220 protein-coding genes, 1 pseudogene and 3 riboswitches (2 of these 224 only partly in view) are annotated in these 227,197 nt (G+C 65.3%); of the genes and pseudogenes, 89 read left to right on the top strand and 132 right to left on the bottom strand.

Translation table 11 applies throughout. The features are described 5' to 3' along the window. Window positions 1-24, top strand: the 3' portion of a protein-coding gene (gene metX, locus JY500_RS01855; RefSeq protein ID WP_206254875.1) for a homoserine O-succinyltransferase MetX. Its footprint begins 1,104 nt before the window's first position; the window shows 24 of its 1,128 coding nt (coding positions 1,105-1,128); its start codon lies off the left edge, out of view; the stop codon is at window positions 22-24. A gap of 1 nt (window position 25) precedes the next feature. Then, window positions 26-607, top strand: coding sequence for a methionine biosynthesis protein MetW (gene metW, locus JY500_RS01850; RefSeq protein WP_172201425.1), 582 nt, complete (start codon window positions 26-28; stop codon window positions 605-607). Window positions 608-649: 42 nt separating this feature from the next. Here metW and JY500_RS01845 read toward each other — a convergent pair whose 3' ends face one another. Next, window positions 650-1,462: an HAD family hydrolase gene (locus JY500_RS01845; RefSeq protein WP_206254874.1), complete on the bottom strand. Its 813-nt coding sequence runs from the start codon at window positions 1,460-1,462 to the stop codon at window positions 650-652. Window positions 1,463-1,509: 47 nt separating this feature from the next. Continuing rightward, a complete protein-coding gene (locus JY500_RS01840; RefSeq protein WP_172201427.1) occupies window positions 1,510-1,899 on the bottom strand; it encodes a VOC family protein in 390 nt (129 codons plus the stop codon). A gap of 108 nt (window positions 1,900-2,007) precedes the next feature. Between JY500_RS01840 and JY500_RS01835 the strand changes: the two genes are divergently transcribed. Beyond that, window positions 2,008-2,889: a LysR family transcriptional regulator gene (locus JY500_RS01835; protein WP_172201428.1), complete on the top strand. Its 882-nt coding sequence runs from the start codon at window positions 2,008-2,010 to the stop codon at window positions 2,887-2,889. A gap of 20 nt (window positions 2,890-2,909) precedes the next feature. On the opposite strand, the gene JY500_RS01830 is transcribed toward JY500_RS01835, so the two are convergent. Further along, window positions 2,910-4,313, bottom strand: coding sequence for an aminotransferase-like domain-containing protein (locus tag JY500_RS01830; RefSeq protein ID WP_206254873.1), 1,404 nt, complete (start codon window positions 4,311-4,313; stop codon window positions 2,910-2,912). Window positions 4,314-4,438: 125 nt separating this feature from the next. Here JY500_RS01830 and JY500_RS01825 point away from each other — a divergent pair, with 125 nt between their 5' ends. Next, window positions 4,439-4,840 (top strand): hypothetical protein, encoded by a 402-nt coding sequence (locus tag JY500_RS01825; protein WP_206254872.1) that lies wholly within the window; start codon window positions 4,439-4,441, stop codon window positions 4,838-4,840. A gap of 5 nt (window positions 4,841-4,845) precedes the next feature. Continuing rightward, complete coding sequence (locus JY500_RS01820) at window positions 4,846-5,748, top strand: DMT family transporter (RefSeq protein ID WP_206254871.1); 903 nt, start codon at window positions 4,846-4,848, stop codon at window positions 5,746-5,748. On the opposite strand, the gene JY500_RS01815 is transcribed toward JY500_RS01820, so the two are convergent. Continuing rightward, a complete protein-coding gene (locus JY500_RS01815; protein WP_172201434.1) occupies window positions 5,724-6,263 on the bottom strand; it encodes a hypothetical protein in 540 nt (179 codons plus the stop codon). The two genes, JY500_RS01820 and JY500_RS01815, sit on opposite strands and share 25 nt — an antisense overlap. 232 nt (window positions 6,264-6,495) lie before the next feature. Further along, window positions 6,496-6,589: riboswitch (TPP riboswitch) on the top strand. A 50-nt stretch (window positions 6,590-6,639) separates the two neighbouring features. Here JY500_RS01815 and thiC point away from each other — a divergent pair. Next, window positions 6,640-8,553, top strand: coding sequence for a phosphomethylpyrimidine synthase ThiC (gene thiC, locus JY500_RS01810; protein WP_206254870.1), 1,914 nt, complete (start codon window positions 6,640-6,642; stop codon window positions 8,551-8,553). 95 nt (window positions 8,554-8,648) lie between these two features. Here thiC and JY500_RS01805 read toward each other — a convergent pair whose 3' ends face one another. Beyond that, complete coding sequence (locus tag JY500_RS01805) at window positions 8,649-9,587, bottom strand: LysR family transcriptional regulator (RefSeq protein ID WP_206254869.1); 939 nt, start codon at window positions 9,585-9,587, stop codon at window positions 8,649-8,651. A gap of 98 nt (window positions 9,588-9,685) precedes the next feature. Here JY500_RS01805 and JY500_RS01800 point away from each other — a divergent pair, with 98 nt between their 5' ends. Next, window positions 9,686-10,894 (top strand): MFS transporter, encoded by a 1,209-nt coding sequence (locus tag JY500_RS01800; RefSeq protein WP_206254868.1) that lies wholly within the window; start codon window positions 9,686-9,688, stop codon window positions 10,892-10,894. Between the two features lie 50 nt (window positions 10,895-10,944). Here JY500_RS01800 and JY500_RS01795 read toward each other — a convergent pair whose 3' ends face one another. The 6 genes from JY500_RS01795 to JY500_RS01770 form a co-directional block, all read right to left on the bottom strand. Then, window positions 10,945-11,424 carry a nuclear transport factor 2 family protein gene (locus JY500_RS01795; protein ID WP_206254867.1) on the bottom strand — a complete coding sequence of 160 codons (480 nt, stop codon included), beginning with the start codon at window positions 11,422-11,424 and terminating at the stop codon, window positions 10,945-10,947. A gap of 43 nt (window positions 11,425-11,467) precedes the next feature. After that, window positions 11,468-12,067 (bottom strand): glutathione S-transferase family protein, encoded by a 600-nt coding sequence (locus JY500_RS01790; protein ID WP_246479743.1) that lies wholly within the window; start codon window positions 12,065-12,067, stop codon window positions 11,468-11,470. Between the two features lie 26 nt (window positions 12,068-12,093). Then, window positions 12,094-13,671, bottom strand: a complete 1,578-nt coding sequence (locus JY500_RS01785; protein ID WP_206254866.1) for a 2Fe-2S iron-sulfur cluster-binding protein — start codon at window positions 13,669-13,671, stop codon at window positions 12,094-12,096. Window positions 13,672-13,739: 68 nt separating this feature from the next. After that, window positions 13,740-14,285, bottom strand: a complete 546-nt coding sequence (locus JY500_RS01780; protein WP_206254865.1) for a carboxymuconolactone decarboxylase family protein — start codon at window positions 14,283-14,285, stop codon at window positions 13,740-13,742. A 224-nt stretch (window positions 14,286-14,509) separates the two neighbouring features. Then, window positions 14,510-14,743, bottom strand: coding sequence for a glutaredoxin 3 (grxC, locus tag JY500_RS01775; RefSeq protein ID WP_206254864.1), 234 nt, complete (start codon window positions 14,741-14,743; stop codon window positions 14,510-14,512). 24 nt (window positions 14,744-14,767) lie between these two features. After that, window positions 14,768-15,313, bottom strand: coding sequence for a carboxymuconolactone decarboxylase family protein (locus JY500_RS01770; RefSeq protein ID WP_206254863.1), 546 nt, complete (start codon window positions 15,311-15,313; stop codon window positions 14,768-14,770). Window positions 15,314-15,468: 155 nt separating this feature from the next. Here JY500_RS01770 and JY500_RS01765 point away from each other — a divergent pair, with 155 nt between their 5' ends. Next, window positions 15,469-16,368, top strand: coding sequence for a LysR family transcriptional regulator (locus tag JY500_RS01765; RefSeq protein WP_206254862.1), 900 nt, complete (start codon window positions 15,469-15,471; stop codon window positions 16,366-16,368). 160 nt (window positions 16,369-16,528) lie between these two features. Continuing rightward, entirely contained in the window at window positions 16,529-17,524 is a 996-nt protein-coding gene (locus JY500_RS01760) for a sensor domain-containing diguanylate cyclase (protein WP_206254861.1), read from the top strand. On the opposite strand, the gene JY500_RS01755 is transcribed toward JY500_RS01760, so the two are convergent. Next, window positions 17,477-18,418, bottom strand: a complete 942-nt coding sequence (locus tag JY500_RS01755) for a LysR family transcriptional regulator (RefSeq protein ID WP_246479741.1) — start codon at window positions 18,416-18,418, stop codon at window positions 17,477-17,479. The two genes, JY500_RS01760 and JY500_RS01755, sit on opposite strands and share 48 nt — an antisense overlap. A 92-nt stretch (window positions 18,419-18,510) precedes the next feature. Between JY500_RS01755 and JY500_RS01750 the strand changes: the two genes are divergently transcribed. The 5 genes from JY500_RS01750 to JY500_RS01730 all read left to right on the top strand — a co-directional run bounded on the left by JY500_RS01750 (window position 18,511) and on the right by JY500_RS01730 (window position 22,584). Beyond that, window positions 18,511-18,750 carry a DUF2798 domain-containing protein gene (locus JY500_RS01750; protein WP_206254860.1) on the top strand — a complete coding sequence of 80 codons (240 nt, stop codon included), beginning with the start codon at window positions 18,511-18,513 and terminating at the stop codon, window positions 18,748-18,750. 187 nt (window positions 18,751-18,937) lie between these two features. Beyond that, complete coding sequence (locus tag JY500_RS01745; protein WP_206254859.1) at window positions 18,938-19,177, top strand: hypothetical protein; 240 nt, start codon at window positions 18,938-18,940, stop codon at window positions 19,175-19,177. 159 nt (window positions 19,178-19,336) lie between these two features. Then, entirely contained in the window at window positions 19,337-21,328 is a 1,992-nt protein-coding gene (locus JY500_RS01740) for a peptidase U32 family protein (protein WP_206254858.1), read from the top strand. Between the two features lie 86 nt (window positions 21,329-21,414). Beyond that, window positions 21,415-21,900: a response regulator gene (locus JY500_RS01735; RefSeq protein WP_206254857.1), complete on the top strand. Its 486-nt coding sequence runs from the start codon at window positions 21,415-21,417 to the stop codon at window positions 21,898-21,900. Window positions 21,901-22,002: 102 nt separating this feature from the next. Next, the gene (locus tag JY500_RS01730; RefSeq protein WP_206254856.1) at window positions 22,003-22,584 is read left to right on the top strand and encodes an NUDIX hydrolase; all 582 of its coding nucleotides are present in this window, start codon (window positions 22,003-22,005) and stop codon (window positions 22,582-22,584) included. A gap of 60 nt (window positions 22,585-22,644) precedes the next feature. Here JY500_RS01730 and JY500_RS01725 read toward each other — a convergent pair whose 3' ends face one another. From JY500_RS01725 to JY500_RS01715, 3 genes are all read right to left on the bottom strand, one after another. Beyond that, entirely contained in the window at window positions 22,645-23,373 is a 729-nt protein-coding gene (locus JY500_RS01725) for a hypothetical protein (RefSeq protein ID WP_206254855.1), read from the bottom strand. A gap of 75 nt (window positions 23,374-23,448) precedes the next feature. Continuing rightward, window positions 23,449-24,504, bottom strand: a complete 1,056-nt coding sequence (locus JY500_RS01720) for an acyltransferase family protein (protein ID WP_206254854.1) — start codon at window positions 24,502-24,504, stop codon at window positions 23,449-23,451. Between the two features lie 133 nt (window positions 24,505-24,637). Beyond that, window positions 24,638-26,278, bottom strand: coding sequence for a methyl-accepting chemotaxis protein (locus JY500_RS01715; protein WP_206254853.1), 1,641 nt, complete (start codon window positions 26,276-26,278; stop codon window positions 24,638-24,640). Window positions 26,279-26,446: 168 nt separating this feature from the next. Between JY500_RS01715 and thiD the strand changes: the two genes are divergently transcribed. From thiD to JY500_RS01680, 7 genes are all read left to right on the top strand, one after another. Further along, window positions 26,447-27,283, top strand: coding sequence for a bifunctional hydroxymethylpyrimidine kinase/phosphomethylpyrimidine kinase (gene thiD / locus JY500_RS01710; RefSeq protein WP_206254852.1), 837 nt, complete (start codon window positions 26,447-26,449; stop codon window positions 27,281-27,283). A 103-nt stretch (window positions 27,284-27,386) separates the two neighbouring features. Next, window positions 27,387-27,896 carry a hypothetical protein gene (locus tag JY500_RS01705; protein ID WP_172201474.1) on the top strand — a complete coding sequence of 170 codons (510 nt, stop codon included), beginning with the start codon at window positions 27,387-27,389 and terminating at the stop codon, window positions 27,894-27,896. Window positions 27,897-27,989: 93 nt separating this feature from the next. Further along, window positions 27,990-29,249 (top strand): efflux RND transporter periplasmic adaptor subunit, encoded by a 1,260-nt coding sequence (locus tag JY500_RS01700; protein WP_206254851.1) that lies wholly within the window; start codon window positions 27,990-27,992, stop codon window positions 29,247-29,249. 7 nt (window positions 29,250-29,256) lie between these two features. Next, on the top strand, window positions 29,257-30,480 hold the full coding sequence (locus JY500_RS01695; RefSeq protein WP_206254850.1) for an ABC transporter permease: 1,224 nt from the start codon (window positions 29,257-29,259) through the stop codon (window positions 30,478-30,480). 2 nt (window positions 30,481-30,482) lie between these two features. Next, window positions 30,483-31,169 carry an ABC transporter ATP-binding protein gene (locus tag JY500_RS01690; RefSeq protein WP_172201480.1) on the top strand — a complete coding sequence of 229 codons (687 nt, stop codon included), beginning with the start codon at window positions 30,483-30,485 and terminating at the stop codon, window positions 31,167-31,169. A 56-nt stretch (window positions 31,170-31,225) separates the two neighbouring features. Further along, window positions 31,226-34,537: a DEAD/DEAH box helicase gene (locus tag JY500_RS01685; protein ID WP_206254849.1), complete on the top strand. Its 3,312-nt coding sequence runs from the start codon at window positions 31,226-31,228 to the stop codon at window positions 34,535-34,537. A gap of 129 nt (window positions 34,538-34,666) precedes the next feature. After that, the gene (locus JY500_RS01680; protein ID WP_206254848.1) at window positions 34,667-35,266 is read left to right on the top strand and encodes a hypothetical protein; all 600 of its coding nucleotides are present in this window, start codon (window positions 34,667-34,669) and stop codon (window positions 35,264-35,266) included. 9 nt (window positions 35,267-35,275) lie between these two features. On the opposite strand, the gene JY500_RS01675 is transcribed toward JY500_RS01680, so the two are convergent. The 3 genes from JY500_RS01675 to JY500_RS01665 form a co-directional block, all read right to left on the bottom strand. Next, window positions 35,276-36,730 (bottom strand): ATP-binding protein, encoded by a 1,455-nt coding sequence (locus JY500_RS01675; protein ID WP_206254847.1) that lies wholly within the window; start codon window positions 36,728-36,730, stop codon window positions 35,276-35,278. Beyond that, window positions 36,727-37,455: an osmolarity response regulator transcription factor OmpR gene (ompR, locus tag JY500_RS01670; protein WP_172201498.1), complete on the bottom strand. Its 729-nt coding sequence runs from the start codon at window positions 37,453-37,455 to the stop codon at window positions 36,727-36,729. The genes JY500_RS01675 and ompR overlap by 4 nt, the downstream gene beginning before the upstream one ends. A gap of 69 nt (window positions 37,456-37,524) precedes the next feature. Beyond that, window positions 37,525-37,914, bottom strand: a complete 390-nt coding sequence (locus JY500_RS01665) for an RNA-binding S4 domain-containing protein (RefSeq protein ID WP_206254846.1) — start codon at window positions 37,912-37,914, stop codon at window positions 37,525-37,527. Between the two features lie 154 nt (window positions 37,915-38,068). On the opposite strand from JY500_RS01665, the gene JY500_RS01660 reads away from it, so the two are divergent. Together JY500_RS01660 and JY500_RS01655 are read left to right on the top strand one after the other, a co-directional pair. Continuing rightward, the gene (locus JY500_RS01660; RefSeq protein ID WP_206254845.1) at window positions 38,069-38,533 is read left to right on the top strand and encodes a copper chaperone PCu(A)C; all 465 of its coding nucleotides are present in this window, start codon (window positions 38,069-38,071) and stop codon (window positions 38,531-38,533) included. After that, window positions 38,530-39,060, top strand: coding sequence for a GNAT family N-acetyltransferase (locus tag JY500_RS01655; protein ID WP_206254844.1), 531 nt, complete (start codon window positions 38,530-38,532; stop codon window positions 39,058-39,060). The genes JY500_RS01660 and JY500_RS01655 overlap by 4 nt, the downstream gene beginning before the upstream one ends. Window positions 39,061-39,064: 4 nt before the next feature. Here the strand turns inward: JY500_RS01655 and JY500_RS01650 are convergent, their stop codons facing one another. Together JY500_RS01650 and JY500_RS01645 are read right to left on the bottom strand one after the other, a co-directional pair. Next, the gene (locus JY500_RS01650; protein ID WP_206254843.1) at window positions 39,065-39,415 is read right to left on the bottom strand and encodes a RidA family protein; all 351 of its coding nucleotides are present in this window, start codon (window positions 39,413-39,415) and stop codon (window positions 39,065-39,067) included. Window positions 39,416-39,439: 24 nt separating this feature from the next. Next, complete coding sequence (locus tag JY500_RS01645; protein ID WP_206254842.1) at window positions 39,440-40,324, bottom strand: PhzF family phenazine biosynthesis protein; 885 nt, start codon at window positions 40,322-40,324, stop codon at window positions 39,440-39,442. 181 nt (window positions 40,325-40,505) lie between these two features. Between JY500_RS01645 and JY500_RS01640 the strand changes: the two genes are divergently transcribed. From JY500_RS01640 to JY500_RS01630, 3 genes are all read left to right on the top strand, one after another. After that, window positions 40,506-41,111: an OmpW/AlkL family protein gene (locus JY500_RS01640; protein ID WP_172201510.1), complete on the top strand. Its 606-nt coding sequence runs from the start codon at window positions 40,506-40,508 to the stop codon at window positions 41,109-41,111. A gap of 134 nt (window positions 41,112-41,245) precedes the next feature. Next, on the top strand, window positions 41,246-42,124 hold the full coding sequence (locus JY500_RS01635) for an AEC family transporter (protein ID WP_206254841.1): 879 nt from the start codon (window positions 41,246-41,248) through the stop codon (window positions 42,122-42,124). 77 nt (window positions 42,125-42,201) lie between these two features. Beyond that, on the top strand, window positions 42,202-42,936 hold the full coding sequence (locus JY500_RS01630) for a hypothetical protein (RefSeq protein ID WP_206254840.1): 735 nt from the start codon (window positions 42,202-42,204) through the stop codon (window positions 42,934-42,936). On the opposite strand, the gene JY500_RS01625 is transcribed toward JY500_RS01630, so the two are convergent. From JY500_RS01625 to JY500_RS01590, 8 genes are all read right to left on the bottom strand, one after another. Further along, entirely contained in the window at window positions 42,937-44,019 is a 1,083-nt protein-coding gene (locus tag JY500_RS01625) for an alkane 1-monooxygenase (protein WP_206254839.1), read from the bottom strand. Between the two features lie 133 nt (window positions 44,020-44,152). After that, window positions 44,153-44,728: a hypothetical protein gene (locus JY500_RS01620; protein WP_172201516.1), complete on the bottom strand. Its 576-nt coding sequence runs from the start codon at window positions 44,726-44,728 to the stop codon at window positions 44,153-44,155. 71 nt (window positions 44,729-44,799) lie between these two features. After that, window positions 44,800-45,723, bottom strand: coding sequence for a tyrosine recombinase XerC (xerC, locus tag JY500_RS01615; protein WP_281391245.1), 924 nt, complete (start codon window positions 45,721-45,723; stop codon window positions 44,800-44,802). Between the two features lies 1 nt (window position 45,724). Continuing rightward, entirely contained in the window at window positions 45,725-46,228 is a 504-nt protein-coding gene (locus tag JY500_RS01610) for a GNAT family N-acetyltransferase (RefSeq protein ID WP_172201518.1), read from the bottom strand. Window positions 46,229-46,246: 18 nt separating this feature from the next. Then, window positions 46,247-46,897: a DUF484 family protein gene (locus tag JY500_RS01605; RefSeq protein ID WP_172201520.1), complete on the bottom strand. Its 651-nt coding sequence runs from the start codon at window positions 46,895-46,897 to the stop codon at window positions 46,247-46,249. 42 nt (window positions 46,898-46,939) lie between these two features. Next, window positions 46,940-47,770 carry a diaminopimelate epimerase gene (dapF, locus tag JY500_RS01600; protein ID WP_206254838.1) on the bottom strand — a complete coding sequence of 277 codons (831 nt, stop codon included), beginning with the start codon at window positions 47,768-47,770 and terminating at the stop codon, window positions 46,940-46,942. A 34-nt stretch (window positions 47,771-47,804) separates the two neighbouring features. Beyond that, complete coding sequence (locus JY500_RS01595; RefSeq protein WP_206254837.1) at window positions 47,805-48,218, bottom strand: CoA-binding protein; 414 nt, start codon at window positions 48,216-48,218, stop codon at window positions 47,805-47,807. A 19-nt stretch (window positions 48,219-48,237) separates the two neighbouring features. Then, the gene (locus JY500_RS01590) at window positions 48,238-48,990 is read right to left on the bottom strand and encodes a helix-turn-helix domain-containing protein (RefSeq protein ID WP_172201526.1); all 753 of its coding nucleotides are present in this window, start codon (window positions 48,988-48,990) and stop codon (window positions 48,238-48,240) included. 130 nt (window positions 48,991-49,120) lie between these two features. Between JY500_RS01590 and JY500_RS01585 the strand changes: the two genes are divergently transcribed. Beyond that, window positions 49,121-50,203 (top strand): hypothetical protein, encoded by a 1,083-nt coding sequence (locus JY500_RS01585; RefSeq protein WP_206254836.1) that lies wholly within the window; start codon window positions 49,121-49,123, stop codon window positions 50,201-50,203. Here JY500_RS01585 and JY500_RS01580 read toward each other — a convergent pair. From JY500_RS01580 to JY500_RS01560, 5 genes are all read right to left on the bottom strand, one after another. Further along, window positions 50,188-51,591: an exonuclease domain-containing protein gene (locus JY500_RS01580; protein ID WP_206254835.1), complete on the bottom strand. Its 1,404-nt coding sequence runs from the start codon at window positions 51,589-51,591 to the stop codon at window positions 50,188-50,190. The two genes, JY500_RS01585 and JY500_RS01580, sit on opposite strands and share 16 nt — an antisense overlap. 47 nt (window positions 51,592-51,638) lie before the next feature. After that, on the bottom strand, window positions 51,639-51,827 hold the full coding sequence (locus JY500_RS01575) for a DUF3460 family protein (RefSeq protein ID WP_172201532.1): 189 nt from the start codon (window positions 51,825-51,827) through the stop codon (window positions 51,639-51,641). A 50-nt stretch (window positions 51,828-51,877) separates the two neighbouring features. Then, window positions 51,878-54,121: a RelA/SpoT family protein gene (locus JY500_RS01570; protein WP_172201534.1), complete on the bottom strand. Its 2,244-nt coding sequence runs from the start codon at window positions 54,119-54,121 to the stop codon at window positions 51,878-51,880. A gap of 104 nt (window positions 54,122-54,225) precedes the next feature. Next, entirely contained in the window at window positions 54,226-54,843 is a 618-nt protein-coding gene (gene gmk, locus JY500_RS01565) for a guanylate kinase (protein WP_172201536.1), read from the bottom strand. A gap of 3 nt (window positions 54,844-54,846) precedes the next feature. Then, window positions 54,847-55,713, bottom strand: a complete 867-nt coding sequence (locus tag JY500_RS01560; RefSeq protein WP_206254834.1) for a YicC/YloC family endoribonuclease — start codon at window positions 55,711-55,713, stop codon at window positions 54,847-54,849. A 113-nt stretch (window positions 55,714-55,826) separates the two neighbouring features. Between JY500_RS01560 and JY500_RS01555 the strand changes: the two genes are divergently transcribed. From JY500_RS01555 to JY500_RS01530, 6 genes are all read left to right on the top strand, one after another. Continuing rightward, window positions 55,827-56,786, top strand: coding sequence for a serine/threonine protein kinase (locus JY500_RS01555; protein ID WP_172201540.1), 960 nt, complete (start codon window positions 55,827-55,829; stop codon window positions 56,784-56,786). Beyond that, window positions 56,783-57,700 carry a PP2C family protein-serine/threonine phosphatase gene (locus JY500_RS01550; protein ID WP_172201542.1) on the top strand — a complete coding sequence of 306 codons (918 nt, stop codon included), beginning with the start codon at window positions 56,783-56,785 and terminating at the stop codon, window positions 57,698-57,700. Before JY500_RS01555 ends, JY500_RS01550 begins: the two co-directional genes overlap by 4 nt. Then, window positions 57,697-58,422 (top strand): ribonuclease PH, encoded by a 726-nt coding sequence (rph, locus tag JY500_RS01545; RefSeq protein WP_206254833.1) that lies wholly within the window; start codon window positions 57,697-57,699, stop codon window positions 58,420-58,422. The genes JY500_RS01550 and rph overlap by 4 nt, the downstream gene beginning before the upstream one ends. 120 nt (window positions 58,423-58,542) lie before the next feature. Further along, entirely contained in the window at window positions 58,543-59,136 is a 594-nt protein-coding gene (gene rdgB / locus JY500_RS01540) for an RdgB/HAM1 family non-canonical purine NTP pyrophosphatase (RefSeq protein WP_206254832.1), read from the top strand. Window positions 59,137-59,288: 152 nt separating this feature from the next. Then, window positions 59,289-60,512: a radical SAM family heme chaperone HemW gene (hemW, locus tag JY500_RS01535; RefSeq protein WP_206254831.1), complete on the top strand. Its 1,224-nt coding sequence runs from the start codon at window positions 59,289-59,291 to the stop codon at window positions 60,510-60,512. 106 nt (window positions 60,513-60,618) lie between these two features. Continuing rightward, complete coding sequence (locus JY500_RS01530; protein ID WP_172201550.1) at window positions 60,619-61,014, top strand: hypothetical protein; 396 nt, start codon at window positions 60,619-60,621, stop codon at window positions 61,012-61,014. Window positions 61,015-61,035: 21 nt separating this feature from the next. On the opposite strand, the gene JY500_RS01525 is transcribed toward JY500_RS01530, so the two are convergent. Both JY500_RS01525 and JY500_RS01520 read right to left on the bottom strand, forming a co-directional pair. Beyond that, window positions 61,036-62,829 (bottom strand): DUF885 domain-containing protein, encoded by a 1,794-nt coding sequence (locus tag JY500_RS01525; RefSeq protein ID WP_206254830.1) that lies wholly within the window; start codon window positions 62,827-62,829, stop codon window positions 61,036-61,038. 75 nt (window positions 62,830-62,904) lie between these two features. Beyond that, on the bottom strand, window positions 62,905-63,411 hold the full coding sequence (locus JY500_RS01520) for a TlpA family protein disulfide reductase (RefSeq protein WP_172201554.1): 507 nt from the start codon (window positions 63,409-63,411) through the stop codon (window positions 62,905-62,907). Between the two features lie 15 nt (window positions 63,412-63,426). Here JY500_RS01520 and JY500_RS01515 point away from each other — a divergent pair, with 15 nt between their 5' ends. After that, window positions 63,427-64,113 (top strand): DUF4197 domain-containing protein, encoded by a 687-nt coding sequence (locus tag JY500_RS01515; protein WP_206254829.1) that lies wholly within the window; start codon window positions 63,427-63,429, stop codon window positions 64,111-64,113. 39 nt (window positions 64,114-64,152) lie between these two features. Here the strand turns inward: JY500_RS01515 and hslU are convergent, their stop codons facing one another. The 3 genes from hslU to JY500_RS01500 all read right to left on the bottom strand — a co-directional run bounded on the left by hslU (window position 64,153) and on the right by JY500_RS01500 (window position 67,358). Continuing rightward, window positions 64,153-65,487: an ATP-dependent protease ATPase subunit HslU gene (gene hslU, locus JY500_RS01510; protein WP_206254828.1), complete on the bottom strand. Its 1,335-nt coding sequence runs from the start codon at window positions 65,485-65,487 to the stop codon at window positions 64,153-64,155. Window positions 65,488-65,536: 49 nt separating this feature from the next. Beyond that, window positions 65,537-66,076: an ATP-dependent protease subunit HslV gene (gene hslV, locus JY500_RS01505; RefSeq protein ID WP_172201560.1), complete on the bottom strand. Its 540-nt coding sequence runs from the start codon at window positions 66,074-66,076 to the stop codon at window positions 65,537-65,539. A gap of 91 nt (window positions 66,077-66,167) precedes the next feature. Further along, entirely contained in the window at window positions 66,168-67,358 is a 1,191-nt protein-coding gene (locus tag JY500_RS01500; RefSeq protein WP_206254827.1) for an STAS domain-containing protein, read from the bottom strand. A 376-nt stretch (window positions 67,359-67,734) separates the two neighbouring features. Here JY500_RS01500 and JY500_RS01495 point away from each other — a divergent pair, with 376 nt between their 5' ends. The 4 genes from JY500_RS01495 (at window position 67,735) to JY500_RS01480 (ending at window position 73,032) form a co-directional block, all read left to right on the top strand. Further along, entirely contained in the window at window positions 67,735-68,520 is a 786-nt protein-coding gene (locus tag JY500_RS01495) for a DUF6502 family protein (protein ID WP_172201564.1), read from the top strand. After that, window positions 68,517-70,364 (top strand): DUF5666 domain-containing protein, encoded by a 1,848-nt coding sequence (locus JY500_RS01490; RefSeq protein ID WP_206254826.1) that lies wholly within the window; start codon window positions 68,517-68,519, stop codon window positions 70,362-70,364. The genes JY500_RS01495 and JY500_RS01490 overlap by 4 nt, the downstream gene beginning before the upstream one ends. Window positions 70,365-70,552: 188 nt before the next feature. Next, window positions 70,553-72,532 carry a UvrD-helicase domain-containing protein gene (locus JY500_RS01485; protein ID WP_206254825.1) on the top strand — a complete coding sequence of 660 codons (1,980 nt, stop codon included), beginning with the start codon at window positions 70,553-70,555 and terminating at the stop codon, window positions 72,530-72,532. A gap of 74 nt (window positions 72,533-72,606) precedes the next feature. After that, on the top strand, window positions 72,607-73,032 hold the full coding sequence (locus JY500_RS01480) for an STY0301 family protein (protein WP_172201570.1): 426 nt from the start codon (window positions 72,607-72,609) through the stop codon (window positions 73,030-73,032). A gap of 22 nt (window positions 73,033-73,054) precedes the next feature. On the opposite strand, the gene JY500_RS01475 is transcribed toward JY500_RS01480, so the two are convergent. From JY500_RS01475 to JY500_RS01415, 13 genes are all read right to left on the bottom strand, one after another. Beyond that, window positions 73,055-73,330, bottom strand: coding sequence for a ubiquitin family protein (locus tag JY500_RS01475; RefSeq protein WP_172201572.1), 276 nt, complete (start codon window positions 73,328-73,330; stop codon window positions 73,055-73,057). After that, window positions 73,327-74,451, bottom strand: a complete 1,125-nt coding sequence (locus JY500_RS01470; protein WP_206254824.1) for a beta propeller repeat protein — start codon at window positions 74,449-74,451, stop codon at window positions 73,327-73,329. Before JY500_RS01470 ends, JY500_RS01475 begins: the two co-directional genes overlap by 4 nt. A 10-nt stretch (window positions 74,452-74,461) precedes the next feature. Further along, window positions 74,462-75,754, bottom strand: a complete 1,293-nt coding sequence (paeA, locus tag JY500_RS01465) for a polyamine export protein PaeA (RefSeq protein WP_206254823.1) — start codon at window positions 75,752-75,754, stop codon at window positions 74,462-74,464. Between the two features lie 137 nt (window positions 75,755-75,891). Continuing rightward, entirely contained in the window at window positions 75,892-77,376 is a 1,485-nt protein-coding gene (locus JY500_RS01460) for a peptide MFS transporter (protein WP_172201578.1), read from the bottom strand. Between the two features lie 122 nt (window positions 77,377-77,498). Beyond that, window positions 77,499-78,038 (bottom strand): hemerythrin domain-containing protein, encoded by a 540-nt coding sequence (locus JY500_RS01455; RefSeq protein WP_206254822.1) that lies wholly within the window; start codon window positions 78,036-78,038, stop codon window positions 77,499-77,501. A gap of 144 nt (window positions 78,039-78,182) precedes the next feature. Next, window positions 78,183-79,343: a sugar ABC transporter permease gene (locus tag JY500_RS01450; RefSeq protein WP_172201590.1), complete on the bottom strand. Its 1,161-nt coding sequence runs from the start codon at window positions 79,341-79,343 to the stop codon at window positions 78,183-78,185. Between the two features lie 38 nt (window positions 79,344-79,381). Continuing rightward, the gene (gene xylG / locus JY500_RS01445; RefSeq protein ID WP_172201592.1) at window positions 79,382-80,923 is read right to left on the bottom strand and encodes a D-xylose ABC transporter ATP-binding protein; all 1,542 of its coding nucleotides are present in this window, start codon (window positions 80,921-80,923) and stop codon (window positions 79,382-79,384) included. A gap of 114 nt (window positions 80,924-81,037) precedes the next feature. Next, the gene (gene xylF, locus JY500_RS01440; RefSeq protein WP_206254821.1) at window positions 81,038-82,054 is read right to left on the bottom strand and encodes a D-xylose ABC transporter substrate-binding protein; all 1,017 of its coding nucleotides are present in this window, start codon (window positions 82,052-82,054) and stop codon (window positions 81,038-81,040) included. Between the two features lie 256 nt (window positions 82,055-82,310). Beyond that, complete coding sequence (locus tag JY500_RS01435) at window positions 82,311-82,751, bottom strand: SRPBCC domain-containing protein (protein WP_172201594.1); 441 nt, start codon at window positions 82,749-82,751, stop codon at window positions 82,311-82,313. Between the two features lie 105 nt (window positions 82,752-82,856). Continuing rightward, window positions 82,857-83,780: an MBL fold metallo-hydrolase gene (locus JY500_RS01430; RefSeq protein WP_206254820.1), complete on the bottom strand. Its 924-nt coding sequence runs from the start codon at window positions 83,778-83,780 to the stop codon at window positions 82,857-82,859. 7 nt (window positions 83,781-83,787) lie between these two features. Further along, window positions 83,788-84,003, bottom strand: a complete 216-nt coding sequence (locus JY500_RS01425; RefSeq protein ID WP_172201598.1) for a DUF1289 domain-containing protein — start codon at window positions 84,001-84,003, stop codon at window positions 83,788-83,790. A gap of 1 nt (window position 84,004) precedes the next feature. Then, a complete protein-coding gene (locus JY500_RS01420) occupies window positions 84,005-85,033 on the bottom strand; it encodes a tetratricopeptide repeat protein (protein ID WP_172201600.1) in 1,029 nt (342 codons plus the stop codon). Between the two features lie 9 nt (window positions 85,034-85,042). Further along, window positions 85,043-85,984: a hydroxymethylglutaryl-CoA lyase gene (locus JY500_RS01415; protein ID WP_206254819.1), complete on the bottom strand. Its 942-nt coding sequence runs from the start codon at window positions 85,982-85,984 to the stop codon at window positions 85,043-85,045. Between the two features lie 105 nt (window positions 85,985-86,089). On the opposite strand from JY500_RS01415, the gene JY500_RS01410 reads away from it, so the two are divergent. Then, on the top strand, window positions 86,090-86,662 hold the full coding sequence (locus JY500_RS01410) for a hypothetical protein (RefSeq protein WP_206254818.1): 573 nt from the start codon (window positions 86,090-86,092) through the stop codon (window positions 86,660-86,662). 63 nt (window positions 86,663-86,725) lie between these two features. Here JY500_RS01410 and JY500_RS01405 read toward each other — a convergent pair whose 3' ends face one another. From JY500_RS01405 to JY500_RS01325, 18 genes are all read right to left on the bottom strand, one after another. After that, window positions 86,726-87,268, bottom strand: a complete 543-nt coding sequence (locus JY500_RS01405; protein ID WP_206254817.1) for an NUDIX domain-containing protein — start codon at window positions 87,266-87,268, stop codon at window positions 86,726-86,728. Window positions 87,269-87,344: 76 nt separating this feature from the next. Continuing rightward, window positions 87,345-88,277, bottom strand: coding sequence for a 2-hydroxyacid dehydrogenase (locus JY500_RS01400; protein WP_206254816.1), 933 nt, complete (start codon window positions 88,275-88,277; stop codon window positions 87,345-87,347). Then, window positions 88,274-88,573 (bottom strand): Dabb family protein, encoded by a 300-nt coding sequence (locus tag JY500_RS01395; RefSeq protein WP_206254815.1) that lies wholly within the window; start codon window positions 88,571-88,573, stop codon window positions 88,274-88,276. The genes JY500_RS01400 and JY500_RS01395 overlap by 4 nt, the downstream gene beginning before the upstream one ends. After that, on the bottom strand, window positions 88,570-90,552 hold the full coding sequence (locus JY500_RS01390) for an acetyl/propionyl/methylcrotonyl-CoA carboxylase subunit alpha (protein WP_206254814.1): 1,983 nt from the start codon (window positions 90,550-90,552) through the stop codon (window positions 88,570-88,572). The genes JY500_RS01395 and JY500_RS01390 overlap by 4 nt, the downstream gene beginning before the upstream one ends. A gap of 1,037 nt (window positions 90,553-91,589) precedes the next feature. After that, complete coding sequence (locus JY500_RS01385) at window positions 91,590-92,087, bottom strand: cupin domain-containing protein (RefSeq protein ID WP_206254813.1); 498 nt, start codon at window positions 92,085-92,087, stop codon at window positions 91,590-91,592. A 4-nt stretch (window positions 92,088-92,091) separates the two neighbouring features. Then, on the bottom strand, window positions 92,092-92,880 hold the full coding sequence (locus JY500_RS01380) for an enoyl-CoA hydratase/isomerase family protein (RefSeq protein WP_172201611.1): 789 nt from the start codon (window positions 92,878-92,880) through the stop codon (window positions 92,092-92,094). 11 nt (window positions 92,881-92,891) lie between these two features. Then, the gene (locus JY500_RS01375; protein ID WP_206254812.1) at window positions 92,892-94,499 is read right to left on the bottom strand and encodes a carboxyl transferase domain-containing protein; all 1,608 of its coding nucleotides are present in this window, start codon (window positions 94,497-94,499) and stop codon (window positions 92,892-92,894) included. A 63-nt stretch (window positions 94,500-94,562) separates the two neighbouring features. Then, the gene (locus JY500_RS01370) at window positions 94,563-95,342 is read right to left on the bottom strand and encodes a class I SAM-dependent methyltransferase (protein WP_206254811.1); all 780 of its coding nucleotides are present in this window, start codon (window positions 95,340-95,342) and stop codon (window positions 94,563-94,565) included. Between the two features lies 1 nt (window position 95,343). Next, on the bottom strand, window positions 95,344-95,946 hold the full coding sequence (locus JY500_RS01365) for a 2-hydroxychromene-2-carboxylate isomerase (protein WP_206254810.1): 603 nt from the start codon (window positions 95,944-95,946) through the stop codon (window positions 95,344-95,346). Window positions 95,947-95,957: 11 nt separating this feature from the next. After that, window positions 95,958-96,560: a 2-hydroxychromene-2-carboxylate isomerase gene (locus JY500_RS01360; protein ID WP_172201615.1), complete on the bottom strand. Its 603-nt coding sequence runs from the start codon at window positions 96,558-96,560 to the stop codon at window positions 95,958-95,960. A gap of 119 nt (window positions 96,561-96,679) precedes the next feature. Continuing rightward, window positions 96,680-97,816, bottom strand: a complete 1,137-nt coding sequence (locus tag JY500_RS01355; RefSeq protein ID WP_206254809.1) for an acyl-CoA dehydrogenase family protein — start codon at window positions 97,814-97,816, stop codon at window positions 96,680-96,682. A gap of 187 nt (window positions 97,817-98,003) precedes the next feature. Then, window positions 98,004-98,282 (bottom strand): hypothetical protein, encoded by a 279-nt coding sequence (locus JY500_RS01350; protein ID WP_172201617.1) that lies wholly within the window; start codon window positions 98,280-98,282, stop codon window positions 98,004-98,006. Window positions 98,283-98,473: 191 nt separating this feature from the next. Next, on the bottom strand, window positions 98,474-98,596 hold the full coding sequence (locus JY500_RS22275) for a hypothetical protein (protein WP_256378332.1): 123 nt from the start codon (window positions 98,594-98,596) through the stop codon (window positions 98,474-98,476). A gap of 149 nt (window positions 98,597-98,745) precedes the next feature. Next, on the bottom strand, window positions 98,746-100,362 hold the full coding sequence (locus JY500_RS01345) for a thioredoxin family protein (RefSeq protein ID WP_206254808.1): 1,617 nt from the start codon (window positions 100,360-100,362) through the stop codon (window positions 98,746-98,748). 92 nt (window positions 100,363-100,454) lie between these two features. Beyond that, window positions 100,455-101,330 carry a DMT family transporter gene (locus tag JY500_RS01340; protein ID WP_206254807.1) on the bottom strand — a complete coding sequence of 292 codons (876 nt, stop codon included), beginning with the start codon at window positions 101,328-101,330 and terminating at the stop codon, window positions 100,455-100,457. 24 nt (window positions 101,331-101,354) lie between these two features. Then, window positions 101,355-102,038, bottom strand: a complete 684-nt coding sequence (locus JY500_RS01335) for an SDR family NAD(P)-dependent oxidoreductase (protein ID WP_172201621.1) — start codon at window positions 102,036-102,038, stop codon at window positions 101,355-101,357. Continuing rightward, window positions 102,035-102,946: a DMT family transporter gene (locus tag JY500_RS01330; protein ID WP_206254806.1), complete on the bottom strand. Its 912-nt coding sequence runs from the start codon at window positions 102,944-102,946 to the stop codon at window positions 102,035-102,037. Before JY500_RS01330 ends, JY500_RS01335 begins: the two co-directional genes overlap by 4 nt. 55 nt (window positions 102,947-103,001) lie before the next feature. Continuing rightward, the gene (locus tag JY500_RS01325; protein WP_206254805.1) at window positions 103,002-104,726 is read right to left on the bottom strand and encodes a helix-turn-helix domain-containing protein; all 1,725 of its coding nucleotides are present in this window, start codon (window positions 104,724-104,726) and stop codon (window positions 103,002-103,004) included. Window positions 104,727-105,068: 342 nt separating this feature from the next. Between JY500_RS01325 and JY500_RS01320 the strand changes: the two genes are divergently transcribed. Then, a complete protein-coding gene (locus tag JY500_RS01320; protein WP_206254804.1) occupies window positions 105,069-107,846 on the top strand; it encodes an ImpA family metalloprotease in 2,778 nt (925 codons plus the stop codon). A gap of 59 nt (window positions 107,847-107,905) precedes the next feature. On the opposite strand, the gene JY500_RS01315 is transcribed toward JY500_RS01320, so the two are convergent. Continuing rightward, window positions 107,906-109,102, bottom strand: coding sequence for an acetyl-CoA C-acetyltransferase (locus JY500_RS01315; protein WP_206254803.1), 1,197 nt, complete (start codon window positions 109,100-109,102; stop codon window positions 107,906-107,908). 201 nt (window positions 109,103-109,303) lie between these two features. Then, window positions 109,304-110,473 (bottom strand): isovaleryl-CoA dehydrogenase, encoded by a 1,170-nt coding sequence (locus tag JY500_RS01310; protein ID WP_206254802.1) that lies wholly within the window; start codon window positions 110,471-110,473, stop codon window positions 109,304-109,306. 215 nt (window positions 110,474-110,688) lie between these two features. Here JY500_RS01310 and JY500_RS01305 point away from each other — a divergent pair, with 215 nt between their 5' ends. From JY500_RS01305 to JY500_RS01290, 4 genes are all read left to right on the top strand, one after another. Further along, window positions 110,689-111,738 carry an MBL fold metallo-hydrolase gene (locus JY500_RS01305; protein WP_206254801.1) on the top strand — a complete coding sequence of 350 codons (1,050 nt, stop codon included), beginning with the start codon at window positions 110,689-110,691 and terminating at the stop codon, window positions 111,736-111,738. Window positions 111,739-111,756: 18 nt separating this feature from the next. Next, the gene (gene phaC, locus JY500_RS01300) at window positions 111,757-113,583 is read left to right on the top strand and encodes a class I poly(R)-hydroxyalkanoic acid synthase (protein WP_206254800.1); all 1,827 of its coding nucleotides are present in this window, start codon (window positions 111,757-111,759) and stop codon (window positions 113,581-113,583) included. 119 nt (window positions 113,584-113,702) lie between these two features. Continuing rightward, window positions 113,703-115,004, top strand: coding sequence for a DUF3300 domain-containing protein (locus tag JY500_RS01295; RefSeq protein WP_206254799.1), 1,302 nt, complete (start codon window positions 113,703-113,705; stop codon window positions 115,002-115,004). A gap of 32 nt (window positions 115,005-115,036) precedes the next feature. Beyond that, window positions 115,037-115,972, top strand: a complete 936-nt coding sequence (locus tag JY500_RS01290; RefSeq protein ID WP_206254798.1) for a DUF2950 domain-containing protein — start codon at window positions 115,037-115,039, stop codon at window positions 115,970-115,972. 78 nt (window positions 115,973-116,050) lie between these two features. On the opposite strand, the gene JY500_RS01285 is transcribed toward JY500_RS01290, so the two are convergent. Then, entirely contained in the window at window positions 116,051-118,138 is a 2,088-nt protein-coding gene (locus JY500_RS01285; RefSeq protein ID WP_206254797.1) for a prolyl oligopeptidase family serine peptidase, read from the bottom strand. A gap of 91 nt (window positions 118,139-118,229) precedes the next feature. Continuing rightward, complete coding sequence (locus JY500_RS01280; protein ID WP_206254796.1) at window positions 118,230-119,216, bottom strand: questin oxidase family protein; 987 nt, start codon at window positions 119,214-119,216, stop codon at window positions 118,230-118,232. Window positions 119,217-119,306: 90 nt separating this feature from the next. Between JY500_RS01280 and JY500_RS01275 the strand changes: the two genes are divergently transcribed. Continuing rightward, on the top strand, window positions 119,307-119,747 hold the full coding sequence (locus tag JY500_RS01275) for a hypothetical protein (protein ID WP_206254795.1): 441 nt from the start codon (window positions 119,307-119,309) through the stop codon (window positions 119,745-119,747). A 34-nt stretch (window positions 119,748-119,781) separates the two neighbouring features. Here the strand turns inward: JY500_RS01275 and JY500_RS01270 are convergent, their stop codons facing one another. After that, window positions 119,782-121,755, bottom strand: a complete 1,974-nt coding sequence (locus JY500_RS01270) for a S9 family peptidase (protein ID WP_206254794.1) — start codon at window positions 121,753-121,755, stop codon at window positions 119,782-119,784. Between the two features lie 289 nt (window positions 121,756-122,044). Then, complete coding sequence (locus JY500_RS01265; protein ID WP_206254793.1) at window positions 122,045-122,986, bottom strand: hypothetical protein; 942 nt, start codon at window positions 122,984-122,986, stop codon at window positions 122,045-122,047. A 136-nt stretch (window positions 122,987-123,122) separates the two neighbouring features. On the opposite strand from JY500_RS01265, the gene JY500_RS01260 reads away from it, so the two are divergent. The 3 genes from JY500_RS01260 (at window position 123,123) to JY500_RS01250 (ending at window position 125,562) form a co-directional block, all read left to right on the top strand. After that, entirely contained in the window at window positions 123,123-124,007 is an 885-nt protein-coding gene (locus JY500_RS01260; protein ID WP_206254792.1) for a dienelactone hydrolase family protein, read from the top strand. Window positions 124,008-124,110: 103 nt separating this feature from the next. Continuing rightward, the gene (locus JY500_RS01255) at window positions 124,111-124,728 is read left to right on the top strand and encodes a trimeric intracellular cation channel family protein (RefSeq protein ID WP_246479738.1); all 618 of its coding nucleotides are present in this window, start codon (window positions 124,111-124,113) and stop codon (window positions 124,726-124,728) included. A 123-nt stretch (window positions 124,729-124,851) separates the two neighbouring features. Further along, window positions 124,852-125,562, top strand: a complete 711-nt coding sequence (locus JY500_RS01250) for a pseudouridine synthase (RefSeq protein WP_206254791.1) — start codon at window positions 124,852-124,854, stop codon at window positions 125,560-125,562. A 24-nt stretch (window positions 125,563-125,586) separates the two neighbouring features. Here JY500_RS01250 and JY500_RS01245 read toward each other — a convergent pair whose 3' ends face one another. Together JY500_RS01245 and JY500_RS01240 are read right to left on the bottom strand one after the other, a co-directional pair. Beyond that, window positions 125,587-128,052, bottom strand: coding sequence for an IPT/TIG domain-containing protein (locus JY500_RS01245; protein WP_206254790.1), 2,466 nt, complete (start codon window positions 128,050-128,052; stop codon window positions 125,587-125,589). A 105-nt stretch (window positions 128,053-128,157) separates the two neighbouring features. Beyond that, a complete protein-coding gene (locus JY500_RS01240; RefSeq protein ID WP_206254789.1) occupies window positions 128,158-128,625 on the bottom strand; it encodes an SRPBCC family protein in 468 nt (155 codons plus the stop codon). A 134-nt stretch (window positions 128,626-128,759) separates the two neighbouring features. Beyond that, window positions 128,760-128,861: riboswitch (S-adenosyl-L-homocysteine riboswitch) on the top strand. Between the two features lie 93 nt (window positions 128,862-128,954). Between JY500_RS01240 and ahcY the strand changes: the two genes are divergently transcribed. Genes ahcY through metF form a run of 4 tightly spaced genes read left to right on the top strand, consistent with a single transcriptional unit; the run spans window position 128,955 to window position 132,658 of the window. Beyond that, the gene (gene ahcY / locus JY500_RS01235) at window positions 128,955-130,364 is read left to right on the top strand and encodes an adenosylhomocysteinase (RefSeq protein ID WP_172201659.1); all 1,410 of its coding nucleotides are present in this window, start codon (window positions 128,955-128,957) and stop codon (window positions 130,362-130,364) included. 10 nt (window positions 130,365-130,374) lie between these two features. After that, window positions 130,375-130,950 (top strand): hypothetical protein, encoded by a 576-nt coding sequence (locus JY500_RS01230; protein WP_172201660.1) that lies wholly within the window; start codon window positions 130,375-130,377, stop codon window positions 130,948-130,950. A gap of 8 nt (window positions 130,951-130,958) precedes the next feature. Next, window positions 130,959-131,822: a TlyA family RNA methyltransferase gene (locus JY500_RS01225; RefSeq protein ID WP_206254788.1), complete on the top strand. Its 864-nt coding sequence runs from the start codon at window positions 130,959-130,961 to the stop codon at window positions 131,820-131,822. After that, a complete protein-coding gene (gene metF / locus JY500_RS01220; RefSeq protein WP_206254787.1) occupies window positions 131,822-132,658 on the top strand; it encodes a methylenetetrahydrofolate reductase [NAD(P)H] in 837 nt (278 codons plus the stop codon). The genes JY500_RS01225 and metF overlap by 1 nt, the downstream gene beginning before the upstream one ends. Window positions 132,659-132,717: 59 nt before the next feature. On the opposite strand, the gene JY500_RS01215 is transcribed toward metF, so the two are convergent. The 7 genes from JY500_RS01215 to JY500_RS01185 form a co-directional block, all read right to left on the bottom strand. Further along, on the bottom strand, window positions 132,718-133,296 hold the full coding sequence (locus JY500_RS01215; RefSeq protein ID WP_246479736.1) for a DUF924 family protein: 579 nt from the start codon (window positions 133,294-133,296) through the stop codon (window positions 132,718-132,720). Further along, window positions 133,289-133,780, bottom strand: coding sequence for a GFA family protein (locus JY500_RS01210; protein ID WP_206254785.1), 492 nt, complete (start codon window positions 133,778-133,780; stop codon window positions 133,289-133,291). Before JY500_RS01210 ends, JY500_RS01215 begins: the two co-directional genes overlap by 8 nt. A gap of 62 nt (window positions 133,781-133,842) precedes the next feature. After that, the gene (locus JY500_RS01205) at window positions 133,843-134,871 is read right to left on the bottom strand and encodes an extracellular solute-binding protein (protein ID WP_172201665.1); all 1,029 of its coding nucleotides are present in this window, start codon (window positions 134,869-134,871) and stop codon (window positions 133,843-133,845) included. Between the two features lie 10 nt (window positions 134,872-134,881). Further along, window positions 134,882-137,428 (bottom strand): DNA topoisomerase III, encoded by a 2,547-nt coding sequence (locus tag JY500_RS01200; RefSeq protein WP_206254784.1) that lies wholly within the window; start codon window positions 137,426-137,428, stop codon window positions 134,882-134,884. 102 nt (window positions 137,429-137,530) lie between these two features. After that, complete coding sequence (locus JY500_RS01195) at window positions 137,531-138,019, bottom strand: Smg family protein (protein ID WP_172201667.1); 489 nt, start codon at window positions 138,017-138,019, stop codon at window positions 137,531-137,533. A gap of 14 nt (window positions 138,020-138,033) precedes the next feature. Beyond that, a complete protein-coding gene (gene dprA, locus JY500_RS01190; RefSeq protein ID WP_425493188.1) occupies window positions 138,034-139,140 on the bottom strand; it encodes a DNA-processing protein DprA in 1,107 nt (368 codons plus the stop codon). Beyond that, window positions 139,137-140,168, bottom strand: coding sequence for a LysM peptidoglycan-binding domain-containing protein (locus tag JY500_RS01185; RefSeq protein ID WP_206254783.1), 1,032 nt, complete (start codon window positions 140,166-140,168; stop codon window positions 139,137-139,139). Before JY500_RS01185 ends, dprA begins: the two co-directional genes overlap by 4 nt. A 130-nt stretch (window positions 140,169-140,298) precedes the next feature. Here JY500_RS01185 and def point away from each other — a divergent pair, with 130 nt between their 5' ends. The 8 genes from def to JY500_RS01145 all read left to right on the top strand — a co-directional run bounded on the left by def (window position 140,299) and on the right by JY500_RS01145 (window position 148,569). Then, window positions 140,299-140,802 (top strand): peptide deformylase, encoded by a 504-nt coding sequence (gene def / locus JY500_RS01180; protein ID WP_206254782.1) that lies wholly within the window; start codon window positions 140,299-140,301, stop codon window positions 140,800-140,802. 60 nt (window positions 140,803-140,862) lie between these two features. Beyond that, window positions 140,863-141,798 (top strand): methionyl-tRNA formyltransferase, encoded by a 936-nt coding sequence (gene fmt / locus JY500_RS01175; RefSeq protein ID WP_206254781.1) that lies wholly within the window; start codon window positions 140,863-140,865, stop codon window positions 141,796-141,798. A 57-nt stretch (window positions 141,799-141,855) separates the two neighbouring features. Then, complete coding sequence (htpX, locus tag JY500_RS01170) at window positions 141,856-142,704, top strand: zinc metalloprotease HtpX (protein ID WP_206254780.1); 849 nt, start codon at window positions 141,856-141,858, stop codon at window positions 142,702-142,704. Further along, on the top strand, window positions 142,701-143,135 hold the full coding sequence (locus tag JY500_RS01165) for a DUF3293 domain-containing protein (RefSeq protein ID WP_206254779.1): 435 nt from the start codon (window positions 142,701-142,703) through the stop codon (window positions 143,133-143,135). The genes htpX and JY500_RS01165 overlap by 4 nt, the downstream gene beginning before the upstream one ends. 206 nt (window positions 143,136-143,341) lie before the next feature. Next, window positions 143,342-144,610, top strand: a complete 1,269-nt coding sequence (rsmB, locus tag JY500_RS01160; RefSeq protein ID WP_246479735.1) for a 16S rRNA (cytosine(967)-C(5))-methyltransferase RsmB — start codon at window positions 143,342-143,344, stop codon at window positions 144,608-144,610. Continuing rightward, window positions 144,570-145,190: a DUF4390 domain-containing protein gene (locus tag JY500_RS01155; RefSeq protein WP_172201674.1), complete on the top strand. Its 621-nt coding sequence runs from the start codon at window positions 144,570-144,572 to the stop codon at window positions 145,188-145,190. Before rsmB ends, JY500_RS01155 begins: the two co-directional genes overlap by 41 nt. After that, window positions 145,187-147,310, top strand: coding sequence for a sensor histidine kinase (locus JY500_RS01150; protein WP_206254777.1), 2,124 nt, complete (start codon window positions 145,187-145,189; stop codon window positions 147,308-147,310). The genes JY500_RS01155 and JY500_RS01150 overlap by 4 nt, the downstream gene beginning before the upstream one ends. A 14-nt stretch (window positions 147,311-147,324) precedes the next feature. Continuing rightward, complete coding sequence (locus tag JY500_RS01145) at window positions 147,325-148,569, top strand: sigma-54-dependent transcriptional regulator (protein ID WP_206254776.1); 1,245 nt, start codon at window positions 147,325-147,327, stop codon at window positions 148,567-148,569. A 66-nt stretch (window positions 148,570-148,635) separates the two neighbouring features. Here JY500_RS01145 and JY500_RS01140 read toward each other — a convergent pair whose 3' ends face one another. The 6 genes from JY500_RS01140 to JY500_RS01115 form a co-directional block, all read right to left on the bottom strand. Further along, window positions 148,636-149,373: an ABC transporter ATP-binding protein gene (locus JY500_RS01140; protein ID WP_206254775.1), complete on the bottom strand. Its 738-nt coding sequence runs from the start codon at window positions 149,371-149,373 to the stop codon at window positions 148,636-148,638. Next, complete coding sequence (locus tag JY500_RS01135) at window positions 149,363-150,136, bottom strand: ABC transporter ATP-binding protein (protein WP_206254774.1); 774 nt, start codon at window positions 150,134-150,136, stop codon at window positions 149,363-149,365. Before JY500_RS01135 ends, JY500_RS01140 begins: the two co-directional genes overlap by 11 nt. After that, complete coding sequence (locus JY500_RS01130; RefSeq protein WP_206254773.1) at window positions 150,133-151,233, bottom strand: ABC transporter permease subunit; 1,101 nt, start codon at window positions 151,231-151,233, stop codon at window positions 150,133-150,135. The genes JY500_RS01135 and JY500_RS01130 overlap by 4 nt, the downstream gene beginning before the upstream one ends. A gap of 15 nt (window positions 151,234-151,248) precedes the next feature. Continuing rightward, window positions 151,249-152,181 (bottom strand): branched-chain amino acid ABC transporter permease, encoded by a 933-nt coding sequence (locus tag JY500_RS01125; RefSeq protein WP_172201682.1) that lies wholly within the window; start codon window positions 152,179-152,181, stop codon window positions 151,249-151,251. A 133-nt stretch (window positions 152,182-152,314) separates the two neighbouring features. Then, window positions 152,315-153,430: a branched-chain amino acid ABC transporter substrate-binding protein gene (locus JY500_RS01120; protein WP_172201684.1), complete on the bottom strand. Its 1,116-nt coding sequence runs from the start codon at window positions 153,428-153,430 to the stop codon at window positions 152,315-152,317. Between the two features lie 484 nt (window positions 153,431-153,914). After that, window positions 153,915-155,213, bottom strand: a complete 1,299-nt coding sequence (locus JY500_RS01115; RefSeq protein ID WP_206254772.1) for a D-amino acid dehydrogenase — start codon at window positions 155,211-155,213, stop codon at window positions 153,915-153,917. A 132-nt stretch (window positions 155,214-155,345) separates the two neighbouring features. On the opposite strand from JY500_RS01115, the gene JY500_RS01110 reads away from it, so the two are divergent. After that, entirely contained in the window at window positions 155,346-155,810 is a 465-nt protein-coding gene (locus tag JY500_RS01110; RefSeq protein WP_172201688.1) for an Lrp/AsnC ligand binding domain-containing protein, read from the top strand. Between the two features lie 6 nt (window positions 155,811-155,816). Here the strand turns inward: JY500_RS01110 and JY500_RS01105 are convergent, their stop codons facing one another. The 10 genes from JY500_RS01105 to JY500_RS01060 form a co-directional block, all read right to left on the bottom strand. After that, window positions 155,817-157,214: an MATE family efflux transporter gene (locus tag JY500_RS01105; protein ID WP_206254771.1), complete on the bottom strand. Its 1,398-nt coding sequence runs from the start codon at window positions 157,212-157,214 to the stop codon at window positions 155,817-155,819. Between the two features lie 192 nt (window positions 157,215-157,406). Next, on the bottom strand, window positions 157,407-157,832 hold the full coding sequence (locus JY500_RS01100; RefSeq protein ID WP_172201692.1) for a F0F1 ATP synthase subunit epsilon: 426 nt from the start codon (window positions 157,830-157,832) through the stop codon (window positions 157,407-157,409). 59 nt (window positions 157,833-157,891) lie between these two features. Beyond that, window positions 157,892-159,295, bottom strand: a complete 1,404-nt coding sequence (gene atpD, locus JY500_RS01095; protein ID WP_172201694.1) for a F0F1 ATP synthase subunit beta — start codon at window positions 159,293-159,295, stop codon at window positions 157,892-157,894. A 25-nt stretch (window positions 159,296-159,320) separates the two neighbouring features. Beyond that, window positions 159,321-160,190, bottom strand: a complete 870-nt coding sequence (gene atpG / locus JY500_RS01090; protein ID WP_172201696.1) for a F0F1 ATP synthase subunit gamma — start codon at window positions 160,188-160,190, stop codon at window positions 159,321-159,323. 15 nt (window positions 160,191-160,205) lie between these two features. Beyond that, on the bottom strand, window positions 160,206-161,744 hold the full coding sequence (gene atpA / locus JY500_RS01085; RefSeq protein ID WP_172201697.1) for a F0F1 ATP synthase subunit alpha: 1,539 nt from the start codon (window positions 161,742-161,744) through the stop codon (window positions 160,206-160,208). Window positions 161,745-161,755: 11 nt separating this feature from the next. Continuing rightward, entirely contained in the window at window positions 161,756-162,289 is a 534-nt protein-coding gene (locus tag JY500_RS01080; protein ID WP_206254770.1) for a F0F1 ATP synthase subunit delta, read from the bottom strand. A gap of 6 nt (window positions 162,290-162,295) precedes the next feature. Continuing rightward, on the bottom strand, window positions 162,296-162,766 hold the full coding sequence (locus tag JY500_RS01075) for a F0F1 ATP synthase subunit B (RefSeq protein WP_172201699.1): 471 nt from the start codon (window positions 162,764-162,766) through the stop codon (window positions 162,296-162,298). A gap of 37 nt (window positions 162,767-162,803) precedes the next feature. Then, a complete protein-coding gene (gene atpE, locus JY500_RS01070) occupies window positions 162,804-163,049 on the bottom strand; it encodes a F0F1 ATP synthase subunit C (protein WP_148579106.1) in 246 nt (81 codons plus the stop codon). 70 nt (window positions 163,050-163,119) lie between these two features. Next, window positions 163,120-163,980, bottom strand: coding sequence for a F0F1 ATP synthase subunit A (gene atpB, locus JY500_RS01065; protein WP_206254769.1), 861 nt, complete (start codon window positions 163,978-163,980; stop codon window positions 163,120-163,122). 1 nt (window position 163,981) lies between these two features. Next, window positions 163,982-164,323 carry an ATP synthase subunit I gene (locus JY500_RS01060; protein WP_172201701.1) on the bottom strand — a complete coding sequence of 114 codons (342 nt, stop codon included), beginning with the start codon at window positions 164,321-164,323 and terminating at the stop codon, window positions 163,982-163,984. A gap of 236 nt (window positions 164,324-164,559) precedes the next feature. Between JY500_RS01060 and JY500_RS01055 the strand changes: the two genes are divergently transcribed. The 5 genes from JY500_RS01055 (at window position 164,560) to JY500_RS01035 (ending at window position 168,682) form a co-directional block, all read left to right on the top strand. Next, window positions 164,560-166,440, top strand: a complete 1,881-nt coding sequence (locus JY500_RS01055) for an MFS transporter (RefSeq protein ID WP_246479734.1) — start codon at window positions 164,560-164,562, stop codon at window positions 166,438-166,440. A gap of 41 nt (window positions 166,441-166,481) precedes the next feature. Continuing rightward, the gene (locus tag JY500_RS01050; RefSeq protein WP_172201702.1) at window positions 166,482-166,880 is read left to right on the top strand and encodes an MAPEG family protein; all 399 of its coding nucleotides are present in this window, start codon (window positions 166,482-166,484) and stop codon (window positions 166,878-166,880) included. A 326-nt stretch (window positions 166,881-167,206) separates the two neighbouring features. Then, a complete protein-coding gene (locus tag JY500_RS01045) occupies window positions 167,207-167,593 on the top strand; it encodes a VOC family protein (RefSeq protein WP_206254768.1) in 387 nt (128 codons plus the stop codon). A gap of 17 nt (window positions 167,594-167,610) precedes the next feature. Continuing rightward, window positions 167,611-168,000 (top strand): VOC family protein, encoded by a 390-nt coding sequence (locus tag JY500_RS01040; protein WP_206254767.1) that lies wholly within the window; start codon window positions 167,611-167,613, stop codon window positions 167,998-168,000. 7 nt (window positions 168,001-168,007) lie between these two features. Continuing rightward, window positions 168,008-168,682: a helix-turn-helix transcriptional regulator gene (locus JY500_RS01035; protein WP_172201707.1), complete on the top strand. Its 675-nt coding sequence runs from the start codon at window positions 168,008-168,010 to the stop codon at window positions 168,680-168,682. A gap of 196 nt (window positions 168,683-168,878) precedes the next feature. Here the strand turns inward: JY500_RS01035 and JY500_RS01030 are convergent, their stop codons facing one another. The 5 genes from JY500_RS01030 to JY500_RS01010 form a co-directional block, all read right to left on the bottom strand. Continuing rightward, window positions 168,879-169,274: a bacteriohemerythrin gene (locus JY500_RS01030; protein ID WP_206254766.1), complete on the bottom strand. Its 396-nt coding sequence runs from the start codon at window positions 169,272-169,274 to the stop codon at window positions 168,879-168,881. A 62-nt stretch (window positions 169,275-169,336) separates the two neighbouring features. After that, the gene (locus JY500_RS01025; protein WP_206254765.1) at window positions 169,337-169,885 is read right to left on the bottom strand and encodes a chemotaxis protein CheW; all 549 of its coding nucleotides are present in this window, start codon (window positions 169,883-169,885) and stop codon (window positions 169,337-169,339) included. Between the two features lie 50 nt (window positions 169,886-169,935). Then, entirely contained in the window at window positions 169,936-172,467 is a 2,532-nt protein-coding gene (locus JY500_RS01020) for a methyl-accepting chemotaxis protein (RefSeq protein WP_206254764.1), read from the bottom strand. 36 nt (window positions 172,468-172,503) lie between these two features. Beyond that, a complete protein-coding gene (locus tag JY500_RS01015; protein WP_206254763.1) occupies window positions 172,504-174,840 on the bottom strand; it encodes a chemotaxis protein CheA in 2,337 nt (778 codons plus the stop codon). Between the two features lie 17 nt (window positions 174,841-174,857). Next, window positions 174,858-175,157: an STAS domain-containing protein gene (locus JY500_RS01010; protein ID WP_206254762.1), complete on the bottom strand. Its 300-nt coding sequence runs from the start codon at window positions 175,155-175,157 to the stop codon at window positions 174,858-174,860. Window positions 175,158-175,516: 359 nt separating this feature from the next. On the opposite strand from JY500_RS01010, the gene JY500_RS01005 reads away from it, so the two are divergent. After that, window positions 175,517-176,680: an esterase/lipase family protein gene (locus JY500_RS01005; RefSeq protein WP_206254761.1), complete on the top strand. Its 1,164-nt coding sequence runs from the start codon at window positions 175,517-175,519 to the stop codon at window positions 176,678-176,680. A gap of 37 nt (window positions 176,681-176,717) precedes the next feature. Then, window positions 176,718-177,965, top strand: a complete 1,248-nt coding sequence (locus JY500_RS01000) for a cystathionine gamma-synthase family protein (RefSeq protein ID WP_206254760.1) — start codon at window positions 176,718-176,720, stop codon at window positions 177,963-177,965. 54 nt (window positions 177,966-178,019) lie between these two features. On the opposite strand, the gene dapA is transcribed toward JY500_RS01000, so the two are convergent. The 3 genes from dapA to JY500_RS00985 all read right to left on the bottom strand — a co-directional run bounded on the left by dapA (window position 178,020) and on the right by JY500_RS00985 (window position 183,369). Further along, window positions 178,020-178,910, bottom strand: a complete 891-nt coding sequence (gene dapA / locus JY500_RS00995) for a 4-hydroxy-tetrahydrodipicolinate synthase (protein ID WP_206254759.1) — start codon at window positions 178,908-178,910, stop codon at window positions 178,020-178,022. A 355-nt stretch (window positions 178,911-179,265) separates the two neighbouring features. Further along, entirely contained in the window at window positions 179,266-181,896 is a 2,631-nt protein-coding gene (locus JY500_RS00990) for a S53 family peptidase (RefSeq protein WP_206254758.1), read from the bottom strand. Between the two features lie 88 nt (window positions 181,897-181,984). After that, window positions 181,985-182,071, bottom strand: a riboswitch (cyclic di-GMP riboswitch). A gap of 173 nt (window positions 182,072-182,244) precedes the next feature. Further along, on the bottom strand, window positions 182,245-183,369 hold the full coding sequence (locus JY500_RS00985; RefSeq protein WP_172201726.1) for a S1C family serine protease: 1,125 nt from the start codon (window positions 183,367-183,369) through the stop codon (window positions 182,245-182,247). A 163-nt stretch (window positions 183,370-183,532) separates the two neighbouring features. Here JY500_RS00985 and JY500_RS00980 point away from each other — a divergent pair, with 163 nt between their 5' ends. From JY500_RS00980 to groL, 5 genes are all read left to right on the top strand, one after another. Continuing rightward, the gene (locus tag JY500_RS00980) at window positions 183,533-183,970 is read left to right on the top strand and encodes an Hsp20/alpha crystallin family protein (RefSeq protein ID WP_206254757.1); all 438 of its coding nucleotides are present in this window, start codon (window positions 183,533-183,535) and stop codon (window positions 183,968-183,970) included. Window positions 183,971-183,981: 11 nt separating this feature from the next. After that, window positions 183,982-184,350, top strand: a complete 369-nt coding sequence (locus tag JY500_RS00975; protein ID WP_206254756.1) for an Hsp20/alpha crystallin family protein — start codon at window positions 183,982-183,984, stop codon at window positions 184,348-184,350. An 84-nt stretch (window positions 184,351-184,434) separates the two neighbouring features. Continuing rightward, a complete protein-coding gene (locus JY500_RS00970) occupies window positions 184,435-185,058 on the top strand; it encodes a hypothetical protein (RefSeq protein ID WP_206254755.1) in 624 nt (207 codons plus the stop codon). A gap of 174 nt (window positions 185,059-185,232) precedes the next feature. Next, window positions 185,233-185,547 carry a co-chaperone GroES gene (gene groES / locus JY500_RS00965; RefSeq protein ID WP_172201730.1) on the top strand — a complete coding sequence of 105 codons (315 nt, stop codon included), beginning with the start codon at window positions 185,233-185,235 and terminating at the stop codon, window positions 185,545-185,547. 34 nt (window positions 185,548-185,581) lie between these two features. Beyond that, on the top strand, window positions 185,582-187,210 hold the full coding sequence (gene groL / locus JY500_RS00960) for a chaperonin GroEL (protein ID WP_172201732.1): 1,629 nt from the start codon (window positions 185,582-185,584) through the stop codon (window positions 187,208-187,210). 83 nt (window positions 187,211-187,293) lie between these two features. Here groL and JY500_RS00955 read toward each other — a convergent pair whose 3' ends face one another. From JY500_RS00955 to JY500_RS00940, 5 genes are all read right to left on the bottom strand, one after another. Beyond that, the gene (locus tag JY500_RS00955; RefSeq protein ID WP_206254754.1) at window positions 187,294-189,087 is read right to left on the bottom strand and encodes a phospholipase D-like domain-containing protein; all 1,794 of its coding nucleotides are present in this window, start codon (window positions 189,085-189,087) and stop codon (window positions 187,294-187,296) included. A gap of 40 nt (window positions 189,088-189,127) precedes the next feature. Continuing rightward, entirely contained in the window at window positions 189,128-189,259 is a 132-nt protein-coding gene (locus JY500_RS22270) for a hypothetical protein (RefSeq protein ID WP_281391244.1), read from the bottom strand. A 56-nt stretch (window positions 189,260-189,315) separates the two neighbouring features. Then, entirely contained in the window at window positions 189,316-189,855 is a 540-nt protein-coding gene (locus JY500_RS00950) for a substrate-binding periplasmic protein (RefSeq protein WP_206254753.1), read from the bottom strand. Window positions 189,856-189,960: 105 nt separating this feature from the next. Further along, window positions 189,961-191,559, bottom strand: coding sequence for a GGDEF domain-containing protein (locus JY500_RS00945; RefSeq protein WP_206254752.1), 1,599 nt, complete (start codon window positions 191,557-191,559; stop codon window positions 189,961-189,963). A gap of 112 nt (window positions 191,560-191,671) precedes the next feature. Continuing rightward, window positions 191,672-192,574 (bottom strand): LysR family transcriptional regulator, encoded by a 903-nt coding sequence (locus JY500_RS00940; protein WP_206254751.1) that lies wholly within the window; start codon window positions 192,572-192,574, stop codon window positions 191,672-191,674. A gap of 104 nt (window positions 192,575-192,678) precedes the next feature. On the opposite strand from JY500_RS00940, the gene JY500_RS00935 reads away from it, so the two are divergent. Beyond that, window positions 192,679-193,401, top strand: coding sequence for an SDR family oxidoreductase (locus JY500_RS00935; protein WP_206254750.1), 723 nt, complete (start codon window positions 192,679-192,681; stop codon window positions 193,399-193,401). An 11-nt stretch (window positions 193,402-193,412) separates the two neighbouring features. Beyond that, entirely contained in the window at window positions 193,413-194,081 is a 669-nt protein-coding gene (locus tag JY500_RS00930; protein ID WP_206254749.1) for an NAD(P)H-dependent oxidoreductase, read from the top strand. Between the two features lie 45 nt (window positions 194,082-194,126). Here the strand turns inward: JY500_RS00930 and JY500_RS00925 are convergent, their stop codons facing one another. Together JY500_RS00925 and JY500_RS00920 are read right to left on the bottom strand one after the other, a co-directional pair. Further along, window positions 194,127-194,846 (bottom strand): helix-turn-helix domain-containing protein, encoded by a 720-nt coding sequence (locus tag JY500_RS00925; protein ID WP_206254748.1) that lies wholly within the window; start codon window positions 194,844-194,846, stop codon window positions 194,127-194,129. Between the two features lie 8 nt (window positions 194,847-194,854). Next, entirely contained in the window at window positions 194,855-195,025 is a 171-nt protein-coding gene (locus tag JY500_RS00920) for a hypothetical protein (RefSeq protein WP_206254747.1), read from the bottom strand. Between the two features lie 204 nt (window positions 195,026-195,229). Between JY500_RS00920 and JY500_RS00915 the strand changes: the two genes are divergently transcribed. From JY500_RS00915 to JY500_RS00890, 6 genes are all read left to right on the top strand, one after another. Next, window positions 195,230-197,287, top strand: coding sequence for a glycoside hydrolase family 52 protein (locus JY500_RS00915; protein WP_206254746.1), 2,058 nt, complete (start codon window positions 195,230-195,232; stop codon window positions 197,285-197,287). Further along, entirely contained in the window at window positions 197,284-198,366 is a 1,083-nt protein-coding gene (locus JY500_RS00910) for an endo-1,4-beta-xylanase (RefSeq protein ID WP_206254745.1), read from the top strand. The genes JY500_RS00915 and JY500_RS00910 overlap by 4 nt, the downstream gene beginning before the upstream one ends. A 207-nt stretch (window positions 198,367-198,573) precedes the next feature. Next, a complete protein-coding gene (locus tag JY500_RS00905; protein ID WP_172201750.1) occupies window positions 198,574-199,008 on the top strand; it encodes a PsiF family protein in 435 nt (144 codons plus the stop codon). Window positions 199,009-199,182: 174 nt separating this feature from the next. Beyond that, window positions 199,183-199,476, top strand: coding sequence for a hypothetical protein (locus JY500_RS00900; protein ID WP_206254744.1), 294 nt, complete (start codon window positions 199,183-199,185; stop codon window positions 199,474-199,476). Between the two features lie 282 nt (window positions 199,477-199,758). After that, complete coding sequence (locus JY500_RS00895) at window positions 199,759-200,433, top strand: hypothetical protein (protein WP_206254743.1); 675 nt, start codon at window positions 199,759-199,761, stop codon at window positions 200,431-200,433. A gap of 940 nt (window positions 200,434-201,373) precedes the next feature. Then, complete coding sequence (locus JY500_RS00890) at window positions 201,374-202,132, top strand: class I SAM-dependent methyltransferase (protein WP_206254742.1); 759 nt, start codon at window positions 201,374-201,376, stop codon at window positions 202,130-202,132. Window positions 202,133-202,217: 85 nt separating this feature from the next. Here the strand turns inward: JY500_RS00890 and JY500_RS00885 are convergent, their stop codons facing one another. The 9 genes from JY500_RS00885 to JY500_RS00845 all read right to left on the bottom strand — a co-directional run bounded on the left by JY500_RS00885 (window position 202,218) and on the right by JY500_RS00845 (window position 212,025). Next, window positions 202,218-202,835 (bottom strand): LysE family translocator, encoded by a 618-nt coding sequence (locus tag JY500_RS00885; RefSeq protein WP_206254741.1) that lies wholly within the window; start codon window positions 202,833-202,835, stop codon window positions 202,218-202,220. A 70-nt stretch (window positions 202,836-202,905) separates the two neighbouring features. Further along, window positions 202,906-203,709: an AraC family transcriptional regulator gene (locus tag JY500_RS00880; RefSeq protein ID WP_206254740.1), complete on the bottom strand. Its 804-nt coding sequence runs from the start codon at window positions 203,707-203,709 to the stop codon at window positions 202,906-202,908. Between the two features lie 121 nt (window positions 203,710-203,830). After that, the gene (locus tag JY500_RS00875) at window positions 203,831-204,688 is read right to left on the bottom strand and encodes an SHOCT domain-containing protein (RefSeq protein WP_206254739.1); all 858 of its coding nucleotides are present in this window, start codon (window positions 204,686-204,688) and stop codon (window positions 203,831-203,833) included. A gap of 195 nt (window positions 204,689-204,883) precedes the next feature. Continuing rightward, window positions 204,884-206,110: a carbohydrate porin gene (locus tag JY500_RS00870; RefSeq protein ID WP_172201770.1), complete on the bottom strand. Its 1,227-nt coding sequence runs from the start codon at window positions 206,108-206,110 to the stop codon at window positions 204,884-204,886. A 255-nt stretch (window positions 206,111-206,365) separates the two neighbouring features. Beyond that, window positions 206,366-207,460, bottom strand: a complete 1,095-nt coding sequence (locus JY500_RS00865) for an ABC transporter ATP-binding protein (RefSeq protein ID WP_206254738.1) — start codon at window positions 207,458-207,460, stop codon at window positions 206,366-206,368. Window positions 207,461-207,464: 4 nt separating this feature from the next. Next, window positions 207,465-208,829 carry a GH1 family beta-glucosidase gene (locus tag JY500_RS00860; RefSeq protein ID WP_246479733.1) on the bottom strand — a complete coding sequence of 455 codons (1,365 nt, stop codon included), beginning with the start codon at window positions 208,827-208,829 and terminating at the stop codon, window positions 207,465-207,467. A 23-nt stretch (window positions 208,830-208,852) separates the two neighbouring features. After that, window positions 208,853-209,695, bottom strand: a complete 843-nt coding sequence (locus JY500_RS00855; protein WP_172201776.1) for a carbohydrate ABC transporter permease — start codon at window positions 209,693-209,695, stop codon at window positions 208,853-208,855. A 4-nt stretch (window positions 209,696-209,699) separates the two neighbouring features. After that, complete coding sequence (locus JY500_RS00850) at window positions 209,700-210,689, bottom strand: carbohydrate ABC transporter permease (RefSeq protein WP_172201778.1); 990 nt, start codon at window positions 210,687-210,689, stop codon at window positions 209,700-209,702. Window positions 210,690-210,765: 76 nt separating this feature from the next. After that, window positions 210,766-212,025: an ABC transporter substrate-binding protein gene (locus JY500_RS00845; RefSeq protein WP_172201789.1), complete on the bottom strand. Its 1,260-nt coding sequence runs from the start codon at window positions 212,023-212,025 to the stop codon at window positions 210,766-210,768. A gap of 250 nt (window positions 212,026-212,275) precedes the next feature. Between JY500_RS00845 and JY500_RS00840 the strand changes: the two genes are divergently transcribed. After that, on the top strand, window positions 212,276-213,322 hold the full coding sequence (locus JY500_RS00840; RefSeq protein ID WP_246479732.1) for a LacI family DNA-binding transcriptional regulator: 1,047 nt from the start codon (window positions 212,276-212,278) through the stop codon (window positions 213,320-213,322). Between the two features lie 85 nt (window positions 213,323-213,407). Continuing rightward, window positions 213,408-213,941 carry a GNAT family N-acetyltransferase gene (locus tag JY500_RS00835; protein ID WP_172201791.1) on the top strand — a complete coding sequence of 178 codons (534 nt, stop codon included), beginning with the start codon at window positions 213,408-213,410 and terminating at the stop codon, window positions 213,939-213,941. An 18-nt stretch (window positions 213,942-213,959) separates the two neighbouring features. On the opposite strand, the gene JY500_RS00830 is transcribed toward JY500_RS00835, so the two are convergent. The 6 genes from JY500_RS00830 to JY500_RS00805 form a co-directional block, all read right to left on the bottom strand. Next, window positions 213,960-214,529, bottom strand: coding sequence for a DUF805 domain-containing protein (locus JY500_RS00830; RefSeq protein WP_206254737.1), 570 nt, complete (start codon window positions 214,527-214,529; stop codon window positions 213,960-213,962). A gap of 69 nt (window positions 214,530-214,598) precedes the next feature. After that, window positions 214,599-215,282, bottom strand: a complete 684-nt coding sequence (locus JY500_RS00825) for a Fe2+-dependent dioxygenase (protein WP_172201795.1) — start codon at window positions 215,280-215,282, stop codon at window positions 214,599-214,601. A gap of 53 nt (window positions 215,283-215,335) precedes the next feature. Beyond that, on the bottom strand, window positions 215,336-217,489 hold the full coding sequence (locus JY500_RS00820; protein WP_206254736.1) for a TonB-dependent receptor: 2,154 nt from the start codon (window positions 217,487-217,489) through the stop codon (window positions 215,336-215,338). A 36-nt stretch (window positions 217,490-217,525) separates the two neighbouring features. After that, window positions 217,526-217,945, bottom strand: coding sequence for an ExbD/TolR family protein (locus tag JY500_RS00815; protein WP_172201800.1), 420 nt, complete (start codon window positions 217,943-217,945; stop codon window positions 217,526-217,528). Between the two features lie 11 nt (window positions 217,946-217,956). Then, window positions 217,957-218,721, bottom strand: coding sequence for a MotA/TolQ/ExbB proton channel family protein (locus JY500_RS00810; protein WP_172201802.1), 765 nt, complete (start codon window positions 218,719-218,721; stop codon window positions 217,957-217,959). Window positions 218,722-218,772: 51 nt separating this feature from the next. Next, the gene (locus tag JY500_RS00805) at window positions 218,773-219,426 is read right to left on the bottom strand and encodes an energy transducer TonB (RefSeq protein WP_246479731.1); all 654 of its coding nucleotides are present in this window, start codon (window positions 219,424-219,426) and stop codon (window positions 218,773-218,775) included. Between the two features lie 235 nt (window positions 219,427-219,661). Here JY500_RS00805 and ubiU point away from each other — a divergent pair, with 235 nt between their 5' ends. From ubiU to JY500_RS00775, 6 genes and pseudogenes are all read left to right on the top strand, one after another. Next, window positions 219,662-220,666 (top strand): ubiquinone anaerobic biosynthesis protein UbiU, encoded by a 1,005-nt coding sequence (gene ubiU, locus JY500_RS00800; RefSeq protein WP_425493187.1) that lies wholly within the window; start codon window positions 219,662-219,664, stop codon window positions 220,664-220,666. A gap of 8 nt (window positions 220,667-220,674) precedes the next feature. Continuing rightward, entirely contained in the window at window positions 220,675-221,550 is an 876-nt protein-coding gene (locus tag JY500_RS00795) for a U32 family peptidase (RefSeq protein ID WP_206254735.1), read from the top strand. 78 nt (window positions 221,551-221,628) lie between these two features. Then, a pseudogene (ubiT, locus tag JY500_RS00790) lies at window positions 221,629-222,033 on the top strand (ubiquinone anaerobic biosynthesis accessory factor UbiT); the annotation flags it as partial. Window positions 222,034-222,288: 255 nt separating this feature from the next. Then, the gene (locus tag JY500_RS00785) at window positions 222,289-223,113 is read left to right on the top strand and encodes a class II glutamine amidotransferase (protein ID WP_172201810.1); all 825 of its coding nucleotides are present in this window, start codon (window positions 222,289-222,291) and stop codon (window positions 223,111-223,113) included. After that, window positions 223,110-223,550: an HIT family protein gene (locus tag JY500_RS00780; protein ID WP_206254733.1), complete on the top strand. Its 441-nt coding sequence runs from the start codon at window positions 223,110-223,112 to the stop codon at window positions 223,548-223,550. The genes JY500_RS00785 and JY500_RS00780 overlap by 4 nt, the downstream gene beginning before the upstream one ends. Before the next feature lie 52 nt (window positions 223,551-223,602). Continuing rightward, window positions 223,603-225,216, top strand: a complete 1,614-nt coding sequence (locus JY500_RS00775) for a hypothetical protein (protein WP_206254732.1) — start codon at window positions 223,603-223,605, stop codon at window positions 225,214-225,216. A 10-nt stretch (window positions 225,217-225,226) separates the two neighbouring features. Here the strand turns inward: JY500_RS00775 and phoR are convergent, their stop codons facing one another. Both phoR and phoB read right to left on the bottom strand, forming a co-directional pair. Continuing rightward, entirely contained in the window at window positions 225,227-226,546 is a 1,320-nt protein-coding gene (gene phoR, locus JY500_RS00770; protein WP_172201816.1) for a phosphate regulon sensor histidine kinase PhoR, read from the bottom strand. A gap of 8 nt (window positions 226,547-226,554) precedes the next feature. Continuing rightward, window positions 226,555-227,197, bottom strand: partial view of a phosphate regulon transcriptional regulator PhoB gene (phoB, locus tag JY500_RS00765; RefSeq protein ID WP_172201818.1) — the 3' portion only. 62 nt of this gene lie beyond the right edge of the window; only the last 643 of its 705 coding nucleotides appear in the window; the start codon falls outside the window, past its right edge; it ends in the stop codon at window positions 226,555-226,557.

Genomic DNA, 227,197 nt, shown 5'->3' with positions numbered 1-227,197 from the left:
TGGTTCGACGGCATTGGAGTTTGAGATGTCTACCCGTTTCGACTTTGAAGTGATCGCGCGCTGGGTGCAGCCCGGCGATACCGCATTGGACCTCGGCTGCGGTGACGGCAGCCTGCTCGCCTTCCTGCGTGACACCCGGGGCATCAAGGGTTACGGCGTGGAAGCCGACCCCGATCGCGTCGTGGCCTGCATCCGCAACGGCGTCAATGTGCTGCAGATCGACCTTGAGAAGGGCCTCACCGATTTCAACGACGGCCAGTTCGATCACGTGATCATGAGCCTGTCGCTGCAGGCGGTGCACCACACCGAGAAGATCCTCGACGAAATGCTGCGCGTCGGCCGCGAAGCGGTGGTGAGCTTCCCGAACTTCGGTTACTGGAAGCACCGGCAGGCGATCCTCAACGGCCGCATGCCGGTCTCCGAGACCTTGCCCTACGAGTGGTACGACACGCCGAACGTCCGCTTCTTCACGATCGCGGATTTCGAGGCGCTGTGCGAGCAGCGCGGCATCCGCATCCTTGAGCGCGCCGCGTTCGACGAAGACAAACCGGTGGCCGAAGAGGCCAACTTCCTCGCCAGCATGGCGATGTACCGGCTGGCGCGCTGAAACACGGCCCGGCTCGCCGGGCCGCCCTGCACCACCTCGGGCTCAGACCGCTGCGCCGGCCAGCAGGCTGTGGATCACCCGTTGCACGCCGCGCTCGGTATTGCAGGGCGCGCGGAAACGCGCACGCGCCACGACCGCCGGATGCGCGTTCTTCATCGCGTAGGAGTGGGCGGCCTCGTCGAGCATTTCAAGGTCGTTGACGAAGTCGCCGAAGGCCATCGTCTGCTCACGGGCGATGCCCAGCGCCGCCTGCAACTGCTGCAGCCCGCGCCCTTTGTTGACGCCTGCCGCCATCACGTCGACCCAGCGCTCGCCCGATACCACCGCTTTGAGTGACGGACCGAGCGCCGCGAAGTGCGGGTAGATGTCGCGTTCGGCAGATCCCGGCACGCACAGGGCCAGCTTGAGGAAGTCATCCGCCACGGCGGCGAGGTCATCGACCACTTCCAGCCGCGGGTAGTACTTGGCGACCTCGTCGATGAATCCCGTGCCGCCGCGCTCGACATAGGCCGAGCGTTTGCCGCACATCACCGCGCCGACATCGAGGCCCTGCTGCACCAGCCCGCGCCAGATCGCCACCAGTTCGCTCACATCCGCGCGCGCGAGGCAGCTCGACGCCAGCTCCCGCTCGCCCATCATCACCAGCGCGCCGTTTTCCGCGATCACCGGCATCGTCGCCGCCAGCTCGGGAAACAGCGCCAGGATGCTGTGATACTGCCGCCCGCTCGCCGGGCAGAACACCACATCGCGCGCCGCGAGTTGCGCCAGCGTGTGGGCGAAGTCAGCCGGCAGCTGCTTCTGTTCGTCGAGCAGGGTGCCATCCAGATCGCAGGCGATCAGTCGTATTCCGTTCATCTTTGTTCAACCTTGTTGCGTGTACAGGGCGTGTTTCGAACCGCCCCTCAGATCGTGACTTCGATTCGGTTGTCTTCCGGATCGAGCAGCACGTATTCGTAGTAGCCATCGCCGGTCCAGCGCGGGCCGTCGAGCACGCGCAGCCCTTCGGCCACGCTTTGCGCATGGTGCTGGTCTACCGCTTCCTGGCTGCCGACCGAGAAGGCCAGATGGATCAGCCCGAGACGTTGGGCCGCCACGCTATCCTGACTGGCGGGGATGCCGGGCATCGCCATCAGCTCGAGCCGCGCGCCATCGGCGAACCTGAGGAAGTAGGAGCGGAAGTCCTTGCGCGTGTTGTGGTAACGATCGCCGGCGGTAGCGCCGAAGCGCGTTTCGTAGAAACGCCGCTGTGCTTCAAGGTCCGCCGCCCAGATCGCGACGTGCTCGATCTTCATGCCTGAATCCTTTCAACCACGCCCCGTCAGCGGGGCCATGACTGCATCTTGCGCGGCGGCCAATCAAAAGCCAAACTTGTATTTCTTCTGTTTTTATAAGTTCTACTTGTGATCAGAACCCTGCTGCATCATCTGCCGGGCTTTGCTGCGGTGGCGCGCCATGCGAGCTTTTCCAAGGCCGCGGAGGAACTGGCGCTGACGCAGGCCGGCGTGAGTTACCAGATCCGCCAGCTCGAAGAACGGCTGGGCTTTCCGCTCTTCATCCGCGGCCATGGCCAGCCGCTCAAGCTCACTGAACGCGGTGCGCTGTTGCTGGAGGAATACCGACTCGCCGAGAAGTCGATCGAGCGCACGCTGGACATGATCCGCGTCGGCAGCGAACGCCAGCGCATCCGCGTCACGGCGCCGGTGGACCTCGGCAGCTGCTACATCACGCCGCGCCTGCCGCAAATCGAGGCACGCGGCCTGATCGTCGACCTGCATCTGTCCGACCAGCCGGTTGCGCTGGTCGATAGCCGCTTCGACCTCGCCGTGCGCAACGAGCCGAACGAGGAGAGGCTGGTGCACGAACCGCTGCTGACCAGCGCGAACGTGCTGGTGTGCAGCCGCGCTTACGCCGACGCACACGGCATTCCGGACACGGTGAGCACGCTGGCCCGCCACCGCCTGCTGCTGCGCAATGCCGAGCGCAGCCACAGCTGGGGTGATCTGCTTGCAGTAGCGGGGCTGGAACTGGCATCGCTGGCCGATACGCGGGTGCTCGGCAACAGCTTCGCGCTGCTCGAAGGCGTGCGCGCCGGGCTGGGCATCACGCTGCTGCCGCGCTATCTGGTGGCTGAGCAGATCAACCTCGGGCGCCTGCTTGAGATTCCGCTGGCCGACGCCAAGCCCGCCGCAACCGGCTTTTACCTGAGCTACTACCCGTCGGTCACTGCGCGGCTGTGGGCCGCCGTGCTGCTCGACTGCCTTGCCAGTGCCGACGCCGTCTAGCGGCCGCTCCGGATCGCGCCTCAGCCCTGCGCGTACTGCGACAGGAAGCGCTCCAGCCGACGATCGCCGCCGTAGGCGATGTTGATGCGGAAGTACGGCGAGGCCTGCATCTGCGGCCTGAACGTTTGCCCCGGCGCGAGCAGGATGCCGGCCTGTGCCGCTGCGTCCACCAGCGGCGCGGCGTCCTCCACGCCGGTCTTGCGTACCCACAGGAAGACGCCTGCCGACGGCACGTAGGGCACTTCGCAGCCGGTGCGCTCCAGCATCCGCAGCGTGCTGGCGCGCGCGGCGTCGAGCCGTTCGCGCAAGCGTTCGCAGTGGCGGCGATACTGCCCGCCGATCAGCATGCCGTGCACCACCGATTCGTTCATCTCCGGCGAGGTGTTGTTCGTGAGCAGTTTCAGATCACGCAAGGCCGCGATCAGCGCCGGATTCGCGGCCACATAGCCGACGCGCAGATCCGCCGAAATGGTTTTCGAGAAGCTGTTCACGTAGATCACCCGCGCAAGCTGGTCGAGCGTTGCGAGCCGCACCGTCGGCGTGGGCTGGAAGCCGCCGAACACGTCGTCCTCCAGGATCGCGAAGTCATGCTGCTCGGCACAGCGCAGCACGCGGTGCGCAACGGCCGGCGAGAGATCGGTGCCGGTCGGGTTGTGCAGCGCCGACTGGGTGTAGAAGAAGCGCGGCTTGTGCTCGGCCGCGAGCCGTTCCAGCGCCTCCGGGTCCGGCCCCTGCGCGGTGCGCGGCACGCCGATCAGGCGGGCGCCTTGCAGCCGCAGGTTGCCAAAGAAGGCGTGGTAGCCGGGGTCATCCACCAGCACCGCATCGCCCGGGCGCACCAGATGCCGCGCCACCAGATCCAGCGCCTGTGACGCACCCTGCGTCAGCAGCACCTGTTCGGGCTGGGCCGCGACGCCGCGTGCCGCCAGCCGCACGCAGATCTGTTCGCGCAGCGGCAGGTAACCCATGGAGTTGCCATAGCGGGTGAGCCGCGGATTCTCTTCGCGCGCAATCGCCCGCAACTGGCGGCGGATCTCGTCCTCAGGCAACCACGAAGGCGGCAGCCAACCGGCGCTCGCGCGTAGCTGTTCATCCGGCGCATCAAGCCCGCTGCGCACCACCCAGGCCACATCGAGCGCGCGATCCGGCACCGGCTCCGCGGCGCGCACTGGCCCGCTGTCGTCGCGTGACTGCACATAGAAGCCGGAGCCACGGCGCGACTGCAGGTAGCCAAGTGCGACCAGGCGTTCGTAGGCCTCGACCACGGTGAAGCGGCTCACGCCGTAGTGCGTGGCGAACTGGCGGATCGGTGGCAGCCGGCTGCCGCCGCGCAGCAAGCGGTCGTCGATCTGCTCGCGCACGCCGCGCACGATCTGCTCCACCAGCGGCAGGCTGGTCGATGTGTCGAGAGTAAGGCTCAGCATGGGGTACTCCGCGTGCAGGTGTCATGGCGAAACGACCGGTACGGTCCCGCACACGCCACAACAAGTGTCAGGGTTAAATGCGCCAAGTGTCCGGTATTGTCCGTTCAAACGCAACGGAGGTCACCATGTCGCAGCTCCTCTCACCACAAGCCCCCTCGCAACGGCGCCCCCGCCCGTATGTCCGCTACATCGCCGCCGCGCTGGCCCTGTGCGCCACCACCGCAGACGCTGGCCCGCCGCGCCCGGAAGTGGTCTGGGCCGAACGCCAGATCGTGTTCTGGGCCGAAGCGGACACCGGTGCGGTGCACGCCGTTGGCATCCGGCAAGGCGTCAGCGAATTCGGCGTGCTGCGCGCGCCACAGCGCCGAGGTGTATCGCAGCTGTCGCTGGATGCGCGCAATGCAGTGCTGACGGTTTGGGGCGACGATGCGATCTACCGCTACGACGCACACAACCTGAGGCTGCTGAGCCGTAACGAGACCCGCATTGCGCGTGCGGCCACGCAACCGCACCGTTGGGTGGAATGAGGCCGATGCGCACTGCAGCGCCAGCAACCGGCGCCTACCTGCTGGGCTTTCTCGGCGTGGCCAGCTTCAGCCTGACCTTCCCGATGACGCGTGTGGCGGTCGCTGAACTGGACCCGGTATTCGTCGGCCTCGGCCGCGCCATCGTTGCGGCGCTGCTCGCCTTGCTGGTGCTGCAATGGCAGCGGGCACCCTGGCCTACGCGGCATCAGGTGCGGCGGCTCGTCGTCGTTGCGCTGGGCGTTGTCGTGGGGTTTCCGCTGCTCAGTGCGTGGGCAATGCGTTCGGTGGATTCAAGCCACGGCGCGATCATCGCGGGCCTCTTGCCACTCGCCACCGCCGCAGGCGGTGCCTGGCGCGCCAAGGAGCGGCCAACGCTGCAGTGGTGGCTGTGCGCAGCACTCGGTAGTGCGCTGGTGCTGGCCCATGCCTTCCGCGTTGGCGATGGCCAACTGGGCGCTGCCGACCTCGCGCTGACGGGCGCCGTGTTGGCCGCAGCGGTCGGCTATACCGAAGGGGCGATGCTCGCCCGCGAGATGCCGGCGGAAAGGGTGATCTGCTGGGCGCTGATCATCGCCGCGCCCCTGATCCTGGTGGTGCTGCTGGTCTATCCGTTGCACTGGCAGCCGGCCTCGCTCGCTGCCTGGGGGGCTTTCGGCTACGTCAGTGCCTTCAGCATGTTTCTCGGCTTCTTCGCTTGGTATCGCGGCCTTGCGAAGGGCGGCATCGCGCGCATCAGCCAGATTCAGCTGCTGCAGCCCTTCCTGACCCTGTTGGCAGCCGCCTTCCTGTTCGGCGAGCTCGTCGAACCCGGCATGTGGCTATTCGCCGCCGGGGTCATGACCTGCGTGGCCATCGGGCGCCGCATGCCTGCGGTGCCGGTGAATCAGGGGAACACGAACAGCCGGTAGCGGCGCGGTAGGCCCGGCCGATACTCGATCCGCCCACCGTTGGCGACCGGCCCGGCAAGGTTCTGGTCACGTGCATAGACCTTGATGTTGCCGGAGGGATTCGCGAGCAGCGAATCGGCGTCACACAGGATCGCCCCGCCTTCGTAGCGCTTCGTGACACAACGCGAAAGCCAGGCCGGCCCCTTGATCTCCGGTTCGGGCTTGGCGACCGGCGCCGGCGGCAGCGCGGCCTCACCCTCCACCTTGGGTGGGGCAACGGCGGTCGTACCCGCCGCTGCCGCAGCGGCCGCAGCAGCGGCTTTGTCCTTCTCGGCTTTCTCGGCCTTCTTCGATTTCGGTTTGGCTGGCTTCGCCGGTGCCGCCGGCTTGGCCGCGGGTACGACAGGCTCCACCGACGAGATCGCCGGCGCGGGCGCCGGTTCGGGCGGCGCGGGCGGAGGCGGCTCGGGCGCCGTGGCACACGCACCAAGCCAGAGCGCCGCCACCATCGGCAGGATTCGCGCTGTTGCTGACATGCTTGCACCTCCAGTAATCATCAGTCCTTTGTATACCACCGCGCCGATTTCCGCTCGCCCGACCGGATCAACGGTTGCCGCCTCAGGCGCAGCCGCGGGCCCACAAGCTACATAACGGGCCGAGTTCTCACGGCTTGAGACAGGGCGCCGGCTGCGCCCGTTCCCGCCAAGGCGCGCCCAGCCTGGGCGGACAGATCCGACTTGCCAGCCCTTGCCCCATTGGTTAGCCTCTTCGTTTCGCCAGGGGTCCCCGGAAGTCGGGGTGAGAGACACCCTCTGCACCTGATCCGGGTCATGCCGGCGTAGGGAGGCGAAGCCGCCACCGGGCACCCTGCCCGCCTGCCTGCTTCCTCCCCGCCCCAAGAGAGGAAGCACCATGAACGCCAAAGAACAATTCATCGCCTCGAACGCGCATGTCGACGAGGCCGCCATCCAGCCGCTGCCCAATTCGCGCAAGGTGTACTTCGAAGGCTCGCGCGCCGACATCCGCGTACCGATGCGCGAGATCACGCAGGCCGACACGCCCACGGCTTTCGGCGGCGAGAAGAACCCGCCGATCTATGTGTACGACTGCTCCGGCCCCTACACCGATCCGGCGGTGAAGGTGGATGTGCGCAACGGCCTCGCCGCGCTGCGCGCAAAGTGGATCGAGGAACGCGGCGACACCGAAGTGCTGCCGCATCTGTCGTCGGAATACGGCCGTGCGCGTGAAGCCGACAAGAAGCTCGACGAACTGCGCTTCAACCTTCAGCGCAAGCCGCGCCGCGCCAAGGCAGGTGCCAATGTCACGCAGATGCACTACGCGCGCCGCGGCATCATCACGCCGGAGATGGAGTTCATCGCCATCCGCGAGAACCTCAACCGCGCCGCCTACATCGAATCGCTGAAGGCCACCGGCCCCACTGGCGAGAAGATGGCCGCCTTCATGGGCCGTCGTCACCCGGGGCAGAGCTTCGGCGCCGCGATTCCGGACGTCATCACGCCAGAGTTCGTGCGTGACGAAGTCGCCCGCGGCCGCGCGATCATCCCGAGCAACATCAACCACCCCGAAAGCGAGCCGATGATCATCGGCCGCAACTTCCTCACCAAGATCAACGCCAACATCGGCAACAGCGCGGTGTCGTCGTCGATTCAGGAAGAGGTCGACAAGCTCACATGGAGCATCCGCTGGGGCGGCGACACGGTGATGGATCTCTCGACCGGCAAGAACATCCACGAAACGCGCGAATGGATCCTGCGCAATTCACCGGTGCCGATCGGCACGGTGCCGATCTACCAGGCGCTGGAAAAGGTGAACGGCAAGGCCGAAGACCTGACCTGGGAGATCTTCCGCGACACGCTGATCGAGCAGGCCGAGCAGGGTGTCGACTACTTCACGATCCACGCCGGCGTGCTGCTCAAGTACGTGCCGATGACTGCCAACCGCATGACCGGCATCGTCAGCCGTGGCGGCTCGATCATGGCCAAGTGGTGCCTCGCGCATCACAAGGAAAACTTCACCTACACGCACTTCGAAGAGATCTGCGAAATCATGAAGGCCTACGACGTGGCCTTCTCGCTCGGCGATGGCCTGCGCCCCGGCTCGATCTGGGACGCCAACGACGAAGCGCAGCTCGGTGAATTGAAGACGCTCGGCGAACTCACGCAGATTGCGTGGAAGCACGATGTGCAGGTGATGATCGAAGGCCCCGGCCATGTGCCGCAGCAGCTGATCAAGGAGAACATGGACCTGCAGCTGGACTGGTGCGACGAAGCACCGTTCTACACGCTGGGCCCGCTGACCACCGACATCGCGCCGGGCTACGACCACATCACCAGCGCCATCGGCGCCGCGCAGATCGGCTGGTACGGCTGCGCCATGCTGTGCTACGTCACCCCGAAGGAACACCTTGGCCTGCCGAACAAGGACGACGTGAAGGCCGGCATCATCGCCTACAAGATCGCCGCCCACGCCGCCGATCTCGCCAAGGGCCACCCGGCCAGCCAGATCCGCGACAACGCGATGAGCAAGGCGCGCTTCGAGTTCCGCTGGGAAGACCAGTTCAACCTCGGCCTCGACCCCGATACCGCGCGCTCGTACCACGACGAAACCCTGCCGCAGGAAGGCGCCAAGGTCGCCCACTTCTGCTCCATGTGCGGCCCGCACTTCTGCTCGATGAAGATCACGCAAGACGTGCGCGACTTCGCCGCCGCGCAAGGCGTGTCGGAAGAAGAGGCGCTGAAGAAGGGCATGGAAGTGAAGTCGGTGGAGTTCGTGAAGACCGGCGCACAGGTCTATCACAAGGTCTGATTCGAGCCTTCTCTTCAAGCACAAGGGCCGCGTCTGCGGCCCTTGTTGTTTCCACGCTTCGGCGTGATGCAGCAGGCATCCGGCTCCGCCTGGACTCAGACGCCAGCGCGCTTGCTGCAGCTGCGCTCCGCGCCTGGCAACACATCCATCGCATGCCGCATGAAGTCGACAAAGCTGCGCAGCTTGGCGGGGTAGTGTGCGGCGTAGGGGTACATCAGGTACACCGGCAGAGGCGGTGCTCCCCAGTCCGGGGCAAGCTGCACCAGAGCGCCGCGCTTGAGCTCGTCTTCGACCACCCAGGCGGATACCACGGCAATGCCGACGTCGCGCAACAGTGCGCTGCGGATCGCGTAGAGGCTGTCCGACGCGATGCGTGGCTGGATCGCGATGCTGACCTCGGTGCCATCGGCATCGCGCAGCGTCACGTCATTCCGATAGAAGGGTCGCAAGGCCAGCCACGGCAGGTCAGCCAAGTCGTCCGGGGTTCGCGGTGTTGAGTGGCCACTGAGCAACGCAGGACTGCCGACAACGATGCGCGGCACCTCGGCCAGCTTGAGCGCAACCACCGATAGATCGCTGACCGCACCCACCCGGATGGCACAGTCGACACCCTGCTCGATGAAGTTCAGCGGCGCGTCGTGCAGCAGCCATTCGACTGAAACCTTGGGGTAGCGCTCAAGATATTCGCTGAGCGGGCCAACCAGATGGTGCTGCCCGAACGCATGCGGTGCGACCACGCGCAGCACGCCTTGCGGCTCGTCGATCGCCCCGCGCAGGCCCGACTCGAATTCGCCCCACGCGGCCAGCAAGTCCTTTGCGCGTTCGAAGTAGCGCGCGCCGGCCTCGGTCAACATCATCGCGTGCGTGGTCCGGTGTAGCAGGGTCAGCCCCAGCGACTCTTCGAGCGCTTTGAGGCGCCGGCTGATCGTGGGCTGGGTTGCATTCATCTGCAGCGCCGCGGCGGAGAGGCTGCCGGCCTCCACGATCCGCACGAAGGTTTGCATCAGCGCGAGGCGATCCAGGCTCGGTTTCATACGTTAAGTGTATAGCCGTTCTTCGCTTCATACGCCTACCGCGCAGACCGGAACGCTCTCAGACTGCCTGCACAAAATCATCCCTATGCAGGTCGCCCATGAACACCCAAGTCCTGTCGACAGAGAAGCCCTTGCAGAACGCCGATACACCGCTTGATGCGGGCCTCGTTTTTCTACTCGCGAGCGCAGCGGGCCTCAGCGTCGCGTCGCTGTACTACAACCAGCCGATGTTGAGCACGCTGGCGGCTGAGTTCCATGCTTCGCCAACCGTCATCGGCCGTATCCCCACGCTGACGCAACTCGGCTACGCGCTCGGGATCCTTTTGCTTGCGCCGCTGGGTGATCGCTTCGATCGCCGTACGATCATCCTGTGCAAGGTGGCGCTGCTCGCGCTGGCCCTGCTTGCAACCGCGGCTGCACAGTCGATCACGCAACTCGGCGCCCTGTCGGTCGTCATCGGCATCACCGCCAGCCTTGCGCAGGATGCGGTGCCCGCAGCAGCGGCACTGGCGCCGGAAAGCCGCCGCGGCAAGATCGTCGGCAGTGTGATGACAGGCCTGTTGCTCGGCATCCTGCTGTCGCGGGTGGCGAGCGGACTCGTGACGGAACTGTTCGGCTGGCGCGCGTTGTTCATGATCGCTGCGGGCTTGGTCGCGCTACTTGGCATTGTGGCCGCGCGCCGCCTGCCCCACTTCGCGCCGAGCACCGATCTGCCCTATGCGGCCCTGCTCGGCTCGCTCGTCACGCTATCGCGGCGCCATGCCGACATGCGGCGCGCTGCCCTCGCCCAAGGGCTGCTCAGCGCGGCATTCAGTGCGTTCTGGTCAACCCTTGCCGTGATGCTGCACCAGCCCCCGTTTGGCTACGGCAGTGCTATCGCGGGCGCGTTCGGCCTTGCCGGCGCGATCGGCGCACTCGCTGCGCCGGTTGCAGGTAGCCTCGCCGACCGCCGTGGGCCCGAACACGTCACACGCATTGGCGCGGTACTCGTGATCATCAGCTTCGCCGGCTTTGCGCTGCTGCCACACAGCCTCGGCATGCTGATCGCCGGAACACTCGTCTTCGACCTGGGCGTACAGGCCTCACTGATCGCGCACCAGAGCATCGTCTATGGCCTGGAGCCCGGTGCGCGTAGCCGGCTCAATGCCTTGCTGATCGGCGCGATGTTCGTGGGCATGGCCGGGGGGTCAGCGCTTGGCAGCCTCGCATTGGATCTCGCCGGCTGGCGAGGCCTGTGCGCCTTCGCCGGAAGCACGGCACTTGCGGCACTGGCGGTACGTCTGTGGCCGCATCGCGCAAGGACGTAAGCTGACGAGGGCGCGCGCCGCGCTGCTCCCGGCCAATGGGAGCACGCGGCCTATAGCCCCAACTCACTCAGCCCCGGATGCTCATCCGGCCGTCTCCCCTGCGCCCAGTGGAACTTGCGTTCCGACTCGGCGATCGGCAGGTCGTTGATGCTGGCGAAGCGGCGGGCCATGAGGCCGTTCTCGTCGAACTCCCAGTTCTCGTTGCCGTAGGAACGGAACCAGTTGCCGGCGTCGTCGCGCCATTCGTAGGCGAAGCGCACCGCGATGCGGTTGTCGGTGAAGGCCCAGAGTTCCTTGATCAGGCGGTATTCGATCTCGCGCGCCCACTTGCGGGTGAGGAAGGCTTCGATTTCGGTACGGCCGCGCGGGAATTCAGCGCGGTTGCGCCACTGGCTGTCGGGCGTATAGGCCAGCGCCACGCGCTTGGGGTCGCGGCTGTTCCAGGCGTCTTCGGCCATGCGGACTTTCTGGATCGCTGTCTCGCGCGTGAAGGGCGGCAGCGGCGGGCGGGCTTCCGTGTTCGAGCTCATGGGGGCTCCTGTCAAAGTGGGTGTGCGGGTTGAGGGAGAGGGGTCAGATGCCGGGCATGCCGACGTAGCCGGGCAGCGCTTGCATGCGGGCAAGCCAGTTGCGCACGGCAGGGTAGGCGGCTAGATCGACGCGGCCTTCGGGTGCCAGGGCAATGTAAGGGTAGACGGCGACATCCGCGATGCTGGGGATCTCCAATGCGACCCAGTCATGCTGAGCAAGCCGGGTTTCGAGGATGCCAAGCAGGGCTTCGGTGATCTGAGTGGCCTCGTCGAGCGCGATGCCAGCGCGGCCGAATTTGTGGTGCAAGCGCAGCGCGTTGGGGCCGCGGGCGACTTCGTTGGCCGCGGTGGATAGCCATGCCGACACCGCCGCGAGCGCGGCCGGATCTTGCGGCCACCACTGCGCGCCGCCGTAGCGGCTGGCGAGGTAGACGAGGATCGCCTGGCTGTCGCGCACGACGGCGTCGCCGTCAGTGAGCACCGGCACCTGGCCGAAGGGGTTCATTGCGGTGAAGTCGCGCGATTTGTGCTCGCGCGTGGCGGCGCTCACCACCACGCTCTGGTAGGGCAGGCCGAGCAGGCTCAGCATCAGGCGCACCTTGTGGCTGTTGCCGGAGAGCGGGAATTCGTAGAGCTGGATCATGGTGGCGTCCTTGTGACGGTCGGGGCTCAGAGCTCGAGCACCAGCTTGGGCGTGCTGGCACGCGAAACGCAGATGCACATCTGCCGGCCCTGCGTGCGTTCGCGTTCGTTGAGGGCGGTGTCGGCGTGCTGCGGCGTGCCTTCGATGACCTTCACCGCGCAGCTGCCGCAGTTGCCGACCCGGCAGTCCGATCGGGCCGGCACATCGGCGGCTTCCACCGCGGCGAGGATGCTCTGCGTCGGCGCGACGTGAATCGTCTTGCCGCTGCGGCGCAGTTCCACTTCGATCGCTTGCGCGCTGCCGTCGCCGGTCGGCGCGACAAAGCGCTCGCTACGGATGCGATCAACGGCGACACCCAACTCGGCAGCGGCGGCCTGCACGCCGTCGATCAGGCGTTGCGGGCCGCATACGTAGATCACCGCATCGGCGGGCGCGTTGCGCAACACCTCGGCCACCGGCATGGCGCGCTGATCACTCGCCCACACCGTAAGGCGTGCGCCGAACTCGCGCTGCATGCGGTCGCGGTAGGCCATGTCGCCTGCGTTGCGCCCGGCGTAGTGGATCTCGAACGCACGGCCCTGCGCCTTGAGCGCGAGCGCCATCGCCTTGATCGGCGTGATGCCGATGCCACCGGCAATCAGCACCGCCGGGCGCGCATCGTCGTGCAGCGCGAAGTCGTTGCGCGGCATACCGCAGCGCAGGCGCATGCCGAGCTGGTAGTGCTGATGCACGAAGGCTGAACCGCCGCTGCCGTTTTCGTGCTGCAGCACGGCGATCTCGTACGCATCGCGGCGCGCCGGGTTGGAGCTGATCGAGTAGTGCCGCGTCGCCTCGCTGCCATCGGGCAGGCGCACCGGCACCTGCAGATGCGAACCGGCGCTGACCTGCGGCAATTCAGCGCCGAGCGGGTGGCGCAGTTCGTAGGCCCGCACGCGGGGGCTCAGTTGCCGCACGCCGCTGATCACCAGTTCCAGTTCGCCGTGGCCGAGTTCGTTCGGTGAGCGTGCGGCCATTGCGCCGGCGCGCAGGGCGCGGTTCTCTTCGAGCAAGGGCTCGATCATCTGATCGAGTTCCGCCTCGGTGAAGCGCGGGGTGATGTGCTGCGGGCAGTTCCACTCGATCGCCTCGACATGGATCAGCACGCCGCGTTCCACGCGGGCGCGGTAGCTGGGCACTTCAAGCTGCGCGATCAGTTCGGGCGCGTCGGCCTCATGCACGATGCGCGCGCGGCCCCAGATCTTGAGGCGGCGGCGGTTCGCGTAGTCCATCAGGATCAGCGAGATGCGCTCGTTGGCGTTGAGGTTGCCGACGCTGAGGTACTGCCGGTTGCCGCGGAAATCGGCGTAGCCGATGGTGCGGGCGTCGAGCACACGCAGGAAGCCGGCCGGGCCGCCGCGGTGCTGCACATAGGGCCAGCCGTTCTCGCCCACGCTGGCCTGGTAGAAGCTGTCACGCGCCTCGATGAATTCGATGTCGTGGTCTTGCAGTTCGTTGCGGGGGTCTTCCGCCAGCTCGAAGCCGAGATTGTTCTCACGGCTGCCGTAGCGCGTCTGCGCTGCTTTGACGCTGGGGGTGAAACTGATGTCGGCGAAAGCGCGGGGCATGGCGGAAGTCCTTTCGTTCAGGGGCGGTGGCCTGCGCGCAGGGCGTCAGGCCACCGGGGGGGCAGCAATCAGGCGGCCTTGCGGGTGACGTGCGGAAAATCCACGTCGGTTTCGGCCACGTTGTTGATGTAGTTGGTCAGCACGTTGAGCGCGACGTTGAGCACGATCTCGACCACGCTGGCGTCGTCAAAACCCGCAGCACGCAGGCTGGCCAGGTCGGCATCGCTGACGCGGCCCCGTTCGGCAGCCACACGGCGGGCGAACTGCAGCGCGGCGCGCGTCTTCGCGTCAGCCGAGTACGCGTCGCGGGCAGCGTCGATTTCCGCTGCGTCGATCTTCGCGACATGCGTCGACAGATAGGTGTGGGCCGAGAGGCAGTAGTCGCAGCCGTTGTATTCGGCAATCGCCAGCGCGATGCGCTCACGCAGTTGCACGCTCAGCACGCCCTTGGCCAGCGCACCGTTGAGCGAGAGGTAGCCTTCGAGCGCCGCCGGGCTGTTGCCGACCAGCTTCATCAGGTTGGGGACGACGCCCAGCTGCTTGTGGACCGCGTCGAGCAGCGGCTTGGAGGCGACGGGCGATTGTTCGACGGACGGGATGGCGATGCGGGACATGGTGTAACTCCTGTGTTCGGTTGGTTTCGGATTCCGCCGCACACCGTGTGCTGCGGGGTGACTGCATTCTTTCAACTTCCGAATCAAAGAAGAATCCGCGCGCAGAGCAATAATTTGTTCCACAAAACGGAACACTGAAGCCGCCGCCGACGCTCGGCGCGTGAACGAAAAAAAGGAGCCCGAAGGCTCCTTGTGTGGGGTGTGTGAATCGTGGGGTGGCGCGTTCAGCCTTGCCCGCCGAAATGCGCCTGCAAGTCGTCGAACCCGCCGATGTGGCGCTCGCCGAAGAAGATCTGCGGCACCGTGCGGCGCTGGCTGCGCTCGATCATTTCATGCAGGCGGACGGGGTCTTCGCTGACCTTAATCTCGGTGTAGCGCAGGCCGCGCGAATCGAGCAGCGACTTGGCGGCGGTGCAGAACGGGCAGTGCTCGCCCGAGTAGACGGTGATGTCGTCCATGGTGCTTCTCCAATCGGGAGCAGGTCAGGCCACTGCGTTGAGCGCGACCTTGGGGAAGTCGATCTCCAGCCGGCTCGCCTTGCCCAGGATGTTGGTCAGCACGTTCATGCCGACGTGGGTGATGATTTCGACCAGATCGGCGTCGCTGTAGCCGGCGGCGCGCGCCTCGGCGATCTCGGCGCTGGTGACGTCGCCGCTGTGCTCGACCAGCGAGCGGGCGAACTTCACCGCGATGGCGGCCTTGGCGTCCTGACTGGTGCCGGCACGGTTGGCGCTGATCTCGTCACCGGTGAGGCCCGCCTTGCGGCCGATCGCGGTGTGCGCCGAGAGGCAGTACTCGCAGGCGTTCTGCTGCGCCAGCGCCAGTGCGATGCGTTCGCGGGTGGCGGCGTCGAGGCTGCCCTCGTTCGCCACGCCATGCAGGCCAAGGAAGGCGCGCAGCGCAACCGGCGAGTTCGCGAAGACCTTGAGGAAGTTGGGCACCATGCCCAGCTGCGACTGGATCGCTTCGAGCAGCGCCTTCTGTTCGGCGTTGGCGGTTTCGAGGGTGACGACGTTGATACGGCTCATGGGACTTCCTTTCAATGGAGGTGCTGGGTTTCGTTGCCGCGTCGCAGGAGCTCAGCGGATGGATGCATTCTTCCAACTTCCACCCAAGAGAAGAATCCACATCGAATACAATTGATACTTGCGTTTGGTGGAATAAAAGAACGGAGCCCGGGCACATGGATCGACTGCATCTGATGAGCGTGTTTGTCGCGGTGGCCGAAGCCGAGAGCTTCGCAGGCGGTGCGCGCAAGCTGGCGATGTCGCCACCGGCGGTCACCCGCGCGATCGCGGCACTGGAAGAGCGGCTCGGCGTGAAGCTGCTGACCCGCACCACCCGCTATGTGCGCGTGACCGAGGCCGGCCAGCGCTATCTGGACGACGCACGGCGCGTGATCGCCGCAGCCGACGAAGCGGACGAAGCCGCGGTGGGCATCAATGCCGAACCGCGCGGCCACCTGACGATTACCGCGCCGGTGCTGTTCGGCCGCATGTACGTGATGCCTGGCATCACCGACTACCTGCAGCGCTACCCGGACACCACGGTGTCCGCGATGTTTCTCGACCGCGTCGTCAACATGCTCGAAGAAGGCATCGACGTCGGCATCCGCATCGGCGAGCTGGCCGACTCCAGCTACAAGGCGCTGCGCGTGGGCCATGTGCGACGGGTGATCTGCGCGTCACCGGCCTACCTCGCACAGCACGGCATCCCGCAGCAGCCGGAAGACCTCGCGCAACACCCGATCATCGTCGCCAGCAGCCTGAGCCCGACCGTCGAATGGAAGTTCATGCGCGACGGCACGCCCGTCGCCGTGCGCATCAAGCCCCGCCTCACCGTCACCAGCAACGACGCGGCCATCGAAGCGGCGCTGCGCGGCACCGGCATCGCGCGCCTGATTTCGTACCAGATCGCGCCGCAACTGGCCGCCGGCGAACTGAAGGTGGTGCTGAGCGAGTACGAACCGGCACGCATGCCGATCCATGTGCTGCATCGCGAGGGCCGCAACGCCTCGGCCAAGATCCGCAGCTTCGTCGACCTGATTGCCGAGCGGCTGCGCCGCGACCCCTCGTTGAACTGAGCCCCGCACCCTCGCATTTGCGCTGGGTCACCATCGGCGAGCGCGCTCTGTGATGTGCTGTCACTGAACGGTTGCTGCCTGGCCACTGATCGGTGTCAGGCGCCAGCGGCGCACTGTTTGCAGCCTGTGACCGACCATGAACCCGCGAGCGGAGTCCCGATTGCCGCGACGTTTCGTTACGCTGCTGAGGCGGCGCTTCCCCGCGTTTGAGCAGTTGTGGCTGCGTTTCCCGGACAGCGTGTTCGTGATCCGCTGTGAATCCGATGGACGCTTCGTCATCGAGGCGATCAACCCGGTGCTGGCCGGCGTGATCGGTCGGGCCAGCGATGCAGTCGCCGGGCTTGAGCTGGATGCAGTCGTGCCGCCGGACTACCTGGCCGCCACCCTGCAGCACTATCGCGATTGCGTCGCGAGCGGCGAAGCGATGACCTACGAGGAGACCGGTGGCCCGGCGGGCACTGAGCCCCGCTATTGGCAGACGCTGCTGGTGCCCGCCAGCGACGAGTCCGGGCGGGTCGAGTACATCCTCGGCATCTCGCGCGATGTCACCGCACTGCGCCGCGCCGAAGCCTCATTGCGCGACGCGAACGAGGCGCTCGAGCAGCGCGTCGTCGCGCGCACGGCGGAGCTCGAACACGCCAACCGGCGCCTGACCGACCTCGCTACCCATGACGAACTGACGCGCCTCTACAACCGCCGCCACCTGTTCGAACTGGCCGCGCGGGAATTCAGCCGCGCGCAGCGCAGCGGGCAGCCGCTGGCCGCACTGATGCTGGATCTGGATCACTTCAAGGAGATCAACGATCGCTTCGGCCATGCAGCAGGCGACGATGTACTTCGGCGACTGGCGATCGCGCTGCAGGGCGCCCTTCGGCAAACCGACGTGATCGGCCGCTACGGCGGCGAGGAGTTTCTCGTACTGCTGCCGGACACCGACGCCACCGAAGCCCACCGGACCGCAGAGCGCCTGCGCGCATGCTGCGCGGCATGCGCGCACTGCTGGCAGGGTCGCCGGATCAACTGCACGCTGAGCATCGGCATCGCCCACTTCGACCCTGCGCGCGACGACCGGCTCGACAACCTGCTGCAGCGCGCCGACATGGCTTTGCTACGCGCCAAGGCCGCCGGCCGCGACTGCCTGGTGGTCGCCGCCTAGCAGCGGTGACATCGCCGCGTAGGCGGCCAGATGCTCGATCAAGGCCTTCACCCGCGCCGGCGTGAAACCCTGCTGCGGCCACACGGCAAATACATCGCGGCCCGCAGGGCGCCAGGGCTCCAGCACGCGCGTCAGCGCACCACGCTCGACCGCCGCATGGCATTCGGTCATCGGGCACAGCAAGAGCCCGAAGCCCTGCTCCGCCATGGTCACGGCCAGCCGCATGTCGTTCACGCGCAAGCGGCTCGCGGTTGGCATCAGCGTACGCTCGGCGCCGCTCGCCGGATCGCGAAAGCGCCACGCGCGGATCGGCTCGGCGACGATCAGCGCATGCTGCGACAGCGCATCCGGGTCGGCCGGGCTGCCATGCTGGGCGAGGTAGGCGGGTGAGGCGACCAGCACCAGCTCGATCCGCCCCAGCCGGCGTTGCACCAGCAACGAATCCGCCTGCGGACCAACACGGATCGCGAGGTCGGCGCCGCGCCCGACGATGTCCTGCACCTCGTTGCTGAGCTCCAGTTCCAGGCTCACCGCCGGATAGCGCGCAAGAAAGCCGGGCCAGGCCCCCAGCAGCGCACCGTTGGCAAGGTTCACCGGCGCCAGCACGCGGATCGAGCCACTCACCTGATGCATCGACTGGTCGAGCGACTGGGTGGCCTGCGTCAGCGCATGCAGCAAGGGGCGGCACTGCGCGTAGTACTGCCAGCCCTCGGCCGTGGGCACGAGGCGGCGCGCGGAACGGTGCAGGAGCCGCACGCCCAGCTGCTGTTCAAGCCGCTGCAGACGGCGCGTCACGGTGGCAGGCGGCGTGCCGCTGCGCGCCGCCGCCTGATTCAGGCTACCGGCCTCCACGATTGCGACGAAAAGCGCGAGGTCATCGAACACATATTCCATTTTTGGAATCCATTATTGAATTTCTGCCCGTAGTTGCATTCAAGCATGAACCCTAGACTCCAATCACGTCTTTCCAAATGAGGAGTCCGAACATGAGCACCCCACAACGCCAGCGCATCCTGTTCGCTTTGCTGATGTCGCTGTTGATGTCCGCGCTGATGACCGGCTGGGTTACCTGGCTCAACCTGGGCCTGCAGCCCGGCTTCTTCGCGCACTGGCGCGCCGCATTTGTCGCAGCCTGGCCGGCGGCCTTCCTGATCGTCGTCAGCTGCGGGCCGGCCGTGCAGCGTGCAAGCCAGGCACTGCTGGCGCGCATCAGCCCGCAGGGCTGAGTGCGGCACCGCAGCGTTGCGCTCCAGGCTGCGCGCGCCTATCAAGAAGCATGGCGCACCGGTGTGCACGGCATGCGCCGGAACGAAGCCTCACACGAGGCGTCCAACACAGGCGGCGGGCAGGGACCCTGCCCCCGCTACGCGCGGCGCCGCCCACCGGCGGCGCGACAAACAGGGGGAAACCGGCATGGACACGCGATCCACCAAGGCAACGCACGACGAAGACCCGATCGGTGATGCCCGCTTCAGTAGCGAGCGACCGACGCTGTTCGGCGATGTCGGCTTCGACGCCGCCTACGCCACCGAAAGCCACCCGGAAGGCCTGCGCTACGGCGAGAAACCGCGCGCACCGGGTGTCGAACCCCACCGGGCGAAAGCCGACCCAGCGCAGGACGCCGATGGCCACGGGGTCATTTCGGTCGGCTGAACCCGCGGGCGTCCGGCGCCGCCAAGTGCCGGATGCAAAACGATTTTTATCGATCCGACAGGTCGGATCGGGCTACAATCCGCGCCCTCGCGCAGCGGGCCCGGAGAGCTTCGCGCGCCTGCCGCAATCACATCCGCCAGACCCCGACGAGACGCCCCGATGAGCCTGCCCACCCACCCGCTTGAACTGCTATCCCCCGCGAAAACCGCCGAGATCGGCCGCGAGGCGATCCTGCACGGCGCGGACGCGGTGTACATCGGCGGCCCCTCGTTCGGCGCGCGCCACAACGCCAGCAACACCGTCGGCGAGATCGCCGGGCTGGTGGCCTTCGCGCACCGCTACCGGGCGCGCATCTTCGTCACGCTCAACACCATCCTGCACGACGCGGAGCTGGAGCCTGCTCGCAAGCTGGTGCATGAGCTCTACGACGCCGGCGTCGATGCGCTGATCGTGCAGGACATGGGCCTCCTGGAACTCGACATTCCACCGATCGAGCTGCACGCCTCGACGCAGTGCGACATCCGCACCGTCGAGAAGGCCAAGTTCCTCGCCGAGTCGGGTTTCTCGCAGATCGTGCTGGCGCGCGAGCTGACGATCGAGCAGATCGCCGCGGTGCGGGCAGCGGTGCCGGCCGACACGGTGATCGAGCACTTCATCCACGGTGCGCTGTGCGTGGCCTTCTCCGGCCAGTGCAACATCAGCCACGCCCACACCGGGCGCAGCGCCAACCGCGGCGACTGCTCGCAGGCCTGCCGCCTGCCCTACACGCTGCAGGACCAGCAAGGCCGCGTGGTGGCCTTCGAGAAGCACCTTCTGTCGATGAAGGACAACAATCAGAGCGCCAACCTCGCGCACCTGATCGCTGCCGGCGTGCGCAGCTTCAAGATCGAGGGGCGCTACAAGGATGCGAGCTACGTCAAGAACATCACCGGCCACTACCGCCGCCTGCTCGATGAGCTGATCGAGGCGCAGCCCGAGCTTGCACGCAGTTCCAGCGGCCGCACCGAACTCCTCTTCACGCCGAACCCGGACAAGACCTTCCACCGCGGCGCGACCGACTACTTCGCCACCGGGCGCAAGGCCGACATCGGCGCCTTCGACACACCAACCTTCGTCGGGCTCTCGCTCGGCACCATCACCCGCGTCGGCAAGGACAGCTTCGAGATCGACGCGCTCGAGCCGCTCGCCAACGGCGACGGGCTCAACTACATGCACAAGCGCGAGGTCGTCGGCCTGCAGGCCAACGTTGTCGAGAAGCTGGGCGCCGGCGAGGAAGGCACACTGTGGCGCGTGTTCCCGAACGAGCCGGTGGCGCAGTTGCCGGGCCTCAAGCCCGGCGTGGCGGTGAGCCGCAACCGCGACCACGCCTGGGAACTGGCGCTGCTCAAGAAATCGGCCGAACGCCGCATCGCCGTGTGGGCGCAGTGCGCTGAAACCGCCACCGGCCTCGCACTGACGCTGACGGATGAGGACGGTTTCAGCGCCACCGCCGAAGCCGCTTTCGACAAGCAGCCGGCGCAGAACGTAGCCCGCGCCGAGTCGACGCTGCGCGAGCACCTCTCCAAATTTGGCGCCACCGAATTCGCGCTGCAGGAACTCACGCTGGCGTGGTCGGCGCCGCTGTTTGTGCCGGCCTCGGTCGCCAACGCGCTGCGCCGCGACGCCGCTGAGCGACTGATGGCGGCGCGCCTGGCCGGCTGGCAGCGCCCGCTGCGCCGGCCGGAGGTCGAGCCGCCGGTGCCGTATCCCGACGAGACGCTGTCCTTCCTCGCCAACGTCTACAACCAGGCCGCGCGCGACTTCTACACCCGCCACGGCGTCAAGCTGATCGCCGCGGCCTACGAGGCGCACGAGGAAGGCGGCGAGGTGCCGCTGATGATCACCAAGCACTGCCTGCGCTTCTCGTTCAACCTGTGCCCCAAGCAGGCCAAGGGCGTGCAAGGCGTGCAGGGTCAGGTACGCGCCGAGCCGATGACGCTGGTGAATGGCAACGAACGCTTCACGCTGAAGTTCGACTGCCGCCCCTGCGAGATGCACGTCATCGGCAAGGCCAAGAAGCACATACTGCAAAGCCCGCCTCCCTCTCAGGTGCCGGCCAGCGCGAAGCTCACCTTCTACAAGCGCCGCGCTGACGCCCCTGCGCTGTCCTGATATCCGCTCGTCGCCGCTGCTTGGGTCCGGAAGGCAGATGGGCCTAGACTGAAACATTGCCCCTGGGCTGACGCACGGCGACAGCAGTGGACGACCTGCTTTTCCTCGACGACAGCGAAGATGCGGAACCCCCTGCCGCCGAGGCTGACGAGGCCGGCTGGGTCGTCTTGGTCGTCGACGACGACCCAGATGTGCATATCGTGACCCGCATGGCGCTGCAGCACTTCCGATTTCAGGGCCATCCACTCAAGTTCGTCGGCTGCTACAGCGCCAGCGAGACGCTGGCGATACTGCCAACGCTGCCGGACCTTGCATTGATCCTGCTGGACATCGTGATGGAAGGCGTTTCGTCCGGCACCGAACTCGCGCGCAAGATCCGCGCTACACCGCGCTACGACAAGGTCCAGATCGTCGTTCGTACTGCGAGCGGCGGCTATGGCGGCACTGCAGCGTTTAGCGACATTCCGATCCATTCGTTCATCTGGAAGCACGAGACCGGCAAGGCAGAGCTGGAGCACATCGTCGCTGACGCCCTGGCAGCCCACTGCGCCGCCACACCAGCGCCCGCCTGAGGCTTCGTCCGACTTGCAAGTTGGCAACACGTTCTGCCTACAGCCTTGCCCGATCACTGCCCTCCGCATAGCCTGTGGGGCCCCAACGCTGGAGACTGGCCAATGAGCGTCCGTGACCGAGTCCGAGTGATCGAGGAGCGCCTGCTCTCCGACAACTGGTACATCCTGAAGACCACGCATTTCGAGTTCCGCCGCGGCGACGGGCGTTGGCAGGCACAGCACCGTGAAACCTACGATCGCGGTAATGGCGCGGCGATTCTGCTCTACAGCCTGACGCGACGAAGCGTGATCATGACGCGCCAGTTCCGCTACCCGGCCTTCGTCAATCACTACGACGAGCTGATGATCGAGGTGCCCGCCGGTCTGCTCGACGAGGCCGACCCCGAAACCCGCATCCGCGCCGAGGCCGAGGAAGAAGCCGGCTACCGCGTCGGCAATGTGCGCAAAGTCTGCGAGGCCTTCATGAGCCCCGGCGCGGTGACCGAGCGCCTGCACCTGTTCATCGCCGAATACGACCCCGGCGACAAGGTCAGCGACGGCGGCGGGCTGGAACACGAAGGCGAAGACATCGAAGTGTTTGAACTGGACTTCGACGATGCGATGGCCATGGTGGCCGATGGCCGCATCTGCGACGCCAAGACCATCATGCTGCTGCAGTACGCGGCGCTGAACCTGTTCCGCTAGGCGCTTCCGACACTGGCGGCGCAAGCATGGGCCGCCACCTGCGTTTGCAGCAAGCCCTACCTAGAACTTCAGCTCAAGCCCGACTTTCAGATCCGGGCTTGTGCTGTTGCGCGCAGTGTCGACGGCCATGCCGACGCCGTAGCGCAGCAGCACACCATCGTCGAGCAGATAGCGGCCACTCACGCGCGGTGTGAGCGTTGGTTCCGGCGTGTTGAGCAGGCTCTCGTCGACACGACGCGAGCCGGACGCCGCAATGCCGAACGACAGTGCCGGGCGGTATTCATAGTCGGCGCGCCAGGCGTAGTTCATCTCGGTCTTGCGCAGATCGGCCATTGGCTCTCGCTCGACCGAGATGTCGGCGTCCATCGTCAGGCGACCAATGCGCGAGTGCACGCGCGGTCGCAGCCCCATGCCCCAGCGGGCGTCGTCGTCGAACTGACGGTCGAGCCGCATGCCCATGTCGAGCCGCAGCGGAACAGGGCCGAGCCTGAACTTGCCGAAGTCCACGTCGTGATCGAGCCGCAGCGAGTCGAGCCTCGGCCCTCCACCGCCGGTGCTGAGGGCTTCAGTGGCGAGGGAGGTACTGCCGGCCGCGCTCTTGCCGAAATCCACGCTCATGCCGAGCGTATCGGTGCCGCGCGTAGCCGCGTCGGACTGCGCACGCAGCTTGAGCTGCGGATCGTCCGGACGCACCGTGAGCGTTTGTTCGCGTACGTATTCCGTGCCGCTGGCGGAGGTCGCAACACCAAGCGTCGCGAGCGCCAGCAGGCTCACCTTGCAAGACAACATCGCCCGAGTATCGCGGATCGAGCGGCCACCGCGCGCCCGTCGCGCCCGGCAAATTGCAAGCAAATGCTAAGTCCCTCAGGCGGGCCGCAGACGCGGCCAGGCCAGGGTGCCAAGGCGCGATTCAAAGCCGTGATGAAAGGCGGCACCGGCTGCCACGCTGCCGAGCCAGGCGAGCAGCACGCCCGCACCCTGCACGACCGGATCGGCCGGCAGGTTGGGCCACACGATCGCCGTAACCGCCATGCAAACCGGGAAATGGATCAGGAAGACGGAGTACGAGATCCGCGACAGGTAGGCGAGCACCCGATGCGAAGTCCAGCCTGCGAGCGATGCATGCCGCTGCGTGAGCGACAGCGCCACCGCCAGTACGGCGGCCAGCGCAAGGCGATCGCGGAAGTCGACCAGCAACGCCAGCGTCGCCATTGCCAGCATCAGCACCAGCCAGCTCGCGCGCCCGCGTTGAGCCCCCCACCAGGCGAAAGCGCCGAGTGCGTAAGAGCCGAAGAAGTAAGGCGCCGCCACATCCCAGGCCGGATCGCGGTTGAAGCCGAACATCGACAGCACGGCGAGCAAGGCAACCAACAGCGGCGGCGGCAAATGGCGGCGCACCACCCGCCAGCGTGACACCTGCATCAACGCGGCGAACAGCAGGAAGAGCTGGAAATCGATCGCAACGTACCAGACCCCGGCCGACAAGGCGGCGTGCCCGACCAAGTCCTGCAGCAGGAACACATGCGCCAGCACTTGTGCCGGCGTCGGTGCGGCGGGCAGCAGGTCGTGGTCAAACTGCGTACGCGCAAACGCCGCCGTGAGCATCGCGATCGACAGCACGACCAGCATCGGCAAGGCGAGCCGCACATAGCGCTGCCACGCGAGGGCCGGCAGCGAAGTGTCCACGGTGAGGCGCCCCTGCGGCGCGAGGCTGCGCGCGGCAAGAAAGCCACCCACCACGAGGAAAGCCTGCACCGCCAGACGTGCGTCGCGGGCCAGCCATTCGAAGAGTGCGGGCGCCAGCACAGCCGCCACGTCGGACATGGGCCCGTAGAACGCGAGGTGGTGCAGAACGATCAGTTGGGATGCAACTGCCTTGATGAGATCGACAAAAGGCAGGCGTGAAGCGGGACGGGTCATCAAACCAGCATCCGGCTGCTGTTCGGCCGGATGGTGAAACGAAAGACCGCGATTGTAACGCCTGCCTCGACAGCGTGCGAGACGTCGTGCGCCGGCGACGTCCAGGGCTTGGCCTGGCGTCGCCGGCGAGGTTCTAGAACAGCTCGACCTCGGTCGCGGCCGTTGCGCCGAGCTTGAAGTAGCCGACGTCCTGCGCCAGGGCTCGCGCGATATGGTCGATCCGATCGCTGGTGACGGAGACGCTTTCCGACGCGTCGGCGTTTTCGGCCGCCATCTGCGCGATCTGTTCGACCTTGGTGGCGATGTCGTGGGTGTTGGCCCGCTGTTCCGACAGCGCGGTATGAATGCGGCTGACCTGATCGCACGCCCCAAGGGATTCCTGCTTGAGCGCATCCATCGCCAGGCGCGCATCCTCGGCCATCGCCGCGCTGGTTTCAACGCGCTCGACACCCCTCGAGATGGTGCTGACGACTTCGCCCGTGACCGCATGGACGTCGGCGATCATCTGCGCGATCGACACCGTCGCCCCGCTGGTGCGCTCGGCCAGCTTGCGCACCTCGTCGGCCACCACGGCGAAGCCACGGCCCGATTCGCCGGCACGCGCGGCCTCGATCGCCGCATTCAGCGCCAGCAGGTTGGTCTGGTCAGCAATCGCACGGATCGTCGTGACGATACCGGCGATGTCCTGCGCCCGCGCATCCAGCCGAGTAACCTGGCTGGCGGCCTCCTGCACGGTGCGCGCCACCTCCTCGACCTCCTGCCGCACGAAGGAGATGATCTGGCTCGACTCCACCGCCGACTGCCCCATGCTGCGCACATGCGTGTTGGCGTCGCCCGCATCGGCCGCAATTTGCTCGGCGCTGGTCGAGAGCTGTTCCACGTTCGCCGCAATCGCGGCCGCCGCCTCACTCTGCCGCGCACCGTTGGACGCAAGCGCATGCGCCTTGTGCTGCAGCTCGCCGGCGCCTGTGCTCATCTGCACGGCCTGGCCGCGCAAGCTGCTCGCCACATCGGTCCAGCGCGCCCGCATCACCGCAAGCTGGGCCATCAGGCTCTCGGTGTCGCCGGGGCGTACTTCAATCGTATGCGTCAGATCACCCTGAGCGAGATAGCCCGCGAGCTTCGCACCATGCACCGGCTCCGCCCCGATCAAGCGGTAGATCAGGCCCACCAGCTTCCACGCCACACCGCTGACCACCGCGCAAATCAGCAGGGCCAGCCCTACCGCCCCCCACAGGGTGCGATCGATCGAGTTCTGCACCCGCACACGGGTTTCATCCTGCAAAGCATTGATGCGGGCACTCAGCCTGTCGATCGCCGCCTGCGCCACCTCGGCCCGCTTGTCGAAGCCGTCGGCACCCTTCATGACCTGATTGCCAGCCTCGCGACCGCCTTTGTAGGCCTCGACCATGCCCAAACCCACCTCACGCAGCGTATCGACCTCGCGCGACAGCGCATCGATGTCGGCGCCGAAGGCGGGGGCCAGCGCAGTCAGCTTGGCGAGCGATGCGCGTGCGGCGCTGTAGGCTTTTTCGGCATCCGCCACGCCATCCTGCTCACCGGTGGCCGATGCGTCGGTGAGGAACTGCTGCACCTGCACGATCTGCAGCTTGGTCACCGCCAACTGGTCGACCATCACGTCGGTAACGCTGTGCTCGTATTCACTTTGCGCGCGCAGGGCACTGAGCTGCAGCACGACAACGGCGGCCAGCACCACGACAAGTGCGATCGTGATACCCACGAACGCGAACATGAGGGGGCGAATCTTTTTCATCAGGGGCTTTCGCTTACGGAATTGGCCGGTTCGGACTTTGGAGCACTGCACTGAATACCAGATTACGGCAGCGAATGGCATCCCTACAGGTCAACCGCGCTTGCCAGATGCGATAACCTTGGACCGAGCCGCAGCCAGGGCGGCTCGCAACACGCCAGGAGCCTCGTCTTGTCTTCCCGTATCCCCAACGCGCTGACCATCGCCGGCATCGACCCCTCCGGCGGCGCCGGCATCTATGCCGACCTGAAGGCCTTTTCCGCGCTCGGCGCCTACGGCTGCGGTGTCGTGGCCGCACTGACGGCGCAGAACACCCAGGCAGTCACCGGGGTGCACACGCCGCCCACCGATTTCCTCCGCCTGCAGATCGACACCCTGTTCGCCGACGTACGCATCGACTCGGTCAAACTCGGCATGCTCGGCACCGCAGACATCGTCGCGACGGTAGCCGACCGGCTGGCGCATCACGCAGCGAAGTTCGTGGTCTGCGACCCGGTGATGGTTGCCAAGAGCGGCGATCATCTACTGGCGAAGTCCGCAGTGGCCATGCTCAAGGAAGCCCTGCTGCCGCAGAGCTTCATGATCACCCCCAACCTGCCCGAAGCCGGCGTGCTGCTGGATCAGCGCGCGCCGGAATCGGTCAAGGAGATGTACCGCGCCGCCGAACGCCTGCGTGAGCTGCTGCCGCTTTCCAGCGAGCGCTGGGTGCTGCTCAAGGGTGGCCACCTGCCTGGCGGCGAGTTGATGGATCTGCTGTTCGACGGCGACCGCATGGTCGAGATGCCGGGCCAGCGCATCGAAACCAAGAACACCCACGGCACCGGATGCACCTTGTCGTCGGCAATCGCCGCGCTGCTGCCGCAAGCGGCCGACCAGTTCCGGCCAGTGGAAGCGGCGGTCCGCCACGCGCGCGAATGGCTGCTGCGCGCGATCGCCGCGTCGGACGAACTGGAGGTCGGCAAAGGCCACGGGCCGGTGCATCACTTCCACGCCCTCTGGCGGCGCTGATTGGGGTCAGCTGCAAGCGGGCGCATGGCGGCTTGCGGCGCCGGAAAATCGGTTGCAATCTGCAGGCGCCGCGATCGCGCGGTCTGACCGGAGGAAGACAGCCATGAAACGCCCTGCGTCCGCCCTTGCCCTTGCTGTATCCCTCGCCGCCAGCCCGATGAGTTACGCGGCGCCGCCTGACGCCAGCGCCGCCTTCACCCAACTCAAGGCGCTTGAAGGCCGCTGGGTCGGTCATGTCCAGAAGGCCGACGGGCCGCCGGCGGAAGTCACATACCGCAACATCTCGGGCGGTACCGCAGTGATGGAAGTGCTGTTCCCCGGCACGCCACACGAGATGACGTCGATCTACCACCTCGATGGCGATCAACTCGTCATGACGCACTACTGCGCGATGGGCAACCAGCCACGCATGAAGCTCGTCGCAGTCGATGGCAATCGCCTGCGCTTTGACTTCACCGGCGGCAGCAACATGGATCCACAGCAATCGACCCACATTCACGGCGGAGAGATCCGGCTGCAAGGCCCTGACACGATAGAGGCCGAGTGGGACGTGTTCGCAAAAGGCAAACCGGCCGGCACCAACCGCTTCTTCCTCATGCGCCCGAAGACCTGAGCGCATTGCAGCGCTGCAACCGCAAAGCGGCAGCGGGAACTGCCGCGCATAATCGCGGTCAGGGCAAACGCCGCCCGAACAGACAAGAACAAGATGCCCACACTGAACCAACTTCGCACGCGTCTGCGCCCCTGGCGCCTGCCCGTCGCCTTCGTCCTGGCGCTGGCCCTGCTGATCGGCTGGATGCTCAGCCGCGGCAAGGAAGTCGAGTTGCGCAGCGCGACGCGGCAAGCCATCGCGCAAACCCTGATCGCGACCGGCCGGGTCGAAACGCCTGCCCAGGTGCAGTTGGGCCTGCCGGTGGCCGGCATTGTCGAAACCCTGGCGGCTAAGGAGGGCAGCATCGTCAAGCAAGGCGAGCTGCTGATCGCGCTGCGCGCTGATGAAGCCCGCGCCAGCCTGGCCGCCGCCGACGCGGCGGTGGTCGAAGCGCGTGCGCGGCTTCGGCAGGTGGAACAGGTGGCCGGCCCGGTAAGCAGCCAGCAGCAACGGCAAGCGGAAGAAAACCTGCGTGTCGCCCAGCGTGAATATGAACGGGTTGAAGCGATGATTGCGCAGGGCTTCGTATCGCCGAGCCGGCGTGACGACGCCCGCCGCATCCTGCAGAACGCCGAGGCCGCACTGGCCGCCGCGCGCAGCCAGGCTGCGGCGAACCTGCCCGCCGGTAGCGAGATGGCCGCCGCTGCAAGCCGGCTGGTTCAGGCCGAAGCCAACCTGCGCGCCGCCCGCGCCCGCATGGCCAACCATGAGCTGCGCGCACCGGCCGATGGCACCGTGCTGTCGCGCGAGGTGAACGTGGGCGACATCACGCAGGCCGGCCGGGTGCTGATGCGCTTTGCCGCCGGCGGCACCCTGCGCATCGTCACGCAGATGGATGAAAAACACCTCGCGCACCTCAAGCCCGGCGTGGCCGGCAAAGCCGTGGCCGACGCCTACCCGGGCCAGCCTTTCGACGTGGTGATCGACTACGTCGCCCCCGGCGTCGATGCACAGCGCGGCACGGTCGAAGTGAAGTTCTCGGTGCCGCAGCCGCCGGCCTTCCTGCGCCCCGACATGACCGTCTCGGTCGAGATCGTGGTGGCACGCAAGGACAGCGCCGTGGTGCTGCCGCTCGACGCAATCCATGCGGCCGAAAGCGAATCGCCCTGGGTGCTGCGGGTGCGCGATGGCCGCGCCGAGCGGGTCGCCATCACGCTGGGCGTGCGCGGCATGGGTGCCGCCGAGATTGCGAAGGGCATCGACGCCGGCGAGCTCGTCGTCACCGCATCGGAACCGACCCAAGCCGGCGAGCGCGTGCGCGGCAAGGCACCACGCAAGGCCGGCCTGCAGGGCGTGCCCGGCATGACGCGCTGAACCGCCGATGCGCGTCCGCCTGCCGTTTGAACTGCTCGTCGCGCTGCGCTTCCTGCGCGAGGGGCGTACCCAATCACTGCTGATCCTCGGTGGGGTGACCGCAGGCGTCGCGGTGACGATCTTCCTCACCCACCTCATCGGCGAGTTGCAAAGCTCGATCATCGAACGCGTGCTCGGTAGCCAGCCGCATGTGGTGATCCGCCCGCCCGACGAGGTCAATCGCCGCGCACTTCCCGATGGCCCGGGCACGCTCGCCACCGACCAGCCTCGCGCACAGCGCCTGCGGCCGGTGGATCAGTGGGAATCCGTCGCCAAGCTCGCCGCCGCGACGCCGGATGTCGTGGCCGTGTCGCCGCTCGTCACCGGCCCCGCCTTCGCGCTGCGCGGCGAGGCGAGCAAGTCGGTCGCGCTGATGGGGGTCGAGCCGGACGCTTACCGCCGCATCGTGTTGATGGACAAGTACCTCACCGCCGGCCGCTTTGCGCCGTCCGGCACCAACACCGTGATCGGCATCGAACTGGCAAAGGATCTGGGCGTATCGCTCGGCGACCGTATCCGGGTGCAGACCGCCGGTGGCCGCGAAGAAGTGCTGACGATCACCGGGCTGTTCGACATCGGCAACCGCGACCTGAACCGCCGCTGGGTCTTCGTGTCGCTGCGCCTGGGGCAATCGCTGCTCGAACTGGCGGGCGGTGTCTCGCAGGTCGACCTTCGGGTGACGGACATCTTCGAGGCCGAGGCAATCGCCCGCCCGCTTGCCGACGCCACCGGCCTCAAGGTCGAAAGCTGGATGACGACCAACGCGCAGCTGCTCGCCGGCCTGAAGAACCAGAGCACCTCGCTCAACCTGATCCGCAGCTTCGTCACGCTGATCGTCGCACTCGGTATCGCCAGCGTGCTGGTCGTGTCGGTAGTGCAGAAGCAGCGCGAGATCGGCATCCTGCGCGCGATGGGCGCCGGCCGCCGGCAACTGCTGGCGGTGTTCCTGATCCAGGGTGCGCTGGTCGGCAGCGTGGGTTCTGCGCTCGGCGCCTCGCTCGGCTGGGGGCTGCTGCAGATCTTTGCGTCGGTGTTCCGCAACGGCGATGGCACGCCGATCTTCTCGCCCGAGCTGCCGGCCGATATCGTCATCGGCGCCTGCCTCATCGCCACCGTGGTCGGCACCCTCGCCGCGATGATCCCGGCGCGGCGCGCCGCCTCGCTCGACCCGGTCGACGCGATCCGGAGCTGACGATGGCACAGCCCGTGATCCGCCTCGCCGGCATCCGCAAGTCCTACAACATCGGCACCGAAGTCGAGACCGAAATCCTGCACGGCATCGACCTCGACATTGCAGCGGGCGAGTTCGTCGCGCTGATCGGCCCCTCAGGTTCCGGCAAGAGCACGCTGCTCAACATCGTCGGCCTGCTCGAACGCGCCACCGCCGGCCGCATCGAAATCGACGGCATCGACTCCGCAACGCAGGACGATGCGGGCCTCACCCGCCTGCGCAACCGCAGCATCGGCTTCGTGTTCCAGTTCCATCACCTGCTGCCCGCCTTCAGCGCACTGGAGAACGCCATGATGCCGGGCATCATCGCCGAGGGCCGCGCCACCGACGCCCACGAAGCTGCCGCGCGCGAACTGCTGCGGCGCGTCGGCCTCGAAGCGCATTCGCACAAGAAGCCGAACCAGCTCTCCGGCGGGCAACAGCAACGGGTGGCAATAGCGCGCGCGCTGCTGCTGGGGCCGCGCCTGATCCTCGCCGACGAGCCGACCGGCAACCTCGACACCCATACCGCCGACGAGATCTTCGCGCTGATGCGCGAGGTGAATCGCGAGCGCGGATCAGCCTGCCTGATCGTCACCCACGACCCGCGCCTCGCGGAACGTTGTGACCGCGCAGTGACCATGATCGACGGTCGTCTGCGCGCAGACTGAGCAGCACCGGCCGGTGCTTGCGGGTATGCTGTTGCACCCCATTTTTTGCCGCAACAATGCCGCTTGCCGATCTGCTCAGCCGCGTTAACGACGACGTGCTGCAGGAACTCTTCACCAGCGCCGCGATTGCGAAGGGCCGCCAGTACATCGGGCGCGTGCGCGAGCTGACCGTCTCTGGCGACGCGCTGAGTGCGCTGGTTACCGGCAGCGCGCCGCGCCCGTACCGCACGACGGCGCGCCTCAGCCAGCGCGAACTGCTCGGCGAGATCTCGCTGGAGTTGCACAGCCGCTGCTCCTGCCCGGTCGGCACGCGCTGCAAGCACGTCGTAGCCCTGCTGCTGGCTGCGCAGCGCCCCGGCGCATTGGTGGAAAAGCCGCGAAGCGAAGTGCTCGAATGGGCGCAGCAACTACGCACCCGGATCGGCAAGCAACGCCTTGGCACCAAGCCCAAGGCGGCAGCCAACCGCCAGATGCTGCATTACACGCTGACGCCCGGACTGCACGGCACCGGCGCGAGCCTGCGTATCGACAAGGTCAGGCGACTCGCCGACGGCGAGATCGCGCAGCGCGAGCCTTGGTACAACATCGATCAGGCTCTCCTCAAGCCGCCCGCTTTCGTCGACGACGAGGACCTCGCGGTGTTGCGGCAGATTCGTGCGATTGAACGCAGCAACGCACGCACGAGCGACTGGGGCGAAGTGCCGATCAGCGGACGCTATGGCAGCGCCTTGCTCGACGCCCTGCTCGACACCGGCCGCGCCTTCCTCGGGCAGGCACACGACGCCGTGCCACAAACGGAGATCCCGTTGCAGAAGGGGCGCAGCCGCAGTGGCCGCATGAGCTGGCAGCCCACTCGCGAGGGCGGCCTGCGCGCACACCTCGACACCACGCCGCCAGCGCTGGCGGTGCTGCACACGCAACCCTTCCGCTACATCGACGCCGAGGGCCGCTGCGGTGTGCTCGACGTGCCCGATGCCGAAGTCGTGGCCGAGGCACTGTCCCTACCGCCGCTCAACAGCGCCGAGTTGAGCCTGGTCGCCAGCGTGCTGGCCGAAGTGGCGCCGAAATTGCCGCCACCCACGCCCGCATCGCTGCCCCGGCTCGAAGCCCCGGCGCGCCCGGTCTTGCGGCTGCAAAGCCTGCATGTGTGGCAGTTGCAGGCGCATCGTGACTACCGCGACACGCTGCACGCCACCTACGACTTTGCACAAGCCGCATTCCGGTATGGCGATGCGGAACTGCCCGCTGGCAGCAGCGAAACGCTGACGACGCTGCCCGACGGCCGTGCCGCCCGCATCGTGCGCGACAGCGCCGCCGAAACCGACGCGCTGGCCGCATTGCGCCGCGCCGGGTTCGCGCCAGTGCCAACGCGCGTGCTGAACACCTTCGAACGCCTGCCCGAAGGCATCCTGGGCCTCGCCAGCGAGACCGCATGGCGCGAATTCTTTACGGCGGAAGCCCCAGCCCTGCGTGCCGCCGGCTGGCAGATCGAATGCGCACCCGACTTCCGCCACCATGTGCTGACAGTCGATGACTGGCATGCCGAGCTGGAAGAGGATGCCAATGGCTGGCTCGCGCTCTCGCTCGGTATCGAGGTCGCCGGCCAGCGCCTCGATCTCGCCCCGCTGCTGCATGCGCTGTTCCAGCGCGACGCCCGCTGGCTGGACCGCGCCGCCATCGAAGCGATCGCCGACGACGAAGCGATCGAGCTGATCGGCCCGGACGGCGCGCGCATTCAGCTGCCCGCGGCGCGCGTCAAACCCCTCGCCTCGACCCTGGTGGATCTGTTCGACACGCCGGGCGCGACGCTGAAACTGAGCGCCCTGGATGCGCCGCGCCTCAGGCAGGCCTTCACCAACGGCGACTGGACGCTGGATGGCGTAGACCGCCTTGCGCCCTGGATTGCGCGCCTCGCCGATGCCGCGAACGTGGCACCGGTGGAACCCCCCGAGGGCTTCGCCGGCACGCTGCGCGCCTATCAGCGGGAAGGCCTCGCGTGGATGCAGCACCTGCGTGCGCATGAGCTGGGCGGCATCCTGGCGGACGACATGGGGCTCGGCAAAACCGCGCAGACCCTCGCTCACCTGCTGACCGAAAAGCGCGCCGGCCGCATGGACCGCCCCTCGCTGGTGGTGCTGCCGACCTCGCTGGTGTTCAACTGGCAGCAGGAAGCCGCGCGCTTCGCGCCCGATTTGCGCGTGCTCAAGCTGCACGGCGCCGATCGCCGTGAACACTTCGAATCGATCGACACCCACGACGTGGTGCTGACCACTTACCCGCTGCTCGCACGCGACCGCGAGGCGCTCACCGCGCGCAGCTGGCACTTCCTGATCCTCGACGAAGCGCAGACGGTGAAGAACGTTCGCAGCCTCGCCGCCCAGGTGGTACGCGAAGTCGATGCGCGGCATCGCCTCTGCCTCACCGGCACGCCGCTGGAAAACCACCTCGGCGAGCTGTGGTCGCAATTCGACTTCCTGATGCCCGGTTTCCTCGGCGACGCCAAAGCCTTCACGCAGGCCTGGCGCACGCCGATCGAAAAGCACGGCAACCTGCTGCGGCGCGAGCTGCTGGCGCGGCGCCTGGCGCCCTTCATCCTGCGGCGCCGCAAGCAGGAAGTGGCCGCCGAACTGCCACCCAAGACCATCATCGTGCGCAGCGTCGAACTCGAAGGCCGACAGCGCGACCTCTACGAGACCGTGCGCGCGACGATGGACAAACGCATCCGCGACGAGGTGGCCACGCGCGGCTTTGCCCGCAGCCAGATCGTGATCCTCGATGCGCTGCTCAAGCTGCGCCAGGTCTGCTGCGACCCGCGCCTGCTACAAACGCCGGCCGCCGCCAAGGTGAAGGAACACGCCAAGCTTGACCTGCTGATGGACCTGCTGCCCGGCCTCGTCGAAGAGGGCCGCCGGGTGCTGCTGTTCTCGCAATTCACCACGATGCTGGATCTGATCGCTGACGCACTCGCCGAGGCGAAGATCGCCCATTTGAGGCTGGACGGCAGCACGCGCGACCGCCAGGCGGTGGTGGAAGCGTTCCAGAACGGCGATGCGCCGGTCTTCCTGATCAGCCTGAAAGCCGGTGGCGTCGGACTCAACCTCACCGCCGCCGACACCGTGATCCACTTCGACCCGTGGTGGAACCCCGCGGCCGAAGACCAGGCCACCGACCGCGCCCACCGCATCGGCCAGACGAAGAACGTGTTCGTCTACAAACTCGTGGTGGCGGGCAGCATCGAAGAGAAGATCCTCGCGCTGCAGGAACAGAAGGCCGCACTCGCCGCCGGCATCCTCTCCGAAGACCACGCGGGCGACGCGAAATTCGACGAAGCCGGGCTGCAGGCGCTGTTCGCACCGCTGCCGGACTGATGCCCTGATCGCGGCCGGCGAGCCGCCTTGGCCCTGCGTCAACGACACCGCCGGGCCCGCTTGCGATCGTGCGCTGCGGGCCTAGGCTGCAATCAGGCATCTCGCCGTATTGCTCGTGGAGCTTGGATCATGGCCTATGAGACTTTCGTGGCGTTCAAGTCGGACTTCCTCGCCGCACACAAAACCACTTACCAGTTCGACGCAAAAGCGGATTTCGCGCAAGCCGCAACCGCCTTCAGGTACTACCTGCACGGGCTTGAGCAGGGCGCCCGCAGCGGGCTCAACATCGGCCTGATCGAACACCTGCAGGACCTGCTTGCGAAGAACAAATCCGTCTTCGACGGTGGCGGCATCTTCGTCGATACGAGCACCCAGGACCGCTGGCGCCTGTTCTACAACGACGCCTTCATCCTCGGCGGCATCCACTCGCACGGCCCGTTCACGCTGGTCCACACCGATCGGCTCGAAAGCGCCTGGGTCGCCGCCGGCAACGATAAGCGCATGGGCTTCGCCGGCGCGAAACAGCTCGACTTCCACGCGGGCGACAAACCCTTCCTGCGCGTGACCCAGCGCGAAGTGCTCGCACTCAACATCTTCGGCTACGCCGGCTCGCCGGGCGAAGACGGCAGCATGGTCTTCAAGTGCACCAACCCGCAGCTGGCGGATAGCGCCACCTTCGTGCGTTACAAGAACGAGGTAGGTGGCGTGGAAAGTGCGCTCGCCGCCTGAGTACCCGCGTTAGCCCAGCAACGGAAGCATCACCCGCGCCAGCAGCCCGCCTTCCGGGCGATTCTCGAGTTCGAGCCGCCCGCCCATTTCGCCGATCAGGCGGTCGACGATCGCGAGGCCGAGCCCACTGTGGCCGCTGCCGCCGCGGGCGGCGTCGAGGCGGGCAAACGGGCGGCGTGCTTCGTCGAGGCGATCGGGCGGGATGCCGGGGCCGTGATCGGCGATCTCGATCAGCGCGTGCGTGCCGTCGCGGCGCAGCGCCAGTTGCACGGGCGGTGCGCCGTAGGCGAACGCGTTACCGAGCAAGTTGGCGACGATGCGTCGCAACGCGGCGGAACGCACCTGCGCGCGCAGGCCGGGCTCGAGGGTGAGCTGCAGGCCCTGATCGCACCAAGGCGCGGCCATCTCTTCGAGCAGCAAGGCGAGCTCGCGGGTTTCGAGCGGCTCGCCACCTGCGCCACCGGCGAAGAGGCGGAAGTGATCGATGATTTCGCCGAGCTGATCGAGTTCGCGCAGCATCGCGGCCTTGCGTTTGTCGTCGATGCCCTGCGGACCAGCGGCAAGTTCGATCTGCAGTTGCAGGCGGGTGAGCGGGGTGCGCAGGTCGTGCGCAATGCCGGCCAGCATCGTGGTGCGGTCGCTCTCAAGCCGGCCGAGGCGCGCGAGCATGTCGTTGAAGCGACCCGCGAGCACGCGGATCTCGCTCGCGCCGGTCAGCGACAAGGGCTGCGGCGCGCTGGCCGAGCCAACCGCCCCCAGCGCATCGCCCAGGCGACGCAGCGGGCGATTCACCTGCACGACGAGGAACAGCGCCGCCGCGAACGCAATCACGAAGCCGAGTACCGGCACAACGATCGCTGAATCGAAACGGCGGATAGGCGGCGGAAACGGCAGTGCGGAAGCAGGCACCCACAGCCACTTCGGCGCGTCGCCGGCAAGGCGGATCCAGATGCCGGGCCCCTCGCCGCGCATGCCGCCGGGGCGAATCTCGGCACTACGCCCGAGCGCCTGGGTCAGCGCGGTTTCGAACTGTTCAACACGCAGGCCATGGCCGCGCAGATGCGGTGGCGCGCCGGGGTCGGCGTCGTTGGGCGGCGGTCCGCCAGGGCCGCCCAGATCACCGTCAGGCGGGAGGCGACGGCCTCCACCGGAAGGCGGCGGCCGACCTTCGTCCGCACCGGGCGGCTGCGCGTGCATCCAGCCGCGGCCCCGGCCGAACATCGGCGGTTCATCGCCCTCGGCGATCCGGACATCGTCGCGCACCGTGCCGCCCGCCTGGGCGAGCTGCGCTTCGGCGGCCTTGACACGCGCGGCGATTGTTTGCGCCGCCTGGGTGGCACGCAGGTCGGCAACATGGGTCTGCAGCAGCCAGGCCATCAGGCCGTAGCTGCCACCCAGAACGAGGAACAGGATCAGCGCGAGGCGCAGGTTGAGCGACTGCGACCAGCGGCGCAGTCGGCTCATGGGGCAGCGGCGTCGGGCGGATCCGGCACGAACACATAGCCCACACCCCACACCGTCTGGATGTGGCGCGGGCGTGCCGGATCGGGTTCGACCAAGCGGCGCACGCGCGAGATCTGCACATCCATGCTGCGCTCGTAGGTTTCGGACTCCGGTCCGCGCGCGATTTCGATCAGGCGTTCGCGCGTCAGCGGCTGATGCGGATGGCGCGCCAGCGCAGCAAGCAGGGCAAATTCACCGGTCGTCATCTCGATCCGCTCGCCGCGTCGCCACAGGCTTCGGCTGGAGAGATCGAGCCGGCAATCGCCGAAGCTGACGGCCTCTTCTTCCGGCAGCGGGGCGCCAGCGCGCGGCGCGGTGCGGCGCTTGAGCACCGCGCGGATACGGGCGGACAGCTCGCGCGGCAGGAAGGGCTTGCCAAGATAGTCGTCGGCGCCCATCTCGATGCCAACGACGCGGTCGATCGGATCATTGCGCGCGGTCAGCATGATGATCGGCACATCGTCACCGGTGGCGCGAATGCGGCGGCAGACCGACAGGCCATCCTCACCCGGCATCATCAGATCGAGCACCAGCAGATCGGGGCGTTCGCGCGGCAGGCGGCGCACCGGATCGGCAGCATCGGCAAACACGCGCGTGTCGAATCCCTCGCGGTCGAGATATTCGGCGAGCAGCGCGCGCAGTTCGGGGTCGTCATCGATCACCCAGATCAGCGTTTTTCGTTCCATGCCTGCCACTCTAGCGCGCGCACGCGACGCTGCGCATTCACGATTCTTACAGAGTGCAACCGGCCCGGCTCACGAGCGCCAACGCTCGTAGTCGCGCCGCTCGCGCTTGGTCGGTCGGCCATGGCGTTCGGCGGCCGGCTCCACCTTCAGGCGCCGGGCATCGGCCAACTGCTCGCGTGCGGCGATGCTCTCCGCCGTCTCCTCGTAGAGCAGCTGAGCCACCGGGGCTGGGCCGCGATTGTCCGCAATGCCGAGCACGATGACCTCGCGGCTGACCGGGCCATTGCTGAAGGCCACGCGGTCACCCGGGCGCACTTCCTTCGCCGGTTTCACGCCCAGGCCATTGATCCGCACCTTGCCACCCTCGACGGCCTCGGTCGCGAGACTGCGGGTCTTGAAGAAGCGGGCGGCCCAGAGCCATTTGTCGATGCGCGTTCGCGCGCCAGGATCCTGATCCATGCGCAGATGTCCTTGCCAATGAAGCAGTGAGAATAGCGCGCGCTCACGCCCTGTGCGCGGCAGCAGCGCCGGGCGCACCCGCGGCACAACTGGAAACTCGCCCTACAATCGCGGCTTGCGTTTGATCGGCTCACCCATTTCAAAGGAGTTCCGCATGCGTCACCACGTCATCGCTTCACTGCTCGCCTCTCTGCTCGCATTCGGCACGGGAAGCGCTCTCGCTTCCGACGTCAAGGTCGAAGGCGCCTGGGTACGCGGCACGACGCCGTCGCAGAAGGCCACGGGCGCCTTCATGCGACTGAGCAGCGCACAGGGTGCAGCGCTCGTCGGCGCCTCGTCGCCAATCGCCGGCAAAGCCGAGGTGCACGAGATGAAGATGGTGGCCGACAACATGAAGATGAACCCGGTGCAGAAGCTCGCGCTGCCGGCCGGCAAGACTGTCGAACTCAAGCCCGGCGGCCATCACGTGATGCTGCTCGATTTGAAGGAGCCGGTGAAGGATGGCGACATCGTGAAGCTGACGCTGGAAGTCGAACAAGGCGGCAAGCGTGAGCAGATTACGGTGGATGCCGCCGTGCGGCCGCTTGGCGACATGAGCACGCACGAGCACATGCATTGATCGCAGAGGATCTCCGCTTCCGCATTGCCGGCGCAGCCGATGCGTCGGCCGTCGCACAACTGCACGCAGCGAGCTGGCGCAGCGCCTATCGCGGTGTGCTGCGCGATGACTACCTGGACGGCACGCTCGCCATCGAACGTGCCGCGCTGTGGCATGCACGCCTGGTAAATGGCGCCGATGCGCCGCTGGAAGTGCTGCTGATGGAGGACAGCCGCGGCCTGCTCGGCTTCGGCTGCCTGTGTCCGGATGCCGACCCGGCATGGGGGCCGCTGATCGATAACCTGCATGTACAGCCCGCGCTCAGAGGCGAAGGGCTGGGCCGGCGCCTGATGATGGCGCTGTGCGACCGGATGGCCGCACGCGCCATCACAACCGGGTTTCACTTGTGGGTACTGGAGGCCAATCTCGCGGCGCGCGCGTTCTACCGCCGGCTCGGTGGTTGCGAGCAGACGCCCGAATACCATGAGATGCCAGATGGCGAGCGTTACCCCTGCCTGCGGGTGAGCTGGGCCCGCAGGCCAATCTGAGCGCTCAAACCGCCGCGGCGCTAACCACCACTTCGACTCGCCAGCCGGCACGCGCCAGCCCTGCCACCTTGACGCAGGCGCGCGACGGCGCACACCCCGGCACCAGCCAGGCATCCCACACCGCGTTGAAACCGTCGTAGTCGGCCATGTCGGTCAGGTAGACCGTCGCGGTGAGCAGCCGCGCCTTGCTGCTGCCGGCACGCTCAAGCGTCGCTTCAAGCGCGCTCAGCAAGCCCCGCGTCTGCTCGGCGATGTCGCCGCGTTCGTCCGCGGGCACTTCAACGGCGTGCACAACGCCGCCGTATGCCACGGCGTCGGCATAGCGCGGCGTTACGCCGATACGCTGGATATCCATGTCGGTCATTCGTTTCGTTTGATTTCAGTATGTGAAGAGCTGGCCTTCGCCCATGAAGACGGCTTGCCCCGCGACACGCACCGCAGCGACGCGTCGCTGGCGGATCTCAGTGGTAACAACGATGCGGCTCGGCCGCCCCAGATCCTCGCCTTGCGAGATCTCCCACGAGAGGTCCGCTTCGCTGCGCGAGTCATGGGTGCCCAGAAGCCCGCCAAGCGCGGCTGCGGCCGAACCGGTCGCCGGGTCCTCGACGATGCCAAGGCCGGTCGCGAACATGCGCGCATGCAGCAAGGTGGGGCGATCGAGATCCTCGGTGTAGGCGTAGATGCCGTGCGCAAGACCCGCCAGGCCCGTTTGCATCTCGGCATTGTTCGGCACGATGCGCGCGAGCGCCGCGCGGTTGCGCAGCGGCACGCACAAGAACGGCACACCGCACGACGCCACGCTGCTGCGCGGCAGGATGTCGTCCTCGCTGAGGCCGAGCATCGCGGCGATGCGCTGCGGCGCCGGTGCAAAGCTCGGCGCTTGAGCCGCGGCGAATTCAGCCCGTACCGGCTGTCCGCCCTGCACGGTCACTCGCACCGGCACAGGCCCGACGCCCTCTTCCAGCACCAGCAGATGCTCACCATCCGCCATCGGCTGCGCTGCGAAGCGTGCCAGCAACAGGGCGGTGCCAACCGTCGGGTGACCGGCGAAGGGCAGCTCGCTCGCAGGCGTGAAGATACGCACCCGCGCGGTATGGGCCGGATCATCGGGCGGCAGCACGAAGACGGTTTCAGAGAGATTCAGCTCGCCCGCAATCGCCTGCATCTGCCCTGGATCGACTGCAGCACCGTCGGCGAACACGGCCAGCGGATTGCCCGAAAACGGGCGGTCGGTGAAAACGTCGGCAAGCCAGTAGCGGTGCATCGCGGTGCGCTCGAGAAAAAGGTGTTTACAGATCAACCGGTTGCGAAAAAACGACAGTCATTGCAAGCGGCCTGGGCTTGGAATTTGAACACTTGATGCGGCTCAAACGCCAGCGCCCCCCAAAAACCACACTGCACGTGCAGTTTTTCTGCACAGCAACAATCAATCAATTGGGGGAGTTATGTCCAGCATCATCCGGACTGCGATCGCGGGGGCGATCGCGACCAGCATGTTTGCCGCGGGGGCGGCATTCGCTGCCGACGGTAACTGGCTTGTACGTGGCCGAGCCGTCAGCATGATCAATGACAACAGCAACACCGACAACTTGCTGCCAGCAGAAGTCACGGCCAGCGACAAGTGGTTGCCCGACCTCGACATCAGCTACTTCTTCACGCCGAACTTCGCGCTGGAAGTGGTGTTGAGCGTGCCGCAAACGCACGACATCGAGCTCGGCGGCACCAAGATCGGCACCGTCAAGCAGCTGCCGCCGCACTTCATGCTGCAGTACCACCACCCGATGGGGGCGTTCAAACCCTACGTCGGCCTGGGCGTGAACATGACGCGCTTCTGGGATGTGGATCTGCCAGCCGGCATCGATATCGAGCGCACCAGCTGGGGCGCTTCGCTCCAGGCAGGCCTCGATTACGAGATCAGCCCGCAGTGGTATCTGAATGCCGATATCAAGAAGACCTGGATCGGCACCGATGTGAAGGCCGGTGGCGTCGTCGTCGATACGCTGAACATCGATCCGTGGTTGATCGGTATCGGCGTTGGCTACCGTTTCTGACCGACACGGCACTGCATGATCAAGGGGCGCTTCGGCGCCCTTTTTGCTGTGCAGCGGCGGCTGGCACGTAACACTACGGATGGCCGGCCGGCGCCGGCTGGCTAGAATCCGCTTTCCAACCGGCGGATAGCCTCATGTTCCTGCGCATCGTCTCGATCCTGTTCCCGCTCTTTGCCATTGTCGGCCTCGGCTGGCTCGTCGCACGCCGCGCGAAGCCCGATCTCACGGTCGCGAACAAGCTGAACATGGATGTCTTCGTGCCAGCGCTGGTGTTTGCGGCGCTGGTATCGAAGGAGTTCCACCTCGGCGACTTCCTGCCGCTGGCCGGCATCTCGGTCCTCATGGTCATCGCGTTCGGAATCGTCGGCTGGATTGGCGCGCACCTGAGCGGCGTAGCGGTGAAGACGCTGGTGCCGCCGACGATGTTCAACAACTGCGGCAACCTCGGCCTGCCGCTCGCGGTGCTGGCCTTCGGCGAGCAGGCACTGGCGCCGGCCGTGGTGATGTTCATGGTGTCGAACTTCCTGCACTTCTCATACGGCGCCTGGCTGCTCGATCACAAGACCCGGCTCGCGACGATCTGGAAAGTGCCCTCGGTGCTCGCCACGCTCGCGGGCATCGCAGTCGGCGGCGCCGGCATTGCGGTATGGCCGCCGCTGATGCTCGCGATCAAGATGGTTGGCGACATCTCGATCCCATTGATGCTGTTCTCGCTTGGCGTGCGCCTCACCGACGCCAACTTCCACGCCTGGCGCATCGGCGTTGGCGGCGCGCTGCTGCGGCCGGTCGGCGGCCTGCTGGTCGCAGCCGTGGTGGTGTCGGTCGTCGAGCTGCCGCCCTTGCAGCGCGCGCTGGTGATCGTGTTCGGCGCGCTGCCACCCGCGGTGCTCAACTTCATGTTCGCCGAGCGTTACCGACAGGAGCCTGAAAAAGTTGCCTCGATCGTGATGATCGGCAACCTGTTCGCGCTGCTCTTCCTGCCGATTGCACTCGCACTGACGCTGCAGCACTGACAAACGCTTACGTTTCCGACACTTTGTCGATCCACGGCGCCGCGAGAATCGCGGCAGATCGACTACCAGGACCTGCCATGAAACGCATCGCCCTCGCTCTGCTGCTCAGCCCGCTGGTCGCCCTCGCAGAGGAAGCGCCCCTGCCCGCCACCGACGCACCCGCCGAGAAACTGGTCGTAAAAGGCGTACGCGATCCGGCGATCATGCCGTACGCCGACGCCTACAAATTCTTCAGCCAGATCGACCGCGTCGAGCACGACAAGGTACGCATGCGCATGCAGGTGAAATCGGCCGACAAGTCGGTCAAGGCCTCGGACATCAGCATCCGCCTTGTGGGTGACAACACCGACATCGCAGTACCGCTCGGCGAGGAGGGTGACATCGAGGTACCGCGCTCCGAAGCGGCGCTCGCCGACAAGGCCGAGTTCGTCACCAACCAGAAGAAGGACAGCCTGCAGGTGCATCTGACCCTGACGCCCAACCTGCCGGTTGCCGGGCGCGTGAGCTACGCGGACGCGCTGACGTCCGCCGACCAGGCCCGCCGCCTCGTGAAGGAAATCGTCCCCTGGTACTTCCGACTGCTGATCTCGGACCCGAACGCGATACGCGCCTGCTTCGAGCGCGACGGCGGCGAAGCTGCGCTGCTCACCGGCAGCGGCAGTGAAGCCCTCGCGATCAAAGGCAAGCGTCAATGCGCCGTGGTGCCGCTGGACCCCAAACAGAGTGATCGCTGGCAAGCATTGGCACTCAGCCCGCCCTACAAGCTCGAATTCACCCACATCGGCTGGTTCTCCGACGGGCTTCCGGACTGATCAAGCAAGCCCCTGCTGCGCGCGCCAGGCCGCCACACGCGGATCCATCACCCGGCGCCACAGCGGCGGCACCAAGGCCAGCAGCACGAGTGCGGCGTACCCCGCGGGCAACTGCGGCGCCGCCGCCATGTGGCGCAGGATCTGGTAACGCCGTGCGGCGTGGGCGTGGTGATCCGAGTGGCGTTGCAACTGGAACAGCAGCAGGTTCGTCAGCAGGAAGGGGCTGTTCCAGGAATGATGTTCGGTGACCGGCCCGTAGCGCCCGTTGGGCAGTGGAGCGCGGATCAGACCGTAGTGTTCGAGGTAGTTCACGATCTCCAACAAGGCGATCGCGCCGACGCCGATACCCAGGTAGGCGACCAAGCCGGGCGCCCCCAACCACAGCGCGAAACCAACCGCCCAGGCGAGCGACAGCCCCCACCACAGCAAAAGCTCGTTGCGCCACCACGGCAAGTTGCGGCGTGACAGGCGGGCCCGTTCGAGTTCCCAGGCCCGCACCGGATTGGTCGTGAACGCGCGCCACAGGAAGCGATACACGTTCTCGCCCAGGCGCGCGGTGGAGGTATCACGCGGCGTGGCGACATCCACATGATGGCCGCGGATATGCTCGATCTTGAATCCGCCGTAGCCCACGCTCGCAAGCAGCCAGCCGCCGGCGGCACGCTCTGCGCGGCGAGTCTTGTGGATCAGTTCGTGCCCGACGTTGATCGCCACCGCACCGCCCACGGTTGCAAGCGAGGCAAGCAAACCGACACGACCGGCCAGCCCCAACGTTGCCTGGCTCACCGCCCATACACCCCACACCAGCAGAGCGCTCCAGGCCGGCACTGCCAGCAGCGTCAGGGCCGGATACCAGGGATCGGCCAGCAGCGCGCGCTCTTCGTCCGGGCCGGGGTTCGCTGTATCGCGACCCAAGCAGGTGTCGAGCAGGGGCACCAGACCGAACACCACGAGCACCGTCAGCCAAGCCCCCCAGTCCGGCACCGCGTAATGCGCGCCGAGCATCAAACCGGCGGGCGGCAAGACCAGCGGAATCAGAAACAGTGCGTAGGCATAGCGCTTTAAACGGATCACCCTTTGCACGCAGCGCCCTCCTGTAAGCCGGCATGTAGCTTACGGTCGGCCCACCGCTTCGCGTCTTGTCGAATCACGTCACGCGAGCAGCCATGAAAAAGCCCCGCTCGCGGCGGGGCTTTCGGGCAACGGTGGCCGACGCTTACTTCGCGCCGATCTCCAGCGCCACGGCTTCGACGTAGGTCACTTCGACCTGATCGCCAACCTTGACGTTCTTCAACTTCGCCGGATCATCCACCTTCAGGGTGCGCGACTGCTTCGGACCACGCAGCGTTACGGTGCCCGCCTTGTGATCGACCTTCGTCACGTCGGCCACGATGATCATGCGGCGGCCCGCTGCGCCGGCCGGCTTTTCACCCGGTGCGGCAGCAACCGCATCGGTGGCTTCACGGCGCTCACGCACGCCCTTGCCACCCTTCTTCAACTCGAAAGCGATCGCTTCGGCATAGGTCACCGTCAGCACATCGCCAACCTTGATCTGGTCGAAGTTCTTCACCTCGTCGCCAGCGACAACTTCAAACACATTGCCCTTTTCACCCTTGAAGGTAACGGTGCGGGTAGCGGCATCCACCGCTTCGACCTTTGCCTTGGCGCTAACGCGACCAGCGGCACCAACCTTGCCCGGGGCCTGGCCCACGGCAACGGCGGCATCCGCAGCCATACCGGCAACTGGAACACACGCAAGCAGGGCAACAAGCAGGGCGGAATGAAGTTTCATGTTTTGCTCCGGCGCAAATGAAGGAACTGCCGATCATACGCGCGCAGACAGTGCGAGCGTTATGACATGACTCACTCTTTCGGCTTCCGCCGCGCACGCGGATGTGCAGCGTCGTAAGCCTTGGCGAGGTGCTGGAAGTCGAGATGGGTATAGATCTGCGTGGTGGCAATGCTCTCGTGCCCCAGCAACTCCTGCACCGCACGCAGGTCACCGGACGACTGCAGCAGATGACTCGCAAAGCTGTGCCGCAGCATATGCGGATGAACATGCACGCCAAGGCCGCTGCGCTGCGCCCACAGCGACAGGCGCTGCTGGATCATGCGCGGGCTGATGCGGCCACCGCGGCTGTTGACGAACAGCGCCACCTCGTCGGCGCGTGCATGCTGGCCGCGTGCAGCCAGCCAGGCCGCCAGCGCCTCACGTGCCTTGGCGCCGACCGGCACGGTGCGCGTCTTGTTCCGCTTGCCGGTCACCATCACTTCGGCCTCGCGCAGGTCGAGTGCCGGCCCGATGTCCAGCCCGGCGAGTTCCGACAAGCGCAGGCCTGACGAGTAGAAAAGTTCGAACATCGCCCGATCGCGCAGCGCAAACGGATCGTTTTCCGACCCTTGCGGCGCATCCAGCAGCGTCGCTGCCTGATCGGGCGAGAGCGCCTGCGGCAGCGCCTTCGGTGACTTGGGCGGCCGGATGCCCACGACAGGATTGGCGCCCAGCGCACCCGACTTTGCCCACCAGGCGAAGAAACCGCGCCAGCACGACAGATGCCGCGCGATCGAACGCCCGCTCAGCCCCCGGCCATGCAAGCGGGCCACATAGCGCCGGATATCGTGTGGCGAGACCTGTTCGAGCGCCCGCCCGGCGCTCAGCTCGAGCAAGCGCTGCAGATCGCGCCGGTAGTTGCTGATCGTCAGCGCCGCGAGCCGCCGCTCATGCGCGAGCATCGCCAGCCATGCCTCCATCGGCGCCGTGAGCTCCGCTGGTGCTGACAGATCCATCTCAGCCCAGCGCCGGCGAGAGGCGCGCCATGATCACGACATCCTCAAAGCCATCCGGCACCCGCACGGCGAAGCGCTTGAGCCCTTCCTGCACGAATCCATGCTTGCGATACAGGGCGATCGCCGCGGCGTTGTCGGCCCGCACGCTCAGCTCGATACGCAGAAAGCCGGCTTGCGCCGCGCGCGCCAGCGCAGCATTGATCAGCGCATTGCCGATACCGCGGCGGCGCCAACCTGCAACCACGCCGATCCCGAGCAGGCCGACGTGGCGTTTGAGCGGGCGCCCTTCCGGCGTGATGTCGCACCAGCCAACCAGGGCGCCATCTGCGAGCGCGACAACGTGCGGATAGCCGTGCTCGATATTGGCATTGACGAATCGCCCGACCGCGTCGAGCGACGGCGCTTCATAGCTGGCGAGAAAACGCCCTTCGCGGGCCACGCTATCGACCGCCGCGCGAAAGGGCAGGATGTCGTCAGCGCGGATGTTCTCGATCGCGACGCTCATCGGGAAGGCAACGCTGAGCTAACCGAGATGGTTGATCAGCGAAGCGCTGACCAGATCGGCGATGCGCGCCACATAAAGCGTGCCCATTTCCGGATAGAAGCGCTCGATATCTTCGCTGCCCAGCGCGAGCAGGCCGAACACCACGCCGTCGCGGCGCAGCGGCAGCAGCGCGACCGAGCGCACATGAGCACCGGCCTCGCCAAACCAGCCGACCACTTCCGGCTGCGTCGCCGGGCCGCAGTAGGGGTGGCGCAGATCCGCCGCGAAGAAGCGGAATTCTTCAGAGACGGGCGAGAACTCAACCGTGTCGCGCTGGATGATGCTGTTCCACACACGCAGCGCCACATGCGGCACTGCGAAGTCTTCAACAAGATGCGTGTCGATCACGCCGACCACCGCTTCAACGCTGTTCGACTCAAGCAGGCCCAGCGTCAGCCGATGCACCTTCTCGCCGATCACGTCGTTCTCTTCGCCAAAGCGCACCAGCTCGGCCATCTTCTCCTGCATCAGCTGCAGCTTCTCGCGCATCGCGAGCAACTGGCGCTCGGTCAGCGAGATCGCCTGGCCGGTATCGGGATGCGGCACGGCCAGTTCGGCCAGCAGCGCCGGCTGCTCGTTGAAGAACTCGGGATTCGCCTGCAGGTAGGCAACGACTTCCTGATCGGTCATGCGTGTAAACCTCGTTTCTGCGGTGGCTTGCCACCGCAGTCATCAATCGATTTCGATCTCGCCTTCGAACACGGTAACAGCCGGGCCGGTCATCAGCACCGGCTGGCCCGGGCCAGCCCAGGCGATGCTCAACTCACCGCCACGCGCATGCACGCGCACCGGGCTGTCAAGCAGACCACGGCGAATGCCGGACACCACCGCCGCACAGGCACCGGTACCGCAGGCGAGCGTTTCACCGGCTGCACGCTCGAACACGCGCAAACGGATGGTGTGGCGGTCGACGACCTGCATGAAACCCGCGTTCACCCGCGCCGGAAAGCGCGGGTGGTGCTCGATCAGCGGACCTTGCGTCGCGACCGGCGCGGTATCGACATCGGCCACCACCTGCACCGCATGCGGGTTGCCCATGCTGACGGCACCGATCGTGATCGTCTCGCCCGCAACGTCCAGCAGCTGGGCCGGCGCATCGGTATCGGAAATGAACGGGATACGCGCCGGATCGAGCACCGGGGCGCCCATGTCGACCGTCACCAACCCATCGGCACCGAGCCGCGGCGAGATCACGCCCGCGAGCGTCTCGACGCGGATCTCGTCCTTGTCGGTGAGGCCCTTGTCGCGCACATAGCGCGCGAAGCAGCGCGAGCCGTTGCCACACTGCTCCACCTCGCCGTCGAGGTTGAAGATGCGGTAGCGGAAGTCGACGCCGGGCAGGCGGCTTGGCTCGACGATCAGGATCTGGTCGCAGCCCACGCCAAAGCGGCGGTCGGCCAGGAAGCGCGCCCGCTCGGGCGTCATCTCGAAGGGCTGGCGCACCGCGTCGATCACGACAAAGTCGTTGCCCAGGCCCTGCATTTTCGTGAAGCGGAGTTTCATGTGTGCAATTCTCCCACAGGCCAGCGCGGCTCGATCATTCCGTCAGCTGCCGCCAGCGGCGATAGATGCAGTCGTCCATCACCACCGTGGCGCCCGCATCGCGTGCACGCTGAGCAGCCGCCTCGTCGACAACATGGTCCTGCATCCAGATGAAGGGAATGCCGAGCGCTACTGCCTCGTCCACCATCGGGCCGACGCGCTCCGCGTTGATGTAGAAGTCCGCCAGATCGATCTTCTCTGGCACGTCGGAGAGGCGTTTGTAGACCTTCTCGCCGAAGATCTCCGCCGCCGCCGGATGGATCGGGATCACCCGATAGCCTTGCTGCTTAAGGAAGGCGCCGATGTAGTGACTGGGCCGCTCGGGCTTGGGCGATGCGCCGACGATCGCGATCGTCTTCACCTCGCCCAGCGCCGCGCGCAACGCGCTGGTGTCCGGATTCTTGAACATCCCATGCTCCACAGATGTTTCAGCGCGCCTTGCGCTGCGGGGTGGTGCGAATGAAGGGCCGGATCGCCGCAACCTGCCACGGTCGGCACGCCAGTAGCAGGCTCACCGGCTGGCGCTCGCTCTGCGGCAGCGTGCCCTCGTCCCAATGCAGCTCCGCAAACTCACGCGCGAGCTTTTTCAGTCGTTCGGCCAGCGCATGACGCGCACCGGGCGTAAGGCGCCCGTTGAGCAGAAACATCGCCTCGCCGGCGCCAGCGAAGTCGCTCGCGAAGAAGTCCGCCACGTTGTCCTTGAAGGCTTCCATGATCGGCCCGTTCGGCGTCCACGAGAAGGTGCGGGCCACACGCAAACGTATCCGGTTGTTAGGCATCAGCTCGATGAAGCCGATGCGATCGAGCCGCGCGAGCAGGCCGATCAACTCGGCGCGCTCGAATTCGTAGAGCGCAAGCATGTCCTCGAAACCGAGCAGATTGAGTGCGGACAAGGCCGCGAGGAAGAGCTTGGGCTCGCTGACGATCTCGCGCTCCTGCGCGACGGTCAGCCGAGATACCAGCCGTGCCTCGCGATCGAAGCCGCCGGTCAGCTCGGCAAAGTCGATGCCGACCGCATCGCACACGGTATCGAGTCGCGCCAAGGTGAAGTTGCGTTGCGCAAACCAGCGCTTGACGCTGGCCTCTGACTGCCCGACGCGACGGGCCAACTCGGCGTAGGTGATACCGCGCGCCTTGAGTGCGGCTTTCAGCAGATCAACGACTTCCACAGCTTGGGTCATGGTGGCTGGCCAGTAGTGCGTATCAGGAAATGATACCGGCGGCGGCGCGTACCTCGACAGCGAATCCGCCACGCGAGCATCCGGTGCGTGCAGGCACAATGGCGCCATCGCTCCGCCCCAAAGGCCAGACATGACGCTCCGCATTCAACGCGCCGACCTCGATGCCGCCAGCCAGGCCGGTCTGTTGCCCGCCGATTCGGCCGACGCACTGTGGCAGTTCCTTGCCGCCCGCCGCGCCGGCGACCCGGACGCACCGCGTTTCGACTTTACCCATGTGCTGTACTACCTCGGTGGCCTGCTCGCGATCGGCGCGATGTCGCTGTTCATGACTCTGGGTTGGGAGCAGTTCGGCGGCTGGGGCATCTTCTTCATCGCGCTGCTGTATGCAGGCGTTGCATGGAAGCTGGCGGAACGCTTCGAGCGTATGGGGCTGGCCGTGCCCAGCGGCATCATGGCCGCGCTGATCGTGGTGCTGGTGCCGCTGGCGGTGTGGGGCCTGCAGAACGCCTTCGGGCTGTGGGCCGAAGCTGAACACATCAAGGGCTACCGCGATTACCACGTGTACATCGACTGGCGCTGGATCACGCTGGAATTCGCCACGCTGGTCGCCGGCACGCTGATGCTCTACCGCTGGCGCACGCCCTTCCTGGTCATGCCGATCGCGGTGACGCTGTGGTACATGAGCATGGACCTCGCCGTCTTCATCCTCGCCGCGGACGACAACTACCACTGGAGCGAAGCCTCATGGACCTTCCGCAAGTGGTTCTCGCTCGCCTTCGGCCTGATCATGCTGCTGGTGGCCTTCTGGATCGAGCTGCGCAGCCGTTCGCGCAAGGATTACCCGTTCTGGCTCTATCTGTTCGGCCTGATGGCCTTCTGGGGCGGGCTCAGCTCACTCGGCTCCGGCTTGTTGTCCGGCAAGCTGATCTACCTCGCGATCAACCTGCTGCTGATCGGCGTTGGCGCGCTACTTGTGCGGCGGACTTTCGTGGTGTTCGGGGCGCTGGGCGTCGCGATGGTGCTGGGCGATCTGTCGCACCACTACTTCCGCGACAGCTGGCTGTTCCCGCTCACGCTCACGGCGATCGGGCTCGGCATCGTGTTTGCCGGCGTTGCGTGGCGCAAGCATGAAGCGCGGCTGACCGAACAGCTACGTGCGCTGCTGCCGGGCGAGCTGCGCACGCTGATCGAATCGCGTCAGACCACGCGCTGAGGCAGTGCGCGCACCGCGCTGGCGTGACCCGGCTGCATCAGCCAGCGCTGCAGCAGCCGCGCGATATCGAGATCGAAGCGGCGCGGCGGCGGCTCGCTGAGCAGGGTGGCGAGCGCCGCCTCGTCGCGCGCGCTGCCAAGATGGCACCACTGGTCGAACACATGCGTCGCTGCGCGGCCACTTTCCTCATGCAGCTCCGCGATCGCCACCGGGCCTGGCCACGGCCACGCGCGCGGCGCGAGTGATGCCAATGCACGCAACAGGCGCGCATCGTGGATCTCCGGCCGCTCGGCATCCACGCAGACACCGTCGCAGCGCTTCAGGCCGTACGCCTGGCAGGCGCCGCGGCCGTTCTCCAACCCCAGGCGCTGCGGACACAGGCGGTGCAGCAACGCAAGTTCGCGCAGCGTGTTGTCCGCCTCGCGCTGGCCGCGGAAGCTGCCAAAGACCTCGCGCCACGCAAGCGGATCGCTGCCATGCAGTTCGATCTCTTCGAGCACCGGTGGGCGGCGCCGGTTCGGAATGAAGCTCCAGCCAAGCGAGCGGGTCGGGTATTTCTCGGGCACATGGCGGCGCAGCAGTGCCAGCTCACGCAACTGCGAATCCAGATCGCCCGCAGTGAACTCGGTTTCCACCCGCCGCACCTGGTTGCCCAGCTTCACGCTCTTGGCGTCGCCCCTGCCGGTGAACAAGCCCAGCACCTTCGAACGCAGATGGTTGGAGCGCCCGCACTGCAGCAACTGCCCGCCGGCACCGAACAGCAGATAGACGCCCGGTGCCTCGGGCAATGCTTCGAGATCGCCCTCCGGCAGCTTGGGCACGGCGGCCCCTTCGCTACCAGCACGGCGCAGGGCCAGCAGCAGCCGGTCATGATCGAAGCTCGCCGCGGCATCCTGCATCAGGCGCCAAACAAGGTCGGCATCGGTCATCGCACGATGGCGGTTCTCCACCGCGTAGCCGTGGCGTTCGATGATCGCGTCCAGACCGTGTCGCGCGTGCTCCGGGTACAGCGCCCGCGACAGCTTCACGGTGCACAGCACCGGCGGGTCGAATGCAATCTGGCGCGCTGCGAATGCTGCGCGAAGGAAGTTGTAGTCAAAACGCGCGTTGTGCGCGACGAACACCGCGCCGGCCAGGCGCTGCGCGATTTCGTCGGCCAGCGCACGAAAGTTCGGCGCGCCGGCGACCATCTCGTTGGTGATGCCGGTGAATTCCTGGATCCGGTACGGAATCGGCATTTCCGGGTCGACCAGGCTGGACCAGCGATCGACCACCTCACCGCCCTCCACCCGCACGATCGCGACTTCGGTGATGCGGTCCCGATGCGGATCGGCGCCGGTGGTTTCTAGATCGACAATCGCAAGCGGACGTTCAAAGAGCGGATTCATGGGGACCGGAAAAGCGAAAAGCCTCTCGGACGAGAGGCTTCGGGAATTCAGACTTCGCTCTGATAGGGATAGGGCTTTTGCGCGACCTTGGCTTCCGCGTTGCGGCGCGAGGTTTCCAGATCCTGCGGCTTGTCCCACCACAGGGCGCGGCCTTTGCGTTGCTCTTCGGCTTCCTGCGGATGCTTTTCCATCCACTCGCGCATGAATTTGGTGTGCTCGGATTCGTACATCGCCATGGTGATTCCTCCTCAGCCCGCAATTCTAGCAGGCTGAGCCACCCGGCAGTTCAGCCCGGGCGGGCTTCCGAGGCCTTCAGCCGCGCGATGCGGACCACTTCCGGGATGCGGCGCACCGCACGCATCAGCCGCGCAAGGTGCAGGCGATCGCTCACCTGCAGCGTGAAGTAGATCTGGTGATGCGACGCACCCTCGCCATCCATGCTCACATGCTGGATGTTCGAGTGCTCCTCGGCAATCGCGGCGGCGATCTTGGCCAGCACGCCACGGCGGTTTTCGGTGATCACACGGATCTGCACATCGAACAGGCGCTCGGTTTCGGATTCCCACTCGACGTCGACCCAACGCTCGCGGTCAGCGCGGTTGCGCGACAGATTGGGGCAGTCGTTCAAATGCACTTCCATGCCCTGGCCCTTGCGCAGCAGGCCGACGATCGGGTCGCCGGGAATCGGCCGGCAGCAGCGTGCGAGCTGCACCGCCATGCCTTCGCTGCCGCGGATCAGGATCGCCCCGGCCGGGCGCGGCCGGATAGGCTGCCCTTCAACGCCCTCGACGCCGACCGACTCGACCACCGTCGCAAGCCGCTTCGCCACCACCGCCGGCAAACGCTTGCCGAGCCCGATATCGGTGTAGATGTCGTTCTTCTCGCGCGCACCAGCGTCGCGCAGGAAGCGGTCCCATACCAACTTGTTCAGCGCCGCCGGCGTCAGCCCGTGGGCACGCAGGGCCTGCGCCAGCAAACGCTCGCCCAGCGCGACGGACTCTTCCTGCTGGGCGGTCTTGAGGAAATGGCGGATCTGCGCGCGCGCCTTGCCCGAACGCACATACGACAGCCACGCCGGGTTCGGGCTGGCATGCGACGCGGTCACCACCTCCACCTGATCGCCGTTCTTCAGCTCGGTGCGCAGCGGCATCAAATCGCCGTTGATGCGACAGGCCACGCAACGGTTACCGATATCGGTATGTACCGCGTAGGCGAAATCGACCACCGTCGCACCGCGCGGCAGATTGAAGATCTTGCCCTTGGGGCTGAACACGAAGACCTCGCCCGGGAAGAGGTCAATCTTCACGTGTTCAAGGAATTCGGTTGAGTCGCCCGATGTGGATTGCAACTCGATCAGCGACTGCAGCCAGTTGTGCGTGCGCTGCTGGATGTCCGACAGCGGGCCTTCGGACTCCTTGTAGAGCCAATGCGAGGCCACGCCGCTGTCCGCCACCTGGTTCATCTCGCGTGTGCGGATCTGCACCTCGACCGGCGTGCCGTAAGGGCCGAACAGCGTGGTGTGCAGCGACTGGTAGCCGTTCGCCTTCGGGATCGCGATGTAGTCCTTGAACTTGCCCGGCACCGGCTTGTACAGCTCGTGCAATGCGCCAAGCGTGAGGTAGCAGGTCGGGATGTCCTTCACGACGATGCGGAAACCGTAGATGTCGAGCACTTGCGAGAAGGTCAGGTGCTTGTCGACCATCTTGCGATAGATGCCATACACATGCTTCTCACGGCCCCACACTTCGGCATCGATCTGCCAGGTCGGCAGACGTTCCTGGATCGCGCCGAGCAGCTTGCCGACGATCTCGCGGCGATTGCCGCGCGCCGCGCGCACCGCCTTCGACAGCACGCGATAACGCATCGGATGCAGGTAGCGGAACGACAGCTCCTGCAGCTCGCGGTAGAGATTGTTGAGCCCCAACCGGTTGGCGATCGGCGCGTAAAGCTCAAGCGTTTCGCGCGCCACACGGCGCTGCTTTTCCGGCCGCACCGCATCGAGCGTGCGCATGTTGTGCAGCCGGTCCGCGAGCTTGATCAGGATCACCCGCACGTCGCGCGCCATCGCGAGGAACATCTTGCGGAAGTTCTCCGCCTGCGCCTCCTCGTGGGTACGCGCCTCGATCTTGTCGAGCTTCGACACGCCGTCGACCAGCTCGGCGGAGACCTTGCCGAAAGCATCCGCGATCGCCTGCTTGGTGATCTCGGTGTCTTCCATCACGTCGTGCAGCAGCGCCGCGATCAGCGCCTGCGCGTCAAGATGCCATTCGGTAAGGATCTCGGCGACCGCGACCGGGTGCGAGACATAGGGCTCGCCGCTGCTGCGGAACTGCCCGAGGTGAGCTTCGGCGGAGAATCGCGCGGCCCGCTCAAGCCGCTCACGGTCATCTTCCTTCAGATACTCCGCGACCCGTCGTCGCAGGGTCGAGAGGTCGACGCCCTCAAGCGGATCAATCTCGCCGCCGTGCGGCGCGGCGGCGGCGTTGGCAAGCGTCGTCGGGGTCGGCATCTGTGGCGCGGCGGCTTCCATGCTCACCCCCGGCACCATCGGCGTGCATGCACACGACCCGCCTCGCCCTGCGCGGCCGGTCGACTGCGATGCATGCCATCAGATTCCATGCGCTCTTCCCCGATTCAGTGTTCAGCCCGCAGGAAGGAGAACGCGTCGGCATGACGCGCCTTCTGCACGTTGAGGCGCACGCGGCAGGCGCGGACAACCGCCGCCAGATCCGCCTGAGCCTCGGCTAAGTCATTGTTGATAATACAGTAATGAAATTCGTCCACATGCTCCATCTCGCCCAGCGCGGCATCGAGACGGCGGGCGATCACTTCATCGGCATCAGAGTTACGACCACGCAGACGGCGTTCGAGTTCGTCCATCGACGGCGGCAGGATGAAGATCCCGACCGCCTGCGGGAAGGCCAGCCGAACCTGGCGTGCGCCCTGCCAATCGATTTCGAGCAGGATGTCCATGCCGGTCGCCATCTGCTGCTCGATCCAGGCGCGCGACGTGCCATAGAGATTGCCATGCACCTCGGCCGACTCGAGAAAGCCGCCAACCGCGCGCAGCGCTTCAAAGCTCGCACGATCGGTGAAGTGGTAGTGCTGGCCGTCGACTTCGCCCGGGCGCGGTGCGCGCGTGGTGTGAGAGACCGACAGGCGGATGCCGCGATCACGTTCGAGCAGGCCGCGTACCAGGGTGGTCTTGCCCGCGCCGGATGGGGCGGAAACGATATAGAGCTGTCCGGGCATGGCTTACTCGATGTTCTGAACCTGTTCGCGCATCTGCTCGATCAGCAGCTTCATTTCCAGCGCAATGCTGGACAGCGCGCCTGATACCGCCTTCGAAGCCATCGTATTGGCCTCGCGATTGAGTTCCTGCATCAGGAAGTCGAGCCGCTTGCCGGCCTGACCACCGACCTTGAGCACGCGTTCGACCTCGTCGCAATGCGTGCGCAGGCGGGAAAACTCCTCGACCACGTCGGCACGCTGCGCGAACAGGCTCACTTCCTGGCGGATGCGGTCCTCGTCCAGCGTTGCGACGGCGTCGCGCAACCGGGTGGTGAGCTTTTCCTGATACTCGGCCACCGCGGCCGGCAGGATCGGCTCAGCTTTGGCAACGAGCCCACGGATCGCCTGCACGCGTTCGAGGATCATCGCGGCGAGCTTTTCACCCTCGCGGGCCCTCGATGCCACCAGGTCATCCAGCGCCAGCTTCACCAACTCGCCGGCGGTCGCCAGCAGGCTCTCGAAGTCCGGCCCGGTCTCGCCCAGCATGCCCGGCCAGCGCAACAGCTCGCCGACCGACAGCGGCGCGGCGTCGGTGAAGCGGTCCCGCAGTTGCGCCTGCGCGGCGCTCAGCTGATCGACTAGGGTCTGGTTGAGCGACAACTCGGCCGGCAGCGCAGCGTTGGCCTGCCAGTAGAGCCGGCACTCGACCTTGCCGCGCGACAGCCGCGCCGTGATCGCCTCGCGCAGGGCGGGTTCGGCCAGGCGCAGCTCTTCGGCCATGCGAAAGCCCAGATCAAGGAAGCGCGAATTGACGCTTTTGAGCTCAAGATTGAGGCGCGCGCGACCGCTTTCACGGGCGCAGACCGCATAACCGGTCATGGAATGAATCATCGGAAGCTTCCGCTGTGGCGGCCGTGAAATGACAAATTCACGCGGCCGAATTGCAGGGGTGGGACAAAAAGCTGAAAATCAAGGCCCTTTCGCCGAATGATACGTGCGCCCCGATGCCCGCTCAAGCAAACTGCCCGTTGCCATCCGGCTTTCAGCTGGAGCAGTACCGCATCGAGCAGCAGCTCAGCCTCGGTGGTTTTTCGATCGTTTATCTGGCGACCGACCCGGACGACATGCCGGTGGTCATCAAGGAATACCTGCCGAACTCGCTGGCACTGCGCAAGGACGGCGAGATCGAGCCGCGCGTACCGGACGAGCATCAGGCCGCCTTCCGCTACGGCATGAAGTGCTTTTTCGAGGAAGGTCGTGCGCTGGCGAGCCTGAATCACCCCAACCTCGTCCGCGTGTTGAACTTCTTCCGGGCCAACAGCACCGTCTACATGGTGATGGCCTTCGAACGCGGCCGCACGCTGCAGGACTTCATCAACAAGAACAAGGGCGACATCCGCGAGAAGTTCATCCGCGGCGTGTTCACCCGGCTGCTCAACGGCCTGCGCGAAGTGCACGCGAACAAACTGCTGCACCTCGATATCAAGCCGTCGAACATCTACCTACGCAACGACGGCACGCCGGTGCTGCTCGATTTCGGCGCGGCACGGCAAACGCTGTTCAATGACGCGCCGATGCTCAAGCCGATGTACACGCCCGGCTATTGCGCGCCGGAACAGTTCCGCGACCGCGAGCACCTTGGGCCGTGGAGCGATATCTACTCGGTCGGCGCCAGCATGTACGCCTGCCTTTCCGGTGCGCCGCCGCAGCGCTCGGACGAACGCATCAAGAAAGACCAGCTTGAACCGGCGCGCAAGCGTTGGTCGCAGCAGTACTCCGCCCAACTCCTGGACACGATCGACTGGTGTCTCAAACTCGATCCGCTGGAGCGCCCGCAAAGCGTGTATGCGCTGCAAAAGGCGCTCGCACGACGGGTTCGTCAGCCGCATCCTGGTGATGTGGTGGCCGCAACCTGGATCGGCACTCTCGGCACCCGACTTCGGTCTTTTATCTCGCGCTCATGAAATTCACCATCTATCAGGAAAGCCGGCCCGGCAAGCGCCGCTCCAACCAGGACCGCATTGCCTACTGCTACTCGCGCGATGCGCTGCTGATGGTCGTCGCCGACGGCATGGGCGGCCATCTGCATGGCGAGATCGCCGCGCAGATCGCCGTGCAGTACATCACCGAGAGCTTCCAGCGCGAGGCGCGCGGGCAGCTGCAGGACGAGATGCTCTTCCTCTCGCGCGCGCTGACCAACGCCCATCACGCGATCCTCGACTACGCCTTCGACAAGAACCTACCCGATCCGCCGCGCACGACCATCGTCGCCTGCGTGGTGCAGAACAGCCTCGCGCACTGGGCGCACGCGGGTGACTCGCGGCTCTACCTGCTGCGCGACGGCCGCGTCGCCTTCCACACGCGCGACCACTCGCGCGTGCAGGTGATGGTCGAGCAAGGCCTGATCAAGGAAGGCGAGCAGGCCACGCACCCGTTCCGCAACCGCATCTTCAGTTGCCTGGGTGGCACGCACTCGCCACAGATCGAGTTCTCGCGCCGCACGCCGCTGTATGCTGGCGACACGCTGCTGCTGTGCTCCGACGGCGTGTGGGGCCCGGTCGGCGCGGAAGAGGCGATTGCCGAGGTCGATACCCGCAACATCCTCGAATCATTGCCGAAGCTGATGAACCGCGCCGAAGTGCTGGCCGGCCCGACGGCCGACAATCTGTCGATCGTCGGCATGACCTGGCACGACGATTTCGCCGAATCGCCGCCGACGACGATCTCGACAATGACGATGCCGATGGACAGCTTCACCACCAAGATGGAAGGCTTTGCCGCCGGCCAGGCCGCCCCCGCCAACAGCGAACTGAGCGACGACGACATCGAGCGCGCGATCGCAGAAATCAACTCCGCGATCAGGAAGTACACCAAATGACCAGTACCCGTCCGAGCGGCCGTTCGGCCAACGCCCTGCGCGATGTGCGCATCACCCGAGGCTTCACGCGCCACGCCGAAGGCTCGGTGCTGGTCGAATTCGGCGACACGCGGGTGCTGTGCACCGCCAGCGTCGAGGAATCCGTACCGCCCTTCCTGCGCGGCAAGGGTGAAGGCTGGGTTACGGCGGAATACGGCATGCTGCCGCGCTCCACGCATACCCGCAGCGCCCGCGAAGCGGCCAAGGGCAAGCAAAGTGGCCGCACGCAGGAGATCCAGCGCCTGATCGGTCGCAGCCTGCGCGCGGTGGTCGACCTCAAGGCACTCGGCGAACGCCAGATCACGCTGGATTGCGATGTGCTGCAAGCCGATGGCGGCACCCGCACTGCCGCCATCACCGGTGCCTGCGTGGCGCTGCATGAGGCGCTGGACAAGCTCGTCGCCGCTGGCAAGTTGCCCGCCAACCCGATGCGCGAGCGCGTCGCGGCAGTGTCGGTCGGCATCGTCGATGGCCAGCCTGTGCTGGATCTCGACTACGCGGAAGACTCGAACTGCGACACCGACATGAATGTCGTGATGACCGCATCGGGTGGCATTGTCGAAGTGCAGGGTACCGCCGAGGGCGCCCCTTTCTCGCGCGCCGAGCTCGACGCGCTGCTGGCGCTCGCGGAACGCGGCATCGGCGAGCTGGTCGAAGCACAAGGGCGCGCGCTGGCCGCCTGATCCTGCTGTCCCGGTCCGTGCCAGGGCGGCGCCCCTGGCTCGGCGCCGCGCCCCAGGCACGGTGCCCGAACGGGCAACCGCGCCAGCATCCCAATCAATGCTTTTCGTGAGCCTTCCACGATGAAACAACTTGTCCTCGCCTCGAACAACGCCGGCAAGCTGCGGGAGTTTTCCGCGCTGCTCGCGCCGCTCGGTATCGAAGTGCTGCCGCAATCGCACTTCAACGTGCCGGAGGCCGAGGAGCCGCATTGCACCTTCGTCGAGAACGCGCTCGAGAAGGCCCGCCACGCAGCGCGCCACACCGGCTTGCCCGCGCTGGCGGACGATTCCGGGTTGTGTGTGTCGGCACTCGGCGGCGCGCCCGGCGTGCAGTCTGCGCGCTTTGCCGGCGAGCCCAAGTCGGACGCACGCAACAACGCGCTGCTGCTCGAGAAACTTGCTGGCGTTGCCGATCGCCGTGCGCACTATGTGTGCGTGCTGGTACTGGTGCACAGCGCAGATGACCCGCAACCGCTGATCGCAGACGGCGAATGGCATGGCGAGATCATCGACACGCCTCGCGGTGAGCGGGGCTTCGGCTACGACCCGCTGTTCCTGCTGCCGGATCTTGGGCAGACCGCCGCGGAACTCGATCCGGCGCTGAAGAACACGCTCTCGCACCGCGGCGCGGCCTGTCGTCACCTGCTCGATCGCCTCAAGCGCAGCGCCGACTAAGGAAGGTCTGAATAGGTGAGCGAGACGGATGCAACGCAAGGCGCGGCGCGCGCAGCGACCGAGACATATCAAGTGGATAGGCGCGGGAGCAAGCCCGCCGCAACGCCGCGATGCGCCGTCGCAGTCATTGATTCAGACCTTCCGGGAACGGCATGTCGCAACGCCGGATAATCCCGCTCGTCGTCCGTCCGCCAGCGATCACCCGCGCGCAGTTGGCCGCACCGCCACCGCTGTCGCTATATGTCCATTTCCCCTGGTGCGTGCAGAAGTGCCCTTACTGTGACTTCAACTCGCATGCGGTGCGCGACGGCATACCCGAACAGGCTTACCTCGACGCGCTGATCGCCGACCTTGAGGCCTCGCTGCCGCAGGTATGGGGTCGCCGCGTGCAGTCCATCTTCATTGGCGGCGGCACGCCGAGCCTGATTTCCGCCGCAGGGCTCGAACGCCTGCTGGGCGACATTCGCATGCGCCTGCCGCTTGCAGGCGATTGCGAGATCACGCTTGAAGCCAACCCGGGCACCGTCGAGGCCGGCCATTTCGCGGACTTCCGCAGTGCCGGCGTAACCCGGCTCTCGCTCGGCATCCAGAGCTTCGATGACGCCTTCCTCACGCGCATCGGCCGTATCCACGGCGGCACCGAAGCGCGCCGGGCGGCTGAGCTGGCCGCCAAGCATTTCGACACCTTCAATCTCGATCTGATGTATGCGCTGCCCGGGCAGTCGCTCGCGCAGGCGCTCGCCGACGTCGACACCGCCCTGAGTTTCAAGCCGCCGCACCTCTCCTGCTATCACCTGACGATGGAGCCGAACACTGCCTTCGGCGCCAACCCGCCGGCCGACCTGCCAGACGACGATACCGGCGCCGACATGCAAGAGGCGATCGAGGCCAGGCTTGCACAGGCCGGCTACCAGCACTACGAAACGTCGGCCTTCGCGCAACCGGGTCACCGCTGCCGCCACAACTTGAATTACTGGGGATTTGGCGACTATCTGGGCATCGGCGCTGGCGCGCACGGAAAGCTGTCGTCACACACGGGCATCGTGCGCGAGATGCGGCACAAGCATCCAAACGCCTATCTCGACGGTGTCGCGAAGGGCTCGGCAGTGCAGGAGCGGCGAGAAGTCGGCACCGAAGACCTGCCGTTCGAATTCATGATGAATGCACTGCGCCTGACCGATGGCGTACCAGCAGCGCTGTTTGCGGAGCGAACCGGCCTGCCGCTGGCGGCCATCGAGGCCACGCTGGTGCAGGCGCGCCGCGACGGCCTGCTGGAACCGGACGGCGAACGCCTGCGCCCGAGCGCCAAGGGCCAGCGCTTCCTGAACAGCTTGCTCGAACGCTTTCTGCCGGAGATCAACACTTCGGCGGAATGATTGCGGCCCGTGCAGCTTGCCACCGACAGCTGTCACGCAAGCTCGTTAGCATCGCGTCTTTGCCCTCTGGCCAGATCGGCAACCGAGCCGGTCGGCGCCCTAAAACGTGCGCATCTTCCTGATTCTGTTCACACTGTCCGCGATCGCGATCGTGGGGCTCTTTTCGCTGGTTCATGGCGACCCGCGCCCGCAACTAGAAGCGACCTACTGGCGGGCCAAGCCCGATGTATCGCGCTTGCCCGATCCGCGCGACGTAATCCCGATCGAACCGGCTCAGCCCGAGGGCGCCGGCATCCACAAGTGCGTCAAGCGCGGCAAGATCAGCTACACGGACCAACCCTGCCCGGCCGACCACGACCAGCGCGCGCTCGATCCGGAGCGCAGCAAGATCGTGACGCTTCCGGCACAGAAGCCAGCGGCGCCCGCTGGCGCACCGGCCGCCCGCCCGGCCCCGGGCGGGATCGACATCGCCGACGACGGCAGCATCCGCCGAACCCACTGACGGCCACTGCGCGGCGACCGATCAGATTGCCGCCTGGCTGTCGATCCAGCGCCGGATCTTTGTTTCAAGTACCGGCAGCGGCAGTGCGCCGTCGACCAGCACCTCGCGATGGAAGGCACGCAGATCGAAGCGCGCACCAAGGCGTTGCTCGGCCTCGTGGCGCAGTGCGAGGATACGCAGCTGGCCCAGCTTGTAGCCCAGCGCCTGCCCCGGGTCGGCCATGTAGCGTTCGACTTCGATCACTGCGTCGCCATCCGACATCAACTGGCTCTGCTGCATGTAGGCGATCGCACGCTCGCGTGACCAACCCATCGCATGCAGCCCGGTATCCACCACCAGGCGTGAGGCGCGCAGCATTTCGTCGTTGAGTTTGCCGAACCACTGGTAGGGGTCGGAAAACAGGCCCAGCGAAGGCCCCAGCGTCTCCGCATAGACCGCCCAGCCCTCGACGTAGGCGTTGTCGTTGGCGAAGCGGCGGAAGCGCGGCAGACCACCCAACTCCTGCGCAATCGACATCTGGAAGTGGTGCCCGGGCGCAGCCTCATGCAGCGACAGCGTCTCCATGCCCCAAATCGGAATCGCGCGCAGGTCGTGCGTATTCACATAGAAGATGCCAGCGCGGCTGCCGTCCTCTGACGGCATTTGATAGAACGCGCCGGGTGACGCATTGGCGCGGAAGGCTTCGACGGCGCGCACCTCATAGTCCGCATTCGGGCGTTGCGAGAAGAGCTCTGGCAGATGCGGATCGACACGCCGCTTGATCTCCCGAAAACCTTCCAACAGCGCTTCGGGCGTGCTGTGATAGCTGCGCGGATCGCTCGCAAGGTGGTGGAAGAAGGCCGCCAAATCGCCCTTGAAACCGACCTTGATGCGCACCCGCTCCATCTCGCCACGAATACGCGCAACCTCGCTGAGCCCGATCGCATGGATCTTCTCAGCCGGCAAACTCAAACCGGTATTGGCAAGAATCCGCTCGCGATACCACGCCTGCCCATCGGGCAGCGCGGACCAGCCGTCCGTCGTACGGCAGGCAGGCAAGTATTCGCGGGCAAAGAACGTTGCCAGCTTGCGGTAGGCGGGGAGCAACTTTTCGCTGATCAGGGCCTCGTAGGCCGCCTCCAGCCGCGCGCGTTCCGCCGAGGGAAGGTCGGCCGGCAAGCGCGCGATCGCGCCGCGGAAAACGCTTTGCTGAGGATCGGACACCGCAAGCGCGTCGAGCTGAGGTTGCACCTTCAGCGCAGCACGGCGTGGCAGCGTGACGCCGCGCGCGATGCCTTCGCGCATATTGGCGATCGCACTGTCGACCCAGGCAGGAAACTCCGCGGCGCGCGCCAGCCATGCCTCATGCTGCGCCACCGTCGCCAGAGGCTGCTGCCCGGCCCCTGAGCCCAGCACAGCAAGATCCACCGCAATGCTGTTGAGCTGCGTGATCGGCATCAGGTGCTCGGGGAACCGAACCGCGGCGATCGTCTTTTCGCGTTCGTCGATGAATACGTCGAGCGTCAGTTGATCCGCCGCTGAGAGCCGGTCGCGCGGCAGGGCGCGCGCAGCGGCCAGCGAACGCTGCTGCAGCGCCGCGAAACGGGCACGCTCGGCCAGGCTGGCCGGATTGCCAAGCCGGTCGTCGTAGCGGGAATCGCCGATCGCGGTGGCCAACAAAGGCGCGAGCTCGAGCGTTTGCTCAAAATGGGATTCGACCAGGGCATGCAGGGTGGCTGCGGGGTCGGTCTGCTGCAGGGCCGTCAGGGGCGCTGGTTCCACGCTGTGGGCAGGGTTCAAGGCAAGCAACAGAGCAAGCCCGAGTCCGCCCGCCATGCGGGTTATCGTCAATTCAGTTGGCATGGGGGTCGAGAATACCCCAGTGCGCCTGCGCGACGATTCGTAGATGCGTCAGGCTGGGTCGGTAAGCAGACGTTCGATGCGCGCGTGCAACGCGTCCCAGCCGGGCTCGCCGAGATACTGCACGACGATTCGCCCCTTGCGATCGATCAGATAGCTGGTCGGGGTGAGGCGCACGTCGCCAAAGGCCTTTGCCGCGTCGCCATTCCGGTCGATCGCTACCGTTACCGGCAGACCAGTGCGTCGGGTGTAATCCTTGACCCAGTCCGGGTTGTCGTACTGCATCGCTACCGCAACCATTTCATAGCCGCGCGGTGCGTACTTGCGCCAGGTATCGACCATGCGCGGCATTTCCTTCACGCAGGTGGTGCAGGTGGTTGCCCAGAAGTTCACCAGCACCACTTTGCCCTTCAAGTCAGCCATGCGCAGCGGCTGGCCATCGAGGCGTGTCACGGCCACGTCGGGCACCGGGCGCTCGCGACCGAACGCAAACCAGCCGCCGAGCGCGAGCAGGGCAAACAAGGCGACGATGCTAAGCTGCTTGGAGATTCGATTCATTGTTTGGAGTTCGCGATGCTGGCCAGACGCACGATTGTCACTGCATTGACCGCCCTTGTCACCGCAGGTTCAGCCCTCGCCGGCGGGCTCGACATGTTCAGCGACAAGGATGCCAGCGCAGGCCTGCGTCAGGCGCTCACACAGGGCGCCGCGGCGGCTGTGAGCCAGCTTGGCCGCAAGGATGGCTTCTACGGCAATCCGAAGTTGCAGATTCCATTGCCGGAAGGCCTGCGTCGCGCCGAGAGCGTGATGCGTCTGGCTGGCAAGGGCGGCGAAGTGGATGCGCTGCACGCCGCGATCAACCACGCGGCGGAAGATGCCGTGTCGCAGGCGCTACCCTTGCTGACAAGCGCGGTGAAACAAATGACCGTATCCGACGCGAAGGCGATCATCACCGGTGGTGACGACTCGGTGACCCGCTACTTCCGCAGCAAGACAGCCGAACCACTGACCGCGCGTTTCACGCCCACGGTGAAGCAGGCAACAGCGAAGATCGGCCTCGCCCAGCAGTACAACGCGCTGGCCGGCACGGCTGCCGGCTTTGGCCTCGTCAAGGCCGAGGATGCCGATATCGACCGCTACGTGACGCGCAAGGCGCTCGACGGGCTTTACACCGCGATCGGCGAAGAGGAACGGGCGATCCGCCAGAACCCCGCCAGCGCAGCCGGAGCGCTGGCGAAGAAGATATTCGGCGCACTCTGAACGCGCGCCGGGCGGCGGCCCGCCCGGCAGCGCCACCGCTCAGAGCACGTAGCGGGAGAGGTCCTCGTTGCCAGCCAGGGTTTCGAGCCGGCCATCGACATAGCTGGCATCGATCCGCAAACTTTCGGTTCCGGGCTTGCCCGCGTCAAAACTGATCTCTTCGAGCAGTTTCTCCATCACGGTGTAGAGCCGGCGGGCGCCGATGTTCTCGGTCTTCTCATTCACCAGGAAGGCGATTTCGGCGAGCCGACGGATACCATCCTCGGCGAAGTCCAGCGCAACCCCCTCGGTCGCAAGCAGCGCCTGGTACTGGCGCGTCAGGCAGGCGTCAGTGGCCGTCAGGATGCGAACGAAATCTTCAACGGAGAGCGAGTCCAGCTCAACGCGGATCGGGAAACGCCCCTGAAGTTCGGGGATCAGGTCCGACGGTTTGGCCAGATGGAACGCACCGCTTGCGATGAAGAGGATGTGATCGGTCTTGATCATGCCGTACTTGGTCGTGACCGTCGTGCCTTCGACCAGCGGCAACAGGTCACGCTGAACGCCCTGGCGCGAAACGTCGGCCCCGCCGACTTCCGAGCGCGATGCGATCTTGTCGATCTCGTCAAGGAACACGATGCCGTTCTGCTCAACGTTCTTCACGGCGTCGAGCTTCACTTCCTCGTCGTTCACCATGCGCGCGGCTTCCTCGTCCGCGAGCAGCTTCAGCGCTTCGCGGATCTTCAGCTTGCGCAGCTTCTTTTGCTGGTTACCCAGGTTCTGGAACATGCCCTGCAGTTGCTGCGTCAGCTCTTCCATGCCGGGCGGCGCGAAGATCTCGGCGGTAGCGCCTTGCACGCTCGCTTCGATCTCGATTTCCTTGTCGTCCAGTTCGCCTTCGCGCAGCTTCTTACGGAATTTCTGGCGGGTCGCGCTGTCCTCCGGCGTCGCCACCTCCGTCGCGAAACCGACCGGGCGCGCGGGTGGCAACAGCACATCCAGCACGCGGTCTTCCGCCGCGTCCTCAGCGCGCGCGCGCACCCGGCGCATGGCCACTTCGCGCGCATCCTTGACGGCAATCTCCACCAAGTCACGGATGATCGTATCGACGTCACGGCCGACGTAGCCGACCTCGGTGAACTTGGTTGCCTCGACTTTCACGAAGGGCGCGTTCGACAGCCGCGCCAGACGGCGCGCGATCTCGGTCTTGCCGACACCGGTCGGGCCGATCATCAGGATGTTCTTCGGCGTGATTTCCTGGCGCAGGGACTCATCCACCTGTGCGCGGCGCCAACGGTTGCGCAAGGCAATCGCGACCGAGCGCTTTGCGCGGTGCTGGCCAACGATGTGTTTGTCGAGTTCGGAGACGATCTCCGGCGGGGTCATCTGGGTCATGCTTAGCCCTTCAGAAGTCGGCGACGAGAAAGCGCACAGCGGCGCCGGCTCACCACTCCAGGGTTTCGATCGTATGGTGCTGGTTGGTGTAGATGCAGAGGTCGCCGGCAATCTTGAGCGACTTTGCGACCACCTCGTCGGCCGGCAGTTCGGTGTTCTCGAACAGTGCGCGCGCAGCGGACTCGGCGTACGCGCCACCCGAACCGATCGCTCCGAGGCCCTGTTCAGGCTCCAGCACGTCGCCGTTGCCGGTGATCACCAGCGTGTGTTCCTTGTCGGCGACAAGCAGCATGGCCTCGAGTCGGCGCAGCATGCGGTCGGTCCGCCAATCCTTGGCGAGCTCAACTGCGCTGCGCATCAGGTGGCCCTGGTGCTTTTCCAGTTTCGCTTCGAAGCGTTCGAAGAGGGTGAAGGCATCGGCCGTGCCACCTGCGAAACCCGCAAGGACCTTGCCGTGGAAAAGGCGGCGCACTTTGCGTGCCGTGCCTTTGATGACGATATTGCCGAGGGTGACCTGCCCGTCGCCGCCCAGTGCAACCTGGTTTGCGCGACGTACCGACAGGATCGTGGTGCCGTGATATTGCTCCATGGCTCTTCCGGTAGCAGCCGGAGACCCCGGCCCGTTTTACCAGTGTGGGGGCGGCGGAGCGAAACGCAAGGACCGAAAAAGGCCCTGCCAATCAGATGCGGCGCAACTCCATCGTTGCCACCTGATGCACGCCCATCACGCGCAGCAGCGCGGCAACCATGGCGTTGAGCCCGCGAAAGACGCACAGCTTGCCTTGGGCCTGGAACTGAACCAGCACATTGAACAGGTTGCCGGCGGTAACAAAGTCCATGCGCTTGAGCCGACTCGCATCAACCTCGACCGTCGTGCGGTCCGCGCCATATCTCGCGAGCTTGCGAATCGCGTCGGCCTGGGCCGAGGTCAGTTCGCCTTCCATGACGAAGCTGGCGGATTCCTCCTCGATCGGCACCAGCTCGAGGCTGGGGATGCTCGCAGTCGGGGACTCCTTGGCCTTGGCAACAGCGTCTGCAGGCGGCGCTTCGTAAGAGGGCGGCGACTCCTCAAAGGTGATCGCGTAGTCGAGGGCCACTTCCTCAAAGCGGTCTGCTTCGGCAAGCGCCTGCAGCAGCTCCAGCACCATCAGCCAGATCGCCTGGCCCTCGCGACGCCCCTGCACCGCGTGACCTTCAATCATCGGCAGCATGTTGCGCGCGTTCAACAGCGTGACGCTGACACGTGCGCGGCGCAAATTTTGCAGACCATGCACCAGCACTTCACAGCCCGCTTCGTCCGCCCCGCGCAGTTTGCCCAGGTCGATTCGCAGCTTGCCGGCCTTGGTCGCGATCTTTGAAATCTGCTCGAATTGCGGGCCGACCGCGGCACCCAGCGTACCGGTCAGGCTGACCGAGGGCGTGGCGTCGCGCGAACTGGGCTTGGGCGCTTTGGCGGCATCATCCGCATCGCTCCAGATCGGCGGCGAGCGGCCGAACTGTTCGGCGTAAGCCACACCGCGCTGATCGAACGCTTCGCGCCGGCCAGTCAGGCGGTACAGATCGAACAGCATGTTCCAGAGCGTCTCGTTGCTGCTGCCGCCTTCATCCAGCGCGGCTTCGAGCACCATTGCGGCGGCTTCGTCATTCGCATTGGCAAACAGAATGGCGGCCTCTTCAACGGCCGGGTGGTCGGCGTCAGACAACTCGTCGACATGAATCTTCCCCGCGGCGAGCGCAAGTGCGCGCGCATCGCCCTGAGTGAAGTCGAGGGTCGAGGTACTTGGATCGCCTTTACCGCTGCGTGCGCCGGACTTGTTACCGGACGCAGGCTCCTGCGGTTGTGGCCCTTTGCGGAAGAACGGAATCGCCAAGATAGTCTGCTCTGAGATGACGAGGGTGCCCCACCTGAAACCCTCGCACGGCCGCATAGGATAGGCAGCAAATGCCCGCCCTGCAAATGAGGTTACCCTACAAATTACGACTGACGCCGAGCTTTCATGAGTTGCAGTAGCTGCCAACGCCGTGACCGAAGTCACCATTCTGGTCGATTTGCCCCGCCGGCCTTGCGCGCGTTAGCGTTCTAACTCCTGTTACAAGTTTGGCGGCAGATAGCACTTGAAGTTCCACGAATATGGGAAATAATTCCATTTATGGAACGCCTCCCACGGATTCCTTGCTGACGAGATCATGGACGCTCCCACCGGACACCCGACCCGCGCCGACATCCTGCTGGATGAAACCGAACGCATGCTGCTGCCGCTCGCGCGGCTGCTGATTGCCAACGGTATTGGTTATCCGCAGCTCGCTGCGCGGCTCAAGCACGTTTTTCTTGCGGCGGCGCGGTTCGAGCTCGCCTCGGAAGGGGGCCGCCAGACCGACTCCGCGTTGAGCTTGCTCTCTGGCGTGCACCGGAAGGATATCCGCGCCGCGAAGATGGCCGCCGAGAATGGCGAGCCCGCCATGGGCGCGCCGCTGTCCCGCGCGGCCGAAGTATTCACTCGCTGGATGCACGACCCCGACCTGCGCGCACCGGATGGGTCGCCCAGGGCGCTGCCGCGAACCGGCCCGGCGCCGTCGTTCGAGACGCTCGTTGCCTCGGTGTCCACCGACTTTCACGCCCGTAGCATGCTCGATGAGCTGCTGCGCCTGGGCGTTGTTCGGATCGAGGGGGAGTCGGTCGTGCCGAGCCGCGACGGCTTCGTACCGCGTGAGGGCTTCCGCGAACTCGCCTATTACTTTGGCGAGAACCTGCGCGACCACATGGCTGCAGCGGCAACAAACCTGTGCGCTGCAGATCGCGGCGAGAAGCCGGTCTTTCTTGAACAAAGTGTTTTTGCCGACGGGCTGACGGAAGCTTCGGCGGCCGCGCTCGGCGACGTTGCGCGCGGACTCTGGCGCACCGCTTTTGACAGCATGGTGGGTGAAGCCGCCCGTCATTGCGAACAGGACAACACGGCGGTCGCCGACCGCCGGATGCGTTTCGGCATCTATTACTACGCCGAACCGACAACACCCCAGGAGGACAAATCGTGAAACTCGGTATCAAGGGATGGATTGCCACGCTGGCGACGGGCCTCGTGCTCGCCGCTTGCGGTGGTGGCGGCGGCGGGGACTCGGGTGTCGGCTCGGGCGGCACGGGGGTTGCGCCCAATGGTTTCAGCAGCGGCACCGTAACGGGCTTCGGCAGCGTCATCATCGACGGTGTGCGCTTCGACGATAGCAGCGCAAGCATCGAAGTCGAACGTAACCCGGCGAGTCCGACCGCGGGTACCAGCAGCGACATCAAGCTCGGCATGAAGGTTGAGACCGAGCTGAACCCGGACGACACGATCAAACACCTGACCGTTGCGCCGGAAGTGATCGGCCGCATTTCCAGCCTCAGTGGCACAGGTTTCGTTGTTGCCGGCCAAACGGTGGTGATTTCGACCGACCCGGCAACGCCGACGGTCTTTGAAGGTGCGACCGGCCTTGCTGACCTGGCTATCGGCGACATCGTCGAAGTACACGGCGCGCGCGACGCCAGCGGCGCAATCGTCGCGACACGTGTCGAACGCAAAGACCCGACGACAAGCGCCACGCTGGTACGCGTGGTCGGCATCGTGACCGCGCTGGACAGTACCGCCAAGACCTTCAAGATCGGCACGCTGACCGTCGACTACGGTGCTGCGACCGTGCTGCCGGCAACTGCTACGCTGACCGAAGGCCAGCGCGTCGCGGTGTGGAGCAACGTCGCGGTGAGCGATGCGGGTGTGTTGACCGCCAAGGCAGTGCGAATCAAGAACCCGAGCATCGCGGATGGCGCAAAGGTTCGACTCGGCGGGCTGGTGGCCGACCTCGGCACCACGAATGTGACCTTCAAGCTTGCTGGCGTGAGCGTGGATGCCAAGACCGCCACGTTTGAGAAGGGCACCGTCGCAGATCTGGCCAACGGCCGTGCCGTGCGGGTTGAAGGCACATGGACCGCGGGCAAGGTGGTTGCGAGCAAGGTCAAGTTCGTTCGCGACGAGGGCGATGCCGAGGTGAGCCTCACCGGCGCGATCACCGATTTCGTATCGGTATCGAGCTTCAAGGTGCGCGGCGTACCGGTTGACGCCTCCACCGCAACGCTGTCGGGCGGCACGGTGGACAACCTCGCCAACGGCGTGCTCGTGAAGATCGAAGGGGCCTACGATGCCGGCGTCGTCAAGGCGACCTCGCTGACTTTCTCCACCACGCCGGACGGTGGCAAGCGCACCTTCCCCGGCAAGGTCAATAGCTACAACGCTACAACCGGCAACTTCCGGCTGTCGGGCTTCGACATGATCTTCCATGTCACCGACACCACGGTGTACACCAACGCCAACGGTAGCGCCGCCAGCGTTGATGACCTCGCCAACGGCAAGCGCATCCTCGTGCGCGGCAGCTTCAGCGCCGGCGTGCTGGTGGTCAGCGAAGTGAAGTTCGTGCCGGATGCCGGCATGGGTGTGCGGCTTGAGGGCCTGCTCTACGCACTCGACGCCACTGCGAAGAGCTTCGAACTCAACGCCGTTGTCGTGACCTGGAACGACGCCACGGTGTTCGAGAACGGCAGCGCGAGCGACCTCGCGAATGGCGTCAAGGCCGAGGTCACCGGCACGGTCAGCAGTGGCAAGGTGGTCGCGACCAAGATCGAGATCAAGCGCAGCGACCTGCCGACGATTGCCGAGGTGCGTGGCGTGATCACCGACTTTGTCTCGGCGACCGACTTCAAGGTCGCCGGCCAGAAGGTCACGACGACCGATACCACGGTCTTCAAGGACGGTCTCGTCGGCGCACTGGCGAACGGCCGCATCGTGGAAGTCCATGGCACGCTCAATGCGGGCCTGCTGACCGCCACGATGGTCCAGTTCGAAGACTGATGCGGTGCCGGGCAGACGCCCGGCGCTGAGATCAAGGGGGTCGGGCACTGCCCGGCCCCTTTTTCGTGCACCAAACGCCAGCGACAGCGCCCCCTGCCACCGGAACGCCGCAGCAGACGCGTCGTCGCCCGGTTTGCCGCGCCGCCTCCGGTAGAATCACGCCTCCACGCCTGCGGTTCCCGATCCCGATGCTGTCCACCCTCAACGCCCCGCAACGCGAGGCGGCGAAATATCTTGATGGTCCCTGTCTCGTGCTGGCCGGCGCCGGCTCGGGCAAGACGCGCGTCATCACCGCAAAGATCGCGCACCTCGTGAAAACCTGCGGCATGAGCGCGCAAAACATCGCCGCGATCACCTTCACGAACAAGGCCGCGAAAGAGATGCAGGAGCGCGTCGGCCACCTGCTCAGCGGCGGCGAATCGAAGGGCCTCACGGTGTGCACCTTCCATGCGCTGGGCGTGCGCATCGTGCGGCAGGAAGCCAAGCTCGCAGGCCTCAAACCGCAGTTCTCGATCCTTGACGCCTCCGACACACACCAGATCGTTGCCGACCTCGCGACCAACGCGGACAAGGCCATGCTCAAGGCGATCCACTGGACGATCTCAGGCTGGAAGAACGCGCTGATCACGCCGCAAGAGGCCGAAAAGCTCGCCAGCGACGAGATCGAAGCCGCTGCGGCAAAACTCTACCCGGCCTATGAGAAAACCCTGCGCGCCTACCAAGCGGTGGACTTCGATGACCTGATCGCGCTGCCGGTGCGCCTGTTCGACGAGCACCCGGAGGCCCGCGAGCGCTGGCAGAACAAACTGCGCTACCTGCTGGTCGACGAATACCAGGACACCAACCGCGCTCAGTACAAGCTGCTGCGCCAGATCGCCGGCGTGCGCGGCGCCTTCACCGCGGTCGGCGACGACGATCAGGCGATTTACGCCTGGCGCGGCGCCGATGTGGAAAACCTCAACCAGCTCGCGCGCGACTATCCGAACCTGCGCGTGATCAAGCTGGAACAGAACTACCGCTCCACCAACCGCATCCTGACCGCCGCAAACACGCTGATCGCCAACAACGAGAAGATGTTCGACAAGCGGCTATGGTCCGAGCACGGCATCGGCGACCCGATCCACATCGTTGCCACGCGCGATGCAGAAAACGAAGCCGAGGTGGTGATCAAGCGGATGCAGGCGCACAAGTTCGAATGCCGTACGCACTGGCGCGATTACGCGATCCTGTATCGCGGCAACCATCAGGCACGCCTGATCGAACAGACCCTGCGCAACTTCAAGGTGCCCTACGTCATCTCCGGCGGGCAGAGCTTCTTTGACCGCGCCGAGATCAAGGACATCACCAGCTACCTGCGCCTGCTGCTGAACCCGGACGACGATCTCGCCTTCATCCGCTCGATGACCACACCGCGCCGCGGCATCGGGCCCGCGACGCTTGAAGCGCTCGGCAACTACGCCGGCAAGCGGCATATTGGCCTCTTCTCTGCCGCGTTCGAGGAAGGCGCGGAGCAGCATGTGCCGCACCGCCAGCTCGAAGCAGTGCGCGAGTTCGGCAACTTCATCAACAAGATCGAATACCGCGCCCAGCGCGAACCTGCCAAGCAGGTGCTCGACGACCTGATCCGCGCGATCGGCTACGAAGCCTGGCTTTACGAACACTGCGAGCAGCGCGAGGCGGAAACCAAGTGGAGCAACGTCTCCGACTTTGTCGGCTGGCTTGGTCGCAAAGGCGAGGAAGACAAGAAGAACCTGCTCGAACTGACGCAGACGATCGCGCTGATCTCGATGCTCGACAAGGAAGACGAGGATTTCGACGGCGTCCAGCTCGCGACGCTGCATGCGAGCAAGGGCCTTGAGTGGCCACATGTATTCCTGATCGGCGTCGAGGAAGGCCTGCTGCCACACCAGAGCAGCATTGACGAGGACAAGGTCGAGGAAGAGCGCCGCCTGATGTACGTCGGCGTGACCCGCGCACAGCGCAGCCTGACGATCACCTACTGCGACCGTCGCAAGGCAGCGGGCGAATGGCACACGGTGGAGCCCTCGCGCTTCATTGAAGAACTGGGCGCCGACAGCGTGAAACGGCCGGACAAGAACGCAGTGGTGTCGAAGGAAGACGCAAAGGCCAAACTGGCCAACCTGCGTGCGATGCTGGGGCGGACCTGAAGATCGCCAGGCACCCTGACGAAACACGCGGCTTGCGCTACGCTGAACAGACCTACCGAGCCCACGGAACCGCCATGCGCTACCTTGCACTGCTGCTTGCCGTCCTGATTTGCCCGGCCGCATTCGCACAACGTTATGTCGAGGTGAAGTGCCCGCCCGCCTTCGACACATCGCTGAAGCTCGCCGGTGGTTACGCCACCTTTGCGCCTGCTTCGGCCGAAGCAAGCGCCGCCGAAGTGCCGAGTACCCCCGCCGCGCTGGCCGGCGCCGAGGTGTATGTCGGCGACCCGACCAAGACCCCGCAGCTTCAGGAAGAACAGGGCAGCAAGGGCAGCCAGCGCGTGACGTGGTATCTGCCGGGCCCGAAGATCATCGCGTGCCGTTACGAAGGCACCGAACGGCGCATCTACCGGATGATCTACCCGCCTGCGAACGAGTGCTCGGCGCTCCGCACACCGCCCGCCGGCAAGCCGCTGATCGTCAGCTGCCGAACAAGGTAGTCACGGTGCGGCTGTCGCGTCGTTAACCGCCCGACAGCGCCGCGACAATCATCACGTCCTCGCCCTCGCCCACCGGCACCGCGATGCCGGGCACAGCCGCGCTGCCGACGAAGATGCGGATGTGCCGACGGATGCCGTCTTGCTCGTCGATCAGCCGATGCCGCACACCGGGCCAGCGGGCATCCAGCGCCGCCATCACATCCGCCAGTGTCGCAGGCGCGGCGCAGTCGACCAGCACATCGGCCAAGCCGCCGCTGTACTGATGCAGATGCGTCGGCAGGCGCACTCGCACGATCACGCGAGTCGCTCCGCTTCAAGCGCGTAGATCTCGGGCAAATGCCGCGCGATGCAGCGCCAGTTATCGCCTTCGTCCGTGCTTGCCCATACCTCGCCACCCGTGGTGCCGAAGTAGACGCCGGCGGTCGACTCGCCATCCACCGTGAGGGCCTGGCGTAGCACGGTGAACCACGCCTGCTCGCCCGGCAGCCCGCTACGGCACATCTGCCAGCTATCGCCGCCATCGCGCGAGCGCATCACACACGGTTTGCCTTCGGGCGACACCCGCGGCCACACGCTGCCGGCATCCATCGGGATGGTCCAGATCGTGTCGGGCTGGTGCGCGTGTATCACGATGCCGAAGCCGATATCGCGGCGCACGCCGTCCTGCGGCAGATTTGCGCCAATATCGACCCAACGGCCATCCGCCTCGTCGCGGCGGAATAGCCCGCAATGGTTCTGCTGATAGAGCCGACTCGGGCGCGCCGGGTGCATGCGCACGCAGTGCGGGTCTTGCCCGAACACCGGGTAGGGGTCGGGGTAGAACTCGGCGCGCGCGCCCTGATTGATCGGCGTCCAGTCCGCCCCGCCCGCGCGTGACTCGAAGGTGCCACCGCTCGACATCGATACGAACAGGTGTGCAGGGTCTCGCGGGTCAACCAGCACCGAATGCAGCTTGCCGCCATCTGGCGTCTGGTCCTTGTCGTCGCCGCACCATGCGCGTCGGTCCGGGTGCGCGTTGAAACCCTCGACACTGGCCCAGTTGAGGCCACCGTCACTCGAAACGAAGAGGCCTTGCGGACTGGTACCAGCATACCAGGTACCCGGCTCGCTCGCGTGCCCCGGGGTGAGCCAGAACACGTGCTCCACCACCCGCCCTCCTGCCGCCTTTGGGAAGGCGGGTGGTGTCACCGCCTCCTGCCAGGTAGCCCCCGCGTCGGTGGAACGGAAAACGGTCGGCCCCAGGTGGCCGGTGCGCGCAGCAACCAGCGTGGTGCGGCCGTCGCGTGGGTCGAGCCGCGCATGGTGGATCACGTTGCCGAGGAAGTGCGGACCTTCAAGGCGCCAGTCTGTACGCGCAGCGTTGCCACGCAGAATCCAGAGTCCCTTGCGGGTTGCGATCAACAGTGCAGTGTCAGCCATGGCGCGCTCCTCACTCGATCCGGGTCACCATGACCTGGTCGATCTTGAAATTGTCGATATCGACCGCCTCGAAGCGGTGGCCGGCAAACTCGAAGCCTTCAGCGCGTTTGGGGATGCGCTTCATCATGTACATCATGAAACCGGCGGCGGTGTCGTAGCCCTCTTCGCCCGGTGCGTACTCGACGTCGATCAGGCCCTTCACATCGCCGATCGGCGTCATGCCGTCGACCAGCCACGACCCTGGGCCGCGCTGCACGATCTGCTGGTCGTACTGCGGCACGACGATGTGGTCCATCAGGCAATGCACCAGATCGTCCAGCGTCACGGTGCCGACCACCAGCGCGTACTCGTTGACCACCACGGCGAAGTCATTGCGCGCGTCCTTGAAGCGTTCGAGCATGTCGGCAAGATTCAGTGCGTCCGGCACCACCAGCGGCTTGCGCAGTTCCAGGTGACTGAGTACCGCGGGCAGGTTGTCGATGTCACCGGCGGCAAGCACTGGCATCAGATCGCGCAGTTCTAGGAAGCCAATCACGTCGTCGATGCGTTCGCGGCACACCAGGAAATCCTCGGCGTGGCCGGTCATCAGCTTCTCGCGCAGCGTGGCCGCGTCTTCGGTGATATCGAGGAAGACAACGCTGTCGCGCGGCGTCATCGCAGCGGCGACCGGGCGTTCGCCAAAGCCCAGCACGTTGCCGATGAGTTGATGTTCGTTACCCTGCAGGGCGCCGGAATCCGCCCCAGCATCGACCATCGCCACGATGTCGTCGGTCGTCACGCGGTCTTCGCGTGCAGCCGGCAATCCGGTGACATGGAAGAACAGATTCGCGACGCCGTTGAAGAGCAGCACCAGCGGCGCCAGCACAATGGTCAGCACACGCATGGGCCGCACGATGCGGATCGCCCAGCGCTCCGGATCCGCCATCGCAATGCGCTTTGGAATCAGATCGGCAAACTGGATGAACAGCGCGGTGATGGTGACAAAGGACATCAGAAAGCCAAGCGAGGACGCCACCTCCTCGCTGCCACCGCCTAGCTGGATCAGGCGGGCAAACGTTGGCGACAGCGCCCCCTCGCCGACGATGCCACCGAGAATCGCAACGGTATTCAGCCCGACCTGCACGACGGTGAAGAAGTAGCCGGGCCGCTCCTGCAGCCCGATCACATCGCCGGCGCGCGGTTCACCGCCGTCCAGAATCGCGTGGAGCTTGATCTTGCGCGCGCTGGCGAGCGAGATCTCGGCAATCGAAAAGAAGGCGCTCAGCGTCATCAGGCCAAGCACGATCAGGAGTTGCAGCGACATCGACATCCGGTTTCCCCGTTTTGCACCCTGCCCTGCGGACTATAGGTGATGACGCGCCGGGCTGCGAGCGCCGCCCGGAAACAACAAGGGCGGGCCACTTTCGCGACCCGCCCCTTACAGCAGCTGTGCCCGATGCCTTAGCCGCGACCGTGCATCAACTTCTTGAGCATCGGCGTCAGCGCCAGCAGCACCAGACCAGCACCGATCGACGAGCCGACGAGGAACCAGTACAGCGGAATATCAAAGCGCTGCAGCATGTGCTCGAGCGTGCCGGAGAGGTAGTTCGCAACCGCCGAACTGAGCAGCCAGACCCCCATCAACAGTCCGGCGAAGCGCGCAGGCGCCAGCTTGGAGACCATCGACAGCCCGACCGGCGACAGCATCAACTCACCCACCGTGTGCAGGAAATAGACGATGAACAGCCAATGCGGGCCGACCTTTCCGGTCTGCTGCGCTTGGGCCTGTGCGATCGCCAGCACAATGAAACCCAGACCCAGCACGATCATGCCGAGCGCCTGTTTGGCGGTAACCGGCAGCGCGAAACGGGACCGATCCAGCTTGGTCCAGAAGGCCGAGAACACCGGCGCCAGCAACACGATCACAAGCGGGTTGATCGACTGGAACCACGATGCCGGGATCTCGAAGCCGAAGGCGTGGCGATCGGTCTGCTGGTCGGCGAACAAGTTCATTGTGCCGCCGGCCTGCTCGAAGCCCATCCAGAAGAAGATCACGAAGAAGCAGGTGATGCAGATCGCCACGATCGCATCCCAATCCTCGCGGCTGAGCGGCTTGGCGTTCGGATCCTTGCTGCCGAAGCGGTTCGGCAACCATAGCGCGAGGCCGATCACCGCAAAACCAAGCGCAAGCTTAGCCACCAGCGGCAGCGGCGCAACCGCCGCCGAAATCAGCCCCCACAGCGCAATCGCTGCGTACACGAACGGCACGCTCGCGGCGCTGATCGCGAGAATGCGCGACCAGTCGCGGCGATCCATCGCGCGCTGGCCGGCACGCAGACCGGCATCGCCGAGCAAGTGTTGCCAGCGCAGCAGCGTGAACACACCAATCGCCATGCCCACACCAGCCGAGGCGAAGCCCCAGTGCCAGCCCAGCTTTTCGCCCAGCGTGCCTGCGACGAGCGGCGAAAAAAAGGCACCAAGGTTGATGCCCATGTAGAAGATCGTATAGCCACCGTCGCGGCGCGGATCGTGCTCGCGATAGAGCTGGCCGACCATCGTCGAGGTATTCGGCTTGAAGAAACCGTTGCCGAGAATCAGCAAGCCGAGCGCGAGGTGGAGCAAGGGCTCGAACGCCATCGCGAAATGGCCCAGCATCATGATCAGGCCACCAATGACAGCCCCCTGGCGCAAGCCAAGGTACTTGTCCGCAAGGTAGCCACCCAGCAGCGGCGTGAGGTAGACCAGGCCGGTATAGATGCCGTACAGCTCCAGCGCATCCTTGCGCTCATAGCCCAGCGCATTGACCAGATAGAGCACCAGCAGTGCTCGCATGCCGTAGTAGGAGAAGCGCTCCCACATCTCGGTGAAGAAGATGACCTTGAGACCGGGCGGGTGGCGCTCGAACTCGTCAGCGGCGGGGACTGCCGGATGCACGATGGCGGACATGGGTTCTTTTCTATTGTGGTTGGGGCCGGGTAGGCCGAAAAGAAGACGGCGCTCCGGTGGGAGCGCCGCGATTGTCGCATTCTGCTGCGGGGGGCGCAGCCCCCCGATTAGCATGGAACCGCTCAGTGGCCGTGACAGCCGCCGCTGCCGTCGCACGCATGAGCCGCTTCGCCATCATGGCTGTGACAGTGTTCGCCGTCTTCATGATCGTGATCGTGGTTCTTGCAGGCGTGCGAGCCACCGCAGGGCGAGGCGATCGGCGCCTGATCGATGTCGGCCATCGTCAGGCCGTTCTTCAGCATGGCGGCCAGCGCAGCATCCATGCTCGCAGCGTGATGGCGGAACCATACCGGCAGCTCTTCGGCCAAGCGGCGGCCAAGCCCGAAGTCACCTTTGTCCAGCTCGCTGCGCACCGCGCGCATCACGCCCAGCACACGCTCATGCTCATTGCGATGGCAGCCGGGGAAACCGATCGATTCGGCCCAGGCGTTTTCCTGCTCGAAGTGGGCAACACAGTGCTCGATCAGCGCGTCGAGCGTGGCTGCGAGGTCGGCATCGGTCGCCATGCACATCGCGTTGACCGCGGCGGCAAAGTCTTCGTGGGTGGCATCCATCTCGGCATGGCCGAGCACGAGTTCTGGCGTCAGTTCAAATGCGGCCATGGCGGCCTCCTGCAATGCAAAGTCGGGCAGTGTAAGCGAAGCGGCGCGCCGGCGAGGTGACCCGAGTCAACGTAAAAAGGGGGCGCATAGCGCCCCCGCAAGGCATCCGGGAGGAGACCCGGAGAGCCGACTACAAGCGAACTATTAGCGTTCGTTGGAGCCCGACATCACATCGACCCAGACCGCCAGCAGCAGGATGCTGCCCTTGACGATCATCTGCCAGAAAGTTTCCACGCCGAGCATCGACATGCCGTTGTCGAGGCTGGTCATGATCAGTGCGCCGATCATCGCGCCGGACACCGTGCCGGCACCACCGCGCATCGACGTACCGCCGATGAAGCAGGAGGCGATCGCGTCAAGCTCACCCATGTTACCGGCCGAAGGCGAACCCGAGGCCAGGCGTGCCGTGGTGGTCAGGCCGGCGAAGGCACACATCAGACCCATGATGCCGAAGATCGACATCTTGATGAACTGCACATTCACACCAGAGAGGCGGGTCGCTTCAAGGTTGGAGCCGATCGCATAGATGCGGCGACCGAACACCGTGCTGTTGGCCATGAAGCTGAACACACCGGCCACCACCAGCAGAACCAGCACCGGCACTGGCACACCCTGGTAGGACTCGAGCGTATGAACGAAGCCGAAGATCAGCGCGCCGGTCACACCGAGCTTGATCGCGTCCTGCCACATCGGCGCGACAGTCAGGTTGTATTTGGCGCGGTTGGTACGGGTACGCAGGCTGATGAAGACCAGCACCGCGAACAACACGAGCGCGAGGATGTAGCCGATGTTGGCCGGCAGGTAGGCCTGACCGATCGCGATGAGCCCTTCGGATTCGACCGGCACCGTGGAACCCTGTGTCAGGCCGACCAGGATGCCGCGGAAGGCCAGCATGCCCGCCAGACCGACGATGAAGGACGGCACACGCAGGTAGGACACCCAGTAGCCGTTCATCAGACCGACCAGGACACCGGCAAAACACACGATCGCAATCGTGCCCGCAACCGGCACCTTGTAGGTCGCATCCAGCACGGCCGCGAGACCGCCGAGCAAACCGAGCAGCGAGCCAACTGACAGATCGATTTCACCCGCGATGATCACGAACACCATGCCGGAAGCCAGCATGCCGGTGATCGCCATCTGCCGCAGCAGGTTGGAGAAGTTGCGTGACGTGAGGAAGGACGAGCCGTCCGCGGTCATCGTCATGTAGCCGAAGAAGGACCAGATCACGACGATCGCGATCCCCAGCGCCAGGACTTTGTACTTCCCGAATAGTGTTTTGATGTTCTTGGCAACGGAACTCATTTGGTGTGCCTCTGTAGTTTTTTTAGTGGTCTTGCGAATCAGGCTGCAAGCGATTGTTCGGATTGGCCCAAGGCGGCAGTCAGCACCTGTTCCTGCGTCAGGCCCTGATTGACGAAGTCGCCGCGCAGCTTGCCTTCGCCCATCACCAGCACGCGGTCACTGATGCCCAGCACTTCCGGCAGCTCGGAGCTGATCATGATGATCGAGAGCCCCTGCTTGACCAGCTCGAACATGAGCTTGTAGATCTCGTACTTCGCACCGACGTCGACGCCGCGCGTCGGCTCATCGAGGATCAGCACCTTCGGGTTGGGCAGCAGCATCTTCGAGACCACCGCCTTTTGCTGGTTACCGCCCGAGAGGCCACGGATCTGCAGCAGCGGCGTCGCTGTCTTGATGCGCATCCGCGCAATCGACTGCTGAATCGTGTGCATCTCGGCCTCGGCGTCGATACGACCCATGTGGGCGTAGCTCGGCAACGTCGAAATCGTGATGTTGTGGCCCACGCCCATTAGCGGCACGATGCCATGGCGCTTGCGGTCTTCCGGCACCATGCAGATGCCCTGCTCGACAGCGTCCTTCGGCGAATTCACATGCAGCGGCTTGCCTTCGAGCGTCATCTCGAGCGAGTGATGGCCCGCGTAGTAGCCGAAGATCGCCATCGCGAGCTCGGTACGCCCGGCGCCCACCAGCCCTGCAACGCCCAGGATCTCGCCCTTGCGCAGCTGGAAGGAAACGTTATCCACCCGCTTGCGCTTCGGATTGTTCACGTCGTAGCAGGTGACGTTCTTCGCTTCGAAGATCACCTCACCGATCGGGTGTTCTTCGCGCGGGAAAAGGTTCTTGATTTCGCGGCCGACCATCATCGTGATGATCTCGTTGGTGTCCATTTCGGACATCGGCCGGGTGCCAACGTGGGTGCCGTCGCGGATCACGGAAATCGTGTCGCAGACCTCGGCAATCTCGTCGAGCTTGTGGCTGATCATCACGCAGGCCACGCCCTTCTTCTTCAGATCCTTGATGATGTCGAGCAGGATCTGCGTTTCGGACTTGGTCAGCGATGAGGTCGGCTCATCGAGAATCAGCAGCTTGGCCTTCTTGTTGAGGGCCTTGGCGATCTCGATCAGTTGCTGGTGACCACCGCCGTAGTGCATCACCGGCAGCGCCACGTTGATGTCAGGCATCTTCAGTTCGTGCATCAGCTCTTCGGCGCGCTGATACATCGCCGAATAGTTCATGCGGCCACCGGGCAGCGTGATCTCGTTGCCCATGAAGATGTTCTCGGCGACCGAGAGCTGCGGTACGAGCATCAATTCCTGGTGGATGATGACGATACCGGCTTCTTCGGTTTCGCGGATGGTACGGGCCTTGAGCTCCTGGCCTTCCCAGAAGATCTGACCTTCCCAAGTGCCGTGCGGGTAGACCGCGGAGAGCACCTTCATCAGCGTAGACTTGCCTGCGCCGTTTTCGCCACACAGGCCAACGCATTCGCCAGCGCGCACTTTAAGGTCGATTCCGTCGAGCGCCTTGACGCCGCTGAATTCCTTGACGATGCCTCGCATGTCCAGGAGGTATTCGGACATGGCTTTTCCTTCTAGTGAGTAAAGAAGGCAGGCGCGCCGGGAAGGGGAGGTGGCGCGCCCACCGGGGCCGGCGTCGCTTCCGCACCGGAGCGGAAGCGGGCCGGTGCTGCTGACTTACAGGCCGAGCTGCTTGGCGGTGTAGAAGTTGTCCTTCACCAGCGTGTCGATGTTGGCCTTGGTGATGATCGTCGGCGTCAGGAGCAGCGAGTCGATCTTCTTGGCCGAACCATTGTCGAGCGCGTTGTTGAAGGCCGGCTTCTCACCCTTGGCGAGCTGCACCGACAGCTTGGCGGCTTCCGAAGCGATCAGCTTCAGCGGCTTGTAGACCGTACCGGTCTGCGTACCAGCGATCACGCGCTTGCAAGCAGCCAGGTCGGCGTCCTGACCGGACACGGCAACCTTGCCAGCCAGGTTCTGGGCAGCCAGCGCCTGGATTGCGCCACCGGCGGTACCGTCGTTCGAGGCGACGATCGCGTCGATCTTGTTCTTGTTCGCGGTCAGCGCGTTTTCGATGATCGACAGCGCTTCAGACGGGTTCCACTCCTTCACCCACTGCTGGCCGACGATCTTGATGTCGCCCTTGTCGACGTACGGCTTGAGGACCTTCATCTGGCCTTCGCGCAGCAGCTTGGCGTTGTTGTCGGTCGGCGAGCCGCCGAGCATGAAGTACGAGCCCTTCGGCTGAGCCTTCACGACCATTTCGGCTTGCAGTTGGCCAACGCGCTCGTTGTCGAACGAGATGTAGGCATCGACATCGGCGTTCAGGATCAGGCGGTCATACGACACGACCTTGATGCCGGCCTTCTTGGCTTCCTTGATGACGTTCGTCAGCACCTTCGAGTTGAAGGGAACGATCACGATCACGTCGACTTTTTGCGCGATCAGGTTTTCGATCTGCGAGATCTGGCGCTGCTCGTTCGCATCAGCCGACTGAACGCTGACGGTCGCACCCATGGTCTTTGCCGCTTCGACGAAGTAGTCGCGGTCACGCGCCCAACGTTCGACGCGCAGGTCGTCGATGGAGAAACCGATCTTCGGGTTTGCCTTGTCAGCAAAGGCCGGAGCGGCCATCAGGGCGGTACCAACAGCAAAAGCGGTCAACAGGGCACGACGCATCGGGCTGGTTTTCATTGAAGTCTCCTTTGTAGTGGCGCTTGCGGGCTTTTGCCCGCCATCTCTTCTGGCCCGTCCGCGACGCGGGCGGGGGTGAAGGCTCGGGATGCTGCCGGGACAACCGAACTAGGGTTATCCCTGATTGGGGTGAACCCTAATCCAGAATGTGAGCGTTGCCAATGGGGTCATCAAAATATTTTTTGATCTAACCCCAGGCCGAGCAATCAACGTCAAGCAGAAGGCCGGAGACATCAGGCCAAAGGAGGGAAAACGGTCAGCGGCGGCGTTCGGCGCGCGATTTGAGGGCGGCGTTCATGGCCTCGAATCCGGGCCGGGCTTCGCGCTCAAGGCGCGCTCGGAAGAACGGAACCAGCACGCCGGTAAAGCATTCGCTGTGCACAAGGCGGGTGGTGCCATCGGACCGGGGCACCAGCTTGAAACGGTGTTCGCCGTTGAGCAGCCCGCTCATCAGCAGGCGGCCTTGCCAACGCAGTTCGCGCGGCGCTTCGGAGGTCAGCACACGCGGCCAGAAGTTGCGCCGTTGCGCTTTCGGACCACAGAAGACGCTGATATTGAGCGAGCGTCCGGCGATCGGCTCGCCACGCACTTCGCGGATGAAGGGGTTCCACTCCGGGTAGGCGGCAAAGTCGGTCAGGATCGTCCAGACCTGATTCGGCGGGGCCTGGATATCAACCGTAGTACGCAGCTCATGCATCGGGGCAACCCTCGGGCCGGCTCGTGGCGGACCCAGTCATTTTGAATTTTCCGGCAGTCTAGCAGCGGCCCCGAACGCCGGGCAGCACCAATTCGGGCAAAGTGCTCAACCCAATGCGGTTGGCACCAGAAAACCGCCGCTGCGGCGTGCCACCCCCGCGTGCACCAGCGCATCGGCCAGCCACGCCGCGAGCGCATCGGGCGCTTGTTGCAGGTAGCGCTGATTCGCTTCGCGGTAGAGGGGCACACTCGCAAGGTAGGCGGGCAGCGTATCGAGCGCCAGCTGGCCACGTTCAAGCAGGGTGAAGCTCAGGCAGCCGCGCAGCGCGTTGCGCGCAATCCGGCTGCCGTCCTGCTCGAAAGCCTGCAGCCGAGCAAAGGCCGACTCGAAAGCCTGGTCGACCTCGACGAACGGGGCGCCATGACCCGGGATCACGCAATCGATCGGCAGGCGCGCGAGTCGTTCGAGCGTCTCGCGCGCCGCGTCGAGACCGCCACCTGCACCGATCACATCCGCGAACAGGATGCCAAAGCCGTGGCGCCACAGCGCGTCACCCGAGATCAGCAGCCGGTGATCGGCGGCGTAGAACACCAGCGCGTCCATGTCGTGCCCTGGCGCGGCCAACGCCTCCCAGCGCATGCCGCCGGCGACAAAGCGGTCACCCGGCTGGATCACCGCATGCGCGGTGAAGCGCTCGCCGCGCTGATCCGCAGCAGAGAGCAACAACGCGGCCTCGTCCCAGGTCGCGACGGCGCCCGCGATGCCCGCCGGCACCGCTACTGCGCAGCCGAACGCGTGAGTCAGCGCCGCATTGCCCCCGATGTGGTCGGAGTGGGAGTGGGTGTTGATGAGCCGTGTCAGGCGTCGCCCGTCGAGCGCTTCTCGCACCAGGCGCACCGTCTCCAAGGCATCGGTGACATAGCCAGAATCCACCGCGCAGGCATCCGGGCCGTCCAACAGCAAGACCGTATTGGCCGACAGCCAGCCGCGCTCCAGCACACGGATCGACGGCGGTAACGGCGCCCCCATCCGCGGTTTAGCGGTCGCAGTCTGAACGCAGGTCGACGTCGAACCAGTCGGCACACGCGCGACGTTCGGCAACCCTGCGCAGGATCAGGTGTTTGTCGGCGTCACTCGCCTGCGACCAGCCGGCAATCTCGTCCAGCGTGCGCTGACAGCCCTCACAGCACCCGCTGCGCGGGTCGATCCGGCACACCCCGGTACAGGGCGAAGCGGGTGGCAGGCGCGACATGTCAGGCAAACACCCAGGGCATTGCGTGACTCAACACGATATCGACGAGTCGGCGATCGCGTTCCGAACGGGTCGACGCCATCTCCAGCAGCCGCTCGTAGGCGCGCGCCTGCAAAGCCAGATCGCCGGCCTCGATCGCCATCTCGATCAGCAACTCGTGTGCCTTGCGCAGCCAGTCCTCGCGCATCGCGTCCGGCGTCGCGACAACCCGCGTCAGCAGCTCGAGTGCCGTCGCGTTCTGCCCGCGCAGCCTTGCCACGCGGGCGCGGTGGAACAGTTCCGCAACTTCCGAATATTCGGTGCGGTGGCTTTCAAACGGGTCGGTCGCACGACGGATCATGAACTCGGCTTCATCCGCATCGCCCCGTGCGAGCAGCACGTCGATCAGCGTGTCCGACACGCGAGCCTTGATGTAGCGCGGCAGTCGCGCATCGCCCAGGTAAGGGCGCAACACGTCGTAGGCTTCGTCGATGCGCCCCAGTTCGATCAGGCTGCAGCCCAAGTTGTTCGCCGCGCCGACCTCGCGTTGCAGATCGCCGCAGGCACGCCAGCCATCGACCACTTGGCGGCCGGTGAGCACCGCCGCCGCATGGCTGCCGGATATCGCAAGCAGGAACTGAAGGTCGGCACGTGCAGCGAGGACCTCGTTTTCACTGCCATTCGCCTCGTAGAAGGCCAAGGCGCCACGCAGCGCCCGCTCAGCCGGCCCTGACGCACCAAGCAGTGCAAGCACCAGACCGATGGATTGGCGCGCGGCGGCACGCAAGGCCTCGTCGCCAACCTGATCGGCAAGGCTGCAGGCACGTGCCGCGCACTCGAGCGCCGGTTCGCCTTCGTTCAGGATCGCCGCGTAGCGGGCCTCCAGCACGAGCAGACGCGCTTCGGGCAGCGTGAGATCCGCCTCGCGGCAGCGCAGCGCGCCCTCGGCGCACAGATTGCGGGCACCACCGACATCGCCCTCCTGATAGCGGGCGATCGCGGCTTCGCGAAAACGTGCGGCGGCCTCTGGCGTGAAGTCCTCGTTATCCATGCTTGCAGCCTAGCACTGCCCCTGCGCCGTGTTTGCAAGACCTTGTCGCCGCGCCATCATTGCGCGCGCGACTCGGCTCGCCGGCGCACGACCAAGCGCATCGGAAATGAAGGCCGCGGCATCAACCAGCGCGTCCAGCGACACGCCGGTCTGAATGCCGAGGCCGTCGAGCATGTAGACGAGATCCTCGGTCGCGGCGTTCCCGGTCGCGCCAGGCGAGTACGGGCAACCGCCGAGTCCGGCGACCGAGCTGTCGAAGGTGGCAACGCCGAAGTCCAGTGCCGTCAGCACATTCGGCAGCGCCTGGCCCCAGGTATCGTGAAAATGCCCTGCCAGCCGCTCGGCAGGCAGGCGAGCACAGAGCTGTTCAAACAACCGGGCGGTGGAGCCCGGCGTGCCGCGCCCGATCGTGTCGCCCAGGCTCACTTCGTAGCAACCGATGGCGAGCAGGCGTTCGCTCACCGTCAGCACCGCCGCAGGGGCGATCTCGCCCTCGAACGGGCACCCCAGCACGCAAGACACGTAGCCCCGGACAGCCACCCCGGCGTCGCGCGCGGCGGCCATGATCGGCGCAAAACGCTCGAAACTCTCATCCACCGAACAGTTCGTGTTCTTGCGGCAGAAGGTCTCGGATGCCGCGGTGAAGATCGCCACCTCTTTCGCCCCCGCAGCCACGGCAGCCTCAAACCCCTTGAGATTCGGTGCGAGCACCGGGTAGCGGATACCGGCCCGCTGCGGCAGACCGGCCATCACCTCGGCCGAATCGGCCATCTGCGGCACCCACTTGGGTGACACGAAGGCGGTCGCCTCGATCACCGACAAGCCCGCATCTGCGAGCTTCGCGATCAGCGCGAGCTTGGTCGCGGTGGGCACCGCCTGCTTCTCGTTCTGTAGCCCGTCGCGCGGGCCGACTTCAACCAGGCGTACCGATCGTCCTTCGTATCGCTTCATCGCACTCACCCGAAATGTCTGCTCGCACCGTCGACTGGTTCCTGCCCAGCCAACAATCGCGTCGCTAGAATCGTTTGCCAATTCCACACAACCACCGACCTAAGCATGCGCCTGCTCCGATCGATCCTGCTTGCCATCACCCTCGCCCACGCCCTGCCCGCTTTCGCCAATGAGGACGAGATATTCGAGTTCCGCTATCGCACCGACACGCCGATGGGCACGTCGTTCCCCACTGTACGCACGCTGCACGGCCCGATCCCGTACGACAAGCCCTACAGCGCTTTGTCCCCGCGGCAGAAAGAGATCGTCCGCAGCGACTATGAGCTGGCGCCCGGCGATCAGCCACCGTTTCCCGCGAACGGGCTCGGCAGCCTCTATTCGCCGCTTCTGCGCACACTGGACAAGCTCAACAGCGTGGTTGCCGCGGTGCCGTTCTCCGGCCCCCTGCTCGCCGTGCTGAATGTCGACGCCTCAGGCGAAGTCACCAACGTGGTCTTCTACAAAGCCCCCGAAGGCGCCGAGATTCGCAATTCACTTGCACTCACCTTCATGAAGGTGCGCTTTACGCCCGGCACGCGCGGTGGGAAGCCGGCCGACACCGAATTCCTCATCGATACGGAAATCGGCGTCTGCGACAGTTCAGTGCAGGGCTACAGCGCAGCCGCCCGCTGCAAGTAGGTCGCGGCAAGAGCGCCAGCTAGGGTTATGTCGCCGCGCCGGCCGCGGCGACATAACCCGCCTTCAAAGCAAGCCCTTCATCTTCAGCAAGCCCCACACCGCAACCGTGGTTGCATCCTTGATCTCGCCGCGGCAGATCATCGCCTCGACCTCAGCCAGCGGGAACGCCTTGGCAACAAGCCCCTCTTCTTCGGCGTCACGCTGTTCGCCGGCGAAACCCAGCCCGGTCGCATGGAACACGTGGTAGCCCTGGCTGCAGAAACCGTAGGCAAGGAACAGATGGCCAACCGGGCGGATCGAGCTCGCGACAAGGCCGGTTTCTTCACGCAACTCGCCCGCGGCCAGCGCCTCCGGATCGGCGCCCGGCGTGTCTTCCCAGGAGCCTTGCGGCAGCTCCCAGTAGCGCCCGGCAACCGGGTAACGGTATTGCTCGACGAGGTAAACCATGCCGTCCTGGATCGGTGCGATAACGACGAAGTCCGGCTTCTCCACCACGCCGTAGATGCCGCGATGTCCGCTCGGCCGCCGCACCTGATCCTCACGCACGCGCAGCCATCGGTTCTGGTAGACAACCCGGGAACTCAGGCATTCGATTTCTTCGCTCATCTCGCTCGATCCGGCAGTTTTACTCGCGCCATTCTCACAGGATGAGGCGGAAAAGCTGTTTCACGACGTATCGAAATCAGTAGCCGCGCGCGCGCTCGACGAGCCCGCTCACCGAGAGACCAGCCTCAAGCCGCGCAATCTTGTCGGCCACCTGACGCGCGGTCAGCGGGATCTGCGTGCGGGCGGCGATATGCGGCGTGGCAGTCACGCGTGGATGGGTCAGGTAGGGGTGACCCGCCGGCAAGGGTTCTTCGCGGAATACGTCGAGCACCGCCGCGCCGAGCTGCCCACTGTCGAGTGCGGCAAGCAGGTCGGTGTCAACAATCAGGCTGCCGCGCCCGGCGTTGAGCACCAACGCCCCCTTCGCCAGCCGCGCGAACCGCGCAGCGTTGAGCAGGTTCTCGGTGTCGCGCGTGTGCGGCAGCACGCAGACCACGGCATCGAGCCCGTCGAGAAAACGATCCAGCGCCGCCGTGCCGGCGTGGCATTCGACCCCCGCGATCTCGCGCGGGCTGCGGCTCCAGCCGCGCAGCACGAAACCCAGCGGGGCCAGCGCGGCAAGCGTGGCCTGCCCCATCACGCCAAGGCCCATCACGCCAACCCGTGCCCCGGTGGCCGGCGGGCTGCGCCAGCCGCCCCAGTCTTCGCCGCGACGCGCAGCCGCGGCGCTCTCGTCGAAGCGCCGCAAATGGCGCAGCACACCCCACACCGCATAGCCTGCCATCTGCGCGGCCATGCCCGCATCTTCAAGGCGTATCAGCGGCAGATCGGCTGGCAGGGATGGATCGCTCAGCAAATGCTCAACGCCAGCGCCCATCGAGAACACTGCACGCAACCCTGGCTGCGCGGCGTACAGCGCGGGTTGGGCGCCCCATGCCAGCGCGTAGCGGCATGGCGGCGCATCGGCGACCTCGTGGACCTTGATCGGCGCGTCGCAGGCGTCGAATCCGGCCTGCCATTCCGCCGCGCTGTAGCCCCCCGCGGCGACCAGGTCGATATGCGTCTTCATGTGCGATTCCAGTCGAACACGAGCGCCTCGTGCAGCAGGGGCTGGATGAACGCCACAAAGGCTTTGTGCGCCGGATGCTCAAGGTAGGCGTCGCGCGCTGCAGCGGTCTCGAAAGCCAGCAGGAAGGCGTGCGTGTAGCCGTGAGCGAGCCCCTCGGGGCTGACGTTGGTGCCGTCCTCGAAAGCCTTCACGGCATCGATCGCCCACTGCAAGGCACGGAACGCGGCCACCGCCTCGTCCACTTGCGTTGCGGGCAGATCAGGCCGGAAGCGGAACAACACCAGATGCCGGATCATGCCGCGACCTCCTCGAAATCAAGCAGGGCAGCACCGTCGCTGACCTGGTCACCAACCGCAAAGCGGAAGGCCTTTACGATACCCGCGCCGGGTGCAGTGATCGTATGCTCCATCTTCATCGCTTCCAGCACCAGCAGCGGCGCGCCGCGTTCGACACGCGCGCCGGCCTCGGCCAGCAGCGCAACCACCTTGCCCGGCATCGGCGCTGCGAGCCCGCCACCCGCCTCACGGCCCTGTGCGCTGCGCACCAGCGGGTCGACCGCCGCGACCACCCAGCAACGGCCGTGCAGGAAGACATGTCGGCGTTCGCGCGCGACGACCACCGTCGCGTTCAACCGGCTGCCATCGAACACCGCACGCAGTTCGTCGCGCGGCCCAAGTTCGCCACAGGCATGCACGCTGCGGCCCTCGCACTCCAGCCGGAATCTGCCCGCCTCGTAGGCAATCATCACCTTCACTTCACGCTCGTGGTGGCGGTAGACGAGCACGCGCCGCGCTGCACCGGTGATGCGCCAACCGTCACGCGCTGCCCACGGTGACGCATCGACGACCGCATCCTGACGTTCCCGCAGCAGACGCGCCAGCGCTGCCAGCAGGAAGACTTCGCCCGGCGCATCGGCCTCGGCGGGGAACAGGTAGTCGTGCTCGCGTTCGATCAAACCGGTATCGAGATCCGCCGATGTAAACGCCGGGCACGCGACCAGGCGCGAGAGAAACTCGACGTTATTGCCCACGCCGACGATGCGGTAGCCGCCCAGGGCCTGCAACATGCGCGCGATGGCGCGCTCGCGGCTGTCGTCCCACACGATCAGCTTTGCGATCATCGGGTCATAGTGGGGCGTGATCGCATCACCTTCCTCGATGCCGGAATCGATGCGCACGTGCACGCCTTCGGTCGGCGTATCGAGATGGCTCAGCGTGCCGGTTGCGGGCAGGAAGCCGCGCGTGGGGTCTTCGGCATAGATGCGGGCCTCGATCGCATGCCCGCGCAACGCGATCTGCTCCTGCACCAGCGGCAGGGCCTCGTCCGCCGCGACACGCAGTTGCCACTCGACGAGGTCGAGGCCGGTGATCATCTCGGTCACCGGGTGCTCGACCTGCAACCGGGTGTTCATCTCCATGAAGTAGAAGCGCCCATCCGGCTCGCAGATGAATTCCACGGTGCCCGCGCCGACATAGCCGATCGCGCGCGCCGCCTCGCACGCCGCCGCGCCCATGGCCGCGCGCCGCTCTGGCGTCATGCCGGGCGCCGGCGCCTCTTCAAGCACCTTCTGGTGGCGACGCTGCACGGAACAGTCGCGCTCGAACAGATGCACGACATTGCCACGGCGATCTGCGAATACCTGGATTTCGATATGCCGGGGCCGCTGCAGATAACGTTCGACCAGCACCTTGTCGTCGCCAAAGGCGGCCAGGGCCTCCCGCTTGCAGGACCCCAGCGCCGCCATGAACTCGTCCGCATGGTTGACGATGCGGATACCTTTGCCACCGCCGCCGGCGCTTGCCTTGATCAGCACCGGGAAGCCAATCGTCGCCGCTTTTGCAGCGAGAAGGTTCGCGTCCTGATCATCGCCGTGATACCCCGGCACCAGTGGCACGCCGGCTTTCTCCATCAACGACTTCGCGGCGGACTTCGAGCCCATCGCGCGGATCGCCGACGCCGGAGGCCCGATGAACACCAGCCCTGCCGCCTCGCAGGCCTCGGCGAAATCTTCGTTCTCGGAGAGGAAACCGTAGCCAGGGTGGATCGCCTGCGCACCACTGCGTTTGGCCGCATTCAGGATCGCGGTGATGGACAGGTAGGACTCGCGCGCCGCAGCCGGGCCGATGTGCACCGCCTCATCGGCCAGGCGCACATGCCGCGCCCCCGCATCGGCATCGGAATAGACCGCCACGCTGCGGATACCAAGGCGGCGCGCGGTGCGGATCACACGGCACGCAATTTCGCCGCGATTGGCGATCAGGATCTTGTCGAACATTCATCTCCCCCGATGATGTTTGCATCGCGCCGCTGGGGCGGCGTTCTGTTGTGGATTGCGTTGCACTGGCAGATCCCCCGATCTGCCGTGCGACGGTGGTTCTGGTGGCTCGTCATGCAGGACCGAGTGAGGCAAACATGGGCGCCATCGATGGCGCACCAGGGTTCGGTCGGCAGAGGGTCGCCAAGCCCAACCCTCACATTGAGAGTCGACTTCGGCTCGCGATGGCCGTTGTTGGTTTGCAAGCGTGCATTGGCCGGGGTCCCGCCCCCGGCGGGCGTGTTGCTTCTTTTGCTTCGCCAAAAGAAGTAACCAAGAAAAGGCGACCCGAAATAGTGCAGTGTTTGCACACACTGCCCGCTCCAGCGGCACGGAGCAGTTCTCCGCGAAACCCCGCTTACGCCGTTCGCGGTCAGGTGCTGCGCACCTGACTTCCCTGCGTTGCTCGCACGACCGGGGGCCTGCGGAACTCGCCCTCGCTGCGCTCGGTGCTCAAACAATCCTCGGCCTTCTTCCCGGTCGCGCTCCGCTACTCGGCGCTCTCGACGGGACCCTAAAGTCAAAACAATCGATGGCGCAACGCCAATGCCCTGTTCGTAGCCGCAACGGCGCGGAGCGGATTTCAGGTTGGGCGAATCCAAACAATCGACCGCACTTCGCGGCTTCCGGCCTTCGGCCCGCATCCGAGCTACGAGAACAAGGATACGGTCAATCGTTGACGCCTTACGATCCCCCTCTGAAACGCCGAGCAGCGCAGAAGCGTCGGGTTCCGACGCGCAGCGGCGGTGGCGAGGACTGTCTGAGGCCCGCAGGGCCGAGTTCCGCAGCCACCCGATGCTTCGAGCAGTGCAGGGCACCGCGTGCGAAGCGTGCGGCGTTGAAGCGGGGCGATTTTCTTTGGGTACTTTCTTTGTCCGCACAAAGATAGTACCCCGGCCGCCGGGGCGGGACCCGGCTTGAGCGGGAAGGCCACCGCAACCGGGCCGCACAAATCGCAAGCCGCTAGCGAAGCATCGCGCCATGCAAGGCACCACCGCTTACTCGCCCTCCCAATAGTCCACCGCATCCGCCCTCCGCCCGACGTGGCGAAACGTGGCCACGCCGTCGCCACCGGGCGCCTTGCCGGCCATCACGAGAAACTTGTCGGAGTCGGGGTATTCGCACACGTCCGGCTCGCGCATCGAGCTGATCACCAGCACCCTGAGCGGCACGCTGCCGGTGTTGATGAGGTGGTGCGCGGTGTCGCGACCACCCGCGGGGGCGCCCATGACATCGCCGGCGGAGACCGGGTGGTGCGCATCACCGAAGCGATAGCTGCCCTCGCCCTCAAGCACGACATAGAACTCATCGTTGGCGTGGTGGTTGTGGAAGGGGCAGATCGCCTTGCCGGGCGGGATCACGTCATAACCCACGCCGAGATGGCGCAGGCCGAGCAAAGGGCCGAGGGCCGCATAGGCGTCGGCGAAACGTTCGCCGTGGCTGAAGGTTTCGAGCGACAGATCAGCCAAACGCAGCACGGGTTTCGCGTCGCTCATCGGCCTACTCCACCGGCACCCAGTTGGGTTTGCGCTTTTCCAGAAACGCGGTGATGCCTTCGCGGCCTTCGCGGCTGGCGCGGATCTCGGCCAGGCGTCGTGCAGTCGCATCGGTCAGTTCGCGCGAGAGCGGCTCACCTTCCACGTCGCGGATCAGGTCTTTCACGGCGGCCTGCGCGGCCGGGCCACCGAGCAGCAGCAGCGCGATGACGCGGTCCACCTCGGCGTCGAGCTGATCGGCGGCCACCACCTCATGCAGCAAGCCGTAGCCCTTCGCGCGGTGGGCGTCGAAGCGCTCGCCGGTGAGTACCAGTCGGCGCGCCTGGCGCGCGCCGATCGCCGCAAGCACGTAGGGGCTGATCGTCGCCGCAGCGATGCCGAGCCGGACCTCAGTCAGTGCGAACTGCGCGCCTTCGACACCGACGGCGATGTCACACACGCTGATCATGCCGACACCACCGCCGTAAGCCGAGCCCTGCACCCGCGCCACCACCGGCTTGGGACAGGTCGCAATCGCATACAGCAAGGCGGCGAGCTGGCGCGCATCGTTGAAGTTGGCTTGCCCGTCGAGATGCGACGCGCGCTTCATCCATTCGAGATCCGCGCCGGCGCAGAACGAGGGGCCATCCGAGCACAGCACGATGACCCGCACCGCCGGATTGCCCGCGAGCAGATCGAAGGCGCGGTGCGTGTCATGGATCAGTTGCTCGTCGAGCGCATTGTGGCGCTCTGGTCGATTGAGTTTGAGGCGGCCGACACCGCCGGCCACCGACATCTGTACGACTTCGCTCATGTTGCTCTCCCTTACATCCGGAACACGCCGAAGCGTGTCGCTTCAATCGGCGCATTCAGCGACGCGGCGATCGCGAGACCCAGCACGCGGCGGGTGTCGGCCGGGTCGATGATGCCGTCGTCCCACAGGCGCGCGCTGGCGTAGTAGGGGTGGCCCTGGGTTTCGTATTGCTGGCGGATCGGTGCCTTGAAGGCCTCTTCCTCCTCCGCGCTCCAGCTGCCGCCTTTCGCCGCGATGCCATCTTTCTTGACCTGCGCGAGGACGCTTGCGGCCTGCTCGCCGCCCATCACCGAGATGCGCGCGTTGGGCCACATCCACAGGAAGCGCGGTGAGTAAGCACGGCCACACATGCCGTAGTTGCCCGCGCCGAAACTGCCACCGATCACCACGGTGAACTTGGGCACCTTCGCGCAGGACACCGCAGTCACCATCTTCGCGCCGTCCTTCGCAATGCCGCCGTTCTCGTACTTGCGGCCCACCATGAAGCCGGTGATGTTCTGCAGAAACACCAGCGGAATGCCGCGCTGGCTGCACAGTTCGATGAAGTGCGCGCCCTTCTGTGCGCTCTCCGAAAACAGGATGCCGTTGTTCGCGACGATGCCGACCGGGTGGCCGTGGATGTGTGCGAAGCCGGTGATCAGCGTTGCGCCGTAGCGCGCCTTGAACTCGTCGAAGCGCGATCCGTCGACGATGCGCGCGATCACTTCGCGCACATCGAAGGGTTTCTTCGAATCGGCCGGAATCACACCGTAGAGCTCACTGGCGTCGTACAACGGTAGTTCGGGCTCCGCCATGGCGGGGCCAGCCGGGCGCTGCGTATTCAGGTGCGAAAGGATGCGGCGCACCTGCCCGAGGGCGTCGTGATCGTCTTCAGCGAGGTAGTCGGCCACGCCCGAGAGCCGCGTGTGCACATCGCCGCCACCGAGGTCCTCGGCACTCACTTCTTCGCCAGTGGCGGCCTTCACCAGTGGCGGGCCGCCGAGGTAGATCGTCCCCTGGTTCTTCACGATCACGGTTTCATCGCTCATCGCCGGCACATAGGCGCCGCCCGCGGTGCACATGCCCATCACGCAGGCAATCTGCGGGATGCCCGCAGCACTCATGTTGGCCTGGTTGAAGAAGATGCGGCCGAAGTGATCGCGATCGGGGAACACCTCGTCCTGCATCGGCAGGAAGGCGCCGCCCGAATCGACCAGGTAGATGCAGGGCAGCCGGTTCTCGGCGGCGATCTCCTGCGCGCGCAGGTGCTTCTTCACCGTGATCGGGTAGTAGGTGCCGCCTTTCACCGTGGCATCGTTGGCGACGATCATGCATTCGCGGCCCGATACGCGACCGATGCCGGCGACCACGCCGCCGGATGCGACATCGCCGCCATACATGCCCCACGCCGCCATCGGCGAGAGTTCAAGGAAAGGTGTGCCCGGATCGAGCAGTGCTTCGATGCGCTCGCGTGCGAGCAGCTTGCCGCGTGCGCGATGCTTGTCGCGCGCATCGGCGCTACCCCCTTGCGCCACCTGCGCGAGTTTCGCGCGCAGGTCGTCGACCACCTTGCGCATCGCCTCGGCATTCGCCTGAAAGTTCGCGTCGCGCGGGTTGAGTTGTGAATGCAGTACGGTCATTGCGACAGGCCACCCCCCTGGCCGGAATCACAAGGCGCGCCGCTCATGCGGCGCGCGGCGGTACTAGCCCGCTTGCGCAGGCCCCCCAAAGGCCGCGGTGGCATACACCGTGGCGCGATAGTTCAGCGCGTAGCGGCCCCCCGCCGCGTGCGCACTGAAGGTGTCATCGACCATGGCTTCCGCCTCGGCACGACGCGGCGTGCCCAGCCGCGGCATGTAAGAGCGCGAGAACACCAGCGCGACAAAAGCACCGTGATCGAGCGATAGCCGATGCGGCACTTCAAAATGCCGTGTCGCGGGCCCGAGGAACTCGGCGGGCGCGCAGTCGTCCAGCATGCGCATCTGCTCATGCGCATCGTCACGAAAATGCGCGAGCAGATCGCCCAGCGCGCGATCGGCAGGATCCAGCATGGCGCGCTCATTCCCGATCAGCGCGACCCAGCCGCGTGGGCGCAGGATGCGCGAGAACTCGGTGCGGCTCGCGAGCGGATCGAACCAATGAAAAGCAGTTCCGACGACGATGCCATCGACCGATGCGTCCGGCAGACCAGTGCGTTCGGCCGTGCCGGACAACATGCGGAAGGACGGCAGCGCCGACAGCAATTGCGCGCCGGCGGTCCGCATCGCGTCATTCGGTTCCACGCCCGTTACCGAAAAGCCATGCTGCAGGAAGGCCTGCGCGAGCAGGCCGGTGCCGCAGCCGACATCGGCCAGCTGCTGGCCCGGGCGCGCGCCGACCGCTTCCATCAACAGACCGGCGAGAGAGACCGGGTAGCCCGGTCGCCCGACGATGTAATCGCGAACCTTGTCGGTGAAGAGGGTGCTGACCTCGGCATGCGCCATCTCAGAACGGCCCCCCCGCGAGCCACTTCTCCAACTGCGGCAGGCGGTCCACGCCCCAGAAGGGCTCACCCTCGACGATGAAGAAGGGCGAACCGAACACGCCGCGCGCAAGCGCAACGTCGACCTCGGCCTTGAAACGGTCCTTGATCGCGCCCGAGGCCATCGCATCGGCCAGCTCGGTGCGATCGATGCCAAGCTCGGCGGCAATCGCCAGGACGACGTCCGCCTCCGAGATGTTCTGATCTTCGACGAAGTAGGCCCGGTAGGCGGCGCGCGCGAACTTGCGCGCAAGGCCGGTGTTGCGATCGTTCAGCCACAGGAACGCGCGCGCAGCATGTTGCGTCGGAATCGGGAAGTGCGTCGGCATCCGGAACGGCAGGCCGAGAAAGCGCGCGGATCGTGCAACGTCGCGCTGCACATACTCGCCCTTGAGCGGCACGCTGGGCAGCGGCGCGGCCCCCATTGCCTTGAAGGCGGCGCCGAGCAGGATCGGGTGCCAGATCACAACCCGCCCGTACTTGGCGGCGATCTCGTCGATCACCTCGGCGGCGAGATAGCCGTAGGGGGAAGCGAAGTCGAAATAGAAGTCGATTGGAGCAGGCATGCGGTGTGTCCTCAGAAGGGGCCGTCGGCCAGCCACTTTTCGAGAATCGGCAGGCGCGAGTAGCCCCAGAACGGCTCGCCGTCGACGATGAAGAAGGGCGCGGAGAACACGCCACGCGCCATCGCCAGATCGGTTTCGGCCTTCAGGCGATCCTTCAGCGGCGCGCTGTTGAGCGCCTCATGCGCTGCAGCGCGTTCGAGGCCGAAGGATTCGATGATTTCCAGAATCACATCGAGGTCGGCGATGTTGCGATCCTCGACGAAGTAGGCCGCGAAAACCTTGCGGGCAAACTCCTTCGCACGCTCCGGGTCACGATCCTGCCCCCACAGGAATGCGCAGGCCGCGGCCTGGGTTGGCACCGGATAGGAACTCGGATGCTCATACGGCAACCCGAGATAACGCGCGAGGCGCGCAACGTCCTTTTCCACATACTCGTTGCGCAGCGGCAGCGTCTGCATCGGTGCGCCGCCAACCGCCTTGAAGGCATTGCCGATGACGACGGGATGCCAGATCACGCTGCGTTTATGCCGCTCGGCGATCTCCTCGATCATGTGGGCCGCGACATAGGAATACGGGGAAGCAAAGTCGAAATAGAAATCGATGAAGGCGCTCAATTCAGCTCTCCAGGGGGTTGGACAACGCTCGGGCGGTCACCTTTGCGGCACCCGCCCATGCTAGTCCAAGGCGCTGTCAGCGTCTTGCGCAATCGCGTTGCAGCGGCGCAGTTTTTGCGTCAGGCGCCGGCCAGCGCCCGGCTGATCACCAGCCGCTGGATATCGCTGGTGCCCTCGTAGATCTGGCATACCCGCACATCACGGTAGATGCGCTCGACCGGGAAGTCGCTCACATAGCCATAGCCGCCGTGGATCTGGATCGCATCCGAGCACACCTGCTCGGCCATCTCGCTGGCGAAGAGCTTTGCCTGCGAGGCTTCCTGCAAACACGGGCGGCCCGCATCCTTGAGCGCCGCCGCATGCCACACCAGCTGGCGTGCGGCCTCGATGCGCGTGGCCATGTCGGCGAGCCGGAAGGCCACCGCCTGGTGGCCGATGATCGGCTGACCAAAGCTCTCGCGTTCCTTTGCATAGCGCAGCGCGGCTTCCAGCGCCGCCCGCGCCATGCCGACGGCCTGCGCGGCAATGCCGATTCGGCCACCTTCGAGGTTCGCAAGCGCGATGCGGTAGCCCTCACCTTCGGCGCCGAGCAAGGCATCGGCGCCGACGCGGCAGTCCTCGAACAGGATCTGCGCGGTGTCGGACGCACGCTGCCCCAGCTTGTCCTCGACCCGCGCCACGATGTAGCCGGGGGCGCTGCTCGGTACGACGAAGGCGGAGATGCCTTTCTTGCCCGCTGCAGGATCGGTCACCGCAAACACGATCGCGACATCGGCGTGCTTGCCGGTGGTGATGAATTGCTTCACGCCGTTGATGCGCCAGCCATCGCCGTCGCGCAGCGCGCGGGTACGGATTGCACCGGCATCGGAGCCGACATGCGGTTCCGTCAGGCAGAAACACCCAAGCTTTTCGCCGCGCGCCAGCGGCGCAAGCCATTCGCGCTTCTGCGCAGCGCTGCCGAAGGCCTTGAGGGGCCCGCAAACGACGGAGTTCTGCACGCTGACGATGGTAGAGGTCGCGCCGTCGGCCGCCGCGATTTCTTCAATCGCCAGCGCCAGCGACACATAGTCGAGGCCCGCGCCGCCATCGCCTTCCGGCACCACGATGCCCAGCACACCAAGGGCGGCCAAGCCTGCGAGCGCCTCGCGCGGAAATTCATGGTCGCGATCCCAGGCCGCGGCGTGCGGGGCGATGCAGTCCTGCGCGTAGGCGCGCACCGCATCGCGGATCATTTCCTGGTCTTGCGTCAGCAGCATTGCGTGTCTCCTCGCCGCCGATAGGCGGACGGGTAAGGCCTGATCGGGATCGCCCCGGGTCGCAGGGCAGTCGCCGGCGTGACGCTTGTGGCACCCGCCGTGGGGGCCCGATTGTCGCCGCCCGCGACGCCTGAGACTGACTTCCCGATGACGATCTTTGATCGGCCAGCCCGCCGCAAAGGCCCGCTTACGGCCCTGCCGTGGAACCGCCGCTGCTACCCGGCGTGGAATGGCGCGACGCGCCACCGAGAATCGCGTCAGGGGCTACCGTCTGCACACCCTCACCCGCGCGCGGCTTGCGCGGAATGATGCTGCCGGTGATGTAGACGCGCTCTTCGCCGTCGTCCGCCGTAGCAGCCGTACTCGTATCGCTTGCGGCGGCTCCGTCTGTCGCGGGGTCTGTCGCGCAAGCGCTCAGGGCCGACGACAAGGCTGCCGCCAGCAGGCATAGAAGGATCTTGTTCAAGAGTGTCACTCCACAAGGGGTTGAGAGGGCATCGGGTGGATGCCTGCCGACAGCCTATCGGCCCCTGTGTCGATTGAACAGTCACCCGGGCGGTGATTTGCCACAAACGCAAAAGAAAACGCCCCGGCCGGCAAGCAGTCGGGGCGCTTCAGGTACTGGAACCGGCGGGCTTTGCCCGCGCCGTCGCCGCGTCAGTGCCGCTGCGATTTGTTCTGATTTTCGAGCGTCGTGACCATCGCGATCAGCAGCGCACCGACCACCACTGCCACGACATAACCACCGAAGAATCCGATCAAGCTTGCTGTAATGTCCATCCTCGCCTCCCCTGGCGTTTGGGCGTGATCGCGCCCGTTCTTGTCCCGTTCCACCACAGTACGGCGAGCTCAATCACCACACTGCCAACAGGGGAAAGATTACGGACGGGCGGCCGCTGGGCGTTGATGCCGGTCAACGGCCGCCGGCATCAGCCACGCGCCTTGAACAAGCCTTCGCACACCGGCCGCTGTGCATCGTCGGCCGGCAGCTTTGCGCACATCTGCGCCGCCTGCGCGACGATGCGCCGATAGCTGGCCTGGTGCTTGCCGCCCGCGTTCCACTCGGCGAGCTTCTTGGCGCTGCGCTCAAGCACCGCGCGATTGCGTTCATAGAACGCGTTGGGGGTGGAGGCTGTTTCGGCGAAGAGCTTGCTGCTGGCCACCTCGATGCGCGCCTCGTCGGACGGCGCCAGATCGAGCAGACCATTGAGGTAGCCGCCGCCCCACTGCAAACGCGTTGCCGAACCTTGCGACGCCGTCCACGCCTCCTCGTACCACTTCAAGGCAGCGGCCACATCGCCGCGCTTCTTCGCATTGCCGCCCAGCATTCGCATGAAGTAGTAGGGGGCGTGAGAACGCTTGAGTTCAGCCTTCAGCAATGCATCCGAATCGTCGAGCAAACCGGCGTCGGTCAGCACGCCAGCTGCGGTGTAGATCACTGACTGACGCTCGAAACCATTGCTGGAGGCCGCGTCCGCAGCGCTCACCTGGCTGCGCAGCAGTGCCGGATCCAGCGGCGTTGCGCCCGCCAGCTTGCCGAGCGCGACACGCGCACCAAGCGCCGACAGGCGATCGGTGGTGGACAGCGTGGCGTCCTGCGTCAGCGATTCGAGCGACTTGCTCCATTGCGCAGCCAGCGCAAGGCGCGGCGCGCCGCCAGCCGGTGTGAGCAAGGTCACGACCTTGTCCGGATCAACGATCAGCAAGTCAAAATGGCTGCGCACCTCCGCCGGACCAGCAAGCAGCTTTGCCAGCAGTTGCGCACCGGCGTCGCCCGCCAGCTTCGGTAGCGGTTCCACCTGCGCCTGAGCCACAAAGGCCTTGAGCGCGAGACGGGTCGCCAGCTCGGCTTCCGCAGGCGGCACGGCGGCCGCGAGGCGCGCCAGCGTGCCGGGCAGCGCGGCCTTGCTGACCAGCTGTTCTTCGTCGGCATCGAAAGGGTAGAAGGCCAGCAGGCGCCAGTCGTCCGCCGTGGTCGGCTTGCCGGCCAGCGCAGCAGCAAGGACCTCCTTGACCGGTCGGTTCGCATTCATGCCCAGCGCGAGCACCTGCAGATAGCGTTGCGCATCGACTTCGCCAGGCAGGCGCGTCAGCTCGGTGCCGTCGGGGCGGAACAGGATCATCGTGGGGTAGCCACGCACCTTGAAGCGGGCCGCCAGCTTCTGGCCTTCCGGCGAATCACCGTCGAGCTCGAGCGGGATGAACTGCTTGGCGCGTTCGGCAAAGTCGGCGCGGTTGAACAGCGTCGCCTTGACCTGGTTGCAGTACGGGCACCACACCGCCCCCCAGTACAGGAAAACCGGCTTGTTGCTGCGCTTCGCCTCGGCGAAGGCGGCATCCACGTCACCCTTGAACCACGCGACGGCGGCGCTGCCGCTCGCAGCTGGAACAGCCGGCGGCGTCGCGGGTGCGGCCGGAGCGGCGGTTTCGGGGGTTTTTGAACAGGCGGCAAGCAGAAGCAGGCAGAGCGGCGCGAGGCGCCATGGGGCGAGGGTCATCGGGTGATCCGGTTCGGGCCGGCGGGTGGCGCCAGCGGTGTGGGGCATGCCGCGCTTCTGGCGCGGCCTTCAAGCCACCATTTTGCCGCATGGCCCCGGCCTGCGTATGCCGAATCCCGACAATGCTTTGCAGCAAAGGATCAACGCGCGCAGGCGAGCGCCGCCACCCCAGCCAACATGCACAGGGTGCCGACCAGCCGCAGCGGGCTCAGCGTCTCGCGCAGCACGCGGGCCCCCAACCATACCCCGAGCAGCATCGACAGTTCGCGCAGCGGCGCCACATAGCTGAGCGGCGCGATCACCATCGCCGTCAGCACCAGCATGTACGCGACTGGTGATAGCAGGCCAACCGCCAAGACCGGGCCACGAAACGCCAACCACTGTGTGCGTACCGCCGCCGCATGGCGTGCGGCCAGCGGCGCGAGCAATACCGTGCGCACGCCAAGGCTGAGGCAGTAGTACAAAACCGGCGACATGCCGATGCGCTTGACCGCCCACGCGTCGATCAGCGTGTAGATCGCGATACACAAACCGGTGAGGCCGCCCCAAAGCAAACCCCGCCGCTGTGCCGGCGAGCGAGCACGCAGCGGCACAAGACCACTCACCAGCACGATGCCCGCCAGCAACAGGGCGATGCCGGAAGCGCCGACCAGGCCCGGCAGTTCGCCGAGAATTAACACGGCGGCAAGCACCGAGAACAGCGGCCCGGTTCCGCGTGCGAGTGGATAGACGATAGCGAAATCGCTCGCGCGATAGCCCTTCTGCAGCACCAGGCCATACAGCACGTGCACCGCAGCGCTCGCCGCGATGACCGACCAGCCGGATACGCCGGGCCATTGCGAAGGGTCACGCCACAGCAGCAGCGCAATCAGCGGCATCGCCGCCACCAGGCTGACAAGCCCGTACAACCAGACGAAGGGCAAGCCGCCGGAAGCCCGCTTGGCTTGCAGATTCCACAGCGCGTGCAGCAGAGCGCCGCACAGCACCAGCGCAAACGCTTCAGCGCTCAGTGCCACACCCCCGCAGTGCGATGCAATCGCTCACCATGTGATCGGCGTACCGTCGTAGTTGAAGTAGCCGCCGTTCTCCGCGGGCCCGACTCGCTCAAGCACGCCGCGCATGCCGACCACCGAGTCGTAAGCCTCGATCTCGGCGTTCGGGCCGCCCATGTCGGTCTTGACCCAGCCCGGATGCAACGTCACCACCGTGGCACCACGCGGGCCGTATTCGTTCGCCGCGCACTTCGCAACCATGTTCACCGCCGCCTTCGATGCGCGGTAGAGCAGCCCCTTGCTGCCGCGAGCACCGCTGATCGAGCCCATCTCGGATGAGATCACCGCGATCGTGCCGCGCGCACCGATCACCGAATCGGCGAAGGCCTGGATCACACGCATCGGGCCGAGCACGTTGGTACGCATCACGGCATCAAAATCGGCATCGCCCGGCGCCAGAAAACTTGTCGTCTCCGGCCCATACAGTCCGGCACACACGATCAACAGGTTGAGCGGATCTTCGTCGGCATGCCATGCGGCGCCGGCAATCGAATTGGCCGAGGTCACGTCGAGCGGTAACACCTCGACACCCTTCACACGCAGCAGCTCGGTCGCCTTCGCCGGGGTACGCACGCCGGCGTAGACCTTCCAGCCCTGGATCGCGTATTGCCGCGCGAATTCCAGACCGATACCGCGTGAAGCCCCTGCGATCAGAACCGTCTTGCGCGTCATGCCTTGCTTCCTCCAGATTGAGTCCGATTCGTCAGCCATACGCCCAGCAGCACCAGCGCGCCGCCCGCGAGCACCAGCAGGCCGACATGTTCGTCGAGTATCAGCGCGCCGAGCAACACGGCGCTGAGCGGCACCAGATTGATGAAGGCTGCCGCGCGCGCAGCGCCGAGCCGCATCACGCCCTGCGCGTACCAGACATACGAAAAGCCGCTGCCCAGCACACCGAGATACAGCAGCGAAGCCACGGCGCGCCAGGAAACCGTGGGCATGCCGCGCAGGCTGCCCTCAATGAGCCCGGTCGCCAGCAACATGACGCCGCCCGCCAGGGATGCATAGAAGGTCATCGTCAGCGGTGCGAGCGTGCGGCTCGCACGCCGCCCGATCAGGGTGTAGGCACACCATCCGGCCACGCAGCCGAGTATCGCCAGCTCGCCGACACCGATCTCGCCACGCAGCAGTGCCAGCGGGTCGCCGCGACCGATCACCAACAGGCAGCCCGCCAGCGCGATCGCCACGCCGGCAAGCCGCGTGCGGCTCAAGGATTCACCCATCAACAGCCACGCGGCGAGCGCCACCGCCACCGGATTCAGCGCAATCACCAGCGCGCCACGGCCCGCCTGCACATGCTGCAGGCCATAGAAGAAACACAGGTTATAGAACAGGATGCCGGTGGCACCCATCGCGCAGACACGCCCCAGGTCGGCGCGGCCGATTCGCGGCAGACCGCCGGCGCTGCGCCACACCAGCAGGCCAAGCGTCAGCGTGCCCAGCACGAAGCGCCAGCCGGCGGCAGCAAGAGGAGGCATCTCGGCCGCGACGATGCGGCCCGCGATCCAGGTGCCGCCCCAGATGAATGCAACCAGCACCTGCAGGAGGATGACCATGGACGGGCGGGATGCGGCTTTCAACGGAGAGTTCCTCGGTGTCGGACGCTCATCATAACGGCCGCCCGGGCGCCACCGATCAATCCACAACGCTCCGCGCAATCGCTGCGAGCTCGGCACACACCTGCGCGGATGCTCGCGCGGCAATTTGCGACTCTACGGCACAACGCGCGGTGGTCTCCGCGCCGGCGAGCACCGCTTCCGCCCAAGCCACCGCAAGCGCCAACGCCTCGCCGGCCGCCGAGGCGGGCGCATGGCGCTCACGCAGCCAGCCCAGGATCGCCGGCGGCACGTGCCAGGTGGCAAGCAACAGCCAGGTGGCATCGATGCCATCCACCGCACGCCCTGCCGCCGCGGGCGCAGCGAGCCGCCCCAGATTGTGCGCAAAGGCCGCCAGCCGGAGCGCTGCCGCGTCGTCCGGCGCCAGCTGCGGCGCCAGCAGGCCCACCGCACGCGCGGCCAGCGCTCCGCAACGCCATGCGTACAGCGCCTCGGCTGTCGGCGCTTCGGCTGGCAAGCTCGATTCGACCACCTGCTGCACGCTTGCCCGCGGCATGCGTGCGAGCAAGTCGCTATCGATCACCGCCGATTCGCGTGCGCCGTGCACCGGCTCCCCACACAGCCCGAGCAACCGCAATTGCAGCACCGGGTCGGCCGCAAACGCGTCGCACACCAGTGCAGGCCCAGCGCCCCCTTCGGCGAGCACCTGTCGGAGCCAGTCGAGCTTCGGGCTGTGCCGCGGCCAGGCCTGTGGCGCGCCCCAGTCGCCACAGCGTCGTGCGCCAATTAACTCCTGGGCGGCTCGGCGCACCTGCGCGGGCCTTACGCCGAAGCGATCGCAGAACCCGCGTTCGAAGCTGCTGCGATCGGCATAGCCCATGCGCAGCGCCAGGCGCTCGGCCTTCTCGTCCGTGCAGAGCACCGCGTCAAGCGCGAGGCGCGCGCGATGCGCCGCGAGCAGCGTCGAGAAGCGACAGCCCTCCGCCGCCAACTGTCGCCGCAAGGTGCTTGCACCCATCGCCAGCGCGGCCGCGGCTGAATCAAGGCCTGCGCCACCAAGGTCGGGCAGCGCGGCGAGCCACCCGGCCACGCGACGCACCGCGCTGGTGTGCTCGAGCATCTGGGTCAGTTCGCGCTCGTACATCGGTCGTATCGTCTGGCGCAGCGCCTCACTGGCGCCTGGCAAGTGCAGCTTGAGCACATCAGCCGCGTAGGTCAGCGAGAAAGTGGTGGCGCCCATGCGGGGCGTAACGCCCAGTAGCGCCGCAAGCGTTGCCGGGTCGCCGGCGTCTTCGGTCATCACCTCGGCATGCAGCACGGGCAGCCTCACCCCGCAGATGTAGTCGAGCACGCGCACCAGCCATACGAGAATCGACTCGTAGCGCTGGCGCCTGCCGAGGCGCTCCGGACGCAGCACCGGCACCAGCACCATCGTCAGCTGGTGACCATCGCTCGCCCAACGAAAACTGCCATCGGGAAAAAGCACCGGAGCGAGCCGCGCGAGCTCATCGAGTGCCGCCTGCAGGGTGTCATGGGCGCGCAGGTAGTAGACCAGGCCATCGCCCGCCCCCATGTCGAGCTGCCCCGCCAGCCATGCAAACGCATGCGGATCGCCAGCGGCATGCAGCCATTCGCTCATCTGCAACGCACTCTCGGCCGGGAATGGCGTGGTGTCGGAGGGCGCCACGCGTTGCAGCCCGAAACGCGACTGCAGCACTGCCAGTCGATCCGTATCGTCGCGATAGCGTGTAAACAACGCCTGGAAGTGCCGCATCTGCGGCACGTATTCTTGGTTCTCGCTCATCCTCTGTCCCGCCATCCCCCGCGTTGCAGTCTACCGCGCCGGCGAGAAAGCAAAACAAGGTGACAGAGCGCGGCGGCCGCAGTCGCGAGCGGATTTGCAGTATGCCGGCCTCATCCGGCTCATTAGAATGCCGCCTCCCGCTGGCCTGTGGCCGCCACGCCGCGCCATTCAGCACGGTGCCCGGACAGACGGCCCGATGCACAAAGCCACCCAAGCACTGCGAAACGGCGGCTTGCGAATCGCAAACGCTGCGCTGGCGCGCGGACTCCGAATCAAATCCGTCCGGCTGATCCCCGGACGCCGAGGATGACGGCATTCATCCACTCGATTTTGGTAACCAGCATGTTCAAGCGAAGACTCAACCCCCTCATCTGCGCCCTCGGCGCCCTCTCGATTTCCGTCTTGCTCGTCGCGTGTGGCGGCGGGGGCGGCGGCGGCGAAACGGCGAGCGGTGGCAATAGCAATAGTGGTGGCACAAACGGCTCAGGGGGCACGAACGGATCTGGCGGCACGACGACGCCTGACCCCATCGCGCTTGCCCTGCAAAGCGGCGACGCCACGGCACTGACCGCCAAGGACCGCGAAGTCCTGCTCGCACGCGCGGTGTCCGCCGCAACGACGCTGGGCGCGAAACAGACCCAGGCCTTGGCCTCGATCTACAGCGCCGACATCACGCAGCTGGCGCTCGACCACACCACCAACAGCAGTTCGATCACCGCAGCCAAGACCACGATCGCGACACCGCTGATTGTCTCGGACAATGGCACCGGCATGGCAGCGATCGCGCAGATCGGCAGCGGCCGTGGTCTGGCCTACGGCGCCAATGTGCTGAGTTGGATGGCCGGTACCACGCGCGAGCAGCAGCATCTGCCGCTGTTCAACCGTGCCTTCGCCTGGCTGATGACCGGCGACGGCGCCGCCAAGCTGCCTGCGACGATCGCCGTCGGCACCGCCGGCTACGACGCCAACACGGTGAAGAACTACATCGTTCGGGCCGGCAGCAGCGCCACCGTGACGACCTGCAAGATCGATGATCCGGACAACACCTGCTGGAAAGACCTGAACCTGATCGTGTTCGGCTCCGGCACCACCGACAGCCCGCGCCTCTCGGCGCTGGTGCGCAGCTACCTGGAAGCGGGCAAGTCGGTGATCTACATGCACCCGAGTTGGGTCGATTCGGCCGGCGGCCGCACGGTGCTGAGCGCGATGGGGATGAACCTCGGTGGCTATCCCGGCAACTACTTCGCCAGTGCCGCGGGCGTATCGGTCGGCGCCACACGCACCCTTGCCGACAGCCTGGCGCGCGGCGACCAGTTCGGCGCGCTGGTGAGCACGCTCAACCTGCTCAACCGCACCGATCTGACACTGGATTTCACCGATACCACGCCGCTCAAGCCGATCGATGCGGTGCAAACCGCGCTCTCGTCGATGCAGTCGCGCGGCATCAACGTCTTTACCGACCCCGACAGCGAGCTCTACCGCCTGCTGGTGCTGTGGGCCGACCAGGTTCGCACCGGCGTCGTCTACGGCGCACCGCTCTCCAGCAAGGGCGATTCGGATGATTTCCTGCGCGCCTATGCCTCGGATTCCTGGCTGGTGTTCAACCGCGCGGCGACCACGATTCCGCCGAAGGGCGCCGGCGATTACATGCCGGCCAGCGCAAACAGCATCGCAGTCAGCAGCGACTTCGAAGACATCGATGTGACGATCGCGCAAACCGGCGGCACCACGCTGATCGGGCGCGGCGCGATCCCGGGCAAGCCGGTGACGATCCAGGTCGTCGATGCGGCGGGCGCCACCAGCCTGGGCGTGCAGACGAGCTATCTGCGCACCTATGGCAATCCGGTCACTGACACCACCTATGCGCGCCCGCGCCGGCCGCATTCCTACACGATTCCGCTCGCCGCCACCGGTGACACGAGCTTCGTCACGCCTTTCGGCGGCCCGCTGATGCTCAACTACGGTGGCGCCACCGCCGGCACGGTGGTCAAGCTGCGTATCAAGGGTGCGGCCAAGTACGCGCACTTCGACTTCACGCAGAATCCTTCGCAGGCGCAGATCGACGAGGCCGTTGCGGCGCTCAAGCGCGCCGATTTCGGCTGGCAAACCAACAAGCTGGTTGGCGGCGAAATCCAGCAGACGATTGGCTATGCGCAGAAAGTGATCGGCACGCTGGACCCGAAGACCTACGTCGTCGACCGCATCAAGGGCATCCTGTTCGACAGCAACCACTTCGCCAACGGCTACAACAACATGCCGATGTCGACGCTGGCACAGAGCCTCTGCACCCAACTCGGCTGGACCTGCGATGGCCCATTGCACCGCGCGCCGAACGTGCAGCACTTCATCGGCTGGCTCGCCGCCTGCGGCTATCTGTGTTCCGGCAACCCGTCGGACGGCTTCGCCGGCATCGACACGGGCTGGGGTTGGCCGCACGAACTGGGCCACAACACGGTGCAGCGCGTGATGCACATTGCGCCTAACGGCAAGGGCTGCGTTGTGGAGTGCGACAACAACATTCTCGCCAGCGCAACGATGATGCGGCAGTACGCGCTGATCGGTATCGACACCGGCCACGCCACCGACCACCCGGGGCTCTACGCCGACATCGTCGCCAACCGCGCCACCGGTCTCAGCGACGAAGCGCTGCGTGCCGATATGGAAGTACGCCTGTGGCAAGGCGCGAGCCAGGACCCGATGCGCGCGGTGCACTTCCAGATGGCCTTCCAGTACGCCAAGCTGCGCGCCGGACTCGCAAAGCCGACGATGGAAAGCACGCTGGAGTTCTTCCAGTTGCTGACCAAGGCCGACCGCCTCGTCGCCAAGGCCTGGGACGCCAGCAACAAGGGCAAGTACGGCATGGGCCGCTTTGCCGACAACAAGATCAGCAACGAAGACCTGTTCTACGTACTGAGCTCGAAGATCATCGGCCAGGACATGCGCAAGCACTTCGCGATGTACGGCATCCCGCTGAGCCAGACCGCGCTCGATTCGATCGCCGATCTGGGCCTGCCGCTGGCATCGCGCAGCTTCTACGCGCTGGCGAACGGCAAGCACAACCAGCCCGCCACCGGCGCCTGGATGGACATCGAGAGCAGCACACCGGCCTACGCGTTCTGAGCGCTCGAGCCAACAAAAAAGGCCGCCCTCGGGCGGCCTTTTTCATGTGTGGAACGACTTCAGAACAGCTCGACCGCCATCGCCGTGGCTTCGCCGCCACCGATGCACAGGCTGGCCACGCCGCGCTTGAGGCCGCGCTTTTTCAACGCGCCAATCAGCGTCACGATCACGCGGGCGCCCGAAGCACCGATCGGGTGGCCCAGCGCGCAGGCGCCGCCGTTCACGTTGACCTTCTCGTGCGGCAGCTTGTGGTCGTGCATCGCGGCCATGGTGACCACCGCGAAGGCTTCGTTGATCTCGAACAGGTCGACGCTGTCGGTGTTCCAGCCGGTCTTGGCGTAGAGCTTTTCGATCGCCCCAACCGGGGCGGTCGTGAACCAGCCCGGCTCATGCGCATGGGTGGCATGGCCAACGATTTTCGCGACCGGCTTCAGCCCCAGCTTGTCAGCGGTCGAGGCGCGCATCAGCACCAGCGCCGCGGCGCCGTCGGAGATCGACGACGAGGTTGCGGCGGTCACAGTGCCGTCCTTGCGGAACGCCGGCTTGAGCGACGGAATCTTCTCGGGCTTGGCCTTGAACGGGGATTCATCCTTGGCGATCTGGACGTCACCGCCCTTGCCGGCCACCGTCACCGGTGCGATTTCCCACTCGAAGCTGCCATCGGTGTTCGCCGCCAGCGCGCGGCGGGTCGATTCGATCGCGAAAGCGTCCTGCGCCTCACGCGTGAAACCATATTTGGCTGCAGTGTCTTCGGCGTAGTTGCCCATCGACTTGCCGCCACCATTCGCGGTCTTCTCGTAGGCGTCTTCCAGACCGTCCAGAGCCATGTGGTCGAACACCGTGGAGTGGCCATAGCGGTAGCCGCCCCGCGCCTTCGGCAGCAGGTAGGGCGCGTTGGACATGCTTTCCATGCCGCCCGCGACGATCACGTCCACCGAGCCGGCGAGCAGCTGGTCATGCGCCATCATCGTGGCCTTCATGCCGGAGCCGCACACCTTGTTGATCGTGGTGGCAACGGCCGACAGCGGCAGCCCTGCGCCCAGCGTGGCCTGGCGCGCCGGGGCCTGACCCTGACCGGCGGGCAGCACGCAACCCATGATGACTTCCTGCACCTGCTCCGGCTTCAAGCCGGCGCGCTCTACCGCTGCTTTGATGGCAACGCTGCCCAGCTGGTGACCAGCGAAGCCGGACAGTTCGCCCATCATGGCGCCGATCGGCGTACGGGCGACAGAAACGATGACGACGGGATCAGACATGGTGAAAACCTCGATTTGGGTAGAGAGGAATCAGAATGTGGCGGCGCGAGCCTACGGCAGCCTGACGGGGGCGAAGCATAGGCGCAAATTGTTGCAGCGCGCCATAGGTATTAGCCCAGACATTTGCAGCCTAAGCCGTAACAGCAATGTCCGCCAAACCCCTGCGCGCATTGCCTTTGCGCCCGTCGGGTCACCTTTTTGCTACAAGGTCTCGGCGAACAGCTCTCTCCCAATCAGCATACGGCGGATCTCGCTTGTGCCAGCACCGATCTCGTACAGCTTGGCGTCGCGCCACAGCCGCCCAACCGGGTATTCGTTGATGTAGCCATTTCCGCCCAGCGTCTGGATCGCCTCACCCGCCATCCAGGTTGCCTTCTCGGCTGAGTAGAGGATCGCGCCAGCGGCATCCTTGCGCAGACTGCGGGCATGGTCGCCGCGGTCGCAGGCCTGGCCGACCGCATACACGTAGGCACGTGTGGCCTGCCATGTGGTGTAGAGGTCGGCCACCTTCCCCTGCATCAGCTGGAATTCACCGATCGCCTGGCCGAATTGCTTGCGATCGTGGATGTAAGGGATCACGACATCCATGCAGGCGGCCATGATCCCCAGCGGCCCCCCGGAGAGCACTGCGCGCTCATAGTCGAGCCCGCTCATGAGCACCTTCACGCCATTGCCGACGCCGCCCATCACGGCTTCGATCGGTACCTCGCAGTCCTCGAACACCAGCTCGCCGGTATGCGAGCCGCGCATGCCGAGCTTGTCGAGCTTCTGCGCGACCGAGAAGCCCTTCATCCCCTTCTCGATCAGGAAGGCGGTAATGCCGCGCGGGCCGGCCTCCGGGTCGGTCTTCGCATACACCACCAGCACATCGGCGTCGGGGCCGTTGGTGATCCACATCTTGGTGCCGTTCAGCACATAGTGGTCGCCGCGCTTGTCTGCACGCAGTCGCATCGACACCACGTCGGAGCCTGCATTCGGCTCGCTCATCGCGAGCGCACCAACGTATTCGCCGGAAATGAGTTTCGGCAGGTACTTGTCCTTCTGCGCGGCGTTGCCGTTGCGGTGAATCTGGTTCACGCAGAGATTCGAATGCGCACCGTACGACAAGCCCACCGAGGCCGAGGCGCGCGAGATCTCTTCCATTGCGATGATGTGCGCGAGGTAGCCCATGTTGGCGCCGCCATAGTCCTCACTCGCCGTCATGCCCAGCACACCCAGATCGCCGAACTTGCGCCACAGGTCCATCGGGAACTGGTCCGTTCGATCAATTTCGGCCGCGCGCGGCGCGATCTCCTTCGCCGCAAAATCGGCGACCGTGTCGCGCAGCATGTCGAGGGTTTCGCCGAGGGCGAAATTGAGGCCAAGGCTCATGGATCGGCTCCTGAACAGGTCTGGAAGGCCGCGCCGCGCCCCTCTTGTGGAGGATCGCCGCGCCGCCGGATTCGGGTGATGTCCGCCCCGTGCGGTGGCCGGATCTTAAGCCCGCACGCCACCGTATGGTGTCCTGCGCCCGACAAACAGCCTTGACAGCCAATGCCGCAGCGCAACATAACCCGAGTTACACTGATCCGCTGGATGCTGCTGCCATGAGTGACGCACTCGATTTCCCCTTCGCCGACCTGCCCGCGCCGGGCGACACGCTGACCGTTGAGTCCGGCGTGCGCTGGGTGCGCATGCCTTTGCCCTTCGCGCTGGATCACATCAATCTGTGGTTGCTCGACGACGGCGAGGGCGTCGCGATTGTCGACACCGGCATTGGCGACGCGACCACGCGCGGGCTTTGGGAGCAGGTGTTCGCACGCATCGACCGCCCGGTCACGCAGATTGTCGTCACCCATGCGCATCCCGATCACATCGGCAATGCGCGCTGGTTGTCGGACCGCTTCGGCGTACCGGTACACGCCACGCTCGGCGAGTACCTCTGGGCGCACGCGATCCGCGACGGCCGCGCCGGCTTCACCACCGAAGCACTGGTTGCGCTGTTCCGCCGCCACGGTCTTGACGATGCACGCGCGGAAGCGCTGCTGACACGCGGCAACCACTATGCGCGCGGCGTGCCGGAGCTGCCCGAGAGCTATCTGCGGGTCCGCGACGGCAGCACGATCATGATCGGCGGCAAGGCCTGGCGGGTGATCAGCGGCTACGGACATTCGGCCGAGCACGCGGCGCTATGGTGCGAAGCGCTGCATGTGCTGATTTCGGGCGACATGCTGCTGCCGCGCATCTCGACCAACGTCAGCACCAGCACCGTGACACCGCAGGATGATCCGGTCGCGCAGTACATCGAATCGCTCGGCCGCTTTGCGGAATTGCCTGCCGACACGCTGGTGCTGCCCTCGCATGGCCGCCCCTTCCGCGGCGCCCAGGCGCGCATCCAGCAACTGGTAGCGCACCACGAAGAACGTTGCGGCGCGCTGCTCGCAGCGCTGGATCAGCCGATGAGCGCGGGCGAACTGCTCGCGACGCTGTTCCCGCGCGAACTCGATACCCACCAGGTGATGTTCGCCATGGGCGAAGCGATCGGGCACCTCAACCACCTCGCCGCTCGCGGTCTTGTCAGCAAGCTGGAAGCTGGCGGGCGCATCCTGAAATTTGCGCGTACGGGCGACGCTTTGTCCGCCCCTCAGAACAAGTAACTCCGGGAGAGAAACACCATGGCCGTCAACGCAGAAACCGCTAAGCCCGAACTGCCCGATCCGCAGGAGGTCGCGAAGACCTATGCCGAGGTCGCCCAGCGTGCATCGAAGCTGCTGCACGAACATGTGAAGCGCCAGGCCGCGCGCGGCATTTCGCCGCCGGAAGATGAACTGGGCATCGCGCAGGCCTTCATGGACATGATGGCGAAGCTGCTCGCCAACCCCTACAAGCTCGCCCAGGCGCAGATGAATCTGGTGTGGGATTACTTCTCGCTGTGGCAGCACTCGACGCTGCGCTTCATGGGCATGAGCGGCGCGCCAGTCGCCACGCCGGCGAAGGAAGACAAGCGCTTCAAGGACGAAGAGTGGCAGGACCACTTCCTGTTCGACTTCATCAAGCAGAGCTACCTGATCTCCGCACGCCACATCCATGACGTGGTAGGCAGCGTCGAAGGGCTCGACGAGATCTCGCGCAAGAAGGTCAACTTCTTCACCAGCCAGTACATCAACGCACTGTCGCCGTCGAACTTCGCGCTGACGAACCCGGAAGTGTTCCGCGAAACAGTGAAGAGCCACGGCCAGAACCTGGTGAAGGGGCTCAACAATCTGCTGCGCGATGTCGAAGAGGGCGATGGCCAGCTGCGCGTGAAGATGACCGATACCTCGGCGTTCGAGTGCGGCAAGAACGTCGCCACCACGCCGGGCAAGGTCGTGTTCCAGACCGACCTGATCCAGCTGATCCAGTACACGCCGACCACCACCGAGGCGCTCAAGCGCCCGCTGCTGATCGTGCCGCCGTGGATCAACAAGTACTACATCCTCGATCTGCGCGAAAAGAACTCGCTGATTCGCTGGGCCGTCGAACAAGGCCACACCGTGTTCGTGATGAGCTGGGTGAATCCGGACGAGAAGCTCGCCCAGAAGGGCTTCGATGACTACGTGAAGGAAGGCGTGCTCGCCGCCGTTGATGCGATCGAGCAGCAGACCGGCGAGAAAGAGATCAACGCTGCGGCGTACTGCCTCGGCGGCACGCTGCTGGCCACCACGCTCGCCTACATGGCCGCCAAGAAGGACAAGCGCATCGCCAGCGCCACCTTCTTCACGACGCTGACCGACTTCTCGCAGCCAGGCGAACTGGGCGTGTTCATCGATGAAGGCCAGGTCACCAGCCTCGAGAAGAAGATGGCCGAGCGCGGCTACCTTGAAGGCACCGAGATGGCCAACACCTTCAACATGCTGCGCAGCAACGACCTGGTCTGGTCCTTCGTCGTGAACAACTACCTGATGGGCAAGGACCCCTTCCCCTTCGACCTGCTGTACTGGAACTCCGATTCCACCCGCATGCCGGCGAAGATGCACAGCTACTACCTGCGCAACATGTACATGAAGAACGCGCTGGTGCAGCCGGGTGGTATCGAGATCGACGGCGTAAAGATCGATCTCGGCAAGATCAAGGTGCCCTGCTACTTCATCTCGACGATCGAAGACCACATCGCGCCTTGGAAGAGCACCTACCTTGGTGCCAAGGTATTCGGCGGGCCGGTGCGCTTCGTGCTGGGTGGCTCTGGCCACATTGCCGGCATCGTCAACCCGCCGTCGGCGAACAAGTACGGCTACTGGACCAACCCGACCAAGACGCTGCCGGAAAGCGCCGAAGACTGGCTCGCCGCCGCGACGCAGAACCCGGGCTCGTGGTGGACCGACTGGCAGGCCTGGGTCACCGCGCACGACGACGCAAAGGTGCCGGCGCGCGACCCGATCAACGGCAAACTCAAGATCCTGGAAGATGCGCCGGGCAGCTTCGTCAAGGCACGCCTGGACAAAGCGCCCAAGGCTGCAAGCTGAGCGCCATCAAATCCGCGCAAGAAGGGGCTTCGGCCCCTTCTTCTTTTTGCGCCCGGGCTTTCCTGCGCGGCGATCCGCGTTCTACACTGCCCGTCTGCCGCGCATCCAGGAGAAAACGCATGCCGTCCCGGCCGTCCCGAATCCTTTCGCTGCTCATGTCCGGCGCTGTCGCATTGACGGTCAGCGCCCCGCTTGTTCCGGCGTTTGCCGAAACCGCTGCGGCGAGCGCGCCCGCCAAACAATCGTCCGGCAAGGTCTTCTCGCAGCAGGAACTCGATGAGTTGCTGGCGCCGATCGCGCTGCACCCGGATGCGCTGCTCGCGCAGATCCTGATGGGCTCCACTTACCCGCTCGACATCGTAGAAGCCGCGCGCTGGCGCAAGGCCAATCCGAAGGTCGACGGCAAGGCGCTCGAAGACGAACTCGCGAAACAGACCTGGGACCCCAGCGTGAAGTCGCTGGCGACCTTCCCGTCGGTGCTCGACATGATGAGCGAGAAGATCGACTGGACGCAGAAGCTGGGCGACGCCTTCCTCGGCCAGCAGAAGGCCGTGATGGAAACGGTGCAGAAACTGCGTACCAAGGCCAAGCAGGCCGGCTCGCTCGCCGACACCAAGGAGCAGAAAGTCAGCACCGCCAATGAAGGCGGCACGACCGTGATCAAGATCGAGCAGGCTGATCCGCAGGTGGTGTACGTGCCGACTTACAACCCGGCGGTCGTTTACGGCACCTGGTGGTACCCGGCGCCGCCGCCCTACTACTACTACCCGCCCGGCTACGTGCCCGGCGCAGCCTTCTTCACCTTCACGGCCGGTGTGGTCGTCGGTGGCGCCTTGTGGGGTAACTGCAACTGGGGCGGCAACGACATCAACATCGATATCGACCGCTACAACCAGGTCAATCACTTCGACAAGAACACGGTCAACAACGTCAAGAACGGCAAGTGGGAACACAACCCCGAGCAACGTCGTGGCGTGCCCTACCAAAGTCAGGGTGCGCAAAGCAAGTTCGGCGGCGCACAGGTCCAAAACAACAAAGCCCGCGATGAGTTCCGCGGCCGCGCAGAAACCGGCCGGCAAGACCTCGGCCAGCAGGGTTTCGATCGCAATGCGGCGGGCAGTCGCCCCAGCGCCGGCACCAGCGATCGCGCCAGCGCGAGCAACCGAGCCGGCAGTGGCGCAGCCGACAATCGCGCGGGAAGCATGGATCGCAGCGCCGCTGGCGACCGCGGGAGTGCGCAACCGCGCGCGTCGACGAGCGATCGCAGCTCCAGCTCCGCTTTCGGTGGCGTGAACTCCGGTGCGCGAGCCAACGACTACAGCAGCCGCGGCAGCTCCAGCCGTGCCGGCATGAGCAGCAGCGGTGGCGCGCGTGCGAGCGGCGGCGCACGGGCCGGTGGTGGCGGCGGACGCCGCCGTTGAGTGATGCGCAACGCAGAACGGATGATGAACCGATGACCAATTCGCACTCTTCGCGCCTCGCGCGCACCCTGCGTGGAATCACCTTCGCCGGCGCACTGATCGCCCTGCCCGCTTTCGCTGCCGGCGGCGCGCCACGCGTCTTCCCACAACCTGAAGAAGCAGCCGCCGCACTGGTCGACAGCCTCAAGGCCGCCGATGGCAAAGCGGTACTCGCCGTCTTGGGCGGCAAGGCACGCGACTGGGTATTCACCGGCGACAGGCCGACCGACATCAAGGTGTGGCAGAGCTTTGTCGAGGCCTACGACGCACAGCACACCGTGGTCGAAGTAGCCGACGGCCGCGCGGTGCTGATCGTTGGGCCCGGCCGCTACCCCTTCTCGTTTCCGATCATGCGCGTGGCGGGCGGCTGGCGTTTCGACGCCGAACAGGGCAAGGAAGAACTGATCAACCGCCGCGTCGGCATGAACGAGCTCTCGACCATCGAGGTGCTCAAGGAGGTCGTCGCTGCCCAGCGTGAGTACGCGCTGATGGATCGCAACGGAAACGGCTCGCCGGAGTACGCGGCACGCTTTACCAGCAGCGAGGGCAAGCGTGACGGCCTCTACTGGCAGACCGCCGAGGGTGAGGCGCCGAGCCCGCTGGGGCCGCTCGTCGCCGATGCGCAGGCCGAGGGCTACGGCAAACACGCGCGCGGCGCGCCCTTCCACGGTTACCTGTTCAAGATGCTGACCGGGCAAGGTCCGGATGCCGTGGGTGGCGCGCAGACCTACACCGTGAATGGCCTGGTCGGCGGTTTTGCGGTGCTCGCCTATCCCGCCAAGTACGGCTTGAGTGGGGTGAAGTCGTTCATCGTGAACCAGAACGGCGTGATTCTTGAGAAGGATCTCGGGGCAAACACCGCGGCGATCGCGGCCAAGACGACGCTGTTCAACCCCGACAAGGGATGGACGCCGGTCGCCAAACGCTGATCAGCCACGCAAAACAGAAACGGGCCGGTCGCTTGAAGCACCGGCCCGTTTTCATTGGCTAGGCGAGCGCAGGGCTTTTCAGCGCAGCGTCTGGTCGAGGAAGGTCCAGGTCAGGGCCCACATCCTCGCCCGCTGCGTGTTGTCGGCGGCCCCGGCGTGCCCGCCCTCCATGTTCTCGAAGTACCAAACGTCCTGGCCGAACTCGCGCATGCGCGCCGCCATCTTCCGCGCATGGCCGGGGTGTACCCGATCGTCGCGCGTGGACGTGACAAACAGGGTGCGCGGATATGTCACGCCCGCCTTCAGGTTCTGATACGGCGAGTACTTCGAGATGTAGGCCCACTCCTCGGCGATGTCAGGATTCCCGTATTCGCCCATCCACGACGCGCCCGCCAGCAACAGGTGATAGCGCTTCATGTCCAGCAACGGCACCTGACACACCACTGCGGCAAACAGGTCTGGTCGCTGCACTTCGGTCGCCCCCACCAACAGCCCGCCGTTGCTGCCACCCATGATCGCGAGCCGCTTCGGCGAGGTGATGCCGCGCTGGATCAGGTTCTCTGCGACCGCGATGAAATCGTCGTAGGCGTTCTGGCGCTTCTCCTTCAAGGCTGCCGCGTGCCAGCGCGGGCCGAATTCACCCCCGCCGCGGATGTTCGCCACCACGTAGGCGCCGCCTTTTTCGAGCCAGCCTGCCCCAACGCCACCGTTGTACGCGGGCGTCAGGGCGACTTCAAAACCGCCGTAGCCGTACAGCACCGTGGGCAGTGATCCGTCGCGCGGCACGCCCTTCGGCATGACGATGAAATAGGGCACCCGGGTGCCGTCACGTGACGTGGCTTCGTACTGTGCCGCCTCCAGCCGCGACGCGTCGAAGAAGGCTGGCAAGCGCTGCAGCACCTGCGCGCCGGGTTTGCCAAAGTGCAGATAGCTGAGTGTTGAGGGTGTGAGGTAGTCCGAGGTGGTCAGCAGGTAGTCGTTCGAGCGTTCGGCATCAAGCGGCATCGTCTTGCTCGCGCCCAACTCGGGTACCGGCACCACGCGCTGCGACCATCCCTTGCGACCCGGGCGCACCTCCATCACCCGCCCACGCACCCGGTCGAGCAGATTGAGCACGAAGCCGTCCTTCACGGCGTGCCATTCCTCCATCGCCACCGTTGCGCTCGGGGCGAACAAGACCTCAGGTACCGCGGTGCGCGCACGGGCACTGTCGAGCGGCAGCGCGAGCAGCGAACCCTTTGCAAAACTGTGTCCGTTGCGCGTCCAGTCGTCGCGCAACTCAAGTATCAAGCGGTCGCGCCACACCAGCGCCTTGGCGCTGTCCGGCTTGTCGAGTTTCACCGCTTTGGCTTGCTGCCCGATGGCGTAAATCTCCTCGGTGAAGAAGCTCGGCCGGCGGACGATGAAGTTGCGCGGCGCAGCCTGCGTCTGGTCGAGAACGGCGGAAACCATCATGTCCTCTTTGCCCGCCTCGAAGATCGTCTGCGCCTGTTCGATCGGCGTGCCACGCCTCCAACGCTTGAGGATGCGCGCATAGCCGGAATCGGTGAGGCTGCCGGGCCCGAAATCGGTACCCACGATCAGCGTGTCGCGATCTACCCAGGTGATTTCGGTCTTCGCATGAGCGATGCGGAACCCCCCGGCGACGAAATCGCCGGTACGCGTGTCGAACTCGCGGATTTCCACCGCATCACCACCGCCGCGAGAGAGCTTTACCAGGCAACGCTCGCCGCTCGGCCCAAGGCATTCAACACCTTTCCACACCCACGACTGCCCCTCCGCGTGGCCCAGCGCATCAACGTCGAGCACCGTGCGCCAGCGTGGTGTGCCCGTGCGGTAGTCGGCCAACGGGGTGCTGCGCCAGATGCCGCGCGGGTGCTCGGCGTCTTGCCAGAAGTTGTAGGCGCGCGATCCAATCAAGGTCACCGGCACCAGCCGTTGCGGCGAGTTGTAGATGTTCAGCAGGCGCGCATGCAAGGCCTCATATCCCGGTGCCTGCTCGAGCTTGGGCAGGGTCTCGGCGTTGCGGGCACGCACCCAGTCCAGTGAGGCAGGGGTATCAACCGCCTCCAGCCATTGATACGGGTCTTCGTCACCCGCGAACACAGCGCAAGATGCGGAAACGGCGGCCAGACAGGCCGCCGCCAGGGTAAAGCGAACGAACATCGGAACAGGCTCCCGCGACAGATCGATTAGGAGCAGGGGCCAAAGGCCCGTGCAGCCCGGCAGGCTATCACCGCCCACCGGGTACACTTTGTCAGTGTGTATCGGCCGTCACAACCTGCGCCGCGCAAGCATGCAGCAAGCCCGGCAGCTCCGAGGTATCCGGGTCGAAATCGCGTGCGAGCGCGTCACAGCTATCGACCAGTTTGATCACATGATCGTCGCTGCTGGCGATCGCCGCGGCGCGCAGCGCCGCCCAGGGCGGCAATGGATCCGGCAGCGGCCGCAAGCTCATCGGCCACGGTCGGCCAATCGCAACATAGGCCGCGCAGAAGGCCAACCAGTAGCGCTGAAGCACCGGCTCCGGCGCGGCCATCCACGGCCACAGCACGCGCAACGCATGCAGACCGGTGACCAGGTGCAACGCGGTGAAGTCACCGGTGGCACGGTAGAGGCGGGCGGCGGTGACTGCGAGCGAGTGCCAGGCGCGCGCCGCACCCTTCTCGATCCGCAAGGGCGGCACCGCGGCCAGAAACGCGGGATGCGCCAGCACTTCCGCCAAGCGCCCCATGATCATCGGGCGCTCGAACACCACGTTCGCGAGGGCCGTGCCTTGCGACAGACTGCGCAAGCCCTCCGCCGCGCCGGTGCTGCCGGCAGCGGTCGGAAGCGGAGTCTCCCGGCGGAAGGCGCTCAGCACCGCAAGCCCGGCGGCCGTCTCGACATCCACGCCGAACCGCACACCGTAGGCGAGCCGGATCAAACCGTGAAACGCCGCGGTAACCAGACCCTCGAGCAAGTGTGGCAACTCGCGACGCAGCACTGCATCGCGGCCGTCCGCAGCGATCTGCGCCTCGAAGTCAGCCCAACTGGCCGCAAAGCCGCCAGCTGGAGTCTGCACCGCCAAGGGCCTGATCAGGCCGCGCTGCGCTTCGGCATAGGCATCCAGGCGCGCTGGCGCGGCACCCAGCGCATGCAGCGCCGCCAGCACCATCGGCAGGTGATTGCTGTTGCCATTGGTCAGCGACGGATCATCACCACGCAAGGCGTTGAGACGGAGGAGAAGCGCATCGTTCGGCATGATCAGTTCATCGGGGCAGGACGACCCGCGATTGTGACACCCGCGGCGGTGGTACGCTCCGCGTTCCCGATCTCGCACGCACCTGCATTCATGTCGTACACCCGCACGCTTTTGGTCGCCGCAGCCCTGCTCAGCCTGCCCCTGCCCGCCGCGGCCGAGGACTGGCTCGTAATCTCGGGCTATTCCTACCACTTCGAGCGTCGCGACGAATACCGCGCCGACAACCCCGGCGCCGGTTGGGAACGCCCCTCCGAGGAGTATCCGCTGTCATGGATGGCCGGCTACTACCGCAACAGCTACGACAAGGACACGTTCTACGCCGGCGCCCGCTGGGAACCCGAGCTGGTGAAGTGGGAGCATGTGAAGCTCGGCGTGTTCGTCGGCCTCGCCAGCGGCTACTGGACGCCAGTCGTCGCGCTGCCGATGGCGAGCTTCCAGTGGGGCCGCTTCGGCTTCAACCTCGTCGGCGCCCCATCGATCCGCGAATACTCGGGCTACATCGGCGGGCAAGTGAAGTTCAAGTTCGACTGAGGCGGCGCGGCAAGCGCCACCTCGATCGCCACGATCAATCGGCCGGGTTGTACTTGGCCAGGAAACGCTCGATTGCGTGGTAGAGCTGGAAGCGGTTCTCTTCGATGTGGAAGCCGTGCCCTTCGCCGGCGAAGACGTGCCATTCGACGGGGGTTCCGTTTGCCTGCAACGCATCGCGCATCTTCTCGCCATGCGGGAGCGGCACGCGGGAGTCCTCGGCGCCGTAGGCCATCAGCACCGGCGCACGGATCGATTTGGCGTTCTTCAACGGTGACACCCGGTTGAACATCTCGGCATCCGCGTCCGGATCGCCGATCATGATCTTTGCGTCATTTTCGATCCAGGCGCTGTCAGCATGGTCAGACCAACTGATCGAGAAGAACAGCGCCGGATCGGTCACACCGACCATGTTGATGCCGCAGCGATACTTGTCCGCGTCGCGCGCCAGCGCCGACATCGTTGCAAAGCCACCGTAGCTCGCGCCCATGATGCAGACACGCGAAGGGTCGATCGTGCCCTGCTTCGCCAGCATGCTGACCCCGTCGTTCAGATCGTCCTGCATCTTCAGGCCCCACTGCTTGAAGCCCGCCGAAAACAGGTGGCTGCCGAAGCCCATCGACCCGCGGAACTGCGGTTGCAGCACCGCGTAGCCCCGGCTGGCCAGGAACTGAACCTCGGCATTGAAACCCCAGCGGTCGCGGGACCAGGGGCCACCATGCACCAGCACGACAAGCGGAAGGCGCTTCGGCGCCGTGCCTTTTGGCAGCGTGAGGTAGGCCGGAATCGCAAGTCCGTCGCGCGCGGGGTAGCGAAGTGCTCGCGTCGCAGAAAACTCGGCGCCGTCAAGATCCGGTCGCGTCTTCAGCAGCGGTTCGATATGGCCCGCCTTGACGTCGTAAAGGAAGTACTCACCGGGCGCGGTATCCGAATAGGAGTAGACAAGGACGCGCCCGGAAGCATTGCCGCGCACCATGTTGACACGCCCTTTGAGCGTTGCGTCAACGCGTGCCTGCACCGTCGCCCACGCCTCGTCGAACCATGCCGTCTCAGGCTCGGCGTCGCCAAAGACGGTGACGCCCTGAAGCTCGCGCGACTTGCGGGCGAAGATCAGACCGGAATCCGCCAGGTCGGCCACCGGGTGGGCGACCAATTGCTCGCCAAGCTTCCGGTTTGCAATGTCGTACGCGAACAAGGCCGTGGTGTCCCGCCCCCGCGCGCTCAACACATAAAGCTCTTTGCCCGATGCATCGAAGGCCGCCGGCCAGACCTGATCGTGCTCAAGCATGCCGAATTCTTCGAGCTTCACCCATGGCGCGTCAGCGCTGTCACGCAGCCACAACGTGCCGCGGGTCTCGCTTTTGTTGACCGTCACTACTGAACGCACGACACCTTTTGCATCGACCACGGCGTCGATGACCTGACCAGGCATGTTGTAGGTCAATGTCTGCCGTTTTGCATTGCGCGTGTTGACCCGCTCCAGTACGAGCGCCTTGGTGCCGTACTTGGCGGTCTGGACGATTACATCATCACTGCCGTCCTCCATCGCCCGGCGCAGGTAGGCGTACGTGGGGTGCCACGCACCGTCGCCAACCTGCTTCTTGGGCGACGGAATCACCTCGCGCCAGTTGCTTCCGTCGCGGTCAACCGCATAGATACCACCGCTGCCGGCAAAGAACTGGTCGGAGCTACTGGAACCCGAGCGGTCATCCGTCGCGGAGAGTACGAGGCGGTTGTCGTTAACCCAAGCGAAACGGCCAACGTCCATATCCTTGAAGCCGGTGACTGGGAATGCCTTGGTGTTGTCGAGATCGACCACGACGAGGTTGATTCGACCACCCACCGTTGCCAGGCCTGCAACGAAACGACCGTCTGGCGAGAGCTTCATGTCGCGGTTCTGCGCATGCCGGAACAGCGTTTCAACCGGGATCGGCGCGGCAAACACGGATGGGAATACCGAGGAAATCAGCAGTGCACATGCGATGCTGGCGTTTACAAGTGTCTTGAACATGGATTGAGGGGACGGTCGGGTCGGGGCGGATGTGGGGATTGTTCCTGCCGAATCGGATTCAATGCTTCCAATCGGGAGAGCAGTCTTGCGGCGAGCACCACGGGTCAAAGGGCGAAATTCTAGGTAGCCCGTCCGTCACCCGATATGACGGGGCTCACATCCATGCTGCGACTCCCAGACGAGTTCGCAGTGCACCGAGAAATATGTCGTCACATCGGCAGCGCGGTGCACGATAGGACGCGCAGGCTGGGCCCCCAACCCCCGCGCACAAGGCTCAGGCTTCAGCGATTCAATCGCCGATCGCGGCAAGCAAGCCCCGCGCATCGCCGCCAACGTTCGGCAGCACGCTGGTGCGTGCGATCTCCGTCAGCGGTTCGCGCGCAACACGCTGCAACGTGCCGCGGATTTCCGGGTGCAGCGCGTAGAGCTGGCCCAGCGCAGCGAGTGCCTTGGTGCGATCGGTGTGGCTGGGCAACGTGAGTACCTGCGCCAGCGTGCCGGCAAGTGCATCGGCCACCGCGGGATCCTTGATCCATTCGATGAAGGTGAGCACCAGGCGGCCGGTGAGGTTGCGCACTTCGTTGTCCGGGTCCAGCATCCGGCCGTGCAGCGCGGCGATGGATGCTTCCGGCCGCCCGGTCCAGGAGAGCATCGCGATCGCGTCCTTGCGCTCGGGGTGGCGGGCGTCGAGCGCGATCGCGATCATGCGGTCCTGCTGGCCGTTTGCAAGATCGCGCAACTGCGCATCGAAAGTGCGCAGTTCCGGATCTTCCGCAACCACGATGCCCGATGGCGTAATGCGTTCCCCCGGCATGTAGCCATCCGCCAGCACTTCCTGCACGCGGTACTCGCGCTGCGCGATCAGCTGGCGCGCTTCCGGCGGCACGCGGGCGGCGGCGCGCGGCGCGGTGGAGGGTTGCAGCACCGGGTCTGCGCTGGCGTCTTCAAGAATCTCGACGACGTAGTGCAGGCGGCTTCCGACCATCGCGCCATTGCACGACACCGCGGCGATTGGCAGCTTCTTGAGTTTTTCGCACCACTTGAGCATTTCCTTCTCGTTCTGCGTGACGGCCTCACCCGGCTTGATGGGCAATTGTGAGGTGACCTGCTCGCGCGTCAGGCGCTTGATGCCGATGATTTCGGTTTCGCCCCAGACGAGCTGGCGCTGCGCAAACGCGAGCGTGGGCAGTAGCGTGAGCAGGGAGAGCACAACACCGGAAACGAGGCGCATGGAAGAATCGCAGCAGGAAGGATTGCGGATTGTCCGGCGATCCCACCACGCGCTCAAGTCCCGATGGCAACACACGGCCGGGAATCTTTTCCGGTCTGGCGCGTCCATTGCAGACCCCAACCACGGAGAGCCCACGATGCAAACCGGATCGCAGCAGCCCCTGCAACAGGAATTCGACAGCCTCTCACCCGCCCGTGTGGCGAACCGACGTGAGTTCGTCGCCGGTCTCGTGGCGAGCGGCTTCGCGCTGGCCGTGCCGCCTGTCGCTGCGCAGAGCGTGATCAAAACGCCTGCCGACGGCCTCGTCGCCGGCACGGTAGAAATCCCGGCCGGCGACATCACGCTGCGCGGCTACCGCGCGATGCCTGCCGGAAAAGGGCCTTTCCCGGTCGTGCTGGTGGTGGAAGAGATCTTCGGCGTGCATGAGTGGATTCAGGACATCTGCCGCCGCCTCGCGAAAGTGGGCTATCTCGCGGTTGCGCCCGATCTGTTTGCGCGCCAGGGCGATCCAACCCAGTACGACACGATTCCCAAGATCTTCGAGAACGTGATCTCCAAGGTACCGGATGCGCAGGTCATGCGCGACCTCGATGCCGCCGCCGCCTGGGCCGGCAAGAACGGTGGCAACGCAGCACGGCTCGGCATCACCGGCTTCTGCTGGGGCGGCCGCATCACCTGGCTTTATGCCGCACACAACCCGAACCTGAAGGCGGGCGTGGCCTGGTACGGACGCCTGGTCAGCGCGCCGAGCGAGTTGTCGCCGAAGCACCCGATCGACCTGGTTGGCGAGATCAAGGCGCCGGTGCTGGGTTTCTACGGTGGCAAGGACCAGGGCATTCCAGTCGATTCGGTCGAGAAGATGGGGGCCGCGCTGAAGGCGGCTGGCAGCCGATCCGAAGTGCGCATCTACCCGGAGGCGGATCACGGTTTCCTCGCCGACTATCGCCCAAGCTTCAACCCTGCCGCGGCGGCAGACGCTTGGCCCAAGGCGCTGGCGTGGTTGCAGCAGCACGGCGTCTGATCGCCGCGCATTTGGCCCGGCGCAAGGGCGGGTGCGTTCGCAAGGGTATGCTTGGCGGCTCTCTCAGCATGCCCTGAACGTGATGCAACTGCCCGCGCCTGCCGTGAGTATTTCCCTGCTTGGTTACTGGCTCGGCATCGCCGCGGTAGCTGCCTGCGCGGCGGCGGCGGTGCTGGAAGTCGGCCGCAAGCAGTTCGACGCCTTCGGCGTGGTGGTGGTCGCTTTTGCCGCAGCGCTGGGTGGCGGCACAACGCGCGATCTGCTGCTGGGGCGCACGGTATTCTGGGTTGCCGACCCGACCTACCTGATCGCCGCCGCACTGGCCGGTATTGCGGCCTTCGCGGCGGCGCGCCGCATGCGCCTGCCGCTTGACCTGTTCCTGATTCCCGACGCAATCGGCCTCGCTCTGTTTACGATCGTCGGCACCAAGGTGGCGCTGAACGCCGGGACCCACTGGACAGTCGCCGCGCTGATGGGCGTGATCACTGGCGTGGTCGGCGGCATCCTGCGCGATGTGCTGGCGAATGAAGAGCCGGTGGTGTTCCGCGGCGAGCTGTACGCCACGGCCGCGGGCGCCGGCGCGCTGAGCCTTGTCGCCCTGCTCGCACTGGATTTCAATGCGCCCTGGGCGGCGTTCTGGAGCGGCACGCTGATCTTCCTGCTGCGGCTGGCGGCAATTCGCTGGCGGCTTGCGCTGCCCAAATTCGAGTCACTACGCTAGCCGCTGTGGCATCCACGCGCTGACTGCCCGGCGCGCTCGTTCCCTGCCATGCCGCCCATGTCGGTGCCAAGTGAGGGCGAGTTGGGCGTATAGTCCGCGCCTTCGCGAAAAAGGAATCTCCCGATGCAACTCGACCGCATCCTCCAGTCTCAGGGCTTTGGCAGCCGCAAGGAATGCCGCGGCCTGGTGCGCCACGGCTTTGTCCGCGTGAATGGCGAAGAGATGGACGACCCCTTTGTCGAACTTGATCCGGCCGGGCTGGAATTCGAGGTCGATGGCGAGCTATGGTCATACCGCGAGGTGGCCTATGTGATGCTGCACAAGCCCGCCGGTTACGAGGTGTCGCACAAGCCGGTGCACCACCCCAGCGTGTTCGCGCTGCTGCCCGCACCACTGCGCGCACGTGGCGTACAGGCCGTCGGCCGTCTCGACGAAGACACCACCGGCCTGCTGATCCTCACGGAAGATGGTCAGCTGATTCATCAGCTCAGCTCGCCGAAACGCGCGATCCCAAAGATCTACACCGTCACGCTGAAGCACCCGGCCACGCCGGAGCTGGTCTCTGCGCTGCTTGCTGGCGTGGAACTGCACGACGAGCCCGAGCCGGTGGTCGCGGCAGGCTGCGAAATCATCGGTGAGTGCCTGCTGCGCCTGACGATCACTGGCGGCAAGTACCACCAGGTCAAGCGCATGATCGGTGCAGCCGGCAACCGCGTCGAAGCACTCCACCGCGGAGAAATCGGCCGCCTCGCCTTGCCGGCCGACCTCGCACCCGGCGAATGGCGCTGGCTCAGCGAGGCCGATCTCTCCGCGCTGCGCTGCGACGCCGCCTGAGTGGCGTTCAGCTAACGCGCCCGCTCAGCGGGCGAGTGTCAGCGAACGGGCGTTGAAGCCGCCCGAGAGACTGAATTCCCACTTGCCGCCGGCCGGCACGCCGGTCAGCGGCAACGTGGCCTTGCCTCCCGTCAGTTGCAGCGCCAGCAGCATCGGTTCCGTACCGAGCTGGCGCACGCGCAGCACCGGGTAACGAGTGGCATCCCAGGTCACGCTCAGCATGCCATTCGCCTCGCTCCAGCTGAGCGGTGACGCACTGGTCGCCGTATCGCCGACCGACTGCGCAGCGGCCACCGGCGGAGAATCCAGCGTCAGCGGCAGCGTCATCGCCCCCTGCAACACCTCGACCTTCGCAATCGTGCCGGGGTTGGGCAGCGCCACATGGAAATGCTGCAGGCTGCTGCCAGCCTCGTCGGCCACCTTCACTGGCGTGAAGGGCACCTCGACCACGGCACCCGCAGCGGTCGTCACACGCAAAGTGAAGGCGCCTCCCGCGGCATAGGGCTGGGTTGACATGCGCGCGCCGGGGGGCGCCAACCGCACCTTGTTATCGCGGATATCACCGAAGAAATCCAGCATCTCGACCGGCTCGGCGAACGGCGTGATCTGCGGATAGGTGAAGCTCTGCATGAAGGTCTGCACGCGGCTGTAGTTGTAGTCCGAGAACCACTCGCTATCGCAATAGCCCATCACATCGTGCGCGACGCTGGTGGCCGGGAAGTAAACCGTTTCGGGGCCCGCAGTGCCATTCCGGTCGCTGTCGAACTCGTGCACCGGATAGGGCCCGAGGCCACCTCCGGCGTAGGGGAAGTCGGCCTCGGCGTCGGGCGGACTGCCGCAGGGTGCGTGACCCAAGCTCATGTTGTGGCCGACCTCGTGCGTCATCGTGTCAAGCCATGCATTCGCGCCGAAGCGGTTCGCAGCAAGCGCGACCGAGTCCAGCCCGATCGCAGCCAGCCAAGCACCGCCGCCCGAATTGGTTGCTCCATTCTGGTAGGCGAGGCCAGACGTACCGCCGGAGAATCCGGGCGAAGGCACAAGGCCGTAGTAATGCTTTCCACCGCCTTCGAGATCGCGCAGTTGCCTGACTTCCTGCAAGGCACTACTCCAGCTCCCGTCGACGGTACCGCTGACTGTCTTGGTCGTCAGCGTAAAGGGCGTCCGCACGCTGATCGTGATTCTCGAAGCATCGATCGGGTAAGCGCGCGCGAACATGCGTCGTACGACCTCGACATCCGGCACCGCACCCGTCGAGTTGTTCGTCACCAGCGGTACGAGCACCAGGTTCAGGTTGGTTGGCCGGCCGACACTCGGCGTCGCGCTGCGGGTGGCACCGCTGTTGGCGGGCGAGGTATTAGCCACCGTCACCCCGATTTGCAGCCCGCTCTGCACGCATGAAGCGGGGATCTGCGCGGAGAAGGTGCCCGCCAGATCGTCCAGCGCCGGGGCGGTCGTCGGCAGCGCAGACGGCCCGCTCAGCGTGAGCGTCGGGCTTGCCGCACAACCGCTGATCGTTGCCGTCACCTTGGGGCTCGCGATGCGCTGGTTGGCGCTGATGTAGGCCCGTACCAGCGCGATCTTGCCGGGAACGAGGAACTGATAAGTCGCGCCAACCGGTTGCGAGTACGCCTGAGCGACATCGACACGCGAGATGGTCACGACCGGCGCCGAACCGGTGGTCAGCGTAAACACGCCAGCCTGCACCGACTGCCCGCCAGGGCCACTGAGGATCACATTGCCGCTCTTAGCCGGGGCGGCAAAGTCGAGCGACGTGGCCGTCTTGTCCAGCACCGTTGCGGCCACACCGCCCACGCTGACCCCCGTGACGGTATCGAGCGCGAGGCCGGTGACCTGCACCGAGACGCCTTCCGGCCCGCTGGTGGGCGACATGGCGCTGACGGAAATCAGCGCCGGCAGTAGCGTAAAGGTCTGCGTGAGCGTACGACTGCTGCCGTTGGAAAGCACCAGGGCAAGGCTGCCGTCGGCAGCACCGGCCGGCACGACAACGATGAGCTGGGTGCCGGTCCGCGCCGTCGGGGTCACCGCAACACCGCCCACACGCACCTGACTCACGTTCGCCAGATTGGTGCCGGTCAGCGTCAGCGAATCGCCCGGACGTGCGCTGGTCGGCGACACGCTGCTGACCTGCGGCACGCCGAGCACGGTCAGCGTGGTCGGCGAATCGACCGTCGCGGTACCCGATACCAGCGTCACCGTGCCGCTGACTGCGGAGTCGGGCACGACGAAGCTCAGCCGCGTCGTGCTGATCAGCGTGAAGGGGACGTCAGCGGTACCGAGGCGCAGGCCGGTGACACTGTTGAAGTTGGTGCCGATCACCGTAACCGTATCGCCCGGGAAGGCGAAGGACGGGCTCAATCCGGTCACCGTGACCGTTGCGGTCTGCGGGCCGCCGCCCCCGCCGCCACCACCGCAGCCGGCAAGGAAGGCTGCGCTCAGGAACAGGATCAGAAGTCGGTACAGGTAGTGCATGACAGCGTCCTCTCAGGCCGACGGGCCTGCGTGCGGGAGGTCGGATTATGACAAAGCGTTGGCGCGAAAGATCCGGCGGGACGTCGACCGCCGGCAGCTGGCCGATCAGTGGCCGCGACCGCGTGCGGCGAACTCACGAATCAAGCGCACCGTATCAATATCGGCGGCACGGTAGGCAGCCTTAACGTAACCGGCGAATTCGGCGTCGCCTCCGCTCTGTTCGTTCAAAGTCGTCCGGTAGGCAAAACGCAGCACAAGCAAGCCTTCACCCGGCTCTTCGATGCTGACAGCCAGCTGTGCGCCCGGTCGTTCGCCTTCTGCGGCCGATTCGAAGCTCACCACGCGATCAGGCTCGATACGCACGGTGTCGCGCATGCGGAAGCTGCCGAAATCCAGCACACGCTCCACCTGCGTCCCGCTGCGGCTGAGGATCTCGCAGCCCACCAGCGCCGGCTGGAAAGCGCAGGGATCTTCGACGCGCCACATCAACCCGGCCCACACCTGTTCACGCGTGAGCGTATCGGCCAGGGCCTCGAGCGGATCGTTGATCACCACTACATGTTCGAACTGCACGGATTGCCTCGTTGCCGCTTCGGATTCTGCAAAGTCTCGCACAGGCAACGTGTTTCCCGCCGGGTCGCAGCGGTTTCCATTTGTATTCAGCGGCATAGCGTCGGCAAAGCGGGCGAGTTGATCTATACTCCGAAACTTCCGAGGAGCGCTGCGAGAGTCGGGCATGCCCCGAATCCCAGGCTCGGACCCTGCCAGAGCGCGTTCGCGCAGGCGGGCAAGAACTGCGCTCACCCTGTCCAACCCTCGCCGGGCTTGGGTAGCGTGAGCGAACCGGAACTTGCCGGTCACATCCCTGCTTCCCTCCCGGCCACACCGTTCAAGGAGTTCGTATGAACACTGTGGTCGATACCAAAGATTACGTCATCGCCGACCTGTCGCTCGCCGACTGGGGCCGCAAGGAAATCAAGATTGCCGAGGGCGAAATGCCCGGCCTGATGGCGATCCGCGAAGAGTACGCCGCTGCGCAGCCGCTCAAGGGCGCGCGCATCACCGGCTCGCTGCACATGACGATCCAGACCGCGGTGCTGATCGAGACGCTCACCGCGCTGGGCGCCGAAGTGCGCTGGGCCTCATGCAACATCTTCTCGACGCAGGATCACGCCGCCGCCGCGATCGCCGCGCAGGGCATCCCGGTCTTCGCCGTGAAGGGCGAAACGCTGACCGACTACTGGGACTACACCCACCGCATCTTCGAGTGGGCCGACGGTGGTTTTTCCAACATGATCCTCGACGACGGCGGCGACGCCACGCTGCTGCTGCACCTGGGCGCCAAGGCCGAGAAGGATCTGTCGGTGATCGCCAAGCCGACGTCCGAAGAAGAAACCATCCTCTTCGCCGCCATCAAGGCCAAGCTCGCGACCGACCCGACCTGGTACTCGACGCGTCTGGCACAGATCAAGGGTGTCACCGAAGAAACCACGACCGGCGTGCATCGCCTGTACCAGATGCACCAGCGCGGCGATCTGAAGTTCCCGGCGATCAACGTGAACGACTCGGTCACCAAGTCGAAGTTCGACAACCTCTACGGCTGCCGCGAATCGCTGGTCGACGGCATCAAGCGTGCCACCGACGTGATGATCGCCGGCAAAATCGCCGTGGTGTGCGGCTACGGCGATGTGGGCAAGGGCTCGGCTCAGGCACTGCGTGCGCTGTCGGCACAAGTGTGGGTCACCGAAATCGACCCGATCTGCGCACTGCAGGCCGCAATGGAAGGCTACCGCGTGGTGACCATGGAGTACGCCGCCGACAAGGCCGACATCTTCGTCACCACCACCGGCAACTTCCATGTGATCCAGCACGACCACATGGCCGCGATGAAGAACAACGCCATCGTCTGCAACATCGGCCACTTCGACAACGAGATCGACGTCGCCTCGCTCGAGAAGTACCAGTGGGAAGAGATCAAGCCGCAGGTCGATCACGTGATCTTCCCGGACGGCAAGCGGATCATCCTGCTCGCCAAGGGCCGCCTGGTGAACCTGGGCTGTGGCACCGGCCACCCGAGCTACGTGATGTCGTCGAGCTTCGCGAACCAGACCATCGCGCAGATCGAGCTCTTCACCAAGACCGCCGACTACCCGGTGGGCGTCTACACGCTGCCCAAGCACCTCGACGAAAAGGTCGCGCGCCTGCAGCTGAAGACCCTCAACGCCCAGCTGACGACGCTGCGCCCCGAGCAGGCTGCCTACATCGGCGTGCCGGTCGAAGGCCCGTACAAGGCCGAGCACTATCGCTACTAAGCCGGCATTGATGCGCACCCGCGTCGCGCTTGGCTGCGCCCTCCTGCTGCTCGCCGCCTGTGGTGGCGAGCAGTGGGTGCGGCTATCGCCCGAAGAGCAACAGAAGCTCGCCACGCCCGGCATTCGCATCAACGCGATCGCGGAACAGGCGACGCCGGTGATTGCGGATCTGCTCGCCGCGACCGAAGCGGAAGTGCTGATCAACGGCCGCCCGCTGAGCGAGGCGGAACTGGCGATGGCACAGACGCTCGGCATCGCCGCGCCGCAGAAAATCCGCATCGAAGTTCGCCGCCGCTTTCCGATGCCGGAGGATCCGCGCATGGCCAATGCGGCGCGTGAGCTGGGCCTGATCTTCGGCACCGATGACGAAGCCGGTCGCACACAGGGTTACGCGATTCTGCTCAAGCCAGAGTTCGCCAACTCGCGACGGCTGATCTCGCACGAGCTCGTCCATGTCGCGCAGTACGAACGGCTCGGTGGCATTGCACCGTATGCGCGGCAGTATCTGGTCGAGATGCTGGCGCTTGGCTACAGCCGCGCGCCGCTCGAACAGGAAGCCTACGCGCGGCAGATCACCACGCCGTAGTCCGACCGATGTCGATGAACTCCTTCCACGCGCGCAACAGCAAGCCGCGCGCCACGCAAAGCAAACGCAGCGTCACCGCGCATGCCGGCACCCGCGTAGACCAGTTGTTGGTCGAGCGCGGCCTCGCTGCATCGCGCACCGCGGCGCAGCGGCTGATTGCGGCGGGCCGAGTGAGCTGGCAGTCGCCGCAAGGGACGCAGCAGGTTGGAAAACCGGCCGACTACCTGCCCGACAGTGCCGAGCTGCAGGTCGCCGAGGATGCCGAGGACCGCTTCGTGTCGCGCGGCGGCCACAAGCTGGCGGGCGCGCTGGCGCAAAGCGGCGTCGCAGTCGCCGGGCGCTGCTGCCTAGACCTGGGCCAGAGCACCGGCGGGTTCAGCGACTGCCTGCTGCAGGCGGGCGCGGCGAAAGTGGTTGGCGTCGAGGTCGGGCACGGCCAGTTGCATGCGCGCCTTGCGGACGACACACGCGTCGTCACGCTGGAAGGCCTCAATGCCCGTTCGCTGAGCACCAGCGATCTGGGCGAACACTTTCCACAAGGCGGCTTCGACCTGGTCACCGGCGATTTGAGTTTCATCTCGCTGACCCTGGTTCTGCCCGCCGCTGCCGCACTGATGCACCCGCAAGCCGACCTGCTGATGCTGGTGAAGCCGCAATTCGAAGTGGGCCCAAAAGGCCTCGCGAAAGGCGGCATCGTGCGCGACACGGCGCTTTACCCGGAAGTCGAAGCCAAGATCCGTGCGGCCTGCGCCGACTGCGGCCTCACCGTGCAAGGTTGGTGCGACTCGCCGATCACCGGCGGCGACGGCAACCGCGAATTTTTCGTCCATGCGCGCCGCGCAGCGGACGCCCCCGAATCAGCAGGTCAGTGATGACAGACAAACCCACATTCAGCATCGAATTCTTCCCGCCTGCGACGCCCGAAGGCGTCGAGAAGCTGCGCCTCGCGCGCGCCCAACTGGCGCAACTCAACCCGGCGTTCTTCTCGGTCACCTACGGGGCCGGCGGCTCTACGCGCGACCGCACGCTGGAGATCGTGCGCGAGATCCAGGCCGAAGGCCTACACGCGGCGCCGCACCTCTCGTGCATCGGCGCAACCAAGGACAGCATCCGCGACCACCTGGCGGAGTTCCGCGCGATGGGCGTGACCCGCATCGTCGCACTGCGTGGCGACCTGCCCTCCGGCATGGCTGACCCGGGCGAGTTCCGCTACGCCAACGAGCTGGTTGCCTTCATTCGCGCCGAAACGGGTGACGCCTTCCATATCGAGGTGGCCGGCTATCCGGAATTCCACCCGCAGGCGCGCAGCGCCACCGCCGACCTCGACGCCTTCGCAACCAAGGTGCGCGCCGGCGCCAACTCCGCAATCACGCAGTACTTCTACAACGCCGACGCCTACTTCCAGTTCGTCGACGAAGCGTGGGCCCGTGGTGTGGAGATCCCGATCGTGCCAGGCATCATGCCGATCGCCTCGTTCAGCAAGCTGGCACGCTTCTCCGACGCCTGCGGCGCCGAGATCCCACAATGGATGCGCCGCCGCTTCGAGGCACTGGGCGACGACACCGCAAGCGTGAAGGCGCTGGGGCTGGATATCGTGACCGAGCTGTGCGAGCGTCTGCTCGAAGGCGGCGCACCGGGCCTGCACTTCTACACGCTGAACCAGGCTGGCCTGACCAGCACGATCTGGCAACGCCTCGGGCTCGCCTGAAACAACCGCGCCAGGGCCGCCCGCTGGGGCTGCGCCTGGCGCCATAGGCCCCTGCCCGCTCAGAAGCGGGAGCCGGGCTCGGTGAGGAAGCGCTGCTCTTCGGCTGTCGACGCGCGCCCCAGCACCGCATTGCGATGCGGGAAGCGACCGAACCGCTCAATCACATCGCGGTGGCGGCGCGCATAGTCGAGGTAAGGTGCGCCATCCGGCCACGACGACGCGAGCGCTTCGAACAAGCGCACCGATTGCGCCTGCGCGTGTGCATCCTCGGCATGTTCAAACGGCAGGTAGGCAAACACGCGCTGCACAGCGCTCAAGCGCTGGTCGTCGCCGCGCGCGACCAATGCGCTGGCGGCGGAGAGCGCCGACGCATCGCCCGCAAAAGCGCGCGGCGTGTCGCGGAAGACGTTACGGGTGAATTGGTCGAGCAGCAGGATCCGCGCCAACCCGCCCGCTGGCACGGCATCCCATTCGCTCAGGTCGCCGGCGAGCGCACGCTCGATCCACCCGCCAAACTGGTCAGCGATGCTGCGATCGAAGGCATCGGATTTGCGGAACCACTCAGCGCGCGGCGAACCGAAGCCGATGGCTCCGGGCGGCAGGAACCAGAAATCGAGTATCGGCTGCCAGTCAGTCACGTGGCGCATCCGCCTCGCGAACAGTGGCCAGACCCGGCTCAGCCTCGCCGTAGGCCTGCCGCCAGCGCGTCGTCAGGGCGTCGTAGTCGCTCGCCTTCTGCTCGGGCAGACCATCCGGTACATGCCAGGCCGCGACGCGCGTCTCCACCGCGAAGTGGCTGGCGGGAGGCACGCGCGCCGGGTCGTCGAGGCTCCCAACGGAGAGATCCATGCGCGGCGAATCGATGAAGTGAAAACTGAGCGGGGTGCCGCATTCGGCGCAGAAAGCGCGCTCGGCGATACGCGAGGAACGGTAGCGTTTGGGCACCACACCAAGCCAGCTCACATCACTGACCGCCACATTCACCCACGGCGCAAAGACGCTGCCAAAGGCGAGCTGGCACATTCGGCAATGGCAGTAATAGCCCTCTGGCTTCTCGATCCGGACACGGTAACGCACCGCGCCGCACAAACAACCACCTTCCAGCTCCACCGCTTCGCTCATCACAGCCCCCTCGCAGCACGCAGCCGGAACACTTCTGGCTCCGCGACGAGCCAGACGGCTGGTCAGCGTGCCTTGTCGTAGCCCGACATCAAACGTTCCCAGTAGAGCGTACGTCGCGCGTAGTCCTCCACAGGCTCCAGCCAGATCAGCTTGGCCTCCTGGCGGGACGTATCGCTGCCGGAGGTCAATGTGCTGGCGAGCCCTTGTCGCACCGGCAGCTGCCCACTGACAGCAGGGGTCAGCGTGTAGTTGATCCACGCCTCGGCAAGGTTGCGGTCGCGCGCGCCACGCATCACCGCCCAGCAATCCAGCCAGGCAAGCGCCCCTTCACGCGGGATCACATAGCCAATGTCGGCGCCGGCCTTCTCGAGCATCTGCACCTGTTGGTCGCCATAGTTGGCGTAGACCAGCGCGATGTCCTTGCTGCGGAACAGCTCCACGACTTCTTCGGGCTTGCTGTAGAAGCCCTGCACGTTGTCGCGCAAGTCCCGCAAGCGCGCCACCGCCTGCGAAAACTGCGGTTGCGAGAGCCGGAAGGGATCGCTGAATCCCAAGGCCAGTGCAGCGAGGCTGAAGTTGTGGCTGCTGCCGTTGTAGGCCAGCACTTTGCCGCGGTACTTCGGATCCCACAGCGCAGTGATCGATACCGGTTGTTTGGTAACGAGCTTGCGGTTGTAGATCAGCCCCATCGCCGAGTAGGTGTAGGGAATCGCGTAGGCCTCGCCCTTGCGCGTAAGGCCCGGGATATTGGCGAGGTTGCGGAAGCGCGCAGTCTGATTGTGGGTGTTCGGGATATTGCGCAGCCGCAACGGCAGCACCAGACCGTTGTCGATATAACGTTGCAGCTCTGCGGTATTGGCGGCGATCACGTCGAACGGCGTACCGTCCTTGCCGCTGTTCGCACGCTCCCACATCTCGTCGTCGGAACCGACATAGGTGACGTCGACGCTGACGTTGAAACGCTGCTCGAAGGCCTGCACCAAGTCACGATCGGCATAGCCGGGCCAGGTCAGCAGGCGCAGGGTCTCGCCCGCGCCCGCCGGCGACGCCAGCAGCAGAACCGACAGGAGGCTGATCAGGCGCCGCAACATACGGAATTGGCTACGCGGTCTTGCGGCGTGTGCGCGGTGCTGGCTTCTCGGCCGGGGCAGCAGCCTCGTCAGCACCCGCCTTCTTGCGGGCTGGCGCCTTGGGCGCCTTCTTCTCGAACTCGAAACCGACCTTGCCGTCGTCACCACGCACAAGGAATGCCGAGAACTTGCGACGCGTACGCGACGAGACGAAGTTCTTCAGCAGATCCGTACGCCCATCTGTCAGCAACTTCTTCATCTGCGTCGGCTCGATCTCCTGCTGCAAGATCACCTTGCCGGAGCGGAAATCGCATGATTTGCCCGGGCCGACCGATTTCTCGCAGACATAAGAGAGGCCATGGTCGTAGACGTTCGCGCGGCACTTCGGACAAGCCCCGAGCGCCTCCTGGCCCGAGAAATCGACCGGCTCGGCGAGTTCGTCGTCCTTAGGCTGCCCAAAGTCGAACTCAGGCTGCTTCTCGTCGTTGAGCTTGATGATCGCGTTGAACGGCCGACCCATCTTGTTGCGGAAGCCCACCAGCGGCCCCACCTGGCCCTCGGTCAGCAGCGTCTCGATTTCACGCGGTTCGAACTGGCGCCCCGCAACGATCTTCCACAGCGAGTATTCGCAGTCGCTGCACTGGAATTTCTTGTAGGTCTCGCGAATCAAGCCGCTGCACTTCGGGCAAGGCGACTTCAGGATGCCGAAGTCGCCGGGAATCGTGTCGCTATCGTAGGTTTTCGCGCGCTCGACGATGTGCTTGGTCATCTCGGCGATTTCGCGCATGAAATCGGCGCGCGAGAGTTCGCCACGTTCGATCCGGCCCAGCTTGTATTCCCACTCGCCGGTCAGTTCGGGCGAGGTCAGTTCCTCAACCGACAACCCCTTCAGCAGCGTGATCAGCGAAAACGCCTTGGCGGTCGGGATCAGCTCACGGCCCTCGCGCAGCATGTACTGCTCGGCGATCAGGTTTTCGATGATCTGCGCCCGCGTGGCAGGCGTTCCGAGGCCGCGGCCGCCCATCGCTTCGCGCAACTCTTCATCATCCACGAGCTTTCCTGCGCCTTCCATGGCGGACAGCAGCGTCGCTTCGTTGTAGCGTGCCGGCGGCTTCGTGACGTTGGGCTTCACCAGCACATCGTCAGTGCGCACCACCTCACCCGGCTTGACCGGCGCGAGGGCGGGCGTGGCATCGTCCTTGTCCTCGGCGCTCGCGGCTTCCTTACCCCAGATCGCGAGCCAACCCGCGTTGACCAGCACCTTGCCCTCGGTCTTGAAGGCTTCGCCCTCGACGCGGGTGATGCGCGTCGTCACCAAGTATTCGGCGGCCGGGTAGAACACCGACAGGAAACGCTTGACCACCAGGTCGTAAATCTTCGCCTCGGCCTCGGACAGGCTCTTCGGCACCGTCCCGGTCGGGATGATCGCGAAGTGGTCCGAGATCTTGGCGTTGTTGAAGATGCGCTTGTTCGGCTTGACCCAACCTTGCTTGACGATCTGGTTGGCGTAAGGCGCGTAGCGATCCGGCAGCCCAGCCAGCACACCACCGACGGTCGGCAGATAGTCTTCCGGCAGCGCGCGTGAATCGGTTCGCGGATAGGTCAAGGCCTTGTGCTTCTCGTACAGGGCCTGCGCGAGCTGCAATGTGGTGCGGGCAGAGAAGCCAAAGCGGCCGTTTGCCTCGCGCTGAAGACTGGTGAGGTCAAACAACAGCGGAGAGAGCTGGGTCGACGGCTTGCTCTCTTCCTCAACTTTGCCCGGCTTACCGTCGCACTTGGCGCGGATCGCCTCAGCGCGAGCCTTGTCCCACAGCCGGCTGGCGGTCGCGTGTTCGTCGTTCTCGTCCTTCTTGAACTTCTCGTCGAACCAACGGCCGACATAGCCGCCCGCGGCGGCACCAAACTGACCTTCAAGCTCCCAGTAGTCGCGCGACACAAACTTGCGGATGCGTTCCTCGCGCTCGATCACCAGCGCCAGCGTCGGCGTTTGCACACGGCCGACGGTCGTCAGGTGGAAGCCGCCACTCTTCGAGTTGAAGGCCGTCATCGCACGCGTGCCGTTGATGCCGATCAGCCAGTCGCTCTCGGCGCGGCTCATCGCCGCATCGGCGAGGCCAGAGAGCTCCTTCGCCGGGCGCAGACGGGCAAAACCCTCGCGGATTGCGGCAGGCGTCATCGACTGCAGCCACAGGCGCTGAACCGGTTTGTCGGTCTTTGCGTGCTGCGCGATGTAGTTGAAGATCAGTTCGCCTTCACGGCCCGCGTCACAGGCATTCACCAGCCCGGTCACGTCCTTGCGCTTGATCAGCTTGGTCAGCAACTTCAGTCGGTCGGCCGTCTTCTCGATCGGATTCAGCGCGAAATGCGGCGGAATCATCGGCAGGTGCGCAAAGCTCCACTTGCCCCGCTTGACCTCGTATTCCTCCGGCACTGCCAGTTCCAGCAAGTGGCCGATGGCGGACGACAGCACGTACTGCTCCGACTCGAAGTAGTCGCCTTCACGGGTAAATCCCCCAAGCACCCGGGAGATGTCCTGCGCCACGGAGGGCTTTTCGGCAATGATCAGTAGCTTGCTCATGTTGGGTCGATTACGGCAGCGGCCGTTGCACCTTAAGGGTGCGAACGTCCAGCAAGAATGGGTGGGCGCCGCGCGCGCAGCCGCGCAACGGCGATCGGTGTCTCAGTGCAGCAGCTCTGCGGCCGGGCTCTCGTCGCCCCATGCCGGCCCCTCGGCGCTGGACAGCAGTTCTTCCATGATCAGTGCATCGACGTTGTCCTGCTGTTGCCACAGCACCATCAGCACAATCACTTTCAGCTTCGCCAGGCTCAGGTCGGCGCCCGGAAGGGCCATCGCACGCTCGATGATGCGCTCACGGCCCAAGGGGTCAAGCACGCCCGAGTGCTCCAGGAAGGTAATGAAACCACGGCATTCGGTATCGAGCCGGGCCAACTCCGGACCACTGTAGATCCGGCTCGATCGGTTATCGCGATCGATTTTCGGTGAGTCGCTGCCGGCAACCCGCTGCAGGCCGGACAACCATTCCAGCGCCGAATCGATGTCTTCCGGCTCGAAGCCCGCCGCGCTGAGCTTGCGCGCGAGCAACTCCGGCTCGGGGCAGGCCTCAGGGTAGCCATAGCTTTCAAACACATAAACAAGGATATCGATCATCGCGCAGCCAAGGGTCATTGCAGGCGCTGGAAGCGTCCGCCGGGCAGTCGTGCGACCCGGCCAGCGAGTTCCAGCTCCAACAGAATGGCGAAGAGGGCATCGGGCGTCAACTTGCTGCGAGTGCACAAGGTGTCCGGATCGACCGGATCGAAACCCAGCGCGTCGAGAACCTGCGCCTCTGCTCCGACCGTGCCGCCTTCTTGGGCGGCAGTATTCGGGGCGGCCAGCGCTGGCGCCACGCCCTCCTGCCAACGCAATTCGTCGAGCACATCCTGCGCCGATTCCACCAGTTTCGCGCCCTGCTTGATCAGATGGTGACAGCCTTTTGACAGCGGCGAATGGATGGAGCCAGGAATCGCAAACACCTCACGCCCGAGTTCGCCGGCAAGCCTTGCGGTAATCAGCGAGCCGCTCGCAGGCGCAGCCTCGACGACCAGCACACCTTGTGCGAGCCCGGCGATCAGACGATTGCGCCTTGGAAAATTGTGCGCCACCGACGGGGTCCCCAGCGGGAACTCGCTGACGATGGCGCCGGCCTCGGCAATCCGGTGCGCCAGCGGCGCATTGCGCGCCGGGTATATCCGGTCGGCCCCGGTGCCAATAAAGGCCACCGTGCTGCCGGCCCCGTCCAGTGCCCCGCGATGTGCCGCAGCGTCGATACCCAAAGCAAGTCCGCTGACAATGGTCAAGCCAGCTTCGGATAGTGCGCGCGAAAACGCCTCCGCATTCGAAATACCCTGGGCCGTCGCACTTCGGCTGCCGACAACCGCAAGCGCGCGCCGGCCAAGCAGGGCCACCTGCCCTTTGACGTAGAGCAGCAGAGGCGGATCAACGGCCTGCAGTAATGCCGCAGGGTACTGCGCGTCAGCCAGCGTGAGCAGCGTGTTGCCTGGCTGCGACGCCCATGCAAGCGCGGCATCGACGGCTGCGGCGTTGTCTGTATCAAAAAGGCGTGCGGCAAGCGCTTCGCCGACGACACCCGCCACCGCACGCCGCCCCGAAGCGAAAACGGCCTCCGGAAGTCCGAAGGCCGCAAGAAGGGCGCGCTGCTTCTCCGGCCCGACACCTGGTATCAGCGTCAGGCGGAGCCATGCCGCCAGGTCGGCGGTGTCGTCGATCAAGGCTGACGGACGGCGTCAGCCACCTTGACCGGACCGCCACTTTCAACCACCAGCGCATACGCCACGCGATCGAATACACGGAACACAAAAAGCGCGCCGTAGCGTTCTTCAGGCAGTGCGATCGTCTCGTTCTTGCCGTCCATGTCGTACTTGGCATCGCCACGGGTGCGGTAGATCGCCAACACATGGCCCGGCTCCAGACCTGCGGCGCGCCCAGCCGAGATCGTCACGATGCTGTACTTGCCGGTGTACTGGATGCCGTCGTGCACCTTGACGATTCGCGCCTCAACCTTACGATCCGGCGCATGCGGCACGTAGGACATGATTTCTTGCTTTCCGGCCGGAAGCATCCGGTCGCCGGCATTGACCTCACGCTGAACGGAGGTAACTTCCAGCGTAGCCGGAGATCCGTCTTGCACCACGCGTGCAGAGCCGAGATAGGCGGCTTCGTAACCGAGCAATTCGTTGGTAACCGGGTCCTTCAAGGGTTGCGCGCGGCGGTAGATCTGCCAATCGCTGACGCCCGCGGTGACATTGCGAGCGAAGATCGTGTCGCCCGGCCCGTTGAGCAGACGGTTGTCGTCGGACGCAACGATCGTGGCGCTGCCGGCCAAGTCGTTTTCCGACACGAAGAGTGGGCGCGACAGGAAGGGTTCGATCCGGTGCAGCGGTACGCTTGCGATCGGGCTGAGGTCTTCGGCGCGAACCTGCGGCTTCAACTTAACGGTGCCACCATCACCCGACGGTGGCGTGGTCGTCAGATACGGGCCACTGCGATCCAGGTAGATTGTCTGGCCAGGATAGATCCAGTGCGGGTTCTTGATCTGTTCGCGGTTAAGGCGCCAGACTTGCGGCCACAGCCACGGGTGCTTGAGGAATTTGCCTGAGATATCCCACAGCGTGTCGCCCTTGACGACGGTGTAGGAGTCGGGGGCGTTGTCCGCCAGTTTGACGGTATCTGCCACCGCCGAAGCCGAAGCGACGGACAGTCCCAGAGCCAGGGCCAGCGCGGATATAATGCGGAACATGAATCTGCCTCGGTGTTGTTGAGCCATTATCGGGCGGACGCCCTGGCGGCCTGTTATCGGTGCTTTAGCACACGGGCATCGAGATTTCACTTCAGATTCTGCACATAGTCACTTCATCCAGCAAGCATTTATGGCGCTACTGCCCATCCTTCACTATCCCGATCCGCGCCTTCATACGAAGGCTTCGCCGGTGACCGAAGTCACCGACGAGTTGCGCACACTTATTCGCGACATGGCTGAAACCATGTACGAGGCGCCGGGCGTCGGGCTCGCGGCGACCCAGGTCAACGTCCACAAGCGCATCGTGGTGATTGACGTCTCCGAGGACAAAACCGGCCTGCGCGCCTATATCAACCCGGAGATCATTGCGCGCTCCGGCGAGCAGGTGTGCGAGGAAGGCTGCCTCTCGGTGCCCGGCATCTACGAGAAAGTGACCCGCGCCGAGCGTGTGAAGGTGCGGGCGCTCGACGAACAGGGCAAGCCCTTCGAGCTGGAAGCAGAAGGGCTATTGGCCGTGTGCATCCAACACGAAATCGATCATCTGGATGGCAAGGTTTTCGTTGAATACCTGTCGCCACTCAAGCTCAACCGTATCAAGTCGAAGCTCGCCAAGCGCTCGCGCATCACGGCCTGACCACACCGGGGTCGCGCGCCGCGCGGCCCGGTTCAACCAATCCATGCCTTCCGCCCCCAGATGAGAGTCGCTTTCGCCGGAACACCCGAATTCGCCGCCGAGGCACTGCGCGCAATCATCGCTGCGGGCTTTGAAGTGCCCTTGGTGCTTACACAGCCAGACCGCCCTGCCGGCCGTGGCATGCAGTTGATGCCCAGCCCGGTCAAACAAGTGGCGCTCGCCCACGGCATCCCCGTCGACCAGCCCGAAAAGCTGCGCACCGATGCACAGCAAGCCACGCTGCGCGCAGTCAATGCCGAAATCCTGGTAGTCGCCGCGTACGGCCTGATTCTGCCGCAAGCAGTGCTGGATCTTCCACGCCACGGCTGCGTGAACATCCACGCTTCACTCCTGCCGCGCTGGCGTGGCGCCGCGCCGATCCATCGGGCAATCGAGGCGGGTGACAGCGAGACCGGCATCACGATCATGCAGATGGACGCCGGACTCGACACAGGGGACATGCTGCTCAAGCGCGCAATCCCGATCGCACCCGACGACACGACAGCCAGCCTGCACGACAAGCTCGCCGTTTTGGGGGGCGAGATGATCGTGGACGCGCTGCACCGGATCGCGCTGTGCGAATTGGCGCCTGCGCCGCAACCGGCGGAAGGCGTCACCTACGCCAGCAAGATCGCAAAAACCGAAGCTGCGCTGGATTTCCGCGAGCCCGCCGAGGTCCTTGCGCGACGTCTGCGCGCTTTCGACCCGTTCCCCGGCGGCGTCGCCTCAATAGATGGCCAGCCGATCAAACTCTGGCGGGCCGTCGCGGAAGCGGGTGCGGGCGAACCGGGCATGATTCTTGGGGCAGACGGCCATGGTGTGCGCGTCGCTTGCGGCAGCGGCGTCCTGCGCCTGACGGAGCTGCAGAAGCCGGGCAGCAAACGCCTGGCGGCAGCGGATTTTCTGCGGGGCTTGCCCTTACAAGCCGGCCAGCGTTTCGCGCTTCCCGACGCTTGATTTGCGGGCGCATAGCGCCCATATCGAAACGGACACGCCTTCGCACAAGGAGCCCCGATGTTCGGAAACTGGCTGAAAACCTCGATCCTGATGGCCGGGATCATCGCGCTGTTCGGCGTCGTCGGCGCGGCGATCGGCGGCAAGGGCGGCATGATCCTGGCGCTGCTGCTCGGCGGCGGCATGAACCTGTTCTCGTACTGGTTCTCGGACAAGATGGTGCTGCGCATGTACAACGCGCAGGAGGTCGACGCGGCGACCTCGCCCTACCTCTACAACATGGTGGAGGGGCTCGCGCGCAACGCGGGGCTGCCGATGCCGCGCGTCTACATCATCAACGAACAGCAGCCCAACGCCTTCGCCACCGGCCGCAACCCCGACAACGCTGCGGTGGCCGCAACCACAGGCATCCTGCAGATGCTGACCGAGCGGGAACTGCGCGGCGTGATGGCACATGAACTCGCGCATGTGAAGCACCGCGACATCCTGATTTCGACGATCTCCGCCACCCTCGCCGGTGCGATCTCGGCGCTCGCCAACTTCGCAATGTTCTTCGGCGGCCGCGATGAAGAAGGGCGCCCGGCCAATCCGCTGGTCGGCATCCTTGTCGCGATTCTCGCCCCACTCGCTGCCAGCCTGATCCAGATGGCGATTTCACGTGCACGCGAGTACGAAGCCGACCGCGGCGGCGCCGAGATCAGCGGCGACCCCGGCGCACTCGCCGATGCCCTGCATAAGATCGACTACTACGCTCGCGGCATTCCGATGCCCTCGGCCGAAGCGCACCCCGAGACCGGACAAATGATGATCATGAATCCGCTTTCGGGCGGCGGCCTCGCCGGTATGTTCTCCACGCACCCGCCCACCGAAGAGCGAATCCGCCGCCTGCGGGCAATGCGCGGCAGATGATCGACGCAGCAGCGAGCGCGCTTCCGGCGGACCTGATCCAGGCCTACCGGGCGGCGCATTACCGGGTGCTCACGGCCCCTCCGCTGCTGCTTCGGATCGACCGGCCAGATCCGGCGCTAGCCAATTTGTTGTCGGCTCACGGCGCCAACCGGGCCGTGCTGCTTACGGCGAGCAACCCTGCCAGCGCCCTGTTATCCGACAACGACAACGCACAACGGCACACCCGCCTGCTCGATGCGCTCGCGCAGCGGAAACTGCTGGCGCTTCCCGCACGCAACGAATCACCGAAGGGCGATTGGCCCAACGAAGCGAGCGTGCTTATCTTGCATGCCGATATTGAGCTGGGGACTGAGCTGGCCATGGCGTTCGGCCAGAACGCCTTCGTCGCGATTGCATGCGACGCAACGCCAAGGCTGGTGCTGCTACGCTGAGACGGCAGCGCGGGCAGCTTGCGCCGCCGGCGGCAAACAGGTAAACCTCAGTTCCAACTTCTGACCGGGCCGGCGACGGCCCCCTTCCCATGTCCAGTTTCCGCCCCCGCCCTGCCGGCCGCGCAAGTGTGCGTTCCGACTCGCCCCGCACGCCGCAGCGCAGCGCCCCTCGCCCGCCGGCACTACCGCCGATGCCACCGGACTCGATGGCCCGCGCGATGTGGGTGGCGGCGGAGGCCGTCGCACGGGTGCGCGACGGCTATGCGCTGAACGACGGCCTGGCCAGCTTGTGGGCGGCCCACCCCGATCTTCCGCCCAGCACACGCGGTGCGGCACAGGATCTGATCTACGGCACGCTGCGCGACTTCGGCCGCGGCGACGCCATGCTCGCCCGCCTGCTCCGGCAACCATTGACGGAGCCGACCATCGACGCGCTGCTGCGAGTCGCCCTGCACCGCCTCGAAGTCCGTCCGGAGACGGCGCACACGGTGGTCGATCAGGCAGTCGAGGTGGCAGCCCGCGTCGCCCGCGGCGGCCTCAAGAGCCTCGTCAATGCGGTGTTACGTAACGCGCTGCGGCAGCGCGATACGCTCGCCACCGCGCTCGCGCGCACCCCGGAATCGCATTGGCGGCATCCGGCATGGTGGATCGATCGCATCAAACGCAACCAGCCGCAAACCTGGGAAGCCGTTCTTGGCGCGGCGAACACGCACCCGCCGATGACACTACGGATCAACCCACGCCGCACAACGCCGGACGCAATGGCCGCCGAACTGGTCGCCGCCGGCCACACCGGGCGCTGGCTCGGCCCCTACGCCTGGCGCCTGGATCGTCCGGCGCCTGTGGCATCGCTGCCAGGCTATGCAGATGGCCGCCTCTCGGTCCAGGATTGGGGCGCGCAGCAAGCGGCCGCAATGCTGGATGTGCGCGACGGCATGCGGGTACTCGACGCCTGCGCCGCGCCGGGCGGCAAAGCCGCACACATGATCGAACTGCATGACTGCCGCCTGCTGGCGTTGGACGCAGACCCTCGCCGCGCGCAACGCATCGCCGCCAACCTGGAACGCCTTGGTCTGAGCGCCGACGTGCGGTGCGGTGACGCTCGCTCACCGCGCGAATGGTGGGATGGGCAAGGTTTTGACCGCATCCTCGCCGATGTACCGTGCTCCGCCTCAGGCGTCGCGCGCCGCCATCCGGACATCAAGTGGTTGCGTAGAGCCGACGATATTGGCAATTTTGCAACAGTTCAGCGCGAGATTCTCGAAGCGCTCTGGCCGCTACTCAGTCCGGGCGGCAAAATGCTATACGTGACGTGCTCGTTGTTCCCGGAGGAAAACAGTCTTCAGGTTGCCCGCTTTGCGGCGCGGCATTCAGACTGTCAGCGCGTCCCGCTCGACGCAGCGCTCGAGCGAACGCTGCTGCCCGATGCGGACCATGACGGTTTCTTCTTTGCCTTGCTCGAAAAACAGGCCTGACTTCCTAGCGCTACTGCGCCAGCTGCTGATCGGCTGCACGCTGCTGCTCGGCCTCACGGCACTGCCGGCGGCGGCGCAGAGCACGGCCGCGATCCGCTATGCGGAGCTCCTGCCGACCGACGACCAGTACGTCCTGAACGCCGACGTCTCGGTCGAACTCAATCCGCGCCTCGAAGAGATCGTGCTGCGTGGCATTGCGCTGCATTTCGTTGCCGAGTTCATCCTCACCCGCGGCCGCTGGTACTGGCTCGACGAGACGATCGTCGAGCGTCGCATCGCCTTCCGCCTGACCTACCACGCACTGACGCAGAAGTACCGGCTTGCGACCGGGTCGCTGGGGCAGAACTTCGACACGCTCGAAGAAGCGCTGCGCACGATGACCCGGCTGCGCAACTGGGCCATCGTCGATCGCAGCCGGCTGCGCGGCGGCGAGTCCTACAACGCCGCGCTGCGCTTCCGGCTCGACACCGACCAGCTGCCCAAGCCCTTCCAGGTCACCGCGATCGGTTCTCGCGATTGGACGCTGGAGACCGACTGGTCGCGCTGGACTTTCCTCGCATCGGCGGCTGAGCGCCGATGAGGGCAGTCATTGCGGCGGTGTCCGCGCTGGCCGGCATCATGCTGTTCTTGCTGGCTGCCGCGAGTTCCAAGTCCTCCGCCCTGATCCGCAACTACCCACTGCTGCTGGGTCTCAACGGCACGGTTGCCGCGGTGCTGCTGGGGCTGGTCGGCTTCCAGATGCGCACGCTGTGGGTGCAGTACCGCGAACATCAGTTCGGCTCGCGCCTGAAGCTCAAGCTGCTGGGCCTGTTCGCGCTGATGGCGCTGGTGCCGGGTCTGGTGATCTACGGTGTCTCGCTGCAGTTCGCCACGCGTTCGATTGAATCCTGGTTCGATGTGAAGGTGGATGCCGCGCTCGACTCCGGCATCCAGCTCGGACGCAACGCCCTCGACTACCTGCTCGACCAGCTCGCCGGCCGCGCGCGAGATACCGCCGACACGCTGGCCGAATCGCTCGGCGATACCGGCACCGCGGTATCAGCCGCCCGCCTTGATCGCCTGCGGGATGAAGCCGGGGCCGACGTCGCCGCGCTGCTTGCCGGCAACGGCAAGGTCATCGTGTCGAGCGTTGGCAGCGGCACCACGCTGGCGCTGGAAACACACTCGAGCGCCTCGCTCCGCCTCGCGCGCGGCGCACGCGGCCTGCGCACCGTGGAGGGCGAAGGCAGCGGCGAGCTGTGGCTGCGCGTGATCGTGCCGATTCCGGCTCGCAACCTGGCCGCGAATATCGAGTTCCTGCAGATGTCCAAGCGTGTGCCGCCGCAGATCGTGCGCACCATGGAGAACATCCAGAACGGCAGTCGTGACTACCAGGAGCTGCTGCTCGGCCGCGAGGGCCTGATGCGGATCTACAGCCTCACGCTGACGCTGACGCTGCTGCTTGCGCTGTTCGCTGCGCTGGCGGCGGCGTTCGAGATTGCACGCTCGCTCTCCGCCCCCCTGTCCATCCTCGCCGAGGGTACGCAGGCGGTTGCGGCGGGCGACTTCTCGCCGCGCCAGGCACTGCCCGGTCGCGACGAACTGGGTGTGCTGACACAGAACTTCAATCGCATGACGCGCCAGCTGCAGGACGCTCGCGCGCAGGCGGAGCGCAACCGCGCGGAGGTCGAAGCCGCACGGGTGTACCTTGAAAGCGTGCTCGGCAACCTTTCGGCCGGTGTGCTGGCCTTCTCCGACAACGGGCGTCTGCGCGCAGCCAACCGCGGCGCAATGCTGATTCTCGGCGACGATCTGGCCGGCTTCGAGAGCCTCACGCTCGATGCCTGGCCACGGCATCAGGCCTTTCGCGACGTGGTAATCGCGGAGTTCGACAAACACGACGACGACTGGACACGCGAAGTCGAGCTCACCCGCGACGACGGCCGCAACCAGACCCTGCTGCTGCGCGGCTCGCGCCTGCCGCCCGGCAGCGCCGGTGGCTACGTGGTGGTGTTCGACGATGTGACCGAGCTGATTTCCGCCCAGCGCAATGCCGCATGGGCTGAAGTGGCGCGCCGGCTCGCGCACGAGATCAAGAATCCGCTCACGCCGATCCAGCTCTCGGCCGAACGCCTGCAGCACAAGCTGGCGTCCAAGCTCGATCCGGATTCCCAGGCGATGCTCGCGCGCGCCACGCAGACCATCGTCAACCAGGTCGAGGCGATGAAGAACATGGTCAACGACTTCCGCGACTACGCGCGGATGCCGCCATCCAACCTCGCGCCGCTCGACCTGAACGCGCTGATCGGCGAAGTGCTCGGCCTGTACGAGAGCTCACGCGTAAAAATCGAACTGGAGCTCGCGCCCGAGCTGCCGCGCGTGCTCGGCGACGCCACACAGCTGCGGCAGGTGATCCACAACCTGCTGACCAATGCCGAGGACGCCCTGAGCGACGAGGCCAACCCGACCGTCACGCTCGCCACACGTCGCGACAATCGCCGTGTCGAATTCATGGTGCGCGACAACGGCCCGGGCTTTCCGCCCGCCATGCTCGCGCGCGCCTTCGAGCCCTACGTCACCAGCAAGGCGCGTGGCTCAGGGCTAGGTCTGGCGATCGTCAAGAAGATCACGGACGAACACCACGGCGAAATTTCGATCCTCAATCTGGAACCCCACGGCGCGGAAATCCGTCTCCGACTTCCGCTTGCTCCAACCGTCTGATACCGTTGCATGCTATGGCAAAGATTCTGGTGGTCGACGACGAAGTCGGCATCCGCGAACTGCTCTCCGAAATCCTCTCGGACGAAGGCTACGATGTAGTGCTCGCCGAGAACGCTACGGCGGCACGCAATGCGCGGCTCGCCGCGCGCCCGGACGTGGTATTGCTCGATATCTGGATGCCGGATACCGATGGCGTCACGCTGCTCAAGGAGTGGTCGGCAAACGATCTGCTGACGATGCCCGTGATCATGATGTCCGGACACGGCACCATCGACACGGCTGTCGAAGCGGTGCGCCTCGGCGCAATGGATTTCCTCGAGAAGCCGATTGCACTGCAGAAGCTGCTCGCAGCGGTGCGGCGTGGCCTGCAGCGGCAACCGGCGGTGCGCCCGCGTGCGGCGCTTTCGCTGGCGTCCTTCCCTCGCTCGGGTCCGCTCAAGGAGTTGCGGCGCCGACTCGAACAGATCGCGGAAAAATCCCGTGTTCTGACCTTGCGCGTCAGCGGCGGCAGCATCGTCGAACTGTGCGCGCGCTGCCTGCAGACGGGCGGTGCACCGTGGTTCGATCTGGCAGCGTTGACGCAGCCGATTGATCTATCGGCGCTCGAAAACGCGCGCGGCGGTGTGCTGTTCGTGGAAGACCTCGCAAACCTCTCGCGCGCGCAGCAAAAGAACCTCAGCTTCGCACTGGAGCGCCTCGAGAAGTACGACCTGCGTGCGGTATTCGGCTGCAGCCGGAGCACCGAAGAACTCGCGAACGACGGCTGGGATCCGCTGACACTCAAGCGCCTGTTTGAGGTCACGCTTGCCCCTCCCTCACTGACCGAACTGAAGGACGAAGTACCGGAGATGGCCAATCAGGCGCTGGTGCAGCTGTCGGAATCCGGCGAGGTGCCGCCGCGGCGCTTCGCGACAGCCGCATTGAACGTGCTGCGCAACAAGGCCTGGCCCGGCGGCTTCAACGAGCTGCGCGCTGCAGTGCGTTCGCTCGCCCTAGGCACACTGGAAGACGAGATTGGCGCCGAAGATGTGCAGCGCCTGCTCGGCCGTACGCCAAGCGCCGCTGCGTCGGCCCTGCCACTCGATCTGCCGCTGCGTGAGGCGCGCGAGAGCTTCGAGCGGATGTACTTCGAATACCACCTGCAGCTTGAGAGCGGCAACATCACCCGACTGGCTGAAAAGACGGGGCTGGAGCGCACGCACCTGTACCGCAAGCTCAAACAGCTAGGCATCCCGCTCGGTCGCCGCAACGACGGCTGAATCTCCCGAGACTCAAAAAAAGAAGCCGCCCGAGGGCGGCTTCTTGCTTTCAAGGGCGCGCTTCGATCAGGCCGCTTCGCCGAGGTAGGCGGAACGCACCTTCGGGTCGTGCAGCAGATCCTGCCCGCTACCCGACAAGGTGATCTTGCCGCTTTCCATCACATAGGCGCGGTTCGAAAAGCCCAGCGCGAGGTTGGCGTTCTGCTCCACCAACAAGACCGTGACGCCCTGCTTCATAACGGTGTGAATCACCTCGAAGATCTTCTCGACGATCAGCGGCGCGAGGCCCATCGACGGTTCGTCCAGCAGCAACAGCTTCGGGCGTGACAACAGCGCACGGCCGATCGCGACCATCTGCTGCTCACCGCCGGAAAGGGTGCCGGCCACCTGCGGCAACCGTTCCTTCACGCGCGGCAGCATTTCGTACACCCGCTGCAGGTCGGCCTCGATCTCGGCCTTGTCGCTGCGGGTGTAGGCGCCCATGCGCAGGTTCTCTTCGACCGTGAGGCGGGTAAAGATGCCACGCCCTTCCGGCACCAGCGCGATACCGGCGCGCAAGCGCTTGTGTGCGGGCATGCCGGCGATCGCGCTACCGGCATAGCTCAAGTCTCCACCGGACAATTGCAGGGTGCCGGCGATCGCGTTGAGGGTCGTTGTCTTGCCGGCTCCGTTGGCCCCGATCAGGGAAACCAGCTCACCCGAGAACAGTTCAAGATCGATACCCTTGACGGCCTGGATCTGGCCGTACGCGATCCGCGCGTCGCGCAGCTGCAGCAGCGGTGCAGCCGGATTGTCATGCGGCATGGTGTGCGCCTCCCAGATAAGCCTCGATCACCGCGGGGTTGCGCTGCACTTCAGCGGGTACGTCCTCAGCGATCTTCTTGCCGAAGTCGAGCACCGCGACACGATCGCAGAGGCCCATCACCAACTTCACATCGTGTTCGATCAACAGCACCGTTGTGCCGTCGCCGCGGATAGTTTCTATCAGGTTGCGCAGTTGCGCGGTTTCGGTCGCGTTCATGCCGGCAGCCGGTTCGTCGAGCGCCAGCAAGCGCGGTTCGGTTGCAAGGCCGCGCGCAATTTCAAGCCGACGCTGATCGCCATACGAGAGATTGCGCGAGAGCGTACGTGCATGCTTTTCGATGCCCACGTACTTGAGCAGTTCGTACGCGCGCTCGGTCGTCAGCTTTTCCTCCTCGCGTGTATGCCGCGTCTGAAGCAACACACCGAGCAGGCCGGTCTTGGTGCGGATGTGATGGCCCGCCATCACGTTCTCGAGCGCGGTCATCTCGCGGAACAGGCGGATATTCTGGAAGGTCCGCGCGATGCCGCGATTGACGATGCGATCCGGCTTGCCGAGAGGCAGTTCGGAGCCGTTGAAGACGAACTCGCCTTCCTCGGGTGTATAGGCGCCAGTCAGCACGTTGAAGAAGGTCGTCTTGCCGGCGCCGTTCGGGCCGATCAGGCCGTACACCTCACCCTTGTTGATCGTGAGCGAGACCTCGGTGAGCGCCTTCAGGCCACCGAAGCGTTTGCTCACGGCGCGAGCTTCGAGCAGGGTGATCATTGCGCAATCTCCTTGTCGCCGAGCAGATCGGCCTTGGAGTAGCGCGACTGGGCGGGCACGAGGCCCGCAGGCTTGAGCAGCATCATCAGGATCATGGCAAGCGAGAGCAGCAGCATGCGCAGCACTTCAGGATCGAGGAAGACCTTGCCGAAGATCGCCATCTGCACCGGCAAGGCGATGTAACGCAGCACTTCCGGCAGGAAGGAGAGCGCCAGCGCGCCAACGATGACGCCGGCAAGGTTGCCCATGCCACCGAACACGATCATCGTCAGGATCGCGATCGACTCCATCAGCGTGAAGCTCTCGGGACTGACGAAGCCCTGAAACGCGCCGAACAGGCCACCGGACACGCCACCAAAGGTCGCGCCCATCGCAAAGGCCAGCAGCTTGAGGTTGCGCGTGTTGATGCCGATCGCCTTAGCGGCGAGTTCGTCATCGCGGATCGCAGCCCACGCACGCCCGATTCGCGAAACCTGAATGCGTTTGACCAGGATCACCGCGAGCACGACGAAGGCGAGGAACACGTAGTAGTAGAGGAACAGCGACTTGATCTGGAAGCCTTCGGTGATCTGCAGGCCGCGGTTCAGGTCGAGCCCGAACAAGGACATGCCGTCGATCTGATCGATGCCTTGCGGGCCGTTGGTGATGTTGACCGGGTGCGTCAGGTTGTTCATGAAGATCCGGACGATCTCGCCGAAACCCAAGGTCACGATCGCGAGATAGTCGCCGCGCAGCCTCAAGGTCGGGAAGCCCAAGGCGATGCCGGCGAGCGCGGCAAACCCGGCGCCGAGCGGCAACACGATCCAGAAGGGCAAATGCAGCCCGAAGTGGGGCGACGCGAGGAAAGCCCAGGTGTAGGCGCCGACGGCGTAGAACGCGATGTACCCCAAATCGAGTAGCCCCGCGAAGCCGACCACCAGGTTGAGGCCGATCGACAGCAGGATGTAGAGCATCGCGAAGTTCAGGATGCGCACCCAGGTATTGCCGAACATCGCGGCAACAACCGGTGAGACGAGCGCGATCACAACCAGCGCGACCAGCGCTGCCTTCGGGTTGCGCTTACCCAGAAACGGAATGGCTTGCGAAATATCGTTCATGTCTGCGTCCCCGCGTTACGCACGGTCGGCCACACGCTCGCCGAGCAGGCCAGTGGGGCGGAAGATCAGCACGATGCCGAGGATGATGAAGGCGAAGATGTCCTGGTAGCTGGAGTTGAGCCAGCCACCGCTCCATGTCTCGATGTAGCCCGCGCCGATCGCCTCGACCAGACCGAGCACGATGCCGCCGACCATGGCCCCGGCAAGGTTGCCGATGCCACCGAGCACCGCTGCCGTAAAGGCCTTGAGCCCCGGCATGAAGCCCATCGAATAGTGTGCGACGCCGTAGTTCGAGGCGATCATCACACCGGCCACTGCAGCCAGTGCCGAGCCGATGATGAAGGTCAGCGCGATGATGCCGTTGGTGTCCACCCCCATCAGGCTCGCGACGCGATGGTTCTCGGCGGTCGCGCGCATCGCGCGGCCCATGTTGGTGCGCGTCACCAGCAGCACGAGGCCGACCATCATCGCGGCCGAAAGGCCCACGGTGGTCATCTGCACCGGCGTCATGAACACGCCGGTCACGACCTCGATCGGCGCGGTCTGAATCAGTTGCGGGAAGCTGTGATAGTTGCGGCCCCAGATGATCATCGCGAGGGTCTGCAACAGAAACGAAACGCCGATCGCAGTGATCAGCGGCGCCAGACGCGGCGCATTGCGCAGACGTCGGTATGCGGTGCGTTCGATCGTGTAGCCGATCGCCATGCAGGCCGGCATCGCCACCATCAAGCCGAGCGCGAAATAGACGATCGGGCTGAGGCCCGGAATGGCCGCCTGAAAGAAAGTGATGGCCGTGTAAGCGACGAGGGCGCCGACCATCAAGACATCGCCGTGGGCGAAGTTGATCAGGCCAAGAATGCCGTACACCATCGTGTAGCCCAGCGCGACGACAGCATAGACGCTGCCGACCACAAGGCCGTTGATGATCTGTTGAAGCAGGGTTTGCATCACGGGAGGAATCCTCGCGGAAAAACACACGGCCCCGATCTGGAAAGGGCTGCGCACCGCAGGGCGCAGCCCCCTAACCCGTCGCTGGGTCAAGCCGCGTTAGTGCGCACCGGACGGTGCGCACCTCGGCACATCAGTTCTTCAGCGCCTTCCAGGCACCGTTTTCAAACTGATAGACGGTGACAGCACCGTTCTTGATGTCGCCCTTGTCGTCAAACGCGATCGTGCCGGTTACGCTCTTGAAGTTGCTGGCCTTCAGCGCCGGCAGGTACTTCGCCGGATCGGAAGAGTTTGCCTTCTTCATTGCCTCGATGATCGCGGCAGCAGCGTCGTACGCATACGGCGCGTAGATCTGAACATCGGCGCCGAACTTCTTCTTGAAGCGCTCCTTGAAGTCCTTGCCGCCCGGCATCTGCTCGAGCGGCAGGCCAGCCTGGGTGCAATAGTCGTTCGGGCCGATCGCATCGCCCGCCAGCTTGATGATCTCGCCGGTGCAACCGCCGTCGCCGGTGATCCACTTTGCGGTGATGCCCAGTTGCTTCAACTGCTTGAGCATCGGGCCGCCTTGCGCGTCCATGCCCGAGTAGACGATCACATCCGGGTTGGTGGCCTTGATCTTGGTGAGAATCGCCATGAAATCGGTGGCCTGGTTGTTCGTGAACTCACGTGCAACCACGGTGCCGCCGCCAGCCTTCACACCCTTGTCCACCTCGTCCGCGAGGCCCTGACCATAGGCCGTACGGTCATCGATGATGGCGACCTTCTTGCCCAGCTTTTGCGCCGAGTACTTGCCGATCACAGCGCCTTGCTGCACGTCGTTGGCGATGGTACGGAAGACGCCCTTGTAACCCTGTTGGGTCAGCTTCGGGTTGGTCGCCGACGGCGTGATGACCGGGATGCCAGCCTGATCATAGATACGCGAAGCCGGGATCGTGGTGCCCGAGTTCAGGTGGCCGACAACGCCCTTCACGCCGGCATCGACCAGGCGCTGCGCAACCGTGGTGCCCGTCTTCGGGTCGGCCGCATCGTCTTCACCGATGAGTTCGAACTTGACTGCCTTACCGCCGATCTTGATGCCCTTGGCGTTGTATTCCTCAACGGCCAGTTTGGCGCCGTTCTCATTGTCCTTGCCGAGGTGCGCGATGTTGCCGGTCAGCGGACCGACGTGGCCGATCTTGATGACTTCCTGGGCCTGGGCGGCGGAAATTCCGAGCCCCAATACGGCGAGGGCAATAACGGTCTTCTTCATGAGCTGTTCCTCCTGTTGAGAAAACGAACTGGTGCAAGGCTGATCGAAATGCGCACGCGCCGTCCGGCAAGCCGGTGCGGCCGCGTCGCGTTGAATAACGATACGAGCGGGGGTCAACGACGATCCACCCAAGCGGGCATCCGGATCGCCCAACGGCCGCGCCATGTTACCCAATGCGGCAAGGCGTCGGGCATTATGCCCCAGCGCGGGGCACCGAAAAGCGCGGAATGTACGTATCCGGACACCTGCACAGGCAGTGTCGCAAGGGGCGTGCCAGGCAAGGCGGGGCAGCAGGGAAAAGTGAGGCCGGTTTGAGCTGACCCGGGTTGCAGCGCAGCGCGACCGCCGAGTTCCGGGCCGTACACCGCGTGGCGATACCCGCCTGCCGGCGATCCGGCCGCCCAAATGAAAACGCCCCACGTGGGTGGGGCGTCCTGTCAGGTCTGCGATGCGCCGCGTTGGTGCAGGCGCCGGGCCTGTGAGTTCAGGCCGTTACGGTGCCCGGCGTGACAGCGGCAACGTCACGCGGCGAGGCGTAGCGTGCAAGTGAGAGGTCGTCGGCGCGAATCGCCGGACGCCGCCCGAGCACCAGGTCCGCCATCAGCTGGCCGGAGCCAGTCGCCATCGTCCAGCCGAGGGTGCCGTGCCCAGTGTTAAGGTAGAGGTTCTGAATCGGTGTGGCCCCAACAATCGGCGTGCCGTCTGGCGTCATCGGGCGCAAGCCGGTCCAGAACTCCGCGCGAGGTAGATCGCCGCCGCCCGGGAAGAGGTCATGGGTGACCATCTCCAACGTGGCGCGGCGCTTCGGATTGAGACCCAGGTCGAAGCCCGCCAGCTCCGCCATCCCGCCAACGCGGATGCGGTCGTCGAAACGGGTGATCGCGATCTTGTAGGTCTCATCGAGCACGGTCGAAACCGGTGCGCGCTCGGCGTCGATCAAGGGCACCGTGAGCGAATAGCCCTTCACCGGATAGACCGGAATGCTCACACCTATCGATTTCAACAGGCCTCGCGAGTAGCTGCCTGCGGCGAGCACGACGCGATCTGCGGTGAGGCGTTCGCCCCCCACGCGCACCGCGCTGATGCGCCCGGCTTCCACGTCGAAACCATCGATCGTGGCAGTCATTTGGAAGCGGACACCCAGCCCCGCCGCCAGTGCAGCGAGGCGCGCAGTAAAGAGTTGGCAATCGCCGGTCTCGTCGTTAGGCAGGCGCAGCCCGCCGACCAGACGATCCGATACGCGGACCAGTGCGGGTTCCGCGGTCGCCAGACCAGCGCGATCGAGCAGCTCATGCTCAACGCCTAGCTCGCGTAGCACCTGCACATCGCGCTGCGCCGCGTCCACCTGGGCTTCCGAGCGGAATAGCTGCAGGGTGCCGCGGCTGCGCTCCTCGTAGGTGATGCCCGTCTCTCTGCGCAGCTCGCGCAAGCAGTCGCGCGAGTACTCCGCCAGTCGCAACATTCGCGCCTTGTTTTCGCTGTAGCTGCGGGTGTTGCAGTTGGCCAGCATCTGCAACATCCAGCGCAGCTGGAACAGACTGCCGTCCGGGCGGATCGCCAGCGGGGCGTGTTTCTGGAAGAGCCACTTCATGGCCTTGAGCGGAATCCCGGGCGCCGCCCAGGGCGTCGAGTAGCCTGGCGACACCTGACCCGCATTGGCAAAGCTTGTTTCAAGAGCCACGCCAGCTTGCCGATCGATCACCGTAACCTCGGCGCCACCACGAGCGAGGTAGTAGGCGGTGCTGACACCGATCACGCCACCACCAAGAACCAAGACTTTCATCGCCAATCCCTTAGCCAGACTTTGATGTTGCTAGTCTATTGACGCCAAGGCAGTGCTATTCACTAACGTTTAGGTGCATTAAAGTGGTCTTTGCGCCCAATCTTCGGGCATGCGCGACATGAACAGGGAAATATGCGCCAACTCGATAAGATCGACCGGAAGATCCTCGATGTGCTGCAGCAGGACGGCCGCGTCACGATGACGGAACTCGCTGAACGTGTCGGGCTGTCGACCACCCCCGTCGCCGAACGGGTGAAGCGGATGGAGCGCGAGAAGGTCATTACCGGGTACCATGCGAGGGTCGATCCGCGCGCGCTCGGGCTCAACCTTCTCGTGTTCGTAGAGATCCGGCTCGCGTCGAAATCCGGCGAGCTGTTCGACGAGGTCAAGCGCGCATTGGCCTGGCTGCCCGAGGTGATGGAATGCCACCTCGTATCCGGCGACTACGACTACTTGATCAAGGCGCGCATTACCGAGATGGCGGACTACCGGCGCCTGCTGGGTCACGTTCTGAACCGCCTGCCCGCGGCGGCCGAGTCGCGCAGCTATGTGGTCATGGAAGAGGTCAAAGAGACCCTCTTCCTGCCAACCGATTGACGCACATCAGGTCGCCTGAACCGGCTCCGGGTAGCACGGCTGCTGCGCCTGAATTCGGCGGCGTGTCGCGCGAGCATGGGGCACCCATGCCAGCAGTCGCCAGCGGATGAACATCGCAATGCCGCGCACCCACTCATCTGCCGCCATCGCGAGCCATACGCCAAGCAGGCCCCAACCGGCATGCACACCCAGCAGCCACGCTACGCCCACCGCCACGCCGAACATCGAGAAGACGCCGAAGCCCACCGGGAAACGCGCGTCGCCGGTGGCGCGCAGTGCATTGATCACGACCAGATTGAATGTCCGCCCCGGTTCCAGCAACACCACCACCCACAGCAACTGACTCCCTGCGGCAATGATTCGCGGATCGTCAGTAAAGAACGTAAAGATCGCTTTCCCCGAAAGCGCAGCGAGCAGCGCCAGCGTTGTCGACGCGGCAAAGCCCCATAGCAAGGCTTTACGTACTACGCGGTTCGCGTCATGCAGGTGGCCGGCGCCAATCTGATGCCCGACCACGATCTCGGTGCCAAAGCCGATCGCCAGGCCAGTCAGCAGGATGAAATAGCTGACTTGCAGCAGGTAGGTATGAGTCGCCAGTTCGCCCGACCCCATGGCAGCGACGAAGGCCAGTACCCAGGTAAACGCGATGCGATAGGCGACGTTCTCGCCGGCGCCCGGCAGACCGATATGCGCCATTTCTCCAAGTTCGGCCCGCCGCACGATGAGCCAGTCCGTTCTGCTGGGCGTAACGGCCAGACGCTGCCGCCACAGCCAGATGTGCATCGCAAGCGATGCCACCCGTGCAAGCAGGAAGCCAAGTCCGATCCCGACCAAACCCAGGCGCGGCACCGGCCCCCAGCCGAACATCAACGGTAGGCCCGCGAGCAGCGAGAGGGCGTACATCGCCAGCATCAAACGCAGCGTATCGCGGGTGAAGGTGTAGGCCCGCAGCACTGAGGACATGGTCGCGATGATTGCATCGACCGCGAGTACCACACCGAGGATCACGAGGTAGGGCTGGGCTTCTGGCCGCAACGCCGGCGGCAGCTTCATCAGACTCAGCAGCGGGCCGGCGCCAAAGCCGACGATCGCGGCCGATAGCAGGCCAAGCCACACCGCGGCCGCAAGGCTCGCACGCGCGATGCGTTCCGCCCCCTTGCGATCACCCGCGCCCAGATACTGCGTAATCACCACACTCGCACCAACGCCGATAAGCCGGAACAGGATGATGAAGAACGCCATGATCTGGTTCGACAGACCGAATGCGGCAGCGGTGTCGTCAGAGATCCGCGCGGTCAGCCATACGAACAGGAGGCCAACCGAGGCATGAAGCAGGTGTTCGGAGAAGATCGGCCAGGTGATGGCAAAGAGCCGGGGGCGTGGGGGCGCAGGATGTCGTGTCATTCGCAGCAGGTCCGTTGTTCATGCCGCGTTCGAGCTGTGCGCTTCTGTTTGGTTACGCGGCGAACTAAGTATGCCTGTCGCGGCGCGCGCCGACCGGGTGGATTTTCGGGGGTTGATCGTCACCGGGTGTAAGCGGAAATGAACAAGGGCAGCTTTCGCTGCCCTTGTTGGGATTTTGCGTTTGTCCGCGAATCAGTGACCGCGCTTCTTCATCCGCTCGATCATCGCCAGCTGCGCAGCGGCTTCGGCCAGTTCGGCCTGGGCACGTGCGTAGTCGAGCTTCGACTCCTGGTTCGACAGCGCCTCTTCGGCCTGACGCTTGGCTTCCATCGCCTTGGCTTCGTCCAGATCGCGACCACGGATTGCCGTGTCCGCAAGCACCGTCACCAAACCCGGCTGCACCTCAAGGACGCCGCCAGCGACGAAGATCAGCTCGTCGTGCTCCTGGTTCGGCAGCTTCAGACGCACCGCGCCAGGACGGATCCGGGTCAGCAGCGGCGTGTGGCCAGGCAGGATGCCCAGCTCGCCCGCTTCACCCGGCAGCGCGACAGCTTCAGCCAGACCCGAAAAGATCTGCTCTTCGGTGCTGACCACGTCGACATGAACCGTCATTGCCATTTGCTTTTCTCCGCTCTAGGTCGCGCGCCCCGCTTACACGGAGCGCGCAAACCTGCGCCTTACTGCAGCGTCTTGGCCTTCTCGAAAGCCTCTTCGATGCCACCGACCATGTAGAAGGCCTGTTCCGGGAGCGCATCGCACTCGCCAGAGGTGATCATCTTGAAGCCCTTGATGGTGTCCTTCAGCGTCACGTACTTGCCGGGCGAACCGGTAAACACTTCAGCAACGTGGAAGGGCTGCGACAGGAAGCGCTGGATCTTACGGGCGCGGGCGACAAGCAGCTTGTCTTCCGGCGCCAGTTCGTCCATACCGAGAATCGCGATGATGTCGCGCAGTTCCTTGTACTTCTGCAAGGTGGCCTGCACAGCGCGCGCGGTCTGGTAGTGCTCTTCGCCAACAACCAGCGGATCCAGCTGACGCGAGGTCGAGTCGAGCGGATCGACCGCCGGGTAGATACCCAGCGCAGCGATGTCACGCGACAGCACGACGGTCGAGTCGAGGTGGAGGAAGGTCGTCGCCGGCGACGGGTCGGTCAAGTCATCCGCAGGCACATACACGGCCTGGATCGACGTGATCGAACCCACCTTGGTCGAGGTGATGCGTTCCTGCAGGCGGCCCATTTCTTCCGCCAGGGTCGGCTGATAGCCCACCGCAGACGGCATACGGCCCAGCAGCGCGGACACTTCAGTACCGGCCAGCGTGAAGCGATAGATGTTGTCGATGAACAGCAGGATGTCGCGGCCTTCGTCGCGGAACTTCTCTGCCATCGTCAGACCGGTCAGCGCGACGCGCAGACGGTTGCCCGGCGGCTCGTTCATCTGGCCGAACACCATCGCGACCTTGTCGAGAACGTTCGACTCTTTCATCTCGTGATAGAAGTCGTTGCCCTCACGGGTACGCTCACCAACACCGGCAAACACCGAGAGACCCGAGTGCTGCTTCGCGATGTTGTTGATCAGCTCCATCATGTTCACGGTCTTGCCGACGCCGGCGCCACCGAACAGGCCAACCTTACCGCCCTTGGCAAACGGGCAGATCAGGTCGATAACCTTGATGCCTGTTTCGAGCAGCTCAACCGACGGCGACAGCTCGTCGAACTTCGGCGCGGCCTGGTGGATCACGCGCTTCTCGTCGCCAGCGATCGGGCCGGCTTCGTCGATCGGACGGCCCAGCACGTCCATGATGCGGCCGAGCGTGCCATGACCCACCGGCACCGAAATGCCGGCGCCGGTCGCGTTGATCTTCATGCCACGACGCAGGCCATCGGACGAACCCATGGCAATCGTGCGCACCACTCCGTCGCCCAGCTGCTGCTGAACTTCCAGGGTCAGGCCAGATTCGACCAGACCGTTATCTTCGGCGGCATCCAGTTGGAGCGCTTCGAAGACCTTCGGCATCGAATCACGCGGGAACTGAACGTCCACCACCGCGCCGATGCACTGAACAATGGTTCCTTGACTCATCGTCTTTCCCCAATCATTAAAACCGTTACACCGCCGCGGCGCCGCCGACGATCTCGGAGATCTCGCGGGTGATCGCTGCCTGACGGGTCTTGTTGTAGACCAGCTGGAGTTGCTTGATCACGTTGCCCGCGTTATCGGACGCAGCCTTCATCGCCACCATGCGTGCGCTCTGCTCGGACGCCATGTTCTCGGCCACGGTCTGATAGACCGCCGCCTCGACCAGACGGAGCATCACCTCGTCGATCACCGCCTGCGCATCCGGCTCGTAGATGTAGTCCCACGAGCTGTCCGGAGTACCCATGCTCTCGCCGGTGAGCGGGAGCAGCTGAACAATCCGCGGCTCCTGCTTCATCGTGTTAACGAACTGGTTGAAGGCGATGTAGACCGCCTCAACCTGCCCGCCGAGGTAGGCATCGATCATGACCTTGACCGGACCGATCAGACGCTCAAGGTGCGGGGTGTCGCCCAGCTGCGTGACGTGCGAGATGACCTTCGCACCCATGCGCTGCATGAAACCCAAGCCCTTGTTGCCGATACAGGTCACGCGGATGTCGTTCGCACCAGCCTCTTCCCATTCTTTCAGGCGGTTGACCGCCATCCGGAACAGGTTGGTGTTGAGACCGCCACAGAGTCCCTTGTCGGTGGAGATGAGCACCAGCCCCACCTTCTTGGGATTCTCGACCTTGGCGAGGAACGGATGCCGGTAGTCGGTGACGTTCGCAAGCGCGAGGTTGGCGGCAAGCCGGCGAATCTTCTGGGTATAGGGGCGGCCCGAACGCATGCGCTCCTGAGCGCGACGCATCTTGGATACCGACACCATCTCCATGGCCTTGGTGATCTTGCGCGTGTTTTGCACGCTCTTGATCTTGTTACGGATTTCCTTTCCGCCCGCCATGTCGCTCTCCGCCTCTTACTGCCAAGTCTTCTTGAAGGCGTCGAGCGCGGCAGCCAGAGCCTTTTCGCCGTCGGCGTCGAGGTCCTTGGTCTGTTCGATCTTGGCGTGGAGATCCGCAGCCTGGCTACGCACATGCTGTTGCATGGCGGACTCGCAGGCGAGCGCACGGTTGACCGCGACGTCGTCGAAGTAACCCTTGTTCACCGCGAAGAGCGTGACGGCCATGTCGGCAACCGACAGCGGGGCGTACTGCGCCTGCTTCATCAGTTCGGTCACCAGACGACCGCGCTCAAGCTGCTTACGGGTGGCTTCGTCGAGGTCCGACGCGAACTGGGCAAAGGCTGCGAGCTCACGGTACTGCGCCAGTGCGAGACGCACACCGCCGCCGAGTTTCTTGATGACCTTGGTCTGCGCTGCACCACCGACGCGGGAAACCGAAATACCTGCGTTGATTGCGGGACGGATGCCGGCGTTGAACAGATCGGTCTCAAGGAAGATCTGGCCGTCGGTAATCGAGATCACGTTGGTCGGAACGAACGCGGAAACGTCGCCAGCCTGCGTTTCGATAACCGGCAGAGCGGTCAGCGAACCGGTCTTTCCCTTCACGGCACCGTTCGTGAACTTCTCGACGTACTCCTCGTTCACACGAGCGGCACGCTCAAGCAGACGCGAGTGCAGATAGAACACGTCGCCCGGGTAAGCTTCACGGCCCGGCGGACGGCGCAGCAGCAGCGAGATCTGACGATAGGCCCAAGCTTGCTTGGTCAGATCGTCATACACCACCAGCGCATCCATGCCGCGATCGCGGAAGTATTCGCCCATCGTCGAGCCGGCGTACGGCGCGATGAACTGCATGGCTGCCGATTCGGAGGCCGATGCGGCCACTACGATGGTGTATTCCATCGCGCCGTTCTCGGTCAGCTTGCGCACCACGTTGGCGATGGTCGAGGCCTTCTGGCCCACCGCCACGTAGATGCAGATCATGTTCTGACCCTTCTGGTTGATGATCGCGTCAACCGCGACGGCGGTCTTGCCCGTCTGACGGTCGCCGATGATCAGCTCGCGCTGACCACGGCCGATCGGCACCATGGAGTCGACCGACTTCAGGCCGGTCTGAACAGGCTGCGACACCGAACGGCGCCAGATCACGCCCGGCGCGACCTTTTCGATCTTGTCGGTTTCTTTCGCGTTGATCGGGCCTTTGCCGTCGATCGGCTGACCCAGCGAGTTCACGACGCGGCCGATCAGCTCAGGGCCAACCGGAACGTCGAGAATCTTGCCGGTGCACTTGACGGTGTCACCTTCAGAAATGTGTTCGTACTCGCCCAGCACCACGGCGCCGACGGAGTCGCGCTCAAGGTTCATCGCGAGGCCGAAGGTGTTGCCCGGGAATTCGAGCATTTCACCCTGCATGACGTCTGCCAGACCGTGCACACGGCAGATGCCGTCGGTCACGGAAACCACGGTGCCTTCGTTGCGCGCCGTCGCCCCCAGTTGCAGGTTCTGAATGCGACTCTTGATGAGATCGCTGATTTCAGACGGGTTGAGGTTCATACCTAGAGCTCCTAATTCTGTAGCGCGGCGGCCATCGCGGCCAGCTTGCCGCGGACCGAGGCATCGATCACTTCGTCGCCGACGGCGATCTTCACTCCGCCGATCAGTTCAGGGTCGATCTGCACGGTAGCCTTGACCTTTGCCTTGAAGCGGTTTTCAAGGTCGGCAACCAGGCGCGCAAGCGTTGCGGCATCAATCGGGAAAGCGGAACTCACCAAGGCATCCTTGACGCCTTCGTGCGCATCTTTCTGCGCGACGAAAAGCGAAAGGATCTCCGGAAGAACAATCAGGCGCTCGTTTTCAGCAAGCACATTGACGAAGTTCTTCTGGTCGGCGGTGAGGTCGCCTGCGACCTCGACGAATACGCGTGCGGCTTCAGCAGCCGTGACGCGCGGATCGCCGAGGTTTTCCCGGATACGCGGTTCGCCTGCGACCGCCGCCAGGCGCGCTAGCGCCTGAGCCCACGCTTCGAGAGCGTTGGCTTCACGTGCCAGCTTGAACGCCGCTTCGGCGTAAGGGCGCGCGACGGTGACGTTTTCGGCCATGGCGTCTTACAGTTCCTGTTTCAGGTTGGCCAGCAGGTCGGCGTGGACTTGGGCGTTGATTTCCTTGCGCAGGATCCGCTCTGCACCGGCCACGGCGAGTTGGGCGACTTGCTCGCGCAACCCTTCCTTGGCTTTCTGCATGGCGGCGCCAGCTTCCTTCTCGGCGGCCTCGCGGGCGGCAGCGACAATACGTGTCGCTTCGCTACGGGCTTCATCGATCAGAGCGGCAGCCTGCTTCTCGGCTCCGGCACGGACATCGGTTGCGGACTCGCGCGCCTTGCGCAGTTCGTCGACAACCTTTTTCTCGGCCAGAGCGAGATCGGTCTTGGCCTTGTCCGCAGCGGCGAGCCCGTCGGCGATTTTCTTCGCACGCTCGTCGAGTGCCTTCGCGATCGGCGGCCACACGAATTTCATCGTGACCAGCGCCAGCACGAAGAACACAACGAGCTGGGCAAACAGCGTTGCGTTCAGATTCACGGCATCACTCCCGAATCAGTGGAAGGAATGAACCGGATCAGAGCTTGAACGGGTTGGCGAAGGCAAACATCATCGCGATACCGACACCGATCAGGAACGCAGCGTCGATCAGACCGGCCAGCAGGAACATCTTGGTCTGCAGGGCGTTCATCAGCTCGGGCTGACGGGCGGACGCTTCGAGGTACTTCGAGCCCATGATGCCGATACCGATACAGGCACCGATAGCACCGAGACCGATGATCAGACCAGCGGCCAGAGCAACGAAACCAAGAACGTGTTCCATGACGACTCCTCTATTTCAGAAAAAGTGGGGTTGAATCAAAAAACTTACTGCTTTCGGTGCAACGCTAGTGTCAGTGGCTTTCGTGAGCCTGACCGACGTAAACAAGCGTCAGCATCATGAAAATGAAGGCCTGCAGTGCAACGATCAGAATGTGGAAGATCGCCCAGGCGGAGCCCGCCAGCACATGGCCCGCCCAAAGCAGCGGACCCGCGACACCCGACGTACCCCAGGCGGCGCCCATCAGCGCGATCAGCATGAACAGCAGCTCGCCTGCGTACATGTTGCCGAACAGTCGCATGCCGTGCGAAATCGTCTTCGCGGCGAACTCGATCATCTGCATCAGGAAGTTGATCGGGTACAGGAACCACTTGTCGCCGAACGGCGCTGCGAACAGTTCATGCACCCAGCCGCCAAGACCTTTGATCTTGATGTTGTAGTAAAGGCAGACGAGCAGCACGCCGGCCGACATCCCGAGCGTCGCGTTCAGGTCGGCGGTGGGGACAACGCGCAGGTAGGCGTGCTCGTTGCCGCTGATCTTCTGCCAGATCATCGGCAGCAGGTCGAGCGGAAGGAAGTCCATCGAGTTCATCAGGAACACCCAGACGAACACGGTCAGCGCAAGCGGTGCGACGAATTTGCGCGATTCAGCGCTGTGGATGATGCCCTTGGCCTGGTCATTAACCATCTCGACCAGAATTTCGACGGCGGCCTGGAAACGCCCCGGAACGCCGGAGGTCGCCTTGGACGCCGCGCGCCACAACAGGAAAACAGTCAGCAGACCCAGGCCGACCGAGAAGATCAGCGTGTCGACGTTGAGAACGCTCCAGTCGACGATGTTCTGCTGTGCGTGGCCGGTGGTGTTGTTATGGGTAAGGTGGTGAACGATGTACTCGCCCGCGGTAGGCGCGCTTGCTTCGTGTCCGGTGGCCATGTCAGGTTTTAACCAAAAAAGCGAAAACGTTAGCTTGAAGCGTCACGACCAAACCGATGACCACCGCGCCCCAATGGACGTCGGGATAAATCAGGCGGGCCGCAGCCAGTAATCCGATACTCAAGGCAATCTTGATCAGTTCGCCCAAAAAAAAGGCCAGCGCATAAGAAGCGCCTGGGCGCTTCGAAGCAGCATGGAGCCGGATGGCGAACAGCCAAGCAGGGAGGACACAGGCGACGCCCCCCAACGCCGCCGAGAGCGCGCCGCGAGTACCGAAGGCCACCATTCCTAAAACGGTGCCAATCAGTGCGGCCATAAGCTGCAGGACGATAACTTTATACATTCCCTGCACTGCCGCGAACATCTGCGCGCCTCGAAAAACCACGCAATCTTAGGTATTTAGCTGATTGAAGTCAAACTTAGTACTTGCCCTAGGCGGGCGATCTGGTGCATTGCACAACGCACCGCATTGGTGCATCAGTCACCTCGCGGATGACGTGACGCAAGGATCGAATTCCCAACCGGACACTGCATAATTGGCGCGCCGGGAAGCCCCCCGGCGCCCGCCCCCAAGAGAACATGACAATCGAACATAACCCGATGATGCTCCTGAAGACGCGGCGCTTCCTGCCGCTCTTCACGACCCAGTTCCTGGGCGCATTCAACGACAACGTGCTCAAGCAGGCACTGCTGCTGCTGATCACCTTCCAGGGTGGCGAGGTGATGGGGCTCTCGCCGGCCTTGATGGTCCAGGTGGCATCGGGCCTCTTCGTACTGCCGATGTTCCTGTTTTCGGCCTCCGCCGGCCAGATCGCCGACGCATTCGACAAGGCAACGCTGATCCGCTGGGTGAAGCTGGCCGAGATCGGCATTGCGCTGATAGCCGCGGCGGGATTCTTCTTCAAACTCGTGCCGCTGCTGCTGACTGCGCTGTTCCTGATGGGGCTGCACTCCACGGTATTCGGTCCGCTGAAGTACTCGATCCTGCCGCAGCATCTCCACAACGACGAAGTGGTCGGCGGAAACGCATGGGTGGAAAGCGGCACCTTTGTCGCCATTCTGCTCGGCTCGATCATCGGCGGCCTCCTGATCGCAGTACCTGGAACCGGCCCGATGTGGGCGGGCTGCGCATGTGTCGTGCTGGCCGCCAGCGGCTGGCTGGCAAGCCTGTCGATCCCGGCGGCACCGCCGCTGGGTCAGGTCAAGCTCAACTGGAATCCGTTCAGCGAGATCGCGCAGAACATGCGTATCGCGGCGCGCAACCGCACCGTGCTGATGGGCATGATGGGGATTTCGTGGTTCTGGTTTTACGGTGCGATGCTGCTCTCGCAATTCGGGCCGTTCGTGAAGGATACGATCGGCGGCAGCGAACATCTTTCAACCTTTCTGCTGTCGACCTTCATTGTCGGTATCGCGCTGGGCTCGCTGCTTGCGGAGCGCGCGTCGGGCGGCAAGGTTGAATTGGGGCTGGTGCCGCTCGCATCGCTCGGCATGACCGTGTTCGGCGTAGACCTTTATTTCGCGAGCCCCGCAACGCCGCATCAAGGCATTGATGTTGCGGGCTTCGTGGCAATGCCGGGCTCGTGGCGCTTGATGGCAGACCTCGCGCTGATCGGCGTGTTCGGCGGGCTTTATACGATTCCGCTCTACGCTTTGATCCAGACGCGTTGCGAGCCTGCCTACCGCTCGCGCATCGTCGCGGCGAACAACATCCTGAATGCCGGTTTCATGGTGGCCTCGGCCGGTTATGCGTTCTTCGCGCTGAACCAGGGTGCGAGCATCCCGCAGATGTTCCTGTATGCGGCACTGATGAACATCGCGGTGGCTGCGTTCATCTACAGCCTGGTGCCGGAGTTCATGCAGCGGCTGCTGGTGTGGCTGCTGGTGCATACCTTCTACCGGGTGCGCGCGAAGGGCTACGAGAACATCCCCGCCGAGGGGCCTGCCGTGGTGGTGTGCAACCATGTCAGCTTCGTCGATCCGCTGATCCTGATGGCGGAGAGCCGGCGCCCGATCCGCTTCGTGATGGACCACCGCATCTTCAAGATGCCGATCATCAACTTCGTCTTCAAGGAAGGGCGGGCGATTCCGATTGCGCCGGCGAAGGAAGACGCCGCCATGCTCGAAGCCGCCTACGACGAAGTCGCCAAGACGCTGGAAGCCGGCGAAATCGTCGGCATCTTTCCGGAAGGCCGGATCACCGACAGTGGCGACCTGTCGCCCTTCAAGGCAGGTGTTACCCGGATTGTCGAGCGCACGCCGGTCCCCGTCGTGCCCATGGCGCTCTCCGGGCTATGGGGCAGCTTCTTCTCACGCAAGGACGGCCCCGCCATGACTAAGCCGTTCAGGCGTGGATTGTTCAGCCGGATCGAGCTGAGTATCGGCAAGCCGCTGTCGCCGGCCGAGGCAACGCCCGACGCTTTGCGTGCCGCGGTTGCACAGCTGCGCCAGCGCCCCTGAACACCAGGTCTCCATTCCCTCTAACCGCGGGCCGAACCCTCATGCATGACTACCCACTCACCGCCGGCACCACCCTTCTGATCGTGTTGCTGATGTTCGGCACCGCGTGGAATGTAGGGCGTGCACGCGAGAAGTACGGCGTGAAAGCCCCAGCCACCACAGGCAACGAGTACTTCGAGCGCGCTTACCGGATCCAGCTCAACACGATGGAATGGGCGATGGTGTTCTTGCCCACCCTGTGGCTGTTCGCCGCCTATGTGAACGATCGCTACGCGATGCTCGCCGGGCTGATCGGCCTCGCCGGCCGTGTGCTTTACGCCGTCAGCTACCAGCGCGACCCTGCCACACGCGGTACCGGCTTCATGATCGGAATGATCGCTTTCGGCATCATCGGCCTGTGGGCAGGCTTCGCCGTGCTGCGTACCCTGGTTGGCTTCTGAACGCGGCAGGCGCGTCACACTGCAAATCCTCGCCGATGCGCATCCGTGTCGGCGACTACGGCTGGCGATCGCGATAGCCCAGGGGCCGCACACCAACGCCGGCGCACGGCCTCGGCCACGTAGCGCAGTCCGAGCGCCCGCTCGGCACTGCCACGCCGCGCAACCGATCAATCAAGTTACGGCGCCACACGCCTGGCTTGCCCGTTGGTATGCAGAGCGGATCGGCGGAATCGCTTTGTGGCGAGCCTCCGTCACCCTCCTGACACCACGCTGTCAGGAGCCCCCCTGCATCCTGTCTGCACCTCAACCGCAACAGGAGCAACATCATGGACAAAGCACTCCGCCAACAGCAGCGCGTCGTCTGGTTCGAACTGCCGGTACTCGACCTCGATCGCGCCTGCGCTTTCTACGAGCAGCTTTTCGGTGCGCCGCTGCAGCGCGAACAAATGGGGCCGGAGGTCACGATCGCGGTGTTCCCGTATGACGGAACCGGCGTGTCCGGCTGCTTGCAACGCGCGCCCGGCGTGGTGCCCGCGAGTACCGGCACGAAGGTCTATCTGAACGCTGATTGCGGGCTGGATGCCTTGCTCGCGCGAGTGGAGGCCGCCGGCGGTAAAGTGGCACTCCCGCCAGTCATGCTGCCGGGCGACATGGGCCGCTTCGCGCATATGATCGACACCGAGGGCAACCTCGTCGGCCTGCACGAAGCCTGATGCGAAAGGACCCTGCCATGAAGTTCGGTTACACCATCGTCTATGTCGCTGACGTGCGCGCGGCGCTCGATTTCTACCAGCGCGCCTTCGGCTTTGCGACGGCCTTCGTCACCGACGACGCGCAGTTCGGTCAACTCGACACCGGTGCGACGGCGCTGGCGTTCGCACGACACGACGTCGCGGCCGCCTCATTGGGCGGCGAGTATCGGCCGCTGAATGCCGACGCGGTGCCCGCCGGCATCGAGGTGGGCTTCACGACCCACGACGTACCGGCCGCGTTCGAGAAGGCAGTCAACGCCGGGGCAACCGCCCTTACGGCACCGTCCATAAAGCCGTGGGGGCAGACGGTGGCCTACCTGCGAGCGCCGGAAGGCACGCTGATCGAGTTGTGCACCCCGATGGGCTGAACCCCAGATGCGCCGCGCCGACCGACTATTCCAGATCACCCAGATCCTGCGCGGCCGCCGACTCACCACGGCCGCGCAGTTGGCGGAGCGGCTCGCGGTGTCAGAGCGCACGATCTATCGCGACATCGCTGATCTATCCACCTCCGGCGTGCCGGTGGAAGGCGAGGCTGGCGTCGGCTATCGCTTACGGCCCGGCTTCGATCTGCCACCGCTGATGTTCAGCGCGGACGAGTTGGCGGCACTCGCCCTTGGCGCCCGCGTGGTCGGTGCCAAGGGCGGCAGCGAGCTCGCGCTGCATGCCGCCAGCGCATTGGAAAAGATCAGCGCGGCGGTCGGTCCGGCGCTGCGCGCCCGCTTGGAAACCACCGCACTCCTGGTGCCTGACTTTGGCGTCACGCCTGGAACACAACATATCGAAGCACTGCGCCGTGCGGTTGATCAGCGCCTGCGCATCGCCTTCGACTATGTCGACGAGAAGGGTGCGCGCAGCACCCGCTTCGTCTGGCCGCTCGGACTGTTCTTCTGGGGGCAGGTGTGGACGCTCGGTGCGTGGTGCGAACTGCGCAACGACTTCCGCAGCTTCCGGCTCGATCGCTTGCTGCAACTCGCGCTCGCCGGCGACCAGTTCCCCGATATGGAAGGCCGGCGCCTGGCGGATCTGCTACGCCACTGTCACGCCTGAACGCACGGCAGCCAAAGGCCGAAGCCGCAAGCAGCCGTCCAGCGATGACGCGCTGACGGTGCCCCGAGCCAAACAGACGCCCTCTATGCGACGGGCGATGCCGGACGAAGCGCATGTCCACTCAGCGTCAGGCGCCGGGGATCACGCGCGCCGGGCATCGATTATCGGCTTGGCGCCAGCCCCCCGATCGGCACGCTCAGCCCGCGCCCGGGTGGTCCTTCAAGTAGCCGGCAAGCCGCGTGTCTTCCTTGACGATGTGGACCTGTAGCCAGTTCTCCATGAAGTCCGCAACGCTCTCAGTTGTCCAGCGATCGTTGTGGATGTCGGCACTGATTTCGGACAGGCGCGCGAGTTGTTGCTCGTGCATGGCGTAGTGCGCCGCGTAGCCGGGATAGCCGACCTCCCGCATCACCGATTCTTCGTGCCGGAAGTGGGCGCGAACGTAGCGGAAGAGCTCCATTGCACAGCCGACCAGATCCTGCTTCTCGGTCGCTTCGACGAGCTTGTTTGCTAGCGTGAAGAGATATTCGTGCTGAGCGTCGATCTTCGTCTCGCCTACACGATAGGCGTCGTTCCATTCAAATCGTGTCATGTCGTATCCCGACCTGCAGAAAGCGCTCCGAGAAAGGCGTCCATCGCAAGCAACCACGGCGCTCAAACACCGGCGTCCGCCGACTGGCCGAGTGCCGCCACCACCGCGACCTCCTTCACCGACAGCACACGGTTGACGTCCAACAGTACGACGAACTTCCCGGCGATCTTTCCCATGCCCTTGATGAAATCACTGCGAACCCGCGCGCCGAACTCGGGTGGCGGTTCGATCTCGGTCGGCGGAATTTCGATCACTTCATTCACTGCGTCGACGACGATCCCCATCTCCTGAACACCGTTCTCCGTGGTGACGTCGACAATGACGATGCACGTGCGGCGCGTGTTCTTCTGAGGCTCGCGACCGAATCGCACCGCCAGGTCGAACACCGGCACCACTGCGCCACGCAGATTGATGACACCGCGAACAAACGAAGGCGTCATGGGCACTTCAGTCAGCGCGCCGTATTCGATGATCTCGCGGATCGAAAGGATGCCGATTGCGAAGGTCTCGTTGCCGAGCTGGAACGTCAGGTATTGCAGATCGCTCGGCTCGACAGCCGGCCCAGCGCCGTCCGGCGCGCGACCCTTGACGGGCGGCTTGGCCAGTTCCATTCCTGTGCTCACCATCGCCGCCCCCTAGAACCGCGAAAAGCCGGTGTCGCTCATCGCCGCACTACCGTTGCCGCGCTTTGCGCCGATCGGGCAGATGGTGACCGCGCACTCCGCGATTTCGCAGCCCCCTGGCGTGCGCCATCGTCGCGCGCGCCAATCGCGAAGAAGGACATCAGCTGCTGAAGCTCATTCGCCTGCGTGCTCATTTCGCCCGCGGTTGCGGCCAGCTCTTCGGACGCTGCCGCGTTCTGCTGGGTGATCGTATTGAGCTGATCCATCGCCGAATTGATCTGCTCAACGCCGACGCTCTGCTCGCGGGACGAAGCGGTGATTTCCTGCACCAGATCGGCAGTCTTGCGCGTCGCAGGGACGATCTCGTCGAGCAGCTTGCCGGCCCGCTCTGCCAAGCCCACGCTATTGCCGGCCAGTTGCCCGATCTCCTGCGCCGCCACCTGACTGCGTTCCGCCAGCTTGCGCACCTCGGCAGCGACCACTGCGAACCCTTTTCCGTGTTCGCCGGCGCGGGCGGCTTCGATGGCTGCGTTGAGTGCGAGCAGATTGGTCTGGTAGGCAATGTCGTCGATGATGCCGATCTTCTTGGCGATCTGCTTCATCGCAGCAACCGTCTCGGTTACGGCCTGCCCGCCTTCAGCCGCCTTCTTGCTGCCGTCACCGGTCATCGTGTCGGCAACCTTTGCGCTCTCGGTGTTCTGCTTGATCGAGGCCGACATCTCTTCAACCGACGCTGAGGTCTGCTCGACACTCGCAGCCTGTTCGGACGACGCTTGCGACAGTGCCTGCGCAGTCTCGGTGACCTGCTCGGTGGCCGACACCAGCGCCTCGGAGGTGTTGTTGACCGCCGCAATGGTTTCGGAAAGCCGCGTCACGGTGGCATTCACTGCATCGCTGAGTTCCTTGATCTGGCCGCGATATTCCGTGGTGATGCTCATCGTCAGGTCACCCGTCGACACCGCCGCCATGACTTGCTTGACCTCGTTGACCGGGCCGACCACGCCATCCATCGTCGAATTCAGGCCTTCGATGATTTCGCGATAGCCGCCCTGATGCTGGCTGGCATCGGCGCGCACATCGAGCCGGCCTTCCGCGGCCGCGTTGGACACCGTGACCGCGTCCTTGATCAGCGCGTTGATGTTGTTCTTCATCATCATCAGCCACTGGTGGATCTGGTCGCGCTCCGATGCCTTGCCCATCGTGGCGCTCATGTCGCCGTTGGCGATCTTCGTTACATAGGCCACCAGTTCGGTCAGCCATGCATGCACCGCATTGACGGCATCCTTCATGCGCTGGTGGTCGCCGTAGCAGGTAATCGTCACCGACTCCGACAGATCACCCCCAGCGATGCGCCGCAGTACCCGGTTGCCCTCGGCAACCGGATTGACGATGTTCGATACGGTTTCGTTGACGCCCTTCACCAGCTGATTCCAGCCACCTACGAACAGATCGGCATTGGCACGTTTGTCGAGTTCGCCCGCTGCGGCCGCCTTGATGATGATGTCCGTCTGCGCCAGCAGGTCGTTCATCATCTTCACTGCAGCGTTGAGGTTGGTCTTGATGACGTCGAATTCACCGTTGTAGTGGTCGGTGATGGTGGGCGGGATGACGCCCTTCGAGATCTTGTCGACATAGTCGGCCGTTACATTGAGCGGACCGATCACCGCGTCGAGCGTGTCGTTCACGCCTTGAACGATGGCCCGATACTCGCCCTTGTACTGCGAGGCATCGGCGCGGGTCGACAACTGCCCCGCGACCGCGGCTTGCGACAGCCGGCCTGCCTCGGCGCTCATGTTCTTCAGGGCCGCGACGGCTTTGTCCAGCGCCGCGAGCAGCATCGCCACTTCGTCCTTGCCGGACGCATCGATCTTCACGTTCAGATCGCCTTCCGCAATCTTGCTGGCCGCATCCAGCGCAGCGGAAACCGGGCGGGTGATGCTGCGGGTGATGAAGAAGCCGAATACGCTCGCTAGCAACGCCGCCGCAACCGCCAAGCCAATCACGATACGGTTGGATTCGGCCGCGGTCTGCTCGGCCTGCTTGCCCGCGTCTTCCATCAGCTTGGTCTGGAAGTCGTTCAGCTTGTGCAGCGTATCGAGGTAGGTCGCCTGAGCCTTGCGGACATCGCCCAACATATAGGCGATCGCCTCGTCACGCTTTCCGGCCTTCACCAGATCGACGAATGCGCCTTGCGTCACCAGATACTCCTTGCGCGCATCGACGACGTTTGCCAGCAGGCGCTTGCCTTCTTCCGACTGGATCAGCTGTTCGAGCTTGCCAAGCGCATCGCTGATGGTCTTGCGTGCCTCTTCGAGCCGGTCGAGTTCCTTGGTGGCTGCGGCCGGCGGCAACAGCAGCGCGTTGCGCATCGCACGCGCGATGACGTTGACCGCATCCATCACGTCATTGACGAGCACGGTCTTCTTGAACTTGTCGTTGGCCATGTTGCTGACTTCGGCGCTCAGCACGTTGATTCGGCTGACCGAGAGCACGGAAACCACGATCAGAAGAACGAGGACAGAAACAAACCCGAACCCGAGCCGGGCTCCGATTTTCAGGTTGTTAAGCATGCTTTGCTCCTTCGGTCATTCAGCGGGCTGACTTGTTCATTCGGACGCCGCAGCGGCGGCAGTGATTTGCAACTTTCGGTTCGGTTCATGGCGGGCGAGTCGTCTGACCAAGCCCGGCACATCGAGAATCATCGCGACGTTGCCGTCACCGAGGATCGTGAAACCACTGATGCCGTCGAGGCCGCCGAACACGGCGCCAAGCGGACGGATCACGGTCTGGAATTCACCCATCAGGCGGTCTACAACCAGGCCCGCCCGGTGGCCGGCGTACTGCACGACCACCACGTTCTCGCGCTTCACCGGATGCAGCAGGAAGGCCAGTTCCGGGTCGCTCGCCAGCGCGGCGGCGCCTTCGCGCGTCAGCAGCGCAGTGCCTGACGAAACCGGGCTGTCGGACGCCTCCAGTTCGTCGGCATCGTCGTCGGCCTCAAGCATCTCGGCCTCGCTGTCCTTGACATTGAATAGCTGTCTGAGGCGGATGAAAGGCAGCACCTCGCCGCGCAGGTTGAGGTAGTCGCTTCCGTGCGCGGCCTGTGATTCGTCGGCGGTCAGCTCGACACACTCGACGACCATGTCGAGCGGCACCACATAGGTGGAGCGACCGACCCCGACCAGGAAGCCATCGATGATCGCCAGCGTCAGCGGCAGGCGGATCCGCGTCGTGGTGCCCTGGCCTTCGCTGCTTTCGATCTCGACCGCGCCGCGCAAGGCGTTGATGTTCTTGCGTACGACATCCATGCCGACACCGCGCCCGGACAGGTTGCTGACCTGATCGGCGGTCGAGAAGCCGGGCTCGAAAATCAGACTGTAGATGTCCTGATCCGACAGGTGCTGGTCGCTCTTGACCAGGCCGCGTTCGCGCGCCTTGGCAAGTATCCGCTCCCGATTCAGGCCGCCACCGTCGTCCGACACTTCGATCACGATGCTGCCGGAATCGTGGTAGGCGTTGAGCCGCAGCGTGCCGTAGGCCGGCTTTCCGCGCGCAATTCGAAGCTCGGCGTGCTCGATGCCGTGGTCCATCGAGTTGCGTACCAGATGCGTGAGCGGATCGCCGATCTTTTCCACCACGGTCTTGTCGAGTTCGGTTTCGGCACCGCTGATCTCCAGCCTGATGTCTTTGCCGAGATCCGCGCTCACATCGCGCACGACGCGATTGAAACGATTGAAGGTGGCACCGATCTGCACCATGCGCAGGGTGAGCGCCGAGTCGCGCACCTCTTCGACCAGACGCGATAACCGTGCGGCCGCTTCGAGCAGATTCGGCAGCCCGTGTTGCTGTGCCAGCAGGCTGGCGCCGGCGCTCGCAATGATCAACTCGCCGATCAGGTTGATGTGCTCGTCGAGTTTGTCGGCGTTCACCCGGATCAGGCCGGCCTCGCCGCCGGAGCGTTCCTTGGCCTGCTTCTGCTTGTCGAGCGCCGCCTCCACCACCTTCGGCTGGACGACCTTCTGGTCCACCAGCACCTCGCCGATTCGCGGCGCCTGGGCAGTATCGTTCCCCGCCTGCCGATTGAGGGCGGCGGCCAGCTCCGATTCGGTCAGGGTTCCACACTTCACAAGGATCTCGCCGAGCTTGAGATCCTCGTCCGGCATCTCTTCGATCAACCGCAGGTAATCGGCAACCTTGCTATGCGGTGGCAGGATCGAAATCTGCGCCTCGTCGCGTACGAACTCGAACGCCGATTCGATCTTCGCCTTGTCGGCATCCGTCCTGAAACGGATCTCGTAGCCGAGATAGCTGGCCTCCGGATCGAGCGCCGATAGCGGCGGTACGAGATCGGCCAGCGTGATGATGTGTGCGATTTCCCCAAAGCTCGTGAGGTAGCGGATCATCGCCAGCGGGTCGAGCCCGCTTTGCAGCACCGTGGCATTGAAGCGCAGCGAGAGGTGCCAGTGATCCGTCCCGACGCCGCCTTCCTGCGGCGTTTCGGCGGTCCGCACCGCAGGCGACGGTGCCGCGGCTTGAATCGTTGCCGGCAGCGACGTTCCAACATAGGCCCGCAGTCGCTCGGTGAGCAGCTCCGCAGTGTGCCGGGTGTTTTCGTCCGGTTCGCCGCCCTGCGCCACCAGGTTGATCAGCGACCCGATGTGATCGCGAACAGCCAGGAAGGTGGCAACCAGCGGCGAGTCGATCTTCAACTCGCCATTGCGCACCCGGACCAACACGCTTTCTGCGATGTGCGTGAACGCGACGATGTGGTCGAGGCCGAACAGCCCGGCGGAGCCCTTGATGGTATGCGCCGCGCGAAAGATCGCATTGATGGTTTCGGCGTCGTCCGGCGCCTGCTCCACCCGGAGCAAGGCCTCTTCCATCTCCTCCAGCAGTTCCCGCGCTTCGATGATGAAGATTTGGAGAGCGTCATCCAGATTCATGTCAGGCGTCCCGCTCGTTACTGCGCCGCCGTTACTGCCACGGCGTCGAATTGATCAGAGAGGTTGCACAGGTGAAGCACCTCGAGCACCGCACCGCTATGGCCAACGAAGTGCAGCGGAACCTCACGCGCCGTCGCTTCGCGCCGGGCCGCGATCATCAACTGCAGCCCCGCACTGTCGAGTTCGTTGACGCGCGAGAGGTCGACTTCAACCTGGCGTCCCGAATTCAACGCCTCAAGCAACTGTTCGCGGGTCAGACCGGCGTTGACGATGGTCATTTCGCCCTCGATGACAACGGCGGTCGTCTTCTGAGTCATGTTTCCCTGCCTCGAAGCGCGGAACGAGTCCGCTTGCGCAAGCGATCGATCGGGAGGCCTTGAACTACTGCGCGCCCGAGGAATCGGTGCTGGTGTGTACATGTCGGACAGGAACGAAGCGCTCGTCGCATCCACATGCCACGTGCATCCAACGGCCGCGTTTCCGAAACATTAAGGGTGCCTTTTGGCCAAGTTCGTTGGCATTTGCGCTGGCTCAAAAGCGGATTGGCACCCGCGCACCGCAGAACAGGCTGAAGACCAGCAGTTTCTAGGGCTGGCGCCTTTTCGCCCGACTTGAGCGGTCGGGGCAGGCATTGCAGGCGCACAATCAGGCTTCGCCGATGCGTCAGGGGTACGCCATGAGCAAGCACGACAAACCCAAGCCCAAGCCGAGCTATGCGCCCGCGCTGCAACGCGGCTTGCATGAGGTCAGCCATCAGGTCGAAGCCATGCACCGCGCGATTGCCGGGAAAACCTTCGGCGCCCTCAAGCAGGTTCCGGTGGTGGCGCAACCCGCCGCGTTGATCGAGAGCATCCACGATGCGGTGAGCGCGGGGGTTCACGCCGCGGTGCGGCTGGGCAACCGCGGCCTCTTCAGCCTCGCCGGCGAGGCGGAGCGCGCGCTCGCCAGCGACGCGCCGCCCGGGCCGCGCGAGAGCGGGCTACGCGCCGCGATCAACGGCGTCTTCGGCGACCATCTCGCTGCACACGGCGAAGCGCTGGCGACGCCAATGCAACTATTCGAACGTGGCCGACACAGCGCTGCGGTGCTCGATCACCTGCATATCCCGCAGCGTCGGGTCTGCATCTTCCTGCACGGGCTCGCGTGCGACGAGCATTGCTGGGTGCCGGATGCCGACAGTGGCGAGCCGGATTACGGCGCACAGGTCCATGCGGATTTCGGCTATACCGTGCTCTACCTGCGCTACAACAGCGGCCTGCCGATTGCAGACAACGCCAGCGCCTTCGCCGAACTGCTCCAAACGCTGTGCGCGGCGCAGCCCAGCCTGCAAGAGATCCTGCTGATCGGCCACAGCATGGGCGGCCTGATTGCGCGTTGCGCGCTGTGGCAGGGCGCCGGCAGCCCGTGGCTGGCGCGTACCCGCATGCTGATCTGCCTGGGCTCACCGCAACTCGGCTCGCCGCTCGAACGGCTGGGCATGGTCACCAACCGCTTGCTGGATAGCTTCGACGTGACCGCCCCGATCGGCGCCATCGCGCGCCGCCGCAGTGCCGGCATCCGCGACCTGCACGACGGCATCGGCGCCGATGCGGGCCAGGACCCGCCCGAGGTCGAGCTGCGCTTCCTTGGTGCAACGATTGCCGAAGACAGCGACAGCGCGCTCGGCAAGCTGGTTGGCGACGGACTCGTGACCCCGGACAGCGCGCTGGCTGAGCGGCCTCGCGCAAACATCGCCCGCGCTCAGCTCGGTGGCCTCGGCCACATGGCGATGCTGCATGAGGCCCGCGTCTGGCAACAAGTCCACACATGGATCGCCGAAGGCTTCGTGCCGACAGCGTAAAATCCCGCTTCCGCCCGCATCCAGACCCCCGACGATCATGAGCAAACCCGACCCCGCCCGCTGGGGCTTCACCACCCGTACCGTTCACGGAGACCGTCTCGGCGGTGTCGAACACGGTGGCATCCACAAGCCGATGCACACCTCGGTGCAGTACGGCTACGCCAACGCGGCCGAACTGATCGGCGTCTTCAAGGGCGAGATTGCCGGCTTCAATTACGCACGCCAGGGCACGCCCACGGTGGCCGCGCTGGAAGCCTGCGTCAATCGCATGGAAGACGGCCGCGGCACGATCTGCTTTGCCACCGGCATGGCCGCCATCGTTGCGGTGTTCACCACACTGCTGAAGGCGGGCGATCACCTGATCGCCAGCAAGTTCGTGTTCGGCAACACCAACAGCGTGCTCGGCACCCTGCAGGGCCTCGGCATCCGCGTAAGCATGGTCGACGCGACTGACGCAGCCGAGGTGGCAACCGCTGTAACCCCGCAGACCCGCATGGTCTTCGTCGAGACGATTGCCAACCCGCGCACCCAGGTCGCCGACCTCGCCGGCATCGGTGCGGTGTGCAAGGCACATGGCCTGATCTACGTGGTCGACAACACCGTCACCTCGCCCTGGCTGTTCAAGCCCAAGGCGGTGGGCGCGTCGCTGATCATCAATTCGCTGACCAAGTCGATCGGCGGCCACGGCAACGCGCTGGGCGGCGCAGTCACCGACACCGGGCTGTTCGACTGGTCGAACTATCCGAACATCTTCGAGGGTTACCGCAAGGGCAACCCGGCCACCTGGGGGCTTGGGCAGATCAAGAAGAAGGGGCTGCGCGACCAGGGCGCGGCGCTGTCGTCCGAGGCCTCGCATCACTTGGCTGTGGGCGCCGAAACGCTCGGCCTGCGCATGAATGCGACCAGCGCCAATGCACAAGCCCTGGCCGAAATGCTGGAAGCCCACCCCGCCGTGCGTCGCGTGTATTACCCCGGTCTCGCGTCACATGCGCAGCATGCTCGCGCGCAGGAACTGTTCTGCGGCAATAGCTGGCTGCTCGCCTTCGAGTTGAAGGACGACGCCGACTGCCTGCCCTTCATCGACCGCCTGACCCTACCGATCATCGCCACCGGCCTTGGTGACACCCGCACGCTGATCATCCCGGTCGCCCACACGATCTTCTGGGAGATGGGTGCCGAGAAGCGCGCCGAGATGGGCATCGCCGAATCGCTGATCCGCGTATCGGTCGGCATCGAAGACCAGCAGGACATCCTGGGCGACTTCAAGCAGGCGCTCGGCGACTGAAGCGCAGTTGCGACATCGTGCCCCGCCAGCCGCGCAGCACGATGCCGATTTGCTTCAGCCGCCAAGGCTGGCAACACAGCGCTGAAGCGTTGCGTGCTCTTCCCGCAGCCGCCCGCGCAGCGCCTCGGTCGCCGGCACGAAAGGCAGCCTGACATCGGCCTCGCACCACCCGAGCTCGGCCAGCAAGGCCTTCAAGGGCGCGGGGTTGGGTTCGGCGAAGAGCGCGCGGGTCAGCGGCAGCAGCGCCACTGCAATGCGCCGTGCTTCGACGAGCAGGCCGTCACGCAAGCGTGCATGCATGCGCACATGCAGCGCCGCCTCGATATGCGCCGACGCCGCGATGGTGCCGTGCGCGCCGGCACACAGTGCGGCGAAGTTCTGCGAGTCGTCGCCGGAAAGAACCCGCAGCGGTGTCTCGTGCACCAGCCGCAACAGGCGCTCGACGCTGCCGCCGCATTCCTTGATACCGACGACGCGCGGATCGCGCGCAAGCGCCTGCAAGGTCTCCAGCTCCACATTCACCGCCGTGCGATAGGGGATGTTGTAGACCAGCACCGGCAGATCCGCCGCTTCGACGATCGCTTCGAAATGCCGCTGCACGCCGTCCTGTGTCGGGCGCACATAGGTTGGCGGTGTGGCCAACAAACCCTCGGGCCGCAGCGCAGCGAGATGGCGCGCCTGGGCGACGGCTGCCTGCGTGGCGGCCTGCGACACGCCGAGTACGATCGGCAACGATGGCGCTGCGCCACGCAGCGTCGCGAACACCGCGGCCTGCTCGTCAAGGCCGAGCAGCGCGCCCTCACCCGTCGTCGCTCCCGCGACCAAGCCGGCGATGCCTTGTGCGGCCAGGTGCCGCGCCAGACGCGCGAGCGCCGCATGGTCGACGGACTCGCCGCTGAACGGCGTGATGATGGGGACCCAGATACCTTCGAAACGTGATTGCATGAATTGCCTCATTCAGAACGGATTGAAGAGCCGTTCCGCCGGAGGGGTTCCGGAGCGGGGCAGAAGATACAGATGCAATGCGTGAGCGACCCCGTCCGGCATTCCGCCCGACGGGACGCGACATCCCCGTCAGCGGAGAAGTCGTTTTTTGGATTTCAGCCCGAGCGCGCACACGCACGCCGCCGCAGTCGCGGGGCTTGCCTGAAGACGATTCGGGAAACGCAGGTGCATGGCGTCGGGAATTAGGGCTGAGGCGTCATTCTGACCGAAGTGCGCCCGCCACGAGGGCGCGTGTTGCGCGCGCGCCAATTCGCGGACGGCGGCCAGCGCTTTGCCAGCGCGGCCGCCGCTGCGGCTACTTCGCGTTGATCGTGATCGGCATGCTCGCCTGCGAGGTGCGGCCCGCGGCGTCCCTGACTGTGATGTTCAGCAGGTAGCTGCCCGTCACGGGCGCGGCCCAGTTCAGCACGATCGACTGACCGCTGAGCGAGAATGCCACCCCCAGCGGCACACCGGTGATGGTCACCGACATGGCACCGCCAGACACATTCGAGATGCCGATGGTGCCGCTCAATGGCTTGCCGGCCACCCCGGTCAGGGCCGGGGCGGTAATCGTCGGGCCCGCCGGTGCGCTGGCAATCGTGACCATGAAGACCCCCTTGCCACTCAGACCAGTCTTGCTGTCCTTCGCGGTCACGGTGACGGTGTAGGTGCCCGCAAGCGGACTGGCCCAGCTCACCACGCCGCTCGCGCTGATCGCCATGCCGGCCGGTGCACCGGACAGCGCGTAGACAACCGGGTTGCTGGCAACCGCGGCCGCGCTGAACGACAGCGGCGTGCCGACCTTGCCGCTGATGGCGCCCGATGGCACGGCCGGCGCCGGCTGTGCCGCGATCTTCACACTCAGCACGCCTTGGCCGGTCAGGCCGGTCTTGCTGTCTTTCGCGGTCACCGTCACCGTGTAAGTGCCCAACGCCGGGCTCGCCCAGGTGACGACACCTGTGCTGCTGATCGCCATTCCGGCCGGGGCGCCTGTAAGCGCGTAGGTCACCGGGTTGCTGGCCGTTACAGCAACGCTGTACGAGAGCGGCGTACCCGCCATGCCGTTGACGGTCGCGGCGGTCACCGCCGGCGGTAGCGGCGCCTCGATCTTGACGGTGTAAACGCCTTGGCCGCTGAGCGCTGTCTTGCTGTCCTTGGCGATCACCGTCACCGCATAGCTGCCGAGCACCGGCGTCGCCCAGCTCACCACACCCGCAGTGCTGATCGTCATGCCAGCCGGCGCGCCGCTGAGCGTGTACGTCACCGGATTGGTCGCGCTCACCGTAACGCTGAAACTGAGAGGCGTACCGACCTTGCCGCTGATCGACGCCGGCGACACCACAGGCGCCTTCGCGACCGCGCTGCTGCCCGCGAGCGTGCTCAGCAGGCTCGATACATTCGGCGTACCCAAGCCGGTGAGCTGGTCATACCCGGTCCGCGCGAAGCAGCTTGCGCAGGTTCCGTGCGAGCCTTGAGCAACATCGGCGAACACCGATGCATAGGTCCCGGGAATTGCGCCGATCTGCCCGTACAGCGACACATGCGGCGCGCCGACCAGGGTCTTGCCATTTTGCAGCCGCATGGCATTGGCCACCGCCAGCACGCCGGCCCACTGCGGTGTCGACAGGCTGGTGCCGCCCGCGCTGATCCAGTTGACCGTCGAGCTACCCGGCGGAATCACCGCCACGAACTGGCCCGTCGAAGGATCAGCATTGAAGGCCACGTCGGCAACCCCGCGGCGCGGCAGGCTGCCAACCCCCGGCACAGCGCTCGCCTGGTAGGACGGCGTCGGCACATAGGCGCTGACACCACCGCCGGTGCCGGACCAGGCGATCTCGGTTCGCGTGCCCGAACCGGTGTAGGTGAGCGAGGTGCCGCCGACGGCCACCACGTTGGTCGAAACCGCTGGCCACGACACCGCGGCGCCGGAATCGCCGGTGGCGGCGAGGTAGGTCATGCCGGTGCCGGTGAATGCCGAGTCGACCGAACTCGTCCAGTTGCCCTCGGTGGCACCGAAGCTCATCGACACCACGCCGGGGCCCATCGTGTTGGCAAGGCGAACCGCGCCGACCAGGCTGTTGAGCGACGGGTCGGGCGCTTCGATCAGCACGATGCGCGCCAAGGGCGCCGTAGCGTGCGCCCATTGAACATCCAGCGTGATCTCGGTTGCCCAGCCGGAATCGAAGGCCGGCGCGGCATTTGTCAGCGCGCCGCTGGCGTTGCTGTAGGCCACCACCAGCGCGCAGCCGTCGGTGGCGGCCGGGGCGGGCAAGGGCAGTGCGGTGCTTGTCGTGAGCGTACGGCTGGTGCAGCTCGGCAGGCCGAACTTCTGGTTGAACGCATTGAGCTCCGCGGCGACATTCGGATCGTGATACGCATCGACGATGTAGATCGTCTGGCCGGCACCCAACTGGGCGGCCTGCGCGGAGGTCAGTGCGGTGCCCGAAGCGGGCAGCGCGGGCAAACCATAGGCGGCGCGGATCTGTGCCGGCGTGTAGGTGGACACCGCGGTGCTCGATGCCATCGGCGTGACCGACCCATCGGCATTGAGCGGCTGCACGCTGCGCGCCTGCATCCGGCGCGCGGTGAGCAGGGATTCCACCGTGAGGCGGCGGCTGCTCATGGCTGCCTGCGTCGCAGGCACGTACTGGGCACGGGGGCGGATCAGCGCCGATGCGCTGTTGTCGATCGCATCACGGTCGTCCGGCTCGTCGAGCAGCACCGGGGCGACGTGAAACGCCGGCTGCGCTAGCTGGTCCGCGGCGGTCGCCGGCACCGTTTCGGCGGGCACCTCGATCGTCGTTTCGGTCAGCACGACCGGCTGGGCTGCCGGCGCGCTGTTTGCGCCGTCGCCAGCGCCGCCGCATGCGGCAAGCAGCAGCGATGCGAATGCCGCCAGCAGCATGCCGCGTTGCGACGCCTTAAGTCGGGAATTTCTCTTCATGGCCACTCCAGGTTCAAGTCACGGAGGGCCGATTGGCGACAACGCCGATGCGCGCTTTGCGCAGTGTCGCCGGTGATCACCGGCGGGCGTTGGCAACCCCGCTACCGTAGCGCTTGTGCGCCGTAGGCCGGAGGCTTTGCGTCCCCGCCTTTCGACGGGTTTGCCCTCACTGATGTGTGTGCGACGCCGCCAAGCAATGCTGGCAGCTCATGTCACGTATTGAGCGTAAGAAATCGCGGCGCGAATAGGAAGGTCGGCTGTGTGGACTTGTGTGTCACCGAGCCGTGATGCGGCTTTCCGCGGCGATACATGCCTGAGCAACAAGCGCATCACGGCGCCGTATGCGGCTCAGCGCGGAGTGCGCACCGGCACCACGACCGATTTACCCTGCCGTGTCACGGTGAGCTGCACCTGCGCCGCGCCGCGGCGGTCGTCGAGCAGGGCAAGCAGCTTGTCGACCGATTCGATCGGCTTGCCATCCACCGCGGTGATCACGTCGCCGATGATCACCGAACCGTTCGCGGTGAAGCCCACGCCACGCAGGCCGGCCACCTCGGCGGCGGAGCCGCGTTCGACCTTGACGACGAACACGCCGCGCATGTCGAACATGCGGGCGAGCCGCGCGTTGATGCGCTCATCCAGCTCCAGGCCGAGGTTGGGGCGCTCGTAACGGCCGCTGCGGATCAGCTCCGGCACCACGCGGTTGACGGTATCGGCGGGCACCGCGAAACCGATGCCGGCGCTCGCCCCGCTGGGGCTGTAGATCATCGTGTTGATGCCGATCAGCCGGCCGGCCGAATCGAGCAGCGGGCCACCGGAGTTGCCGGGGTTGATCGCGGCATCGGTCTGGATCAGATGGTGGATCGCGCGCCCATCGTCTTCACCCAAGGAACGATCCAGCGCCGAGACGATGCCGCTGGTGAGCGTCCAGTCCAGGCCGAATGGGTTGCCGATCGCGAACACCTTCTGCCCGACGCGCAAGTCGCCACTGCTGCCGAGCGGAATCGGCGCGAGCCGCTTGTCACCGAGCTTGATGCGCAGCACCGCGATGTCGTGCTCGGGGCTGGCGCCGACCAGCGTGGAGCGGTAGTCCGTGCCGTCGGCCAGCCGCACCGTCGCTTCGCTCGCGCCCTCGATGACGTGGTAGTTGGTAACGACGTAACCGGATTCGTCCCACAGGAAGCCCGAGCCACTGCCCTTCGGCACGGTCATCACGTTGCGGGTCCACAGGTCGCGTACCCGTTCGCGCGTGGTGATGAACACCACCGCGTCGCGGCTGCGCTCGAACAGGGCGATCGTGGCCTTTTCGTCCGGCTGCAGTTCGCCGCGGGGGGTGACGGCTCGTGGCGTGGCCGCGTTGCCGGCCACGCGCGCCAGCAGATCGGGCGCGACCATCGTCGCTGCCGAAGCGAGCACGGCGCCTGCAAGCAGCCAGCCCCAACGCTGCAATCCCTGGTTTCGCTGCCCTGCCATGTGCGTTCTCCCGTTCGGGCTGCGCCCCTGCGCGCGCCTGATCGCGTGTGATGTGGCGGCGCACCGTGCGAACTTCAAGTGCTTGAATCGTAGCGGCCCAACCCCCATTTTTGGTCCATGGGCCGCCATGCCGGCGCGCCGTGAGGACGACAAGGAGACATCCATGATCTACCGGAGTTTCATCCCCCGCGAAGTGCTTGCCCAGCTGGACCGGCTGCAGCGCGAACTCCAGCCCACCGAGCGTTCGTCGAGCATCCGCGGTGCCACGCAGGGCAGCTTTCCGCCGATCAACATCGGCAGCACCGCCACCGCCGTTGAGCTGTACGCATTCGCGCCGGGCATCGACCCCGCCACGCTGGATGTGCAGATCGAACGCGGCGTGCTGACGCTGTCGGGCGAACGCAAGTCCGATCTGCCGTCAGCGGATCAGAAGGCCACGGTGCACATCGGCGAGCGCTTCAGCGGCCGCTTCCGCCGCGTGGTCACGCTGCCGGACGACATCGACGCCGGCGCCGTGAGCGCCCGTTACCGCGACGGGCTGCTGCATGTCAGCGTGCCGCGCCGCGTTGCCGAACAACCGCGCAAGATCGAAATCCTGTGAGGAGCCCCGCCATGACCCAGGCCACCCCCAACAGCGCCGCACGTGAAGACGATGTGCTGATCCCGGCTGTCGACGTGATCGAAGACCCGCAGGGCATCCTGCTGATCGCCGACCTCCCCGGCGTGCCGAAGGAGCACCTCAACATCCAGGTCGATGGCGACCTGCTGACGCTGGAAGGCGCGATCGCGCTGCCGGCACCGCAGGGCATCACGTCGATCCATGCGGAAGTCGAGGCGCCGCGCTTCCGCCGCGCCTTCACGCTGTCGCGCGAACTCGATGCCGAGCGGGTTGAGGCGGAGCTGCGCCACGGCGTGCTGCGGCTGCGGATTCCGAAGAAGGCGCATGCGCAGCCGCGCCGCGTCGAGGTCCGTATCGACTGATCCGGCACCCGGCCCGCCCCGCTTCACGGCGCGGGCCGGTTTTGCTAGCGTTATCGGCCTGACTTCTGCAATCAGGGAGGTCTTGTGTCGATCCTCGATAGCATCCTCGGGCAGGCGCAACCGCTGCGCATGCCGCTCTTCGCGGTGAGCCTAACCGCACTGCCCCACGCCAACACCCCCGTCCTGCTCGGCCTGCACTGGCATGCCTTCCGGCGCGATGCCGGGCAGCGCGACGCGCCGCTGCGTGCGGTGCCGCTGTCACTGCTGCAACTCAATCCACGCTGGCGCGCACTCGCCGAGCTTGAACACGAAGTGCTCGATGCCGCGTGGCAATTGGGCGCCTGGTCGCTCGACCGCGACGAGCACCGCGCCTGCAACACCGTGGGCGCGCCCGGCGCCGAGGCGCTGGCCTGCCGACGCGCGTTTGCCGACCCGGTGTTGTGGGCCGAACGCGACGACGATCTGCCAGTGGAATCCGCCCCCGATCGTGAAGCGCTGATGCATCGGGCCGGTGACGTGGGCTATGTGCAGTGGCAGTTCCGACCGGTATCGGGCGGCATCTGGCCGAGTGCGGACGGCGACGACACGCTGCGCGCCGATGGCCGCCGCGAGCCGCCCTGCCCGGTAACGCCCCAGCCCCCGCGCGGCGACGGCAACCGCCACATGAGCTATCGCCTGGGCCGCACGGCACGCCTGATCTTGCGCTGAAGGCCCTGTCGCGCAAGGGCTGCGCGCGATGTTGCGCTACCCTCTTGAAAGCCGGAATTTCGCTCCTACATCGGCTTTTGCCGGCACACCCGGCCGGGTTGGTCGCCGCGTTCGAACGCGGCGGGCGCACCCGTATCCCTTCCTGGTGATCTGAATCGTAAAAGGAGAAAGGACATGAAACTCCGTCCCCTTAATGACCGGATTATCGTCAAGCGGATCGAAGCTTCGCGCACGACGGCATCCGGCATCGTCATCCCCGATACCGCCTCCGAGAAACCGGTGCAGGGCGAAGTCATCGCCGTCGGCCCCGGCAAGACGCTGGACAACGGCAACCTGCGCGTGCCAGCGGTGAAAGCCGGCGACCGCGTGCTGTTCAGCACCTACGCCGGCCAGACCGTGAAGCTCGATGGCGAGGAGTACCTGGTCGTCCGCGAGGACGAGGTGCTCGCCATCATCGAAGCCGCGGCCGACCTGAAGAAGGCCGCCTGAGCCATCCCCCGTTCAAGACAATCAGGAGTCAGACATGGCAGCCAAGGACGTCAAGTTCCATGAGAACGCCCGTGCCCGCATTCTGAAGGGCGTGAACACGCTGGCCGACGCGGTGAAGGTCACCCTCGGCCCGAAGGGTCGCAACGTCGTGCTCGCACGCAGCTTCGGCGCACCGGTGATCACCAAGGACGGTGTGTCGGTCGCCAAGGAGATCGAACTGAAAGACCGGTTCGAGAACATGGGCGCGCAGATGGTGAAGGAAGTGGCCTCGAAGACCGGTGACATCGCCGGCGACGGCACCACCACCGCCACCGTGCTGGCGCAGGCGATCGTCAAGGAAGGCATGAAGTACGTGACCTCGGGCATGAACCCGATGGATCTCAAGCGCGGCATCGACAAGGCGGTGAGCGCCGTGGTCGCCGAGCTGCAAACGCTTTCGAAGCCGATCACCACGAGCAAGGAGACCGCCCAGGTCGGCACCATCTCGGCCAACGCGGATGAGTCGATCGGCAAGATCATCGCCGACGCGATGGACAAGGTCGGCAAGGAAGGCGTGATCACCGTCGAGGACGGCAAGAGCCTTGAGAACGAACTCGACGTGGTCGAGGGCATGCAGTTCGACCGCGGCTACATCTCGCCCTACTTCATCAACAACCCGGACAAGCAGACCGCGGTGCTCGAAGATCCGCTGATCCTGCTGCACGACAAGAAGATCTCCAATATCCGCGACCTGCTGCCGGTGCTCGAAGCCGTCGCCAAGGCCGGCAAGCCGCTGCTGATCATCGCCGAGGATCTGGAAGGCGAGGCACTCGCGACCCTGGTGGTCAACAGCATGCGCGGCGTGCTGAAGGTGGCCGCGGTGAAGGCGCCGGGCTTTGGCGACCGTCGCAAGGCGATGCTCGAAGACATCGCGATCCTCACCGGCGCGACGGTGATCTCGGAAGAGACCGGCCTGCAGCTGGAGAAGGCGACGCTGGCCGAGCTGGGCCGCGCCAAGCGTGTCGAGGTGCAGAAGGAAGCCACGCTGATCATCGACGGCGCCGGCGACCAGGCGAAGATCGAAGCGCGGGTGAAGACGATCCGCGCCCAGATCGAGACCACCACCAGCGACTACGACCGCGAGAAACTGCAGGAGCGTGTCGCCAAGCTCGCCGGCGGTGTCGCGGTGATCAAGGTGGGTGCCGCGACCGAAGTCGAGATGAAGGAGAAGAAGGACCGCGTCGACGACGCGCTGCACGCGACCCGTGCGGCGGTCGAGGAAGGCATCGTGCCGGGTGGCGGCGTGGCGCTGCTGCGTGCGCGCAGCCGCATCGAATCGCTCAAGGGCGACAACGCCGACCAGGAAGCCGGCATCCGCATCGTGATGCGGGCCCTGGAAGAGCCGCTGCGCGCCATCGCCGCGAATGCCGGCGACGAGCCCTCGGTGGTGGTCGCGAAGGTGCTCGAAGGCAAGGGCAACTACGGCTACAACGCGGCAACCGGCGCCTACGGCGATCTGGTGGAGATGGGCGTGATCGACCCGACCAAGGTCACGCGCACTGCGCTGCAGAACGCCGCCTCGGTCGCCGGCCTGATCCTCACCACCGACGCGACGGTCGCCGAAGCGCCGGCTGACGAGAAGCCGGCCCGCTCGCCGGCTGACATGGCCGACGCCGACTACTGATCCATGATGCGGCCGCCGCCCGGCGGCCCGTCATTCGCCCTTTGGCCACCGTTCGCGGTGGCCTTTTTTGTTCTGCCGCGGGCCTACGCAAACAGCTCGCGATCGCGGCGCTTGAGCGGATCGCTGTAGTACCGCGCCCACCACGCTTCCTCACCGGGGGCGCGCGGCGGTTTGGTGAGTTGCAGCGCACGCCGTGCGGCCCGGGCGCGCTGCTCGACCACGCGGAAGTGGTAGTGATCGAAGATGCGCAACGCTTCGATCATGTAGCTCGTTGCGATGCGCCGATCGCGGATGCACAGCAGGTTCTCGCCGTTGGCGCTGTCGGCAGCGACCGAGAAGTTGTACGAGCCCATGTAGACGCGCGCCGAGGGCTTGTCGAAATCGATCACGACGAACTTGTGATGCATGCGCGTGCCCCAGTTGCCGGCAAGCCCCGTCGGTTCCGATTTGAACGGCTCCGGCACCTTGCCACTCAGCGCTGCCGCGTGCACCGGCGCGATGTTGCCGCCCGGGCGTTGCAGGTCGATGCCCGCAAGACGCCCCTTCACCGCGCGATCCGAGATCCCATACACAAAACGGTCGGGCCGGCCGGTGAGCTGCGTGATCGCGTCCTGAATCGGGCCTGGCGTCTGGTACAGGAAGGCGAGTGAGTAGAACAGGCAGGAACGGGCCTTCGCGATATCGGCCGCGATTGCGTCGAGGCAGCCCGCACTGGTCGCGTGCGGCGAGAAGGTGACACGTGCATCAACACCGTCGAGCCCCAGGCTCTGCCAGCCCGCAGGCGGCATCGCGGCAAAATCCGCCGCCTTGTCGCTCGCCCAGTAGGCCTCGAACGCGGCTTGGAAGGGCGTGATTGCCGCGGCGCCGCGCACCAGGATCGCGTTGTTGGATTGCACGTACAACCCGCGCCAGCTGAAGTTGGTCGAGCCACACACGGCCGCCTTCACCTGTTCGCCATCGACCACGATCGTCTTGTTGTGTTGCAGCCCGCCAAGGTGGTGCCGCTTCACGTTGGCCGCGCCGGCAGAAAGGCGCAAGCGTGCAGCAACCTGCGATTCGGCGGACTCCGCTTTCGCATGCGAAGCACTGTCGTCGATCACGATGCGCAGGCGCGGGCCAAGCGCTTCAAGCCTTCGCACGATTTCCGGCTCGCAGATGTCGTAGGCGACGACACACACCTTGGCCGTCGGGTCACGCAACGCTTCGTCGAGCAGTTCGATGACCGTGCTGCGCGCTTCGAAGCCCATCCACGCGAGCGCCTCCGCCGCTTTCGGATGCGACGGCACGAAGCCCAGCCCGCCCTCGCTCGATGGCGGGATCAGCGTATCGAGGCCCTCCGCGCCCTTGCAGTAACGATCGACAAACGCCTGCGAGGACACGAAACCGCGGGTGAAGGCGACATTGAGCTGGCCAGGGTAGGTTTCGCGGCGGAGCGCAATCTCGGCCTCCTGCGGAATGCCGTAGCTGAGCTCGTCCTGCGCGTTCATGAAAACCGGCGTGACCCGGTAGGCGAACGCGCCCGGCAGATCGGCGTTGCGCGGCACATGCACCCAGCGGAACATCTGCAGCGGCGACAGCCGGCTGCTCAGGCTGCTGGCCCTGACCTTGCCATCCGGTCGCGGGAATCCAATGCGGTTATGCAGCGCAAAGTAGCGATCCCTGCCCGGCTCCCGGTACTCCACCGCGAAGCCGACGAAGTCGGCAGGTGGCGGACCATTTCGCCAGTTCATCGCAAGCAGGGCCATGCCTTCGCCGCGATGGATCTTCAGCGTGAATGCTGCGTCTTTGTTTCGGCCGATCACCTGATAGCTCACCGCTTCGCCCCCAGAAAGGATTTCGCCACCTGTTGGTATAGCGGCGGGCGGACAGGCTGCCAAGCGAACAATTCACCTTTCGCCGCAGCGTGCCTTGCGGGCTTCAGCGATACCGGTCCAGCAGGCGTGCGATGGCGTGTTCGCGCACCAGATCCGCCGCCGCACGCTGGATCTTTGCGGCGTTGATGCGCGAGCGGGGCGAGATGCCGCAGGCCGGTTCGAACACCGGTTGCATCAGCGGTGGATGGATCGCGACGCTGCTGCCGCTCTGTTTCAGGTAGTAACGAAAGCTCAGTTCTTCACCAGTGCGTAGTCGTTGTAACCACGGAGAAACTTCTCGATGTTGGCACGCATCGAGGGCGCATCGTCACGCTCCAGCCGCGCCTGCACCGCGGGCGGCGGGTCCACGTAGACATAGCCCTGCACCATGCCGACACGCCTGCCGGCGAGCTCCTCCATCCGCCGCACCGGCGGCTGGCTGTTGCGCACCACCAGCCAGCCACGGTCCTGAAACAGCGGCACCGTCCAGATCAGCACCGCGCTGCGCCACGCCGGCGTCTGGTTGCAGGCTACATCGACCTCACCGGTCGTCAGCGCGGCGTCGAGCCGCTTGCTCGGCAGCACCCGATACTCGGGCGTACGCCCGATGCGCGCCGCGAGCGCATCGCCGATGTCCTTGAGCAAGCCGCTCTTGAGCGTATCGCCCTGGATCTCGGCAATCGGAAGGTGGTTTTCGGCGGTGACGGCGAACACGATTCGGTCCGCCGCGCACGCTGGCGAGGCCAACGCGCAGCACAGCAGCAGGGCGCGCAGATTCCTGTGCAGGCTCAAACGGACACTCCGGGATTGTGGGGGGACGCGGCACCGCTCACGGTGTCACGATGCGCATGCTAACGCAGCCCGCAATCAAAGCCCCGGCAGCTTTGTGCGGCGACGCTAAGCCTCTTCCGGCGCAGCGACCACGCAGTTGCGGCGCTGCTTTGCCGCCCGCGCGAGCGCGCTGACGCGATCGAAGAGGCGCACGGCGGTGGTTTCCGAGCCGCGCTGCACCACCCCGACGCTGGTCGTGACGCGCACCAGCCGGCCATCGCTGGCGACGATCTCGAGTTGTTCGGTGTGCTGGCGGATGCGCTCCGCGACTTCGACCGCCTCCTGCAACTCGGTGTCGGGCAGCACCAGGCAGAACTCCTCGCCACCGTAGCGCGCCGACCAGTCGATCGTACGCACGCTGCGTTCGAGGATGCCGGCAAAGGCGCGCAGCACGGCATCGCCAGTCGGCCAGCCGTAGGTCATGTTGATGTCGTGGAAGTGGTCCAGGTCGAGGAACACCAGCGACAAGGCACGATGATTGCGCCGCGCGGCTTCGAGTTCGCGCTCGACATGCTCGTCGAGGTAGCGGCGGTTGTGCAGGCCGGTCAGCGCGTCGTGATAGGCGTCGCGCGTGGCTTCGCTCATCAGCCTGCGCCCCATCAGCGTGATCAGGCTGGTCACCCGCTCGGTGACCACGCGGGTGACGTTCTCGAAGTGGTCGATGCGCAGATCCTTGCCCTCGCGCGCAAGGCTTTCGGCCAGCTCGTCGGCCACCACCAGCCGACCGCGGCCGTCGCCCTTGGCGCGGTAGAGCGCCTGATCCGCGGCTTCGAGCAGATCCTCCAGCCCGAGCGATGCGTGCGCCAGCGCCAGCCCGCCGCTGATCGACAGCGGCGTCACATCGCGCTGCGCCGGCGCCGTCGGCACCGCGGCACGCCAGAACTCGCGATGGCGCAGGCGCGACGCGTGCGCATCCTGCGGGCCGCCGGTCAGGATCGGGAAGCGGATCGTGCAGAAGTGTTCGATGAAGCGGCGCGCATCGCGGGTGACCGCCTTTTCGTCCTGCCGCTTGAGCATCACGACAAACTCGCCGCCGCCAAAGCGCGCGATCAGGTCGTCCGGCGCAAACCACTCGCGCAGGCAATCCGCGAGGAAGACCAGGATCTCGTCGCCGGCCTCATGGCCATAGCTGTCATTGACCTGCTTGAGGTGATCGACATCGAGCAGCAGCACGCCGATCGCGCCCTCGCCATCGACCTGGTTCCGTGCCAGCTTCTCCGCGCGTTCCTGCCAGGTACGGCGGTTGAGCAGCGCGGTGAGGCGGTCGTAGTACACCTGCGCCAATTGTTCGGATTCGCGCCGCTCCAGCCGCAGCAGACGCTTCACACGCCACGCAAGTTCGACCGGCGCCGCGCTGGCGGCCATCACGTCGTGCAGGCTGCCGGAATCGCCCCGCTCGTCGAGAAAACGTTGCACCAGCGCAGCATGGGCCGCATCGCGCATGACGATCAGCGCCGGCCGGCTACCCGCATGCAGCGTGCGCTTGAGACCCTCGACGCCGTCCATCAGGTCGGCGCGGATCACATACACCGCATCCGGGTGCTGTGTCTGCAAGCCCGGCGCGATGCACTTGACCTCATGCCCCGCCAGCCGCAGCAGATCCGCCCTGATCGCATCCGGATGTTCGACGCCGTCGGGCGTCACCCAATACACCTTGGCCTGCACTGCCGTTCTCTCCCTCTGAGCCCGCCGGTCGCCCAACACGGCTTTCGAACCAGGCTAGGGTAACGGCATGAAGATCTCGCGACTTGATGCAAACCATGCGATATGACGTTCGTCAGTCATCTGTCATTGCAGTCGCCAGCGCATCGCGCAGCCAGATCTGCGCCGGGTCGGCATGGGCGCGGGCGTGCCAGCCCATCAGCACCGAGAAGCCGGCGACCTCGCAGGGCGGGGCGAGCACTGCGAGGCGGTCGGACCATGCGCGTGCGAGGCGTGCGGGGACCGTGGCGACGAGGTCGGCGCCGGCCAGCACGCCGGGCACCAGGAGGAAGCTGTTGAGCGAGATCGCGACGCGGCGGCTGCGCCCGAGGGTGGCGAGCGTGTCGTCCACGGTGCCGTGAAAGCCGCCACCGGTCGGCGAGACCAGAACATGGTCGAGCGCACAGAAGCGGTCGAGATCGAGCGGTGCGGCGGCGGCGGGGTGATCGCGGCGCATCACGCACAGGAAGCCTTCGTCGTAGAGCGGCCGCGCGCGCAGTGTGGCCGGCATGGACGGGCGTGCGGCGAGCATCAGGTCGATCTCGCCGGCGGCCATCAACTCGACGGTGTTGCGCGCATCGAAGCCGATCAGCGCGAGGCGGCAGCCCGGCGCGATTTGCGGCAGGCGGGCGGCGAGCCGCGCCGTGGCAACGCTGTGGATCGCATCGCTCGCGACGATGCGGAAGGTGTGCTGCGCGCTGGCGGGGTCAAAGCCACGGCCGGCTGCGACCAGGCCTTGCAGCTCGCCGAGCAGGTTGCGCAAGGGTTCGCGCAGGGCCTCGGCGCGCTCGGTGGGCGTCATGCCACGCGCGGCGGGGATCAGAAGCGGATCGCCGAAAGCATCACGCAACTGCCGTAACTGCGCAGACAGCGCCGGCTGCGAGAGGCCGAGACGGTTGGCGGCGCGGGTGACGTTGCACTCGGCAAGCAGTACGTCGAGGGAAACGAGCAGATTCAGATCGAGCCGGGGCGGAATCATAGGTATCCAATTTTCGGATGGCTCGTATCACGATAATCCATTTCTCCGATGACTTGCGCAACCCTACAGTGGGTACATCGACCACACGCACTCGGAGTTCCACGATGTCTCTCGCACAGCAACGCATTCTCATCATCGGTGGCAGCAACGGCATGGGCCTGGCCGCCGCACAACGCCTTGGCTGCGCCGGCGCCGAGGTGTTCATCGCAGGCCGCTCGCAAGCCAAGCTCGACGCCGCACTGGGCCAGATCGAAGGCCGCGCGACCGGCGTGGTGGCGGACTTCACCGATGCAGCATCGCTCGCCGCCGCCGCGGGACGCATCGGCCGCCTCGATCACCTGGTGCTGGCTGCGTCGAGCAACGCCGCCTGGGGCCCCTTTGCGCACACCAGCGCCGATGCGCTGCGCCAGGCGATGGAGGGCAAGCTGATCGGCTACTGGCAGAGCCTGCAGGCAATGCTGCCCATCCTGCGCCGTGATGGTTCGGTGGTGATGCTCAGCGGCGCCGCGTCGCGTACCGCAATGCCAGGCACGGCCGGCCTTGCCGCGGTGAACGGTGGCATCACGCAGATGGCGCAGACGCTGGCGAAGGAACTCGCACCGCTTCGGGTGAACGTGGTGTCGCCCGGCCTGGTCGACACCCCCGCCTACGACGGCCTGCCCGCGGAAGCCAAGCAGGGCATGTTTGCCGGCGCCGCGAAGAGCCTGCCAGCCGGCCGCACCGGCACCAGCGAGGACATCGCGGCCGCGATCGAATTCCTGCTCGACAACGGCTTCACCACTGGCGCGCTGCTCGATGTCGACGGCGGCGCTCGCATGAGCCTGTGAGGACGCACGCAATGAACATCCTGATCGTGTTCGCCCACCCGGAGCCGAAGAGCTTCAACGGCGCGCTGTTCGACACCGCGGTGGAGACCCTGCGCGCCGCCGGCCACACCGTGGCGACCAGCGACCTCTACCGCATGGGCTTCAACCCGGTATCGGACCGCCACAACTTCAACACGGTGAACGACCCGGCCTTCCTGAAACTGCAACTGGAGGAGCTGCATGCGGCCGAGACCCACGGCTTCGCGCCGCAACTGGAAGCCGAAATCGCCAAGGTGGAAGCGGCGGACCTGATGATCTGGCAGTTCCCGCTATGGTGGTTTGGCCTGCCGGGGATCCTGAAGGGGTGGGTCGACCGCGTGTTCGCGATGGGACGCGCCTACCGCTATGGCCACATCTACGACACCGGCGTGTTCCGCGGCAAACGCGCGCTGCTGTCGCTGACCACAGGCGGGCCGCAAGAGGCCTACACGGCAGACGGCTTCAACGGTGATCTCGACGCGATCCTGCGGCCGGTGCAACGCGGCATCCTCGATTTCACCGGCTTCTCGGTACTCGCGCCGCAGGTGCATTACCAACCGGTGCGCGTCGAGCCCGCGCAGCGTGAGGCCTGGCTCGCAGATTGGGCGACGCGTTTGCGCAACATCGAGAACGAGACGCCGATTCTCGTCGGGCGCTACTGATCTGCAACGCGGCGGCACCGGTAACGCCGCCGCGCCCGTGCCGCGTCAGAGGCCTTGCGAGCGGCGGTACTGCAGCGGCGAAACCCCGCACCAACGTTTGAACTGGCGCGAGAAGTGCGCCGCATCGGTATAGCCCAAGGCCTCGCCGACCGCGGCAATTGCATAGCGCGAATCACGCAGCAGCTCGCATGCCCGCTGCAGCTTGATGCGCGAACGGTACTGCCGCGGCGCCACGCCGTACACGCGTGAAAACAGCGCCTGGCCGTGCGCCGCGCTGTAGCCGGTTCGGCGGATCAGGGTTTCGATCGACTCTTCGCTGTGCGGTGCGGCAACCTGCGCCTCGATCCAGCGCGCGAGTCGCCCCACCGCCTGCAGATGCGCCGGCGGTGGCGTGCTGCTGCCAGCGCCGTGCACTTGCAAGCCGCTCGCGAGCGCGGCCAGCAATTCGCAGAGCAAAGCCATGGTGCTCAAGCGCGCGCCGGGGCCATCGAGCAAGCCATCGCGGGTGCAGGCAATCAAGCGCTCGATCACCGGCGCCACCGCGTTGCAGACCTGGCTGCCGGCCCTCAGCACCGTGGTGCCGGCCAAGCACAGCAGTTGCCGCAGCCCGGGGTCGTCCACATCGAAATGCAGGCACCAGTAGGCCATCTCGCCCAGCCCTTCGTTGCGGCTCTCGTGTGCCTCGCCGGGCGTGATCAGCAGCAGGTCGCCCGGCGCCTGGCTCATCGCTGCAGTCGCGGTCTCAATGCGCTGGCGACCGCTCACCAGATAGTTCAGCTCGAACTGACGGTGCTCATGCTCGGGTAGTGCCAGCGGCCGCGCACGCGGCGGAAGTGCGCACCACTGACGGCAAAGCTGCCGTTCATGTCGGGCAGATAGGCGCTCTCGCACGCTGCGCTGAGCGGATGCGCCGTGTCGCGATTGCTGTTTTCGAACCGGATCATGTTCATGACCGCATGATAACGTTTTCAGATTTATGCTCCAATGGTGGCCAGAATCCGGAAAAAGGGCAAGCGCCCCCCGCCACGGGGCATCGGCCCTGCGCCGATCGGGGATTAACCTGCCGGGCAAAGGAGCAGCAAAGCCATGTCTGATTTCAGTTTCATCAACGCACACCATTCCCCCTCGGGGCCTTTGCCAGCTTTACCTTGGGCTTCCCCGGCCCGAACGGAGGCTTCGATCTGGAGCGCGCCCAGCCGCCTTGTGAAGAGGTTTTTGTCGGCCTCGAGAGCGCCGAGCAGGAAAACGTTTTCTGCGCGTTGCCCTTCACCCGCGATACCCGCAAGGACGAATCGGCGCGCTTTTCCTCTGCGCACAGCGAGATCCAGGAAATCGGCGACCGAGTGCGCCTGGAAACCTTCGCCGCCGGGCAGATCCGGCGCGAGTTCGGCATTGCCACCGATACCTGGCATGCCGGCGACTTGCGCTTTTCGCTGATTTCGCCGGCGCTGTCGGCACCAGATCCGGATACCGCAGACGAGGCCAGCCTGAAAGCCGCGCTGGTGCCGGCGATCTATGCCGAAATCGAGGTCGATAACCGCGCCGGGCGGCGCGCACGACGCGTGGCCTTCGGCTATATCGGCAACGATCCGTACCGCGGCATGCGCCATATCGCGGGCGAAGGCTTCGTCGGTGTTGGCCAGGGGCGCGAAGTTGCGCTGATGACCGACGCACCCGGCGCATGGAGCGGCATCGGCTTTCACCCGGCCTTGATCCTCGGCGAAGCGCACCCGGAGAACCGCGTCTGGGCGCTCGGGCAATGCGGGCTGCTGGTCGCCGAAGCCCCGGCCGGTCAGATCACGCGAATCCGCTATGCGATCGCGTTCCACCGCGCCGGCATCGTGACCACCGGGCTCGATACGCAATACCTCTACAACCGCTGGTTCAACAGCGTGGAATCGGCCGGCGCGTTCGCGCTGTCGCGCTTCGACGCGGCACAGGCGGAAGCGGCGGCGCACGAAGCGCGCCTTGCGCAAAGCCGCTTGTCGCAAGCGCAGCGGCTGATGCTGGCCCACGCAACACGCGCCTACGTCGGCTGCACGCAGCTGCTCGAACACGAGGGCCGCCCGCTGTGGGTGGTCAACGAAGGCGAGTACCGCATGATGAACACCTTCGATCTGACGGTGGATCACCTGTTCCACGAACTCGCGCTGCACCCCTGGGCGGTGCGCAACGTGCTGGATCTGTACCTCGCGCGCTACAGCTATGTCGATCAGGTCGCGCTGCCGGGGCAAGCACCCGTGCCGGGCGGGCTGTCCTTCACGCATGACATGGGCGTCGCCAACGCCTTCTCGCCGATCGGGCATTCGTCATACGAGCGCGGCGGGCTCGCCGGCTGCTTCTCGTACATGACGCAGGAACAGCTGTGCAACTGGTTGCTGTGCGCCGGGGTGTATATCGAAGCGCAGGGCGACGAGGCCTGGCTCGCCGCCCAGGCGGGCACGTTGGCGGCCTGCCTCGACAGCCTGCTGCAGCGCGATCACCCGGACGCCGCCCAGCGCGACGGCGTGATGCACGCAGACAGCAGCCGCTGCCTCGGTGGCGCCGAAATCACCACCTACGACAGCCTCGATACCTCGCTCGGGCAATCGCGCGCCAACACCTACCTTGCCGGCAAATGCTGGGCCGCTTACCTGATCCTCGAACGCCTGTTCGCCCGCCTCGGCGATGCCGCGCGCGCCGAGCAATCGGCCACCCAGGCGCGCCGCTGCGCCGATACGCTGGTCGCGGCCGTAGCGCCAGACGGCAGCCTGCCCGCCCTGCTGGAGCCGGACAGTGCCGGCTTCCACTCGCGCATCATCCCGGCGATCGAGGGCCTCGCCTACCCGTGGTTCGCCGGCCGCCGCGACGCCTGCCAGGCTGACGGCCCCTACGGCGACTATGTGCGTGCGCTCGCCCGCCACCTCGATGCCGTGCTGAAGCCGGGCATCTGCCTGTTCCCGGATGGCAGCTGGAAGCTCTCGTCGAGCAGCGACAATTCCTGGCTCTCGAAGATCTACCTGTGCCAGTTCGTCGCGCGCGAAATCCTCGCGCTGCCGGCCAGTGCCACCGCACAAGCCGACGAAGCACACGCCGCCTGGCTGAGCGACCCGCGCAACGCGTTCTGGAGCTGGTCTGACCAGATCGAAGCCGGTGTCGCAATCGGCAGCAAGTACTACCCGCGCGGCGTGACTGCCACGCTATGGCTCGGAGAGCGCACATCATGAAACGCTGGCTTGCCGCGATTCCGCTTTGCCTTGGCGCGTTCAGCGCCGCCGCGCAAACGCAACCCGAGTCACTCGCCCAGGCCTGGCAGGGCATCTTCAAGGTCGGCGCAGCGATCTCGCCCGGCCAGGTGATGTACGGCGGCACGCTGATCGAACAGCAGTTCAACATCATCGTGGCCGAAAACGCGATGAAGGCGGGCAGCCTCGCGCGCGCCGGTGAAGGCCAGTACGACTTCACCACTGCCGACGCGATGGTCGACTGGGCCCTGGCACACAAGGTCGCCGTGCGCGGCCACACGCTGGTGTGGCACAACCAGTCGGTCGACTGGATGTTCGACGATGGCCACGGCGGCACCGCCAAGCGGGAAGTCGTCGTCGCACGACTGCGCAAGTACATCCACGATGTGGTGGGCCACTTTCGCGGCCGCGTGTTCGCGTGGGACGTGGTGAACGAAGCCTTCGTGCCCGACGAACCCGGCACCGAGCAGGTCAAGGGCTGGCGCAGCAGCGCGTTCTACCAGGTGATCGGCCCGGAGTTCATCGCACTCGCCTTCCAGTTCGCGCATGAAGCCGACCCGCAGGCGCTGTTGTTCTACAACGACTACAGCACCGAGCACCCGGCCAAGCACCAGATGATCCTTGCGCTGATTCGCGACCTGCAGGCCAAGGGCATTCCGATCCACGGCATCGGCCATCAATCGCACTACACGATCGCGCAGCCGGCGGACTTCAAGGTGCTCGAACAGCACATCGTGGACATCGGCAAGCTCGGCCTGACCAACCACATCACCGAGCTGGACATCAGCCTGCATCGCGATATCAAAGTCAGCAGCGCCGACGATGCCACGCCCGAACTACTCGCGTTGCAGGCGCAGCGCTACAGCGATCTGTTCGCGATGTGCGCACGCCAGCGCGACAAGGTCTCGGCAGTGCTCACCTGGGGCATCTCGGACGCCGGCTCATGGTTGCGCCAGTGGCCACAAGCGCGCTTCGACGCACCGCTGCTGTTCGACGACGACATGGAACCCAAGCCTGCCTTCGACGCACTGATCAAGCTCGGCAAGGCCAGCCCACGCTGAGCGCGTGACGTCGTGACCCAGCCAACGCAAGAACTCGCGATGCCACGCTGGCTCTCGAATCAGCAACGTGATAACGTTTTCATAGCCTGGGCATCAAGGTGCGGCGGGACGCGGATAACAAAGTTGGCGGAAGGTGAACCCGGCATCAGCCGGCGCGCCCGCCCCCACGCTCAAGGCCATCCAGAAACCAAAGCAAGGAGACGTTTCATGAGAAGTCAGCTCGCCATTCTGGCTCTGCTGCTGGGTAGCACCGCCCTGCCCGCCGCGGCCGACGAAGTCCCGACCGAAACCCTGAACGCATGCCAGACCGCCGCCAACGCCAAGAAACTCAAAGGCGAGGCGTTCAACAAAGCGGTTGGCGACTGCATCGCGAAAGCCCGCCCGGCCAACCCGGCCGTCACCCCGGCCGCCGTGCCGCAAGAGAAGAAGCAGAAGTGCGGTGCCGCCGCCAATGCCAAGAAGCTCAAAGGCGCTGAGCGCGAAGCCTTCATGAAGCAGTGCTTCGAATCAGGCGTCACCACCGGCGATTCCTCCGCCGCGGTGCCCGCCGAACTCAAGGCCGCCTGCGACGCCGAAGCCAACCAGCGCAAGCTCAAGGGTGCAGACCGCAGCAGCTTCGTCGCCGAATGCGAGAAACGCTGAACGCCTAGCACTCCGCAAGAGCGCCTCGCGTACGGGCGCGGTGCTCTTGCCTCACGCTGGCCGCGCAACGCGGCCACACAGCGCACACGCTATGCGCGCACCACACCGTGCAGCGTATCCGCGCACTAGAATGCAGGCCCTGCCCTGCAACGCAAACGCACCCGCCCACCACCCATGCCGCGCCTCGCACACCTGACGACGCTCGCCCTGGTCGCCTGCCTGCTCAGTGCTTGCGCCAACGTCCACCTCGCCGGCCCTTACAACCAACGCGCGATTGAACAAGCACAACGCGATTCGATCGAATGGCAGAAGATCGGCGTGCCCGAGCGCGCCGCCGACGCCAACGCCCGCGCCCACCAACTGCAGCAGCGTGTGGATCGCGACGAAGTCAGCTTCACGGAGTTCGCGTTGTCGGTGTTGATGGATGCGTTGTTTGGTGGATGGCGCGATGCGCCGGGGAAGCAGTAGTCGGAATTCACTCTCAGCCGCCAGTGCGGCCGGTCTGCGTCGGTCGGTCACGGTGACTACTATCCCTTGCAGCCGAACTGAACCACGTCATTCCGCTTGGCGATATGATCTCTATGAAGCGGGGCAATACAGAGCGTGTATTTGCGACGTTCGCGCGGTCTTCGTTACAGCGCGGGGTCGAGCCGGTGTTCTTCGCCCGGCGGCGAATCGGCGTATCAGGACGTCACCTCAGGTTAATTTGTCATCTGACATCTAGTTAGGGTTAGCCACCTTGGGGCCACTATGAGCGATCGACGCGCGAATATAGAAGCCGTACTACAGCGTGTCGATGAAACACTGGAAACTGCGCAGCTCGGCCTGTCCGACTTGCTTGATACAAGCAGAAGTCGGCGCATGAGTGGGTTACGAAACCTCATTGCATTCGGTCGCTCAGTTACCTTCGTCTTGCAGAACCTAAGATCCGTTGTTGGTCGAGATTTCGACGCGTGGTACGAGCCACACCAACAGTCGATGAAAGACGACCCTCTCATGCGTTACTTCGTTGAGGCGCGGAACGAATTGGAAAAGCAGGGCAAGTTGAGCGTTTCAACTAGCGCTCACATTAGCTCGTTCTCACCAGGCGATATTACGAAATTTGGTCGTCCACCAGCAGGAGCAACAACGTTTTTTATTGGCGACCAATTAGGTGGCTGCGGATGGGAAGTTGAACTCGCCGATGGATCAATAGAGAAATACTATGTTGAACTTCCGACGTCCATCGGCGAAGTCAAACAGCACTTCTCAAATCTTCCAGAGGCAATCGCGCCTGAGTTGAAGGGCGCCACGATCGAATACTTATCACAACGGTATATTGAACGTCTCGCCTCTCTCGTGATAGGCGCACGTGAGCATTTTTTGGGGTTGTCTCCACCCCACGAAAAGAAGAAAAGGCCGTCGCATCTGAAGCTCGTGAAGTGAGACAAACGGCCGACCGTCCGTTGCAGGGGACCGCCCGCAAGCGACGCGTGCGGCCCCCCTACACGCTTCACACTCAAGTGGTCCCTGCAGAGTTAGCACTCCATGCCCGCACCATTCTCGATTTAGCTCTACCGCTGGCTGGCGAATACCCACGTTGATTTGCGACCGCTCGTCGACCGGGGTCCCGCCCCCGGCGGGCGTCTTACTTTCTGGCAACAGCACCAGAAAGTAAGCAAAGAGTGCCGCCCCGCTTCAACGCCGCGCGCTTCGCGCACGGTCCCCTCCGCTGCTCAAAGCATCGGGTGTCTGCGCAACTCGCCCTCGCTACGCTCGGAGCTCGGACAGTGCTCGCCACCGCCGCGCTACGCGCGTCGGAACCCGATGCTTCTGCGCTGCTCGGCGTTTCAGAGGGGATCGAGAAGCGTCGACGTGCGACGGTTATCGTCGGGTTTTGACGCAGGAGAATTTCTGTCGGCGCAGCCCCGGACTCCGCTGCCCGCCATCCGGGCTACGCACAACGCACAGGCGTTGTGTCGTGGATGGTTTTGACTTTCGCGTCCCGTCGAGAGCGCCGAGTAGCGGAGCGCGGCCGGGAAACAGGCCGAGGACTGTTTGAGCTCCGAGCGCAGCGAGGGCGAGTTCCGCAGGCCCCCGGTCGTGCGAGCAACGCAGGGAAGTCAGGTGCGTAGCACCTGGCCGCGAACGCCGGGTGCCCTTCTCTTTGGTTCCTTTCTCTTGGGCAAGCAAGAGAAAGGAACCCGGCCGCCGGGACGGACCCCCGGCCAACGCACTGTTGAACAACAACACACGGTTGATCAAGCCAGGGCCATCACATCGCTCAACCAAAATTGCGACGCGCCAACATCCCTCTGGCGCGAGCAGCTTCGCAGCCCACGCCGGTGGCGCTACGCTTGCCCCTTCCACAGCGAGGGCAACGCCAATGGCCGACGACACCACGCCACCCCGCAACTGGTTCGACCAGGGCGGCGAAGCCTATGCGCGCTTTCGCCCCGAATACCCGGCCGAAGTGACGCAGTTTCTCGCCTCCGTTTCACCCGGAAGAGCACTGGCAGTTGATGTCGGCTGCGGCAATGGCCAGCTGACCGGGCATTTGGCGCAGCACTTCGACAAGGTGCTGGGGCTGGACCCGAGCGCTGACCAGATCACGCACGCTACGCCGCATCCGCGCGTCGAGTATGGATGCGCCGCTGCAGAGCGCTTGCCGGTCGTGGACCACAGCGCGGATCTCATCACCGCCGCGCAGGCCGCGCACTGGTTCGACTTACCGCGCTTCTACGAAGAAGTGCGGCGCATCGCCGTGCCGCACGCCGTTGTGGCGCTGGTCAGCTACGGTGTGTTGCGACTGGATGAAGGGTTGGACACCCGTTTCCGACACTTCTATTGGCAGGAGATCGGCCCCTACTGGCCCCCGGAACGGAAGCTCGTCGACAACGGCTACGCCGATCTACCGTTTCCGTTCGATGAACTGGCGGCGCCGGTGCTGGAGATCTGCAAGGCGTGGACGTTGGAAGAGTTGCTGGGCTACATCTCGACCTGGTCGGCTGTTCGCAACGTGCGGGAGGCAGGGCGTGAGAGCATCCTGCAGCACTTTGCCGCAGACCTGGCGCAGCTATGGGGCGAGCCAGCGTTGCGAAGGGAAGTGCGCTGGCCGATCAACATGAGGGTGGGAAGGCTTTGAGTGCTCAGCGCCGCGATTGCGAACGTCCGGTGGTCGGGCGGCGGTTCGGGCTGCAACACGTTGGCGCAAACCGGAGAATTCGTTCTCATCGCCAAGACACAACAAGGCCCGCGGCGATGCCGACGAGCACGACTGCGCCGGCGTGGTGCAGCAGCCCGTGGTATCTGCTGAACGCAGCCAGTGTGCGAGGCTGCGTGAACAACCAGCTCACCGAGCAGTCCCAGAACAGCACAACGGCGACCATCCAGGCCGCGGCGACACCCCTGCCCAACATCGTCGTGTCCTTGCCCGCCAGCACGGTGAATAGTGTCAGGTAGAACATCGCGTTCTTCGGATTCAGAATGCCGGACGCAAATCCACGCCCAAAGAAGGCCGGAAAATCGGACCGCTCAGCTGGAGCTACGGACACGGACCCCGACGAGGCCGCCCCCCTCCAGAACTGCATCCCCAGCCAGGCCAGATAGGCACAGCCGCTCCAGTACATGAGGGCGTAGGTAAGCGGGCTGCGTTGAAGCCAGGTCACGCCGCACAACGCCGCGATGATGAAGACACCATTGGCGCACGCGATGCCCAGGGCGGTCTGGTAGCCCGCGCGCCGGCCGTAGCCCAGCGAATGATTGATGAGCAGGAAGAAGTCGGGACCGGGGCTTAGCAGCGCGAGAAAATGGGCGCCAGCGAGCACCACGAATTGTTGCCAGGACATGCGGAACTCCGTCAGATACAGAGCCGCAAAGGTGATTCACGATTGGTGATCGGGTATAGAAGGATATTGCTCAGCGGCCAATCCGACGCTGATAGTCGCCCGGCGTAACGGAGACACGCTGGCGAAATGCCCGCTGAAAGTGGCTTTGGTCGCTGAAGCCGAGTTGCAAAGTAACATCGGCGATCGCTTCGCCATCGCGCAGCAGTCCTCGCGCCTTATTCACTCGGCAATCAATCTGGAAGGCATGAGGCGCAAGCCCGGTATTCAGTTTGAAGACGCGAATCAGGTGGTATCGGCTGACGCCGAATAGCTTTGCAAGTTCGAGTATCGACAGATTCTGATCACAATGGCGATCGAGGTAGGTCGTTAGATCGGCGACCCAACGCGGAGGCGATGCCTCAGGTGCGACGGCATCAAACGCGAGGCCGCCGACAAAATCAATCAGTGCTTCTTCTTTGGCTGCGGCGGACGCTGGGCTGAACAGTAGGTCGTTCAGCTGGCAAAAGCGTCGGTACGAGTCCGGCTCTCGAAAGCGCTTTGGCCGCGCCGCGGGCATTGCGTTAGCGTGTTGAGCAATCTCGTCATGCAGGGTACTGACCCACCCCACGTCGAGATACAGCATTTGGTAGCTCCACGCGGCCTCAGGTATCGGGTTGCACGCGTGCACACAGTTGGCGGGGATCAGCACAACATCGCCTGCGTGCAGGGGTAGGTCGTCCCAGCCATCCACCTGCAGCAACGAACGCCCGGCATCAACAGCGCCGATGGATAGCGTCGGGTGGGTGTGCGGTCGATAGCAGGCGCGGCTCTGCCACGCACGGCGGCTTTCAACGAACGGCAGTGCGGCGTCACGCCAGAATTGTTGTTGCGTCATCGGTGCGATTGCTCAGCGCATGAATGCCTGGCGATCATGGCACATCGCACGTCGCGCCACCGCACCGGTTGCGCCGTCGGCCAACGCATTCTGCGTCGGCCGCGGCACCCGCGCAGCGCACTCAAATGCTCTTGAGCAACTCCTCGCGCTTCTTCTCGTACTCCGCATCCGAGATCAGCCCCTTGTCATGCAGGCGCTTGAGCAGCTCGAAGCGCTCTTCCTGCGCCTTGATCGCGGGGCTCGCGCCGGCGGGTTGCGCAACGGCCGCGGCGGCACCGGCTGCGGGTGCCGCACTGGTAGCGGCCGGCTTGGCCTGGGCGGCGAGCGGCACACGCAGCCAGTCGCTGCGTACTAGGGTGACGCCGGCCTGCGGGGCAGCGACGAGGGCGACGGTCTTTTCGGCTTCAGCGCGTGAGCCGTGGTTGAAGTTCACGGTGAGCTGGCTGCCCTGTTCGGTGCGGACTTCATGCATGACGTCGCGGCCGGCTTCGCCGACCAACACGTTCAGCGCGCCGTCTGCATAGAAGGCGCGGCCGGCTGCGGTGAGGGTGCGGGTGTAGCCGCGCTCCTTCTTCGGGCCGGTCGAGACGAAGAGCACGTCTTGCGTGCCGTTCGCGACACCCAGTGCGGCCGCGAGCGCCATCTGCACGCGCTTGATCTCTTCCGCCGAGAAGAGCGGCAGCACCTCGCCGCGCGCGGAGCGGTACTGCAGCTTCGCGAGCGCAGCGGCGAGTTCGGCTTCGCCAATTTCGGCAGGCTGCTGGTTGGGGGCGTTGTCGGGCGGGCCGCCGCGCTGGCTGAGTTCGACGCGGTCGATCTGGTTCCAGTACAGCGCACCTTGCGGCGCGGCGCGCCAGGCTTTGACCTTGGCCGGCGTGAGATCGAACAGGCTGGTCAATGCGTCGGCGTGCGCCGGCCCGGCGAGCAAACCGAGGGCCAGGGCAGACACGCTCACGAGGGTACGGAATCTTGGGGACATACCTGACATCCTTTCAGTCAGCGGCCGGGCCAAGCCGGCCAATATGCAGCGCGCTGATGCGCACCGTGATCACCATGGCAATCAAACCACGCCTGTCGGCCAAACGCCAAAAGCGGGGCACGCCGATGAGGCGCCCCCGCGGGTATTTCGCGACCGGTCACACCCACCTTTTGGGCGGATGTGACCGACGGGTGATCACCACCAGGCTTCAGCTTGAACGCCGATCGTGCTGCCGCTGGTCTGCGTCACGTCACGACCCACGCTCTGCGCTTCGGAGCTCCAGCGGTACGGGTTGGTAACGCTGTCGCTCCACGAGGTGTAGTTCCAGTAGAGGCGGAAGGTCGGGCGCGACCACGGGTCGTTGCCGGCGCTCAGCGCGAGGGTCGGCGTGATCTTCCACATCGACTGGCTTTCGCCCTGCGACGGCGAGACATGGTTGTAGCCACCCTCAACCAACCAACGGAACGGGCCGGAGATCTGGCCATCGAGGCGGGCGCCGATTGCATATTCGGTGCTGTCGATGCCGTTGTTCTTGGCCGAGTTCTTGCGGTACCGCGCGATCGCGTCCCAACCCATCTTGGCGCCCGTTACGAAGCCCGATTGCTGGATCGTGATGTCGAACACGTCCTTGTCGTTCTCGTAGCTGGTGTAGCCGATACCGATGAGGTTCGAACCACCGAGCACGCCGTTGAGGTTGTGATACGCGGCGATGTGGGTGGTGGCGTTGGCTTCCGGCGCCGTGGTGACCGGCGTGGTGGAATGGTCGTCGCGGTTCGAATCCTTGCGATAGTGGCCGTAGAACGACAGCGTGCCTTCCGGCATCGTCTTCACGCCAGCAAAGCGGGCCGAGATGGTGTTGCCGGACAGCGTTGCGAAGCGGTCGGTCGAGGCGTTGCCGTAGATGTCGCCATGCCAGGCCACCGAGAACTTGCCGACCCCGAAGTCCATGTCTTCGATACCGACACCGTCGCCGTCCAGGTTTTCCAGGAACTCATCGTTGATCCCGGTCTGCAGGCGCTGGTAGTAGCGCTTGCCGCCCCAGATGCGGCCGTTGAGCAGTTGCGGCACGTTCTCGCCGAACAGGTAGATCTGGCCGAACTCGGTTTTCAGCGTGCTGCTGCCGCCAACTTCGCCCCAGCGCTGATACGTCTTGGGCATCACCGTGACACCCCAGGCCGACTTGTCGGTCGGCGATGCGATGCGGCCGGTGAAGGTGGGTTCGATCACCGTGTCGCATTCGTTGCCGAGACGGAACGGATTGATCGACCCGAGGCCGTAGCAGGCGCCCTTGCCGCCATCGGCGTTGATCCCCATGCCGGCGCGCATGTAACCGTGGAACTCCAGCGCCTCGGCGCAGAAGGCCACGCTGCTGAAGCCGGCCAGCGCCAGCGCAAACGTGCTGCCTACAACGATGTGCTTCATCTCCTACTCCTCCTTGGTTGAGCGCCGCTTACTGCGCCCTGGTCGTCGTGCGGGGCGTTATAGCCCCTTTTGTGAAAACGTTTTCATTGCTGCCCTGTGCATGTACGCCATGAACAGGACCAGCCCTCCACCCGAAAAAGGGCGTTGGGAGGCGGCCTGAGGACCACCTCCCAACCGAAGCCACTGAAAGTGGCGGGAGGTGAACCTGGTGTTGCGCCGGCCGTGACGCCGATCGCGCTGAGCGCGGCCCTGCGCTCATGCCATCACCTGCACCGCGCGGCCGTCCGGACGGAACAGGTGGCAGGCGGCCGCGTGCGGACGCAGGCCAATCGCGTCGCCCGCGCGCAGGCCGCTGCGGCTACCCGGCGCCTTCACGGTGACAACCTGATCGGTGCCGTCGATCGCGGCGTAGACGATGGTGGTGTCGCCGAGGTGTTCGAGCAGGTCGACGCGCGCGGAAATGCCATCACCGGCTGGCGCCAGATCAAGGTGTTCCGGCCGCACGCCGAGGGTCAGCTCGCTGCCGGCGTCGGCCGCGATGCTGCGCGGCAGTTCGAAGCCCGAGGCGCGGCCGACCTTGAGCGCGATGCTGTCGGCCCGGCGCTCGGTGATGGCGCACTGGATGAAGTTCATCTTCGGGCTGCCGAGGAAGCCGCCGACGAACTGGTTGGCAGGCTCCTGGTACAGATCGAGCGGGCGACCGACCTGCTCGATCACGCCGTGGTTGAACACCGCGATGCGGCTGCCCAGCGTCATCGCCTCGACCTGGTCGTGGGTGACGTAGATCATCGTGGTGCCCAGTTCTTCGTGCAGCTTCGAGAGCTCGATGCGCATCTGCACGCGCAGGGCGGCGTCGAGGTTGGAGAGCGGCTCGTCGAACAGGAAGACCTTAGGCTTGCGCACGATCGCGCGGCCAATCGCGACACGTTGACGCTGGCCGCCCGAGAGCGCCTTGGGCTTGCGATCGAGCAGATGGGTGATCTGCAGGATCTCTGCGGCGCGGCCGACGGCGGCGTCGACCTCGGCCTTGGGCTTGCCGGCGAGCTTGAGCGCGAAGCCCATGTTCTCGCCCACCGACATGTGCGGATACAGCGCGTAGCTCTGGAACACCATCGCGATGCCGCGCTCGGAAGGCTGCACATCGTTGGCACGCTTGCCGTCGATCAGCAGATCACCGCCGGTGATGTCTTCCAGGCCCGCGATCATGCGCAGCATGGTGGATTTGCCGCAGCCCGAAGGGCCGACGAAGACCATGAATTCACCGTCGGCAACGTCGAGGTTGATGCCCTTGATGACTTGCGGGCCTGATTCGTAGGTCTTCTCGATGTTGCGCAGATGCAGGGTGGCCATGTGCTTACTCCAATCCGGTAGCGGCGCGCTGCGCCGTGATGTAGCCGCGATACCAGTGGGCGCTGTCCTTGAGCACCCGGCGCTGGGTCGCGTAGTCGACGTAGATGAGCCCGAAGCGCTTGGCGTAGCCGGAATCCCACTCGAAGTTGTCGAGCAGGCTCCAGGCGAAGTAACCGCGCAGATCAACGCCCTGCTGCAGCGCCGCCGCCGCGGCTTCGAGGTGCCAGCGCAGGTAGTTCACGCGGTCGGCGTCGTGCACCGCATCGCCTTCCAGCGTGTCGGGCGTGGCGGCGCCGTTCTCGGTGATGTAGATCGGCGGCGGGTTGTAGCCGCGGGCGAGGCGCACCAGGTGTTCGGTCAGCCCTTCCGGGTAGACCTCCCAGCCCATGTCGGTGAAGCCACGCTCGCCCGGCGGCTGCACGCGGCCTTCGCCGCTGCAGTAGCTGCGCATGTAGTAGTTGAGGCCTAGGAAATCCATCGGCTGGCCGATGATCGCCATGTCGCCCTGCTCCACTTGCGGCGCATCGCTGCCGAGGTGGGCGACGACATCTGCCGGATAGGCACCGCGGAACAGCGGGTCCATGTACCAGCGGGTGGAAAGGCCATCGGCAAGGCGCGCGGCGCGACGATCGGCCTCGCTGTCCGGGTTGGCCGGGTAGGCCGGGCTCTGGTTCAACACGATGCCCAGTTGTGCCTTGCAGCCGGCGGCACGCATCGCCTGCAGCGCCATGCCATGCGACAGCAGCAGGTGGTGCGACACCAGGAAAGCCGCCGCGCGATCGCGCAGCCCCGGCGCGAACTGCCCGGTCTCATGCCCGAGGGTGGCGGTACACCAGGGTTCGTTGTGCGTTGCAATCGTTTTCACGCGAGATCCGAAACGCCGCGCGAATTCCGCGGCGTACTCCGCAAAAAGCGCACAGGTCGCACGGTTGCGCCAGCCGCCGGCGTCTTCAAGCGGTTGCGGCAGATCCCAGTGGTACAGCGTGGCGTGGGCGGCGATGCCGGCTTCGTCCAGCGCATCGAGCACGCGGGCGTAGAAGTCCCAGCCCTTTTCATTCCATGCACCGCTGCCGGTGGGTTGCACGCGCGGCCAGGCACACGAGAAGCGGTAGTCAGTCACGCCCATCTCGCGCATCAGCGCGATGTCTTCGCGATAGCGTTGGTAGTGCTCACAGGCGATGTCGCCGGTGTCACCGCCGTCAGTCTTGCCGGCGGTGTGGGAGAAGGTGTCCCAGATCGACGGTCCGCGACCGTCAACCTGGGTGGCGCCTTCGATCTGGTAGGCGCTTGTGGCAACCCCCCAGGCGAAGTCGGCCGGAAACAGGTGCTTCATCTTGGACTCCGGAATGATGTCTTTTGTGGTCTTCATTACGCGCAGTTCGTTGTTTTCATTCAGCCCTTGACCGCACCTGATGTCAGCCCTTCGATCAAGCGCCGCGAGGCGATGACGAACAGCACCATCAGTGGCAGCACGGCAATCGCCGAGCCCGCCGAAATCGCACCCCACGGCACTTGGCCGGTGCCTTGCAGCGCACGCAGCGCCAGCGGCACGGTGAACATGTCCATGTCGCGCATGATCACCAGCGGGCCTGCGAAGTTGTTCCAGGTTCCGATGAAGGTGATCAGGCCGAGCGAGCCGAGCGCAGGGGTCACCAGCGGCAGCACGATGCGCCAGAAGATGCCGAACTCGCTGCAGCCGTCGATGCGCGCCGCCTCGACGAGTTCCTTCGGGATCGCGGTGCCGATGAACTGGCGCATCATGAAGATGCCGAAGGCGCCGCAGGCACCGGGCACGATCAGCGCCTTGGCCTCGTTCATCCAACCGATCGCGCTCATGATCAGCACGGTCGGGATCATGAAGATGAAGGCCGGCAGCATCATCGTCGCCATGATCACGGCGAACAGCGATTCGCGGAACTTGAAGTGGTACATCGCGAAGGCGTAGCCGGCGAGCGAACAGAAGAACAGGTTCAGCACGGTGACCGAGAACGCGATGAAGAAGCTCAAGCCCAGGTTGCGCCAGAAGAAGGGCAGCTTTTCGATCAGCAGGCGCACGTTCTCGATGAACGCGGTGCCGAACCACAGCGGCGGCGGTACCGACAGGATCTCGGTGTTCGTGTGCGTCGCGAAGACGAACATGAACCAGAACGGGGCGAGCATGATCACGCCACCAAGGGCAACGATCACATAGGCGAGCCAGCGGCTGGGGCTCACGCGCTTTCTGACGGCAGCCATGGCCTCAGTCCTTCTGAGCAAAGAATTTGTTGTTGGCCCAGGTCATCAGGCCAATGATCACGAACAGGATCCATGCGACCGCGCTCGCGGTGCCGAAATCGCTATCGACGAAGGCGGTGTTGTACATGTGCATCGCGGCGGTCTTGCCAGCCTGATTGATGCCGCCCGTGCCACCGGTGATGATGAAAGGCTCTTCGAAGAGCTGCAGGTTGCCGATGATCGTCAGCGTCACGGCGAAGAACATCATCGGGCGCAGCAGCGGCACCGTGATGTGCCAGAACTGCTGGCGTGACGATGCGCCATCGATCGTTGCAGCTTCATACAGATCACGCGGAATCGTCTGCAGGGCCGAGAGGTAGAGCACCGTGTTCCAGCCCACGTAGCGCCAGAACACCAGCGATGAAATCATCCATTTCGTGTATTGCGGCTGGGCCCAGTCCACATTGGTCGTGGGGAACAGCCAGGCGAGCGGGTGCAGGCCGGCAATGCTGAAATTGCCGATGCTGGTGAGCGCCATGTTGATGACGCCGAAGTCGCGTGAGAACAGCGAGTTCCACACCAGCGCGATCGCGACCGTCGAGGTGATGAAGGGCAGGAAGTACACGCCGACCACCGCGTTGCGATGCTTGCGCAGGTAGGTGTGGGCAAAGTAGGCCAGCGGTATCGCGACCAGGTGCTGCGGCAGACCCGAGACGATCGCGATCCAGAAGGTGTTGTAGAGCGACTTCTGGAACCAGTCGTCTTCGAGCACGAACTTGAAGTTCTCGATGCCCACCCATTCCATGCCCTGCAGGCCGGTGGACGGGTCCCAGGTCTGGAACGCGAGCCACATTGAAAACAGCAGCGGGAACAGGCCAAAGACCAGGAACAGGATGAAGAAGGGCGAAATGAAGACATACGGCGCCCATTCCCATGCCTGCAACTTGCGGCGGCGCCGCGGCGGCGAGGCAGCCAGTTCGCTGGCGGCAGGGCTGTCGGAACTCGTGACGGACATCATGCAACTCCAGTGTTTCGGGGGGCCGGAACAGGCGGTGGGGGTTCGGGGGGTGCCTGTTCCGGCGGGCTAGTGCTTACTTCTTGCGACGAACGCGCTTCTCGATCTGGGTCTGCGCATCGGCAAGGGCGGTCTTGATGTCCTTGTTCTGCTCAAGCACCTTGTCCAGTTCGGCGTTCACGATGTCCTGCGCGGTGCCGTCGAACTTGTCGACCGCCACGGCCGGGATCTTGTCCGCCGCAACCTTCCACAGCTGGCGTGCCTTCTGGCCGCCGAGGAACTCGATCGGCTGGTCGAGGAAGGGGTCGTTCTGCGCTTCGATCAAGGCCGGGAATGCGTCGAGCTTGCGGAAAGCCTCGATCTGCATGTCCTTGTTGAGCGTCATGAACTTGATGAACTCCCAGGCTTCCTTCTTGTTCGCGGCGGCCTTCGGGATCGCGTAGAACGAACCGCCCCAGGACGCGAAGCCGCCGTTCGGCAGCTGGGCCGAACGCCAGTTGCCCTTGGTGTTCGGGGCCAGCCACTGCGCGAAGTGACCGGCGAGCCAGGCACCCATCATCTGGGTTGCGACCTGGTTGCGCTTGAAGCCTTCCGACCATTCCGGCGACCACGCGGCGATCTTGGCATCGAGGCCCGCGGTCCGCGCCGCCTTGGCAAGCTCGAAGGCCTTCGCAAAGCGCGGCGAATTCACCAGCACCTTGCCCTTGCTGTCGAAGTAGATGCCCTCGCCGTCCTTGAGGCCGGTGCGGATGTAGATGTCCTTCAGGTCCACCGCGTTGGAGAGCAGGTAGGTACCGGATGCGGCCTTGAGCTTCTTGCCGCTTTCAAGGAAGGAATCCCAGCTCTTGGTCAGGTCGCCTTCGCTGATGCCGGCCTTCTCGAGCAGGTCCTTGCGGTAGAACAGTGCGCCGGGGCCGATGTCAGCCGGCATCGCGGCGACATTGCCGACCCCGCCGGTGGCCTGCGGGAAGGTGAACTTGGCGAACTTGTTCTGGTACTGCATCGCGCTGTAGGGCGCCTTGCTCAGATCTTCCAGGCCGCCCGATTCGGCGAACTTGCCGATGAAACCGACTTCAACCGCCATCACGTCCGGCAGGTTGGTGCCGGTGGCCAGCGCGGTCGTCATGGCGTTGTGGTGGTCGCCGAAGGCCAGGCTCACCAGCTTGATCTCGACATCGGGGTGGGCCTTCTTGTACAGCGGAATCGCCGCCTTGACCGCTTCGTCAAAGCTCGGGAACGACGCGACGGTTACGGTGGTGGCGGCCTGGGCGCAAGCGAAGGCCAAGCCGAAGCTCAGCCCGAATGCGATGCGCGTCAGTCGGTGGGTGACAGTCATCCTCTTCTCCTCTGGTGTGCCGGGCGCGAGTCTGTCACGCCCGATTGATCTTGCACGCTTCACGTCTTTTTCTGAAAACGTTTTCACGCGACGGGCACATTGAAAAGCAATTCCCGGATGAAGTCAACGGCTTGACGCAAATTGCTGATTGCCGCGCAACGTTCGGCAAATTAAGGGGATAGCGAATCCCGCTCGCACCATTTAAGTGCCGCGTGTTCTAGAATCACGGACAACCCAGCGGTGCAATGCCATGAAAACGACTGCCAAGCCAAGTATTCGCAAGAAGGACCCGTCCATGCCCTCCGGTGCCACGTTGATCGAGGTGGCCGAGGCGGCGGGGGTTTCCGCCAGCACGGTGTCACGCATCCTCAACGGCACTGCGCGCGTGTCGGCCGACAAGCGCAAGGCCGTCGAAAAGGCGATTGTTGATCTGAACTTCACACCCAACGTGCTGGCGCAGAGTCTCAAGCGCGGGCAGTCGAAAACGATTGGCGTGATCACGCAGGCGGTGGACAGCCCGTTCTTTACCGAGACCCTCAAGGGGATCGAAGACGGCATCAGCGGCAGCGGGTTCGCCGCGCTGATCGTCAGCGGCCACTGGAACCCGGATGAGGAAGCGGAGCGCGTCGGCCTGCTGATGGCCCGCAAGGTGGACGGCATCATCATCGTCAGCGGCAACATCCCCGACGACCAGATCGTGCGCTTCTCCGAGCATGTGCCGATGGTGGCGACCGGCCACGGCTGCGAATCGGACCGCCTGCGCGCAATCCGTGTCGATAACGTGTGGGGCGGCTACCGGGCAACGAAGCACCTGATCGAATTGGGCCATCGCCAGATTGCCCACATTGCCGGTATTCCTACCCTCACTGACGCCACCGATCGCCTGGCCGGCTACAAGCAGGCGCTGGAGGAAGCCGGCATTCCGTACAACGACGCGCTGGTGGTACAGGGTGACTTCCGCGAGTCCGGCGGCCTGCTGTGCGCAAACCAGTTGCTCGATCGTGGCGTACCGTTCACCGCGTTGTTCGCCGCCAACGACCAGACCGCCTATGGCGCGCGGCTGGCCTTCTTCCGCCGCGGCATCCGTGTGCCGGACGACATCTCGCTGATCGGCTTCGATGATCTGCCCGGCAGCCCCTACACCACGCCACCACTCACGACGATACGACAGCCGGTGTACGAAATCGGCCGCATGGCCGCCGCCGCGATGCTGGCCCTGATCGGCAACAAGCCCTTCAAGATCGAACCCCCGCAGCTAGAGCTGACGATCCGCGAAACCACCCGGCGCCTGCGCTGAGCTGGTACCCGCCAATCATCGGCCGGACGACGGTCCGGCCGCGTCGCCTGTGGTCAGATGCGCTCAGTCGCCGACGAGCATCGCCATGTCTTTCAACATCGAATCAAACGAGGGTCTCCGGATCCGCCCGGCCAAAACGCGCGACGCCACACGCATCGCCGCCCTCGGCATCCAGGTCTGGCTGCATACCTATGCCACCAGCGGCGTATCGGGTGTGATGGCGGACTATGTGCTGCGTGAGTTTTCGGAGACGCGCCTGGTCGAGAAGATTGAAGATCCGCAACGCCTCGTGCTGATCGCGGAAGACGCCGACCATCTGCTCGGCTATGCAGTGCTGCACTTCGCCGCGCCACAAGCGGATCTGCGCACCGAGCTGGAAACCCTCTATGTGCAGGCGCATTCGCACGGTCAGGGCATTGGCCGTGCGCTGCTTGTCGAAGCCCGCTCGGCCGCTGCGCGCGGTAATGGCAGCAGCGCAATCTGGCTGACCGTCAATGCGCGTAACGATCGCGCGATCGCCTTCTACCAGCGTCAGGGTTTCGTCGAAATCGGCGAGACGGACTTCATGCTGGGCGGCGCGCCACACCGCAATCTGGTGATGGTGGTGCGGCCGGACTGAGGCCCGGCCGAGGCGCCCTCAGAGCCCGCCCTGCACCTTCACCGCACGGGCGCGATGCAGGTAGTCGTTGTAGGCCGGTATCGCGATCGCAGCGAGGATGCCGACCACGAACACCGCCAGCAAAGCGACCACCGCGAAGGTACCGGCCTTGCCGTTGGGGGGCGGTTTGGGGCCGAAGCGGTTGCTACCACGGCTACCCGGAATCAGCAGAAAGGCGAGGTTGGCAAGCGGCACGAAGGCAAGCAACGCCAGCCAACCGCTCTGGTCGAAATCGTGACTGCGCTGGATCGCCAGAATCGCGTGGAAGACCACAAAACCCACGTAGCCGACGACGATCAGGATGCCGCCCAACATTGGCATGCCCATCGCGGCGGACAGGAAACCAGCAAGCGCACCGATCAACCCGACCAGCAGCGTCGCGCCAATGCCATAGGCAAGATAGCGCACACGACCGATACGGCCGCGGGGCGAAAACGGGCGAACCACACCGACCGCATCATCGGCAACAGGCGCATCCAGCACCTCGGCCTGCGGCGGCGCGTAGGGGTTCGCAACAGGGGATACAGCGGCGTTCGACTCAGCGCTCATGCGCACGGCTCCATCGGCGGGGGAACCGCAATCATAACGGGGCCGCCCAATGGCGCGGCCGCGCCGCGCTTACACCTCAGCCCACATTCGCAACAGGTTGTGATAAGTACCGGTCAGCTTCACCAGCTCGCCGACGTCGCCGAGTTGCTGACGCAGCTGCGTGATTGCCAGATCCATGTCGAACAGCAGCGCGCGCCGGCTGTCGTCCCGCACCATGCTTTGCAGCCACATGAAGCAGGCCACCCGCTCGCCGCGCGTGACCGGCTCGACGCGGTGCAGGCTGGTCGAGGGATAGAGCACCAGGCTGCCTGCGGCGAGCTTCACTTCGTGCTCGCCGTAAGTGTCTTCGATCACCAGCTCGCCGCCGTCGTAGCTCGCCGGGTCGGCGAGGAACAAGGTTGCCGACACATCGGTTCGCACCGGCCGGCCACCGCCCCCCGGCAAGCGGCGGACCGCATTGTCGACATGCGCACCGAAGTGCTCGCCGCCGGCGTAGCGGTTGAACAGCGGCGGATAGACCTGCGCCGGCAGCGCAGCCGAAAAGAACAGCGCGTTGCGCGACAGCGCCGCCAGCACGATCTCGCGCGCCTCGGCAATCGCCGGCGAGGATTCCGGAAGTTGCCGGTTGCGCTTGACCTGCGCGCTCTGGCTGCCTGCGGTGACCCGACCATCCGCCCAGTCGGCAGCGTCGAGCACCTGCCGCAGGCGGGTGAGTTCTTCGGCGTCGAGTACGGAGGGGACTTCAATCAGCATGGCAGCTCCAGCGGTTTGAAAAGGCCGCCACCGTGTCGTGGCGGCCTGCAGGGTCAGAACGAGACTTCGGCGGTGAGCGAACCGGAGCGCCCGACGCCCGGCACCACGTGGCCACGGTAGAGGCCGTCGTAGTAGAGCTTGTCGAGCAGGTTATCGAGGTTCACCCGCAGCGTGTAGTTGCGCAGCGTGTATTGCGCCATCGCGTCCCAGCGGGCGTAGCCCGGCGCCCAGTTGGTGTAGTTCTCGGGCGGCGTGCGGCCACTGACACCCTGCACCCCGGTGCCGACCTTCCATTGGCCCAGGGCATACGTGGTCCACAGGCTGCCGGAGTGCTTGGGTGTGTTGCCCGGCACGTTGCCAACCTGCGACGCGGTGCCGGCGTCGATCTTCGCCAACATGAAGGCGTAGTTCGCGAACACTTCCCAGCCCTCGACAATGCGCCCGGCAACCGACAGCTCGATGCCATTGGTGTGCCGCTTGCCGGAGAGCAGGTAGTTGGTCTGGCTCGCCGATTCCACGTCGGTATTCCGCTCGTGGTACTTCTCGGTGCGGAACAGCGCGGTCGCGATCGACGCGTTGCCGTCGAAGAGATCCCACTTTGCGCCCAGCTCGATGTTGCGGCTCTCTTCCGGCGGCGTGTTGGCGCCACGGGCGTCGAACTGGTAGAGGTCGCCGGAGGTCGCGAACGCGGTGCCATAGCTCAGGTAGTACGAGGCCACATCGTTCGGCTGATAGATCAGGCCGGTGCGGTAGCTCCACTCGCGGTCGCTGCGCTCGTAGATCGGGTTCGGGTCGGCCGCAGTCGGCGTGCGTTCATAGCGGCCGCTGAAATTGTCCCAACGTACACCCAGCAGTGCCTTCCAGTGCGGCACGAACTCGACCAGATCCTGGCCATAGATCGCAAAGCTCTCGGCATCGAAACTGTTGAAGTTGTTGCGCACGCGCGTGTCCGCCACCGTCGCACCGGTGTTCGGGTTGCCGATCGTCGCCGCCGGTTTCGCAAGCGTACCGGCATAGCCCCAGCGCTCGTCCGACTCGCGCCCGATCTCGATGCCGCTGGCAATCTGGTGCGTCATGCCGAACCAGTTCTGCTCGGTGGTGTAGTCCGACTGGATGAAGCGCTGCTGGTAGTCGCCACCGCGCGTCTGGTTGCCGCGCACCACCGGCGTCGCATCCGTCACCGGGGAGGTCAGCGGCCACTGCCCCGCGCCGTTGCCGCTGTTCACGCCTGCGGTGCTGGCCCACAGGTCGCGTTTGTATTCGCCGTAACGCGCGCTCGTCTTGATCTGGCTCTTCGCATCGAAACGGTGTGTCCAACTGAAGGTACCGACGTCGGCCGAATCACGCTGATAGTCCTGATCCAGCCCGTACCACTTGTCCGCCGCCTCATCCACCGGGCGGCCGTTGCGCCAGCGGAAGCCGTAGTCCGGGTTGTCGTTGTAGTCGAGGTGGTAGTAGGCGAGGTTGAACTCGTCGGCGGTGCCGATACCCCAGCGCACGCTGGGTGCCACGCCGATACGGTTGGTTTCCGGCCCTTCACGGCCCGGTTCGCCGGTGGTGTACATCGCATTCACACGCACCGCGGCCTCGTCGCCGATGCGCTGGTTAACGTCCGCAGTGATGCGTTGGTAGTTATCGAACCCCAGCGTGCCGGACAGCCTCGTCTGGTCCATCAGATACGGCTGCTTGCTGACCTGGTTGATCACGCCGCCGGTGGTGCCACGGCCGAACAGCATCGACGCGCCACCCTTGAGCACTTCGACGCGATCGTTGTTGAAGAGATCGCGGTTGTACTGGCCGACATCCTTCATGCCATCGATGTAGATGTCGTTCACCGCCGAGAAGCCGCGGATGTTCATGTTGTCGCCGATACGGCCACCCTCGCCGGCGTTGAAGGTGATGCCCGCGACGTTCGACAGCGCTTCGCGCATCGTGTCCTGCCCGCGATCACGGGTCAGCTGCTCCGGCACCGCGGTGTAGGTGTTCGGAATATCGCGCGGCAGTTGCTTCGATTTGCCGATGGTCGTCGCGCCCGGCTGGTAGGTCTGGCGCGGTGCGTCCTGCACCTCGCGCGTGGCCTCCACCGGCACGTCCTTCAGCGTGTTCTCGGTGGGCTCGTTGCTGCTCTGCGCATGCGCGCCCTGCGCCGCGAGCAGGCTCGCCGCGATCAGTGACGCAACCGGTTTCTTTCGACTCTTGATGCTCACAAGTGACTCCGTGGGGTTGGGGTGGCGCTTCCGCACTTAGCGGCGGATTGCGTCGGGTTTGGTAACGAACTGGATGCGGGTGAGCCCCGCTTGGGCGGCGTCGGCGATCAGCTTCGCGACGTCGCCGTAGGGCACGGTTTCATCGGCCAGCAACTGGATCTCGCTGTCCGGCTTGTCGCGGCCGAGCGTCGTCAGCCGCTCTGCAAGTGCCTCGCGGGTGATCGGCTCGCCGTTCCAGTGCGGCTGGCGCGCGGCATCGATCGCGATGCGCAGCGGATCGGGTGGCGTCTGCATCGGTGCGGCGCTGGCGCGCGGCAGTTGCAGCTTCACCGCCTGCGAGACGGACGCGGTGACCATGAAGATCACCAGCAACACCAGCATCACGTCGATCAGCGGCACCATGTTGATTTCGGCGCGCGGCGCGCCGACTTCGGACTCAAAACTCCCGAATGCCATGGCGGGCGACCTCAGGCCACCTGGCCGCGCGTGCGCGCCGCCAGGCTCATCACACGCTCGCCGGTCTGGCGCGCATCCTGGCTGCCAAGATCGGTCTTCACACCGGTCGACAGGAAGGCGAACACGTCGTACGCGAAGGCGTTGAGCTGCGAGAGCGTCTTCGCGTTCTCACGCGCGATCAGGTTGTAAGCGAGCGCCGCCGGAATCGCGACTGCAAGCCCCACACCCGTCATGATCAACGCCTCGCCAACGGGGCCGGCGACCGCCTCAAGGGTATTGGTGCCCGCCGCGCTGATCGCCGACAGCGCGTGGTAGATGCCCCACACGGTGCCGAAGAGGCCGACGAAGGGCGCGATCGACGCCACCGAGGCGAGGAAGGTAAGGCCGTTCTCCAGCCGCGTGCGGTCCTGCTCGATCGCGCGGCGCAGCGCACGGGTGAGGAATTCGTCCGGGCTCGCCGACGCAATCACGCCAGCAACTTCACGGCCACGGGTGCGCAGGGTATCCACCGCGTTGAAGCCGTGGTGCACCAGATGCGAAAACGGGTCGGTCACGCCACGGCCGCGCAGCCACTGCGCGATCTCCTCGATCGATGCAGCCTGCCAGAAGTGCGTCAGGAAGCCGCGGCTCGCACGGCGCTGGCGAACACCACTCACCAGGCGCGTGAGGATCAGCGTCCAGCTACCGATGCTGGCCGCCAGCAGAATCACGAAAGTGCCACGGATCACACCGTCGGCATGGGCGATCAGGGGGCTGAGGTTGGCGAGGGCTTCCAAGATGGGCTCCAGTCAAAATGGGCGAAGGCGGTCGTATGCCGGCGTCGCGGGTCAATGCAGGATGAAAGGAATGGGCACCAGCACCCATTCCGCGATCGCCTCGCTACCGCGGCGGGCGGGTACGAATTTCCAGCGGCGCACCGCTTGCAGCGCCGCTTCGTCGAGGCGGCTGAAGCCGCTGCTGCGTTGCAGTTCCACCTGGCTTGCGGCGCCACTCGGCTCGACCCGCACGCGCAACACGACGCGGCCTTGCTCGCCCAATCGGCGCGACAGCGAGGGGTATTCGGGGCGCGGGTTCTGCAGGTAGTCGGCATCAAAGCGCGGCGCGCTGACCGGCGCCGGCTCCGCGCTGGCCTCGCCGCCGGCGGGTGGCGCCGCCGGGGCCGCCACCGGCACAGCCGGCGCATCATTGCTTGCCGCGCTGCTCGCCGGTGCGCTGACGACGGTCTCACGCACCGGGCGCGGTTGCGGCTGGCTCGTCGGTCGCGTGTTCGTCTGCGGCAAGGGCTTCGGCGGCGTGACCGGCGCCGGCTCCGCCAGCGGCATCGGGGCAGCGCTAACCGATACCGACATTGACGCAATGCGCGGCATCGTCGCGGACGGCGCACGCGTCACCACGAATACCCATAGCACCAGCGCATGGGCAAGGATCGCGGCGATCGGAATCCAGAATCGGTGTGTCGGCACCGGCAGGGCGAATTGCATGGTGTGGGGCTCAAAAGAAGCGGGCGCAGATTGCGCAAAGCTCAATCTGTTAACGCGAATTATTCGCATTTGCAGTAAATCGGTCAAGTCGAATCGCCCGAACCCGCCTTGCGCCAAGGTCCAATTGCGCTTGTTGATGCGGCAAATCGCGCTGATCGGCCCCGCCTTGACACGCCGCAAGGCCCCCCCGCTGCGACCGACATACCCTCGCCCGGCTTATTTCTGGAGGGGTGTTTTGCGTAAACCCGAACTCGTTTGTCCGGCCGGCAGCCTGCCTTCGATGAAGGCCGCGATCGATCACGGTGCCGATGCCGTCTACATGGGCCTGAAGGACGCCACCAACGCGCGCAACTTTGCCGGCCTGAATTTCGATGCGGCGGCGGCGCGTGAGGGCATCCGCTACGCGCACGCCAAGGGCCGCAAGGTGCTCATGGCGATCAACACCTTCCCGCAAGCGGGCCAGTCCGCCACCTGGCGACGCGCGGTGGACACCGCGGCCGACTGGGGCGTCGACGCGGTGATCCTGGCTGACGCGGCCTTGCTCGACTACGCCGCGAAAACCCATCCGAACCTGCGCCGCCATCTCTCGGTGCAGGGCTCGGCAACCAACTACGAAGCGATCAACCTGTGCCGCGACCTGTTCGGCATCGAACGCGCGGTGCTGCCGCGGGTGCTGACCGTGCCGCAGGTCGAGCATGTGATCCAGAACACCCCTGTCGAGATCGAAGTGTTCGGCTTCGGCAGCCTGTGCGTGATGGTGGAAGGGCGCTGTTTGCTGTCTAGCTACGCCACTGGTGAATCACCGAACACCGCTGGCGTCTGCTCGCCGGCCAAGGCGGTGCGTTGGGCGCAGACGCCGCAGGGCATGGAATCACGCCTGTCCGGCATCCTCATCGACCGCTACGGCAATGACGAGCCGGCCGGTTACCCGACGCTGTGCAAGGGCCGTTTTGAGGTCAATGACGAAACCTACTACGCACTCGAAGAGCCGACCTCGCTGAACGTCGTCGCGATGCTGCCGGATCTGATGAAGATCGGCGTCTCGGCGATCAAGGTGGAAGGGCGCCAACGCAGCCCCGCCTATGTTGCCGAGGTCACCAAGACGCTGCGCGCCGCGATCGACGCGGCCGTCAGCGAAGGCGCGCGTTACCACGTCAAACCCGCCTGGCAGGCCGGCCTCGGCAAACTCGCCGAAGGTCAGCAGCAAACCCTCGGCGCCTACAGCCGCCCGTGGAAATGAGTCGTTCGATGAAGCTCTCTCTTGGTCCCCTGCTTTACTTCTGGCCGCGCGATACCGTGATGGCCTTCTACGCCGAAGCGGCCGCATGGCCGGTCGACACCATCCACCTTGGCGAAGTGGTCTGCAGCCGCCGCCAGCAGATGCGTCTGGCGGACTGGCTGGATCTGGCCAAGACGCTGACCGCCGCGGGCAAGGAAGTGGTGCTGTCGACGCAGGCGCTGCTCGAATCCGAATCCGAACTCAAGACACTGCGCCGCCTCGCGGAAAACGGTGAATTCCTTGTCGAAGCGAATGACCTGGGTGCGGTGAACTGCCTGCGTGGAAAAGGCCCCTTCGTGGCCGGCCCGCATCTGAACATCTACAACGCCGACACGCTGGCGCTCTACGCCGGACTCGGTGCGACCCGCTGGGTGCCGCCGGTCGAGATGAGCCGCGACCGACTCGCCACGGTGCTCGAAGGCAAACCGACGGGCATCGAGACCGAGCTCTTTGCCTGGGGGCGGCTGCCGTTGGCCTTCTCGGCCCGCTGCTTCACTGCGCGCCACTTCAACCTGCGCAAGGACGACTGCGAATTCCGCTGCCTCGAGTTCCCGGACGGCCTGCAGCTCGACACCCGCGAAGGTCAGCCCTTCCTCGCGATCAACGGCATCCAGACGCAGTCGGCGGCGAGTCATTCCTTGCTTGGTCACCTGACCGAAGTGCAGGCCCTCGGTGTCGAGCGCCTGCGCATCAGCCCGCAAGCGCAGCACACCGAAGCACTCATCAAGCACTTCCGCGCCGAACTCGCAGGCCGGACACCCCCGGATGCCACCACGCTGGCGCCCACCACCACCTGCGACGGTTACTGGCGCGGCGTGCCCGGAATCGAACTGGAGACAACATGAAACGACCCCCACGCTTACTACGTGCGCTGCCCCCCGAGGGGGCTGCAGCCGCCTTGAGACGGCTCGGCGGAGGCTGCCATGCCCTTGCCTGATTTCACGCTGCCGGGGCCGCTGGCCGCGATTGCACGCCACCTGCCCGAGCGTCCCGCCGCGTTCGCCTTCACGACTGCGCTGAACCTCGCCAAACGCGCCGGCAAACTACCGGGCGACTGGGAATTTCTGGAAGGCCGCACGGTACGGATCGAAATCGAAGATCTCGGGAGCGGTGTCACCTTCACCGCCGCCGCCGGGCGCTTCCATCCGGTCGGCAACGAACCGGAAGTGCGCTTCGCCGCGCGCGCGGCGGACTACCTGAAGATCGCGCTGCGTGAAGAAGACCCGGACACCCTGTTCTTCCAGCGCCGCCTCAAGATCGAAGGCGACACCGAACTCGGCCTCGAACTGAAGAACCACCTCGACGCGCTGGAACTGCCCGCCTTTCTCGATCGCCTGCGGCCCCACTGAGGCGCGCAGGAGCCACCCCCCGTGCGCGGCTGATCCACCGCGCTGCCAGACGCAGCGCGGGTTTCAGCTCAGCGTCATACGTTCGGTGACGTGACACACGTCACCGACGCGACAGGCGATACGCGGCAATCTCCGGTCAGGCACGATCCGTCCCGGCGCCCGCCGGCGGGTGCCTGTATGCCGGCCCGCGCGCCGGCCCGAACGCGGCTGGTGCCGCAGGAAGGCAAGTCGCCCATGTGCCAGCTGCTTGGCATGAACTGCAATACGCCGACGGACATCTGTTTTTCGTTCACCGGCTTTCAGGCGCGCGGTGGTCTGACCGACCAGCACCGTGACGGCTGGGGCATTGCGTTCTACGACGGCTGCGGCGTGCGCGTTTTTTTGGACGCGCAGGCGACGATCGATTCGCCAATCGCGGCCTTGGTGCGCAGCTACCCGATCCACTCGAAGAACGTCATAGCGCACATCCGCAAGGCCACCCGTGGTGCGATCGGACTCGAGAACACGCACCCCTTTCAGCGCGAACTGTGGGGGCGCTACTGGATCTTTGCCCACAACGGCCATCTGCGCGACTTCTCACCGAGCTTCAACGGCAGCTACCAGCCGGTTGGCGCAACCGACAGCGAGCGCGCCTTCTGCCATATTCTTCAATCACTGCGTGCACGCTTTCCGGCCGGCGAGCCCTCACCTGAAGCGCTTTATCAGGCGCTGCGTGCGCTCGCCGCAGAGATTGGCGCGCATGGCGAGTTCAATTTCCTGCTGTCCGATGGGCGTCGGCTTTACGCTCACTGCGCGTCGCGCCTCACCTATATCGTGCGGCAAGCACCATTCGGTGTCGCGCATCTCAAGGATCAGGACCTCAGTGTCGATTTCAAGGAAGTGACCACCCCGCACGATCGCGTGGCCCTGATTGCCACGACGCCGCTGACGGACGATGAGACCTGGGAATCGGTGCCACGCGGCACACTGCTTGCATTCAGGGACGGCATGCCTGAACACTTTGACGACATGAGTACCGGCGTTGGTTGCGAACCCGGCGCCAGCCTGGAGGCCGCATGAGCGCGCAAACCTGCGAGCTGTGCGAGGTCACGGGCGGCGAACTCCTGTGGCAGGACACACGCTGCCGCGTGATCCGCGTCGCCGACGCGCACTATCCGGCCTTCTGCCGCGTCGTGTGGCGGGGCCATGTGGCCGAAATGACCGATCTTGATACGACCGACCGCGCGCATCTGATGGCCGTGGTGTGGGCCACCGAACGCGTGCTGCGCGATGCGATGCAGCCCGACAAGATCAACCTGGCAAGCTTCGGCAACATGGTGCCGCATGTTCACTGGCACGTGATACCGCGTTTTTCCGACGACCGGCACTTTCCGCAGTCGGTGTGGGGCACGCCGCAGCGGGATGGCCTTGCTCACGCGGGGCCAGCGTCGTCAGTGCTGACAGCAGCGTTGGAACAGATACTCGGGCCGGCCACTGACGCCGTGCCCGGACGATAACGACAAGCAGGTAATGCAGCGCCGTCCCCGACGGCACCGAGAGGAACAGAACATGGCCATCGCGACCGAAAACCGGCCCGATTTCAGCAGCCCTGAGGCCTGCCTGGCGTGGCTTGCAAGCCTGAATCCGACCAACCTGCACGAAACGCATGATGCGCTGGCGGCGATGCTCGGCAACCTGCAGGAGAGGCCGCCATTGCCGGCGCAGCACCTTCAGGTGCTCGAAGCGGCGCGCAGCGCGGTGGAGTTCGTACAGACGGAACTGGCGCGTCGCTACGCGGCGCGGCCCTTGCCGCCGGTCAGTCAGGAAGACGAGACGCTGCGCATCGTCGTCGAGCTGTGGCAACAGATGCTGCGCGGCTACACGCTGATCGCGCAGCGCAGCGCACTCGACCCGGCCTTCATCGACCGCCGGCCGATGCTTGCGCAACGCCGTATCCACTACCACGGCAGCCTGATCCTTGAATACTTCCGTGCCCGCCGCGAAGTGCCCCCGGGCATGTGGGCCGAACTGCACCGGCTTTACGGCGCCGCCGAGGACTGGAACGTCGCGACCGTGCGCGTCGGCGAGCCGCTCAACGAAACCTGGCGCGCACAGAGTTGCGCCGAGGCCTACATCGCGATCCTGCTGGTCGACGCTGCCAACCCGTACGGCCGCACACCGCGCGAATTCACCTGGATCCTGCGCTGGGCGCAGCGCTTCGCACCGCACTGCACGATTCACACCGACGTCGCCGTCGAGGAAAAGTCCGCCTATGCGATCGACCTGTCGCAGGACTTCGGCCTGCGCCCGATCGCAGTCGCCAACCCGGGCAAGACCCTGCGCCGCGTTGATAGCCAGCGCCTCGCCGCACACATCCAGGCTGTCGTGGCGCAGTTCAAGCGCGGCGCATCGCCCGCTTCGCTCGGCCTGGGCGAAGACTGCGTGCAACCCGCTTGCGCGCGCCTGCTGGTGTCGCTTTACCGTCCCTGGGGCCTCGCCGCCGCCGGCCGCCGCTTTGCTCGAAAGACCACTCACGGCGCGATCCAGATCGCAACCGATCTGCCGTCGATCGGCTATTTCGTTGCAGGACGGCCGTTCGAGCAGCCCTCCGAGGTGCGCGCCGGTACCTTCCGCGACATGATGTCCGTCTACACCATCGGTGAGCAGGTCGAATCAGCCGATCGCACCGAAGGCGAGCTTTATGCCCGCGCAGCACAACTCGGCCTGGTACTCGAACACTGGGAGATCGCCGACCAGTCGCTGCAAGGCTTCCGCATTGCGCGCCACACCTCGGGCTCGCGGGTCGACCACCGGCAACTGGTCGCGCTGCGCCCTGCCGACGGCGAGAACTTCCTGCTCGCCGAAATCAGCTGGCTGATGTATCGCAGCAACGGTCAGTTGCTCGCGGGCGTGTCCTTGATGGCGGGCGTTCCGGTCATGGCAGGGGCGCGCATCCGCAATGCCAACGGCGCCGGGCTACGCGAGAACTACCACCAGGCCTTCATCCTGCCGGCGGTGCCTGCGCTCAAATCCGAATCGAGCCTCGTGCTGCCGGCCGGCTGGTATCAGGCCGACCGGCTGATCGATGTGCACGCGGAGAAGCCCTTCACCGCCCGCATCATCAAACTGATCACCCGCGGCACCACCTTCGACCGCGTGAGCTTCGAACGCCTGCCGGGCTGAACGCCAGCGCTTACAGCACCGGCCGCGCAACGCGTTCGGCCGGGAACACCGCGGAGAAGGTGGAACCGACCGCCGGCGTCGACTCGATCTGAAGGCTCGCCTGATGGCGGCTGAGTGCGTGTTTGACGATCGCGAGCCCCAAACCGGTGCCACCGCTCTCGCGTGAGCGACCGCGGTCGACACGGTAGAAGCGCTCGGTCAGGCGCGGCAGATGGTGCGGCTCGATGCCAAGTCCGGTATCGGTCACGGCGAAGCGCGCACCACCGCCCGCGGCCACATTCCAGCGCAAGCGCACTTCGCCGCCTTCTGGCGTGTAGCGCACCGCATTGGATACCAGGTTCAGCAAGGCGCTATGCAGCTCCTTGCGGGAGCCGCGCAGCCCAACCGGGCCGTCAAGCTCCAGCGTAATGCGGTGGCGGCCGGCCGACAGCGCGAGCGCCTCGTTCATGATCGTATCGAGCAGCGGCCCCATCTCGACCGTTTCATCGTAGGACGCGGCGGCACTGGTTTCGAGCGCTGCCAGCTCAAGCAGATCCTCGACCAGATGCTGCATGCGGCCCGCCTGTTCGGTGGCGAGGCGCAGATAGCGGCGCGCTTCCTCGGGCGGCAGTTCGTCCAGCATCTCGTCCAGTGTTTCGAGGAAGCCCGACACGACCGTGAGCGGCGTCTTGAGCTCATGCGACACATTGGCCACGAAGTCGCGCCGCATCGTTTCCAGCTTTTCGAACTGCGTCACGTCGCGCGACAGCACCATGCTCTGCTCTTCGCCGAAGGGCACGATCTGGATCGACAACACCATGCCGGCGTGACGAGCGAGGCGACAGGTCAGCGGCTCGGCGGTGCGCTCGCCGGTCAGGTAGGCGACGAAGTCCGGCTGGCGGACCAGGTTGGTGATCGGCTTGCCAGTGTCGCGTTCGCCGTCGAGCCCGAAATGCAGCTCAGCGGCCGGGTTGATCCACTCGATGAAGTTCTCCGCCGACAGCAGGATCACGCCGGACGGCATCGCCGACGTCGCTTCGCGGAAGCGCGCGAGGGCCTGCGCGAGCCGGTCGCGCTGGTTGAGGCTGCGGCGCGCATGGCGCGACAGGTCGGCGAACACGTAGTCCCACACGCCGAAGGCCTGTGGCAACGGTGTGCCGATCGGTTCGCGTGTCCACAGCACGAGCTTCTTCAGGCTGCGCAGGTGGTAGAAGAACAGCGCGCCAAGCAGGGCAACAAACAGCAGCAATGCGGCGGTTGCCCCGAACAGTGGCCAGCATGCGAGCGCGACCACCAAGAAGGCAATCAGCGCCCCACCGAAACCACCCCAAACATAACGCGCAGGCCGCATCGCTCGCCTTATTCGCTCGTCAGCGCAACGTCGGACGAGAAGCGATACCCCGCACCCCGCACCGTCTGGATCAGGCTGTCGTGCTGCGTCGGTTCCAGCGCGCAGCGCAGGCGACGGATGTGGACATCGACCGTGCGCTCTTCCACAAACACATGGTCACCCCACACCTGGTCGAGCAGCTGTGCACGCGAGTGCACGCGCTCCGGATGCGTCATCAGGAAGTGCAACAGGCGGAATTCGGTCGGGCCCAGCGCCAGCGGCGTCGGCCCGGCGCTGACACGGTGAGTGGCCGGGTCAAGGCGCAGGCCGCCGAGCTCGACGGCGTCGTCCGTCACCTGCGGTGCGCGGCGGCGCAGGAGCGCCTTGATGCGCGCCACCAACTCGCGTGGCGAGAAGGGCTTGGTGATGTAGTCATCGGCACCGATCTCGAGCCCGGCAATCTTGTCCGACTCGTCGGAGCGCGCAGTCAGCATGATGATCGGGATCGACCGCGTACGCTCCTCGGCACGCAGGCGCTTCGCCAGCTCGATGCCGGAGATGCCGGGCAGCATCCAGTCGAGCAGGACGAGGTCGGGCAAGGCATCGCGCACGATGCGCTGGGCGGTCTCGGCGTCCGCGGCACGCACCACGGTATGGCCGGCGCGGGTGAGG

The sequence above is a fragment of the Niveibacterium microcysteis genome, assembly GCF_017161445.1.
Classification (GTDB): Bacteria; Pseudomonadota; Gammaproteobacteria; order Burkholderiales; family Rhodocyclaceae; genus Niveibacterium; species Niveibacterium microcysteis.
Note: the sequence above shows the minus strand (reverse complement) of the source record. Positions and strands in the feature narration are given on the sequence as shown.

Coding starts and splice junctions, on each gene's coding strand:
- metW (WP_172201425.1), top strand. CDS start 26: ATGTCTACCCGTTTCGACTTTGAAGTGATCGCGCGCTGGGTGCAGCCC.
- JY500_RS01845 (WP_206254874.1), bottom strand. CDS start 1,462: ATGAACGGAATACGACTGATCGCCTGCGATCTGGATGGCACCCTGCTC.
- JY500_RS01840 (WP_172201427.1), bottom strand. CDS start 1,899: ATGAAGATCGAGCACGTCGCGATCTGGGCGGCGGACCTTGAAGCACAG.
- JY500_RS01830 (WP_206254873.1), bottom strand. CDS start 4,313: ATGCTGAGCCTTACTCTCGACACATCGACCAGCCTGCCGCTGGTGGAG.
- JY500_RS01825 (WP_206254872.1), top strand. CDS start 4,439: ATGTCGCAGCTCCTCTCACCACAAGCCCCCTCGCAACGGCGCCCCCGC.
- JY500_RS01820 (WP_206254871.1), top strand. CDS start 4,846: ATGCGCACTGCAGCGCCAGCAACCGGCGCCTACCTGCTGGGCTTTCTC.
- JY500_RS01815 (WP_172201434.1), bottom strand. CDS start 6,263: ATGTCAGCAACAGCGCGAATCCTGCCGATGGTGGCGGCGCTCTGGCTT.
- thiC (WP_206254870.1), top strand. CDS start 6,640: ATGAACGCCAAAGAACAATTCATCGCCTCGAACGCGCATGTCGACGAG.
- JY500_RS01805 (WP_206254869.1), bottom strand. CDS start 9,587: ATGAAACCGAGCCTGGATCGCCTCGCGCTGATGCAAACCTTCGTGCGG.
- JY500_RS01800 (WP_206254868.1), top strand. CDS start 9,686: ATGAACACCCAAGTCCTGTCGACAGAGAAGCCCTTGCAGAACGCCGAT.
- JY500_RS01795 (WP_206254867.1), bottom strand. CDS start 11,424: ATGAGCTCGAACACGGAAGCCCGCCCGCCGCTGCCGCCCTTCACGCGC.
- JY500_RS01790 (WP_246479743.1), bottom strand. CDS start 12,067: ATGATCCAGCTCTACGAATTCCCGCTCTCCGGCAACAGCCACAAGGTG.
- JY500_RS01785 (WP_206254866.1), bottom strand. CDS start 13,671: ATGCCCCGCGCTTTCGCCGACATCAGTTTCACCCCCAGCGTCAAAGCA.
- JY500_RS01780 (WP_206254865.1), bottom strand. CDS start 14,285: ATGTCCCGCATCGCCATCCCGTCCGTCGAACAATCGCCCGTCGCCTCC.
- grxC (WP_206254864.1), bottom strand. CDS start 14,743: ATGGACGACATCACCGTCTACTCGGGCGAGCACTGCCCGTTCTGCACC.
- JY500_RS01770 (WP_206254863.1), bottom strand. CDS start 15,313: ATGAGCCGTATCAACGTCGTCACCCTCGAAACCGCCAACGCCGAACAG.
- JY500_RS01765 (WP_206254862.1), top strand. CDS start 15,469: ATGGATCGACTGCATCTGATGAGCGTGTTTGTCGCGGTGGCCGAAGCC.
- JY500_RS01755 (WP_246479741.1), bottom strand. CDS start 18,418: ATGGAATATGTGTTCGATGACCTCGCGCTTTTCGTCGCAATCGTGGAG.
- JY500_RS01750 (WP_206254860.1), top strand. CDS start 18,511: ATGAGCACCCCACAACGCCAGCGCATCCTGTTCGCTTTGCTGATGTCG.
- JY500_RS01745 (WP_206254859.1), top strand. CDS start 18,938: ATGGACACGCGATCCACCAAGGCAACGCACGACGAAGACCCGATCGGT.
- JY500_RS01740 (WP_206254858.1), top strand. CDS start 19,337: ATGAGCCTGCCCACCCACCCGCTTGAACTGCTATCCCCCGCGAAAACC.
- JY500_RS01730 (WP_206254856.1), top strand. CDS start 22,003: ATGAGCGTCCGTGACCGAGTCCGAGTGATCGAGGAGCGCCTGCTCTCC.
- JY500_RS01725 (WP_206254855.1), bottom strand. CDS start 23,373: ATGTTGTCTTGCAAGGTGAGCCTGCTGGCGCTCGCGACGCTTGGTGTT.
- JY500_RS01720 (WP_206254854.1), bottom strand. CDS start 24,504: ATGACCCGTCCCGCTTCACGCCTGCCTTTTGTCGATCTCATCAAGGCA.
- JY500_RS01715 (WP_206254853.1), bottom strand. CDS start 26,278: ATGAAAAAGATTCGCCCCCTCATGTTCGCGTTCGTGGGTATCACGATC.
- JY500_RS01705 (WP_172201474.1), top strand. CDS start 27,387: ATGAAACGCCCTGCGTCCGCCCTTGCCCTTGCTGTATCCCTCGCCGCC.
- JY500_RS01700 (WP_206254851.1), top strand. CDS start 27,990: ATGCCCACACTGAACCAACTTCGCACGCGTCTGCGCCCCTGGCGCCTG.
- JY500_RS01695 (WP_206254850.1), top strand. CDS start 29,257: ATGCGCGTCCGCCTGCCGTTTGAACTGCTCGTCGCGCTGCGCTTCCTG.
- JY500_RS01690 (WP_172201480.1), top strand. CDS start 30,483: ATGGCACAGCCCGTGATCCGCCTCGCCGGCATCCGCAAGTCCTACAAC.
- JY500_RS01685 (WP_206254849.1), top strand. CDS start 31,226: ATGCCGCTTGCCGATCTGCTCAGCCGCGTTAACGACGACGTGCTGCAG.
- JY500_RS01680 (WP_206254848.1), top strand. CDS start 34,667: ATGGCCTATGAGACTTTCGTGGCGTTCAAGTCGGACTTCCTCGCCGCA.
- JY500_RS01675 (WP_206254847.1), bottom strand. CDS start 36,730: ATGAGCCGACTGCGCCGCTGGTCGCAGTCGCTCAACCTGCGCCTCGCG.
- ompR (WP_172201498.1), bottom strand. CDS start 37,455: ATGGAACGAAAAACGCTGATCTGGGTGATCGATGACGACCCCGAACTG.
- JY500_RS01665 (WP_206254846.1), bottom strand. CDS start 37,914: ATGGATCAGGATCCTGGCGCGCGAACGCGCATCGACAAATGGCTCTGG.
- JY500_RS01660 (WP_206254845.1), top strand. CDS start 38,069: ATGCGTCACCACGTCATCGCTTCACTGCTCGCCTCTCTGCTCGCATTC.
- JY500_RS01650 (WP_206254843.1), bottom strand. CDS start 39,415: ATGGATATCCAGCGTATCGGCGTAACGCCGCGCTATGCCGACGCCGTG.
- JY500_RS01645 (WP_206254842.1), bottom strand. CDS start 40,324: ATGCACCGCTACTGGCTTGCCGACGTTTTCACCGACCGCCCGTTTTCG.
- JY500_RS01640 (WP_172201510.1), top strand. CDS start 40,506: ATGTCCAGCATCATCCGGACTGCGATCGCGGGGGCGATCGCGACCAGC.
- JY500_RS01635 (WP_206254841.1), top strand. CDS start 41,246: ATGTTCCTGCGCATCGTCTCGATCCTGTTCCCGCTCTTTGCCATTGTC.
- JY500_RS01630 (WP_206254840.1), top strand. CDS start 42,202: ATGAAACGCATCGCCCTCGCTCTGCTGCTCAGCCCGCTGGTCGCCCTC.
- JY500_RS01620 (WP_172201516.1), bottom strand. CDS start 44,728: ATGAAACTTCATTCCGCCCTGCTTGTTGCCCTGCTTGCGTGTGTTCCA.
- xerC (WP_281391245.1), bottom strand. CDS start 45,723: ATGGATCTGTCAGCACCAGCGGAGCTCACGGCGCCGATGGAGGCATGG.
- JY500_RS01610 (WP_172201518.1), bottom strand. CDS start 46,228: ATGAGCGTCGCGATCGAGAACATCCGCGCTGACGACATCCTGCCCTTT.
- JY500_RS01605 (WP_172201520.1), bottom strand. CDS start 46,897: ATGACCGATCAGGAAGTCGTTGCCTACCTGCAGGCGAATCCCGAGTTC.
- dapF (WP_206254838.1), bottom strand. CDS start 47,770: ATGAAACTCCGCTTCACGAAAATGCAGGGCCTGGGCAACGACTTTGTC.
- JY500_RS01595 (WP_206254837.1), bottom strand. CDS start 48,218: ATGTTCAAGAATCCGGACACCAGCGCGTTGCGCGCGGCGCTGGGCGAG.
- JY500_RS01590 (WP_172201526.1), bottom strand. CDS start 48,990: ATGACCCAAGCTGTGGAAGTCGTTGATCTGCTGAAAGCCGCACTCAAG.
- JY500_RS01585 (WP_206254836.1), top strand. CDS start 49,121: ATGACGCTCCGCATTCAACGCGCCGACCTCGATGCCGCCAGCCAGGCC.
- JY500_RS01580 (WP_206254835.1), bottom strand. CDS start 51,591: ATGAATCCGCTCTTTGAACGTCCGCTTGCGATTGTCGATCTAGAAACC.
- JY500_RS01575 (WP_172201532.1), bottom strand. CDS start 51,827: ATGGCGATGTACGAATCCGAGCACACCAAATTCATGCGCGAGTGGATG.
- JY500_RS01570 (WP_172201534.1), bottom strand. CDS start 54,121: ATGGAAGCCGCCGCGCCACAGATGCCGACCCCGACGACGCTTGCCAAC.
- gmk (WP_172201536.1), bottom strand. CDS start 54,843: ATGCCCGGACAGCTCTATATCGTTTCCGCCCCATCCGGCGCGGGCAAG.
- JY500_RS01560 (WP_206254834.1), bottom strand. CDS start 55,713: ATGATTCATTCCATGACCGGTTATGCGGTCTGCGCCCGTGAAAGCGGT.
- JY500_RS01555 (WP_172201540.1), top strand. CDS start 55,827: ATGCCCGCTCAAGCAAACTGCCCGTTGCCATCCGGCTTTCAGCTGGAG.
- JY500_RS01550 (WP_172201542.1), top strand. CDS start 56,783: ATGAAATTCACCATCTATCAGGAAAGCCGGCCCGGCAAGCGCCGCTCC.
- rph (WP_206254833.1), top strand. CDS start 57,697: ATGACCAGTACCCGTCCGAGCGGCCGTTCGGCCAACGCCCTGCGCGAT.
- rdgB (WP_206254832.1), top strand. CDS start 58,543: ATGAAACAACTTGTCCTCGCCTCGAACAACGCCGGCAAGCTGCGGGAG.
- hemW (WP_206254831.1), top strand. CDS start 59,289: ATGTCGCAACGCCGGATAATCCCGCTCGTCGTCCGTCCGCCAGCGATC.
- JY500_RS01525 (WP_206254830.1), bottom strand. CDS start 62,829: ATGGCGGGCGGACTCGGGCTTGCTCTGTTGCTTGCCTTGAACCCTGCC.
- JY500_RS01520 (WP_172201554.1), bottom strand. CDS start 63,411: ATGAATCGAATCTCCAAGCAGCTTAGCATCGTCGCCTTGTTTGCCCTG.
- JY500_RS01515 (WP_206254829.1), top strand. CDS start 63,427: ATGCTGGCCAGACGCACGATTGTCACTGCATTGACCGCCCTTGTCACC.
- hslU (WP_206254828.1), bottom strand. CDS start 65,487: ATGACCCAGATGACCCCGCCGGAGATCGTCTCCGAACTCGACAAACAC.
- hslV (WP_172201560.1), bottom strand. CDS start 66,076: ATGGAGCAATATCACGGCACCACGATCCTGTCGGTACGTCGCGCAAAC.
- JY500_RS01495 (WP_172201564.1), top strand. CDS start 67,735: ATGCTGCTGCCGCTCGCGCGGCTGCTGATTGCCAACGGTATTGGTTAT.
- JY500_RS01485 (WP_206254825.1), top strand. CDS start 70,553: ATGCTGTCCACCCTCAACGCCCCGCAACGCGAGGCGGCGAAATATCTT.
- JY500_RS01480 (WP_172201570.1), top strand. CDS start 72,607: ATGCGCTACCTTGCACTGCTGCTTGCCGTCCTGATTTGCCCGGCCGCA.
- JY500_RS01470 (WP_206254824.1), bottom strand. CDS start 74,451: ATGGCTGACACTGCACTGTTGATCGCAACCCGCAAGGGACTCTGGATT.
- paeA (WP_206254823.1), bottom strand. CDS start 75,754: ATGTCGCTGCAACTCCTGATCGTGCTTGGCCTGATGACGCTGAGCGCC.
- JY500_RS01460 (WP_172201578.1), bottom strand. CDS start 77,376: ATGTCCGCCATCGTGCATCCGGCAGTCCCCGCCGCTGACGAGTTCGAG.
- JY500_RS01455 (WP_206254822.1), bottom strand. CDS start 78,038: ATGGCCGCATTTGAACTGACGCCAGAACTCGTGCTCGGCCATGCCGAG.
- JY500_RS01450 (WP_172201590.1), bottom strand. CDS start 79,343: ATGAGTTCCGTTGCCAAGAACATCAAAACACTATTCGGGAAGTACAAA.
- xylG (WP_172201592.1), bottom strand. CDS start 80,923: ATGTCCGAATACCTCCTGGACATGCGAGGCATCGTCAAGGAATTCAGC.
- xylF (WP_206254821.1), bottom strand. CDS start 82,054: ATGAAAACCAGCCCGATGCGTCGTGCCCTGTTGACCGCTTTTGCTGTT.
- JY500_RS01435 (WP_172201594.1), bottom strand. CDS start 82,751: ATGCATGAGCTGCGTACTACGGTTGATATCCAGGCCCCGCCGAATCAG.
- JY500_RS01430 (WP_206254820.1), bottom strand. CDS start 83,780: ATGGGGGCGCCGTTACCGCCGTCGATCCGTGTGCTGGAGCGCGGCTGG.
- JY500_RS01425 (WP_172201598.1), bottom strand. CDS start 84,003: ATGTCGCGCCTGCCACCCGCTTCGCCCTGTACCGGGGTGTGCCGGATC.
- JY500_RS01420 (WP_172201600.1), bottom strand. CDS start 85,033: ATGGATAACGAGGACTTCACGCCAGAGGCCGCCGCACGTTTTCGCGAA.
- JY500_RS01415 (WP_206254819.1), bottom strand. CDS start 85,984: ATGAAGCGATACGAAGGACGATCGGTACGCCTGGTTGAAGTCGGCCCG.
- JY500_RS01410 (WP_206254818.1), top strand. CDS start 86,090: ATGCGCCTGCTCCGATCGATCCTGCTTGCCATCACCCTCGCCCACGCC.
- JY500_RS01405 (WP_206254817.1), bottom strand. CDS start 87,268: ATGAGCGAAGAAATCGAATGCCTGAGTTCCCGGGTTGTCTACCAGAAC.
- JY500_RS01400 (WP_206254816.1), bottom strand. CDS start 88,277: ATGAAGACGCATATCGACCTGGTCGCCGCGGGGGGCTACAGCGCGGCG.
- JY500_RS01395 (WP_206254815.1), bottom strand. CDS start 88,573: ATGATCCGGCATCTGGTGTTGTTCCGCTTCCGGCCTGATCTGCCCGCA.
- JY500_RS01390 (WP_206254814.1), bottom strand. CDS start 90,552: ATGTTCGACAAGATCCTGATCGCCAATCGCGGCGAAATTGCGTGCCGT.
- JY500_RS01385 (WP_206254813.1), bottom strand. CDS start 92,087: ATGAGCGACGCGAAACCCGTGCTGCGTTTGGCTGATCTGTCGCTCGAA.
- JY500_RS01380 (WP_172201611.1), bottom strand. CDS start 92,880: ATGAGCGAAGTCGTACAGATGTCGGTGGCCGGCGGTGTCGGCCGCCTC.
- JY500_RS01375 (WP_206254812.1), bottom strand. CDS start 94,499: ATGACCGTACTGCATTCACAACTCAACCCGCGCGACGCGAACTTTCAG.
- JY500_RS01370 (WP_206254811.1), bottom strand. CDS start 95,342: ATGGCGCATGCCGAGGTCAGCACCCTCTTCACCGACAAGGTTCGCGAT.
- JY500_RS01365 (WP_206254810.1), bottom strand. CDS start 95,946: ATGCCTGCTCCAATCGACTTCTATTTCGACTTCGCTTCCCCCTACGGC.
- JY500_RS01355 (WP_206254809.1), bottom strand. CDS start 97,816: ATGCTGCTGACGCAAGACCAGGAAATGATCCGCGATGCGGTGCGCGCC.
- JY500_RS22275 (WP_256378332.1), bottom strand. CDS start 98,596: ATGGACATTACAGCAAGCTTGATCGGATTCTTCGGTGGTTATGTCGTG.
- JY500_RS01345 (WP_206254808.1), bottom strand. CDS start 100,362: ATGCCCCACACCGCTGGCGCCACCCGCCGGCCCGAACCGGATCACCCG.
- JY500_RS01335 (WP_172201621.1), bottom strand. CDS start 102,038: ATGACGCGCAAGACGGTTCTGATCGCAGGGGCTTCACGCGGTATCGGT.
- JY500_RS01325 (WP_206254805.1), bottom strand. CDS start 104,726: ATGAGCGAGAACCAAGAATACGTGCCGCAGATGCGGCACTTCCAGGCG.
- JY500_RS01320 (WP_206254804.1), top strand. CDS start 105,069: ATGTTCAAGCGAAGACTCAACCCCCTCATCTGCGCCCTCGGCGCCCTC.
- JY500_RS01315 (WP_206254803.1), bottom strand. CDS start 109,102: ATGTCTGATCCCGTCGTCATCGTTTCTGTCGCCCGTACGCCGATCGGC.
- JY500_RS01310 (WP_206254802.1), bottom strand. CDS start 110,473: ATGAGCCTTGGCCTCAATTTCGCCCTCGGCGAAACCCTCGACATGCTG.
- JY500_RS01305 (WP_206254801.1), top strand. CDS start 110,689: ATGAGTGACGCACTCGATTTCCCCTTCGCCGACCTGCCCGCGCCGGGC.
- phaC (WP_206254800.1), top strand. CDS start 111,757: ATGGCCGTCAACGCAGAAACCGCTAAGCCCGAACTGCCCGATCCGCAG.
- JY500_RS01295 (WP_206254799.1), top strand. CDS start 113,703: ATGCCGTCCCGGCCGTCCCGAATCCTTTCGCTGCTCATGTCCGGCGCT.
- JY500_RS01290 (WP_206254798.1), top strand. CDS start 115,037: ATGACCAATTCGCACTCTTCGCGCCTCGCGCGCACCCTGCGTGGAATC.
- JY500_RS01285 (WP_206254797.1), bottom strand. CDS start 118,138: ATGTTCGTTCGCTTTACCCTGGCGGCGGCCTGTCTGGCCGCCGTTTCC.
- JY500_RS01280 (WP_206254796.1), bottom strand. CDS start 119,216: ATGCCGAACGATGCGCTTCTCCTCCGTCTCAACGCCTTGCGTGGTGAT.
- JY500_RS01275 (WP_206254795.1), top strand. CDS start 119,307: ATGTCGTACACCCGCACGCTTTTGGTCGCCGCAGCCCTGCTCAGCCTG.
- JY500_RS01270 (WP_206254794.1), bottom strand. CDS start 121,755: ATGTTCAAGACACTTGTAAACGCCAGCATCGCATGTGCACTGCTGATT.
- JY500_RS01265 (WP_206254793.1), bottom strand. CDS start 122,986: ATGCGCCTCGTTTCCGGTGTTGTGCTCTCCCTGCTCACGCTACTGCCC.
- JY500_RS01260 (WP_206254792.1), top strand. CDS start 123,123: ATGCAAACCGGATCGCAGCAGCCCCTGCAACAGGAATTCGACAGCCTC.
- JY500_RS01250 (WP_206254791.1), top strand. CDS start 124,852: ATGCAACTCGACCGCATCCTCCAGTCTCAGGGCTTTGGCAGCCGCAAG.
- JY500_RS01245 (WP_206254790.1), bottom strand. CDS start 128,052: ATGCACTACCTGTACCGACTTCTGATCCTGTTCCTGAGCGCAGCCTTC.
- ahcY (WP_172201659.1), top strand. CDS start 128,955: ATGAACACTGTGGTCGATACCAAAGATTACGTCATCGCCGACCTGTCG.
- JY500_RS01230 (WP_172201660.1), top strand. CDS start 130,375: ATGCGCACCCGCGTCGCGCTTGGCTGCGCCCTCCTGCTGCTCGCCGCC.
- JY500_RS01225 (WP_206254788.1), top strand. CDS start 130,959: ATGTCGATGAACTCCTTCCACGCGCGCAACAGCAAGCCGCGCGCCACG.
- metF (WP_206254787.1), top strand. CDS start 131,822: ATGACAGACAAACCCACATTCAGCATCGAATTCTTCCCGCCTGCGACG.
- JY500_RS01210 (WP_206254785.1), bottom strand. CDS start 133,780: ATGAGCGAAGCGGTGGAGCTGGAAGGTGGTTGTTTGTGCGGCGCGGTG.
- JY500_RS01205 (WP_172201665.1), bottom strand. CDS start 134,871: ATGTTGCGGCGCCTGATCAGCCTCCTGTCGGTTCTGCTGCTGGCGTCG.
- JY500_RS01200 (WP_206254784.1), bottom strand. CDS start 137,428: ATGAGCAAGCTACTGATCATTGCCGAAAAGCCCTCCGTGGCGCAGGAC.
- JY500_RS01195 (WP_172201667.1), bottom strand. CDS start 138,019: ATGATCGATATCCTTGTTTATGTGTTTGAAAGCTATGGCTACCCTGAG.
- JY500_RS01185 (WP_206254783.1), bottom strand. CDS start 140,168: ATGTTCCGCATTATATCCGCGCTGGCCCTGGCTCTGGGACTGTCCGTC.
- def (WP_206254782.1), top strand. CDS start 140,299: ATGGCGCTACTGCCCATCCTTCACTATCCCGATCCGCGCCTTCATACG.
- fmt (WP_206254781.1), top strand. CDS start 140,863: ATGAGAGTCGCTTTCGCCGGAACACCCGAATTCGCCGCCGAGGCACTG.
- htpX (WP_206254780.1), top strand. CDS start 141,856: ATGTTCGGAAACTGGCTGAAAACCTCGATCCTGATGGCCGGGATCATC.
- JY500_RS01165 (WP_206254779.1), top strand. CDS start 142,701: ATGATCGACGCAGCAGCGAGCGCGCTTCCGGCGGACCTGATCCAGGCC.
- rsmB (WP_246479735.1), top strand. CDS start 143,342: ATGGCCCGCGCGATGTGGGTGGCGGCGGAGGCCGTCGCACGGGTGCGC.
- JY500_RS01155 (WP_172201674.1), top strand. CDS start 144,570: ATGACGGTTTCTTCTTTGCCTTGCTCGAAAAACAGGCCTGACTTCCTA.
- JY500_RS01150 (WP_206254777.1), top strand. CDS start 145,187: ATGAGGGCAGTCATTGCGGCGGTGTCCGCGCTGGCCGGCATCATGCTG.
- JY500_RS01145 (WP_206254776.1), top strand. CDS start 147,325: ATGGCAAAGATTCTGGTGGTCGACGACGAAGTCGGCATCCGCGAACTG.
- JY500_RS01140 (WP_206254775.1), bottom strand. CDS start 149,373: ATGCCGCATGACAATCCGGCTGCACCGCTGCTGCAGCTGCGCGACGCG.
- JY500_RS01135 (WP_206254774.1), bottom strand. CDS start 150,136: ATGATCACCCTGCTCGAAGCTCGCGCCGTGAGCAAACGCTTCGGTGGC.
- JY500_RS01130 (WP_206254773.1), bottom strand. CDS start 151,233: ATGAACGATATTTCGCAAGCCATTCCGTTTCTGGGTAAGCGCAACCCG.
- JY500_RS01125 (WP_172201682.1), bottom strand. CDS start 152,181: ATGCAAACCCTGCTTCAACAGATCATCAACGGCCTTGTGGTCGGCAGC.
- JY500_RS01120 (WP_172201684.1), bottom strand. CDS start 153,430: ATGAAGAAGACCGTTATTGCCCTCGCCGTATTGGGGCTCGGAATTTCC.
- JY500_RS01115 (WP_206254772.1), bottom strand. CDS start 155,213: ATGAAAGTCTTGGTTCTTGGTGGTGGCGTGATCGGTGTCAGCACCGCC.
- JY500_RS01110 (WP_172201688.1), top strand. CDS start 155,346: ATGCGCCAACTCGATAAGATCGACCGGAAGATCCTCGATGTGCTGCAG.
- JY500_RS01105 (WP_206254771.1), bottom strand. CDS start 157,214: ATGACACGACATCCTGCGCCCCCACGCCCCCGGCTCTTTGCCATCACC.
- JY500_RS01100 (WP_172201692.1), bottom strand. CDS start 157,832: ATGGCAATGACGGTTCATGTCGACGTGGTCAGCACCGAAGAGCAGATC.
- atpD (WP_172201694.1), bottom strand. CDS start 159,295: ATGAGTCAAGGAACCATTGTTCAGTGCATCGGCGCGGTGGTGGACGTT.
- atpG (WP_172201696.1), bottom strand. CDS start 160,190: ATGGCGGGCGGAAAGGAAATCCGTAACAAGATCAAGAGCGTGCAAAAC.
- atpA (WP_172201697.1), bottom strand. CDS start 161,744: ATGAACCTCAACCCGTCTGAAATCAGCGATCTCATCAAGAGTCGCATT.
- JY500_RS01080 (WP_206254770.1), bottom strand. CDS start 162,289: ATGGCCGAAAACGTCACCGTCGCGCGCCCTTACGCCGAAGCGGCGTTC.
- atpE (WP_148579106.1), bottom strand. CDS start 163,049: ATGGAACACGTTCTTGGTTTCGTTGCTCTGGCCGCTGGTCTGATCATC.
- atpB (WP_206254769.1), bottom strand. CDS start 163,980: ATGGCCACCGGACACGAAGCAAGCGCGCCTACCGCGGGCGAGTACATC.
- JY500_RS01060 (WP_172201701.1), bottom strand. CDS start 164,323: ATGTATAAAGTTATCGTCCTGCAGCTTATGGCCGCACTGATTGGCACC.
- JY500_RS01055 (WP_246479734.1), top strand. CDS start 164,560: ATGACAATCGAACATAACCCGATGATGCTCCTGAAGACGCGGCGCTTC.
- JY500_RS01050 (WP_172201702.1), top strand. CDS start 166,482: ATGCATGACTACCCACTCACCGCCGGCACCACCCTTCTGATCGTGTTG.
- JY500_RS01045 (WP_206254768.1), top strand. CDS start 167,207: ATGGACAAAGCACTCCGCCAACAGCAGCGCGTCGTCTGGTTCGAACTG.
- JY500_RS01040 (WP_206254767.1), top strand. CDS start 167,611: ATGAAGTTCGGTTACACCATCGTCTATGTCGCTGACGTGCGCGCGGCG.
- JY500_RS01035 (WP_172201707.1), top strand. CDS start 168,008: ATGCGCCGCGCCGACCGACTATTCCAGATCACCCAGATCCTGCGCGGC.
- JY500_RS01030 (WP_206254766.1), bottom strand. CDS start 169,274: ATGACACGATTTGAATGGAACGACGCCTATCGTGTAGGCGAGACGAAG.
- JY500_RS01025 (WP_206254765.1), bottom strand. CDS start 169,885: ATGGAACTGGCCAAGCCGCCCGTCAAGGGTCGCGCGCCGGACGGCGCT.
- JY500_RS01020 (WP_206254764.1), bottom strand. CDS start 172,467: ATGCTTAACAACCTGAAAATCGGAGCCCGGCTCGGGTTCGGGTTTGTT.
- JY500_RS01015 (WP_206254763.1), bottom strand. CDS start 174,840: ATGAATCTGGATGACGCTCTCCAAATCTTCATCATCGAAGCGCGGGAA.
- JY500_RS01010 (WP_206254762.1), bottom strand. CDS start 175,157: ATGACTCAGAAGACGACCGCCGTTGTCATCGAGGGCGAAATGACCATC.
- JY500_RS01005 (WP_206254761.1), top strand. CDS start 175,517: ATGAGCAAGCACGACAAACCCAAGCCCAAGCCGAGCTATGCGCCCGCG.
- JY500_RS01000 (WP_206254760.1), top strand. CDS start 176,718: ATGAGCAAACCCGACCCCGCCCGCTGGGGCTTCACCACCCGTACCGTT.
- dapA (WP_206254759.1), bottom strand. CDS start 178,910: ATGCAATCACGTTTCGAAGGTATCTGGGTCCCCATCATCACGCCGTTC.
- JY500_RS00990 (WP_206254758.1), bottom strand. CDS start 181,896: ATGAAGAGAAATTCCCGACTTAAGGCGTCGCAACGCGGCATGCTGCTG.
- JY500_RS00985 (WP_172201726.1), bottom strand. CDS start 183,369: ATGGCAGGGCAGCGAAACCAGGGATTGCAGCGTTGGGGCTGGCTGCTT.
- JY500_RS00980 (WP_206254757.1), top strand. CDS start 183,533: ATGATCTACCGGAGTTTCATCCCCCGCGAAGTGCTTGCCCAGCTGGAC.
- JY500_RS00975 (WP_206254756.1), top strand. CDS start 183,982: ATGACCCAGGCCACCCCCAACAGCGCCGCACGTGAAGACGATGTGCTG.
- groES (WP_172201730.1), top strand. CDS start 185,233: ATGAAACTCCGTCCCCTTAATGACCGGATTATCGTCAAGCGGATCGAA.
- groL (WP_172201732.1), top strand. CDS start 185,582: ATGGCAGCCAAGGACGTCAAGTTCCATGAGAACGCCCGTGCCCGCATT.
- JY500_RS22270 (WP_281391244.1), bottom strand. CDS start 189,259: ATGCAACCGGTGTTCGAACCGGCCTGCGGCATCTCGCCCCGCTCGCGC.
- JY500_RS00940 (WP_206254751.1), bottom strand. CDS start 192,574: ATGATTCCGCCCCGGCTCGATCTGAATCTGCTCGTTTCCCTCGACGTA.
- JY500_RS00935 (WP_206254750.1), top strand. CDS start 192,679: ATGTCTCTCGCACAGCAACGCATTCTCATCATCGGTGGCAGCAACGGC.
- JY500_RS00930 (WP_206254749.1), top strand. CDS start 193,413: ATGAACATCCTGATCGTGTTCGCCCACCCGGAGCCGAAGAGCTTCAAC.
- JY500_RS00920 (WP_206254747.1), bottom strand. CDS start 195,025: ATGATCCGGTTCGAAAACAGCAATCGCGACACGGCGCATCCGCTCAGC.
- JY500_RS00910 (WP_206254745.1), top strand. CDS start 197,284: ATGAAACGCTGGCTTGCCGCGATTCCGCTTTGCCTTGGCGCGTTCAGC.
- JY500_RS00905 (WP_172201750.1), top strand. CDS start 198,574: ATGAGAAGTCAGCTCGCCATTCTGGCTCTGCTGCTGGGTAGCACCGCC.
- JY500_RS00900 (WP_206254744.1), top strand. CDS start 199,183: ATGCCGCGCCTCGCACACCTGACGACGCTCGCCCTGGTCGCCTGCCTG.
- JY500_RS00895 (WP_206254743.1), top strand. CDS start 199,759: ATGAGCGATCGACGCGCGAATATAGAAGCCGTACTACAGCGTGTCGAT.
- JY500_RS00890 (WP_206254742.1), top strand. CDS start 201,374: ATGGCCGACGACACCACGCCACCCCGCAACTGGTTCGACCAGGGCGGC.
- JY500_RS00885 (WP_206254741.1), bottom strand. CDS start 202,835: ATGTCCTGGCAACAATTCGTGGTGCTCGCTGGCGCCCATTTTCTCGCG.
- JY500_RS00880 (WP_206254740.1), bottom strand. CDS start 203,709: ATGACGCAACAACAATTCTGGCGTGACGCCGCACTGCCGTTCGTTGAA.
- JY500_RS00875 (WP_206254739.1), bottom strand. CDS start 204,688: ATGTCCCCAAGATTCCGTACCCTCGTGAGCGTGTCTGCCCTGGCCCTC.
- JY500_RS00870 (WP_172201770.1), bottom strand. CDS start 206,110: ATGAAGCACATCGTTGTAGGCAGCACGTTTGCGCTGGCGCTGGCCGGC.
- JY500_RS00865 (WP_206254738.1), bottom strand. CDS start 207,460: ATGGCCACCCTGCATCTGCGCAACATCGAGAAGACCTACGAATCAGGC.
- JY500_RS00860 (WP_246479733.1), bottom strand. CDS start 208,829: ATGAAGACCACAAAAGACATCATTCCGGAGTCCAAGATGAAGCACCTG.
- JY500_RS00855 (WP_172201776.1), bottom strand. CDS start 209,695: ATGGCTGCCGTCAGAAAGCGCGTGAGCCCCAGCCGCTGGCTCGCCTAT.
- JY500_RS00850 (WP_172201778.1), bottom strand. CDS start 210,689: ATGTCCGTCACGAGTTCCGACAGCCCTGCCGCCAGCGAACTGGCTGCC.
- JY500_RS00845 (WP_172201789.1), bottom strand. CDS start 212,025: ATGACTGTCACCCACCGACTGACGCGCATCGCATTCGGGCTGAGCTTC.
- JY500_RS00840 (WP_246479732.1), top strand. CDS start 212,276: ATGAAAACGACTGCCAAGCCAAGTATTCGCAAGAAGGACCCGTCCATG.
- JY500_RS00835 (WP_172201791.1), top strand. CDS start 213,408: ATGTCTTTCAACATCGAATCAAACGAGGGTCTCCGGATCCGCCCGGCC.
- JY500_RS00830 (WP_206254737.1), bottom strand. CDS start 214,529: ATGAGCGCTGAGTCGAACGCCGCTGTATCCCCTGTTGCGAACCCCTAC.
- JY500_RS00825 (WP_172201795.1), bottom strand. CDS start 215,282: ATGCTGATTGAAGTCCCCTCCGTACTCGACGCCGAAGAACTCACCCGC.
- JY500_RS00815 (WP_172201800.1), bottom strand. CDS start 217,945: ATGGCATTCGGGAGTTTTGAGTCCGAAGTCGGCGCGCCGCGCGCCGAA.
- JY500_RS00805 (WP_246479731.1), bottom strand. CDS start 219,426: ATGCAATTCGCCCTGCCGGTGCCGACACACCGATTCTGGATTCCGATC.
- JY500_RS00795 (WP_206254735.1), top strand. CDS start 220,675: ATGAAGCTCTCTCTTGGTCCCCTGCTTTACTTCTGGCCGCGCGATACC.
- JY500_RS00785 (WP_172201810.1), top strand. CDS start 222,289: ATGTGCCAGCTGCTTGGCATGAACTGCAATACGCCGACGGACATCTGT.
- JY500_RS00780 (WP_206254733.1), top strand. CDS start 223,110: ATGAGCGCGCAAACCTGCGAGCTGTGCGAGGTCACGGGCGGCGAACTC.
- JY500_RS00775 (WP_206254732.1), top strand. CDS start 223,603: ATGGCCATCGCGACCGAAAACCGGCCCGATTTCAGCAGCCCTGAGGCC.
- phoR (WP_172201816.1), bottom strand. CDS start 226,546: ATGCGGCCTGCGCGTTATGTTTGGGGTGGTTTCGGTGGGGCGCTGATT.